Annotated in this window: 190 protein-coding genes and 2 pseudogenes (2 of these 192 only partly in view); 95 read left to right on the plus strand and 97 right to left on the minus strand. The window is 63.5% G+C overall.

Annotated features, from left to right (window positions below):
• The 16 genes from CAG18_RS06300 to CAG18_RS06375 all read left to right on the plus strand — a co-directional run.
• Positions 1-547, plus strand: partial view of a TetR family transcriptional regulator C-terminal domain-containing protein gene (locus tag CAG18_RS06300; RefSeq protein ID WP_015270774.1) — the 3' portion only. 98 nt of this gene lie to the left of the window's left edge; 547 of the gene's 645 nt are visible here — the last part of the coding sequence; its start codon lies beyond the left edge, outside the window; the stop codon is at positions 545-547.
• A gap of 74 nt (positions 548-621) precedes the next feature.
• Entirely contained in the window at positions 622-1338 is a 717-nt protein-coding gene (locus CAG18_RS06305; RefSeq protein ID WP_015270773.1) for a response regulator, read from the plus strand.
• Positions 1335-2111, plus strand: a complete 777-nt coding sequence (locus tag CAG18_RS06310) for an ABC transporter substrate-binding protein (protein ID WP_085720615.1) — start codon at positions 1335-1337, stop codon at positions 2109-2111. Before CAG18_RS06305 ends, CAG18_RS06310 begins: the two co-directional genes overlap by 4 nt.
• The gene (locus tag CAG18_RS06315) at positions 2108-4360 is read left to right on the plus strand and encodes an ATP-binding protein (protein WP_085720616.1); all 2253 of its coding nucleotides are present in this window, start codon (positions 2108-2110) and stop codon (positions 4358-4360) included. Before CAG18_RS06310 ends, CAG18_RS06315 begins: the two co-directional genes overlap by 4 nt.
• Before the next feature lie 217 nt (positions 4361-4577).
• Positions 4578-5984 carry an amino acid permease gene (locus CAG18_RS06320; protein ID WP_013973081.1) on the plus strand — a complete coding sequence of 469 codons (1407 nt, stop codon included), beginning with the start codon at positions 4578-4580 and terminating at the stop codon, positions 5982-5984.
• Between the two features lie 586 nt (positions 5985-6570).
• Positions 6571-7365 (plus strand): enoyl-CoA hydratase/isomerase family protein, encoded by a 795-nt coding sequence (locus CAG18_RS06325; RefSeq protein WP_085720618.1) that lies wholly within the window; start codon positions 6571-6573, stop codon positions 7363-7365.
• Between the two features lie 33 nt (positions 7366-7398).
• The gene (locus CAG18_RS06330) at positions 7399-8559 is read left to right on the plus strand and encodes an acyl-CoA dehydrogenase family protein (RefSeq protein ID WP_015270769.1); all 1161 of its coding nucleotides are present in this window, start codon (positions 7399-7401) and stop codon (positions 8557-8559) included.
• 17 nt (positions 8560-8576) lie between these two features.
• Positions 8577-10694: an acetate--CoA ligase family protein gene (locus tag CAG18_RS06335; protein ID WP_085720619.1), complete on the plus strand. Its 2118-nt coding sequence runs from the start codon at positions 8577-8579 to the stop codon at positions 10692-10694.
• The gene (locus CAG18_RS06340; protein WP_085720620.1) at positions 10687-12294 is read left to right on the plus strand and encodes a 5-guanidino-2-oxopentanoate decarboxylase; all 1608 of its coding nucleotides are present in this window, start codon (positions 10687-10689) and stop codon (positions 12292-12294) included. The genes CAG18_RS06335 and CAG18_RS06340 overlap by 8 nt, the downstream gene beginning before the upstream one ends.
• Positions 12295-12328: 34 nt before the next feature.
• Complete coding sequence (gene alr / locus CAG18_RS06345; RefSeq protein ID WP_085720621.1) at positions 12329-13558, plus strand: alanine racemase; 1230 nt, start codon at positions 12329-12331, stop codon at positions 13556-13558.
• A gap of 23 nt (positions 13559-13581) precedes the next feature.
• Positions 13582-14772, plus strand: coding sequence for a pyridoxal phosphate-dependent aminotransferase (locus CAG18_RS06350; RefSeq protein ID WP_085720622.1), 1191 nt, complete (start codon positions 13582-13584; stop codon positions 14770-14772).
• Positions 14765-16180, plus strand: coding sequence for an aldehyde dehydrogenase family protein (locus CAG18_RS06355; protein WP_085720623.1), 1416 nt, complete (start codon positions 14765-14767; stop codon positions 16178-16180). Before CAG18_RS06350 ends, CAG18_RS06355 begins: the two co-directional genes overlap by 8 nt.
• A 43-nt stretch (positions 16181-16223) precedes the next feature.
• On the plus strand, positions 16224-16925 hold the full coding sequence (locus CAG18_RS06360) for an NAD(P)H-dependent oxidoreductase (protein ID WP_085720691.1): 702 nt from the start codon (positions 16224-16226) through the stop codon (positions 16923-16925).
• Between the two features lie 437 nt (positions 16926-17362).
• Positions 17363-18466, plus strand: a complete 1104-nt coding sequence (locus CAG18_RS06365; RefSeq protein ID WP_015270762.1) for a polyamine ABC transporter substrate-binding protein — start codon at positions 17363-17365, stop codon at positions 18464-18466.
• A 34-nt stretch (positions 18467-18500) separates the two neighbouring features.
• On the plus strand, positions 18501-19913 hold the full coding sequence (locus tag CAG18_RS06370; RefSeq protein ID WP_085720624.1) for an aminotransferase: 1413 nt from the start codon (positions 18501-18503) through the stop codon (positions 19911-19913).
• Positions 19914-19966: 53 nt separating this feature from the next.
• Positions 19967-20800 (plus strand): helix-turn-helix transcriptional regulator, encoded by an 834-nt coding sequence (locus CAG18_RS06375; RefSeq protein WP_256573340.1) that lies wholly within the window; start codon positions 19967-19969, stop codon positions 20798-20800.
• A 161-nt stretch (positions 20801-20961) separates the two neighbouring features.
• Here CAG18_RS06375 and CAG18_RS06385 read toward each other — a convergent pair whose 3' ends face one another.
• Both CAG18_RS06385 and catR read right to left on the minus strand, forming a co-directional pair.
• Positions 20962-22296 (minus strand): D-serine ammonia-lyase, encoded by a 1335-nt coding sequence (locus CAG18_RS06385; protein WP_085720626.1) that lies wholly within the window; start codon positions 22294-22296, stop codon positions 20962-20964.
• Positions 22293-23171 carry an HTH-type transcriptional regulator CatR gene (gene catR, locus CAG18_RS06390; protein ID WP_061303984.1) on the minus strand — a complete coding sequence of 293 codons (879 nt, stop codon included), beginning with the start codon at positions 23169-23171 and terminating at the stop codon, positions 22293-22295. Before catR ends, CAG18_RS06385 begins: the two co-directional genes overlap by 4 nt.
• Positions 23172-23306: 135 nt before the next feature.
• Here catR and CAG18_RS06395 point away from each other — a divergent pair, with 135 nt between their 5' ends.
• The 5 genes from CAG18_RS06395 to CAG18_RS06415 all read left to right on the plus strand — a co-directional run bounded on the left by CAG18_RS06395 (position 23307) and on the right by CAG18_RS06415 (position 28588).
• The gene (locus CAG18_RS06395; protein WP_015270757.1) at positions 23307-24434 is read left to right on the plus strand and encodes a muconate cycloisomerase family protein; all 1128 of its coding nucleotides are present in this window, start codon (positions 23307-23309) and stop codon (positions 24432-24434) included.
• A gap of 48 nt (positions 24435-24482) precedes the next feature.
• On the plus strand, positions 24483-24773 hold the full coding sequence (gene catC / locus CAG18_RS06400; protein ID WP_013973066.1) for a muconolactone Delta-isomerase: 291 nt from the start codon (positions 24483-24485) through the stop codon (positions 24771-24773).
• Positions 24774-24816: 43 nt separating this feature from the next.
• Positions 24817-25752 (plus strand): catechol 1,2-dioxygenase, encoded by a 936-nt coding sequence (catA, locus tag CAG18_RS06405; RefSeq protein ID WP_085720627.1) that lies wholly within the window; start codon positions 24817-24819, stop codon positions 25750-25752.
• A 116-nt stretch (positions 25753-25868) separates the two neighbouring features.
• Positions 25869-26363, plus strand: coding sequence for a GNAT family N-acetyltransferase (locus CAG18_RS06410; protein ID WP_015270756.1), 495 nt, complete (start codon positions 25869-25871; stop codon positions 26361-26363).
• A 128-nt stretch (positions 26364-26491) separates the two neighbouring features.
• Positions 26492-28588, plus strand: a complete 2097-nt coding sequence (locus CAG18_RS06415) for a bifunctional diguanylate cyclase/phosphodiesterase (RefSeq protein ID WP_039613884.1) — start codon at positions 26492-26494, stop codon at positions 28586-28588.
• A 173-nt stretch (positions 28589-28761) separates the two neighbouring features.
• On the opposite strand, the gene CAG18_RS06420 is transcribed toward CAG18_RS06415, so the two are convergent.
• Complete coding sequence (locus tag CAG18_RS06420; protein WP_085720628.1) at positions 28762-29586, minus strand: aldo/keto reductase; 825 nt, start codon at positions 29584-29586, stop codon at positions 28762-28764.
• Positions 29587-29833: 247 nt separating this feature from the next.
• On the opposite strand from CAG18_RS06420, the gene CAG18_RS06425 reads away from it, so the two are divergent.
• Entirely contained in the window at positions 29834-30712 is an 879-nt protein-coding gene (locus tag CAG18_RS06425; protein ID WP_085720629.1) for a DMT family transporter, read from the plus strand.
• Positions 30713-30818: 106 nt separating this feature from the next.
• On the opposite strand, the gene CAG18_RS06435 is transcribed toward CAG18_RS06425, so the two are convergent.
• Positions 30819-31415: a hypothetical protein gene (locus CAG18_RS06435; protein WP_039613882.1), complete on the minus strand. Its 597-nt coding sequence runs from the start codon at positions 31413-31415 to the stop codon at positions 30819-30821.
• A gap of 99 nt (positions 31416-31514) precedes the next feature.
• Positions 31515-32420: a LysR family transcriptional regulator gene (locus CAG18_RS06440; protein WP_013973059.1), complete on the minus strand. Its 906-nt coding sequence runs from the start codon at positions 32418-32420 to the stop codon at positions 31515-31517.
• A gap of 362 nt (positions 32421-32782) precedes the next feature.
• Between CAG18_RS06440 and katG the strand changes: the two genes are divergently transcribed.
• Together katG and pssA are read left to right on the plus strand one after the other, a co-directional pair.
• On the plus strand, positions 32783-35029 hold the full coding sequence (gene katG / locus CAG18_RS06445) for a catalase/peroxidase HPI (RefSeq protein ID WP_085720630.1): 2247 nt from the start codon (positions 32783-32785) through the stop codon (positions 35027-35029).
• Between the two features lie 216 nt (positions 35030-35245).
• Positions 35246-36574: a CDP-diacylglycerol--serine O-phosphatidyltransferase gene (pssA, locus tag CAG18_RS06450; protein ID WP_085720631.1), complete on the plus strand. Its 1329-nt coding sequence runs from the start codon at positions 35246-35248 to the stop codon at positions 36572-36574.
• A gap of 335 nt (positions 36575-36909) precedes the next feature.
• Here the strand turns inward: pssA and CAG18_RS06455 are convergent, their stop codons facing one another.
• Positions 36910-37869: a DMT family transporter gene (locus tag CAG18_RS06455; protein WP_015270749.1), complete on the minus strand. Its 960-nt coding sequence runs from the start codon at positions 37867-37869 to the stop codon at positions 36910-36912.
• 258 nt (positions 37870-38127) lie between these two features.
• Entirely contained in the window at positions 38128-38448 is a 321-nt protein-coding gene (locus CAG18_RS06465; RefSeq protein WP_015270748.1) for a hypothetical protein, read from the minus strand.
• A 335-nt stretch (positions 38449-38783) separates the two neighbouring features.
• Between CAG18_RS06465 and CAG18_RS06475 the strand changes: the two genes are divergently transcribed.
• Entirely contained in the window at positions 38784-39926 is a 1143-nt protein-coding gene (locus tag CAG18_RS06475) for a GGDEF domain-containing protein (protein WP_054572596.1), read from the plus strand.
• Positions 39927-40324: 398 nt separating this feature from the next.
• Here the strand turns inward: CAG18_RS06475 and ppnN are convergent, their stop codons facing one another.
• Both ppnN and CAG18_RS06490 read right to left on the minus strand, forming a co-directional pair.
• Positions 40325-41698, minus strand: coding sequence for a nucleotide 5'-monophosphate nucleosidase PpnN (ppnN, locus tag CAG18_RS06485; RefSeq protein ID WP_015270745.1), 1374 nt, complete (start codon positions 41696-41698; stop codon positions 40325-40327).
• A 212-nt stretch (positions 41699-41910) separates the two neighbouring features.
• Positions 41911-42972, minus strand: a complete 1062-nt coding sequence (locus CAG18_RS06490; protein ID WP_085720632.1) for a YeiH family protein — start codon at positions 42970-42972, stop codon at positions 41911-41913.
• A gap of 111 nt (positions 42973-43083) precedes the next feature.
• Here CAG18_RS06490 and CAG18_RS06495 point away from each other — a divergent pair, with 111 nt between their 5' ends.
• Positions 43084-43971: a LysR family transcriptional regulator gene (locus CAG18_RS06495; RefSeq protein ID WP_015270743.1), complete on the plus strand. Its 888-nt coding sequence runs from the start codon at positions 43084-43086 to the stop codon at positions 43969-43971.
• A gap of 11 nt (positions 43972-43982) precedes the next feature.
• Here the strand turns inward: CAG18_RS06495 and pncB are convergent, their stop codons facing one another.
• Positions 43983-45182 (minus strand): nicotinate phosphoribosyltransferase, encoded by a 1200-nt coding sequence (gene pncB, locus CAG18_RS06500; protein WP_015270742.1) that lies wholly within the window; start codon positions 45180-45182, stop codon positions 43983-43985.
• A complete protein-coding gene (locus CAG18_RS06505; protein ID WP_015270741.1) occupies positions 45179-45829 on the minus strand; it encodes an isochorismatase family protein in 651 nt (216 codons plus the stop codon). The genes pncB and CAG18_RS06505 overlap by 4 nt, the downstream gene beginning before the upstream one ends.
• A gap of 137 nt (positions 45830-45966) precedes the next feature.
• Here CAG18_RS06505 and CAG18_RS06510 point away from each other — a divergent pair, with 137 nt between their 5' ends.
• Entirely contained in the window at positions 45967-46671 is a 705-nt protein-coding gene (locus tag CAG18_RS06510; RefSeq protein ID WP_085720633.1) for an NUDIX domain-containing protein, read from the plus strand.
• A 63-nt stretch (positions 46672-46734) separates the two neighbouring features.
• Here CAG18_RS06510 and CAG18_RS06515 read toward each other — a convergent pair whose 3' ends face one another.
• The gene (locus CAG18_RS06515) at positions 46735-47328 is read right to left on the minus strand and encodes a cupin domain-containing protein (RefSeq protein WP_015270739.1); all 594 of its coding nucleotides are present in this window, start codon (positions 47326-47328) and stop codon (positions 46735-46737) included.
• A gap of 346 nt (positions 47329-47674) precedes the next feature.
• On the opposite strand from CAG18_RS06515, the gene glnT reads away from it, so the two are divergent.
• From glnT to CAG18_RS06540, 5 genes are all read left to right on the plus strand, one after another.
• A complete protein-coding gene (glnT, locus tag CAG18_RS06520; RefSeq protein ID WP_015270738.1) occupies positions 47675-49009 on the plus strand; it encodes a type III glutamate--ammonia ligase in 1335 nt (444 codons plus the stop codon).
• A 65-nt stretch (positions 49010-49074) separates the two neighbouring features.
• Positions 49075-49980: a glutamine amidotransferase family protein gene (locus CAG18_RS06525; RefSeq protein WP_015270737.1), complete on the plus strand. Its 906-nt coding sequence runs from the start codon at positions 49075-49077 to the stop codon at positions 49978-49980.
• Positions 49981-50007: 27 nt separating this feature from the next.
• On the plus strand, positions 50008-50682 hold the full coding sequence (locus CAG18_RS06530; RefSeq protein WP_085720634.1) for a protein glxC: 675 nt from the start codon (positions 50008-50010) through the stop codon (positions 50680-50682).
• A gap of 15 nt (positions 50683-50697) precedes the next feature.
• Complete coding sequence (locus tag CAG18_RS06535) at positions 50698-52023, plus strand: FMN-binding glutamate synthase family protein (protein ID WP_013973039.1); 1326 nt, start codon at positions 50698-50700, stop codon at positions 52021-52023.
• A 156-nt stretch (positions 52024-52179) separates the two neighbouring features.
• Entirely contained in the window at positions 52180-53484 is a 1305-nt protein-coding gene (locus CAG18_RS06540; protein ID WP_085720635.1) for an ammonium transporter, read from the plus strand.
• 127 nt (positions 53485-53611) lie between these two features.
• Here CAG18_RS06540 and CAG18_RS06545 read toward each other — a convergent pair whose 3' ends face one another.
• Positions 53612-55024: a cytosine permease gene (locus tag CAG18_RS06545; RefSeq protein ID WP_085720636.1), complete on the minus strand. Its 1413-nt coding sequence runs from the start codon at positions 55022-55024 to the stop codon at positions 53612-53614.
• Positions 55025-55438: 414 nt separating this feature from the next.
• Complete coding sequence (locus CAG18_RS06550) at positions 55439-55891, minus strand: Lrp/AsnC family transcriptional regulator (protein WP_015270735.1); 453 nt, start codon at positions 55889-55891, stop codon at positions 55439-55441.
• Between the two features lie 111 nt (positions 55892-56002).
• On the opposite strand from CAG18_RS06550, the gene CAG18_RS06555 reads away from it, so the two are divergent.
• Positions 56003-56617 (plus strand): LysE family translocator, encoded by a 615-nt coding sequence (locus CAG18_RS06555; protein ID WP_015270734.1) that lies wholly within the window; start codon positions 56003-56005, stop codon positions 56615-56617.
• Positions 56618-56747: 130 nt separating this feature from the next.
• Positions 56748-57380, plus strand: coding sequence for a LysE family translocator (locus CAG18_RS06560; RefSeq protein WP_023660833.1), 633 nt, complete (start codon positions 56748-56750; stop codon positions 57378-57380).
• Positions 57381-57383: 3 nt separating this feature from the next.
• Here the strand turns inward: CAG18_RS06560 and CAG18_RS06565 are convergent, their stop codons facing one another.
• From CAG18_RS06565 to CAG18_RS06610, 10 genes are all read right to left on the minus strand, one after another.
• Positions 57384-59165 carry an ATP-binding protein gene (locus tag CAG18_RS06565; protein ID WP_085720637.1) on the minus strand — a complete coding sequence of 594 codons (1782 nt, stop codon included), beginning with the start codon at positions 59163-59165 and terminating at the stop codon, positions 57384-57386.
• A gap of 182 nt (positions 59166-59347) precedes the next feature.
• Positions 59348-59911, minus strand: coding sequence for an NUDIX hydrolase (locus CAG18_RS06570; RefSeq protein WP_013973032.1), 564 nt, complete (start codon positions 59909-59911; stop codon positions 59348-59350).
• A gap of 21 nt (positions 59912-59932) precedes the next feature.
• Positions 59933-60679, minus strand: a complete 747-nt coding sequence (locus CAG18_RS06575; protein ID WP_013973031.1) for a GntR family transcriptional regulator — start codon at positions 60677-60679, stop codon at positions 59933-59935.
• Positions 60680-60769: 90 nt separating this feature from the next.
• Positions 60770-61159 (minus strand): carboxymuconolactone decarboxylase family protein, encoded by a 390-nt coding sequence (locus tag CAG18_RS06580; protein ID WP_008100863.1) that lies wholly within the window; start codon positions 61157-61159, stop codon positions 60770-60772.
• Positions 61160-61368: 209 nt separating this feature from the next.
• Positions 61369-61854, minus strand: a complete 486-nt coding sequence (locus CAG18_RS06585) for a flavin reductase family protein (RefSeq protein WP_015270731.1) — start codon at positions 61852-61854, stop codon at positions 61369-61371.
• Positions 61855-61867: 13 nt separating this feature from the next.
• Positions 61868-63349: an aldehyde dehydrogenase gene (locus CAG18_RS06590; protein WP_015270730.1), complete on the minus strand. Its 1482-nt coding sequence runs from the start codon at positions 63347-63349 to the stop codon at positions 61868-61870.
• Positions 63346-64179 carry an alpha/beta fold hydrolase gene (locus tag CAG18_RS06595; RefSeq protein ID WP_085720638.1) on the minus strand — a complete coding sequence of 278 codons (834 nt, stop codon included), beginning with the start codon at positions 64177-64179 and terminating at the stop codon, positions 63346-63348. Before CAG18_RS06595 ends, CAG18_RS06590 begins: the two co-directional genes overlap by 4 nt.
• A 68-nt stretch (positions 64180-64247) precedes the next feature.
• Entirely contained in the window at positions 64248-64844 is a 597-nt protein-coding gene (locus tag CAG18_RS06600; RefSeq protein ID WP_003258678.1) for an amino acid synthesis family protein, read from the minus strand.
• Positions 64845-65117: 273 nt separating this feature from the next.
• The gene (locus CAG18_RS06605) at positions 65118-66158 is read right to left on the minus strand and encodes an LLM class flavin-dependent oxidoreductase (RefSeq protein ID WP_054572566.1); all 1041 of its coding nucleotides are present in this window, start codon (positions 66156-66158) and stop codon (positions 65118-65120) included.
• Between the two features lie 75 nt (positions 66159-66233).
• On the minus strand, positions 66234-66719 hold the full coding sequence (locus tag CAG18_RS06610; RefSeq protein ID WP_003259250.1) for a flavin reductase family protein: 486 nt from the start codon (positions 66717-66719) through the stop codon (positions 66234-66236).
• A 317-nt stretch (positions 66720-67036) separates the two neighbouring features.
• On the opposite strand from CAG18_RS06610, the gene CAG18_RS06615 reads away from it, so the two are divergent.
• Entirely contained in the window at positions 67037-68443 is a 1407-nt protein-coding gene (locus CAG18_RS06615; protein WP_015270727.1) for a cytosine permease, read from the plus strand.
• Positions 68444-68596: 153 nt separating this feature from the next.
• Here the strand turns inward: CAG18_RS06615 and CAG18_RS06620 are convergent, their stop codons facing one another.
• The gene (locus CAG18_RS06620; RefSeq protein ID WP_085720639.1) at positions 68597-69799 is read right to left on the minus strand and encodes an NAD(P)/FAD-dependent oxidoreductase; all 1203 of its coding nucleotides are present in this window, start codon (positions 69797-69799) and stop codon (positions 68597-68599) included.
• Between the two features lie 258 nt (positions 69800-70057).
• Here CAG18_RS06620 and CAG18_RS06625 point away from each other — a divergent pair, with 258 nt between their 5' ends.
• A complete protein-coding gene (locus CAG18_RS06625) occupies positions 70058-70597 on the plus strand; it encodes an Rrf2 family transcriptional regulator (RefSeq protein ID WP_003259245.1) in 540 nt (179 codons plus the stop codon).
• Between the two features lie 118 nt (positions 70598-70715).
• On the opposite strand, the gene CAG18_RS06630 is transcribed toward CAG18_RS06625, so the two are convergent.
• On the minus strand, positions 70716-71627 hold the full coding sequence (locus CAG18_RS06630) for an AraC family transcriptional regulator (protein ID WP_085720640.1): 912 nt from the start codon (positions 71625-71627) through the stop codon (positions 70716-70718).
• A 102-nt stretch (positions 71628-71729) separates the two neighbouring features.
• Here CAG18_RS06630 and CAG18_RS06635 point away from each other — a divergent pair, with 102 nt between their 5' ends.
• The 5 genes from CAG18_RS06635 (at position 71730) to CAG18_RS06655 (ending at position 76219) form a co-directional block, all read left to right on the plus strand.
• Positions 71730-72290 (plus strand): carboxymuconolactone decarboxylase family protein, encoded by a 561-nt coding sequence (locus CAG18_RS06635; protein ID WP_085720641.1) that lies wholly within the window; start codon positions 71730-71732, stop codon positions 72288-72290.
• A gap of 99 nt (positions 72291-72389) precedes the next feature.
• Positions 72390-73454, plus strand: coding sequence for an acyl-CoA dehydrogenase family protein (locus CAG18_RS06640; protein WP_085720642.1), 1065 nt, complete (start codon positions 72390-72392; stop codon positions 73452-73454).
• Positions 73451-74272: an ABC transporter ATP-binding protein gene (locus tag CAG18_RS06645; protein ID WP_085720643.1), complete on the plus strand. Its 822-nt coding sequence runs from the start codon at positions 73451-73453 to the stop codon at positions 74270-74272. Before CAG18_RS06640 ends, CAG18_RS06645 begins: the two co-directional genes overlap by 4 nt.
• Complete coding sequence (locus tag CAG18_RS06650; RefSeq protein WP_015270723.1) at positions 74259-75464, plus strand: ABC transporter substrate-binding protein; 1206 nt, start codon at positions 74259-74261, stop codon at positions 75462-75464. The genes CAG18_RS06645 and CAG18_RS06650 overlap by 14 nt, the downstream gene beginning before the upstream one ends.
• Positions 75464-76219, plus strand: coding sequence for an ABC transporter permease (locus tag CAG18_RS06655; RefSeq protein ID WP_015270722.1), 756 nt, complete (start codon positions 75464-75466; stop codon positions 76217-76219). Before CAG18_RS06650 ends, CAG18_RS06655 begins: the two co-directional genes overlap by 1 nt.
• A 97-nt stretch (positions 76220-76316) precedes the next feature.
• On the opposite strand, the gene CAG18_RS06660 is transcribed toward CAG18_RS06655, so the two are convergent.
• Complete coding sequence (locus CAG18_RS06660) at positions 76317-77003, minus strand: GNAT family N-acetyltransferase (protein WP_013973019.1); 687 nt, start codon at positions 77001-77003, stop codon at positions 76317-76319.
• Positions 77004-77082: 79 nt separating this feature from the next.
• Positions 77083-78024, minus strand: coding sequence for an N-acetyl-gamma-glutamyl-phosphate reductase (argC, locus tag CAG18_RS06665; RefSeq protein WP_013973018.1), 942 nt, complete (start codon positions 78022-78024; stop codon positions 77083-77085).
• A 108-nt stretch (positions 78025-78132) separates the two neighbouring features.
• Between argC and CAG18_RS06670 the strand changes: the two genes are divergently transcribed.
• A complete protein-coding gene (locus tag CAG18_RS06670; RefSeq protein ID WP_015270720.1) occupies positions 78133-79014 on the plus strand; it encodes a LysR family transcriptional regulator in 882 nt (293 codons plus the stop codon).
• 123 nt (positions 79015-79137) lie between these two features.
• Here the strand turns inward: CAG18_RS06670 and CAG18_RS06675 are convergent, their stop codons facing one another.
• Together CAG18_RS06675 and CAG18_RS06680 are read right to left on the minus strand one after the other, a co-directional pair.
• Complete coding sequence (locus CAG18_RS06675; protein WP_061551649.1) at positions 79138-79344, minus strand: 4-oxalocrotonate tautomerase family protein; 207 nt, start codon at positions 79342-79344, stop codon at positions 79138-79140.
• Between the two features lie 16 nt (positions 79345-79360).
• Positions 79361-80095 (minus strand): SDR family NAD(P)-dependent oxidoreductase, encoded by a 735-nt coding sequence (locus CAG18_RS06680; protein ID WP_054572571.1) that lies wholly within the window; start codon positions 80093-80095, stop codon positions 79361-79363.
• Between the two features lie 124 nt (positions 80096-80219).
• Here CAG18_RS06680 and CAG18_RS06685 point away from each other — a divergent pair, with 124 nt between their 5' ends.
• Together CAG18_RS06685 and CAG18_RS06690 are read left to right on the plus strand one after the other, a co-directional pair.
• The gene (locus tag CAG18_RS06685; RefSeq protein ID WP_054572572.1) at positions 80220-81128 is read left to right on the plus strand and encodes a LysR family transcriptional regulator; all 909 of its coding nucleotides are present in this window, start codon (positions 80220-80222) and stop codon (positions 81126-81128) included.
• 106 nt (positions 81129-81234) lie between these two features.
• Positions 81235-81507, plus strand: a complete 273-nt coding sequence (locus CAG18_RS06690; protein WP_013973013.1) for a hypothetical protein — start codon at positions 81235-81237, stop codon at positions 81505-81507.
• Between the two features lie 123 nt (positions 81508-81630).
• Here the strand turns inward: CAG18_RS06690 and CAG18_RS06695 are convergent, their stop codons facing one another.
• The gene (locus tag CAG18_RS06695) at positions 81631-82281 is read right to left on the minus strand and encodes a TIGR04211 family SH3 domain-containing protein (RefSeq protein WP_085720644.1); all 651 of its coding nucleotides are present in this window, start codon (positions 82279-82281) and stop codon (positions 81631-81633) included.
• Between the two features lie 205 nt (positions 82282-82486).
• Between CAG18_RS06695 and CAG18_RS06700 the strand changes: the two genes are divergently transcribed.
• Positions 82487-82966, plus strand: a complete 480-nt coding sequence (locus CAG18_RS06700; RefSeq protein WP_015270715.1) for a VOC family protein — start codon at positions 82487-82489, stop codon at positions 82964-82966.
• Positions 82967-83032: 66 nt separating this feature from the next.
• Here the strand turns inward: CAG18_RS06700 and CAG18_RS06705 are convergent, their stop codons facing one another.
• Positions 83033-84781: a BCCT family transporter gene (locus CAG18_RS06705; protein WP_054572573.1), complete on the minus strand. Its 1749-nt coding sequence runs from the start codon at positions 84779-84781 to the stop codon at positions 83033-83035.
• 316 nt (positions 84782-85097) lie between these two features.
• On the opposite strand from CAG18_RS06705, the gene CAG18_RS06710 reads away from it, so the two are divergent.
• The 4 genes from CAG18_RS06710 to CAG18_RS06725 all read left to right on the plus strand — a co-directional run bounded on the left by CAG18_RS06710 (position 85098) and on the right by CAG18_RS06725 (position 87271).
• Complete coding sequence (locus tag CAG18_RS06710; RefSeq protein WP_085720645.1) at positions 85098-85415, plus strand: hypothetical protein; 318 nt, start codon at positions 85098-85100, stop codon at positions 85413-85415.
• A gap of 8 nt (positions 85416-85423) precedes the next feature.
• Positions 85424-85624: a DUF1289 domain-containing protein gene (locus tag CAG18_RS06715; RefSeq protein ID WP_003259230.1), complete on the plus strand. Its 201-nt coding sequence runs from the start codon at positions 85424-85426 to the stop codon at positions 85622-85624.
• 50 nt (positions 85625-85674) lie between these two features.
• On the plus strand, positions 85675-86316 hold the full coding sequence (locus CAG18_RS06720; protein ID WP_015270713.1) for a LysE family translocator: 642 nt from the start codon (positions 85675-85677) through the stop codon (positions 86314-86316).
• Between the two features lie 166 nt (positions 86317-86482).
• Entirely contained in the window at positions 86483-87271 is a 789-nt protein-coding gene (locus CAG18_RS06725; protein ID WP_015270712.1) for an ABC transporter substrate-binding protein, read from the plus strand.
• Between the two features lie 129 nt (positions 87272-87400).
• Here the strand turns inward: CAG18_RS06725 and CAG18_RS06730 are convergent, their stop codons facing one another.
• The 4 genes from CAG18_RS06730 to CAG18_RS06745 form a co-directional block, all read right to left on the minus strand.
• Positions 87401-88420, minus strand: coding sequence for an XdhC family protein (locus CAG18_RS06730; protein ID WP_015270711.1), 1020 nt, complete (start codon positions 88418-88420; stop codon positions 87401-87403).
• 152 nt (positions 88421-88572) lie between these two features.
• Positions 88573-89916, minus strand: coding sequence for a cytochrome c (locus tag CAG18_RS06735; protein WP_085720646.1), 1344 nt, complete (start codon positions 89914-89916; stop codon positions 88573-88575).
• A 17-nt stretch (positions 89917-89933) separates the two neighbouring features.
• On the minus strand, positions 89934-92183 hold the full coding sequence (locus CAG18_RS06740; RefSeq protein WP_085720647.1) for a molybdopterin cofactor-binding domain-containing protein: 2250 nt from the start codon (positions 92181-92183) through the stop codon (positions 89934-89936).
• The gene (locus CAG18_RS06745; protein ID WP_003259224.1) at positions 92183-92638 is read right to left on the minus strand and encodes a (2Fe-2S)-binding protein; all 456 of its coding nucleotides are present in this window, start codon (positions 92636-92638) and stop codon (positions 92183-92185) included. Before CAG18_RS06745 ends, CAG18_RS06740 begins: the two co-directional genes overlap by 1 nt.
• Before the next feature lie 387 nt (positions 92639-93025).
• On the opposite strand from CAG18_RS06745, the gene CAG18_RS06750 reads away from it, so the two are divergent.
• Both CAG18_RS06750 and CAG18_RS06755 read left to right on the plus strand, forming a co-directional pair.
• A complete protein-coding gene (locus CAG18_RS06750; RefSeq protein ID WP_085720648.1) occupies positions 93026-95212 on the plus strand; it encodes an OsmC domain/YcaO domain-containing protein in 2187 nt (728 codons plus the stop codon).
• A gap of 281 nt (positions 95213-95493) precedes the next feature.
• On the plus strand, positions 95494-96306 hold the full coding sequence (locus tag CAG18_RS06755; RefSeq protein WP_085720649.1) for a class I SAM-dependent methyltransferase: 813 nt from the start codon (positions 95494-95496) through the stop codon (positions 96304-96306).
• A 17-nt stretch (positions 96307-96323) separates the two neighbouring features.
• Here the strand turns inward: CAG18_RS06755 and CAG18_RS06760 are convergent, their stop codons facing one another.
• Positions 96324-96623: a hypothetical protein gene (locus CAG18_RS06760; protein ID WP_003260568.1), complete on the minus strand. Its 300-nt coding sequence runs from the start codon at positions 96621-96623 to the stop codon at positions 96324-96326.
• A gap of 220 nt (positions 96624-96843) precedes the next feature.
• The gene (locus CAG18_RS06765) at positions 96844-98973 is read right to left on the minus strand and encodes a TonB-dependent siderophore receptor (RefSeq protein WP_015270706.1); all 2130 of its coding nucleotides are present in this window, start codon (positions 98971-98973) and stop codon (positions 96844-96846) included.
• 228 nt (positions 98974-99201) lie between these two features.
• On the opposite strand from CAG18_RS06765, the gene CAG18_RS06770 reads away from it, so the two are divergent.
• Both CAG18_RS06770 and CAG18_RS06775 read left to right on the plus strand, forming a co-directional pair.
• Complete coding sequence (locus CAG18_RS06770) at positions 99202-99783, plus strand: hypothetical protein (protein ID WP_013973000.1); 582 nt, start codon at positions 99202-99204, stop codon at positions 99781-99783.
• 493 nt (positions 99784-100276) lie between these two features.
• Positions 100277-100795 (plus strand): DMT family transporter, encoded by a 519-nt coding sequence (locus CAG18_RS06775; protein WP_085720650.1) that lies wholly within the window; start codon positions 100277-100279, stop codon positions 100793-100795.
• Here the strand turns inward: CAG18_RS06775 and CAG18_RS06780 are convergent, their stop codons facing one another.
• The 3 genes and pseudogenes from CAG18_RS06780 to CAG18_RS06790 form a co-directional block, all read right to left on the minus strand.
• Complete coding sequence (locus CAG18_RS06780; protein ID WP_054572581.1) at positions 100796-101704, minus strand: LysR family transcriptional regulator; 909 nt, start codon at positions 101702-101704, stop codon at positions 100796-100798.
• Positions 101705-101965: 261 nt separating this feature from the next.
• Positions 101966-102295, minus strand: a complete 330-nt coding sequence (locus tag CAG18_RS06785) for a hypothetical protein (protein ID WP_023660807.1) — start codon at positions 102293-102295, stop codon at positions 101966-101968.
• 74 nt (positions 102296-102369) lie between these two features.
• Positions 102370-102744: pseudogene (locus CAG18_RS06790) on the minus strand (DUF998 domain-containing protein); the annotation flags it as partial.
• 114 nt (positions 102745-102858) lie between these two features.
• Here CAG18_RS06790 and CAG18_RS06795 point away from each other — a divergent pair.
• Positions 102859-103608 (plus strand): FadR/GntR family transcriptional regulator, encoded by a 750-nt coding sequence (locus CAG18_RS06795; RefSeq protein ID WP_085720651.1) that lies wholly within the window; start codon positions 102859-102861, stop codon positions 103606-103608.
• Positions 103609-103775: 167 nt separating this feature from the next.
• On the opposite strand, the gene CAG18_RS06800 is transcribed toward CAG18_RS06795, so the two are convergent.
• The 11 genes from CAG18_RS06800 to CAG18_RS06850 form a co-directional block, all read right to left on the minus strand.
• On the minus strand, positions 103776-105356 hold the full coding sequence (locus CAG18_RS06800; RefSeq protein WP_085720652.1) for an aldehyde dehydrogenase (NADP(+)): 1581 nt from the start codon (positions 105354-105356) through the stop codon (positions 103776-103778).
• Between the two features lie 186 nt (positions 105357-105542).
• Positions 105543-107096, minus strand: coding sequence for a galactarate dehydratase (gene garD, locus CAG18_RS06805; RefSeq protein WP_085720653.1), 1554 nt, complete (start codon positions 107094-107096; stop codon positions 105543-105545).
• Positions 107097-107172: 76 nt separating this feature from the next.
• Positions 107173-108534 carry an MFS transporter gene (locus CAG18_RS06810; protein WP_023660766.1) on the minus strand — a complete coding sequence of 454 codons (1362 nt, stop codon included), beginning with the start codon at positions 108532-108534 and terminating at the stop codon, positions 107173-107175.
• A 104-nt stretch (positions 108535-108638) separates the two neighbouring features.
• Complete coding sequence (gene kdgD, locus CAG18_RS06815; protein ID WP_025338830.1) at positions 108639-109550, minus strand: 5-dehydro-4-deoxyglucarate dehydratase; 912 nt, start codon at positions 109548-109550, stop codon at positions 108639-108641.
• 429 nt (positions 109551-109979) lie between these two features.
• Entirely contained in the window at positions 109980-110789 is an 810-nt protein-coding gene (locus CAG18_RS06820; protein WP_015270696.1) for a gamma-glutamyl-gamma-aminobutyrate hydrolase family protein, read from the minus strand.
• A gap of 464 nt (positions 110790-111253) precedes the next feature.
• Entirely contained in the window at positions 111254-112036 is a 783-nt protein-coding gene (locus CAG18_RS06825; RefSeq protein ID WP_013972988.1) for an amino acid ABC transporter ATP-binding protein, read from the minus strand.
• A 22-nt stretch (positions 112037-112058) separates the two neighbouring features.
• Positions 112059-113303 carry an FAD-binding oxidoreductase gene (locus tag CAG18_RS06830; protein ID WP_015270695.1) on the minus strand — a complete coding sequence of 415 codons (1245 nt, stop codon included), beginning with the start codon at positions 113301-113303 and terminating at the stop codon, positions 112059-112061.
• Between the two features lie 16 nt (positions 113304-113319).
• Positions 113320-114030 carry an ABC transporter permease gene (locus CAG18_RS06835; protein WP_004376258.1) on the minus strand — a complete coding sequence of 237 codons (711 nt, stop codon included), beginning with the start codon at positions 114028-114030 and terminating at the stop codon, positions 113320-113322.
• The gene (locus CAG18_RS06840) at positions 114027-114746 is read right to left on the minus strand and encodes an ABC transporter permease (protein ID WP_004376260.1); all 720 of its coding nucleotides are present in this window, start codon (positions 114744-114746) and stop codon (positions 114027-114029) included. Before CAG18_RS06840 ends, CAG18_RS06835 begins: the two co-directional genes overlap by 4 nt.
• Positions 114747-114891: 145 nt before the next feature.
• A complete protein-coding gene (locus tag CAG18_RS06845) occupies positions 114892-115644 on the minus strand; it encodes a transporter substrate-binding domain-containing protein (protein ID WP_085720654.1) in 753 nt (250 codons plus the stop codon).
• Positions 115645-115666: 22 nt separating this feature from the next.
• Positions 115667-116539: a MurR/RpiR family transcriptional regulator gene (locus CAG18_RS06850; RefSeq protein ID WP_015270693.1), complete on the minus strand. Its 873-nt coding sequence runs from the start codon at positions 116537-116539 to the stop codon at positions 115667-115669.
• Between the two features lie 143 nt (positions 116540-116682).
• Here CAG18_RS06850 and CAG18_RS06855 point away from each other — a divergent pair, with 143 nt between their 5' ends.
• The 9 genes from CAG18_RS06855 (at position 116683) to CAG18_RS06895 (ending at position 133098) form a co-directional block, all read left to right on the plus strand.
• Entirely contained in the window at positions 116683-117708 is a 1026-nt protein-coding gene (locus tag CAG18_RS06855; RefSeq protein ID WP_054573557.1) for an Ldh family oxidoreductase, read from the plus strand.
• Between the two features lie 234 nt (positions 117709-117942).
• Positions 117943-119139, plus strand: a complete 1197-nt coding sequence (locus CAG18_RS06860; RefSeq protein WP_015270691.1) for an amino acid aminotransferase — start codon at positions 117943-117945, stop codon at positions 119137-119139.
• 295 nt (positions 119140-119434) lie between these two features.
• Complete coding sequence (locus tag CAG18_RS06865; RefSeq protein ID WP_061304985.1) at positions 119435-120715, plus strand: serine/threonine transporter; 1281 nt, start codon at positions 119435-119437, stop codon at positions 120713-120715.
• A gap of 164 nt (positions 120716-120879) precedes the next feature.
• Positions 120880-121380: a thiol peroxidase gene (gene tpx / locus CAG18_RS06870; protein WP_039614183.1), complete on the plus strand. Its 501-nt coding sequence runs from the start codon at positions 120880-120882 to the stop codon at positions 121378-121380.
• Between the two features lie 459 nt (positions 121381-121839).
• Positions 121840-123162 (plus strand): MdtA/MuxA family multidrug efflux RND transporter periplasmic adaptor subunit, encoded by a 1323-nt coding sequence (locus CAG18_RS06875; protein WP_085720655.1) that lies wholly within the window; start codon positions 121840-121842, stop codon positions 123160-123162.
• On the plus strand, positions 123159-126257 hold the full coding sequence (locus CAG18_RS06880; protein ID WP_039614185.1) for an MdtB/MuxB family multidrug efflux RND transporter permease subunit: 3099 nt from the start codon (positions 123159-123161) through the stop codon (positions 126255-126257). The genes CAG18_RS06875 and CAG18_RS06880 overlap by 4 nt, the downstream gene beginning before the upstream one ends.
• A complete protein-coding gene (locus CAG18_RS06885; RefSeq protein ID WP_061551625.1) occupies positions 126254-129361 on the plus strand; it encodes an efflux RND transporter permease subunit in 3108 nt (1035 codons plus the stop codon). Before CAG18_RS06880 ends, CAG18_RS06885 begins: the two co-directional genes overlap by 4 nt.
• Positions 129358-130845 carry an efflux transporter outer membrane subunit gene (locus CAG18_RS06890; protein WP_085720656.1) on the plus strand — a complete coding sequence of 496 codons (1488 nt, stop codon included), beginning with the start codon at positions 129358-129360 and terminating at the stop codon, positions 130843-130845. Before CAG18_RS06885 ends, CAG18_RS06890 begins: the two co-directional genes overlap by 4 nt.
• 162 nt (positions 130846-131007) lie before the next feature.
• Positions 131008-133098 (plus strand): bifunctional diguanylate cyclase/phosphodiesterase, encoded by a 2091-nt coding sequence (locus tag CAG18_RS06895; protein ID WP_039614188.1) that lies wholly within the window; start codon positions 131008-131010, stop codon positions 133096-133098.
• Here CAG18_RS06895 and CAG18_RS06900 read toward each other — a convergent pair.
• Positions 133095-133355 (minus strand): DUF1652 domain-containing protein, encoded by a 261-nt coding sequence (locus CAG18_RS06900; protein WP_013972974.1) that lies wholly within the window; start codon positions 133353-133355, stop codon positions 133095-133097. The two genes, CAG18_RS06895 and CAG18_RS06900, sit on opposite strands and share 4 nt — an antisense overlap.
• A 274-nt stretch (positions 133356-133629) precedes the next feature.
• The gene (locus tag CAG18_RS06905; RefSeq protein WP_015270684.1) at positions 133630-134277 is read right to left on the minus strand and encodes a DUF1345 domain-containing protein; all 648 of its coding nucleotides are present in this window, start codon (positions 134275-134277) and stop codon (positions 133630-133632) included.
• 302 nt (positions 134278-134579) lie between these two features.
• On the opposite strand from CAG18_RS06905, the gene pgm reads away from it, so the two are divergent.
• The 4 genes from pgm to CAG18_RS06925 all read left to right on the plus strand — a co-directional run bounded on the left by pgm (position 134580) and on the right by CAG18_RS06925 (position 140221).
• A complete protein-coding gene (pgm, locus tag CAG18_RS06910; protein WP_015270683.1) occupies positions 134580-136217 on the plus strand; it encodes a phosphoglucomutase (alpha-D-glucose-1,6-bisphosphate-dependent) in 1638 nt (545 codons plus the stop codon).
• A gap of 78 nt (positions 136218-136295) precedes the next feature.
• Positions 136296-136808, plus strand: a complete 513-nt coding sequence (locus CAG18_RS06915; RefSeq protein WP_015270682.1) for a sigma-70 family RNA polymerase sigma factor — start codon at positions 136296-136298, stop codon at positions 136806-136808.
• Positions 136805-137749, plus strand: a complete 945-nt coding sequence (locus CAG18_RS06920; protein WP_085720657.1) for a FecR domain-containing protein — start codon at positions 136805-136807, stop codon at positions 137747-137749. The genes CAG18_RS06915 and CAG18_RS06920 overlap by 4 nt, the downstream gene beginning before the upstream one ends.
• A 66-nt stretch (positions 137750-137815) precedes the next feature.
• Positions 137816-140221 (plus strand): TonB-dependent receptor, encoded by a 2406-nt coding sequence (locus CAG18_RS06925; protein WP_085720658.1) that lies wholly within the window; start codon positions 137816-137818, stop codon positions 140219-140221.
• A gap of 100 nt (positions 140222-140321) precedes the next feature.
• Here CAG18_RS06925 and CAG18_RS06930 read toward each other — a convergent pair whose 3' ends face one another.
• Both CAG18_RS06930 and CAG18_RS06935 read right to left on the minus strand, forming a co-directional pair.
• Entirely contained in the window at positions 140322-140738 is a 417-nt protein-coding gene (locus tag CAG18_RS06930; protein WP_015270679.1) for a RidA family protein, read from the minus strand.
• Positions 140738-142057 (minus strand): NAD(P)/FAD-dependent oxidoreductase, encoded by a 1320-nt coding sequence (locus tag CAG18_RS06935; RefSeq protein WP_015270678.1) that lies wholly within the window; start codon positions 142055-142057, stop codon positions 140738-140740. Before CAG18_RS06935 ends, CAG18_RS06930 begins: the two co-directional genes overlap by 1 nt.
• Before the next feature lie 373 nt (positions 142058-142430).
• Between CAG18_RS06935 and CAG18_RS06940 the strand changes: the two genes are divergently transcribed.
• Positions 142431-143108: a DUF1028 domain-containing protein gene (locus tag CAG18_RS06940; protein WP_085720659.1), complete on the plus strand. Its 678-nt coding sequence runs from the start codon at positions 142431-142433 to the stop codon at positions 143106-143108.
• Positions 143101-144261, plus strand: coding sequence for an acetylornithine deacetylase (argE, locus tag CAG18_RS06945; RefSeq protein ID WP_039614196.1), 1161 nt, complete (start codon positions 143101-143103; stop codon positions 144259-144261). Before CAG18_RS06940 ends, argE begins: the two co-directional genes overlap by 8 nt.
• A gap of 324 nt (positions 144262-144585) precedes the next feature.
• On the opposite strand, the gene CAG18_RS06950 is transcribed toward argE, so the two are convergent.
• From CAG18_RS06950 to CAG18_RS06960, 3 genes are all read right to left on the minus strand, one after another.
• Positions 144586-145854, minus strand: coding sequence for a carbohydrate porin (locus CAG18_RS06950; RefSeq protein ID WP_085720660.1), 1269 nt, complete (start codon positions 145852-145854; stop codon positions 144586-144588).
• Positions 145855-145982: 128 nt separating this feature from the next.
• Entirely contained in the window at positions 145983-148400 is a 2418-nt protein-coding gene (locus CAG18_RS06955) for a glucose/quinate/shikimate family membrane-bound PQQ-dependent dehydrogenase (RefSeq protein WP_085720661.1), read from the minus strand.
• 334 nt (positions 148401-148734) lie between these two features.
• Positions 148735-149085, minus strand: coding sequence for a cupin (locus CAG18_RS06960; protein WP_085720662.1), 351 nt, complete (start codon positions 149083-149085; stop codon positions 148735-148737).
• 117 nt (positions 149086-149202) lie between these two features.
• Between CAG18_RS06960 and CAG18_RS06965 the strand changes: the two genes are divergently transcribed.
• Both CAG18_RS06965 and CAG18_RS06970 read left to right on the plus strand, forming a co-directional pair.
• Positions 149203-150108, plus strand: a complete 906-nt coding sequence (locus tag CAG18_RS06965; protein WP_085720663.1) for a LysR family transcriptional regulator — start codon at positions 149203-149205, stop codon at positions 150106-150108.
• A 105-nt stretch (positions 150109-150213) separates the two neighbouring features.
• A complete protein-coding gene (locus tag CAG18_RS06970; RefSeq protein ID WP_085720664.1) occupies positions 150214-151413 on the plus strand; it encodes an MFS transporter in 1200 nt (399 codons plus the stop codon).
• Positions 151414-151575: 162 nt separating this feature from the next.
• Here CAG18_RS06970 and CAG18_RS06975 read toward each other — a convergent pair whose 3' ends face one another.
• Positions 151576-152187 (minus strand): LysE family translocator, encoded by a 612-nt coding sequence (locus CAG18_RS06975; RefSeq protein WP_004376275.1) that lies wholly within the window; start codon positions 152185-152187, stop codon positions 151576-151578.
• Positions 152188-152293: 106 nt separating this feature from the next.
• Between CAG18_RS06975 and CAG18_RS06980 the strand changes: the two genes are divergently transcribed.
• On the plus strand, positions 152294-153268 hold the full coding sequence (locus CAG18_RS06980; RefSeq protein WP_085720692.1) for a GlxA family transcriptional regulator: 975 nt from the start codon (positions 152294-152296) through the stop codon (positions 153266-153268).
• A gap of 151 nt (positions 153269-153419) precedes the next feature.
• Here CAG18_RS06980 and CAG18_RS06985 read toward each other — a convergent pair whose 3' ends face one another.
• The 8 genes and pseudogenes from CAG18_RS06985 to CAG18_RS27460 all read right to left on the minus strand — a co-directional run.
• Positions 153420-154271: a CAP domain-containing protein gene (locus CAG18_RS06985; protein WP_015270669.1), complete on the minus strand. Its 852-nt coding sequence runs from the start codon at positions 154269-154271 to the stop codon at positions 153420-153422.
• 219 nt (positions 154272-154490) lie between these two features.
• Positions 154491-155102, minus strand: coding sequence for a cell wall hydrolase (locus tag CAG18_RS06990; protein ID WP_085720665.1), 612 nt, complete (start codon positions 155100-155102; stop codon positions 154491-154493).
• Between the two features lie 35 nt (positions 155103-155137).
• Entirely contained in the window at positions 155138-156055 is a 918-nt protein-coding gene (locus CAG18_RS06995) for an AEC family transporter (RefSeq protein ID WP_013972955.1), read from the minus strand.
• A gap of 251 nt (positions 156056-156306) precedes the next feature.
• Entirely contained in the window at positions 156307-157170 is an 864-nt protein-coding gene (locus CAG18_RS07000) for a LysR family transcriptional regulator (RefSeq protein ID WP_015270667.1), read from the minus strand.
• Positions 157171-157278: 108 nt separating this feature from the next.
• Positions 157279-158127 carry a proline/glycine betaine ABC transporter permease gene (locus CAG18_RS07005; protein WP_015270666.1) on the minus strand — a complete coding sequence of 283 codons (849 nt, stop codon included), beginning with the start codon at positions 158125-158127 and terminating at the stop codon, positions 157279-157281.
• Complete coding sequence (locus CAG18_RS07010) at positions 158124-159140, minus strand: ABC transporter substrate-binding protein (protein WP_085720666.1); 1017 nt, start codon at positions 159138-159140, stop codon at positions 158124-158126. The genes CAG18_RS07005 and CAG18_RS07010 overlap by 4 nt, the downstream gene beginning before the upstream one ends.
• A 105-nt stretch (positions 159141-159245) precedes the next feature.
• Positions 159246-160001 carry a methyl-accepting chemotaxis protein gene (locus CAG18_RS27455; protein ID WP_371034575.1) on the minus strand — a complete coding sequence of 252 codons (756 nt, stop codon included), beginning with the start codon at positions 159999-160001 and terminating at the stop codon, positions 159246-159248.
• A 102-nt stretch (positions 160002-160103) separates the two neighbouring features.
• A pseudogene (locus tag CAG18_RS27460) lies at positions 160104-161390 on the minus strand (HAMP domain-containing protein); the annotation flags it as partial.
• A gap of 512 nt (positions 161391-161902) precedes the next feature.
• Here CAG18_RS27460 and CAG18_RS07020 point away from each other — a divergent pair.
• Entirely contained in the window at positions 161903-163222 is a 1320-nt protein-coding gene (locus CAG18_RS07020; protein ID WP_013972950.1) for a Na+/H+ antiporter family protein, read from the plus strand.
• A 13-nt stretch (positions 163223-163235) separates the two neighbouring features.
• Here CAG18_RS07020 and CAG18_RS07025 read toward each other — a convergent pair whose 3' ends face one another.
• From CAG18_RS07025 to CAG18_RS07035, 3 genes are all read right to left on the minus strand, one after another.
• A complete protein-coding gene (locus CAG18_RS07025; RefSeq protein ID WP_085720667.1) occupies positions 163236-164243 on the minus strand; it encodes a FecR family protein in 1008 nt (335 codons plus the stop codon).
• Between the two features lie 277 nt (positions 164244-164520).
• Entirely contained in the window at positions 164521-166290 is a 1770-nt protein-coding gene (locus CAG18_RS07030) for an acyl-CoA dehydrogenase C-terminal domain-containing protein (protein ID WP_085720668.1), read from the minus strand.
• A gap of 164 nt (positions 166291-166454) precedes the next feature.
• A complete protein-coding gene (locus CAG18_RS07035) occupies positions 166455-168077 on the minus strand; it encodes an acyl-CoA synthetase (RefSeq protein ID WP_085720669.1) in 1623 nt (540 codons plus the stop codon).
• Positions 168078-168272: 195 nt separating this feature from the next.
• Here CAG18_RS07035 and CAG18_RS07040 point away from each other — a divergent pair, with 195 nt between their 5' ends.
• The 5 genes from CAG18_RS07040 (at position 168273) to CAG18_RS07060 (ending at position 173794) form a co-directional block, all read left to right on the plus strand.
• On the plus strand, positions 168273-169679 hold the full coding sequence (locus CAG18_RS07040; protein WP_054573538.1) for a sensor histidine kinase: 1407 nt from the start codon (positions 168273-168275) through the stop codon (positions 169677-169679).
• A 6-nt stretch (positions 169680-169685) separates the two neighbouring features.
• The gene (locus CAG18_RS07045) at positions 169686-170321 is read left to right on the plus strand and encodes a response regulator transcription factor (RefSeq protein ID WP_054573537.1); all 636 of its coding nucleotides are present in this window, start codon (positions 169686-169688) and stop codon (positions 170319-170321) included.
• A gap of 243 nt (positions 170322-170564) precedes the next feature.
• Positions 170565-171038 carry a MarR family winged helix-turn-helix transcriptional regulator gene (locus CAG18_RS07050; protein WP_003260288.1) on the plus strand — a complete coding sequence of 158 codons (474 nt, stop codon included), beginning with the start codon at positions 170565-170567 and terminating at the stop codon, positions 171036-171038.
• A gap of 30 nt (positions 171039-171068) precedes the next feature.
• Complete coding sequence (locus CAG18_RS07055; protein ID WP_054573535.1) at positions 171069-172262, plus strand: HlyD family efflux transporter periplasmic adaptor subunit; 1194 nt, start codon at positions 171069-171071, stop codon at positions 172260-172262.
• The gene (locus tag CAG18_RS07060) at positions 172259-173794 is read left to right on the plus strand and encodes a DHA2 family efflux MFS transporter permease subunit (protein WP_013972942.1); all 1536 of its coding nucleotides are present in this window, start codon (positions 172259-172261) and stop codon (positions 173792-173794) included. Before CAG18_RS07055 ends, CAG18_RS07060 begins: the two co-directional genes overlap by 4 nt.
• A 42-nt stretch (positions 173795-173836) precedes the next feature.
• On the opposite strand, the gene CAG18_RS07065 is transcribed toward CAG18_RS07060, so the two are convergent.
• Together CAG18_RS07065 and rsxC are read right to left on the minus strand one after the other, a co-directional pair.
• Positions 173837-174787, minus strand: a complete 951-nt coding sequence (locus CAG18_RS07065) for an RnfABCDGE type electron transport complex subunit D (protein ID WP_015270657.1) — start codon at positions 174785-174787, stop codon at positions 173837-173839.
• Positions 174784-176184 carry an electron transport complex subunit RsxC gene (gene rsxC / locus CAG18_RS07070; protein ID WP_015270656.1) on the minus strand — a complete coding sequence of 467 codons (1401 nt, stop codon included), beginning with the start codon at positions 176182-176184 and terminating at the stop codon, positions 174784-174786. Before rsxC ends, CAG18_RS07065 begins: the two co-directional genes overlap by 4 nt.
• A gap of 250 nt (positions 176185-176434) precedes the next feature.
• On the opposite strand from rsxC, the gene CAG18_RS07075 reads away from it, so the two are divergent.
• Both CAG18_RS07075 and CAG18_RS07080 read left to right on the plus strand, forming a co-directional pair.
• The gene (locus CAG18_RS07075; protein ID WP_043935679.1) at positions 176435-177451 is read left to right on the plus strand and encodes an FAD:protein FMN transferase; all 1017 of its coding nucleotides are present in this window, start codon (positions 176435-176437) and stop codon (positions 177449-177451) included.
• A gap of 76 nt (positions 177452-177527) precedes the next feature.
• Positions 177528-178274, plus strand: coding sequence for an SDR family oxidoreductase (locus CAG18_RS07080; protein ID WP_024087260.1), 747 nt, complete (start codon positions 177528-177530; stop codon positions 178272-178274).
• Between the two features lie 9 nt (positions 178275-178283).
• Here CAG18_RS07080 and CAG18_RS07085 read toward each other — a convergent pair whose 3' ends face one another.
• The 5 genes from CAG18_RS07085 to CAG18_RS07105 form a co-directional block, all read right to left on the minus strand.
• Positions 178284-179978: a response regulator gene (locus tag CAG18_RS07085; RefSeq protein ID WP_085720670.1), complete on the minus strand. Its 1695-nt coding sequence runs from the start codon at positions 179976-179978 to the stop codon at positions 178284-178286.
• Positions 179979-180041: 63 nt separating this feature from the next.
• Positions 180042-181697, minus strand: coding sequence for a PAS domain-containing sensor histidine kinase (locus CAG18_RS07090; RefSeq protein ID WP_031324575.1), 1656 nt, complete (start codon positions 181695-181697; stop codon positions 180042-180044).
• Positions 181698-181754: 57 nt separating this feature from the next.
• Positions 181755-183164 carry a GntR family transcriptional regulator MpaR gene (gene mapR / locus CAG18_RS07095; RefSeq protein WP_013972935.1) on the minus strand — a complete coding sequence of 470 codons (1410 nt, stop codon included), beginning with the start codon at positions 183162-183164 and terminating at the stop codon, positions 181755-181757.
• A gap of 50 nt (positions 183165-183214) precedes the next feature.
• Positions 183215-184618, minus strand: a complete 1404-nt coding sequence (ccoG, locus tag CAG18_RS07100) for a cytochrome c oxidase accessory protein CcoG (protein WP_085720671.1) — start codon at positions 184616-184618, stop codon at positions 183215-183217.
• 121 nt (positions 184619-184739) lie between these two features.
• Positions 184740-184979, minus strand: a complete 240-nt coding sequence (locus CAG18_RS07105) for a DUF3203 family protein (RefSeq protein ID WP_013972933.1) — start codon at positions 184977-184979, stop codon at positions 184740-184742.
• A 236-nt stretch (positions 184980-185215) separates the two neighbouring features.
• On the opposite strand from CAG18_RS07105, the gene CAG18_RS07110 reads away from it, so the two are divergent.
• The gene (locus tag CAG18_RS07110; RefSeq protein WP_015270650.1) at positions 185216-185734 is read left to right on the plus strand and encodes an MgtC/SapB family protein; all 519 of its coding nucleotides are present in this window, start codon (positions 185216-185218) and stop codon (positions 185732-185734) included.
• Between the two features lie 532 nt (positions 185735-186266).
• Here CAG18_RS07110 and CAG18_RS07120 read toward each other — a convergent pair.
• From CAG18_RS07120 to CAG18_RS07130, 3 genes are all read right to left on the minus strand, one after another.
• Positions 186267-187166 (minus strand): hydroxymethylglutaryl-CoA lyase, encoded by a 900-nt coding sequence (locus tag CAG18_RS07120; RefSeq protein WP_085720672.1) that lies wholly within the window; start codon positions 187164-187166, stop codon positions 186267-186269.
• Between the two features lie 19 nt (positions 187167-187185).
• Positions 187186-187584 (minus strand): MerR family DNA-binding transcriptional regulator, encoded by a 399-nt coding sequence (locus CAG18_RS07125; RefSeq protein ID WP_013972930.1) that lies wholly within the window; start codon positions 187582-187584, stop codon positions 187186-187188.
• Between the two features lie 199 nt (positions 187585-187783).
• The gene (locus CAG18_RS07130; protein ID WP_085720673.1) at positions 187784-188662 is read right to left on the minus strand and encodes a helix-turn-helix domain-containing protein; all 879 of its coding nucleotides are present in this window, start codon (positions 188660-188662) and stop codon (positions 187784-187786) included.
• A gap of 172 nt (positions 188663-188834) precedes the next feature.
• Here CAG18_RS07130 and pobA point away from each other — a divergent pair, with 172 nt between their 5' ends.
• Positions 188835-190022 carry a 4-hydroxybenzoate 3-monooxygenase gene (gene pobA / locus CAG18_RS07135; RefSeq protein WP_085720674.1) on the plus strand — a complete coding sequence of 396 codons (1188 nt, stop codon included), beginning with the start codon at positions 188835-188837 and terminating at the stop codon, positions 190020-190022.
• 139 nt (positions 190023-190161) lie between these two features.
• On the opposite strand, the gene CAG18_RS07140 is transcribed toward pobA, so the two are convergent.
• Positions 190162-190812 carry an ankyrin repeat domain-containing protein gene (locus CAG18_RS07140; protein WP_085720675.1) on the minus strand — a complete coding sequence of 217 codons (651 nt, stop codon included), beginning with the start codon at positions 190810-190812 and terminating at the stop codon, positions 190162-190164.
• Between the two features lie 117 nt (positions 190813-190929).
• On the opposite strand from CAG18_RS07140, the gene ggt reads away from it, so the two are divergent.
• Together ggt and CAG18_RS07150 are read left to right on the plus strand one after the other, a co-directional pair.
• Complete coding sequence (gene ggt, locus CAG18_RS07145) at positions 190930-192720, plus strand: gamma-glutamyltransferase (RefSeq protein ID WP_085720676.1); 1791 nt, start codon at positions 190930-190932, stop codon at positions 192718-192720.
• 70 nt (positions 192721-192790) lie between these two features.
• Entirely contained in the window at positions 192791-193672 is an 882-nt protein-coding gene (locus CAG18_RS07150; RefSeq protein WP_015270644.1) for a LysR substrate-binding domain-containing protein, read from the plus strand.
• 134 nt (positions 193673-193806) lie between these two features.
• On the opposite strand, the gene CAG18_RS07155 is transcribed toward CAG18_RS07150, so the two are convergent.
• The 4 genes from CAG18_RS07155 to CAG18_RS07170 form a co-directional block, all read right to left on the minus strand.
• Entirely contained in the window at positions 193807-194406 is a 600-nt protein-coding gene (locus CAG18_RS07155) for an START domain-containing protein (RefSeq protein ID WP_085720677.1), read from the minus strand.
• Between the two features lie 161 nt (positions 194407-194567).
• On the minus strand, positions 194568-195404 hold the full coding sequence (locus CAG18_RS07160) for a bifunctional allantoicase/(S)-ureidoglycine aminohydrolase (protein ID WP_013972924.1): 837 nt from the start codon (positions 195402-195404) through the stop codon (positions 194568-194570).
• 106 nt (positions 195405-195510) lie between these two features.
• The gene (locus CAG18_RS07165) at positions 195511-196902 is read right to left on the minus strand and encodes an LLM class flavin-dependent oxidoreductase (RefSeq protein ID WP_085720678.1); all 1392 of its coding nucleotides are present in this window, start codon (positions 196900-196902) and stop codon (positions 195511-195513) included.
• A 16-nt stretch (positions 196903-196918) separates the two neighbouring features.
• Complete coding sequence (locus CAG18_RS07170; protein ID WP_085720679.1) at positions 196919-197899, minus strand: aliphatic sulfonate ABC transporter substrate-binding protein; 981 nt, start codon at positions 197897-197899, stop codon at positions 196919-196921.
• A gap of 304 nt (positions 197900-198203) precedes the next feature.
• Here CAG18_RS07170 and CAG18_RS07175 point away from each other — a divergent pair, with 304 nt between their 5' ends.
• Positions 198204-198887, plus strand: coding sequence for a TetR/AcrR family transcriptional regulator (locus tag CAG18_RS07175; protein WP_015270640.1), 684 nt, complete (start codon positions 198204-198206; stop codon positions 198885-198887).
• A 99-nt stretch (positions 198888-198986) separates the two neighbouring features.
• Here CAG18_RS07175 and xthA read toward each other — a convergent pair whose 3' ends face one another.
• Positions 198987-199799, minus strand: coding sequence for an exodeoxyribonuclease III (gene xthA / locus CAG18_RS07180; protein ID WP_013972920.1), 813 nt, complete (start codon positions 199797-199799; stop codon positions 198987-198989).
• A gap of 133 nt (positions 199800-199932) precedes the next feature.
• Here xthA and CAG18_RS07185 point away from each other — a divergent pair, with 133 nt between their 5' ends.
• Genes CAG18_RS07185 through CAG18_RS07195 form a run of 3 tightly spaced genes read left to right on the plus strand, consistent with a single transcriptional unit; the run spans position 199933 to position 206049 of the window.
• Complete coding sequence (locus tag CAG18_RS07185; RefSeq protein WP_085720680.1) at positions 199933-200583, plus strand: N-acetyltransferase; 651 nt, start codon at positions 199933-199935, stop codon at positions 200581-200583.
• A 52-nt stretch (positions 200584-200635) separates the two neighbouring features.
• Positions 200636-202378 carry an autotransporter assembly complex family protein gene (locus tag CAG18_RS07190; RefSeq protein ID WP_085720693.1) on the plus strand — a complete coding sequence of 581 codons (1743 nt, stop codon included), beginning with the start codon at positions 200636-200638 and terminating at the stop codon, positions 202376-202378.
• Positions 202375-206049 carry a translocation/assembly module TamB domain-containing protein gene (locus CAG18_RS07195; RefSeq protein WP_085720681.1) on the plus strand — a complete coding sequence of 1225 codons (3675 nt, stop codon included), beginning with the start codon at positions 202375-202377 and terminating at the stop codon, positions 206047-206049. The genes CAG18_RS07190 and CAG18_RS07195 overlap by 4 nt, the downstream gene beginning before the upstream one ends.
• Positions 206050-206067: 18 nt before the next feature.
• Here CAG18_RS07195 and CAG18_RS07200 read toward each other — a convergent pair whose 3' ends face one another.
• From CAG18_RS07200 to CAG18_RS26300, 6 genes are all read right to left on the minus strand, one after another.
• On the minus strand, positions 206068-206622 hold the full coding sequence (locus CAG18_RS07200; protein ID WP_043935675.1) for a DUF2589 domain-containing protein: 555 nt from the start codon (positions 206620-206622) through the stop codon (positions 206068-206070).
• Between the two features lie 75 nt (positions 206623-206697).
• The gene (locus tag CAG18_RS07205) at positions 206698-207357 is read right to left on the minus strand and encodes a DUF2589 domain-containing protein (protein WP_015270636.1); all 660 of its coding nucleotides are present in this window, start codon (positions 207355-207357) and stop codon (positions 206698-206700) included.
• A gap of 263 nt (positions 207358-207620) precedes the next feature.
• Positions 207621-209123 (minus strand): hypothetical protein, encoded by a 1503-nt coding sequence (locus tag CAG18_RS26295; RefSeq protein ID WP_143492635.1) that lies wholly within the window; start codon positions 209121-209123, stop codon positions 207621-207623.
• Positions 209124-209925: 802 nt separating this feature from the next.
• Complete coding sequence (locus tag CAG18_RS07210; protein ID WP_085616644.1) at positions 209926-210885, minus strand: ATP-binding protein; 960 nt, start codon at positions 210883-210885, stop codon at positions 209926-209928.
• Positions 210886-210887: 2 nt separating this feature from the next.
• Positions 210888-212810, minus strand: a complete 1923-nt coding sequence (locus tag CAG18_RS07215) for a DDE-type integrase/transposase/recombinase (RefSeq protein WP_085616642.1) — start codon at positions 212808-212810, stop codon at positions 210888-210890.
• On the minus strand, positions 212794-213462 hold the full coding sequence (locus CAG18_RS26300; RefSeq protein WP_143492636.1) for a hypothetical protein: 669 nt from the start codon (positions 213460-213462) through the stop codon (positions 212794-212796). The genes CAG18_RS07215 and CAG18_RS26300 overlap by 17 nt, the downstream gene beginning before the upstream one ends.
• 314 nt (positions 213463-213776) lie before the next feature.
• On the opposite strand from CAG18_RS26300, the gene CAG18_RS07220 reads away from it, so the two are divergent.
• Complete coding sequence (locus CAG18_RS07220; protein WP_143492637.1) at positions 213777-214706, plus strand: hypothetical protein; 930 nt, start codon at positions 213777-213779, stop codon at positions 214704-214706.
• Between the two features lie 113 nt (positions 214707-214819).
• On the opposite strand, the gene CAG18_RS07225 is transcribed toward CAG18_RS07220, so the two are convergent.
• Complete coding sequence (locus CAG18_RS07225; protein WP_085616638.1) at positions 214820-215782, minus strand: DNA-binding protein; 963 nt, start codon at positions 215780-215782, stop codon at positions 214820-214822.
• 172 nt (positions 215783-215954) lie between these two features.
• Between CAG18_RS07225 and CAG18_RS07230 the strand changes: the two genes are divergently transcribed.
• The gene (locus CAG18_RS07230) at positions 215955-216860 is read left to right on the plus strand and encodes a site-specific integrase (RefSeq protein ID WP_085616636.1); all 906 of its coding nucleotides are present in this window, start codon (positions 215955-215957) and stop codon (positions 216858-216860) included.
• 105 nt (positions 216861-216965) lie between these two features.
• Here CAG18_RS07230 and CAG18_RS27270 read toward each other — a convergent pair whose 3' ends face one another.
• Together CAG18_RS27270 and CAG18_RS07240 are read right to left on the minus strand one after the other, a co-directional pair.
• Positions 216966-217172: a hypothetical protein gene (locus tag CAG18_RS27270; protein ID WP_085616634.1), complete on the minus strand. Its 207-nt coding sequence runs from the start codon at positions 217170-217172 to the stop codon at positions 216966-216968.
• An 11-nt stretch (positions 217173-217183) separates the two neighbouring features.
• Entirely contained in the window at positions 217184-217393 is a 210-nt protein-coding gene (locus CAG18_RS07240; RefSeq protein ID WP_085616632.1) for a hypothetical protein, read from the minus strand.
• Between the two features lie 331 nt (positions 217394-217724).
• On the opposite strand from CAG18_RS07240, the gene CAG18_RS07245 reads away from it, so the two are divergent.
• The 4 genes from CAG18_RS07245 (at position 217725) to CAG18_RS07270 (ending at position 226860) form a co-directional block, all read left to right on the plus strand.
• Positions 217725-218975 carry an AAA family ATPase gene (locus tag CAG18_RS07245; protein WP_085616630.1) on the plus strand — a complete coding sequence of 417 codons (1251 nt, stop codon included), beginning with the start codon at positions 217725-217727 and terminating at the stop codon, positions 218973-218975.
• A 91-nt stretch (positions 218976-219066) separates the two neighbouring features.
• Entirely contained in the window at positions 219067-223650 is a 4584-nt protein-coding gene (locus CAG18_RS07260; RefSeq protein ID WP_143492638.1) for a hypothetical protein, read from the plus strand.
• A gap of 45 nt (positions 223651-223695) precedes the next feature.
• A complete protein-coding gene (locus CAG18_RS07265) occupies positions 223696-224802 on the plus strand; it encodes a hypothetical protein (protein WP_085616622.1) in 1107 nt (368 codons plus the stop codon).
• A 939-nt stretch (positions 224803-225741) separates the two neighbouring features.
• On the plus strand, positions 225742-226860 hold the full coding sequence (locus tag CAG18_RS07270; RefSeq protein ID WP_085616620.1) for an SMEK domain-containing protein: 1119 nt from the start codon (positions 225742-225744) through the stop codon (positions 226858-226860).
• A gap of 753 nt (positions 226861-227613) precedes the next feature.
• Here CAG18_RS07270 and prpR read toward each other — a convergent pair.
• Positions 227614-229566, minus strand: a complete 1953-nt coding sequence (prpR, locus tag CAG18_RS07280) for a propionate catabolism operon regulatory protein PrpR (protein ID WP_085616615.1) — start codon at positions 229564-229566, stop codon at positions 227614-227616.
• A 202-nt stretch (positions 229567-229768) separates the two neighbouring features.
• On the opposite strand from prpR, the gene CAG18_RS07285 reads away from it, so the two are divergent.
• Positions 229769-230686, plus strand: partial view of a phosphotransferase family protein gene (locus CAG18_RS07285; RefSeq protein ID WP_085616613.1) — the 5' portion only. It continues 141 nt past the right edge of the window; the window shows 918 of its 1059 coding nt (coding positions 1-918); the start codon lies at positions 229769-229771; the stop codon falls past the right edge of the window.

The following is a 230686-nucleotide window of genomic DNA, read 5'->3' on the forward strand; positions in this document are numbered from 1 at the left end:
GGGTGCGTCGATCCGCAAGATTTCAGCAGAAGCCGGGGTTTCGGTCGGATTGATCAGCCATCACTATGCCGGCAAGGATGAGCTGGTGGCCGAAGCCTACATGGCAGTCACCGGTCGGGTGATGGGCCTGCTGCGCGAGGCCATGGCCCAGGCCGCGCCCAATGCTCGCGAGCGGCTGTCGGCGTTCTTCCGTGCCTCGTTTTGCGCCGAGCTGCTCGACCCGCAGTTGCTCGACGCCTGGCTGGCGTTCTGGGGCGCGGTGAAGACCGCCGATGCGATCAATCAGGTGCATGACCATTCCTATGGCGAATACCGCAATGAACTGAGCGGGCTGCTGGCCACGCTGGCCGGGGAGGAGGGCTGGCAGGGCTTCGATGCTGACCTGGCGGCCATCAGCCTGAGCGCCTTGCTCGATGGCCTGTGGCTGGAGTCGGGGCTCAACCCCGGTACCTTCACCCCCGAGCAGGGCGTGCTGATCTGCGAGGCCTGGGTCGATGGCCTGCAGGCCGGTGGCCGGCGTCGCTTCAGCCTGCCGGAGGGCTGTTGATCGCCTGTTCAGTAACGAGTAGGCTGCTGTCGCGAGTGTGTAGAACAAACCAAAAATAAAAGAGACGACACGCAATGACGCCTCGGGTATTGATCGTCGATGACGATCCGCTTATTCGTGACTTGCTGCAGGCCTATCTGTCCCAGGAAGGCTATGACGTGCACTGCGCCGACACCGCGGAAAAGGCCGAAGCACTGCTCGGCAGCCAGGATGTCGACCTGGTGCTGCTGGACATCCGCCTGCCCGGCAAGGACGGCCTCACCCTGACCCGTGAGCTGCGGGTACGTTCGGAGGTCGGTATCATCCTCATCACCGGCCGCAACGACGACATCGACCGCATTGTCGGCCTGGAATGCGGCGCCGACGACTACGTGATCAAGCCGCTCAATCCCCGCGAACTGGTGTCCCGCGCCAAGAACCTGATCCGCCGCGTGCGCCATGCCCGCGAGGTGCACCCGACGCCGGCCTGCGCGCAATCGCTTAAGCAGTTCGCCGACTGGGCGCTGGACACCGACCGCCGGCGCCTGATCGACGCCCGTGGCGGGCAAACCCTGCTGACCCATGGCGAGTTCCAGTTGCTCAGCGTGTTCCTGCGCAACAGCGGCCACACCCTCAGCCGCGACCAGTTGATGGACCAGATCCGCAACCGCGAGTGGGTGCCCAACGACCGCTCCATCGACGTGCTGGTCGGCCGCCTGCGGCGCAAGCTGCACGACGACCCGGCCGAGCCCCAACTGATCATCACCATCCACGGCACCGGCTACCTGTTCACCGCCAGCGTGGCGGCATGACCCGCAGCGCCTGGGTGCTGGCCTTGGCATTGTTCGCCGTGCAAGCCAGTGCAAAGCAGCCGGTGCGCTATTGCGATTACCCGGTGTACCCGCCGATTTCCTGGAGTGACGGCCACCAGGTGCGTGGCCTGGCCCCCACCGTGGTGCGAGAGCTGTTTGCGCGCATGGGCTACGAAGTGCAGACCGTGGTGCTGGGCAACTGGAAGCGCTGCCTGATGGACGCCGCCGCCGGGCGGGTGGATGTGGTGCTGGCCTACAACAGCGACCAGCGTGACCAACGCATGCGCTTTTCCACGGTGCCGGTGGTGCGCGAGGAAGTGGCGGTGTTCTACAACCGCCTGCGGCCGGTGCGGTTCCAGCGCCTGGAAGACCTGGCCAGTTACCGCGGCGGCCTGCTGTACGGCGAAAGCTACGGCGCCGACTTCGACCGCTTCGTCGCCCGCCACCAGAACATCGAGCGTGTGTCGTCCAGCCAGCAGAACTTCGGCAAGCTGATCCGTGGGCGCATCGACTACGTGATCCAGGAGCGGCGCACCGGCCAGCTGTTCATCGAACACCTGCCTGGGGCGCAGGACATCCGCGTATTGCCCACGGCCCTGAGCGTGGACTACCTGCGCGTCGCGATATCACGGCAATCGCCCTTGAGCCAGCATATGGACGAAATCGACGCGCAGTTGCTGCGCATGAACCAGGCGGGCGAGATCGAGCGCTGGCTGGAGCAGAGCGAAGTTATCTACCGCGACATGGTCAACCTGCCGGCGGACTCCCGATGATCCGCCTGCGCACCGATGGCTTGCTGCGCCGCCTGCTGCTGTTCATCCTGCTGTTCAGCCTGTGCTTTACCGTGCTGGCCAGCTCGGTGCAGCTGTATTTCGAGTACCGCCGCGAGATGCGCGATATCGAGGCGCGCATGGCGCTGATCCGCGCCGGTTACCTGGCCAGCCTGGAGCGCAGCCTGTGGGACCTGGACGAGGCACAGCTGGATACACAACTGCGCGGCCTGGTGGACTTTTCCGATGTCGCCCGAGTGCGTCTGGTCAGTGACGATTTCCAGATGCTGCGCGGCGTCGCCGAGCCCAAGGGGCCGCTGCGCATCGAACGCTTCGCCCTTGATTACCAGCCGCCCTCGGGGCCGGCCAGGCACCTGGGCGAGCTGGAAGTGAGCATCGACCTGGGCGCGGTGCACCGGCGGCTGTATGCCACGGGCCTTGCCAGCCTGCTGTGGATGGGCGTGTTCCTGTGTGGCCTGGCGGTGGCGTTGTCGGGGCTGTTCTACCGCCTGGTCACCCGCCACCTGCAAGTGATGGCCGAGTTCGCCCGGCGTATTGGCGCCGGCCAGTGGCAGGAACCGTTGCGCCTGGGGCGCCGCCCGTCAACGCGCCCGGACGAGATCGACACCGTCGCCAATGCCCTGGATGACATGCGCCGCGCCATCCTCAGCGACATCGAACGCCGCGAGCGCGACCGCCTGGCGCTGCAGGACAAGCGCGACGAACTGCAGGCCATGGTCGAGCGGCGTACCGCCAGCCTGGCCCGGGCCAAGGACGAGGCCGAAGCCGCCAACCTGGCCAAGTCACGCTTCCTGGCGACCATGAGCCATGAGCTGCGTACACCACTCAACGGCATTCTCGGCATGGCCGAGCTGCTGCGTGGCGGCCGGCTGGAGGCGGCCGACCGCCAGCGCGTCGAGGCCTTGTACAAGGCCGGCGAGGGGTTGCTGGCGATTCTCAACGAAGTGCTGTATTTCGCCCGGCTCGAGGAGGGCGAAAGCCGCGCCGAGCTGGTCGGTTTTTCGCTACGCCAGTTGTGCCAGGAAGTGCTGGCGCTGCTCGAACCCATGGCCCGGGACAATGGCGACGCCCTGCAGCTGGACATCGACGAGCAATTGGCCGAGTACCAGCACGGTGCCGAACAGTACCTGCGCCAGGTGCTCAGCAACCTGCTGGCCAACGCCATCAAGTTCACCGAACACGGGCAGGTGCGGCTTGCGGTGCAGGTACTGGCCAGTGACCAGGGCTCGCAGCGCGTGCGGGTGTCGGTCAGCGACAATGGCATCGGCATCGAGCCGGCTGTGCAGGCCAGGGTCTTCGACCGCTTCGTCCAGGCCAGCGAGGCGGTGGCCCGGCGCTACGGCGGCACCGGCCTGGGCCTGGCGATCTGCAAGCACCTGGTGGAAAAACTGGGGGGCTGCATTGGCCTGGACAGCGTGCAAGGGCAGGGCAGTCGCTTCTGGTTCGAGCTCGACATGGCCCGCGGGCAGCCAGTGCAGACCAACTCACCAGCCCCTTCGCCCCTGGCCAGCCTGGACATCCTGGTAGTTGAGGACGTGGCATTGAACCGCGAGGTGGCCGGTGGGTTGCTGCTGCGCGATGGCCACCGGGTGAGCTTTGCCGAGGACGCCGGGCAAGCCCTGCAGGCCTGCGCACAGCGGCGCTTCGACCTGATCCTGCTCGACGTGCACCTGCCCGGCATGAGCGGGGTGGAGCTGTGCCGGCAACTGCGTGCCACCCCCGGGCCGAACCGCCACAGCCGGGTCCTGGCACTGACGGCTGGCGTGCAACCGGGGCAAGTGCCAGGGTACCTGGATGCCGGCATGCAGGGAGTGCTGGCCAAGCCCCTGCGGCTGGACAACCTGCGCCGGGCGCTGGCCGAAGCGGCGCCCGCTGAAGTGGTGGGCGTCGACGCGACAATGGACTGGTCATTGCTGGACACCCACCGCTCGCTGCTGGGTGAACAGAAGCTGCAAGGCCTGTTGAAGGTACTGCGCCAGTCGCTGGAGCAGCACGCCACGGCGTTGGCCGAGGCGCTGCCGGCCCAGGACTTTACCGAAGTGCTGCACCTGGCCCACCGCCTGGCCGGCAGTTGCGACTCCCTGGGTTTTTCTGGCCTGGCCGCGCTGTTGCGACGCCTTGAGGACGCTGCCCGGCAGCATGACGAACAGGCGTTGAAAGCGCTCGGCGCGCCGCTGGCCACCGAGCTTGCCCAGGCCCGCGCCACCCTGGAACAGCTGATCCAGAGCTGACGTACAAAAAACTTACGACTTTTTACATCTTCGATCCGTTCGTACAACGGCACCTTACATCCGTTTCCAATAATCCATGGCAACCGTGTTGCACGCGGTCCATGAGGCTTATTGGAGACAAGAATAATGACATGCCGTAGCGCTCAGCCCCTCCTTCCTACCACTCCGCGCGGCACCCCCGCGCGGCCTGGCACCAGCCGCAAAGGCGAGGTGCGCCATGACTGACAACCGCGAAAAGATCCAGCTCACCCGCGCGCTGAAAAGCCGGCACATCTTCATGCTGTCGCTGGGCGGGGTGATCGGCACCGGGCTGTTCATGGGCTCGGGCGTAACCATCAACCAGGGTGGCCCGATAGGCGCGATCCTGGCCTACCTGGTCGCGGGTTTGCTGATGTACCTGGTGATGGTCTGCCTGGGCGAGCTGTCGGTGCAGATGCCGGTGTCCGGTTCGTTCCAGGCCCACGCCACCAAGTTCATCGGCCCGGCCACCGGCTTCATGATCGGCTGGGTGTACTGGATGAGCTGGGCCACCACCGTGGGCCTGGAGTTCACCGCCGCCGGCATGCTGATGACCCGCTGGTTCCCGGAGGTGCCGATCTGGTATTGGTCGGCGCTGTTCGTGGTCGTGCTGTTCGGCCTCAACGCCCTGGCCACCCGTGCCTTCGGCGAGGCGGAGTACTGGTTCTCGGGGATCAAGGTGGCGACCATCCTCGGCTTCATCATCATCGGCCTGCTGGTGATCTTCGGCGCCATCCCGCTGAGCAGCGGGGCGCCGGCACCGATGCTGGACAACCTGGTGGGCGAGTCGCTGTTCCCCCATGGCCTGTCGGCGGTGTTCGCGGTGATGATGACCGTGGTCTATGCCTTCCAGGGCTGTGAAATCATGGGGGTGGCAGCCGGCGAGACCGAGCACCCGGAAAAGAGCATCCCGCGGGCCGTGCGCAACGTGGTGTTCCGCGTGCTGATCTTCTACGTGCTGGCGATTGCCGTGCTCTCGGCCATCGTGCCGTTCGAGCAGGCCGGGCTGATGGAAAGCCCGTTCGTGCAGGTGTTCGACATGGTGGGTATTCCCTTTGCCGCCGACCTGATGAACTTCGTCATCCTCACCGCCATCCTCTCGGTGGGCAACTCCGGGCTTTATGCTTCTACGCGCATCCTCTGGGCCATGTCGAAGAGCGGCATGGCGCCGAAAAGCCTGTCGCCGCTGAGCAAGCGTGGCGTGCCGTTGCGGGCGCTGAGCATCACCCTGTGCTTTGCGCTGATCTCGCTGATGACCAGTTTCATTGCCGCCGACACCCTGTTCATGGTGTTGATGGCGGTGAGTGGCATGTCCGGCACCGTGACCTGGATCGTCATCGCCCTGGCGCAATACCGCTTCCGCAAGGCCTACCTGCGAGATGGTGGGCAACTGCAGGACCTGAAGTACAAGGCGCCGCTGTACCCGCTGGTGCCGCTGCTGTGCATCACCCTGTGCAGCTCGCTGTTCGTGTTCCTGGCGCTGGATGAAACCCAGCGGCCGTCGTTGTACTGGGGCTTTGGCTTCATTGCCCTGTGCTACGCGGCGTACTTCTTCGTCAACCGCCGTCGGCAGGGGGCCTTCGAGCCGAGCGTGCCAGGGGTTTGATGCCGTGGGTCGTTGGTTGTAAGTGTTCGTCGAAGCATTTTTATTGCCTGTGAGATCGAGCGCCGCCCGCGCGGCGCTTCGCGGGACAAGCCCGCTCACACATTTGTTGCAACGTGCCGAACCTGACAGGCCATGGTTGTCAGCCTTGTTGCCTTGACGCGGTTTTCCGGCTGGCGCTACCGCCACCTCACCGGCCTCAAACAATACACCAAGGCGGACAACGCCTCTCCCACAGGCATGGCCACGTTGCAACAAATGTGGGAGCGGGCTTGTCCCGCGAAGCGCCGCGCGGGCGGCGCTCGATCTCACAGGCGCAGAAAGTGTCAAGGCGTATACCCGCGAAGCGCCGCGCGGGCGGCGCTCGATCTCACAGGCGCAGAAAGTGTCAAGGCGTATACCCGCGAAGCGCCGCGCGGGCGGCGCTCGATCTCCCAGGCAACGAAAATGCAATGCCAAAAGAAAACCGCGTAACAGCAAAAACCGAGTTGTGCGAAGTTGTAACAGCCCATCCCGCCTTGTTGAACACTCGTTTAGTATCTCCCTCATCAAGCCCTCTCAAACCATCACAACAACACCGAGGCCCCCCATGACCACCCCGTCGTCGTCACTGTTGAGCAAGGTCGAAGCCGGCGTTGCCTGGATCACCCTCAACCGCCCCGAGCAGCGCAACGCGCTGGACATCCCCACCCTCAAGCAACTGCACGCCCTGCTGGAAACCTGCAACAGCGACCCGGCCGTGCGCGTGGTGGTGCTGACCGGCAGCGGCCGCAGCTTCTGCGCCGGTGCCGACCTGGCCGAATGGGCCGCGGCCGAAGCCCAGGGCACCCTGGAAAGCTACGGCTGGACCGAAACCGCCCACGCCCTGATGTTGCGCCTGCACAGCCTCGACAAGCCCACCATCGCTGCCATCAACGGCACCGCCGTGGGCGGTGGCATGGACCTCAGCCTGTGCTGCGACCTGCGCATCGCCGCGGCATCGGCGCGCTTCAAGGCCGGCTACACCAGCATGGGCTACAGCCCCGACGCAGGTGCCAGCTGGCACCTGCCACGGCTGATCGGCAGCGAGCAGGCCAAGCGCCTGTTGTTCCTCGATGAGCTGTGGGGTGCCGAACGTGCCCTGGCGGCCGGGCTGATCAGCGAAGTCTGTGCCGACGAGCAACTGCCCGCTGTGGCCGCCGAGCTGGCCGGGCGCCTGGCCAACGGCCCCACCTTCGCCTACGCGCAGACCAAGCGGCTGATCCGCGATGGCGCCCGGCGCACCCTGGCCGAGCAGCTGGAGGCCGAGCGCCAGGCCGGCCTGCTGTGCGGCCGCAGCCAGGACGGTGCCGAGGCGCTGCAAGCCTCGGTGGAACGCCGCGCCCCCCGTTTCACCGGCCAGTAACCCGATAACCGACCCTCACCAGGACCTTCGCAGATGAATTTCCAACTGACCCAAGAACAAGAAATGTTGGTGGAAGCGGTACGCAGTTTTGTCGCCAAGGAGCTGCTGCCCCATGAGGAGGCAGTGGACCGTGCCGATGCCGTATCGCCCGAGCTGGCTGCGCAGATCCGCGGCAAGGCGATCGCCGCCGGGTTCTATGCCTTCAACATGCCCGAGGAGGTCGGCGGCGGTGGCCTGGACTATCTGTCCCAGGCGCTTATCGAGCGCGAACTGTCCAAGGTGTCCTGGGCCCTGCACGTGTTCGTCGCGCGGCCATCGAAAATCCTCATGGCCTGCAAGGACGAGCAGATCAACGACTACCTGTTGCCCTGCGTGCAGGGCGAGAAGATCGACTGCTTTGCCCTCACCGAGCCGGGCGCCGGCTCCGATGCCAACGCCATCAAGACCCGTGCCGTGCGCCAGGGTGACGACTTCGTCATCAACGGCAGCAAGCACTTCATCAGCCATGCCGGCCACGCCGATTTCGCCATCGTCTTCGCCGTCACCGACACCTACGAGCACAATGGGCGCAAGCGCAACGCGGTAACGGCCTTCCTGGTCGACCGGGGCACGCCGGGCATGACCATCCGCCGTGGCCCCAAGTGCGTGAGCAATCGTGGCTACCACACCTACGAGCTGTTCTTCGACGACTGCCGGGTGCCGGCCAGCAAGGTGCTGGGCGAGGTCGGCAAGGGCTGGGAGGTGGCCAACGCCTGGCTCACCGCCGGCCGGGTGATGGTCGCCGCCAACTGCGTGGGCCAGGCCCAACGAGCCCTCGACCTGTCGCTGCAATGGGCCGCCGACCGCAAGCAGTTCGGCCAGGCCATCGGCAGCTACCAGGGCGTGTCGTTCAAGCTCGCCGACATGGCCACGCAGATTCGCGCTGCGGAAATGCTCACCCTGCACACCGCCTGGAAGATGGACCAGGGCAGCATGACCGACGGCGAGGCCGGCATGGCCAAGCTGTTCGCCAGCGAGGTGCTGGGCAAGGTTGCCGACGAAGCCGTGCAGATCTTCGGTGGCATGGGCCTGATGGATGAAGGGCCGGTCGAGCGCATCTGGCGCAACGCACGCATCGAGCGCATCTGGGAAGGCACCTCGGAAATCCAGCGGCACATCATCGCCCGCGAACTGCTGCGCCCGCTGCTGCGCTGAGCGCGAGGAGAACACCCATGTCGCATTCGATTCGTGACAACCTCAAGCGCCTGCTGGCCCCCCGGCACCTGGCCTTCGTCGGCGGGCGCAGCATGGCGCGGGCGCTCAAGCGCTGCGCCGAAGGTGGCTTTGGCGGCGAGCTGTGGCTGGTCAACCCGCAGCATGACAGCCTCGAAGGTATCCCCTGTGTGGCGCGTGTGGCCGACTTGCCCCATGCCCCGGACGCGGTGTTCATCGCCACCAACCGCGAACTGACCCTGCAGTGCGTTGCCGAGCTGGCCGCACGCGGTGCCGGTGGCGCCATCTGCTATGCCTCGGGCTTTGCCGAAAGCGGCGAAGAGGGCCGCCAGCTGCAGCAGCGCCTGCTCGCCGCCGCCGGCAACATGGCCTTGCTCGGCCCCAACTGCTACGGCCTGCTCGACTACCTGCACGGCGCTGCCCTGTGGCCGGTGGCCCATGGTGGCCAGCAGGTGGAGAAGGGCGTGGCGATCCTCACCCAGAGCGGCAACTTCGCCTACAACCTGTCGATGAGCGACCGCTCGCTGCCGGTGGCCTACATGGCCTCGGTCGGCAACCAGGCGCAACTGGGCGTGGCCGAGCTGATGGACGTGCTGCTCGACGACCCACGGGTAACCGCCATCGGCCTGCACCTGGAAGGCCTGAAGAACGTGCCGGGCTTCGCCCGTGCTGCCTGCAAGGCATTGCAGCAGGGCACGCCGATCATTGCGCTGAAGACCGGCGTGTCGCAGATTGGCGCCGAACTGGCGCTCAGCCACACCAGCTCGCTGTCCGGCTCCGATGCCTTGTACGACAGCCTGTTCCAGCGCCTGGGCGTGATCCGCGTCAGTGGCCCGGTGAGCTTCGTTGAAACCCTCAAGGCCGCCGCCTGTGGGCGCCTGCCGGTGAATGGCGAGCTGATCGCCCTGGCCTGCTCGGGTGGCGATGCCGGCTTGATCGCCGACTATGCCGAGCGCAACCAGCTGGTCCTGCCGAAGCTCGCACAAGGGCAGGTGACGCAGTTGGCCGAGGTGCTGCCGGCCTATGCCAACCTGGTCAACCCGCTGGATTTCACCACTGCCATCTGGGGTGATGCAGCGGCCCTGCAACGCATGCTCGACAGCACCCTGAGCGGCGCAGCCGACGGGGCCATGCTGGTGCTGGACTACCCGGCGGCGTTCACCGGCGAACGCAAGGAATGCGACCTGCTGCTGGCGCTGTACTGCGATGCGCTGGAACGCCACGGCAAGATCGGCTTCGTCACCTCGGCATTCCCGGAGCTGTTGCCCGCCTGCGCGCGCCAGCGCTTGCACGCGCGTGGCATCGCCGCCCTGCAGGGCGTGGAGGATGGCCTGGCAGCCTGGGGGCGCATCGTCGCCTACCAGCGCAACCGCCAGCGGCTGCTGGAACAGGGTGAGACCACGCGGGTACCGCTGTGCCCGCAGGCCATCGCGGGCGAGGGCCAGCTGCTGGACGAATGGCAATCCAAGCAAGCTCTGCGTGCCTTCGGCCTGCCGGTACCGGCAGGGGTGCTGAGCACACCCGAGCGCGCTGTGGCAGATGCCGCCCGCGTCGGCTACCCGCTGGTACTGAAGGCGGTCAGCGCGCAACTGCCGCACAAGACCGAAGCCGGTGCGGTGGCGCTGAACCTGCGCGATGCCGCCGCCCTCGAGGTTGCGCTGGTGCAGATGCGCCAGCGCATCGCCGCCTACGCCCCGCAGGTAGCGTTCGACCAGGTGCTGCTCGAACCGATGGCCGAGCCGCCGCTGGCCGAACTGATCGTCGGCATCAAGCGCGAGCACGACTTCGCCCTGGCCCTGGTGATCGGTGCCGGTGGCGTGCTGGTCGAGCTGCTCAAGGACAGCGTCAGCCTGTTGCTGCCGACCACCGACGATGCCATCCGCAGCGCGCTGCTCGGCCTACGCAGTGCCAGCCTGCTGCAAGGCTTCCGTGGCCGCCCGGCCGCCGACCTCGACGCACTGGTTGCGGCTATCCGCGCGGTGGCCGACTACGCCTGCGAAAACGCCGGGCAACTGCTGGAGCTGGATGTGAACCCATTGATGGTCGGTGCCCACGGCACCACCGCGGTCGACGCGCTGATCCGCCTCGGCCAGGCGCAAGGAGAACGACATGAATAAGCACACCCCGACCGCCGGCCAGGCGTTGGTGCGCCTGCTGGCCAACTACGGCGTGGAGACGGTATTCGGCATCCCCGGCGTGCACACCCTGGAGCTGTACCGCGGCCTGCCGGGTAGCGGCATCCGCCACGTGCTGACCCGCCACGAGCAGGGCGCCGGCTTCATGGCCGACGGCTATGCACGGGTAAGCGGCAAACCGGGGGTGTGCTTCGTCATCACCGGCCCGGGCGTGACCAATGCCGCCACCGCCATCGGCCAGGCCTACGCCGACTCCATCCCGATGCTGGTGATTTCCAGCGTCAACCACACTGCCAGCCTGGGCAAGGGCTGGGGCTGTCTGCACGAAACCCAGGACCAGCGCGCCATGACCGCGCCGATTACCGCGTTCTCTGCCGTGGCCCTGCGCGGCGACGACCTGCCCGAACTGATCGCCCGCGCATGGGCTGTGTTCGACAGCGAACGGCCGCGCCCAGTGCACATCTCGGTGCCGCTGGACGTACTGGCCGCGCCGGTCAGCCGTGACTGGAGCGATGAGGTGGTGCGCCGCCCCGGGCGTGGCCAGCCGTGCCGCGACATCCTCGACCAGGCCGCCGTGAAGCTGGCCGCCGCCAAGCGGCCGATGATCATTGCCGGTGGTGGGGCATTGCACGCGGCCGAGCAGCTGCAGCAGCTGAGCACCCGGCTGGCAGCGCCATTGTTCACCAGCGTGGCCGGCAAGGGCCTGCTGCCTGCGGACGCACCACTGAATGCCGGCGCCAGCCTGTGCGTCGAGCCCGGCTGGCAGCTGATCAGCCAGGCCGACGTGGTGCTGGCAGTGGGTACCGAAATGGCCGACACCGACTTCTGGCGCGAGCGTCTGCCGATCAGCGGCGAGCTGCTGCGCGTGGACATCGACCCGCGCAAGTTCAACGACTTCTACCCCTGTGCCATCGCCCTGCACGGTGATGCCCGGCAAACCCTGGCCGGCCTGCTCGAGCACCTGCCAGCGCTGGACCGTGACCCGGCCCAGGCCAGCGAAGCAGTGGCCAACCTGCGCCAGGTCATTCGCAGCGGGCATGCGCCGCTGCAGGCCGTGCACCAGGCAATCCTCGACCGCATTGCCGCCGTGCTGCCCGACGATGCCTTCATCAGCAGCGACATGACCCAGCTGGCCTATACCGGCAACTACGCCTTCGCCAGCCGGGCGCCGCGCAGCTGGCTGCACCCCACCGGCTACGGCACCCTGGGCTACGGCCTGCCGGCCGGCATCGGCGGCATGTTCGCCAGCGACCACCGCCCCGGCCTGGTGCTGGTGGGCGACGGCGGCTTCCTCTACACCGCCCAGGAACTGGCCACGGCAGTCGAGGAACTGGACCGACCGTTGGTCGTGCTGTTGTGGAACAATGACGCCCTTGGCCAGATCCGTGACGACATGCTCGACCTGGACATCGAGCCGGTCGGCGTACTGCCGCGCAACCCGGACTTCATCGGCCTGGCCCGTGCCTTTGGTTGCACGGTGCGCCAGCCGCGTGATCTGGATGCGCTGCAGGCCGATCTGGCCAGCGGTTTCGCCACCCCCGGCGTCACCTTCATCGAACTCAAACACACCTGCGTCTGCTAAGCGGCAGACACCACGAACAACAAGAGAAATCACCATGCAATTCAGCCGTACCCTCCTGGCTGCATCCCTCGCTCTGCTGATCACTGGCCAGGCCCCGCTGTACGCCGCACCGCCCCTGTCGATGGACAACGGCACCGCCGCCCTGACCGCGCAGAACAGCAACGCCTGGGTCGAAATCAGTGCCGGCGCACTGCAACACAACATCCGTACCTTGCAGGCCGAGCTGGGCGGCAAGTCCAAGCTGTGCGCCGTGCTCAAGGCCGACGCCTATGGCCACGGTATCGGCCTGGTCATGCCGTCGATCATCGCCCAGGGCGTGCCCTGCGTGGCGGTGGCCAGCAACGAGGAGGCACGCGTGGTCCGCGCCAGCGGCTTCACCGGGCAACTGGTGCGGGTACGCCTGGCCAGCCTCGGCGAAGTGGAAGATGCCTTGCAGTACGACATGGAAGAGCTGGTTGGCAGCGCCGAGTTCGCCCGCCAGCTCGATGCCATCGCCGAACGCCACGGCAAGACCCTGCGCATTCACATGGCGCTCAATTCCAGTGGCATGAGCCGCAACGGCGTGGAAATGACCACCTGGTCCGGCCGGGGTGAAGCGCTGCAGATCACTGACCAGAAGCACCTCCAGCTGGTCGCGCTGATGACTCACTTCGCCGTGGAAGACAAGGACGATGTGCGCAAAGGCCTGGCAGCGTTCAACGAACAGACCGACTGGCTGATCAAGCACGCGAAACTTGATCGCAGCAAGCTCACCCTGCATGCCGCCAACTCCTTCGCTACGCTGGAAGTGCCGGAAGCGCACCTGGACATGGTGCGTACCGGTGGCGCGCTGTTCGGCGACACCGTGCCGACGCGCACCGAATACCAACGTGTCATGCAGTTCAAGTCGCACGTGGCGGCGGTGCACAGCTACCCGGCAGGCAACACCGTCGGCTACGACCGCACCTTCACCCTGGCGCGTGATTCGCGCCTGGCCAACATCACCGTGGGTTACTCCGATGGCTACCGCCGGGTGTTCACCAACAAGGGCCATGTGCTGATCAACGGCCACCGAGTGCCAGTGGTGGGCAAGGTGTCGATGAACACCTTGATGGTCGATGTCACCGACTTCCCCGATGTGAAGGGGGGCAACGAAGTGATGTTGTTCGGCAAACAGGCCGGGGGGGAGATCACCCAGGCCGAGATAGAAGAAATCAACGGCGCCTTGCTCGCCGACCTCTACACCGTATGGGGCAGTTCCAACCCGAAGATTCTCGTCGACTGAACTGCCAATGAAGGGAGATTGCCATGCGCTACGCCAAGCTCACTCAACGCATCGCCGGCGACGGGGCTGCGGCCTGGGACATCCACTATCGCGCCCTGGCGCTGCAGGCCGAGGGTAGGGATATCCTGCTGCTTTCGGTGGGTGACCCGGACTTCGACACCCCCGCGCCGATCGTCGAGGCGGCCATCGACAGCCTGCGTTCGGGCCACACCCATTACGCCGATGTGCGCGGCAAGCTGGCGCTGCGCCAGGCCATCGCCAACCGCCACCGCCAGCGCAGCGGCCAGGCCGTCGATGCCGACCAGGTGACGGTACTGGCGGGGGCCCAGTGCGCGTTGTACTGCGTGGCCCAGTGCGTGCTCGACCCGGGTGACGAGGTAATTGTCGCCGAGCCCATGTACGTGACCTACGAGGCGGTGTTCGGGGCTTGTGGCGCCAAGGTGGTGCCGGTGCCGGTCAAGCCGGAGAACGGCTTTCGCGTGTGCCCGCGTGACGTGGCCGCGCGCATCACCCCGCGCACCCGCGCCCTGGCCCTGAACAGCCCGCACAACCCCTCGGGGGCGAGCCTGCCGCGCGCCACCTGGGAGGCGCTGGCCGAGCTGTGCATCGCCCACGATCTGTGGTTGATCTCTGACGAGGTGTATAGCGAGCTATTGTACGACGGCGAGCATGTCAGCCCAGGCAGCCTGCCGGGCATGGCCGAGCGCACCGCCACCCTCAACAGCCTGTCGAAGTCGCATGCCATGACCGGTTGGCGGGTGGGCTGGGTGGTCGGTTCGACCGAGCTTGCCACCCATCTGGAAAACCTCGCCCTGTGCATGCTGTACGGTTCGCCGGACTTCATCCAGGACGCCGCCGTGGTGGCACTGGAGCAGCAGCTGCCGGAACTGGATGTCATGCGCGAAGCCTATCGCCAGCGTCGCGACCTGGTGTGCGAGCAGTTGGCCGACTGCCCGGGCATCAAGGTGCTCAAGCCCGATGGCGGCATGTTCGTGATGGTCGATATACGCGAGACCGGCCTCAGCGCCCAGGCCTTCGCCGATCGCCTGCTCGACAGCCAGGGTGTGTCGGTGCTCGCTGGCGAAGCCTTCGGCCCCAGCGCTGTCGGGCATATCCGCCTGGGCCTGGTATTGGGTGACGAGGCCTTGGCCGACGCTTGCCGGCGCATCGCCCGCTGCGCCGCCGCACTGATGCAGGGGCAGGCCAATGCGTGAATATGCGCGGCTGTACATCGACGGCGCCTGGCAGGTACCGAGCGGGCAGGGCATGGCCGAGGTGATCGACCCGGCCACCGAACAGGCCATCGGCCGGGTGCCGCAGGGCGCCGAGGCCGATGTCGAACGGGCGGTGATGGCTGCGCGGCGGGCCTTCGATGGCTGGTCGCGCACGCCGTCCAGCGTGCGTGCCGGGTTCATAACGGCGCTGGCCGCACAGCTGAAGAGCCGCGCGGCGGAAATGGCCTCGGTCATCACCGACGAGTTGGGCATGCCGGTGCAGTGGTGCCAGGCGGTACAGGTGGAGGGCCCGATTGCCGGGCTGGAGCAGTACGCCGAACTGGCCGGGCTGATGGATGAGGTGCGCGAAGTCGGCAACTCGCTGGTGTACCGCGAAGCCGTTGGCGTGTGCGCGTTCATCAACCCGTGGAACTACCCGCTGCACCAGATGATCGGCAAGCTGGCGCCGGCCCTGGCCGCCGGCTGCACGGTGGTGGTCAAGCCCAGCCAGGAAACACCGCTGCATGCGTTCCTGCTGGCCGAGATGATCGAGGCCATCGGCCTGCCGGCCGGGGTGTTCAACCTGGTCAGCGGGCCGGGGGCCAAGGTTGGCGAGGCCCTGGCCCGGCACCCGCAGGTGGACATGGTGTCGTTCACCGGCTCCACCGGCGCCGGGGTGCGCGTGGCCCAGGCGGCCGCGCCGACGGTGAAGCGGGTGTGCCTGGAGCTGGGTGGCAAGTCGCCGCTGCTGATCACCGCCGACGCCGACCTGCACGCGGCGGTGCGCCATGGCGTGCAGGATGTGATGATCAACTCGGGGCAGACCTGCACGGCCCTGACCCGCATGCTGCTGCCGGCCAGCCGCTACGCCGAGGCGCTGGAGATTGCCGAGGCCGAGACCCGTGCGCTGGTCATGGGCGACCCGCGTGACCCGGCCAGCTTCCTCGGGCCGATGTGTTCGGCAGGCCAGCGGCGCACCGTGCTCGACTACATTCGCCTGGGCCAGGAAGAGGGCGCGCGCCTGCTGTGCGGCGGTGATACGCCAGCCGGCTTCGAGCGCGGGTTCTACGTGGCGCCGACGTTGTTCGCCGATGTCGACAACCGCATGCGCATCGCCCAGGAGGAAATCTTCGGCCCGGTGCTGTGCCTGATCCCCTATGCCGACGAGGCCCAGGCGCTGGCCCTGGCCAACGATTCGCCGTTCGGCCTGTCCAGCGCGGTGTGGGCCGGCAGCCGCGAGCACGGCCTGGCCCTGGCGCGGCAGATACGCGCCGGGCAGTGCTTCATCAACGGTGGCGGGTTCAACTACCAGGCACCGTTCGGTGGCTACAAGCAGTCGGGCAACGGGCGTGAGTGGGGTGAGGAGGGCCTGGCGGAGTTCGTCGAGGTGAAAGCGGTGCAGTGCTGAGCCACAGCTGGAAGACAACCTGTTTTGTGTGAGGAGAATGTTTGTGAATGTACTGATCGTCCACGCTCACCCCGAGCCGCAATCGTTCACCGCTGCCCTGCGTGACCAGGCCGTGGAAACCTTCCGCGCCCAGGGCCACCAGGTGCAGGTCAGCGACCTGTACGCCATGGGCTGGAACCCGGTGGCCAGTGCTGATGATTTCACCCAGCGCGAGAACCCCGAGTACCTGGTGTATGCCCTGGAGCAGCGCCAAGGGGTCAAGCGTGGCGCCATTGCCGCGGATATCCGGCAGGAGCTGGACAAGCTGCTGTGGGCCGACTTGCTGGTGCTGAACTTCCCGATCTTCTGGTTCTCGGCGCCGGCCATGCTCAAGGGCTGGATCGACCGCGTGCTGGTGTCGGGGGTGTGCTATGGCGGCAAGCGCTTCTACGACCAGGGCGGTTTGGCGGGCAAGAAAGCGCTGGTGACCGTGACCCTGGGCGGGCGCGAGCACATGTTTGGCGACGGGGCGATTCATGGGCCGCTGGAGGACATGCTGCGGCCGATCTTGCGCGGCACGCTGGCCTACGTGGGGTTCGAGGTGCTGCCGCCGTTCGTGGCCTGGCATGTGCCGTACATCAGTGACGAGGCGCGGCAGGTGTTCTTGCAGCAGTACCGGCAGCGCCTGGAGCAGCTCCCGGACGACCAGCCACTGGTGTTCCCGCGCCTGGAGCAGTTTGATGAGGCGCTTTACCCGCTGGCGTGATTGACTGTTCTGGCCCAATCGCCGGCAAGCCAGCTCTCATAGAACAACACATGACTCATTGGTTCGGCGAGGTTCTGTAGGAGCAGCCTTGTGCTGCGAAGAGGCCGGGGCTGACAAAGCCTGTCTATTGGCTGTACCGGCCTCTTCGCAGCACAAGGCTGCTCCTACAAAGGACGCGTCAGACGAGCGATATTGGTTCTCTGCGCGAAAGCGCAGCCCAAAGGGCTGGGCAATCTCCCACAGGGAAATCACAGGGCTTCAGGACTGTGGAGGACCTGTGGGAGCTGGCTTGCCGGCGATTGGGCCTGTGGCCTTCATACAAAATTCACCGGCAAAAAAAGCGACCACCCACACATTCGGGGTATGTCCCCCTTCGGCAAATCCCTCGATAGTGCCCCCATCGGCTCGATCCCGAGCACTCACACGATGGAGTTGCCATGCGCAAGGTACTGAAGGTGATTGGCGGTCTGCTGCTGGCGTCTGGCGCCAGCCTGGCCCAGGCGGCAGAGGTGGACAGCGGTAACACGTTGCGGTTGTACAACTGGACCGACTATATCGGCGAAACCACCCTGGCCGACTTCGAGAAGGCCACCGGCATCAAGGTCATCTACGACACCTTCGACGGCTACGAAACGGTGCAGACCAAACTGCTCACCGGCCGCTCCGGCTACGACCTGGTCATGCTCAACGCTTCCCTGGTCCCCCCGCTGATCAGCGCCGGGGTGTTCCAGGCGCTGGACAAGCGGCAACTGCCCAGTTGGCACAACCTCGACCAGCAGGTGGTGAACAACCTGCAAGGCTACGACCCCGGCCTGAAATACTCGGCGCCCTACACTTGGGGCAGCTCGGGGGTGACCTACAACGTCGACAAGATCACCGCGCGCATGCCCGATGCCCCCATCGGCTCGCTGGCCATGCTGTTCGACCCCAGGATCGTCTCGCGCTTCGCCGACTGTGGCGTCACCCTGATGGACGCGCCGACCGAAGTCATCCCGCTGGCCCTGCAGTACCTGGGCAAGGACCCACGCAGCGCATCACCGGCCGACCTCAAGGCGGCCGAACAACTGCTGTTGGGCATTCGCCCCTACATTCGCAAGTTCGATTCGGTCAACTACCTCACCAGCCTGCCCAACGGCGATGTCTGCCTGGCCCTGACCTGGTCCGGCGACTACGCCACCGCCCAGGCCCGCGCGGTGGAAGCGAAGAAGGACATCAAGCTGTCGTTCTTCATCCCCCAGGAAGGCTCGCTGATCTGGTTCGACAATCTGTACATCCCCAAGGATGCGCCGCACGCAGCCAACGCCCACCGCTTCATCGAGTTCCTGCTGCAGCCGCAGACCATGGCCAAGGTCACCGACTACATCCACTACGCCAACAGCAACGCCGCCGCCACGGCGCTGGTGCGCGACGAGATCCGCCAGGACCCGGCCATCTACCCCGACGCGCAAACCCGCGAGCGCCTGTTCGCGCAGAAAACCCAGAGCCCGAAGGACATGCGCGCCATCACCCGGGTCTGGAGCACGGTCAAGACCGGTTTCTGAACACTGCCCAACGATCACTGCCAAGGAGCTGCCCATGGCCACCCCAAGCAAAGCATTCGCCATTGCCCACGACCCGCTGGTGGAAGCCGACAAGGCCCACTACATGCACGGCTACCACGTGTTCGACGAGCACCGCGAGCAAGGCGCGCTGAACATCGTTGCCGGCGAGGGCGCCTACATCCGCGATACCCACGGCAACCGCTTCCTCGATGCCGTCGGCGGCATGTGGTGCACCAACATTGGTCTGGGCCGCGAGGAAATGGCCCTGGCCATCGCCGACCAGGTACGCCAGCTTGCCTATTCCAACCCGTTCTCCGACATGGCCAACGATGTGGCCATCGAGCTGTGCCAGAAGCTTGCGCAGCTGGCGCCGGGTGACCTGAACCATGTGTTCCTCACCACCGGCGGCTCGACCGCGGTCGACACTGCCTACCGGCTGATCCAGTACTACCAGAACTGCCGTGGCAAGCCGCACAAGAAGCACATCATCGCCCGCTACAACGCCTACCACGGCTCCACCACGCTGACCATGTCGATTGGCAACAAGGCCGCTGACCGGGTGCCGGAGTTCGATTATCACCACGACCTGATCCACCACGTGTCCAACCCCAACCCGTATCGCGCCCCGCACGACATGGACGAGGCCGAGTTCCTCGACTTCCTGGTGGCCGAGTTCGAGGACAAGATTCTCTCGCTGGGGGCCGACAACGTGGCGGCGTTCTTCGCCGAGCCGATCATGGGCTCGGGCGGGGTGATCATTCCGCCCAAGGGCTACTTCCAGCGCATGTGGCAGCTGTGCCAGACCTACGACATCCTGTTCGTCGCCGACGAAGTGGTGACTTCGTTCGGGCGCCTGGGCACCTTCTTCGCCAGCGAGGAACTGTTCGGCGTAACCCCCGACCTCATCACTACCGCCAAGGGCCTGACCTCGGCCTACCTGCCGCTGGGGGCGTGCATCTTCTCCGAGCGCATCTGGCAGGTGATCGCCGAGCCGGGCAAGGGCCGCTGCTTCACCCACGGCTTCACCTACAGTGGCCACCCGGTGTGCTGCACCGCGGCGCTGAAGAACATCGAGATCATCGAACGCGAGCATTTGCTGGAGCACGTCAAGGACGTTGGCGGCTACCTGGAACAGCGCCTGCAAAGCCTGCGCGAGCTGCCGCTGGTGGGGGATGTGCGCTGCATGAAGCTGATGGCCTGTGTCGAGTTCGTTGCCGACAAGGCCAGCAAGGCGCTGTTTGCGGACGAGGTGAACATTGGCGAACGCATCCACAGCAAGGCCCAGGCCAAAGGGCTGCTGGTGCGGCCGATCATGCACCTGAACGTGATGTCGCCGCCGTTGATCATTACCCATGCGCAAGTGGACGAGATCGTCGAAACCCTGCGCCAGTGCATCATCGAAACCGCGCGCGAACTCACGGCGCTTGGCCTGTACCAGGGCCGATGAATCTGGCGCAAAGGGCTGTGCGCGGGCGTGCCTGGCAGGCTAGACTGCCGGGCATGACCCAGGCCTCTCCCGACACCCCGCTTACCCTTTCACTGGGCGCGCTGCAGCAATGGCATGCGGCGCTGCAGCGCGCACTGGCCCACAGCGAAACGCCCGAGGCGCTGGCGCATGTGGCAGCCGCCATCGGCCAGCTGGTGCAGGTGGAATCGATGATGATCAGCCTCGAGTGCCAGGGGCGGGCACCGCAACTGTTGTACCAGCAAGGCATCCCCGACCTGCACCGCGCCGCCGTGCTGGAGCGCTACTTCACTGCCGGCTACCTGCTCGACCCGTTCTGCCTGGCCGTGCAGAGCGGCCTGGCCGAGGGCTTCTATCACCTGCAGGAAATCGCCCCGGACAACTTCTTCGACAGCGACTACTACAAGGCCTACTACCTGGGTACCGGTTGCAGTGAAGACAGCTACTACATCGTCGACCTCAGCGCTGGCCGCAAGTTGTCGCTTAGCCTGTTCCAGGGCCGCAGCGGCACACGGCTGAGTACGGGGCAGATCGACCTGCTGCGTGCGCTGGAGCCGATGGTACGCGAGCTGCTGGGGCGCTACGCCCGGCACCATCTGGAGCCCGGCCCCGCTTCGGCGGAGCGTGGCAGCCTGCAGGCGGCGTTCGACAGTTTCGGCTGCCAGGTGCTGACCGACCGTGAGCGGGAGGTGGCGCACATGATCTTGCGTGGGCATTCGGTGAAGTCCACCGCGCTGGAGCTGGGCATCTCGCCGGAAACCGTACGCATGCACCGCAAGAACCTGTACCTGAAGCTGGAGATCAACTCGCAGTCGGAGTTGTTTGCGCGGTTTATCGACTGGCTGCGCGGTGATCGCCTGGCGGTCTAGCAGCAAAGGAGCAACTGCCTTGCTCACTATTTGAAAGCTGGCGCGATCCCTGTGGGAGCGGGTTCACCCGCGAAGCAGACACCGCGGTGGATGGCACGGGCTTCGCCCGTGTTCGCGGGTGAACCCGCTCCCACAGGTATAGCGCTGCCCCCCAATAACTCTCAGCCCCTGCCTTTAGCCAGATAGGCCGCAAACTCCGCGTCCGGCACCATGCTGCCACCGGTCCCCCACACCAGATGCGTAGCCCGGCCCATGCGCCCGGCCGACAGGCCCATGCGCGCCAGGTACTCAGGCGCTTCAAGCACCCTGACCATGCCCGGCATCCCCGCCAGCGCCGAAGGCTCCAGCCGCGCATTCTCCTGGTCATGGGCCAGCACCAACAGCCGGTACAGCGCCTCATCGCTGACCGTGTAATAACCATCGAGCAAACGCTGCATCGCCTTGCCGACAAAGCCGGAAGGGCGGCCCACCGCCAGGCCGTCGGCGGCGGTCAGGTTGTCGATGCCGAAATCCTGCACGCTGGTGGCGTCATGCAAACCGCTGTACACCCCCAGGAACATGCAGGGCGAGTGGGTGGGCTCGGCGAAGATGCAGTGCACATGGTCGCCCCAGATCAGCTTCAGGCCGAACGCCACGCCACCGGGGCCACCGCCGACCCCGCAGGGCAGGTAGACAAACAAGGGGTGCTCGGCATCTGCCTTGATGCCCGCGGCTTCGAACTGGGCGGCCAGCCGCTCGGCCGCCACGGCATAGCCGAGGAACAGGTGTGGCGAGTTCTCGTCGTCGACGAAGTAGCAGCCCGGGTCCGCCGCCGCCTGCTGGCGCCCTTGCTCCACCGCCACACTGTAGTCGCTTTCGTACTCGACCACGTTCACGCCATGGGCGCGCAGCTTGTCCTTCTTCCACTGGCGGGCATCGGCCGACATGTGCACGGTGGCCTGGAAGCCAAGCCTGGCGCTCATGATGCCGATCGACAGGCCGAGGTTGCCGGTCGAGCCGACCGCAACCTTGTACTGGCTGAAGAATTGCCGGGCCTGGTCGCTGGCCAGTTCCCGGTAATCGCTGTCGAGGCTGATCAGGCCGGCTGCCAGGGCAAGGTCTTCGGCATGCTTGAGCACTTCATGAATACCGCCGCGGGCCTTGATCGAGCCAGAGATCGGCAGCTCGCTGTCGGCCTTGAGCCAAAGTGAACCGCTGGCAGGCAGGCCCGCTGCCTGCAGCAAGGTGGCGTGCAGGGTGGGCAGCGGGCGCAGTGGCGACTCGATGATGCCGCCGGTGGCAGCGGTATCCGGGAACACGCTGGCCAGGTAGGGGGCAAAGCGTGCCAGGCGGGCACTGGCAGCACTGACATCGGCGGCGCTCAAACCGACGTCGGCCAGGGCCTGGGCGGCAGGGGCAATGTGCGGGTTGAACCAACGGGTTTCGCGCAGGGCCACCAGGTCGTCGATCAGGGGGTGGGAGCTGCACCATGCTTGCAGTGTTTTGCCGTGAATCATGCTGGTTTTTCCTGTTGTGCAATCAATGTCAGGCAGCGCTGCACGATCGGGCTCACATCGCCCTTGCGTCGGCTGAGGATGATCGGGCTGACGGCGCCGTTGTCGTGCAGGCTTACATATTCGATATCGGTGCGGTGCTGCTGTTGCACCGACGCCGGCACCAGGGTCACGCCTACGCCGACGGCCACCAGACCGATGGCGGTCTGCAGTTCGTTGGCCCATTGGCTGACGCGGATGCTCATGCCGTGGTGGGCGAACAGTGCCAGCACATGGTCGGCATAGCTGGGCCGCGGGTTGGCCGGGTAGAGGATGAACGCCTCGCCAGCCAGCTGGGCAAGTGTAAGCGGGCTGCTCGCCAGCGGGTGACCCTTGGGCAATACCGCCACCAGCGGGTCCTCGCACAGCACTTGCTGGTGAATGGCCGGGTCATCGATACGAATGCGCCCGAAGGCGATGTCGATGCGCCCGCTTTTCAGCGCCTCCACCTGCTGCAGCGTGGTCATCTCGTTGAGGCCCAGTTCCAGCTCGCTGTCCTGGCGCAGCTCGCGGATCAGCTCCGGCAGCACCTTGTACAGGGTCGACGGGGCGAAGCCGATCCCCAGCCACTGGCGCTGGCCCTGGCCGATGCGACGGGTGTTGTCGCTGATGTTCTGCAGCTGCTGCAGCACGGTACAGCTCTGTTCGTAGAAGAAGCGACCCGCCTCCGTCAGCCGCAGCGGGCGCTCGCGCACTACCAGCAAGGTACCGAGCTGGTCCTCGAGTTGGCTGATCTGCCGGCTCAGCGGCGGCTGGGCAATGTGCAGCAGCTCGGCGGCGCGAGTGAAGTTCAGGGTTTCGGCCAGGACCTTGAAGTAACGCAAGTGGCGCAGCTCCATCAGACCTCCAGGGTATGGTGGGAGATTCATTCGATATTGGACGGCTATCAGGGTCTCGCGCAATCCTTGAACAAGCAAGTAAATGCACCACTCGGGCCTGCGGCTGGCAGCCCGAAACAACGGGACCTGGCAACAATGACAAGCGTGCTGATTGAACGTATCGAGGCAATTATCGTCGACCTGCCGACCATTCGCCCGCACAAGCTGGCGATGCACACCATGCAGCAGCAGACCCTTGTGGTATTGCGTGTTCGCTGCAGTGATGGCGTGGAAGGCATCGGCGAGGCCACCACCATCGGCGGCCTGGCCTATGGCTACGAAAGCCCGGAGGGCATCAAGGCCAACATCGATGCGCACCTGGCGCCGGCGCTGGTTGGCTTGCCGGCTGACAACATCAACGCCGCCATGCTCAAGCTGGACAAGCTGGCCAAGGGCAATACCTTCGCCAAGTCGGGTATCGAAAGCGCCTTGCTCGATGCACAGGGCAAACGCCTGGGCCTGCCGGTCAGCGAACTGCTGGGTGGCCGCGTGCGCGACAGCCTGGAAGTGGCCTGGACCTTGGCCAGCGGCGATACCGCCCGCGACATCGCCGAAGCCCAGCACATGCTGGAGATTCGTCGGCATCGGGTGTTCAAGCTGAAGATCGGCGCCAACCCGTTGGCCCAGGACCTCAAGCACGTGGTGGCGATCAAGCGCGAGCTGGGCGACAGCGCCAGCGTGCGGGTCGACGTCAACCAGTACTGGGACGAATCCCAGGCCATCCGTGCCTGCCAGGTGCTTGGCGAAAACGGCATCGACCTGATCGAGCAACCGATTTCGCGTATCAACCGCAGCGGCCAGGTGCGCCTGAACCAGCGCAGCCCGGCACCGATCATGGCCGACGAGTCGATCGAAAGCGTCGAGGACGCCTTCAGCCTGGCTGCCGACGGCGCGGCCAGCATCTTCGCCCTGAAAATAGCCAAGAACGGCGGCCCGCGTGCCGTACTGCGTACCGCGCAAATCGCCGAGGCTGCCGGCATCGCCTTGTATGGCGGGACCATGCTCGAAGGCTCGATCGGCACCCTGGCTTCGGCTCATGCCTTCCTGACCCTGCGCCAGCTCACCTGGGGCACCGAGCTGTTCGGGCCGCTGCTGCTGACCGAAGAAATCGTCAACGAGCCGCCGCAATACCGCGACTTCCAGCTGCACATTCCACGCACCCCAGGCCTGGGCCTGACCCTGGACGAACAGCGCCTGGCGCGTTTCGCCCGTGTTCGCGGGTAAACCCGCTCCCACAGTGTTCGCGCCAAATCAGAGAAAGGAGAAACCAGCATGCTGTTCCACGTGAAGATGACCGTGAAACTGCCGGTCGACATGGACCCGGCCAAGGCCGCCCGGCTCAAGGCCGACGAAAAGGAACTGGCCCAGCGTCTGCAGCGCGAAGGCACCTGGCGCCACCTGTGGCGCATTGCCGGGCACTACGCCAACTACAGCGTGTTCGATGTACCCAGCGTCGAGGCGCTGCACGACACCCTGATGCAGCTGCCGCTGTTCCCGTACATGGACATCGAAGTCGACGGCCTGTGCCGGCACCCCTCGTCGATTCACAGCGACGACCGCTGAGTCGCACCTGTCTACCTGACAAGAACAAGATGAGGCAAGCACGATGACCGTGAAAATTTCCCACACTGCCGATGTTCAGGCGTTCTTCAAGGAAGTGGCCGGCCTGGGCCATGCCGAAGGCAACCCACGCTTCAAGCAGATCATCCTGCGTGTGATGCAGGACACTGCACGCCTGGTCGAAGACCTGGAAATCACCGAAGACGAGTTCTGGCATGCCGTCGACTACCTCAACCGCCTGGGTGGCCGTAACGAAGCCGGCCTGCTGGCGGCGGGCCTGGGCATCGAGCACTTCCTCGACCTGTTGCAGGACGCCAAGGACGCCGAAGCCGGCCTGACTGGCGGCACCCCGCGCACCATCGAAGGCCCGCTGTATGTGGCAGGCGCGCCGCTGGCGCACGGTGAAACGCGCATGGATGACGGCAGCGACCCGGGCGTGGTGATGTTCCTCCAGGGCCAGGTGTTCGATGCCGAAGGCAAGCCGTTGGCCGGCGCCACCGTTGACCTGTGGCACGCCAACACCCAGGGCACCTATTCGTACTTCGACGCCAGCCAGTCCGAGTACAACCTGCGCCGGCGCATCATCACCGATGCCGAAGGGCGCTACCGCGCACGCTCCATCGTGCCGTCGGGGTACGGTTGCGACCCGCAGGGGCCAACCCAGGAATGCCTGGACTTGCTCGGTCGCCACGGCCAGCGCCCGGCGCACGTGCACTTCTTCATCTCTGCGCCCGGGCACCGGCACCTGACCACGCAGATAAACCTGGCCGGGGACAAGTACCTGTGGGATGACTTTGCCTATGCCACCCGTGACGGGCTGGTCGGCGAGCTGCGCTTTGTCGAGGATGCTGCGGCAGCGCGTGCTCGCGGCGTAGAGGGTGAGCGCTTTGCCGAGCTGGCGTTCGACTTCCATCTGCAGGCGGCCAAGGCGCCAGACGCCGAGGCACGCAGCCACCGCCCGCGTGCGTTGCAAAACAGTTGAGCCCTATCAATCGATGACTGGTTTTTGCCTGGGCCTTTCCGTGCGGGGAGGGCCTGGGCTTTTTGCTGCCAGGGGCGGTTGATCTAGAATCCGCCTTTTTACCCGAGCCCCTCACCATGCTGCCCATCGAATTGTTGGCAACCACTGCCGACCAGGCCCCGCTGATTCGCAACCTCTATCAGTTCTACGCCTACGAGTCCTCGGACTGGGAGCAGGAAGACGTCGAAGTGGACGGCCGCTTCTATATCCATGACGAGCACCTGCAACGTTACTGGGGGGCCGATGGCTGGGGCGCGTACCTGGTGCTGGCAGACGGTTTCATCGCCGGTTTCGTGCTGGTCGAACGCAGCGAGCTGCCGGGCATCGACGCGTTCGAACTGGCTGACCTGTTCATCCTGAAAAAGTACCGCCGACAGGGCATCGGCCGGGCGGTGGCATTGCAACTGCTGGGCGGCGAGGGCGACTGGCTGATGCGCTGTTACGCACAGGACATGCCTGCCGTGGCCTTCTGCAATGCCGTGCTGGCCGAGCTGTCGCGCCCGGCGCAGCCCATAGCCCTGGATGACGAACCGGGCTTGCTCAATTTTCTGGTCACGGGCGCCCGCCATTGAGGGGGTCGCCAGCCTTCGTTCGCTAATTGAAGGGATCGTGGCTTTTTGTGAGCTACTTCACAAAGTCGTCGTCGAAGGCATAATGCCACCAATCCTTTTCATGCCTTTCGAAGGCCCAGGTAAAGTTCATGTCGCTAGTCGCAAGCCCCGACATCATGTACCGGCTGTTGATCCAGAGCGTGGTGGACTATGCCTTCTACCTGCTCACCCCCGAAGGTATCGTCGCCAACTGGAACCCCGGCGCCCAGCGCGCCAAGGGCTACCTGGCCGAGGAGATCGTCGGCAAACACTACTCGTTGTTCTACACCGATGCCGAGCGCGCCGCCGGGCTGCCGGCGCTGAACCTTGAGCAGGCCCGCAGCACCGGGCGCTTCGAAGAGATCGGTTCGCGCCTGCGCAAGGACGGCACGGTCTTCCATGCCCATGTGGTGATCGACGCGGTGTACGACGATGCCGGGCAACTGGTGGGTTTTGCCAAGGTAACCCGCGACATTTCCGAGCGTCACCGGCAAGAGCTGGAACTGCTGCAGGCCAAGGAGCTGGCCGAGCAGTACAGCCAGGAAATGGCCAAGCTGTCGCAGTTCCTTGATTCGGTGATTGCCAACATCCCCGCCAGCGTCATTGTCCAGGACCTGGAGAGCCAGCGCATCCTGCTGGCCAACCAGCAGGCCGAACGCCTGTTCGGCGGGCCGCAGCGCAGCATGATCGGGCAGTTGCCCGGCGAGTGCCTGGCACCGGGCGTTGCCGGTTACCTGGAACAGCAACTGGCCCGTGGCGCCCGCAGCACCAAGGGGCATGCTGCCGAAACCCGGGTCGACACGGCCTGTGGCCCGCGCACCCTGCGCAGCCGCACCTTGCTCAGCCAGAACCGTGAAGGCCAGGCCGACTATGTGTTGTTCGTTGCCGAAGATGCCACCGAAGAGCTGGCCGCCCACGCGCAGATCCACCACATGGCGCACCACGATGCGTTGACCGGGCTGCCCAACCGCACCCTTTTCAACGAACGCCTGCGCCAGGCCCTGGTGCGTGACAGCGAGCACGCCAAGCTGACCGCCGCACTGTGCCTGGACCTGGACAACTTCAAGAACATCAACGATTCGCTGGGCCACGCCTTTGGCGACAAGCTGCTGCGCGCGCTGGGCAAGCGTCTGCGCCGCGAGCTGCGCGAGCACGACACCCTGGCCCGCCTGGGCGGCGACGAGTTTGCGGTGGTGCTGACCGGCCTGGAAGGCCGGGAGGCCGCATGCAACACTGCGCAGCGCCTGATCAACGCGATCTGCCCACCGTTCCAGATCGAGGGGCACCAGTTCACGGTGGGGGTGAGCATCGGCATTGCCATTGCGCCGGAAGACAGCGACCAGGCCGAGCAACTGCTGGGCTACGCCGACATGGCGCTGTACGAGGCCAAGCGCAACGGTCGCAACCGCTACGAGTGCTTCAGCGTCGAACTGGACGTCGCCGCCCGCCAGCGCCGCCTGGTGGAAACCGACCTGCGCACTGCGCTGCACCTGGGCCAGTTGCAGCTGCACTACCAGCCGGTGGTCGACCAGCAGACCAGCAGCGTTACCGGCTATGAGGCGTTGCTGCGCTGGGAGCACCCGACCCGTGGCATGGTCATGCCCATGGACTTCATCCCCATCGCCGAGGAAACCGGGCTGATCCACGAACTGGGCACCCGGGCGCTGAACCTGGCCTGCCAGGAGGCGGCCAGCTGGGACAGCGAGCAGACGGTGTCGGTCAACCTGTCGGCGGTGCAGTTCAAGAATGCCAACCTGGTGCACACCGTGGCCCTGGCGCTGGCCGACTCCGGCCTGCCGCCACAGCGGTTGGAGCTGGAGGTCACCGAGTCGGTGCTGCTGGGCAACAGCGAGGAAAACGTGCGTACCCTGCGTGCACTGAAGGACCTGGGCGTGTCCATTTCGCTGGACGATTTCGGCACCGGGTACTCCTCGCTGGGTTACCTGCGTTCGTTCCCGTTCGACCGGATCAAGATCGACAAGTCGTTCGTGCATGACATGTGCGACAGCCGCGAGGCAATGTCGATCATTCGCGCCATTACCGACCTGTCCAACAGCCTGATGATCAAGACCACGGCCGAGGGGGTGGAGTCGGAGGAGCAGATGCGCCGGTTGGTGGCGGAGGGGTGCTCGCACTTCCAGGGCTACCTGTATGGGCGACCGGCACCGGCGAACGAGCGGTTGAAGCAAGTCGTGACGCCGGCATAGTGCCCTTGCGCGGGCCTGCAGAATCACCGCAGCCGATCGGCCCGGCGCAGTACCTGTGGGAGCGGGTTCACCCGCGAAGCAGGCGACACGGTGGCTGGCACCGGCTGCGCCGATGTTCGCGGGTGAACCCGCTCCCACATGGGCCGTGCAAGCTTTCAAGGCTTGATCAAGGCTTAGCTGTTCCAGTCTGGCGCAAACGCCGGGCTCACCACCCGCTGGTCCTTCGGCAACCCGGCGATCGCCGCGCGGTCCTCGTCATCCAGTTGCACGTTCGACGCTGCCAGGTTGGCCAGCTGGTTCTCGCGGCTGCCGGCCTTGGGGATCACCGCCACGCCGTCCTGGTCCAGCAACCACTTCAGCGCCACCTGGCTGGGCAGTACGCCATGCTTGCGGGCGATCGCCTGGATCACCGGCTGCGCCGCCGCCTGCCCACGGGCCAGCGGGGTGTAGGCGGTGAGCAGCAGGTCGTGGCGGCGGGCATAGTCCAGCAGCGGTTGCTGGCCGAGCAGCACGTGGTATTCCACCTGGATTGCCGACAATGGCGCGCCCAGGGTTTCCACCACCTGGCGCAGCAGCCCCAGCGGGAAGTTGGCCACGCCGATGCTGCGCGCCTTGCCCTCGTCACGCAGGGCCACCAGGGTTTCGATGCTGCGGGCCAGGTCCCAGTCCTGGCTGGGCCAGTGGATGTGGAACAGGTCGACCTGCTCGGTACCCAGGGCGCGCAGGCTGTCCTCCAGCGACTGGCGCATGGCCTTGGGCGTCAGGCGATCCCACCATACCTTGGTGGTCAGGTGAATCTGCTCGCGCGGTACATCGCTTTCGCGCAGTGCCTGGCCGACGGCGGCTTCGTTGTCATAGGCAGTGGCAGTGTCTATGTGCCGGTAACCCAATTCAAGCGCCTGGCGCACGGCCTGGGTGCACTCGCTGCCGGTCATTGGCCAGGTGCCCAGGCCGATCGCGGGCAGGGCCAGGCCGTTACGGGTGGTGAGCCTTTGCATGTAAATTCCTTGTAGGGTGTGCAGGGTTCGCATTCGATGGTCGACGATCAGTACGGTACGGGCCATGCGCGTGGGGCGGAAAGTGGTCGATCAGCGAACAGAAATTGCAGTCGGCCTTGGCTGGCGGCGATTGAACTTCCTTATTCTTCGGCATCTCTTCTAAAATCCGAGCTGTTGCATCCGCCAGGCAACGCCTGCGCGGCCTTCACTGGGCGCCGCATCAAGCCGCGCCGTCATCGAGAGTGCCATGAGTTCCAGCACACCGCTGTCCGGAGTCAACCAACCCCTGCGCGGCATCGCCCTGGTGGTGGTGGCGACGTTCCTGTTTGCCAGTCACGATGCCCTGTCCAAGTTCCTGGGCGGTCTGTACCCGATCATCATGGTGGTGTGGGCGCGGTATGTGGTGCACACGCTGCTGATGGCCGGCATCTTCCTGCCCAAGGCCGGCCTCAACGTGCTGCGCACTCGCCGCCCTCTGTTGCAGACGTTACGCGCCCTGAGCCTGCTGAGTACCAGCCTGCTGTTCACCACAGGCCTGCAGTACCTGCCACTGGCCGAGGCCACGGCGGTCAACTTCCTTGCCCCGGTGCTGGTCACTGCGCTGTCGGCGCCACTGCTGAAGGAGCGGGTGACGGTGGGGCAGTGGGTGGCGGTGGTGATGGGCTTCATCGGCGTGCTGGTGGTGGTGCACCCGGGCGGGGCGATGTTCACTCCGGCCATCCTGTATCCGTTTGGTTCGGCGCTGGGCTTCTGCTTCTATCAGTTGCTGACGCGCATCCTGGCCGCGCACGACAGCCCGACCACCAGCAATTTCTATGCGGGGTTGTGCAACACCCTGGCGATGAGTGCATTGGTGCCGTTCTTCTGGGAGATGCCGCGTTGGGACCATGCGCTGCTGATGCTGGCGCTGGGGGGCTTTGGCATGACGGCGCACCTGCTGCTGACCCAGGCCTTCCGCCATGCGGCACCTGCCTTGCTGGCGCCATTCAGCTATTGCCAGATCGTGTTCGCCGGGTTGCTTGGGTTGGTTGTCTACAACCAGGTGCCGGACACCCTGAGCCTGGTGGGCATCTCGGTGATCTGCCTCAGCGGGCTGGGGGCGGCGTGGATGCAGCGGGGTAAGTGACAACCTGTAGTGGCCTCTTCGCGGGTAAACCCGCTCCCACAGGTACAGCGCAGTCCGCGGACAGGGCGCTGTATCTGTGGGAGCGGGTTCACCCGCGAAGGGGCCCTCAAACGCGACCCTTCAACAACGCCTGCAATGAATCGTCAAAGTCGCGCAAGGCATCCGCCTGCACCGCCCGCTCATCCTCGACCACCCGCGCCACATCGCCCAGGCTTTTGCTGGCCCGCCCCTCAGCGCGGCCGATATAGGTCAACTGGTCATCGAAAAAGCGCGCTACCACCCGGCTTTCGATCTCCGCACTGGCCAAACGGCTCTCGGTGTCCAGCAGCACGATCACGTCCGGGTGGTCGCCCAGCAGTGTGTCCAGGTCGTCATAGAAAGTCACTTCGGCAAACTGCTGCGCCAGTGACCGCGCCAGCCAGTCATACGCCTGGCTTTCGCTGCCCAGGGTCGCAACAGGGACACGTTGGCCATGGGCCGGTGCGCCTGCCTGGGTGCGATGGCTGCCGAGGTATTCGAGGGTTGCTTCGGCATCACGCCCCAGCAGTACCGCCACCCGTTGGCCAGGGGCCAGGGCGACACTGGAAATGGCCGTGGCCGAATAGAAGTGCCCGTAAGGCTGCGTGTCGGTAGCTGCCGGGCTGGCACAACCGCCAAGGGCGGCCAGCAAGGCGAGCAGGGCAGCGATCATGCCGGTTTTCATGGGAGGCCTCATCAATCGGTGAATGCCGCCATCTTCCGGCCGGGCTGGCCGCAGCGGAACTTGATGGCATTCATGGTGGCTATCGATGAGGTCGATGCATCACTGTGTGGCCATGAACTGCAGGATGCGCTCGCGCAGCCAGCGCTCGGCCGGGTCATTGTCCTGGGCACCGCTCCAGACCATCGACAGTTCGGCCTCGGTGATGTCGAACGGCGCCGGGTCGGCGCGCAGGCTGCCGTCGTCGGCCAGGGCACAGGCGGCATAGTCCGGCACCGTGGCGATCAGCTCGGTGTTGCGCAGCAGGGCACGCAGGCTGCCGAACTGCGGCACTGCCAGCACCACCTTGCGGCAGCGGCCGATGCGCGCCAGGTCGAGGTCGATATTGCCGCTCATGTCGCCGGAGAACGACACCATCACATGCGGGCGGGCGCAGTATTCGTCGAGGGTCAGCGGGCCCGGGCGGTCATCGGCGCGCAGCACCCGCACGCCGATGTTGCGCAGCTTGCGGCGCTTGGCGGTGGCCGGCAGGTCCGTGGTGTAGCTCACGCCCACCGAAATTTCGCCGCTGGCCAGCAGCCCCGGCATCAGCAGGAAGTTGGCCCGGCGCACCACCACACTGATATTCGGGGCCTCTTCGCGCAGCGCCTGCAGCAGGGCCGGGAACAGGCCGAATTCGGCATCGTCCGACAGGCCCAGGCGGAACACGTTGCAGCTGTTGACCGGGTCGAACTCGCGGGCGCGGCTGATGGCGGCGGAAATCACATCCATGGCCGGCCCCAGCTCGGCGAAGATCTGCATGGCCCGTGGCGTGGGCTCCATGGCCCGGCCGTTGCGGATCAGCAGCGGGTCGTCGAACAGCTCACGCAGGCGGGCGAGGGCGGCGCTGACGGTGGACTGGGTAATGAACAGCTTTTCGCCGACCCGGGTCAGGTTGCGTTCGATCATCAGGGCTTCGAACAGTACCAGCAGGTTCATGTCGACGCGGCGCAGGTCGTTGCGATTCATGAGGGTACGGGTTCCGGGTTGGAAGGGTTGGCGTTGTATTGGAGCATGCGGACAGCTTGGTTGGCTTGTATGGATGTGCCGGCCTGTTCGCGGGCTCGAACCTGACAGAGCCAAGCTATCACCCCTCAATAGGCACTCTATTAGAACTCTGCCCAAGCTCGGCTAGTCTTTCCCCTGGCCCCGCGAATTCTGCCAGCGGGCGGCATGTCAGCACCTGTGTGCAAGACCACGCCAACCCCGTCATGACAGCTTCGCAAGCCCCGTGTAGACCTGATGAGGGGTAGCACGAGCCCACGCGCTCGGCTGAAAGAACACCTGGCATAGACCGGAAATCTGGATAACCGACCCAAAGGTACCCGCAGATGTCGAACGAATCGAAATGCCCGTTCCATCAAACCGCAGGTGGCGGCACCACCAACCGTGACTGGTGGCCTGACCAGCTCAACCTGAGAATTCTTCATCAACATTCCTCCAAATCCGACCCGATGGACCCGGATTTCGATTATGCCAAGGCGTTCAAGAGCCTCGACTTCCAGGCGCTGAAGAAAGACCTGACCGCCTTGATGACCGACTCCCAGGACTGGTGGCCCGCCGACTTCGGCCATTATGGCCCGTTGTTCATCCGCATGGCCTGGCACAGCGCCGGTACCTACCGCATCGGCGATGGCCGGGGTGGTGCGGGCTCTGGCCAGCAGCGCTTCGCCCCGCTCAACAGTTGGCCGGACAACGTCAGCCTGGACAAGGCCCGGCGGCTACTGTGGCCGATCAAGCAGAAGTACGGCAACAAGATCTCCTGGGCCGACCTGATCGTGCTCACCGGCAACGTCGCCCTCGAGTCCATGGGCTTCAAGACCTTCGGCTTCTCTGGCGGTCGTGCCGATGTGTGGGAGCCGGACGAAGATGTGTACTGGGGCTCGGAAAAGGTCTGGCTGGGCGGTGACACCCGCTACGGCAAGGCCCAGCCGCCCGGCAAGGGCGACCTGGTGGCGGAACCGGCCAAGCGCCCCGAGGAGCAGGGACGTACCCTGGAGGGCGAGCGCAACCTGGAAAACCCGCTGGCCGCCGTGCAGATGGGCCTGATCTACGTGAACCCGGAAGGCCCGGAGGGCAACCCCGACCCGGTAGCCTCGGGCAAGGACATCCGTGAAACCTTCGGCCGCATGGCCATGAACGATGAAGAAACCGTTGCGCTGATCGCAGGTGGCCACGCCTTTGGCAAGACCCACGGTGCCGGCCCTGCCGACAACGTCGGCCCCGAGCCGGAAGCAGCAGGCCTGGAGCTGCAGGGGTTGGGCTGGGCCAACAAGTTCGGCAGCGGCAAGGGTGGCGATACCATCACCAGCGGCCTGGAAGTGACCTGGACTTCCACCCCCACCCGATGGAGCAACGAATACCTCAACAACCTGTTCAACTTCGACTGGGAACTGACCAAGAGCCCGGCTGGTGCCCACCAGTGGCGGCCGAAGGAGGGCAAGGGGGCAGGCACCGTGCCGGATGCCCATGACCCAGCCAAGCGCCACGCGCCTTCCATGCTCACCTCCGACCTGGCGCTGCGTTTCGACCCGATCTACGAGCCGATCGCCCGCCGCTTCAAGGATAACCCTGACCAGCTGGCGGACGCCTTCGCCCGCGCCTGGTACAAGCTGATCCACCGCGACATGGGCCCATTGGCGCGCTATCTGGGCCCGGAAATGCCCAACGAAGAGCTGCTGTGGCAAGACCCGCTGCCGAAAGTGGATCACCCGCTGGTAGGCGAGCAGGACATTGCCGCGCTCAAGGCCAAGGTGCTGGCGGCGGGCCTGAGCGTTGGCGAGCTGGTGGCCACTGCCTGGGCAGCGGCGTCGACCTTCCGCGGTTCGGACAAGCGTGGCGGGGCCAATGGTGGCCGCCTGCGCCTGGCGCCGCAGAAGGATTGGGCGGCGAACCAGGGCACAGGCAAGGTGCTGGCGGCGCTGGAGAAAATCCAGGCCGAGTTCAATGCCGGTGGCAAGAAAATTTCCCTGGCCGACCTGATCGTTCTGGCCGGTGGCGCCGCAGTGGAAAAGGCTGCCAAGGACGCCGGGCACAATGTCAGCGTGGCGTTCCGCCCTGGGCGTGTCGATGCCTCCCAGGCGCAGACCGACGTCGAGTCGTTCGCCGTGCTGGAACCGCTGGCTGATGGCTTCCGCAACTTCACCAAGGCCCGCTACAGCGTCAAGGCCGAGAAACTGCTGCTGGACAAGGCCCAATTGCTGAACCTGACCGCGCCGGAACTGACCGTGCTGATCGGCGGCCTGCGTGTGCTCGGCGCCAACCATGGCGGCAGCCAACAGGGCGTGTTCACCGACAAGGTCGGTACCCTGAGCAACGACTTCTTCCGCAACTTGCTGGACATGGGCGTTGAGTGGAAGCCGACCTCGGCGGATAACGAAACCTTCGAAGGGCGTGATCGCAAGACCGGCCAGGTGAAGTGGACCGGTAGCCGGGTTGACCTGGTGTTCGGCTCCCATGCCCAGTTGCGGGCATTGAGCGAGGTGTACGGCAGCAGTGATGGCCGGGACAAGTTCGTGCGGGACTTTGTCGCGGCCTGGGAGAAGGTCATGGAGCTGGATCGTTTTGACCTGAAATAGCTTCGTCAGAAATGGGGGCGCTTTGCGCCCCTATCGCGACACAAGGCCGCTCCCACAGGTTCGGCGCCGCATGTGGATTCGGCGCTGGCTTGTAGGAGCGGCCTTGTGTCGCGACAGGGCTGCAAAGCAGCCCCATGCTATCCGGGGGCTGGACCATTTCAAACTTCCTGTGCAAGCTGATGCACGACAGTGATTGCACACAGAAGGTGATCGTTCTTGAACCCCGAATTCATGCTGGCGGCATTGCCAGGCTACGCCATGTCGGCCGAGTCGATCCAGGTGCTGCCCGATGCCAAGGCCTACCGCGCCTGCCTGCTCGAGCGCATCCGCGCCGCAACCCGGCGTATCGTCATCGTTGCGCTGTACCTGCAGGAAGATGAGGCTGGCCAGGAAGTGCTGGATGCCTTGTACCAGGCCAAGGCCGCGCGGCCCGGGCTGGAAATCACCATCGTGGTCGACTGGTTCCGTGCTCGCCGCGGTCTGTTGGGCGCCGGGCGCCAGCCGGGTAACGCCGCCTGGTACCAGGCCCAGCGCCAGCACCATGGGCTGGATATCGTCATCCATGGCGTACCTGTGCAGACCCGCGAGCTGTTTGGCGTGTTGCACCTGAAGGGCAGCATCATCGACGACTGCGTGATCTACACCGGCGCCAGCCTTAACAACGTGTACCTGCACCGTTTCGACCGTTACCGCCTGGACCGCTACCACCTGTTCCAGTCACCAGAGCTGGCCGACGCCATGGTCGGGTTGGTGCGTCGCCTGCTGCACCACACCGCCACACCGCGCCTCGACCTGCCGGCGCCACCCTCCACCCGCAGCCTGCGCGGCGACATCCGGCGCTTGCGCGCGCGGCTGCGACGCATGGCCTATGAGGCACCGGCCAGCGGGGCGGGGCAGGGCCTGCGGGTTATCCCGCTGTTGGGCGTGGGCCGTGGCAACCCGCTGAACCGTGCAGTGTGCGCCTTGCTGGCGGCGGCACGCACGCAGGTCATCATCAGCACGCCGTATTTCAACCCACCCCGGGTGCTGATGCGCGAACTTGACCATGCCCTGGCGCGTGGCGTGCGGGTGGAACTGATCGTTGGTGATCGCACGGCCAACGACTTCTATATCGCCCCCGGCGAGCCGTTCAGTGCCAGCGGCGCGTTGCCCTACCTGTACGAAGACAACCTGCGTGCCTTCACCCGACGTCGCCACGCTGCGATTGCCAGCGGCCAGCTGCAGGTGCGGATCTGGAACGACCCCGGGCATACCTTTCATGCCAAGGGCGTGTGGGTCGACCAACGCTATTCGTTGCTGACCGGTAACAACCTGAATCCGCGCGGCTTCAATCTGGACCTGGAGAACGGCCTGCTGATCGATGACCCGCAAGGGCAATGGCTGGGGCCACGGGAAGCAGAGCTGGCCGAGCTGCGCCGGCATGCGCCGAAGATCGGCTCGGCAGAGGAGTTGGGCGCCAAGGCCGAGCACCCCAAGGATGTGCGCAGGTTCCTGCGGCGGCTGCGCTATAGCCGACTGGAGCCGCTGATCAAGCGGGTGCTCTGAGGGATTTACGCGTTTTTGTGGGAGTGGCCTTGTGTCGCGAAAGGGCCGCAAAGCGGCCCCAGACGTTGGTGTTGCTACCAAAATTGCCGGGGCTGCTCTGCAGCCCTTTCGCGACGCAAGGCCGCTCTCATAGAACTGCACATAACTCATTGAATTAGCAGGGACCCTGTGGGAGCGGCTTTAGCCGCGAACACCGGCGCAGCCGGTGCCATGCACCGCGTTGGATTCTTCGCGGCTAAAGCCGCTCCCACAGGGTACGAGGATCGCTTGCGAATTCAGTTATCTGTGCGACAGCGCAGCCCAAAGGGCTGGGCAATCTTCCACAGTGACCGCAGTCAGGCTGCTGCACCTTTGGCCTCAGCCACCTTTGTTTCCTGTTTGCCCCGCGGCTTGAGCCGCGACACCGCAAACAGCACCACCGCCAACCCGACGACCTGATACAGCGAAATCTCCTCGCTCAGGATCGCCCACGATGCCAGCACCGTCAGCACCGGCCCCAGGTTGCCCACTGCCGCAGTATGGGTCGGCCCCAGGCGCTGTATCGCCAGCGCCACCCAGTAGATCGGCAGCACCGTGGAAAACATCGCCATCAACCCGGCATTGGCCCACACTGCGCCCGGCAACTGCCACAACTGCCCGACCGGTGCCACCACCAGGTAATGCGCCAGCACCATCAGCGAGGACGCAGTACCGCACAGCCCGGCCAGGCGCATCGAGCCCATGCGCTTGAGCATCATTCCGGTGCCGGAGTAATACAGCGCGTAGGTCACTGCACTGGCGAACACCCACAGCGAGCCCAGCACTACCTGCTGGCCAGCCCCGGCCACACTGACGTCGTGGACAAAGGCAATGCCCAGCCCCAGGTAGCACAGGCCCATGGCCGACAAGGTGCGCAGGCTTGGCCGCTCACGCAGGGCGATGGCCTGGAACACCAGCACCAGGGTCGGGTAGGTGAACAGAATCAGCCGCTCCAGCCCGGCGCTGATGTACTGCAGGCCATAGAAGTCGAACAGGCTGGCCAGGTAGTAGCCCAGCAGCCCGAGCAACGCGACACGCAGCCCATCGCCCAGGTTGAGCGGTGCGCTGCCCTGACCACGGCTGGCCCATACCAGCCAGGCGAACATCGGCAGCGACAGCCCCATGCGCAATGCCAGCAGGCTGATGGCGTCCACCGGCCCTGCGGCATAGGCGAGCTTGACGAAGATGGCCTTGAAGCTGAAACCCAGGGCCGCCAGCACGGCGTAAAGGGCGCCGCTTTGCAGTTGGCGCTGGATCAGGCTGCGTAATGCGTTCATGGGTACCCGCGGCAGAAGAAAGACAGGGTTATTCTGAACTGAAGGCAGCCCCACTAGCAGCGCTTTATCGAGGAATTGGCGATGAACCTGGCAATGCTGCCCGAACAGCCGCCGTGCGCGCCGAGCAGGAGCTGCCGGCGCGTCGGGTGGCCCTGGCGGAAAGCTGGGCCACCCTGGAGCTACGTTTGTGTTTCCGCGACTGGGAGCGCCTGAGCTCACATGGGCGGCAACTGGTGAGCTTTTTGTCCGGGCAACGGCTTACTGCGCCGGGGCCAGGCGAATTCCACTCACCTGCACCTGATCACCGGGCTTGAAGCGGGCATTGGGCGAGCGATAGCGCTGGGTACTGCCGTCGTCATGGCGTACCACGTACGCTGCATCGCTGTGCCCGCTGCCTTGTTGCACGGCGGCGCCGCCAAATGCACCCAGGGCTGCACCGACGATGGCGCCGAACGGGCCACCGAGCGCGGCGCCGACCATCAGGCCGGTGACGCCCCCGGCGCCATAGCCCACCGTGTTGTCGGGGCTTTCCGAGAGCACCTCGTCGGCGCAGGCGGGCAGGGCGATGGACAGGGACATTGCCAGAGGGAGGAGGATATTTCTCATGATGGTTATTTCCGCAAGGCAGGTAGTGGCGAAAGAGAATGGTTCAGCTTTCGTGCCAGCTGGGCAGCCCCTGCAGATGGGCGTGTTGCGCTGGTGCGTTGTCATAACGACAGCGGTTTTTGTGGTGCAAATGACACGCTGATGTCAATATGACATTTCACCCGCATGGGTATTGGCCAGGGCTGGGCTATCATTTGCAGGCTGGTGGTGTAAGGCTCCTCTGAAAAGTCATCACGAGCGCATACAATCGGGCCTTTTCCTCGTTAACCAGATAGGCCAATCCGTTTATGGCGCTTGATCCACCCACGATGCTGACTATCTCGATCGCCCTGGCTGCCGCGGCTGCGTTGTACCTGGCGATCGAGTGGCGCAGCGTTCGCGAGCCGTCGCTGCTGTTCTGGAGCGCAGGCTTTGCCACCATCACGATCGGTTCCACCCTGGCCTTGCTGCGCGGTATCGGTTTGTTGCTGATCGGCATCTGGTTCGCCAACGGCTTGCTGGTGGTGGCGCACTGGTTCTTCCTGATGGGCGTGTTGCGCTTCACCCAGGTGCGGCTGTCGCGTATCTGGTTATCGGTGGTGCTGGTGTGGTTCGCCTTGCTGCTGTTGCCTGTGGGGCCGCAGTGGTCGAAGGTGATGCTGATGGTCAACTCGTTGCTGGTGGCGCTGTTGACGCTCAAGGCCAGTTGGCTTTTGCGGCCGCATGGCAAGTCGCTGAGTGTTGGTGCCGTGCAGTTGCGCTACGTTTTGCTGGTTCATGGGTTGTTCTATGTGGCCAAGGCGATCATTGCGATCACACCGGGTACGCTGATTGACCTGGCCACCTTCGGTGGGTTGATCATTCAGGTTTCGTTGGTCGAAGGTGCGATGGCGATCATGCTGATTGCCTTGTCGATGACCGGCACCGTGCGCTACCGCCGAGAGGAGCGGATTGCCCGTCTGGCGGCCCGGGATCCATTGACGGCGCTGTACAACCGGCGCGCACTGGAGGTGCGGGCGGGGCCTTTCTTCAAGGCAGTGGATTCAACGCAGCCCGGGGCCTTGCTACTGATCGACATCGACAACTTCAAGCTGGTCAACGACCTGCACGGGCATGTTGCAGGGGACCGCTTGCTGATTGCCCTGAGCGAGATGATTCGCACGGTGCTGCCCGAGCGCTCGCTGGCGGCGCGGCTGGGCGGTGATGAGTTCGTCATTCTGCTGTGTGGTACGAGCAGCGAGCGGGTCATGGAGCTGGGTGGACTGCTGCGCGAGCAGTTTCAGCAGTATGCAAGCAAGACGGTGCCTACGCCGCAGCCGGTCACCTTGAGCATCGGCGCCAACCTGTTCGACCAACCGCCGACGAGCCTGGCAGCCTTGATCGAGCAAGGGGATGTCGCCTTGTACCAGTCCAAGCGCGGTGGGCGCGACAGCATCCGCTTCGTCGAACGACCGATGGCCGACCTCAGTTAGTAGCAATTTTGCTTTTGCTTTTGCTTCTAAGCGCGCGATAGTTCAGGCGCCGCCGATTGCGACTTCAGGAGGCCGAGCGAAGGGACTGCGGAGGGAGGTGACGGGCATGGATGCCCGTCAAGCGCTGAGGCCCCATGGATGGGGCCTGCAGCGCGTACTTCCGGGAGCAGGCCCGTAGCGAGGGAACCCCGGAGCGAAGCGTAGGGGCCGGATGATGGGAGCCGACGGTTTTTGGTTCCTTTTTGCCACGACAAAAAGGGACCCGCCGTAAGGGCGGAAAGGTGACTTGGCGCCACCATCGCGAATGAATGTCTACTCGATGCGAATGCCATATCCAAAAAGCCAAAAAGCCAAATAGCTGCAGGCCCCGTCCATGGGGCCTCAGCAAGAATGGCGAATCAGGTCACCACCTGATAGCACGGTACATACGCCGCGCCGCCCGGCAGCTTCATCCGGTGCTGGTCGACGAACGCCTGCAACAGCCGGCCCAGTGGGTCCAGCACGGCGCTGTCGCCACGGATCTGATACGGCCCGTGTTCCTCGATCAGGCGGATGCCCTTGTCCTTCACGTTGCCGGCGACAATTCCGGAAAACGCCCGGCGCAGGTTGGCGGCCAGTTCGTGGGCTGGCAGCTCGCGGCGCAGGTCGAGGTCGGCCATGGCCTGGTGGGTCGGGTCGAACGGGCGCTGGAAGCTCTCCTCGATCTTCAGCAGCCAGTTGAAATGGAAGGCATCGTTGCGCTCGCGGCGGAACTGCTTCACCGCCTTGAGCCCTTCGACCATGTATCGGGCAACTTCCGCCGGGTCATCGATGATGATCTCGTACAAGCGATGCGCCGCCTCACCCAGGGTGGCGCCGACGAATGCGTGCAGCTGTTGCAGGTACGGCTCCGCGCTGCGCGGCCCGGTGAGTACCACCGGGAACGGCAGCTCCTGGTTGTCCGGGTGCATGAGGATGCCCAGCAGGTAGAGGAACTCCTCGGCCGTGCCGGCACCGCCCGGGAAGATGATGATGCCGTGGCCGACACGGACGAAGGCTTCCAGGCGCTTCTCGATGTCCGGCAGGATCACCAGTTCGTTGACGATCGGGTTGGGTGCTTCGGCGGCGATGATGCCGGGCTCGGTCAGGCCCAGGTAGCGGCTGCCGTGCATGCGTTGCTTGGCGTGGGCAATGGTGGCGCCCTTCATCGGGCCCTTCATCACACCCGGGCCGCAGCCAGTGCACACGTCCAGCTTGCGCAGGCCCAGCTCGTGGCCGACCTTCTTGGTGTACTGGTATTCCTCGCTGCTGATCGAATGGCCACCCCAGCACACCACCATCTTCGGCTCCACGCCCGGCCGCAGGGTGCGAGCGTTGCGCAGCAGGTGGAACACGTAATCAGTGATGCCCTGGGAGCTTTCCAGGTCGATGCGCTGGCTGGCCAGCTCGCTTTCGGTGTAGACGATGTCGCGCAGGGCGCTGAACAGCATTTCACGGGTGCTGGCTATCATTTCGCCATCGACGAAAGCGTCTGCCGGGGCATTCAGCAGCTCCAGGCGCACGCCGCGGTCCTGTTGATGAATGCGCACCTCGAAGTCCTGATAGGCCTCGAGGATAGTCTTGGCATTGTCGACATGGGCGCCGGTGTTGAGGATGGCCAGGGCGCACTGGCGGAACAGGGTGTAAAGGCTACCGGTACCGACTTCACTCAGTTGCTGCACTTCACGTTGTGACAGCGTCTCCAGGCTGCCTTTGGGGCTGACGGATGCATTGATGACATGGCGTTGAGGCATCTAAGTCTTTCCTGTGCGGGTAAAACATCCTTCTTTGACAACACCATACCGAGAAATGTGGGCGGCAACGAGGGGGGGCAACAAAAACCTCATCAGACCGAGCTGCCTGCTTCGCGGGTAAACCCGCTCCCACAGGTACGGCGCAGGTTCTGAAAGCAGCGCAATACCTGTGGGAGCGGGTTTACCCGCGAAGCAGGCGACTCGGTCTCAAGTCATCCCAACAGCTTCTGCACACCCAGGGTAATAGCCACTCCACCAAACACCAGCCAGAGGTTGAGAATCGCCCCGGTGGCCAGCGCCCGCGGCCCGGCCTGGCGAATCTGGCTGAGGCGCGTCTCCATCCCCAGCGCGGTCATGGCCATGGTCAGGGCGAAGGTATCCAGGCTGTTGACCGCCTGGGTCACGCTGCCCGGCAACACCTGCAGCGAGTTCACCAGCACCAGCGCGAGGAAGCCGAAGGCGAACCAGGGCATGGCGATGCGCCCGTTGCCCTGTGCCTGGCCCGGCTGGCGCGCGCGGCTGATCCAGAGGCCCACCACCAGCAGCACCGGTACCAGCAGCATCACACGGGTCATCTTGACGATGGTGGCGATATGCGTGGCCTCGGGGCTGACGTTGCTGGCGGCACCGACCACCTGGGCCACCTCGTGAATGGTGCCACCCAGGAACAGCCCGGCGCCCATGGTATCCAGGTGCAGCCAGCCGGCATTGATCGCCAATGGGTAGAGGAACATCGACAGGGTGCCGAACAGCACCACGCTACCAACCGCCATGGCGCTTTTATGCGGTGCGCTGCGCAGGGCCGACTCGAAGGCCAGAACCGCAGCGGCGCCGCAGATGGCGCTGCCTGCGGCGGTCAGCAAGGCGGTATCGCGGTCCAGCTTGAACAGCTTCATGCCACACCACAGGCCAATCAGCAGGGTGCTGGACACCACCAGCAACGACACGATGAGCCCGGACCAGCCGACTTCGGCAATTTCCTGCAGGCTTACCCGCAGGCCGAAGAAGGCCACGGCAATGCGCAGCAGGCCGCGGGCGGAAAAGTTGATACCCGCCGCCCAGCTGGCGGGAACGCCGTCACGCAGTGCATTGCCGTAAAGCGCACCGGCGACGATACCGACGATCAGCGGGCTGATACCCAGGTTGGCGATGACGGGCAGAGCGGCCAACTGGGTGACCGCAAGCGCGAACAGCGCGACGAACAGAATGCCATTGAGCCGCCCTCGGGTAGAGAGGGTAGGTGCAAAGGCGGGGTTGGACGGAGCCGTGGCCATGTGAGTCCTCCGGAAAGGTGTTTCGACATGGCTTACGTTAATCTGGTTATAAGCTTATAAAAAATCGTAATTTGGGATGGCAAATATCCGTTTAGCTGATATTTTTCATTCATGACCCCAGAACAACTGATAACTTTCGCCACCGTCGCCGAGCACGGCAACATCAGCCATGCGGCCCAAGCCCTGCATTTGTCGCAGCCGGCGGTGTCTGGCCAGCTCAAACTGCTGCAGGAGGCATTTGGCGAGCCGCTGTATCAGCGCGCCGGCCGTGGTGTGCGGCTGACAGCAGCCGGCGAGCAATTGCTGGCCCATGCCGAGCGCCTGCGCGAAACCTTCCGTCAGGCCCAGGCACTACGCGAGGCCATGCGCGGGCTGGAGCGCGGTACCTTGCGCATCGGCGCCAGTACCACGCCGGCCAGCTACCTGCTGCCTTACCTGATTGCCGATTTCCATGCCCGCTACCCGGAGGTGTTGGTGAGCACTTCCAATGGCAATACGGCAGAAATCGTCGCTGCGCTGGACAGCGTCGATATCGCCCTGATCGAAGGGCCGCCTGGGCAGGAGCTGCCATTGGGCACGGCGGTGACGGCGTGGCGGGAAGACGAGATCGTGGCCATCGTGCCACGTGGTCATCCGCTGGCCGGCAGTGATCGGCAGACACTGGCGTCGCTGGGGGCTTACCCGTTGGTGCTGCGCGAGAGCGGCTCGGGTGTGCGACAGATCGTCGAGCGGGCATTTGCCCGCAGCGGCGTGGCGATGCGCGTGGCGCTGGAAATTGCTGGCGTGGAAGGGGTGAAGGAGGCAGTGCGAGCCGGGATGGGGATTGGCTTTGTGTCGGCGATGTCGATCCGACATGAGGACGGGGCGTTGCAGCGGTTGCAGGTTGTGCCGCAGGCGTTGGTGCGGCGGTTTTCCATTCTGGTGCCGCATGCAGCCACCCCGTCGCGGGCTGCGGCGCGGTTTCTGGAGTTGTGTGTTGGTCTGCAAGAGGTGGGGTGATTGTGCCGGCCTCAATCCACCCGAAAGACATGCTTCAGATAGGCCACGAAGTTCTCATCCCGGCACTGTGTCTTGCCTGGGCTGTCGGAAATCTTGGCCACTGGTGCCCCATTGCAGGCCGTCATCTTGATCACGATATTCATCGGCTCCACGCCCGGGATATCGCAGGTCAGCCTGGTACCAATGCCAAAGCTCACATTGATCCGCTCATGCAGCGCCCGGTACAACCCCAGCGCCTTGGCAAGGTCCAGCCCGTCGGAAAAGATCAGGGTCTTGCTCTTCGGGTCGATCCCCAGCCGCTCATAGTGGGCAATGGCCTTTTCCGCCCAGGCCAGCGGATCGCCTGAATCGTGCCGCAGGCCATCGAACAGCTTGGCGAAGTACAGGTCGAAGTCGCGCAGGAACGCGTCCATGGTAATGCAGTCGGTCAGGGCGACGCCCAGCAGCCCCCGGTACTCCCGCACCCAGCATTCCAGCGCGGCAGCCTGGCTGTCGACCAGGCGCGGGCCGAGTTGCTGGTGAGCCATGAACCACTCGTGGGCCATGGTGCCGATCGGCTTGAGCTGGTATTCGCGGGCCAGGTGCACGTTGCTGGTACCGACAAAGCGGCCCGGGAAGTCACGCTTCAGAATGTGCACCACCTCTTCTTGCACCCGGTAGGAGAAGCGCCGCCGGGTGCCGAAGTCGGCCAGTTGGAAACCGGCCAGTTCTTCGGCGCTGGCCTCGGCCTTCAGCCAGTCGAGGTTCTGATACAGGCGCTCGCGGACCTGCTCGATCACCACCTCGCGATAACGGTAGCGGTTGCGCACCTCGCTGATGATCGCCAGCAGCGGGATCTCGTAGAGAATCACGTGCAACCACGGCCCGCGCACGCGAATCGCCAGTTGCCCGGCATCATCCAGACCCACCTGCACATAGCGCAGGTTGAAGCGGAACAGGCTGAGAAAACGGATGAAATCCGGTTTGATGAACGGGATCTTCTCCAGGTAGGCGAGCTGGTCATGCGTGACGCTGACATCGGCCAGTTGCTCTACCTGGTAACGGATTTCCGCCAGGTAAGGTGCGAGGTTCTCGCCGTTACGGCAGCGGAATTCCCATTCCACCTCGGCGTTGGGGTAGTTGTGCAGCACCGCCTGCATCATGGTGATCTTGTAGAAGTCGGTGTCCAGCAGGTTCTGGATGATGCGTGGGCCGAAAACGCTGTCGCTCATGGGCGGTCTTCCTTGATCAGAGAGAGCTGGTGGTCGAGCGCGGCTTCGTCGCCGCAGAGGATCACGCCCTCGGCGGCCAAGGCGCCACATGCTTCGATGGCGCCTGCCTGGGTGAGGGCGCGGCAGGCCGGCAGGTACAACAGTACCTGGAAACCGGCCTGGCGCAATTGGCGCGCAGTGGTCCTGACGCAATAGTCCAGGGCCAGGCCACCGACGATCACCGCGCCCACCTGCTGCACCTTGAGGTACTCGATCACCCCGGTGGAGCGGCGTTCGGCCAGGTCGTGGTAGCAGGCGCCGTAGGGGTGCAGGTCGGGCTCGACGCCTTTCCATACGAAATAGTCATAGTCGATGGGGGCCGGCAGGCCGGGCAGCAACTCGAAGCCGGGTGTGCCGGGCACGCAGTGGCTGACCCAGGTCAGGTCGGCGTTGGCCAGCTGCAGGGGCTGCAGCATGTGCGCGGGGTCGGCGACTACCCAGGCGGCGTTGGCCGGGTGGGCGTCCTTGCTGCCCAGGCGCAGGTCGGCGCGCAAGGCCATGGTATTAAGATCTACCGCGATTTCATGGCCTTCGGGAACCGGCAGCTCTTGCGGCACGTTGCTGGTGAAGCCGTTCTGGGCGTCGACATCGAAACTGGCGATCTTCATGGCGGTTCTCCTCGCTGGAATGGATACATAATTCACTTGGTGTATTAAGTGTGTCAAGCAACTTTTGAAACGGGCTTTCTGCTTGCCTTACTTAGATGCTCTGGTGGATTATGGTGAGCTGAACAAGGAGTCGCCCCGTGAGTACAGTCGAAGTCCTGGCCAGCGTCGATATCGTCGCCCTGCGCATGGCCCCCGAAGCTCAGCATCTGCAGGTGCTGTTGCACCGTCGTGAGCGTGAACCGCATGCCGGCCAGTGGGCCTTGCCCGGGGTGATCGTCAATGGCCGCACCCCCGACACCAGCCTGGAAGCTGCTGCCGAGCGTGCACTGCGCGAGAAAACCCAGGTTGTACCGTGCTACATGGAACAGGTAGGTACCGAGGGCAATGCCTTTCGCGACCCGCGTGGATGGTCACTCAGCACCTATTACCTGGCTTTGCTCGAACCCCGGCAGGCCGTCGAGGGCGAGCAACTGGCGTTTTTCGACTTGGACAGCGTATTGGCGCGCAAGGTGCTGTTGCCCTTTGATCACAATCTGTTGGTGGAGCGTGCCCGTGAGCGGCTGGCGGCGAAGACGGTGTACAGCAGCCTGCCGCTGTACCTGCTGGCGGAGAAGTTCACTGTGCTGGATGCGCTAGGCGCGGTGCAGGCGTGCCTGGGACAGGCGGTGAACAACACCTCGCTGCGCAAACGCCTGGAGCGCTTGCGCGAGCTGGGGTGGGTGAGGGACACCGGGGAGAAGAACCAGCCCAGGCTGGGCCGGCCGCAGCAGTTGTATCAGTACACGCCGCAGGGGGAGCGGGCGTTCATGTTCGATCGCAGTCTGCTGCCTGAGGGCGCTTAGTCGCCTGCATCAGTGTGCGCAGCGGTTGGCATCCTGTTCTCCGCGGGTGCCTGGCGCGCCGCGTCACTCGTCGCTGTAGTTCATGATCGACAACAGGCGGATGGGTACTTGCACCAACTGCTCGGGGCCGTGCGGGGTCTCGCCGTCGAAGGTCAGGCTGTCACCGGCCTGCATGTGATAGAGCTGGTTGCCGTGCCGGTACACCAGTTCACCCTCCAGCAAGTGGAGGAACTCGGTGCCGGGGTGGGCGAAGGTCGGGAACTCTTCGCTGGCGTCGTCCATGGTCACCATGTACGCCTCGAAATTCTTCTTCGGCCCCCTGGCGTGATTGAGCAAATGGTAGGTGTGGCCTTTCTCGGTACCGCGGCGCACCACCTCCAGCCCTTCACCGGCTTTCACCAACAAGGCATTGCCGTCGGGCTGGTCATATTGGCTGAACAGCTTGGCCATCGGCATGCCCAGCACGTCGCACAGGCGGCTGAGGGTGTCGAGGCTGGTGGACACCTGGGCGTTCTCGATCTTGCTGAGCATGCCTTGGCTGATGCCGGCGATGCGCGCCACGTCGGCGAGCTTGAGGGACTGGGCCTGGCGCTGGCGCTTGATCTGCAGGCCCAGGTACTGCTCCAGGCGAAGGCGCGGTTCGGTTTCGGTTGGCATCGAATGTCCTGCACGGTTTCAGTTCAAGAATAAAGTTTTCGCACTGGGAAAGTGCGAAATGCAGCTACGGTGGCTGCATCTTTCCTCGGGTGAAAACAAGTTTCCCATAAATGGAGCATGAAAATCTGCTTGGGTTTTGTGCTGCCCGTACCGGCCTCTTCGCGGGCACGCCCGCTCCCACAGGGCTCTGCGGCGAACTCTGTGGGAGCGGGCGTGCCCGCGAAGAGGCCCGAACAGGCAACACAAGGTTGCACTCTGAACAAAGTTGGCAAGCCCATTGCATTCCTGTGAGGAAAGTAAGTTTCTCATGCGGAATCATTGCCCCTTGCCCAGGAGTGTTCAACCCATGTTGCCAGCAGAAACCCAGCGCACCCTCGATCAGCACGGCATCAAGTACGTGCTGGCACAGTTCGTCGATATCCATGGCTCGGCGAAGACCAAATCGGTGCCGGTCTCGGGCCTGAAGATGGTGGCCGAGGAGGGCGCCGGCTTTGCCGGGTTCGCCATCTGCGGTATGGGCATGGAGCCGCACGGCCCCGACTTCATGGCCCGCGGCGACCTTTCTACCTTGATCCCGGTACCGTGGCAGCCCGGCTACGGCCGGGTGGTGTGCGTAGGCCACGTGAACGGTCAACCCTGGCCCTACGACAGCCGCTACGTGTTGCAGCAGCAGGTGCAGCGCCTGGCCGACAAAGGCTGGACCCTGAACACCGGCCTTGAGCCCGAGTTCAGCCTGTTCCGCCGCGACGAGGATGGCAAGCTGCAACTGGTGGACGCCTCCGACAACCTCGACAAGCCGTGCTACGACTACAAGGGCCTGTCGCGTTCGCGGCTGTTCCTCGAGCGCCTGACCGAGGCCTTGCAGCCGGTGGGCTTCGACATCTACCAGATCGACCACGAGGACGCCAACGGCCAGTTCGAGATCAACTACACCTACAGCGACGCCATGGAGTCGGCTGACCGCTTCACCTTCTTCCGCATGGCCGCCGGCGAGATCGCCAACGACCTGGGCATGATCTGCTCGTTCATGCCCAAGCCCGACCCCAAGCGCGCTGGCAATGGCATGCACTTCCACCTGTCGCTGGCCAGCAGTACCAACAAGAACCTGTTCCATGACCCGTCCGACAGCAGCGGCATGGGCCTGTCGAAGCTGGCCTACCACTTTGCTGCAGGCCTGCTGGCCCATGGCCCGGCGCTGTGCGCCTTCGCCGCGCCCACGGTCAACTCGTACAAGCGCCTGGTGGTCGGCCGCTCGCTTTCCGGCGCCACCTGGGCCCCGGCGTTTGTCGCCTACGGCGCCAACAACCGCTCGGCGATGGTGCGCATCCCCTATGGTCGCCTGGAGTTCCGCCTGCCGGACGCTGGCTGCAACCCGTACCTGGTCACCGCCGCGATCATTGCCGCCGGCCTCGATGGCATCGACCGCCAACTGGAGCCGGGCGAGATGTGCAATGAGAACCTCTACAACCTGAGCCTGGAAGAGATTGCCGCACGCGGCATCAAGACCTTGCCGCAGTCGTTGAAGGAAGCCGCCGACGCCCTGGAGGCCGACCCGCTGTTCCGCGAAGTGCTGGGCGCCGAGATCGTCGATGAGTTCATCAAGCTCAAGCGCATGGAGTGGGTGGAGTACTGCCGCCACGTCTCCGACTGGGAAATCCAGCGTTACACCGAATTCTTCTGAGCGCCCCCAATCCCTTGGGCAGCCAGCACGAAGCGGTCGCCCACTGCCTAGTAAGGAGCATCATCATGTGTGGAATCGTAGGTCTGTACCTGAAAAAAACCGAGCTGGAAGCCCAGCTCGGCAAGCTCTTCGAACCCATGCTCGAAGCCATGACCGACCGTGGCCCGGACAGCGCCGGCTTTGCCATCTACGGCGACGAAGTGGCCGATGGCTGGGTCAAGCTGACCCTGCAGGCCACTGACGTCAACTACCCCTGGGCGGCCCTGATGGGCCAGCTGGAAGGGCGCCTGGGCTGCTCGCTGGACTGGTTCCAGAACGCCAGCGCTGCCGTGCTCAAGGTGCACACCCGCGAGGCGTCGGCCCGCCAGGCCCTGAGCGAACTGGCCCCTGACGTGCGCATCATGAGCGCCGGGCAGAGCATCGAGATCCTCAAGGGCATGGGCCTGCCGGCGGAAATCTCCAGCCGCTTCGGCCTGGCCGGCATGAAAGGCAGCCACATCATCGGCCATACCCGCATGGCCACCGAAAGCGCCGTGACCATGGAGGGCAGCCACCCGTTCTCCACCGGCGCCGACCTGTGCCTGGTGCACAACGGCTCGCTGTCCAACCACTTCCGCCTGCGCCAGGAGCTCAAGCGCGAAGGCATCAGCTTCGAGACCGACAACGACACCGAAGTGGCCGCCGGCTACCTGACCTGGCGCCTGCAGCAGGGCGACAGCCTGGCCCAGGCCCTGGATGGCGCGCTGGAAGACCTGGACGGCTTCTTCACCTTTGCCATCGGCACCCGCAATGGCTTTGCCGTGATCCGCGACCCGATCGCCTGCAAGCCCGCCGTGCTGGCCGAGACCGACGACTACGTGGCCATGGCCTCGGAGTACCAGGCACTGGCCAGCCTGCCGGGCATCGAGAACGCCAAGGTCTGGGAACCGGCGCCGGCCACCCTGTACGTCTGGGAACGCGAAAGCGCCTGACCTGCCACCGAACCACTGGAGAACCACATGAATACGATCGACCTTTCCAGCACCTCGGTGCGTGTCCTCAACCAGTCCCTGCACGGTGAGGTGCAGGACCACGAATGGCGGGTGACCCACCCCGACGGCAAGCACAACCTGGCCGTGGGCATCAACGCCGCCGTGGTCGTGGATATCGAAGGCCACGCCGGCTACTACTGCGCCGGCATGAACCAGCAGGCCAGCGTCACCGTGCATGGCAACGTCGGTGTCGGTGTGGCCGAGAACATGATGTCCGGCACGGTGCGGGTCAAGGGCAGCGCCTCCCAGGCCGCCGGCGCCACAGCCCATGGCGGGCTGCTGGTGATCGAGGGTGATGCCGGCGCGCGCTGCGGTATTTCCATGAAGGGCGTGGATATCGTCGTCGGCGGCAGCATCGGCCACATGAGCTGCTTCATGGGCCAGGCCGGGCGTTTGGTGGTGTGTGGCGATGCCGGCGATGCGCTGGGCGATTCGCTGTACGAGGTGCGCATCTACGTAAAGGGTTCGGTGCAGTCACTGGGTTCGGACTGCATCGAGAAAGAGATGCGCGCCGAGCACCTGCAAGAGCTGCAGGAACTGCTGAACAAGGCGGGCCTGGACCACAAGGCTGCCGATTTCAAACGCTACGGCTCGGCTCGCCAGCTGTACAACTTCAAAGTCGACAACGCCAGCGCGTACTGATCCAGGAGCATTCCCATGAGCGAGCAATTCCCCCCGGTACTGCGTGAGTCGGCCACCTTCGACCGCCTGACCATCCAGGAAATCCAGCGTGCCGCCGAAACCGGCATCTACGACATCCGCGGCGGCGGCACCAAGCGCCGCGTGCCGCACTTCGACGACCTGCTGCTGCTCGGTGCCAGCGTGTCGCGCTACCCGCTGGAAGGCTACCGCGAGAAGTGCGGCACCGATGTGCTGCTGGGCACCCGCTTCGCCAAGAAGCCGATCCACCTGAAAATTCCGGTGACCATCGCCGGCATGAGCTTTGGCGCGCTGTCGGCCAACGCCAAAGAGGCCTTGGGCCGTGGTGCGACCATCGCCGGCACCAGCACCACCACTGGCGACGGCGGCATGACCCCGGAGGAACGCGGCCAGTCGCAGCACCTGGTGTACCAGTACCTGCCGTCGCGCTACGGCATGAACCCCGACGACCTGCGCAAGGCCGATGCCATCGAGATCGTCCTCGGCCAGGGTGCCAAGCCGGGCGGTGGCGGCATGCTGCTCGGCATGAAGGTGACCGAGCGGGTGGCGGGCATGCGCACCTTGCCGATCGGCGTCGACCAGCGTAGCGCCTGTCGCCACCCGGACTGGACCGGGCCGGATGACCTGGCGATCAAGATTGCCGAGATCCGCGAGATCACCGACTGGGAAAAACCCATCTACGTGAAGATCGGCGCCAGCCGCCCGTACTACGACGTGAAGCTGGCGGTGAAGGCCGGTGCCGATGTGATCGTGCTCGACGGCATGCAGGGCGGTACCGCCGCGACTCAGGAAGTGTTCATCGAGCACGTCGGCATCCCGATCCTGCCGGCCATCCCCCAGGCAGTGCAGGCGCTGCAGGAAATGGGCATGCACCGCAAGGTGCAGCTGATCGTTTCCGGGGGTATTCGCAATGGCGCCGACGTGGCCAAGGCCATGGCCCTCGGGGCTGATGCGGTGGCCATTGGTACTGCGGCGTTGATCGCGCTGGGTGACAACCACCCGCGGCTGGATGCCGAACTGAAGAAGATCGGTTCTGCGGCCGGTTTCTATGACGACTGGCAGAACGGCCGCGACCCGGCCGGCATTACCACCCAGGACCCGGAGCTGGCCAGGCGCCTGAACCCGGAGGAGGCCGGGCGCCGGCTGGCCAACTACCTGCGGGTGCTTGTGCTGGAGGCGCAGACCATGGCGCGGGCGTGTGGCAAGTCGCACTTGCACAATCTCGACCCGGAGGACCTGGTGGCGTTGACCGTGGAGGCTGCGGCGATGGCACGGGTGCCGTTGGCGGGGACTGCCTGGGTGCCGGGGCAGGCGCAGTACTGAGTTATCGGTAATTGGGGCCGCTTTGCGGCCCATTCGCGGCACAAGGCCGCTCCTACAGGGGACCGCGTCTCTGAGCCTGCGCGGCCCCCTGTAGGAGCGGTCTTGTGTCGCGAATGTGCTGCAAGGCAGCCCCACCATTCACACAGGAGTGACTCCATGAAGCACCTCACCCTCGCTGTAATGTTGTTAGCCCTGACCACCCAGGCCCACGCCGCCGACCCCACCCTGGACACCGGCAACACCGCCTGGATGATCTGCGCCGCGATGTTCGTGCTGATGATGTGCATCCCGGGCCTGGCACTGTTCTACGGTGGCATGGTGCGGGCCAAGAACTTCCTCTCGGTATTCACCCAGCTGTTCGCCGTTGCCGGGGTGATCGGCATTCTCTGGGTGCTGTTCGGCTACAGCCTGGTAGTGGACACCGCCGGCATGGTCGAGGGCCAGCTGACCCTCAACAGCTTCATTGGCGGGCTGGGCAAGGCGCTGATGCTGGACATCGGCCATGACAGCCTGGTCGGCACCATCCCCGAAGGCGTGTTCGCAGTGTTCCAGCTGACCTTCGCCATCATTACCCCGGCGCTGATTGCCGGTGGTTTTGCCGAGCGCATGAAGTTCAGTGCTTCGTTGCTGTTCATGGCCGCCTGGTTCGTGCTGGTGTACGCGCCGATCGCGCATATGGTCTGGGGCGGGCCGGGGGCGTTGATGGTCAACTGGGGTGTGCTGGACTTTGCCGGCGGTACCGCCGTGCATATCAACTCCGGCGTGGCAGCGCTGGCTGCGGCGTTGATGCTGGGCAAGCGCAAGGGCTACCCGCAGGTGGCCATGCCGCCGCACAACCTCGGTTTCACCTTGGTGGGCGCCGGGTTGCTGTGGGTGGGCTGGTTCGGCTTCAACGTCGGCTCGGGGCTCGCTGCCAACCAGGCGGCAGGGGTGGTGATGCTGGCGACCATGGTGGCGGCCTGTGCGGGGATTGTCGGCTGGTTGCTGACCGAGAAGGTGGCGCATGGTCGGCCGACGGCCTTGGGTGCGGCTTCAGGGGCTTTGGCAGGGTTGGTCGGGATTACCCCGGCCTGTGCATTCGTCGGGCCGTTGGGCGCGCTGGTGATCGGGTTGTTGACCGGGGCCATCTGCTTCTTTGCCGTGACCCGGTTGAAACAGGCGCTGGGTTATGACGACAGCCTGGATGTGTTCGGCCTGCATGGCGTGGGCGGAATGGTCGGCGCGATCCTTACCGGGGTCTTTGCCGCGCCTGCGTTGGGCGGCTATGTGGAGGGTGCATCACCAGTCGGGCAGGCATTGGTGCAGTTGAAGGGGGTGGCGTTCACCTTCGTGTATTGCTTTGTTGTGAGTTGGGCGATTCTGGGGGCGATCAAGCTGACCATCGGGCTGCGGGCCAGCCGGGAAGAGGAAGAACAGGGGCTGGACCTGGCGGAGCACAATGAGCGGGCCTACAACCTCTGATTGATGTGTTGCCTGTACCGGCCTATTCGCGGGTAAACCCGCTCCCACCAGGGAAAGCACAGATCCTGAGACATGCGATATCCCTGTAGGAGCGGTTTCACCCGCGAAGAGGCCAGGACAGTTCGAATCAGTGCCCCATGGCCACCTTGGCACTCATCTGCCGGCGACGGTAGGCGCTATCACGGCTGGCCAGCCACCAGTAAAGCGGCGAAGTAACCGCCAGCCCCACCAGCCACGACAGGTCCGCTCCGTTGATATGCTCGGAAATCGGCCCGACATACAGCGGTGTGTTCATGAACGGGATCTGCACCACGATACCCACGGCATAGGCGATCAGCGCCTGCGGGTTGTAGCGCCCGTAGATACCGCCATCGACCTGGAAGATCGACTGGATATCGTAGTCACCCTTGTGGATGGCATAGAAGTCGATCAGGTTGATCGCTGTCCACGGCACCAGCACCACCAGCAGAACCAGCACCATGTCGACGAAGTGGCCGATGAAGTCCGCCGAGGCGAACACCGCCACCACGCAGCAGGCCGTCAGTACTACCAGCGACAGCACGGCGCGGCTCTTGGCGGTGGGGATCCAGCGGTGGGCGAAGGTTTGCACCAGGGTGATGATCGACAGCACTGCGCCATACAGGTTGAGTGCGTTGTGGCTGATCACGCTGAGCAGGAACAGCACCAGCATGATCGGGCCGAGGGTACCGGTGGCCAGCTTGACTGCATCCATGGTGTCCATGCCGACCGGGATCGCCAGCACCGCGACGGCGCCGAAGATGAACGACAGGCTCGAACCCAGGGCCGAGCCCAGGTAGGTAGTCCAGAACGTCGAGCTGACCTTCACGTCCGCCGGCAGGTAGCGCGAGTAGTCCGACACGTAGGGCGCAAAGGCGATCTGCCACAGCGCAGCCAGCGACACGGTGGCCAGCCAGCCGGCCAGGTTGAAGCCGCCGCGGGTGAGGAAGTCGTCGCTCTGCACGTGGCTGAAGATGTAGCCGAAGCCGACCACGATGCCGATACCCAGCACCCAGGTGCCGATGCGGTTGAGCACGTGGATGAAGCGGTAGCCGATGATGCCGATGATGCCCGAGCCCAGCGCACCGATGACGATGCCCACCGGTACCGGCACGGCATCGACCACGCCGTGCAGCGACTTGCCGGCGAGGACAATGTTGGAGGCGAAGAAGCCGATGTACATGACCCCGGCGATCACCACCACCAGCAGCGCGCCGAGCGAGCCGAACTGGGCGCGGCTCTGGATCATCTGCGGGATGCCCATCTGCGGGCCCTGGGCCGAGTGCAGCGCCATCAGTACGCCACCGACCAGGTGGCCGACCAGGATGGCGACGATGCCCCATACCAGGTTCAGGTGGAACAGTTGCACGCCCAGCGCGCCTGTGACGATGGGCAGCGGCGCTATGTTGCCGCCGAACCACAGTGTGAACAGATCCCTTACCTTTCCATGGCGGTCTTGCGGGGGCACGTAGCCGATCGTGTGTTTTTCTATGAGGGGTGCCGAATTGGCTGCACTGGTCATGACTGACTCCAAGGCAAGGTAGGGCATCGGGAGCTGCCCGGGGGCGTGCCGGCGAAGGGCGACGCGTTCTTGTTGGAGCGATGATGCGGGGCGCGGGGATAACGAGAAATTAGTAAATATGTGCCCATAAACCTTAAAAAACCTAAGGCTGACAAAAGGTTAAGCGGGCGACGGTAGCAAGGAGGGTGCCAGGGTGCGGGAGGGCTTGGGCTAGAGGGGTTTGGGCAATATGGAGGTAAGAAGCGGTGTGCTTTTCTGGGGCGCCGTGCGCGTTTGCAGGGCAGATAAAAATGTCGCCTGTGCCGGCCTTTTCGCGGGTAAACCCGCTCCCACCTCGACCGCATTGATTTCAAGTCATGCGCAGTACCTGTGGGAGCGGGTTCACCCGCGAAAGGGCCGGCACAGGCGACAACGCTACATCGGCAACAACCGATCCTGAATCACCTCTTTCATCACCAGCGTCGAACTCAACCGTTTCACATTGGGAATGCTGGTCAGCTGCTCGTCATACAGCTTCTGGAACGCCGGCAAATCCTTGGCCACCACATGCAGCAGGTAATCCGGGTCGCCAAACAGCCGCTGCGCCTCGACGATCTGCGGGATTTCGGCCAGCGCCGCTTCAAAGTCCGCTACCGGCTGGCGAGTGACTTCGCGCAAGGTCACGAATACCAGCGCGGCAAAGTTCAACCCCAGGGCGCTCGGCGCCAAGCGGGCGTGATAGCCAAGAATCGCCCCCGACTCCTCCAGCGCCTTCAAGCGCCGATGACAGGGCGACAGGCTGAGCCCCACACGGTCGGCCAGTTCGGTCACCGATAGCCGACCATCTTTTTGCAGTTCGGCAAGAATTTTTCGATCGGTCCTGTCCATTGAGAAGGATCTTCCAGTAATTGAAGGTTGTGAGGAATATACGAAAGAAAATCCCTCGGCGGAATCCGTAATCTTTCGTCATCCCAAAGCAGTGGAAAAAGGAAGATTCAAGTGGCTCTCAGTGTTCTGACGGCGTTCTGGGCCGTGTCGATGCTGTTCGTGATTACCCCGGGCGCGGACTGGGCCTACGCGATTTCGGCCGGCATGCGGGGGCGCTGGGTTATGCCCGCGGTGGCGGGGATGTTGTCGGGGCATTTCCTTGCGACCCTGGTGGTGGCGGCAGGGGTCGGTAGCCTGCTGGCCGGCCACCCGCTGGCGCTGACCTTGCTGACCCTGGCGGGGTGTAGCTACCTGCTGTGGCTGGGTGGCAACCTGCTGCTGAGCCCGGCCTTGCCGGCGGCCGGGCAGGATGGTGCGGGGGAGTCGGGGTCTCGCTGGGCATTGAAAGGGTTTTGCGTCAGTGGCCTGAACCCGAAAGTGTTTTTGCTGTTCCTGGCGTTGTTGCCGCAGTTCACCGACCCGCAGTCGAGCTGGCCGGTGCCGTTGCAGATCTTGCTGCTGGGCCTGGTGCACCTGTGCAGCTCGTTGGTGATCTACTCGCTGGTCGGTTATGGCGCCAAAGCCGTGTTGAGCACCCGGCCGGGGGCGGCGAAGCTGGTCGGGCGGGTGTCGGGGGTGGCGATGATCACGGTGGCCCTGGGCTTGATAGCCGGCCAGATCAGCTGACTCACTGGCGTGCGTTGGCCGCTCCTACAGGTTGCCGCGTTAACCTGGCAGGCGAGAGCCAAGGGTAAAGACGACATGCATGGCCTCGGATAAACTCGCAGCACTTCAACGCACAACCAGGATGTGCCCCATGCCCGAAACCACGCAACTGCTCACCTTCGCCCTGATCTGCCTCGGCATGGTCCTGACCCCAGGGCCGAACATGATCTACCTGATCTCCCGCTCGATCTGCCAGGGCCGCAAGGCCGGACTGATTTCGTTGGGTGGTGTGGCCCTGGGCTTCGTCATCTACATGTTCTGCGCCGCGCTGGGCATCACCGCCCTGGTGATGGCCGTGCCTTTTGCCTACGACGCGCTGCGCATCGGTGGCGCGCTGTACCTGTTGTACCTGGCCTGGCAGGCGCTGCGCCCTGGTGGCCGGTCGCCGTTCCAGGTTCGCGACCTGCCTGCCGACAGCCCGCGGCGGCTGTTCACCATGGGCTTTGCCACCAGCCTGCTGAACCCCAAGATCGCCGTCATGTACCTGTCGTTGATGCCGCAGTTCATCGAGCCGGGGCATGGCAGCGTGCTGCTGCAGTCGCTGGTGCTGGGGTCGACGCAGATCGCCATCAGCGTTTCGGTCAATGCACTGATCGCGATCATGGCCGGGTCGATCGCCGTATTCCTCGCCGGTCGCCCGCTATGGCAGCAGGTTCAGCGCTGGCTGATGGGTACGGTGCTGGCGGGCCTGGCCGTGCGCATGCTGGCCGAAGGGCGGCGTTGACCGCTAGGCCTCAGGCGGCGGCTCCTGGGGCAGGTACAAGGTAAAGGTGGTGCCCTGGCCCGGCACACTTTTCACCTGCACATCGCCCCCGGACTGCCTGGCAAAACCGAACACCTGCGACAGCCCGAGCCCGGTGCCTTCACCCGGTGCCTTGGTAGTGAAGAACGGGTCGAAGATACGCTCCAGCAGTTCGGTGGCAATGCCGACACCGCTGTCGCTCACCGAAATCGCCGCGAACGGGCCCGGCTGTGGCGCCTGGCCGCGCAGGGCGGGCAGTGACTGGTCAGCCTGCAGGCGCAGCTGCAAGGTGCCTTCGCCGGCCATGGCGTCGCGGCCGTTGAGCATCAGGTTGATTACCGCGGTTTCCAGTTGATTGAGGTCGGCGCGGATATGGCAAGGCGCCTGTGGCAACTGCAGCTCGACCTGGATCCGCGCACCGGTGGCAGTGTCGAGCATGTCGGCCATGGCCTCCAGCCGTGGCCCGGCCTCGAACACTTGCGGGCTCAAGGCCTGGCGGCGGGCGAAGGCCAGTAACTGGCCGGTCAGCCTGGTGCCGCGGTCGACAGTGTCGGACATGGTCTTGAGATAGCGTTCGCGACGCTGTGCATCGAGGTTGGGGCGCTGCAGAAAATGCAGTGACGAGCGAATGATGGTCAGCAGGTTGTTGAAGTCATGAGCCACGCCACCGGTAAGTAGGCCAATGGCTTCGAGCTTTTGGGTCTGGCGCAGCACGGCTTCTGTGTGCAGCAACTGGCTGGTGCGTTCATCCACGCGCTGTTCGAGGGTGGCATTCAGCGCCTCCAGTGCCGTCATGGCTTCGCGGACCTCGGCGTGGGCCTGTACCCGCTGGATATGCGCCCAGCAGCGCTCGGTGACTTCACTGATCAGCGTCTGTTCATAGTGGGTCCACTCCCGTGGCACCTTGTCGTGGATGGCCATCAGCGCGGTCAGTCGGCCGCCTTTGATCAGGGGCATGCAAATGGTCGCGGTAATGCCGATGGCCTGGAAGGTGGCAGCTTCCTCCGGGGACAGCTCGCTCAGGTTGTCCTGGATGACCAACGGCAGGCCATTGCGCAGGCGGCCGAGCGCCAGCTTGCCAAAATCCTGCAATCGATAGCGGCCCAACAGATGCGGCGAGCCGGGCGCCACGGCGTCACCGCAGATGGTGAAACCGTCTTCGTCTGGCTCCATCACCGCGTAGGCACAACTCGACAGTTGCAGGTGCTCGACCAGCATGCGCGTGGTAGTGGCAAGGATCTGGTTCGGGTCGGTAGCGTCGGCCACGGCACGGCCCAGGTCGTCGAGGAACCTCAGGCGCTGGTTGGCGAGCACGCTGGCGGTGGTTTCGGTGACTGTATCCAGCATGCCCAGGACCTTGCCGTCGTGGTCGCGGATGGGGCTGTAGCAGAAGGTGAAATAGGCCCGTTCGGGGCCGCCGTTGCGGTCGATGACGAGCGGGAAGTCTTCGATGTACACCGCCTCGCCGGCCAGGGCGCGGTTGGCCATGTGGCCGATGTCGGCCCAGGCCTCCTGCCACACGGCGCGGAAGGGGATGCCCAATGCCGAGGGCTTCTGCCCGAGAATCTGTGAGAAAGCGTCGTTGTGCAGGGTGAGCAGGTCAGGGCCCCAGAGCACGGCTTGCGGAAAGCGCGAGGCCAGGCACAGCGCCAGGCTGGTTTTCAGCGGGTCGGGCCAGTGCTCCAGCGGGCCCAGCGGGGTGGCGGCCCAATCGTGGTTGCGGATGCGCTCGGCCATCAGACCGCCGCCGTCTAGCCATTTTGCCATGTGCTCTGCTGGTCCTTTTGCGTAAGGCCTGAAGGGTGCATCCAGAATAGACGTTTGGCGAGAATTTTTGGTGGCTGTACCGGCCCTATCGCCGGCAAGCCAGCTCCCACAGGACTGCACATGACTCGAAGTCGATGCGGTCCAGGTGGGAGCTGCCTTGCCGGCGATAGGGCCGGTACAAGCTAGCGAATGAAGTGCACCTTGCCAGTGTCGTCATTGCCCATGTAGATGCCATAAACCCCGGCTTGCCGCTCGAGGATATAGCGCTCGAGAATCTGCCGGATTGCCGGATAGTAGATTTCGTCCCACGGGATCTCGTCGGGCTCGAAGAACCTGTAGGCCAGCGTTTCCGCCCCGTACTGCCCGGTTTCCTCGGTGGCGATGGCGCGGAAGATGATATAGACCTCGCTTATCTTCGGGACGCTGAAGATCGAGTACGGCGAGACGATTTCGGCGCGTACGCCGCTTTCTTCCCAGACCTCGCGCAAGGCCGCCTGCTCGGTGGTTTCGCCGGCCTCCATGAACCCGGCCGGCAAGGTCCAGGTGCCGGGGCGCGGCGGGATGGCGCGCTGGCACAGCAGGTACTTGCCATCACGCTCGATGATGCAGCCGGCGATGATCTTCGGGTTGATGTAGTGGATGTAGCCGCAGCCGGTGCAGTGCAGGCGTTCGTGGGTGTCGCCTGTGGGAACGCCCCGGGCCAGTTCCGTGGTGCAGTGCGGGCAGTAGCGCGGGGCGTTGGGCATGATCGGTGGCCTGTGGGTTGCTTATATGCGGGGATCCTTCAAGGCCAGGGGCTCGACCATCTCGCGCACCTTGACGTTGTCATCCTGCTTCTGGCGCAGGTAGTCCAGGGCCACCTTGGCGGCGGCGCGGACGTGGTCGACCGAGGCCTGGTGGGCAACCAGCGGGTCGCCGCTCTTGATCGCCTCGACGATCTTTTCCATTTCGCGGTTGCTGGCGCCGCGGCGGTTCTCCTGCGACACCGAGGTGGCGCGCAGGTAGCTGATGCGCGCCTGCAACTGGCGCAGCTGCTGGGCGGCCACCTGGTTGCCGGAGCCTTCCAGCAGCACATCGTAGAAACCTTGTACCGAGTCCAGCACCTGTTGCAGTTCGCCTTCCTCGAGGGCTTCGCGGTTGACCTCCAGCGCGCGTTCCAGGGCGCGGATGTCCTTGGCCTTTGCGTTCAGGGTGAACAGCTGCACGATCAGGCCTTCGAGCACGCAGCGCAGCTCGTAGATATCGCGGGCGTCTTCCAGGGTGATGATGGCCACGCGCGGGCCCTTGGCGTCGGCGAACTCCACCAGGCCTTCGGATTCCAGGTGGCGCAGGGCTTCACGCACCGAGGTGCGGCTGACGCCGAGGCGGTCGCAGAGGTCGCGCTCGACCAGGCGATCGCCTGGCAGCAGGTGGAAGTTCATGATCGCGGCGCGCAGCTTGTCGAGCACGATTTCGCGCAGGGTAACGGGGTTGCGATTGACCTTGAAGCTGTCGTCGAGTGGCTGGCGTTTCATCAAGTGCGCTCTTAAAGAGGCTGCCCGGCCGCAACCGCAACAGCACCACGAACCTTGGGTGCTCCTTGCGTGGGTTCGAACAGCCCGGTGTTAACGGGTTGACTCCGCATCGGCTTCAGCGAACGCTTCGCGGGCCAGGCGGAAACTGTCCACCGCCGCGGGCACGCCGCAATAAATGCCGACCTGGAGCAGGATCTCGCGAATCTGTTCACGGCTCAGGCCATTACGCAAGGCGCCGCGAATGTGCAGCTTGAGCTCGTGGGGCCGGTTGAGCGCGGAAATCATGGCCAAGTTTATCATGCTGCGCTCTTTGAGCGACAAGCCTTCGCGGCCCCAGACGTGGCCCCAGCAGTATTCGGTGACCAGCTCCTGCAACGGCTTGGTGAAGTCGTCGGCGTTCTGGATCGAGCGGTTGACGTAGTCCTCGCCCAGTACCTGGGTGCGGATCTGCAGGCCTTTTTCGTACTTTTCATTGCTCATGTGCAGTACTCCAGAATAAAACAGGGGACGCAACCGAGGGTGAGACGATGACGCGGCCCCTGAAAAAGGGTGATACAGGGGCCGCTGTGCGGCCCATCGCCGGCAAGCCAGCTCCCACAGATACAGCGCAGGGCCACAGGCCTGTGGAATCCCTGTGGGAGCTGGCTTGCCGGCGATGGGCTGCACGGCAGCCCCCGGCGATCTCAAGGTCAGCCCAGGGGCGGCAGGGCGCCCAGCTTGCCCTTGTGGTAGACCATCGGGGTCACCGGCTCGGCCGGCAGCACCAGGTTCTTCACCGCGCCGACGATGATCGCGTGGTCACCGCCGTCGTACTCGCGCCACAGCTCGCATTCGATGATCGCCGTGGCCTTGGCCAGCAGCGGGTTGCCCAGCTCGCTCAGGTGCCATTCGATGCCTTTGGCCTTGTCCTTGCCCTTGCCGGCGAAGGCATAGGCCTCGGCGGTCTGGTCGGCGGACAGCAGGTGAATCGCGAACTGCTTGCTGTCACGCAGGATGGGGTAGGTGTCGGAGGCGTAGTTGGGGCAGAACAGCACCAGCGCCGGGTCGATCGACAGCGCGCTGAACGCGCTGGCGGTGATGCCGACGATGCCACCGTCGGCGTCCAGGGTGGTGACCACGGTGACGCCGGACGGGAACGAGCCCATCACGTCTTTGTAGATGCCTGGTTCGATCATCTCGTGCTACCTCTTAGCGCATCACAAACGGGTCGGGCATCGGCGCGGTGGACAGGTTGATCCACACCGTCTTCAGCTCGGTATAGGCCAGCACCGAATCGATGCCGCTCTCACGGCCGTAGCCGCTGTTCTTGAACCCGCCGATCGGCGCCATGGCCGACACGGCACGGTAGGTGTTGACCCAGATGATCCCCGAACGCACGTCGCGGGCCAGGCGGTGGGCACGGCCCAGGTCGCGGGTCCAGATGCCGGCGGCCAGGCCGAACTGCGAGTCGTTGGCGATGGCCAGGGCCTCTTCCTCGGTCTTGAAACGGATTACCGCGGCAACCGGGCCGAACACCTCTTCCTGCATGATGGTCATCGAGTTGCTGTCGCATTCGAACAGGGTTGGCTCGTAGAACCAGCCGTCACCCTCGACTTCGGCGCGCTTGCCGCCCATGTGCAGCTTGGCGCCTTCGGCCTTGGCCGCGGCCACCAGGCCTTCGACCACGGCCAGCTGTTGCGCGGTGGCCATGGGGCCCATTTCGCTGGCGTCGTCCTGCGGGTTGCCGATGCGGATGCGCTTGGCGCGGGCGATCAGGCGTTCGACGAACTCGTCGAAGATCTCGTCCTGCACCAGCAGACGCGAGCCAGCCACGCAGCTTTGCCCGGAGGCGGCATAAATGCCTGCCACGGCGCCGTTGATGGCGCTGTCCAGGTCGGCATCGGCGAAAATGATGTTCGGCGACTTGCCGCCCAGCTCCAGCGACAGCTTGGCGAAGTTCTCGGCGCTGCTGCGCACCACGTGGCGGGCGGTGGCGGCGCCGCCGGTGAAGGCGATCTTGCGCACCAGCGGGTGGCGGGTCAGCGCCGCGCCGGTGCTGGGGCCGTAGCCGGTGACCACGTTGACCACACCAGCCGGGAAGCCGGCCTCGAGGGCCAGGCGGGCCAGCTCGAGGATGGTCGCCGAGGCGTGCTCGGACGGCTTGAGCACGATGGTGTTGCCGGCGGCCAGGGCCGGGGCCAGCTTGATGGCGGTGAGGTACAGCGGGCTGTTCCACGGGATGATCCCGGCCACCACGCCGATCGGCTCGTGCACGGTGTAGGCGAACAGGTCGGGCTTGTCCAGCGGCAGGGTGCCGCCTTCAAGCTTGTCGGCAAGGCCTGCGGTGTAGTGAAAGAACTCTGGCAGGTAGCCGACCTGGCCGCGGGTTTCGCGGATCAGCTTGCCGTTGTCACGGCTTTCCAGCTGGGCCAGGTGTTCCTTGTTTTCGGCAATCAGGTCACCCAGGCGACGCAGCAGCTTGCCGCGCGCGGTGGCGGTGATGCTGCGCCACTCCTTGCTGTCGAAGGCGCGCTGGGCGGCCTGCACGGCCAGCTCGACATCGGCCTCGTCGGCGTCGGGCAATTGCGCCCATGCCTGGGCGGTAGCCGGGTTGAGGCTGTCGAAGGTCTTGCCGCTCTGGGCATCGCGCCATTGGCCGTCGATGCACATCTGGAAACGAACGAGGGTCATGCAACAATCCCCTTGGCGGATTCGGTGAGGGTGCGGGCTTGGGCGAGGAAGTCCAGCAGCATCTTGTTGACTTCACGCGGTACTTCCACCGGCATCATATGCCGTTGCTCGGCGAGGACCACGCTGTGTGCGCCAGGAATGCTGGCAGCAAGCTGGCGGGTCATGGCCGGGGTGGAGCCCGAGTCGAGTTCGCCGGTGGCGATCAGCGTCGGCACCTGGATGCTGGCCAGGTCGGCGGCGCGGTACATGTCCTGGGTGGCGAACAGCGAATAAGTGGTGTGGTAGCCCTGCGGGTCGTTGCTCGCCAGCACCTGGCGAATGGCGGCGACCTGCGCCGGGTTGGCAGCCTTGTATTCACGGCTGAACCAGCGGTCGAGCGCGGCGTCGACGTTGGCGTCGGGGCCAAGCTGCGCAGCCTGGGCGGCGCGGGCGATAACGCCGGCGCTCTGCTCGGGGGTGCGGTTGAACACGCTGTTGAGCACTACCAGTGCAGCCAGGCGCTGTGGGTATTCGAGGGCGAACGCCCGGGCGACCAGGCCGCCCATGGAGAAGCCGATCACGGTGGCTTGTTGAATCTGCAGGTGGTCGAGCAGTTCGGCGAGCTGGTCGGCGTAGCCTTCCAGGCCGATGTCGGCGGCCGGCAGCGCGCTCTGGCCGTGGCCGAGCATGTCGTAGGTGATGACGCGGTAGTCGTTGGCCAGGCCCACGATCTGACCACCCCACATTTCCTTGTTCAGGCCAACGCCGTGAATCAGTACCACGGGTTGGCCCTGGCCGACGGACAGGTAGCTGGTGCCGGCAGGTGTACGTTCAGCGACAGGCTGAATCATGGAGGGCGCTCCTTGAAGGTCGGGCGCGGCGGGTAAGCACGCCACGCCCCGGCCCGTCTTGGTTGTTGTTATTGAGCGTTGGCTTTTTCGGCAGCCAGTTCTTCCAGGTCGATGTAGCGGTTGCCGATGCGCGGGTGCAGGCGGCCGCCGTCGGAGGCGCCCAGGACCACGACGATTTCATCGGCGCGCGGGGCATCTTCGATCTGCATTTCCAGGGTGATGTAGTGCGAGCGCAGGCCTTCGTCGTCCTTCTGCATCATCGGGATCTGGATCGAGGTGCCCGGGCCGCCGCGCTTGTTGGTGAAGCTCAGGTAGCTCTTGGCCTGTACCGCTTCACGGTAGTGGTTGCCGAAGCGCAGGGTATGGATCACCGCCGAGGCGTGTTCGATTTCGCCGTCGGCACCGACGACTGCGGCCTTGCCGTAGGCTTCGATCTTGTCGGCGCCGCCGATGGCGGCAGTCAGGCGCTCGACCATCAGGGCACCCAGGTCCGAGCAGTTGGCACGGATTTCCGGCTTCAGATCTTCAACGAAACCGCGACCGGCCCATGGGTTCTTGATCACGACGGCCAGGCCGACCATGGTCACCGGCTTGTCGGTGGCCTTGCCGCCTTCGATGCGGGTCTCTTCGGAGTAGGTGACGATCTTGCGGATTTCGAAACTCATGGGTGGCTCCTGGTGAGGGTTATCAGCTCTTGTTGTCTGATGGTATACCATAATATTTGTTGTGCAAGAGGTGGCTGGAAATTTCTCTTGCGAGGGGACGAAAGGCGCTGTGTATCGGGGTTTTTGTGGCGTTCTGTACCGGCCTCTTCGCGGGTTTACCCGCGAAGAGGCCGGTACAGGCAACGGATCAATCCCCCAAAAAAAGCCCGCTCACGCGGGCCACAGGGGCCCACGAGAGCGGGCGCGTCCCGCAATGTTTCAGGTAATGGGAAATCAGGCGAACGCCGGCACCACTTCCTTGATGAACAGCTCCAGCGATTTCTTCTTCTCGGCGTGGGGCAGGCTGTTGTCGCACCAGAAGCTGAACTCGTCGACGCCGAGTTCCTGGTAGTACTTGATACGCGCGATGATCTCTTCCGGCGTGCCGATCATGGTGTTCTTGCGGATGTTCTCCAGCTCGAACGCCGGCACTTCTGCGAACTTCGATTCCGGGCTCGGCTCGAGGAAGCCGTTGACCGGGGTGGTCTTGTTGCCGAACCAGGCATCGAAGGTGCGGTAGAAGCGCGAGATGGCCTGGGCGCCAACTTTCCAGCCTTCCGGCTCGGCCGGGCTGTGCACGTGGGTGTGGCGCAGCACCATCAGTTGCGGGCGTGGCACGCCCGGGTTGTTGTCCAGGGCGGCCTGGAACTTGTTCTTCAGGTCCAGCACTTCCTCGTCACCCTTCATCAGTGGGGTGACCATCACGTTGCAGCCATTGGCCACGGCGAAGTTGTGCGAGTCCGGGTCGCGGGCGGCGATCCACATCGGCGGTACGGCGTTGTAGGGCTTCGGCACGCTGGTGGACGTGGGGAACTTGTACACTTCGCCGTCATGGGCGTAGTCGCCTTCCCACAGCTTGCGCACCACCGGCACCATTTCACGCAGAGCCTTGCCGCCGTCGGTGGCCGGCATGCCACCTGCCATGCGGTCGAATTCGAACTGGTAGGCGCCACGGGCCAGGCCCACTTCCATGCGGCCCTTGCTGATCACGTCGAGCAGGGCGCATTCGCCCGCCACGCGGATCGGGTTCCAGAACGGCGCGATGATGGTGCCGGCGCCCAGGCGGATCTTGTCGGTGCGCGCAGCCAGGTAGGCCAGCAGCGGCATCGGGCTTGGCGAAATGGTGTATTCCATGGCGTGGTGTTCGCCGATCCACACGGTGCTGAAACCGCCGTGCTCGGCCATCAGGGTCAGTTCGGTCAGGTCTTCGAACAGCTGGCGGTGGCTGACCTGTTCATCCCAACGTTCCATGTGCACGAACAACGAAAATTTCATGGGGCTTTCCTCAACGCTTGAAAGGGGCTGGCGCCTGGCAGGGTTGACACCAGCGGTCTCGATTCAGAATAGGCTTCAGGCAAAGGCCGGCAGGCTGGCCATCTTGCCGCGGCAGTACACCATCGGCCGTGGCGCCTCTTCAGGGACGATCAGGTTGTGCACCTTGCCGACCATGATGGCGTGGTCGCCACCTTCGTATTCGCGCCACAGTTCGCATTCGATGACTGCGGTGGCACCGGCCAGGATCGGGTTGCCCAGTTCGCTCAGGGACCACTCGATACCGCTGGCCTTGTCCTTGCCCTTCTTGGCGAACGCATAGGCTTCGGCCTGCTGTTCACCGGACAACAGATGAATGGCGAAGCGCTTCTGCCTGATCAGCACGGGGTAGGAGTCGGAGGTGTAGTTGGGGCAGAACAGCACCAGCGGCGGGTCCATCGACAGGGAGGAAAAGGCGCTGGCGGTCAGACCGACGACCGAGCCATCGTCGTCCAGGGTGGTGATGACGGTAACGCCGGACGGGAAGGAGCCCAGGACATGCTTGTAGACGGTTGCGTCGATCATCTGGTGTACCTCTATAGGGCTGCGGTGGTCCGCGGTTTTTATCGTTGATGTGTCTGATGGTATACCGTAATACCTATTTTGCAAGCGGAATTTTCAAGCGAGGGTGTTGCGCGATGAACGGCTCAAGCCCGCGTATACCGTGGGCTTGAGCGGAGAGGCGGTTTGCCGCAGGGGTTGCGCGAGCGGATCAGTGGGCGTTTTTTCCTACGGATCAGTGTTGTCAAAAGTTTGGAATACCATAATATGGTCCGCAGCTGAGAGGCCGCCTAGATGCGGTTTCCTTACAAAGATAAAAACGACCTTTCGAGCTGAATCCTATGTCCCAACCGTCGTCGCAACACCAGTTTGTCGAGAATCACACGGTCGATTACGTTCCACCTGCCGAGCGCCACGGGAAGGCGCGCGACCTGTTCACCCTCTGGTTCAGTACCAATATCGCGCCACTGCCCATCGTCACCGGCGCCATGGTGGTACAGGTATTCCACCTGAACCTGTTATGGGGGCTGGTCGCCATCGTGCTGGGCCATCTGGTCGGGGGCGTGGTCATTGCCCTTGCCTCTGCGCAGGGACCGCAGCTGGGCATTCCGCAGATGGTGCAGAGCCGTGGCCAGTTCGGCCGCTACGGCGCCTTGCTGATCGTGTTCTTCACCGCGCTGATCTATGTCGGCTTCTTCATTTCCAACATCGTCCTGGCGGGCAAGACCATCCACGGCATCACCCCGAGCGTGCCGATGCCCGGCGCGATCGTGATCGGTGCGCTAAGTGCCACTGCCATTGGCGTGATCGGCTACCGTTTCATTCACATCCTCAACCGCATCGGTACCTGGGTGATGGGTTCGGCGCTGCTGGCCGGCTTCATCATGATGTTCGCCCAGGAACTGCCGGCCGACTTCTTCAGCCGTGGCGCGTTCAACCTGTCGGGCTTCATCGCCACCGTGTCGCTGGGCACCATCTGGCAGATCAGCTTCTCGCCGTATACCTCCGACTATTCGCGCTACCTGCCGCGTGAAGTGGGCATTGCCAAGCCGTTCTGGGCCACCTACTTCGGCGCTACCCTGGGCACCATCCTGTGCTTCAGCTTTGGTGCGGTGGCGGTGCTTTGCGTGCCGGAAGGCACCGATGCAATGGATGCGGTCAAGCAGGCCACCGGCTGGCTGGGCCCGATCCTGATGGTGCTGTTCCTGCTCAACATCATCAGCCACAACGCCCTCAACCTGTATGGCGCGGTGCTGTCGATCGTCACCGCGATCCAGACCTTCGTCGCCGAGTGGACGCCGAGCATCAAGGTGCGGGTGGTGCTGGCTTCGGTGATTCTGGTGGGCTGCGGCCTGGTAGCGCTGAATGCCTCGGCGGACTTCATCGGCCAGTTCATCGGCCTGATCCTGGCACTGCTGCTGGTGCTGGTGCCGTGGGCGTCGATCAACCTGATCGACTTCTACCTGATCAAGAAGGGCCAGTACGATATCGCCTCGATCTTCAGTGCTGACGGCGGCATCTATGGCCGCTTCAACCACCACGCGATCATTGCCTATGCCTGCGGCATCCTGGTGCAGTTGCCGTTTGCCAACACGTCGCTGTATGTGGGGCCGTATTCCAATATCGTCGAAGGGGCTGATCTGTCGTGGCTGTTCGGCTTGCTGGTGACGGTGCCGCTGTATTACTGCCTGGCGACCCGGGGCAAGGCTGCCGAGAAGGCGGGGCGGGTTGTGAGTGTGAATGACTGATAGATTGGCGTTGCTGTAACAGGGGCTGCGTTGCAGCCCATTCGCAGCGCAAGGCTGCTCCTACAAAGGAATCGCGTTGCATGTAGGAGCAGCCTTGCGTTGCGAATGGGCCGCAACGCGGCCCCAGCTATTTCAGCTTGCACCTCGCTGCGGTCAGACGATCGCGATCAGCGGGTCGGCAGCGGCCAGTGCCAGGGCGCGATCAGCCGCTGGCGGGTAGATCCACACCGAGTTGATCTGGCGCTTGAGGTCTTTGCCTTCCTGGCCGTGCAGCTTCAGTTCGCGCTCCCAACCCTCGCTGAACGTCGCGCCCCATTCGCCCAGGTCCAGGCAGGTGACGTACTTGGGCTGGCGGTACACCACCGGCTGCAGGCCGAGCAGGTCGGCCGCGGCGTTGTTGCCGGAGTGGCGGCCCATGGGGATGGCGTGCTGGCAGGTCATCAGGGCATGGTTGCCCAGTTCGTCCACAGCGGCCCAGGCGGTGTCGCCCGTGGCGTACACATGGTCCTGGCCGAGCACCTTCAGGTGGCCGTCCACTTTCAGCCGGCCGAAGTGGTCACGCTCGCCGGCAACCTGTGCGGTCAACGGGCTGGCCTTCACGCCAACGGTCCAGATCACGGTGTTGCTGGCGATATGGTCGCCGTTGTCCAGGGTAACGCCACCGGCATCGACAGCCACTACCGAGGCCCCGGCCTTCCACTCGACCCCGGCCTGTTCGCAGGCGGCGATGATCGACGGCGTGATACCGGCGCCCAGCGCCGCACCAACTTGCGGACCGCGGTCGACCACCACCACCCGCACCGCTGCACTGGCACCGAGGATGGCACGCAGGCGGGCAGGCATTTCCGTGGCGGTTTCAATACCCGTGAAGCCACCGCCACAGACCACCACAGTGTTGCGTGCAGGCGAAGCTGGCAGGGTGGCCAGACCGACCAGGTGCTGTTCCAGGCGCATGGCCGATTCCATCTGGTCGACATCGAATGCATGTTCGGCCAGGCCAGGCACTGCCGGGCGTGCGACCTGGCTGCCGGCGGCGAGGATCAGGCGGTCGTAGGCGATCTGTTGCCGGTGCCCGTGGGCGTCGGTGTAGCTGACGCTGCGCCCTTCGGTATCGATGCTGTCGGCGTTGCCCGGGATGAAATGAATGCCCACTGCTTCGAACAGCTCGCCCAGCGGGGCCTTCATGCCGTGCACGTCGGCCTCGTAGAAGCGCGGGCGGATGCGCAGTTCAGGCTGTGGAGCGAGGACGCTGACGTTGATGTCGGCGCGCTGGGCCTGATCGAGCAGGCGCGCAGCGCTCAGGGCGCTCCATACACCGGCAAAGCCGGCACCGATGATGAGGATGTTCGATTTCATGAAGGTGCTCCGCAAGGTTCGAAAGGGGCTTCGAGGGCGGGTTGTGTGCCTCTCGAATAACTACGACTGTATTGATCGTAGTTAGTGCGTGCAAGTCTTTTTTCCCACAGGCCGACACTCCGCATGACCATTTCACGGCTCGAATAGCTGTATTTACTGGGCTTAAGGGATAAACAAGGCCGATAGACGGCAGCTTTGCGCTTTGCGGTGCGGATGCTATAGGCGTATTATTTGCGACAAGATTGGTCGGAGATAGATATGTCGCTCTACAGTGCTGGCGTCGAATACGGTATCCATTGCCTGCTGTTCCTGGTGGACGAGCGGGGCGACTCGCGCGAGTCCAGCGTGCGCGACCTGGCGGAGTTGCAGGGTGTACCTCAGGAGTACCTGGCCAAGGTATTCACCAAGCTGGCCCGTGCCGGTCTGGTGGCCGCCACCGAGGGCGTGCGTGGCGGCTTCCGGCTGGCGCGGCCGTCGGATGAAATCACCGTGCTGGATATCGTCAATGCCATCGACGGGCCGAAGAAGATCTTCGACTGCCGCGAAGTTCGCGAGCGTTGCAGCCTGTTCGAGGGTTCGCCGCCGGGTTGGGCGACCGAGGGCACCTGCGCGATCCACGCGGTGATGCTGGGTGCGCAGAAGCGCATGGAAGAGGCCCTGGCGCAGCAGACCATCCTTGATCTGGCGCGGCGGTTCGGGCGCAAGGCGCCGGCCGAGTTCGGGCAGAAGGTCAATGCCTGGATGGGTGAGCGGCGGGAGGGCAAAGGGGCAGGGGATATTCCGGTCAGTCAGGTCTGAATCTGCTGCCTGTACTGGCCTCTTCGCGGGTAAACCCGCTCCCACAGGTACACCACAAGTTCCAGAGATTGTGACATCCCTGTGGGAGCGGGTTTACCCGCGAAGAGGCCAGTGCAGGCTAACGCCCCTCATGCTGCCGCCGATACGCCCCCGGCTGCACCCCCACCGCCTTGGCAAACGCCCGGGTAAACGCCGCCACTGACTGATACCCCACCTGTGCCCCCACCTGCTCCACGGTATGCCCCGTGCGCAGCAACTGACTGGCAAGGCGCATGCGCAACGCCAGCAGTACCTGCCCCGGCGACTGCCCCGCCAGTTCATTGAAACGCTTGAAAAACGCCGACCGCGACAACCCGGTACAGGCGGCCATGCTTTCCAGCGTCCACGCTTGCCCCGGTTGCTCGATCAACTGCTCCAGCAAACCGGCAAACGCCGGTTGCCGGGCGAGGGCGACCAGCCCGCCCAGCGTCTGCCCGGCATGCACCTGCTGGCGTAGCACATACAGGAACAGCAAGTGCGTCAGCCGCTCCAGCAACGTCTGCGACGGCCCGGCGGCGCGCCGGCACTCCTCCAGGATCAGCTCGAACAACGCCCGCGCCGCATGCCCGGCCGGTTCATCGGCGCGCAGCAATATCCAGTCGGCCAGGCCGTCGACGATCAGCGCCGACAACCCCGGCCTGAAGTGGAAGAAACCACATACCAGGCCCACGCCATCGACCGCATCGGCGTCCATGGGCTGCATGTGCTGGCGTGGCTGGGCGCAGGCACTGGCCGGGTCCTGGTCGCTGGCCAGGCGATAGCCGAGGTCGCGCAGCAGGAACACCGCATCGCCCGCCTCCAGGCGCAGTGCCTCGGGCTGGCCATCGATGTGCAGCCAGCAATGCCCTTGCACCACCAGGTGGAAGCTGGCCCGGCCCATGCCTTCGGTGCTGGCGTGCCAGCCGCCGCAGTAGCGGCCCACATGGAACAGGCTGGCATCGAGCTCCAGGCCCTCTAATAACCAATCGACAAGGTGGCTGGACGAAATCATCTAATGCAAAGACTCAAGAGCAAGGAAAGGCGACTGATGAATATGGAGGGTAGTTCTTATAACCAACAGACTGTAGTGACACTCATCAAAGGAGACCACTCCATGTCCTCGCGCATTACTTTACACACGCTGCAGAGCGCCCCGGAAGCGGCCCGTCCGTTCCTCGAGAACGCCCAGAAGAATTCCGGCTTCATCCCCAACCTGCTGGGCGTACTGGCCAATGCCCCGGCTGCGCTGGAAACCTACGTGACCGTTTCGGCACTCAACGGCAAAGCCGAACTGAGCCTGGCCGAGCGTGAAGTGGTGCAGCTGATTGCCGCCACCCAGCATGGCTGCGACTTCTGCGTGGCCGGCCACACGGCCGTGGCCCTGAACAAGGCCAAGCTGCCGCAGGAAGTGGTCGATGCCCTGCGTGCCCGTGGCGAGCTGCCCGATGACCGGTATGAAACCCTGGCCGCGTTCGCCCGCGAAGTAATCGCCACCCGCGGCAATGTCAGCGAGGCCACTTACCAGGCCTTCCGCGCAGCCGGTTTCAGCGAAGGCAACGCCCTGGAGGTGATTCTGGGCGTGAGCCTCGCAACCCTGTGCAACTTTGCTAATGTGTTCGCCCAGACGCCGCTCAATGACGAGCTCGGCAAGTACCGCTGGCAACCTTCTGCATGATCCGCGCGTGACACCGGTCGTACCGCGATCGTTGTAGGAGCGGCCTTGTGCCGCGAATGGGCCGCCAAGCGGCCCCGGCGTTTTCAAAGGAGCAAGACCATGCAAGATTGTGCATTTCGACACTGGCTGGATGCCAATGCCGAGGCCATTGACCGGGGCCAGTGCGAGCCGCAGCTGGTGCTGGCGCAAATCGCCGAGTCGCAGCTGCTGCGCGTCGGTGTCGACCCCGCCCAGGGCGGCACGGGCGGGCAGGTGACCGACGCGGTCGAGGCCATCGCCGCAATCGCCAGCCGCTCGCTGGCAGCGGCGTTCGTCTGCTGGGGCCAGCGCGCTTTCATCGAATACCTGTTGCACAGCCCCAACCAGCCCCTGCGCGAGCACCTGTTGCCGCGCCTGCTGACTGGCGAACTGGCCGGCGCCACCGGGCTGTCCAACGCCATGAAGTTCCTGTCCGGCATCGAAGCGCTGCAGGTGCGCGGGCGCCCGCAAGCCGATGGCTGGCAGCTGGAAGGGCGCCTGCACTGGGTGACCAACCTGCGCAAGAGTGGCTTCGTGGTGGCTGCGGCTATCGAAGACGAAGCCGGTGGTGCACCGTTCGTGCTGGCCATCCCGTCCGACGCGCAGGGCCTGGAGCGCTCCGACGACCTGCAACTGATGGGCCTGCAGTCGAGCAACACCGCGGCACTGGCCTTCCATCAGGTGCAAATGCAGCGTGGCTGGTTGCTGCACGAAAATGCCCGTGAGTTCCTGCCCCGGGTACGCCCGGCGTTCCTGGCGCTGCAGTGCGGCATGGCCATTGGCCTGGCGCGGCGGGCGCTGGCGGAAGTGCAGGCACACCTGCATGGCCGTGCCTCGTTCCTCGACGAAGCACGTCAGGTGCTCAGCGAACGCCTGGAAAACACCGTGAACGAGCTCAAGCAGGGCCTGCTCGATGGCCGCTTCCAGCAGCAGCCGGCGGCCCTGTTCAAGCTGCGCATCACCCTGGCCGAAAGCGCTGCCGACGCCGTACAGCTGGAGTTGCAGGCCAGTGGTGGCAAGGCCTACCTCAGCGAGTACGGTGAAGGCTTTGCCCGCCGCTGGCGCGAGTCGGCCTTCGTGCCGATCGTCACGCCCAGCCTGGTGCAACTGCGCGCCGAACTGCAACGCCAGGCGGGCGCGGCATGAGCCAAATGTTGCTCGAAGCCCGCGACATCAGCCTGGGCTACCCGCGCGAGGGTGGCTGGCAGGCGGTGCTGGCACAGTTCGACCTGCAGCTGGCACCCGGCGAAGTGGTGACCATCCTCGGCCCCAGCGGGGTCGGCAAGTCCAGCCTGCTGCGTGTGCTGGCCGGCCTGCAGCAGCCCCGCGGTGGCAGCGTGACCCTGCACGGCCAGCCGCTGCAGGGCCCGCACCCACGCCTGGCGATGGCCTTCCAGGACCCGAGCCTGTTGCCCTGGTTGAACCTGGAGAAGAACGTCGCCTTCGGCCTGGACTTCGCCCGCCAGCCGAAACTTGCCGCCGCCGAACGGCGCGCACGCATCGACCATGCGATTGCCGCCGTGGGCCTGGCCCATGCCCGTGGCCAGTACCCGGCGCAGTTGTCCGGCGGCATGGCCCAGCGCACCGCGCTGGCCCGCTGCCTGGCCCGCCAGCCCGAAGTGCTGTTGCTCGACGAGCCGTTCGGCGCGCTGGATGAAGTGACCCGGGCCGACATGCAGCAACTGCTGCTGCAACTGATCGCCACCCACAACACGGCAGCGGTGCTGATCACCCACGATATCGACGAAGCCCTGCTGCTGTCCGACCGGGTCCTGCTACTGGGCAACCACCCAGCGCACACCCTCGGCCAGTGGCACATCGACCTGCCGCAACCACGGACGCAGCGGGTCGAGGAACTGGGCGCCTTGCGCATCGAAATCCTCAAAACCCTTCGGCGGGCAAGCCGCACAGTCGAACCTACCCCAACCCCGTTGCCCTCGGAGGCTGTCCATGTGCATGGATGACTGCTGTTCCTCTTCTTCGCGTCGCGATTTCCTCAAGCTAGGTGCCATGCTCACGGCCGCCGGAGCACTGCCGTTGCTGTCGAGCCTGCAGGCCCGGGCCGCCGCCGAGCCGGACGCGCCGGTGCGTATTGGCTACCTGCCGATCACCGACGCCACGCCACTGCTGGTGGCGCACAACAACGGCCTGTTCGAGGCCGAAGGCATCAAGGCCGAGCGCCCGGTGCTGCTGCGCAGCTGGGCGCAGGTGATCGAAGCGTTCATCTCCGGCCAGGTCAACGTCATCCACCTGCTGTCGCCGATGACCGTGTGGGCCCGCTACGCCAGCAAGGTGCCGGCCAAGGTGGTGGCCTGGAACCACGTGGGCGGTTCGGGGCTGACCGTGGCCCCGGACATCAGCGACATGAAACAGCTGGGCGGCAAGACCGTGGCCATCCCGTTCTGGTACTCGATCCACAACGTCGTGCTGCAACAGATGCTCGACGACAACGGCCTGACCCCGGTGTCGAAGCCGGCCAATGCGCCACTGGCCGGCAACGAAGTCAACCTGCTGGTGCTGCCGCCGTCCGACATGCCGCCTGCACTGGCCAGCAAGCGCATCGCTGGCTATATCGTCGCCGAGCCCTTCAACGCTCTGGCCGAGAACCTCAAGGTTGGCCGCGTGCAGCGCTTTACCGGCGATGTGTGGCGCAACCACGCCTGCTGCGTGGTGTTCATGCACGAGCATGACCTGAACAACCGCCCGGAGTGGTCGCAGAAGGTGGTCAACGCCATCGTCAAGGCCCAGCACTGGACCCGTGACCACCGCGCCGAGGCCGCTGCATTGTTGTCCAAGGCCGGCCCCAACAAGTACACCCCGCATGAACCAGCGGTGCTCGGCAAAGTGCTGGCACCGGCCGCCGAGGACCGGGCCGGTTATATTGCCAGTGGCGCCATTCGCCACCAGCAGTGGGACGAAAAGCGTATCGATTTCCAGCCTTACCCGTTCCCCAGCTACACCGAAGAACTGGTCAAGCGCCTGAAAACCACCCTGATCGAGGGCGACAGCGCGTTCCTGGCCGGCCTGGACCCGGCACAGACCGCCCGCGACCTGGTCGACGACCGCTTCGTGCGCAACGCCATTGCTACCGTTGGCGGGCCGTCGGTGTTCGGCATCGCCGATGACTTCGAGCGTAGCGAGGAGTTCGCGGTCTGATGCGCACGCATGTCGTTCATGCCGGCCTGGGGCTGGCCGGGTTGCTGGGTCTGTTGCTGTTGTGGTGGGCCGGTGTCGCGCTGTTCGGCCAGGCCGATGGCCTGTCGGCGCGCTTTTCGCCGGCAGCGACCCTGGCCAGCCTGGTCGAGTTGCTGGGGCAGGGCGAGGTGTACGGGCATATCTGGGTCAGCCTCAAACGTATCCTGGTCGGGCTGCTGCTGGCGCTGCTGATCGGCGTGCCGCTGGGCTTGCTGGTGGGCAGCTACCGGCACCTGGAGGCGGCGACCACGCCGGCGTTCCAGTTCCTGCGCATGATCTCGCCGCTGTCGTGGATGCCGGTGGTGGTGATGCTGATGGGCGTGGGGGACCAGCCTATCTACTTCCTGCTGGCGTTTGCCGCATTGTGGCCGATCTTGTTGAACACGGCGGCCGGGGTAAGGCAGCTGGACCCACGCTGGTTGCAGTTGAGCCGCAGTTTGAGTGCCACGCGCCGGGAGACCTTGTGCAAGGTGATCGTGCCCGGGGTGATCGGCCATGTGCTGACCGGCGTGCGCCTGGCCATCGGCATCCTGTGGATCGTCCTGGTGCCGTGCGAAATGCTCGGGGTGAGTGCGGGGCTGGGGTACTTCATTCTCGATACCCGCGACCGGCTGGCGTATTCCGAGCTGATGGCGATGGTGCTGCTGATCGGGGTGCTGGGGTTTGTGCTGGATGCCCTGGCGCGTGGGCTGCATCGGCGCTGGGTGCATGGCTGAGGGGCCAGTGCGGCTTCTTCGCGGGCTTGCCCGCTCCCACAGTTTGGCCTTGTGACATCCCTGTGGGAGCGGGCGAGCCCGCGAACAGGCCCTTGGATCAATGCACGGTCTTGCGCTGCCGTACACACTCCTGGGCCTGAGCGGTCAGTTCGTCCAGCCGCTCATCCCGCATCTGTTCCGCTTCGATCATCGCATCCTCACCCTGCTGGTTGAGCAGGTAGGTATGGATCTGCATCACTTCCGCCGTCTGGTAGATCGGCGCAATATCCAGTCGCCCGATCAGCGCGCCGCTAGCCCGCCCGGTACTGCTCATCAGCACCTGCGGCCCATTGGCGGCCACCACTTGCATGCCCATCGCCTCGAACCACGGTACCTGGCTGGCGAAGGCATTCAGCTCGACGCAGGCATGGCGTGCCTGCAGGTCGCCCAGCAGGGCGCGGGCGATGCCCTGGCGACGATGGCTGGCGCGCACGGCCAGGAACGCCAGGGCGCAAGCCTGTTCATCGTCCTCGGCCGGCAGCGACAGGGCAAACCCCAGCAATTGGTCCGGCTCTTCGGCATCCAGCGCCAGGGTCAGCGCCACGGCCAGGCCGCGGGTGCCGTCCAGTGCTTGCAGGTACTGGTGCACTTCCATGCCAACGCCGTACTGGTACAGCGGGTACAGCGGGTTGTCGGCGCTGATGGCGACACTGCTCAGTTCGCCGACGTGGTGGATCACCAGTTCGCGGATCTGGTTCTGGAAAGATTCAGGCGGCACGCTGTCGAGGCGGCTCAGGATGAACATCGGGGGGCGGGCTCCGGCGGGTAGATGGACGGCCCGCGCCATGCGGGCGCGGGCTGTACAGTCTAACCGTTTTTGCCGATCAGCCTTGTACCTGCAATGCACCGAGCATCAGGTCGAGGTTCTGCACCGCCGCACCGGAGGCACCTTTGCCGAGGTTGTCGAACACTGCGGTCAGCAGCACCTGACCATGCTCAGGGTTGGCGTAAAGCGCCAGGCGCAGGTCGTTGCTGTCGTTCAACGCCTCGGGGTCGAGGTTCGGCGCCGCGCCGTGCTGGTGCAGGGGCATCAGCTGGACGTGGCGGGCACCCTGGTAGTGCTGCTGCAGGCAGGCCTGCAGCTGTTCGGCACTGACCTGGCCGGGCAGCAGGCGCAACTGCAGCGGGATGCTCAGCACGATGCCCTGGCGGTAGGCACCGTAACCGGGCATGAACATCGGCCGCGCCGACAGCCCGGCGTGCTGCTGGATTTCCGGCACATGCTTGTGCGCCAGTTCCAGGCCGTACAGTTGCAGGGCCGGGGTTTTGCCGGCGGCGGGCTGTTCATGCCGTTCGACTGCGGCGCGGCCACCACCGGAATAGCCGGAGATGGCGTGGATGTTCAGCGGGTAGTCCGCTGGCAGCAGGCCGGCCTTGACCAGTGGGCGCAACAGGGCGATGGCGCCGGTGGGGTAGCAGCCGGGGTTGCTGACGCGCTTGCTGTGCGCGATGCGCTCGGCTTGCTGCTCGTCGAGCTCCGGCAGGCCATAGACCCAGCCTGGGCTGGTGCGGTGCGCGGAGCTTGCGTCGATCACCCGCACTTGCGGGTTGTGGATCGCCGCCACGGCCTCGCGGGCAGCATCGTCGGGCAGGCACAGCAGGGCGATGTCGGCGCTGTTGATTGCCTCGCGGCGGCGTTGCGGGTCTTTGCGTTCGGCTTCGGGCAGGGTCAGCAGGCGCAGATCGCTGCGGCCTTGCAGCCGGGCATGGATCTGCAGGCCGGTGGTGCCTTGGTCACCGTCGATGAAGACAACAGGTGTGTGCATGGTCAAAGTCCGGTCGGGTAGGGATGGCCTATGCTCGCTTGTGGCTCTGGTAAAGAAAATTTGAATATGATGATCGATATATTCATCTTTTCTGAACGAGATTGGTCCATGCGCGAAATCAGCCTCGATCGCCTCCGCACCTTGGTGGTCATCTCCGACCTGGGCTCGTTTGCCGAAGCCGCCCGCCAGCTCAACCTGGCACCGCCCACCATCAGCCTGCACGTGGCCGAGCTGGAAGCGCGCATTGGCGCACCGTTGCTCACCCGCACCCGCGGCCAGGTGCGGCCCACGGTCATCGGCGAAACCCTGCTGGCCCGTGCCCGACGCCTGCTGGCCGACGCCGACCTGGCGCTGGATGAAGTGCGCCGACAGGTCGAGGGCCTGACCGGCCGGGTGCGCCTGGGCGCCTCCACCGGTGCCATCGCCCACTTGCTGCCGCAGGCGCTGGAGCACCTGCGTACGGTGCACCCAGGGATCGATGTGCAGGTCCAGGTGCTGACCTCCCAGGCCTCGCTGGCGCGCTTGCGCGAGGGCACGCTGGATATCGGCCTGGTGGCCTTGCCACAGGTGTCTGGTAAAGGGCTTGCGGTTACGCCCTGGCGGCGCGACCCGATCCTGGCCTACGTGCCGGCCGACTGGCAGCCACCGGCCAAGGTTACGCCGGCCTGGCTGGCGCAGCGGGCGTTGATCCTCAACGACAGCAGCACCCAGCTTTCGCGGGTGACCGGCGAGTGGTTCGCGGCGGCGGGGTTGTACCCTGAGCCGCGAATCGAGCTGAACTACAACGATGCGATCAAGAGCCTGGTCGGGGCCGGGTATGGGGCGACATTGCTGCCGCAGGAGGGGGAGTCGGCCGAGCTGGACCGGCGCATTGCCCGCCGGCCGCTGCGGCCGGGGTTGTGGCGGCAACTGGGCATTGCCTGCCGGGAAGGGCAGGTGGAGCGGGCCACGGGGTATGTGTTGCAGGCGTTGGAGCGGTTGCGCCAGTAGGGGCTGCTGTGCAGCCCAATCGCCGGCAAGCCAGCTCCCACAGGTACAGCGATAGCCTGAAGGCAGCGCCGTACCTGTGGGAGCTGGCTTGCCGGCGATTGGGCCGCAAGGCGGCCCCTGGGGTCACCCTCGCTCTCGGGCCCGCACCGCAGTCACTGTCTCCCCGCCAACCCCCCAGTTATCGGTCGGCACCTCCTCGATCACCACAAAGGTACTGGCCGGCGGCTTGCCCAGCACCTGCTGCAGCATGCGGGTCGTCTGTTCGATCAACTGGCGCTTGTGCTCAGCACTGACGCCTTCATCGGTCACGCGAATATGGACATAGGGCATGGTTCTCGCTCCTCTGTTAATGCCAGGTGCCAGCGGTGCTACCGCCATCCACCGGCAGGATCACGCCGCTGACGAAGCGTGAGTCGGCCAGGTACAACACTGCATCCACGACATCCTGTGGCGAGCCGGTGCGGCCGCTGGGTGACAGCGCGCCCATGCCTTGCGTATTGCCGCCATGCAGCGGTGTATCGATGATCCCCGGTGCCACCGCATTCACCTGCACGCCGCTGGCTGCCAGTTCAAGTGCCAGGCCTTTCACCGCCTGGTTCAGGCCACCCTTGACCAGTACCGGCAGCAGGGCCGGCACGCGGGTGTCCGGTTGCAAGGCAATGGAGGCGGTGATGGCGATGATCTGCCCATGCCCTTGCCTGGTCATGATCCGCGCCGCTTCCTGGGCCGGGTAGAAGAAGCCCTTGAGGTTGGTGCCGACCAGGGCGTCGACATCCGCTTCGCTGTACTCGGCAAACGGCTTGGCAATGAAGATGCCGGCGTTGTTGATCAGCAGGTCGACCCCGCCAAAGGCTTGCTCGGCGCTGGCGAACAGGCGCTGGGCCGTGCCCTGCTCGGCGATGTCGCCAGCCACGCCGATGAAGCGCGATGGGTTGCCGAGGCGGGCGGCGGCTTGCTCAAGGCGGGCCTGGCTGCGGGCGTTGCCGACCACGTTGTCGCCGCGTTCGAGGAAGGCCTCGGCCAGGGCGAAACCCAGGCCGCTCGAGGCCCCGGTAATGATGACGGTGCGTGGCGTGTTCATGTGCATGATCTCCAGTGAAGTGAGCTATGGGCTCGGTGTGAAGCCACTGTAGGTTGCAATCAGCACTTGAAAAATGAGGCGCTGGGCATTTCAATCGATACATCATGTAATCAATCGAGCCGACATGACCCGCCATTTCGATGACCTGCAACTGGGCAGCCTGGAACTGTTCTGCCTGGCCGCCGACAGCGGCAGCTTCACCGCTGCGGCCACGGAAGCCGGCGTTACCCCGGCGGCGGTCAGCCGCAGCGTGGCGCGCCTGGAAGAGCGCCTGGGTGTGCGCCTGTTCGTCCGCACCACCCGGCAGATGCGCCTGTCCGCAGCCGGCCAGGCCTACTATCAGCAATGCCGGCAGGCACTGGGGCAGTTGGTGGAGGCCGAGCGCCAGGTCACGGGCGGGCAGGTCGAGCCGAGCGGTCTGCTGCGTATCAGTGCACCCACGCCCTATGCTCATCACCGGCTGTTGCCGCTGCTGCCGCGGTTTCGCCAGCGCTACCCCAAGGTGCAGGTGGATGTGCATGTCAGCAACCGCAACGTCGACTTTGCCGAGGAGCCGTTCGACCTGGCCATTCGTGGCCGCGAGCCGGCCGATTCGCGGCTGGTGGCGCGTCGCCTGGAAGATGCCGAACTGGTGGTGGTGGCCACGCCGGGCTACCTGGCCCGTGCCGGCACGCCACGAACACCGCACGACTTGCTGCAACATGAGTGCATCCAGTTCGAACTGCCCAGCAGTGGCCGCCGCCCGCCGTGGAGCTTCCTTCAGGATGGCCAGCAGGTGGAGATCGAAACCCAGGGTGGGTTCACCTGCCTGGGCGACTTCCTCGCCACCGCCACGCTGGTGCGCCACGGCGGCGGGCTGATGCAGGCTTACCGCTTTACCGTGCAGGACGCACTGGCCAGTGGCGAACTGGTGGAAGTACTCGCCGAGTTTGGCGGCACCTCGCGGCCGTTCATGCTGATCTACCCCCAGGCCCGGCACATGCCGTTGCGGGTGCGGGTGTTCATCGATTTCCTGTTTGCCGAGGGGGCATAGCCCCCGGGCTGAGCCGAGGCGCCGGGGCGTATGGCCGACTATGCTGTTTGCTGCGTCGAGCCAGTGTCATCTCGACGACCCCTCAGGTTTTCCAGGAGAACGCTCCATGAAATCCACTAAATGCATACCTTTGCTGGTGATTGCCTCGGTCCTCAGTTTTGCCGCACACGCAGACCCGGCGAGCAACTGTGCGGCCAAGATCAAGGAGCTTGAGGATTTCGAAAAGGCCAGTGGCCAGGCAATGCATGGCGGCATGGCCCATGACTTCAAAGTCCACTTGCAAAATGCCAAGGATGCTCAGAGCAAGGGCGATATGACTCAGTGTCAGGCCTCGGCGGACCAAGCCAAGACTATTTACAACAAGGCACGTAGCAAGTAAGCCCTTGCTGGCCTCTTCGCGGGTAAACCCGCTCCTACAGTATCTCCAACAGGCTCAAGGCCAGCGTGGTTACTGTGGGAGCGGGTTTACCCGCGAAGAGGCCAGCGCAGGCTGGCGCCGTCTTCAGAACCAGCGATCGTTCTTCCTGCGCCCACGGGTCAGCGACGGCAGGATCAGCCCCGCCAGCAAGCCCGCGCCGGCAATGCTGCCGCCATACACCATGTAGCGCATCATCACCTGCTTGTTCTCGTCCCCCAGGCGTGCCTGGGTATCGCGCAGCTGCGACTGGCTCTGGTCGAGCTGTTCATTCAGCGCCTTGTTGCGTGCTTCCAGTTCGTCGATCAGCTTCTTGCGTGAATCGAGGGTTTCCTGCATGCCCTGTACGCGATTCTTCCAGCTGTCGTCGATGTTCTTCAGCTGCCCGGTCAGGTCCGCGACCTGGGCATCGAGCTGCGGCAGGCGCTCGCCCTGGCCTGGCACCGACTGCAGGTCGTTGCTGAGAATCCACACCACATCGCCGTTCTGCCCGCGCACCTGGCTGTAGTTGCCCTGGCTGCCGATCAGGGTCAGCTTCTGCCCGGACTTGAGCGTACCGACAATGCGGTGGCCATCGGTGGGGCCGCTGCGCACGTATGTGCTCAGGCTGTCGCTGACCCAGCGTGCATCGCTGGCAGGCTCTTCGGCGTGCACCGGTGCGGCAAGGGCCACCAGGGTGGCGATCAGGCCGCCGCGCAGGGCAGTGAGGGCGGAAGCAGTTGGGCGGGAATCGGACATGTTGGGTCTTCGCTGAAACAGGACAAAAGTAGGCCCGGTGACTGGGCCGATGAACCGGTCGGTGGGTTGACCGTCAGCGAAAGACCGTTTTTTTGTCAGCAGGTTCACTACCTGATGTCGGAAATGTCTGCAGGATGTTGCAGGACTTCAACCGGCGACTGTGAGACTAGACTCAAAGGCTCACACCCTTTCTTGGAACAAGACCATGACAGCCAAGAACACAATCTGCCTCTGGTACGACAACGACGCCGAGGAGGCCGCGAACTTTTACGCAAGCGTCTTCCCTGACACGACAGTGATAGCGGTGCATCAGGCACCTGCTGACTATCCATCCGGGAAACAGGGTGACGTGATTACCGTTGAGTTCAGCGTCATGGGTATTCCCTGCGTGGGGCTCAACGGAGGCAAGGCCTTCACGCATTGCGAGGCGTTTTCATTCCAGGTCAGCACCGAGGACCAGGCCGAGACCGACCGCTTGTGGGATGCCATTGTCGGCAACGGCGGGGAGGCCAGTGTCTGCGGCTGGTGCAAGGATAAATGGGGGATTTCGTGGCAGATCACCCCGCGCATCCTCATCGAAGCCATCGGCCACCCCGACCGGGCGGCGGCCAAGCGGGCGTTTGATGCCATGATGCAGATGGGCAAGATCGATGTGGCCAGGATAGAGGCGGCGTTGAAGGGCTGATCACGGCAGTGAAGGCATCTTGATCGGGGGCTGCGCAGCAGCCCCCGATTCCACAAACTTGCCAGGTCAGTTGCCGGTCACTTCGGCCTCTGCCGACGCCGGCTTGGTCGAAGTCTTCTTCTCCTGCACCACGATGTAGAACTCTTCGCCATGCTTCACCGCGCCATACAACACGGCCTTCTCGATCAGTTCGTTGCCGCGCAGGTGGCGCAGCATCATCGGGTCCTTGCGCAGGTCGCGGTACAGCGCAAGGCACAGCAGCACCATCACCACCACGAACGGCAGGGCCACGACGATGGTCAGGTTCTGCAGGCCGGTCAGTGCCTCGCCGGGGTCGCGCGGGTCACCGATTGCCAGCATGATCGCCGCCACCGTACCGGTCAGCGCACCCCAGAAGATCACCGTACGTCGCGATGGCGTGGTGGTGCCGTGTTCCGACAGCGTGCCCATCACCAGCGAGGCCGCGTCGGCACCGGAGACGAAGAAGATACCCACCAGAACCATCACCAGCACTGATGTCGCCGAGGCCAGCGGGTAGCTGTCCAGCAACTGGTACAGCGCGTGGTTGCTGTTGACCGCACCATTGGCCAGCTGGAAGGCGCCTTCACGCAGGGCGTCGATACCCGCGCCGCCAAAGATGGTGAACCACACCAGGCTGACCAGGCTCGGTACCAGCAGCACTCCGGTAACGAACTGGCGGATGGTGCGGCCGCGGCTGATGCGGGCGATGAACATGCCCACGAACGGCGTCCAGGAAATCCACCAGGCCCAGTAGAACACGGTCCAGCCGGCCAGCCAGTTGTTCATCTGTTCACCGCCGCTGGCGTTGGTACGGGCCATCATTTCCGGCAGCATCTTGACGTAGATGCCGATCGAGGTTGGCAGCAGGTTGAGCATCAGCAGGGTCGGGCCGACCATGAACACGAACACCGCCAGCACCAGCGCCAGCACCATGTTGGTGTTGGACAGCCACTGGATGCCCTTGCCGATGCCCGACACCGCCGAGGTGACGAAGGCGATGGTCAGCAGGGTGATGATCGAGATGTAGAACAGCTTGCCGGGGCTTTCGATCCAGCCGTTGTACTCCAGGCCACCGGCAATCTGCAGCGCGCCCAGGCCCAGCGAGGCCGCCGAGCCGAACAGCGTGGCGAAGATCGCCATCATGTCGATCAGGCGGCCGAGCGGGCCGTTGGCATGCTTGCCGATCAACGGCCGGAAGGCGGCGGAAATCAGCTGCGAGCGGCCGCGGCGGAAGGTGCCATAGGCAATCACCAGGCCGACGATGGCGTACATGGCCCAGGGGTGCAGGGTCCAGTGGAACAACGTTGTGGCCATGGCCACCTGCATCGCTTCGCTGGACTGCCCGGTGGCCGTCCCTGGTGGTGGCGATACATAGTGCGACAGCGGTTCGGCAACGCCGAAGAACATCAGGCCAATGCCCATGCCGGCGCTGAACATCATTGCCACCCACGACACCGTGCGGAATTCTGGCTGTTCGCCATCACGGCCCAGCGGGACCCGACCGTACCGGCTGGCGGCGAGCCACAGCACGAACACCACGAACAGCGTGGAAGTGAGCACGAAGAACCAGCCGAAGTTGAGAATGACCCAGGATTGCGCGCTGGAGGCGCTGCTGGCGAGGCTTGCCTGGTTGAGGAAGCCCCAGAGGACGAAAGCGATGGCCAGGAGGCTGGTGAAACCAAAGACGATCCAGTCGAGCTTGCCCTCGAAACGCCGGTCCTGGCGTGCTTCCGCGGTTTTCGAGGGATCCGTCACGCCAAGGTCGAGCGTTTCGGTGATGTGTTCCTTTGCCATGAATGATGAGGCCCCTTTCTGGCTTACCGGCTGGTGCAGGCTTGTAGTTTTGTGTGGGCTACCGAGTTCGATGACTGCCTCGGCGGGGAGATTGCTGGCGGGATTATCCTGCGCACTAAACGGCGGCTCCTGTCCCGATAACGCCCCGGGACGTCCATTGCGCGACCTGCCAGATACTTTTAGTTCTGGGGGCGATGGCCCTTTCTGCCTCGGGTTCTGGTACCCTGTGGGCATTACCCAGGCCTGCACATCCGGGCATCGTAGAAGCGCTGCCGCTTGTGGGCCTGGCCGTACCAGGAAACGGAGATTCGTCCAGATGGCCACTGACCGTGTGAGCCTGATTCATTTCGATAAATTGAGCATGAGCCCTGCCGCTGCCGATCGGTTCCAGAAAGCCCTCGACGCGCTGGAAGCGCTCAAGCTGCAGGACCGTTACGTGTATCTCATCGCTCCTTATCTGGGTGATATCGCTGACGCCTCCGACCTCGAGCAACTGGCCACCGCCCTGGAACAGGGCTTGCGCGTGGTCGACGAGCTGCTGGCTGCCAGGTCGGTCACCAAGGTCAAGGCCGAAGAAGTACGCCAGGTGTTCCACGCCGCTGCCGAGCGCGCGCAGGCTGAAATGACCGGCTGAGTGGCGGCATGGCCAAAGACATCGACAACCCCTGCGTCTCGCTGTGCCAGCTCAATAGCGAGCTGTGCGTGAGCTGCGGTCGCAGCCGTGACGAAATTCGCAAATGGCGGGGCATGAAGCGCCCCGAGAAGATGGCCACCGTGCAGCGGGCGGCAACGCGGATGAAGGCTATCGCCAAGAAGGCGGCCAAACGGCAGAATGGCGACTGAGCCTGCGCACCCTGTGCGCAATTTTTCCTGATTGTCTGACGAGCCTGAAAATGGATTCTCACTCGCTGTTTGCCTTTACCCTGGTCGCTGCCATCGCGATCGCCAGCCCCGGCCCTGCCACCCTGATGGCCATCAACAACAGCCTTGCCCATGGCCAGCGCAGCGCGATCTGGTCGTCGCTGGGCAATGGCTCGGGCCTGTTCTGCCTGTCGGCAGCCGCCATGCTGGGGCTGGGCGCGCTGCTGGCCAGTTCCGAAATGCTGTTCAACGCCGTGAAGATCCTGGGGGCGGGCTACCTGTTCTATCTGGGCGCGCGGCAATTGCTGAAAAAGAGCCCGATGCTGGCGCAGGGCGACGCAGAGGGTGTGGCCAAGGTTCGGCCCACGCCGCTGAAGCTATACAAGTCGGCCTTCCTCACGGCAGTGACCAACCCCAAGGCGACCATGTTCTTCACCGCGCTGTTCCCGCAGTTCATCGACCAGGGGGCGGCGCTGTTGCCGCAGTTCCTGATCCTGACCGGGATATTCGTAGCGTTGTCGCTGGTTTCGCTGAGCCTGTATGCCGCACTGGCGGCGCGGGCCAAGGGCGTGCTGACCCGGCCGTCCCTGTCGCGCTGGGTGAGCCGGGTGGTGGGCACCACCTTTATCGGCTTTGGCGCGGCGATCCTGGCGATGCGCCGGCAGGGGGCCTGAAGTACGAGGGGCGCTCCATCTGGCCGATAAAAGGCCAACCTGATGGCCATACATGGTCCAGACTGTCTGCAGCACGCACAGATGGGTGCTGCAGTCGACCACAGGACGTGGCAACCATTGGCCACCGCTCCGGGTCTGCGGATGTCACATGTGCCGAGGGTTGTCGATGATCGAGCGCTGCTTTCGCCACGCCTTGCTGCTGTTGCCGTGCCTGCTGCTGCCGCTGGCGGCGGTAGCGCATGAGGAATGCCGGCGGCTGACTGCCACCGGCAACCCGGAATACCCCCCCTACCTGTGGCGCGACCCGCAAAACCCCCAGCAACTGATCGGTGCCAATGCCGACCTGCTCAAGTACCTGGGCAAGCAACTGGGGCTGGAAATCGAGGTGGTCTACGGCGGGCCGTGGTCGCGCGCCCAGGAAGAAGTGCGCACGGGCCGGATCGACCTGATGGCCGGGTACTTCCTGACCAAGACCCGTCAGCAGCAGATGGACTTCATTACCCCGGCATTCCTGTATACCCCAAGTGTTATCTGGGTGCGCCAGGACAATACCTTTGCCTACCAGCAATGGGCCGACCTGAAGGGCCGCAAAGGCGGCACGCTGGTCAACAACAGCCACGGCCAGCAGTTCGACGACTACGCCAGGACCAACCTCACCCTCGAAGCGGTACCCGGTGCCAGGCAGGCATTCGAGAAGTTGATGCACAAGCGCAGCGATTACGTGGTGTACGAGCAGTATCCCGGCTTGGCGCTGGCACGCACCTTGGGGATTGCCGACAATTTACAGGTGCTGGAGCCACCGGTATCCAGCGAAGGGCTGTACCTGGCGCTTTCGCATGACTCGCCCTGCAATCAGCCGAAGCTGCGTGAGGCACTGACAAGGGAGATGGAAAAGATCGTTGCCGGGGCATTGCCGGAGCAACTGCTGCAGCAAAACCTGGAGCGTTGGCAATAGCAGCTTGGTATGCGGTCCCTTGTAGGAGCGGCCTTGTGTCGCGATGGGGCGCGCAGCGGCCCCTGTTTTCAGCTTCGCCGCAGATATCCCCGGGGCCGCTTCGCGCCCCATCGCGACACAAGGCCGCTCCTACAGAGACCGGGCCAGTTGCTCGGCTTCCTTGGCCCGGGTCACGCTGACTGCGCCGGGCAGGGTGACATCGTTCTTCGCCGCGAGGATCTCGGCCATGACGCTGACGGCAATCTCGGCCGGGGTCTTGCTACCGATATAAATGCCGATAGGACCGTGCAGGCGCCGCAACGACGCTTCGCTTTCGCCAAAGTGTTCGATCAGGCGCTCGCGGCGCAGCTGGCTGTTGCGCCGTGAGCCGATGGCACCGATATAGAACGCCGGGCTGTGCAACGCTTCGAGCAGGGCCAGGTCGTCCAGCTTGGGGTCGTGGCTGACAGCGACGATGGCGCTGCGCAGGTCCGGGGCAAAGGCGCGGACGACGTCGTCCGGCATGCCGGCAAGGTGGTTGACGCCGGCAACGTTCCAGCCTGCCGTGTACTCGGGGCGCGGGTCGCACAGTGAAACGCTGAAGCCATTGAACAGGGCCATGGTCGCCAGGTATTCGGCCAGCGCGCCGGCACCGATCAACAGCAGGCGGTAGCCGGGGCCGAGGGTGCTGAGCATGTGCTGGCCATCGAAGCTGAACAGCTCGGGCGTGGTGGTGGCGCTGAGGCTGGCTTTGCCGCTGCGCAGGTCGAGCCCACGCCGTACCAGGCTGCCGCCGTCGAGGCCGGCGAGCAATTGTTCGAGGTGTGGCAGCGACGGGGCGAATTCCAGCACCAGTTCGAGGGTGCCGCCACAGGGCAGGCCGAAGCGGTGGGCCTCGTCGGCACTGACACCATAGCGCACCACCTGGGGCAGGCCGCTGGGCATGCCGGGGCCGGCGTAGGCACTGGTGTAGCGGTGAATGAGGTCGTCCTCGATGCAGCCGCCAGAGACACTGCCAACCACACGGCCGTCGCTGCGCAGGGCCATCATCGAGCCCACCGGGCGGGGGGAGGAACCCCAGGTGCGGGCGACCGTGGCGAGCAGGGTGCGATGGCCGGCGGCGAGCCAGTCTCGGGTGGTGCGCAGGACCAGCAGGTCGATGCTTTCCATGGGTACTCCGGTAAAGCCTGGGGTTCAAGGGTGGCTGTGCCGGCCTCTTCGCGGGTGAACCCGCTCCCACAGGTACTGCACAGGTCTTAGGAGTGGTGCAAATCCTGTGGGAGCGGGTTTACCCGCGAAGAGGCCGGTACAGCCACCAAGTTTCAGCGCATATGCAAAATGATCGGGCTACTGCTGGCCGGGTCGGTATGCCCACGCAACTTGCCTACCGCCTGCGCATTCACTGGCCCGCCATTGTTCCCCCAGGCACTGCGCACGAAACCCAGCACATCAGCAATTTCCTGGTCACTCAGTTGCTCACGGAAGGCCGGCATGCGATAGGCATCGGGCAACCCGGCCGTCACCACCCGCTGCGAACCATTGAGGGTGATGTTGATCGCCGAGGCGTCTTCCTTGGCCAGTGCCGAAGTAGCGCCGGCCAAAGGCGGCATCCATTCGGCCTGGCCCTTGCCGTCCATGCCGTGGCACGACGCACAGCGGGTTACATAGGTATGCGCCCCAGGGCTGTCGAGCCGCGCCGCCGTCGTTTCGGCCTGGTATTGCCACGGCGCACCGTCGCGTTGCGGGTCGCCGGGCAGCGACTTCAGGTAGCGGGCGATGGCCGCCAGGTCGTCGTCACTCATGAACTGCGTGGAGTTGTTGAATGCCTCGGTCATCGAGCCGAATACCACCGCATGACGGTTGCGCCCGGTCTTGAGGAACTGCGCGATCTCGGCCTCGCTCCAGCGCCCCAGCCCGGTGTTGGGGTCGGCTCGCAGGCTCGGTGCATACCAGCCATCGAGCAGTGCGCCAGCTAGGAAAGGCTTGCCGCTGTCATCCAGGGCCTTTTCGTTGAAGGCCAGGCCGCGCGGCGTATGGCAGCTGCCACAGTGGCCTGGGCCCTGGACGATGTAGGCGCCGCGGTTCCACTGGGCATCCTGCCCGGCCTGGTTGGTGTAGGGCGTGGTGGCGGCGAACAGGCCGTTCCACAAGGCGATGGGCCAACGCAGGTTCAGCGGCCAGGGAATGTCGCTGGCCAGGTTGGCCTGTTGCACCGGCTGCACGCCTTGCATGAAAAAGGCATACAGCGCCTTTACATCGTCATCGCTGAGCTTGGCGTAGGACGGGTAGGGCATGGCCGGGTACAGCCGTCGGCCATCGGGGGCTACGCCGTGACGCACGGCACGGTCGAAGTCGGCCAGGCTGTAGCCACCGATGCCGGTGTCGCGGTCGGGGGTGATGTTGGTGGCGTGGATCGCCCCCAGCGGGGTGGCCATTTCCAGCCCGCCGGCGAACGGTTTGCCGTCCGCCAGGCTGTGGCAGGCCACGCAGTCGCTGAGGCGGGCTACGTACTCGCCACGGCTGACCAGCGCCGGGTCCGCGGTGGTGGCCTGCGCATCGGCAAATGGCGAGGCAGGCTCGCGGGTGACGTACCAGGCCAGCAGGCCTGCCGCGACCAGGCACGGCAGCGCCAGCCAGCCAGCGGTTCTTGCGAAACGATGGGTCATGGGGCGTCCTTGTGTGCTCAGCTGAAGGTATGGCGGCTCAATGGCAGGCTGCGCACGCGCTGGCCGGTCAGCTGCGCGACTGCGTTGGCTACCGCCGGTGCCACCGCGGGCAACGGTGGCTCGCCGATGCCGCCCATCTTCGCCCCGCTTTCGACAATGCGCACATGCACCCTGGCCATGCGCGATGGCGGCAAAATCGGGTACAGGTCGTAGTTGCGCGCGCGCGGCTTGCCATCCACGTACACCGCTTCTTCCAGCAGTGTCTGCGACAGGCCCAGGGCGACGGCGCCGTTGACCTGATGCTCGATGATCGCCGGGTTGACGATGCTGCCCGGGTCGATGGCCTGCCAGATGTCGTGCACCTTGACCTGGCCGTTCTCGATCGACACCTCGGCAATGACCGCTGCCTCCGAGCCGAACGGCGAGGCCATGGCCACGCCACGCGCCCGCTTGCTGCCGTCCTCGGCGGTGAACGGCCCGCGCTTCCAGCCGCCGGAAAGCTCGGCGACGGCCTGCAGCAGGTTGGTCAGGCGCGGGTTGTCGCGCAGCAGGTGCAGGCGCAGTTCGAACGGGTCCTTGCCGCCTTTGTCGGCCAGTTCGTCGAGGAACGACTCATAGAAGAAGTCGTTCAGCGAGTTGCCCACCGAGCGCCAGTAGCCGAGCATGGCCGGACCTTTCACGTAGATCTGCGCGATACGCTTGTTGGCGATGGCGTAGGACTTGCCCGACAGGCCTTCGAGCGCGGTCGGGTCGAGCTTTTCGCCTTGCTTGCCTGCGAGGGCCTCGGTCGGGCCTTCGGTGGCGCTCACGGCTTCGAGGGCCACCGGCAGGCCGTCGGCATCCAGCCCGGCACGGAATTTCACCACGGCGACCGGGCGCAGCACATCGCGGAGGAATTCTTCCTCGCGGCTCCAGATGAGTTTCACCGGCCGGCCGACCGCCTTGGCCAAGGCAATGGCCTGTGGGTAGGGGTTGGCCGAGTCGTACAGGAAGTGGCGGCCAAAGAAACCGCCCAGCAACGGCGAATGCAAGGTGATCTGTGCCGGGGCCAGGCCGGTGCGCTTGGCAATGTCGTCACGGAACATGTCCGGCGCCTGGTTGGGCAGCCACACCTCCAGGGTGCCGTCCGGGTTGAAGCGCGCCAGTGCCGACGGCGGCTCCAACTGGGCGTGGTTGAGGTACTGGTTATGGTAGGTTGCCTCGACCCGGGTCTTGGCATTGGCCAGCATGCCGGCCACATCGCCCTGGTTTTCGTCGTCGCGCGCCGGGCCCGTGACCGTGGCCAGGTGCTCACGCCAGCCATCGCTGGAGAAGTCGGCCGGCATAGGCCGTACCGGGCTGTCGGCCGCAGGCTCCTTCCAGTCAACCTGGATGGCCTCGACCGCGCGCTTGGCATGCCACCAGCGTTCGGCTACCACGGCCACGGCGCCCGGCAGCTGATGCACCGAATGCACGCCCTTCATGGCCTTGACCTGGTCTTCGTTGCGCAGGCTGCCGACGGTCATGCCCAGGCGTGGCGCGTGCTGCACGGCAGCGTGGAGCATGCCGTCGACCTTGATGTCGATGCTGTACACCGCCTTGCCGGTGGACTTGTCGTAGGCATCCAGGCGACGTACCGGCTTGCCGATCCAGCGAAACTGGCTGGGGTCGCGCAGCTTGACGCTGGCCGGGTCCGGCACCGGCAGGTCCATGGCCCGCCCGGCCAGTTCTCCGTAGGGGATGGAGCGGCCAGTCGTGGTATGTACCACGCGACCCGGCGTGGTGGAGAGTTCTTCGACCGGCACGCCCAGCTGCTCGGCACCCGCCTGCAGCAGCATGGCCCGGGCGAGGGCGCCCAGGCGGCGCATGGTCGGGTAGCTCATGCGCACCGACATGCTGCCGCCGGTGATGCGCATACCGTTTTCCATCACTACATAGACTTCGCCGGGCGGCGCGCTGTCGACCACGAAATTGGCCGGGTCGACGTCCAGCTCTTCACCAACGATCTGCGCCATGGCGGTGAAGGGGCCTTGGCCACCTTCCATGAACGGGCTGAGCAGGCGTACTTTGCCGTCCGGGCGGATCTCCAGAAACGCCGGCACCTGGGTGCCGCGCTCCGGGGTCGCTGCGGCGGCTGCCTGCACGCGGGCCGAGCCCATGGGCAGGCCGAAACCCAGCACCAGGGCACCGACAGCCGTGCCGGCAAGAAAGCGCCGACGCGACAGGTTGACGGTTTCGCCCAGTTGCAGCTTGAGCAGTTCGGCGGGGGTATCGACTGGTGTGTTCATCAGGCCTTCTCCCCTTGGGCCAGCTCATGCACGGCAGCATGGATGGCGTTGTAGGTGCCGCAGCGGCACAGGTTGACCATGGCTGCCTCGATCTGTGCGTCACTGGGCTTGGGCGTGTGCTTGAGCAGCGCCGTTGCCGCCATTACCTGGCCGGACTGGCAGTAGCCGCACTGGGCCACCTGGTGCTCGACCCAGGCCGCGACCACCCGTTTGCCGACGGCATCGGCCTCGATCGCCTCGATGGTGGTCACCTCGCGCCCGACCACGCCGGCCACCGGGGTGACGCAGGCGCGCACCACGTTGCCGTCCACCAGCACCGAACAGGCGCCGCACTGGGCCAGGCCGCAGCCATACTTGGTGCCGGTCAGCCCCAGGTCGTCGCGGATCACCCACAGCAGGGGCGTGTCGGCGTCTGCCTCGACCTGGTAGGTCTTCTGGTTGATGCGTAGTTCCATGGTTCACCTGCCCGTCAACGGTTGCTGTCGCTTGGTTTCTTGTGATCGGGGAATACGGTGCTCCCCAGTGCAGAAACGCTAGCACAGCGGGGTGACCGCCGGTCTGCTGACGGGGGCAGGTTCAGAGGATCAGGCAAGCAATTCGGTGAAATGCGCAAGCGGCGATGTGCGCTATCGCCTGTAGGAGCGGCCTTGTGTCGCGATGGGGCGCGCAGCGGCCCCGGGGTCTTGGCAGCATGCAGTATTGTAAGGGGCCGCTTTGCGGCCGCGCGACACAAGGCCGCTCCTACAAGAAAGCGCATTTGGAGGTGAGGAGGACTTCCGCAACGAAAACCCGGATAATGCCGGCCAATTTCGTTTTGCACGTTTAAATCACGGTAATCCCGCATGGAAATCAAGGTCAATTTTCTCGACAATCTCCGTCTCGAAGCCAAGTTCGACGACTTCACGGTGATCGCCGACCAACCGATCCGCTACAAGGGGGATGGCTCGGCCCCAGGGCCGTTCGACTATTTCCTGGCGTCTTCGGCCTTGTGCGCGGCTTACTTCGTCAAGCTGTACTGCCAGACCCGCGACATTCCCACCGAAAACATTCGCCTGTCGCAGAACAACATCGTCGACCCGGAAAACCGCTACAACCAGGTCTTCAAGATTCAGGTCGAGCTGCCCGAGGACATTTCCGAGAAGGACCGCCAGGGCATCCTGCGCTCCATCGACCGCTGCACCGTGAAGAAGGTGGTGCAGACCGGCCCCGAGTTCGTGATCGAAGTGGTCGACAACCTCGATGCCGATGCCCAGGGCCTGCTGATGCCGGTGGCGGACACCAGCACCTACATCCCCGGCAAGGACCTGCCGCTGGAACAGACCATCGCCAACATGTCGGGCATCCTCGCCGGGCTGGGGATGAAGATCGAGATCGCCTCGTGGCGCAACATCGTGCCTAACGTGTGGTCGCTGCATGTGCGCGACGCCCAGTCGCCGATGTGCTTCACCAATGGCAAGGGCGCGACCAAGGAGGCTGCGCTGGCCTCGGCGCTGGGCGAGTTCATCGAGCGGCTGAACTGCAACTTCTTCTATAACGACCAGTTCTGGGGCGAGGACCTGGCCAACGCGCCGTTCGTGCACTACCCGAACGAGCAGTGGTTCAAACCCGGCCCGCGCGATGAGCTGCCGGCCGAGATCCTCGACGAGCACTGCCTGGCAATCTACAACCCGGACGGCGAGCTGCGTGGCTCGCACCTGTACGACACCAACTCGGGCAACACCGCGCGCGGCATCTGCTCGTTGCCGTTCGTGCGCCAGTCCGACCAGCAGGTGGTGTACTTCCCGTCCAACCTGATCGAGAACCTGTTCCTCAGCAACGGCATGAGCGCCGGCAACACCCTGGCCGAGGCGCAGGTGCAGTGCCTGTCGGAAATCTTCGAGCGCGCCGTGAAGCGCGAAATCCTCGAAGGCGAGCTGTGCCTGCCGGATGTGCCGCAGGAGGTACTGGCCAAGTACCCGGCCATCGTCGCCGGCATCCAGGGCCTGGAAGAGCAGGGCTTCCCGGTGCTGGTCAAGGATGCGTCGCTGGGCGGCGAGTTCCCGGTGATGTGCGTGACCTTGATGAACCCGCGCACCGGCGGCGTATTCGCTTCGTTCGGCGCCCACCCGAGCCTGGAAGTGGCGCTGGAGCGCAGCCTCACCGAACTGCTGCAGGGCCGCAGCTTCGAAGGTTTGAACGACCTGCCGCAACCGACCTTCGAAAGCCATGCGCTGACCGAGCCGAACAACTTCGTCGAGCACTTCATCGACTCCAGTGGCGTGGTGTCGTGGCGCTTCTTCAGTGCCAAGGCCGACTTCGAGTTCGTCGAGTGGGACTTCTCCGGCCACGGCGAGGATTCCAACGTGCAGGAGGCCGCGACCTTGTTCGGCATCCTCGAGGACCTGGGCAAGGAAGTGTACATGGCGGTGTACGACAACTTTGGCGCCACCGCCTGCCGCATCCTGGTGCCGGGTTATTCGGAGATCTACCCGGTCGAGGACCTGATCTGGGACAACACCAACCGCGCCTTGTCGTTCCGCGCCGACATCCTCAACCTGCACAGCCTGGACAACCGTTCCCTCAAGCTGCTGCTCAAGCGCCTGGACAACTGCGATGTGGATGACTACACCACCATCACCACGCTGATCGGCGTGGAGTTCGACGAGAACACGGTGTGGGGCCAGTTGACCATTCTCGAGCTGAAGCTGCTGATCTGCCTGGCTGTGCAGCGCTTCGAGGATGCCAAGGAACTGGTCGAGGCGTTCCTGCAGTTCAACGACAACACCGTCGAGCGCGGCCTGTTCTATCAGGCGCTGAACGTGGTGCTGGAAGTGCTGCTGGACGACGAACTTGAAATGGACGACTACGAAGCCAACTTCCGCCGCATGTTCGGTAACCCGCGCATGGACGCGGTGCTGGGTTCGGTGGACGGCAGCGTGCGCTTCCATGGCCTGACCCCGACCAGCATGAAGCTCGAAGGCCTCGATCGCCACCTGCGCCTGATCGAAAGCTACAAGAAGCTGCACGCGGCCCGGGCCAAGTTCGCCTGACTCCTGTAGGAGCGGCCTTGTGTCGCGATGGGCCGCAAAGCGGCCCCGGCAATATCAGCTTCAATGCCAAAACGGGGGCCGCTTTGCGGCCCATCGCGACACAAGGCCGCTCCTACAGCGACGTCGATCGCCTTCATATATCGGTTTCAAATAACCGCTATCCCCAATCTGTCTTGCCGCTTCGCCTGCCAGGCGCGTAGCGTTTTGCTCCCATCCCCTCGATCCATGGCGCGTTGACCGCCAGAAGGACCTCGGCCGCGCACAACAAGAAGGCGCAGACCATGAGCACCCCTTTGGATACCAATGCCCTCAAAGCCCGCCAGCAAGCCGCGTGGGCCAGTGGCGACTACGCGGTAATCGGCACCACCCTGCAACTGGTTGGCGAACGCCTGGCCGAAGCCTGTGACCTGCGCTGGGACGAGCAGGTGCTGGATGTCGCCGCCGGCAACGGCAATGCCACCCTGGCTGCTGCCCGGCGCGGCTGCCGTGTCACCTCCACCGACTATGTGCCCGAGCTGCTCAAGCGCGGTGAAGAACGCGCGCGGGCCGAGCACCTCAATGTGGTGTTCCAGGTCGCCGATGCCGAAGCGCTGCCGTTTGCCGATGGCACCTTCGATGCCGTGCTGTCCACTTTCGGCGTGATGTTCGCGCCCGACCAGGCCCAGGCCGCGCGTGAATTGGGCCGGGTGTGCCGGCCCGGTGGCCGGATCGGCCTGGCCAACTGGACCCCGCAAGGGTTCGTCGGGCAGATGTTCAAGACCCTCGGGCGGCATGTACCGCCACCAGCCGGGGCTCTGCCGCCTTCACGCTGGGGTGATGAAGAACAGTTGCGCGTGATGTTCGAGGGGGCGCTGGGCGAATTAAAGGTCAGCCGCCAGCACTTCAACTTCCGCTATCGCTCGGCGGCGCATTTCATCGAGGTGTTCCGCACCTGGTACGGGCCGGTGCACAAAGCGTTTGCCTCGCTGGAGCCGGAAGCGGCCGGGGCGCTGGAGCGGGATCTGACCCAGTTGCTGAACGAAAGCAATGTGGGCGGCTCGTCGTCGTTGGTGGTGCCGAGTGAGTACCTTGAAGTGGTGATCATTCGAGGTTGAGCCCAGGGGCCAAGCGCTCAGTTCTTGCACTTGGCCATCACCACCTGGCAAGTCTTCGGTGTGCCTCCTGACCGGCTTGCATAACGCACGCAGTTGTTCAGCGATTTCTGCCGGGCAATGCTCAGCGTATTGCCCCACGCGAGGCCGCCTTCGCCGGTGGTGGGGACGGCCTTGGCGAAGCAGTTGGAGCCCGTTGCCGGCGTCGCGTACCTGGCCTTGCTGGCTTTGCTGGAGCAGCCGGCGGTGAGTGCCAGGCTGAAGGCGAGCAGGGTGGTCAGCGCCCAGGACGTGGAGGGGCGAATCGGTTTACTGCTCATATGCTCTCCTTACCGAGGCGCAGGACTCTGCGATCGCAAGCAAGGTGCTGCCCCTGTGGGAGTGGGTTTACCGAGGCGTCGAACCGCCGCGAACACTGGCAAGGCCGGTGCCATCCTCTGCACAGGATATTGCATTCAAGCGAAGCGGTGAACGCTTGCGCTGCATCAGATGCAGCGCAAGGCCTTGCACCATGGCAAGGCCTTGCGCCTGGGGCAGCGATCAGAACCGGTAGTTGAAGCTGGCTTCCAGCGTGCGCGGTGCACCTGGGGTAATCAGGTCAACCGAACCGTGCGCGGAGGCATAGTAGTCGCGGTCGAACACGTTCTTGAGGCGCAGCGCGGCATCCCACTGCGGCACGCTGTACAGCAGCGCGGCGTCGAAGGTGGTGTAGCCCGGCATCACCACCACGTTGTCGAGTGCGGTGTAGCGCTCGTCGACGTAGTTGGCGCCGGCGGCCACGCGCCATTCCGGGGTCAGCGTGCGCACCAGCCAGACGTTGGCGCTGTTACGCGGCGTCAGGGTAGGAGTCTGGCCTTCGTTGGCCACGCCATTGGTCTTGTTGTTGGACTTGGTGATCTCGGCATCCAGGTAGGCGTAGCCGGCGTAGATCTGCCACTTGTCCGTGAGCTGCCCGCTGACGGTGGCTTCGAAACCGTCGGTGCGCTGTTCCCCGGCCAGCACAGTCAGGTTGGGGTTGGCAGGGTCGGCGGTCTTCATGTTGGTGCGCTCGAGGCGGAATACCGCTGCGGTCACCGACAGGCGGCTGTCGAGCAGGTCCCACTTGGCGCCGATTTCGTAGTTTGTGGTTTCTTCCGGCTCCAGATGCTGGTTGGTCGGGCTGACCGCGAACACTTCGCCCGAAGGCTGGTAACTGCGGCTGACCGACACATAGTAGGACTGGATGTTATCCGGCTGGTACACCAGGCCGGCACGTGGGCTCCAGGTCTTGTCGGTACGGTCGAGGTCGACGTTCTGCGCGCGGTCGTCGTCGTACTCCTGGCCGAAGATGTCATAACGCACACCGACCAGAGCCTTCCAGTGCTCGTTCAGCTCGATCATGTCCTGCACATACAGGCCGGCGGTCTGCTGGAAGTTGGTGCCCTTGGACGACAGGTTGGCGGCGTGCTCCGGCACCGGCACCAGGGCGTCGCGGTACACCGGCACCTGGGCCACGTTGTTCTGGCTCAGCACCCGCTGGTGCTTGTCCTGGAAGCCCACTTCAACGCCATACAGCAGGTTGTGCTGCATGCCGGCAAGCTGCGCCTGTTGCTTGAGTTCGGTCTGGTTGAACATGCCGTACTCGTCGCGGGCGACGTTGCCACGGTTGAGCTTGACCAGCAGTTCGCCGTCAGGCGCGGTGACGAAGCGCGTCGGGCTGCTGTCGGCCAAGGTGTTGTTGCGGTCCAGGTCGTAGCGGTAGTACCGGCTGGTGTTGGTCAGGGTGAAGTCGTCGTTGATGCGGTAGTCCAGGCTGGCAGTCAGCGAGAACACTTCGCTGCGGGCGTAGTCCTGGTCGGCATCGCCGGAGCCGAAGCGCTTGTCGCGGTCCACATCTACCGGGCGGTTGCCCAGCGCCGGGATGCCGAAGTCGATCAGGCGCTTGTCGTACAGGTAGGTGGCGCCCAGGTTCAGTTCCAGGTCGTCGGAGAGGCGGAAGTAGGCCGATGGCGCGATGGCCTTGCGGTCGATGTAGCCATCGTCGCGGAAGGTGTCGCTGTCTTCGAAGGCGCCGGTCACGCGGTAGGCCTGGTTGCTTTGCGGGTCGGCCCAGCCGGTGTCGAACTGGGTGCGGCGCTTGCCTTCGCTGTCGAAGCTCATGCCGACTTCGCGCTTGGGCGTGAAGCTCGGCTTCTTGCTGATGCTGTTGATCAGGCCGCCCGAAGAGCCACGGCCATACAGCACGGCGGCAGGGCCCTTGATCACCTCGACCCGCTCGATGTTGGACAGGTCACGGAAGTACAGGGCGTCGTCGCGCACGCCGTCGATGTACATGTCGCCAATGGCGCTGAAGCCGCGAATGGTCACCTGGTCACGCTGGCCGTCGCCGTTGGACAGGCCGACGCCGGGCACGTTCTTCAGCACGTCTTCCATGGACTGTGCACCCTGGTCCTTGATCACGCTTTCGGGCACGACGTTGACGGTTTGCGGGATGTCGCGCAGCGGGGCGTCGATCTTCATGGCGCTGCGGCTTTCGCTGGCCTTGTAGCTTTGCTGCTCGTAGGCGCTGGTGACCGCAGTGGCGGGCAAGGCGAGGGAACCCAGCGATTCAGATTGGACCGCGTGAACGGCAGGTACAACCAGAATGCCCAGCACGGAAATGGATGCTGGGACAACAGACTTTTTTGCCATTACAGGTGACTCTTTGTTGTATTTGAAGGTCACGAATAGTAATGATTTGCAAATGTAAAGCAAGTGTAAAGAGTTCGTATTTGCTATTGCAAGAATGCAGCTGGCAGAAAAAGCGACAAAACGCGTCGTGAGGGGGAAGGGCCGGCAATGTGTCAGGCAAGGGCTATGCTTGTTGGCGCGTGATCATTTCACGTCCCTACCCGGTCTCGATTACATGGAAGCAGGCCTATGAATCCAATTCGCTCTCTCGCTCGTGCCATTGCCGTTGCCACCCTGGCGTCTGCCTTCAGCTTCACGGTGCAGGCTGCCGGTATTCCCATTGGTAGCGAGGCGCTGGAAAGCCACGTCACCACGCAGGTCACGGCCATCGACCTGGCTAACCGACAGGTCACGGTGAAAGGCCCTGACGCCAAGAAGGATGTGACCTTCCAGCTCACTGAAAAGGCCAAGGCGCTGCCCAACCTCAAGGTGGGTGACCAAGTCGACATCTACGTGACCCGTGCGGTGGCCTATGTGCTCAACCCGGAGGTGGGCGGTGCACCGAAGGCGACTGAAGAGTCCGGTACCATTCGCGCCACGGCAGACAACCCCAACCCGGGCGGCGAGGCGTTCCGCCAGGTCAGGGTGACCTCGCAGATAAAGAAGATCGACCTCAAGACGCATGAAGTGAGCCTGTTGCCGCCGGAGGGCAAGCTGCAGGTGGTCAAGGTCGAGAACCCTGACCTGCAGGCACGCATGAAGAACCTCAAGGTCGGCCAGACGGTCGACGCGATCTACACCGAAGTGCTGCGCGTCGAGACCTCGCGCTGACCATTCATTGGGGCAGGCTTTGGGTTGCCCGCCTATGGGATCGCCTTGCATTGATGCCCTTTCAGCTAATCGATTGGGGCCGCTGTGCGGCCCATCGCCGGCAAGCCAGGGACTTTGTGGGAGCGGCTTTAGCCGCGAACACCGGCGCAGCCGGTGCCATGCACCGCGGTGGATTCTTCGCGGCTAAAGCCGCTCCCACAGGGTACGCGTACCGCTTGCGAATTCAGTTCTTTACGCGTCAGCGCAGCCCAAAGGACTGGGCGATCTCCCACAGAGATCGCGCCAACTTTTAGAATTTGAGCAAGACAGTTGCTCTCATAGGTACGGCTCAGGCTTCAGGACTGCGCGGTACCTTTGGGCGCTGGCTTGCCGGTAATGGGCTGCGTGATCGTGTATCCATGTGGTGAATAAAGTACGTGCACACTTTCGATTTCCATGGATGAAGGGAATTTTCCGATCATCGCCTGAACATCTGTCACGAATGAGGACTGCCATGTTCAGCAAGACCTTGTGCCTTCTGGTACTTCCCTTTGCCCTGGCGTTGCTTGCCGGTGCCGTGCTGCCGTTCCAGGCTGCGGGTAATGCCGCCGTCGGCCGGGCTCTGGGGCATTGGTTATGGGGCGCGTTCACGTCATTGACGGTAAGTTCGCTGGTAGTGATTTTCGCGCTGCTGATCCTCAGGGTGCCGGCGCCGGACATGGGCAAGGCCTTGCAGGGGCCCTGGTGGCTGTGGGTTGGTGGTGTGCTGGGGGCGCTGTACGTGGCCGGTGCTGCTGCGCTCACCCCCCGGCTTGGGGCAGCGGGGTTCCTGGTGCTGGTGGTGGCGGGGCAGATCATCACGGCGGTGGTCGCAGACCACTTTGGGGTGATGGGGTTGGGAGGCAAGCCGCTCAGTCTGGCCAGGTTGGCGGGTGTGGTGCTGATCCTCTGCGGCGTTCTGCTGGTGCAGGGCACCTGGGCAGCAGGCTCGCCGGCCAATGCCCCTGCCGTGGAGAAACAGTCGGAAGGCTGATCAGCGCCCCGGCTGGCTGCACGCCCACACGGTTTCTCGCAGCCAGCGATGCCCCGGGTCGTCCTCTTTGCGGCTGTGCCAGGCCTGCTGGTAATCGAACGAAGCAATCGCCAGTGGCGGCTCGAACTGGCGCAATGTCTTGTGCTGGTGCAGCGAGCCCACCGCGCGGCTGGCCACGGTCAGGATCAGGTCGGTGCCGGCCAGCACCTCGACCGCCGCACTCCAATGCGGCAAGGCCAGGGCAATCCGCCGACGCAGGCCTTTCGCGGCGAGAGCGCGTTCGATTTCATCGAAGGCATCCGGGTGCATGGCCATCAGCACATGCGGACGGGCCAGCCAGTCGTCCAGGGCCAGGCCGCCGCTGGCCGGCAGCACCTGGCGGTCGGCAACGCTGATGAAGCTGTCGGTGAACAGCGGCTGCGCAGTGATGGCCTGGGGCAAGTCCGGGAAGATGCCCAGGGCCAGGTCCAGTTCACCATCGAGCAACTGGGCCAGCATGGTCTCGCGGCTGGCCTGGCTGATGGCCAGGTCTACCCCGGGCGCGACCTGGCGCAGGTGGCGCAGCAGGGGCGGCAGGATGATCCGCGAGGAATAGTCGGACAGCGAGAGCCTGAAGCGACGCTGGGCCTTGGCCGGTTCGAACTGTGGGGCGGCCAGCAGGCCGTTGAGGTTGCCCAGGGCGTCGTGCAGCGGTTTGGCCAGCGATTGGGCGCGGGCGGTCAAGGCCATGCGGCCGTTCTGGCGCACCAGCAAGGGGTCGTCGAAGTGCTTGCGCAACTGCGCCAGGGCGTGGCTTACCGCCGGTTGGCTGCGGTGCAGGCGCAAGGCGGCGCGGGTGACGTGCTTTTCGCTCAGCAGGGCGTGCAGGGCGAGCAGCAGGTTGAGGTCGATCTTGCGTAGTTCATCCATGTTGCGAATGGTCTTGGTTGCGTCCGACAGTTTTCATCAGTTTAACAAATGCCCAAGGCCGCTCTCATAGAACAACACATGCCTCATTGGTTTAGTGAAGTTCTGTAGGAGCAGCCTTGTGCTGCGAGGAGGCCGTTACTGACAAAGCTTGTCTATTGCTTGTACCGGCCTCTTCGCAGCACAAGGCTGCTCCTGCAGAGGACGCTTCAAACGAGCGATATTTGTTTTCTGCGCGACAGCGCAGCCCAAAGAGCCAGAGCTTTATCGCCTTGCTACCGCATGTTGCACGCACTGCTCGTAATAGGTCTGCTTGATCGCTGCAGGCTTTAGCCGCGAGCGGCTGTTGTAGGTCTGTTCGGTAATGCCGAAGGCGGTCATGCGCATCCACGGTTTGGGGAATTTGCGCGCCTGCAACTTCTTGCGCGTGGCATACAGGGTTACCCCGGAAAGCTTGGCCTGCTGCGCTTCGGCGGCTATCTGTGCGCCCCAGCCGCAAGTGTGGCGATCGTTCTGGCTCAGCGCCCGTGCCTGGGCGCCGAAAGCGAGCGTGGCTAGCAGGCAGCCGGCCATCGTTGCTAGAAGTACTCGCATGTTGCTGTCCTAAGCATCTGAAGGAAAACGAAGTTTGCCTTCACAAGCAGCTACCGGGGGCCAGCAAATTGCCGTCAGGTTGTTGCCATCCGCAACGGGCTGGCGCGGTGGGTGCGAAGGCTGGTCCAGGCCAGGCTGGCGACCCAGATCACCGATACGCCGTAGTTCAGGCGCTGGTACAGGCCGAACCATTGGCCGCTTTGCGCTGCCTTGCCCATGAGTACGACGGTCACGATCGCCAGCACCACGCAGGCCAGGGAAAACAGCCCCAGTGCCCTGGAGCCGGCAATGCGATTGCCCAACCAGGCCCACAGTGCGCTTGCAAGGGTCAGCGAAAGGAACATCAGCAAGCCGGACAGGTTGTGTAGCTGCTGTAAAGGGGAAGGCTGCGCCGGAGCGCAACCTTGGTCGCAGGGAAACCAGCCGGTACCCAGGCTGCCCAGACCATTTGTTCAGGGCTGCGTGTCGCCTACGGATGCCGGGAAATACCGCACTGCGTGTATGTGATCGTACAACTGCTTGCGCTATGATGAGCGCTGTCTTTCAAGGTGAAATACAGGGCAATGACAGAGCAGCAGGTACAGGCAAAGACCCGGCGCAAGCCGCGCAGTCTGGCTCAGGAACTGGTCACGGTGCTGACCGAGCGCATTCGCAGCGGCCAGCTCAAGCGCGGCGACAAGCTGCCGACCGAATCGCAGATCATGGCCGAAGAGGGTGTCAGCCGCACGGTGGTGCGTGAAGCGATCTCGCGGCTGCAGGCTGCCGGGCAGGTCGAGACCCGCCACGGCATCGGTACCTTCGTGCTGGACGCGCCAGCAACGGGTGGTTTCCGTATCGACCCGGCGACCGTGGTCACCCTTCGCGAAGTGTTGGCGGTGCTGGAATTGCGCATTGCCCTGGAGATCGAATCGGCGGGCCTGGCGGCGCAGCGGCGCAGCGACGAAGAGCTGGCCGGCATGCGTGCGGCGCTGGACGAACTCAACGAAGGGGCTGCCCACGCCACGGATGCGGTGTCGGCGGATTTCCAGTTCCACCTGCGCATTGCCCAGGCCAGCGGCAACCACTACTTCGCCGACATCATCAACCACCTGGGCACCAGCATCATCCCGCGTACCCGGTTGAATTCGGCGCGGTTGGCCCATGATGACCAGGCGCACTACATGAGCCGGCTTATGCATGAGCACGAGGCGATCTACGAAGCCATCGCCCGGCGTGATAGCGAAGGGGCGAAGATGGCCATGCGCATGCACCTGAGCAACAGCCGCGAGCGCTTGCGCCAGGCGCATGAAGAGGCCGAGGCGCAGGGGGGCTGAGGCTTCTCTGTTGCCTGACCTGGCCTCATCGCGGGTAAACCCACAAGGTTATCCATTACCTGTAAGTACGGCGCGGTCCCTGTAGGAGCGGGTTTACCCGCGAAGAGGTCGGTACAGCCAAAAGAAAAGCCCCGCCATGCGCGGGGCTTTCTGGTTTCAAGGGGCGATCAGATCGCGCCCTCACTCCACTGGCCATTCACCAGCCGGCGCAGCCCCAGCGGGTTGCCGTCGCGCAGTGCCTCAGGCAACAGTGCCTGCGGGTAGTTCTGGTAGCACACCGGGCGCAGGAAGCGGTCGATGGCCAGGGTGCCGACCGACGTGCCGCGCGCATCCGACGTGGCCGGGTAAGGCCCGCCGTGCACCATCGCATCACACACCTCGACACCGGTCGGGTAGCCGTTGACCAGGATCCGCCCGACCTTCTCTTCCAGCACGGGTACCAGCCAGGCGAAGGCCTGCAGGTCTTCCGGCTCGCCAATCAGGGTCGCGGTCAGCTGGCCGCGCAGGCCGAGCAGGGCGGCGCGCAACTGGTCGTTGTCCTGCACTTCCACGGCAACAGTGGTCGGGCCGAACACTTCTTCCTGCAACAGCGGGTCAGACTCCACCAGCAGGCGGGCATCGGCCTTGAACAGCTGGGCGCGCGCCTGGCTGCCTGCCTGCGCCTGGCCGGCCAGGTGCTCGATACCGGCATGGGCGTGTAGGTGCTCCAGGCCACCGACGTAGCTGCGCAGGCCACCTGCGTTGAGCATGGTCTGGCCGGCCTGCTGGCTCAGGTGCAGGCCAAGCTCTGCCAGCAGTTGGCTGTACTGCGGCGACTGCAGGCCGATCACCAGGCCCGGGTTGGTGCAGAACTGGCCTGCGCCCAGGCACACCGAACCGGCCAGTTCTCGGGCGATGGCTTCGCCACGCTTGGCCAGGGCGCCCGGCAGGATGATGACCGGGTTGATACTGGACATCTCGGCGAACACCGGGATCGGCTGCGGGCGCTCGGCGGCCATGCGGCACAGGGCGTCACCGCCTTTCAGCGAGCCGGTGAAGCCGACGGCCTGGATGGCCGGGTGTTTGACCAGCCACTCACCGACGCCGCCACCGAACACCATGTTGAACACGCCCTTGGGCATGCCGGTGCGCTCGGCGGCGCGCTGGATGGCACAGCCGACCAGGTCGGCGGTGGCCATGTGGCCGCTGTGGGCCTTGAACACCACCGGGCAACCGGTGGCCAGGGCCGCAGCGGTATCGCCACCGGCGGTGGAGAAGGCCAACGGGAAGTTGCTGGCGCCGAACACGGCGACCGGGCCGACGCCGATGCGCATCTGGCGCAGGTCCACGCGTGGCAGGGGCTGACGCTCGGGCAGGGCCAGGTCGATGCGTGCACCGAGGAAGTCACCACGGCGCAGCACCTGGGCGAACAGGCGCATCTGGCCGCTGGTGCGGCCGCGCTCGCCCTGGATACGGGCGGGGGGCAGGGCGGTTTCACGGCAGACGATGGCGACGAAGGCGTCGTCCAGTTCGTCCAGCTCGGCGGCGATGGCGTCAAGGAATTCGGCGCGCCGCGCCGGGGCCAGCTGGCGGAATTCGGCGAAAGCGGCGGCCGCGGCCTTGGCGGCCTGGTCCACTTCGCTTTCGGTGGCCTGGGCGAAGCTGTAGGGCAGAGCCTCGCCGGTGCTGGCGTCCAGGCTCTGCAGGCGCTGCGGGCCAGCGGCGCTGCGCTGGCCGGCGATGAAGTTGTGGCCGAGGATTTCAGGCATGGGGTGCTCCTGTAGAGAGTAGTGAAGGAAGAGAACGTGCTTGAGGCGTTTGCTCGGACCCTGTGGGAGCGGGTTCACCCGCGAAGCAGGCAACTCGGTGTATGGCACCGGCTTTGCCGGTGTTCGCGGGTGAACCCGCTCCCACAGGGACCGCGTTGTAATGTTGAATTGGGCAAGCCCTTGGCATCAGGTAATCGGTGCCGGGTTGAACACGGTGATGTCGTTGTGCAGGCGATGCTGTTCGGCCCAGGTCTGCTTGCGGCCGCTGGCCACGTCCAGGTAGTAGTGGAACAGCTCCCAGCCCAGCTCCTCGATGGTCGAGCGGCCGCTGGCGATGCGCCCGGCGTCGATGTCGATCAGGTCGGGCCAGCGCTGGGCCAGCTCGCTGCGGGTGCATACCTTGACCACTGGCGCCATGGCCAGACCGTATGGCGTGCCGCGGCCGGTGGTGAACACATGCAGGTTCATGCCGGCAGCCAGTTGCAGGGTGCCGCACACAAAGTCGCTGGCCGGGGTGGCGCAGAAGATCAGGCCTTTGCGGTTGACCCGCTCGCCCGGGCCGAGCACGCCCTGGATGGCGCCGCTACCGGACTTGACGATCGACCCCAGGGACTTCTCGACGATATTCGACAGGCCGCCTTTCTTGTTGCCCGGCGTGGTGTTGGCGCTGCGGTCGGCGGCGCCTTGCTGCAGGTAGCGGTCGTACCAGTCCATTTCGCGCACCAGGGCTTCTGCGACCTCCTGGTTTTCCGCCCGCGAGGTGAGCATGTAGATGGCGTCGCGCACTTCGGTCACCTCCGAGAACAGCACGGTGGCGCCGGCGCGTACCAGCAGGTCGGCGGCGTAGCCCAGCGCCGGGTTGGCGGTGATGCCCGAGAAGGCATCGCTGCCCCCGCACTGCATACCCAGGATCAGTTCGCTGGCCGGCACGCTTACGCGGCGGCGCTGGTCGAGTTTCTTCAGGCGTGTCTCGGCCAGTTGCATGATCTGCTCGATCATTTCCACAAAGCCCAGGCTGGCGTCCTGCAGGCGGTACAGCCACGGGTCGCTGAGGTCCACCGACGGGTCATTGTCGTGCATCACCTGGCCGGCCTGCAGCTTTTCGCAGCCCAGGCTGATGACCAGGGCCTCGCCGCCCAGGTTGGGGTTGCGCGCCAGGTTGCGCACCGTGCGGATTGGGATGTAGGCATCGCGCGCGTTGATCGCCACCCCGCAGCCGTAGCTGTGGGTGATCGCCACCACGTCATCGACATTGGGGTACTTGGGCAGCAACTCGCTGCGAATGCGCTTTACCGCATGCTCCAGCACGCCGGCCACGCACTGCACGGTGGTGGTGATGCCGAGGATGTTGCGGGTGCCGACGGTGCCGTCGGCGTTGCGGTAGCCTTCGAAGGTGAAGCCTTCGAGCGGCGGCAGCGGCTGCGGGACGGCGTCGCAGCGTGGCAGGCTGTCCAGCTCCGGCGCGGCCGGCATGGCCAGCTGGCTCTCCTGCACCCAGCTGCCCTGGCGCAGGTCTTCCAGCGCGTAGCCGATGATCTGCCCGTAGCGGCGCACCGGTTCGCCCTTGGCGATGGCTACGGTGGCCACCTTGTGGCTCTGTGGCACGCCTTCGACCAGGGTCAGGCCGTCGGCGAAGCGGGCGCCTTCGCCCAGGCCGCCATCATTGACCACCACCACGACATTGTCGTCGTCGTGCAGGCGGACGTAGCGGGGCGAGTCGGAATGTTCGATCAACTGCATGTTCGGGCCCTACTTGTCAGGTTCTCAGGCTTTTGTACATCCGCCCGCGGCGGGTGGCCGCCGCGGGCGTGTTCACTCAGTGGCGCGAGCCGGCCAGTTCGCTGCCGGCCACTGGCTCGGCGTCAGGCTTTGGGCTTTCACGCAGCTCGATGCGCTTGATCGGGCCGACGATCACCAGGTAGCTGAACACCGCCACCAGGGCGTTGGCGCCGACGTACACCAGGGCCCACTTGAACGAGCCCGTGGCGCTGATGATGTAGCCGATCACGATTGGCGTGGTGATCGAGGCGATGTTGCCGAAGGTGTTGAACAGCCCTCCCGACAGCCCGGCGATCTGTTTCGGCGAGGTGTCGGCGACCACCGCCCAGCCCAGCGCGCCGATGCCTTTGCCGAAGAACGCCAGGGTCATGAAGCCGACCACCATCCACTCGGCGTCGACGTAGTTGCAGAACACCATGGTGGTCGACAGCAGCAGGCCGCAGACGATCGGCAGCTTGCGCGAGAAGGTCAGCGAGTTGCCGCGGCGCAGCAGCCAGTCGGAGATCACCCCGCCCAGCACACCACCGATGAAGCCGCAGACCGCCGGCAGCGAGGCGATGAAGCCGGCCTTGAGGATGGTCATGCCGCGCTCCTGCACCAGGTACACCGGGAACCAGGTGAGGAAGAAGTAGGTGATGGCGTTGATGCAGTACTGACCCAGGTACACGCCCAGCAGCATGCGGCTGGTCAGCAGTTGCTTGATGTAGCCCCATTTCGGGCCGTCGTTGCCGCGCTTCTGGTCCATGTCCACCAGCCCGCCATTCTGCTCGATGTGTTCGAGTTCACCTGGGCTGATACGTGGGTGTTGGCGCGGGTTGTAGATGGTCTTCAGCCACACCATGGAGAACACGATGCCCAGTGCGCCCATGACCACGAACACGTGCTCCCAGCCGAAGCTGAACACGATCCAGCCCATGATCGGTGCGAACAGTGCGGTGGCGAAGTACTGCGCCGAGTTGAAGATGGCCGAGGCGGTGCCGCGTTCCTGGGTCGGGAACCAGGCCGCGACGATGCGCGCATTGCCGGGGAACGACGGGGCTTCTGCAAAACCGACCAAAAAGCGCAGGGTGAACAAAGTCACCACCGCCCAGGCTACCGGCAGGCCACCGACAAAGCCCTGCAGCAGGGTGAACAGCGACCAGGTGAAGATGCTGAAGGCGTAGACGTTCTTGGAACCGAAGCGGTCGAGCAGCCAGCCACCAGGAATCTGGCCAGCCACGTATGCCCATCCGAAGGCGGAGAAGATGTAGCCGAGGGTCACGGCATCGATGCCGAGGTCTTTCTGCAGGCTGGAACCCGCGATGGCAATGGTGGCGCGGTCAGCGTAGTTGATCGTGGTCACCAGGAACAGCATGAACAGGATCAGGTAGCGCACATGCGTCTTCTTCGTCGCTTGCATGCTGGTAGTACTCCCACTAGTTATTTTTGTGCGGGCTCACGAATTGTAACCGGAGCGGGGCTGGCCCACTCCGGGCGCGGCATCTGGCAGGCCGCGGGCGGCGCTTACTGCGGGCCCATCTTGTCCATCAGCGCGGCGAGTTTTTCGTACTCGTCGGCGGTGAGGTCGGTAAGCGGAGTACGCACCGGGCCGGCGTCATAACCGGCGATCCTGGCGCCGGCCTTGACGATGCTCACGGCATAGCCGGCCTTGCGGTTGCGGATGTCCAGGTACGGCAGGAAGAAGTCGTCGATCAGCTTGGCCACGGTGGCGTGGTCGTCACGGGCGATGGCGTTGTAGAAGTCCATGGCGGTCTTCGGCACGAAGTTGAACACGGCGGAGGAGTACACCGGCACGCCCAGGGCCTTGTAGGCAGCAGCATACACCTCGGCGGTCGGCAGGCCGCCCAGGTAGCTGAAGCGGTCGCCCAGGCGGCGACGGATCGACACCATCAGCTCGATGTCACCCAGGCCGTCTTTGTAGCCGATCAGGTTCGGGCAGCGCTCGGCGAGTTTTTCCAGCAGGTCGGCGTTCAGGCGGCAGACGTTGCGGTTGTAGACGACTACGCCGATGTTTACCGATTTGCATACGGCTTCGACGTGGGCGGCGACGCCTTCCTGGCTGGCTTCGGTCAGGTAGTGGGGCAGCAGCAGCAGGCCCTTGGCACCCAGGCGCTCGGCTTCTTGCGCGTATTCGATGGCCTGGCGGGTGGAGCCACCGACGCCGGCGAGGATGGGGACCGACTTGGCGCAGGTGTCGACGGCGGTCTTGATCACCTGGCTGTATTCGCTGGCAGCCAGGGAGAAGAACTCACCGGTGCCACCGGCGGCGAACAGGGCGCTGGCGCCGTACGGGGCCAGCCATTCCAGGCGCTTGACGTAGCCAGCCGGGTTGAAGTCGCCCTGGGCGTTGAAGTCGGTGACCGGGAAAGACAGCAGGCCGTGGGAGAGGATGGATTTGAGTTCTTGTGGAGTCATTGTTGTTGGCATCCTGTGGCGCTTGGGTGAAGGGTGATGTTTTGCGTTGGAGGTAAGTTATCGTACAACTTGTACGATGACTAGTCCCTTGGGGAGATTTTTTTGTGGAGGGGCGGAAGGCGTGTTATTGCCTGTGCCGGCCTCTTCGCGGGTAAACCCGCTCCTACAGGGACCGCGTCGCGCTTGTAGGAGCGGGTTTACCCGCGAAGAGGCCAGAACAGGCGACAACAAGAGATGCATGAGACACAGATGGCAGACTCACTGCGATCGGTCATCGTATCTCTTGGCGGGGTGGGAAAAAAGATCGCGGAGACAGGCACAAGCCCGCCGCCCGTTTCCACGGGAAGTGTTCTGGGACCAGCAGAGGGTGACCGGGGAACACGGGGGCGGCCTTGCGCCGCCCCGCGATCAAAGCAGAGGAAACTGGGGTCAGGCAGCGTGCTGGCGCTTGATCTGCGCCTTGCGTACCTGGGCCCGGCAAGCGTCGCCGAAAGCCTGGAAAATCTTGATCGAATCCGGGTTCTTCGCCGCTTGCCATTCCGGGTGCCACTGCACGGCGAACAGGAATGGCGAGATGCTCGGGGCATGGATCGCCTCGACCAAGCCGTCTTCGGCGTGGGCGATGGCCTCGATGCCGGCACCGAGCTTGTGCAGGCCTTGGCCATGCAGCGAGTTGACGCGAATCTCGTCGGTACCCAGGGTGTCACGCAGCCAGCTGTCCGGCTTGATCTTCACGCCGTGCACCTGGGCGTATTGCACCTCGACCGGGTCTTCCGGGTTTTCCCGGTGGTCGTTGAAGCCAGGCTCGGCGTACACCTTCTGGTAGATGTCGCCACCCAGGGCCACGTTGATTTCCTGCATGCCGCGGCAGATGCCGAAGATCGGCAGGCCACGCTTGATCGCGGCCTTGACCAGCGGGATGTCGAACAGGTCGCGGTTCTGGTCCTGGCCTTTGCCGGGGGTCTCGTTTTCCTGGCCGTACAGGGCCGGGTCGATGTTGCTGCCGGCGCCGGTCAGGTACACGCCGTCGGCCATGTCCAGATAGGTCTCGAGGTCTTCGATGCCGCAGCAGGTGGGCACCAGCACCGGGACGCAATCGGAAAACTCGACCAGCGGGGTGATGTATTTGTGGGTCATGACCTGATAGTCATGGCCTTTGCGCTCTTGGCTGCCCATGGTCATCAGGACGACGGGTTTGCGCAGGGAGGGTTGCTTGTTGCCAATGTTGCTGTTGGACATATGTCACCTTGGGACAGGTTCGGCCTGTCGTTGTTGTGCAGGTGCACGGCGCGGGGCCATGGGTGCAACCTGTAGCCCCGAGCACTGCCGGCTCGTCGGAGGCGACGATTCCGGTCGGGGCTTGTAGATAGCTTGCCAGAGCCGTTCGATATGTCAAACGACGGAGCAGGGCTTGATGGCAGGGAATGCGCCGGATTCTGGGGTCTTAAACCGATGCGGGCCTGTAGTGGCGTGGGTTTGGCGGGGGTTAAGGTCAATAATATTTAACGATGCAGTTGGGTCTTTGCAGCGGTGCAATAAATGATTAGCTCCAAGCCAACACGGTCTTTGTGGGAGCGGCCTTGTGTCGCGAAAGGGCTGCGGAGCAGCCCCAGGATCTATGCCGCAGCAGGGATCGCCGGGGGCCGCTTTGCGGCCCTATCGCGACACAAGGCCGCTCCCACATGAATAGCGACAGGTCTCAATCAGTGCAGTATCTGCGCCAGGAACCCCTTGGCCCGCTCGGTACGCGGCTGGTTGAAGAACACCTGCGGCGGGCTGTCTTCGATGATCTGCCCGCCCTCGAGGAACAGCACCCGCTCGGCTACCTGGCGGGCAAAGCCCATTTCGTGGGTGACGCAGAGCATGGTCATACCGGTGCCGGCCAGTTGCACCAGCACATCCAGCACCTCGGCGACCATCTCCGGGTCAAGCGCCGAGGTGGGCTCGTCGAACAGCATGATCCGCGGCTTCATGCACAGCGCCCGGGCAATCGCCACGCGCTGCTGCTGGCCGCCGGACAGCTGGCTGGGGTACTTGTGCGCCTGGCTTTCGATGCCGACCTTGCTCAGGTACATGCGCGCCCGCTCCTCGGCGTCCTTGCGCGACAGGCCGCGCACGCTGGTGGGGGCCAGCAGGCAGTTGTCGAGCACGCTCATGTGCGGGAACAGGTTGAAGTGCTGGAACACCATGCCGATGTCGCTGCGCACCTGCGCCGCTTCGCGGGTGGTGGCCGCCAGGTCGATGCCATCCACCTTGATGCTGCCCTGCTGGGCCACTTCCAGGCGGTTGATGCAGCGGATCAGGGTCGACTTGCCCGAGCCGGACGGCCCACACAGCACGATGCGTTCGCCTTCGCGCACCTGCAGGTCGATGTCGCGCAGCACGTGGAACGCGCCGTAGTGCTTGTTCAGGCCTTCGATGCGGATCAGCACCGGGCGCGGGTCGGGTTCGGGGGCAAGGGTGGCAAGGCTCAGTGGTGCGGTCATCTTGTTGTTCTCCCGCAGGGGTTCAGTCGAAACGGGTCGCGCTGTAGGGCGCGGGGTCGGTGAAGGGGCGTTCGCCGGTGACCAGTTCGGCCACCAGCCGGCCGCTGACCGGGCCCAGGGTGAGGCCGTGGTGGGCGTGGCCGAAGTTGAACCACAGCCCTGGGTGGCGCGGCGCCGGGCCGATCACCGGGCGCATGTCGGGCAGGCACGGGCGGCGGCCCAGCCACGGGGTGTCGTCCAGGCGCTCACCCAGGGCCGGAAACAGCTTGCGCGCCAGGGCTTCGCAACGGCCCAGCTGGATCTGGTTGCCCGGCGCGCTGCTGGCGTCGAACTCGATGCCGGTGGTCAGGCGCACGCCGCGGGCCATTGGCGCCAGCACGTAGCCGCCCTGGGTGTCGCAGATGGAATGCTCCAGTTGCGCGCCGTCACGGGTGCTGTAGTGCATGTGGTAGCCACGCTTGATCGCCAGCGGGATCTGGTAGCCAAGGCCGCTGAACAGGTCGGCTGACTGCGGGCCGAGGCAGGCCACTACCTCGTTGGCGGTGATCGGGCCGCGGCGGCTGTCTACCTGCCATTGGCCGTCGACCTGGCGCAGGCTGCGCGCATCGCCATGCAGGAACTGCCCGCCGCGCTGCGTGAACAGGGTGGCGTAGCCGCGGGTGAGGGCGCCGGGGTTGTTCACGGTCTTGGGGTCGAGCCAGTGGATGCCGCCGACCACGCTGGCATCCAGCTGGTGCTCGCGGGCCTGCAACTGCCCGCATTCGAGGATTTCGAACTGCAGGCCATATCGGCTCAGGCCCTTGGCGTCGGCCTTGGCCTGCTCGAACAGCGCCGGGTCACGGAACACTTCGATCCAGCCTTTGGCCTGCACCAGCCCTTCCAGGCCGGCGGCAGCAATGAATACGTCGTGCTCCTCTACGCAGCGCTGCACCAGCGGCAGCATGTCGGCGGCGGCCCCGGCCAGGCGCCCGGGGGCAGACTGGCGCCAGTAGCGCCACAGCCAGGGTGCGGCCTTGGGCAGGTGCAGAAGGCTGTAGCGCACGTCGGGCTGGCGGTTCAGGCCATAGCGCAGCAGTGCGCCCAGTTGCCGCGGGAAGGCATAGGGGATGACGCTGGAGCGCTCGATCAGCCCGGCGTTGCCGTGGCTGGTGCCGCAGCCCGGTTCGTCGCGGTCGATCAGGATCACCTGGCGCCCGCGGGCCTGCAGGTGCAGCGCGGTGCTGACGCCGACGATGCCGGCGCCGAGGACAAGGGTCTGGCAATGCATGGAACGTATCCTTCGGTCAGTTCAGGTGGCGGCCCAGACGGGCTTCCAGATGTTTCAGCAGGCGTCGCACCAGTTCGACGATCAGCAGGTAGAGCACGGCGGCCCACAGGTAGATCTGGAAGTCGAAACTGCGCGAGAAGGCCAGTTTGGTCACGCCCATGAGGTCGTAGATGGTCACCAGCGAGGCGATCGCGCTGGCCTTGATCATCAGGATCAGTTCGTTGCCCAGCGGGCCGATGGCCACCAGCAGCGACTGCGGCAGGATTACCTTGAAAAAGGTGGTCGAGCGCTTCAGGTTCAGCGCCCGAGCCGCCTCATGCTGGCCGGGGGCGACGGCCATCAGGCTGCCGCGGAAGATCTCGGCCTGGTAGGCGGCGGTGTTCAGGGTGAACGCCAGCAGGGTGCAGAACCACGCCTCGCGGAAGAACCACCACAGGCCGACGTCCTGCCAGAAGCCTTTGAGCGAACCCAGGCCGTAATACAGAAGGAACAGCTGGGCCAGCAGCGGCGAGCCGCGGAAGAAGTACACATAGCCGGCGGCCATGCGCTGCAGCAGCAGGCTGCGCGACATACGCGCCAGGGCCAGCAACAGGCCGAGCACGGCACCCAGGCTGAAGGAAATCGCCACCAGCTTGGCCGTTACCAGCAGGCCATCGAGGAAGCGTGGGCCGTAGCGTTCCAGCAGGTCGGGGTCGAGTACCAGCGCCAGCAGTTGTTCGAAGCTCATGCGCGTGCTCCTTGCAGGTGGCGGTTGCTGCGCCGTTCGATGAAGGCGAACACGCGCCCGGAAATGGCGGCGAACAACAGGTAGCCCAGGCAAGCGACGCCATAGAAGAACATCGGCTCCTTGGTCACGCTGACGGCCAGGTTGGTCTGGCGCATCAGGTCGACCAGCGAGATGGTGGAGACCAGCGAGGTGTCCTTGAGCAGCGACAGCCAGTTGTTGGACAGGCCGGGCAGGGCGATGCGGGTCAATTGCGGCAGCAGCACCTTGAAGAAGCCGGTGCGCTTGCTCAGGCCCAACGCCGAGCAGGCTTCCAGCTGGCCCTTGGGCAGGGTCTTGAAGGCTGCCAGCCAGATCTCGCTGGAGAACGCGGCGAACACCAGGCTGAAGGCGATCATCGCGGCGAGGAAGGTATTGATCAGGAACTCACCCTGGTAGCCCATGGCTGCGAGAATCTTCTGTGCGGCGATCTGGCAGCCGTAATAGATGATCAGCAGCGTCAGCAGTTCGGGCAGGCCACGGAACACGGTGGAGAAGGTGGTGGCCCAGGCACGCGGCAAGCGCTTGCGCGAGCGTGCTGCAAGGGCGACCACCAGGCCCAGCGGCAGGCCGATGGGCAGGCAGGCCAGGGCCAGGGAAACGGTGACCAGGGCGCCGGCCAGCAACGCCTGGCCCCAGCCTCCACTGGCGAAGGACAGCAAGGATAATTGATCGAGCATGACGAACACCTTGTGTTGACCTCACCGGCCTCATCGCCGGCAAGCCAGCTCCCACAGGTACACCGCTGTTCTTCAGGTCAGTGAGCAACCTGTGGGAGCTGGCTTGCCGGCGATAGGGCCCGGTCAGGCAATGAGGGCTTGAAGATCAGTTGTAGATATCGAAAGCGAAGTACTTGCTGGCGATCTTCTGGTAGGTGCCGTTGGCCACGATCTGTTGCAGCGCGGTGTTCAGGCGCTGGCGCAGGGCTTCGTCGTCCTTGCGCACGGCAATGGCGGCATCGGCCTTGGTGTCGGCCACGTCACCGAGGATCTTGCAGCAGTCCCCGCCGTTCTTGGTCATCCACTCATGCAGCGGGAATTTGTCGGCAATCACCCCGTCCAGGCGGCCCGCGGCCAGGTCGGCGTTGGCTTCGTCCATGGTCGGGTACAGTTTCACGTCGGCACCGGCCTTGGCGTAGACGTCTTCGGCGTAGATGGCCTGGGTGGAGGACGACTGGGCGCCAACGGTGTAGCCGTCGAAGTTGGTCTGGGCGTCGGTGATCTTGCTGTCCTTGGCCACGGCGACAGTCAGCGGGGTGCGGTAGTAGTGGTCGGTGAAGGCGATTTTCTTGCGCCGTTCTTCGGTGTTGATCATCGACGCGACCACTGCATCGTACTTGCGTGCCATCAGCGCCGGGATGATGCCTTCCCAGTCCTGGGCCACCAGCGTGCACTCGACTTTCATCTGCTCGCACAGGGCATGGGTGATGTCGATGTCGAAGCCGTGCAACTGGTTATTGGCGTCGACATAGTTGAAGGGCGGGTAGGCGCCCTCGGTGGCGAAGCGCAGGGTTTCGGCACTGGCGGCACCCGACAGCAGCAGGGCACACGCACCCACCAAGGCCATGGTCTTTTTCATCTCGCACCTCATTGCACTCTTGCTATTGTTGTTTTCCCGTCGACCACGAGGTGTAGCCGACGAATTCGTTATGTAGAGCGGCAGTTGCTTCCAAGCGCTTTTCAACATCCGGTCCGAGTTTCTTGCAGACCTCGTTGACCATCAGGTGCACCCACGACAGCATGGTCGAGGTGGACTCCCAGAACAGGTTGAACTCGGTGGGGATGCGGAACACCTCGTCGGCGTTGGCATCGGCCCAGTCACAGAAGGTGTCGGTCACCAGGGTGACCGCTATGCCAGCCTCGCGCGCCTTCTGGCACAACAGCAGGGCATGGCGGGAATAACGGCGGGCTTCGAACACCACCAGGGCGCTGTCTTCGGCGCGGCCCAGCAATACTTCGCCAAAGTGCCCGGCACTCATATCCACCAGCTGCACGCCATCGCGCAGGTACTGCAGCAGGTGGCTCATGCACATGGCGATGCCACGCTCGGTCTGGAAGCCGGCGATGAACACCCGCTGCCTGCTTGCCAGGCGCTGCGCGACGCTGTGCCAGGCGCTGCTCTGGCGATACTCGTGCACGCGCACCAGGGCGGCGATTTCCAACTCCAGGCTGCCGGCGTTGTCGCTGGCGTCCTGGTTCTGGCGGTAATCTTGCAGGCGGTCGCCCACCAGCCACGGGCCATCGCCCAGGTCGTTTTGCAGGTCTTGCTTCAACGCCTTGAGATGGGCATAACCCAATGAGCGGCAGAAACGGCCGACGCTGGATTCGCTGACGCCCAGCTTGGCGGCAATGCTGGCCGAGGTCTGGAACGGCAGTTCCTGCAGATTGGCGAGCATGTAGGTGGCGATCTTGCGGCCCGAAGCAGCGGCCCCTTCGAGGCTGTTTTCCAGGCGTTGCTTGATCGGTTGGCTCATGCTGCGGCTCCAGGGGTAAGGCTTGCGAAAGAAAATGGCTGTTTTCTGTCATCAAGTCAACATTTGACAGATAGCTGTCACATGCAGGAAAGTTTTTGTCGTTGCAACGCTGTAGCCATTCCAATTCCAACAAGGAGCTTCAGATGTCCGCACCTTCCACCAGCACCGTCGTGCGTGTGCCTTTTACCGAGCTGCAGGGCCTGTTGCAGAGCATTTTCCAGCGCCATGGCTGCAGCGAAAGCGTGGCCCGGGTGCTGGCCCACAACTGCGCCAGCGCCCAGCGCGATGGTGCCCATAGCCATGGGGTGTTCCGCATGCCCGGCTATGTATCGACATTGGCCAGCGGCTGGGTCGATGGCCAGGCCACGCCGAAGGTCAGCGACGTGGCGCCCGGTTATGTTCGCGTCGATGCCGCAGGCGGCTTCGCCCAGCCGGCGCTGGCGGCGGCCCGTGAACTTCTGGTGGCGAAGGCGCGCAACGCTGGCATCGCCGTGCTGGCGATCCACAACTCGCACCACTTCGCCGCGCTGTGGCCGGATGTGGAGCCTTTCGCCGACGAAGGCCTGGTAGCCCTGAGCGTGGTCAACAGCATGACCTGCGTGGTGCCGCACGGCGCCCGCAAGCCGCTGTTCGGCACCAACCCCATCGCCTTTGCCGCACCTTGCGCCGAACATGACCCGATCGTCTTCGACATGGCCACCAGCGCCATGGCCCATGGCGACGTGCAGATTGCCGCGCGTGCTGGCCAGCAATTGCCGCAGGGCATGGGTGTGGATGCCAATGGCGAGCCGACCACCGACCCCAAGGCGATTCTGGAAGGCGGCGCGTTGCTGCCATTTGGCGGGCACAAGGGCTCGGCCTTGTCGATGATGGTCGAGTTGCTGGCGGCGGCGCTGACCGGCGGGAATTTTTCCTGGGAGTTCGACTGGTCGGGGCACCCGGGGGCGAAGACGCCGTGGACCGGGCAGTTGATCATCGTCATCGACCCGAACAAGGCCGAGGGCGAGCGGTTTGCCCAGCGCAGCCGCGAACTGGTCGAGCAGATGCAGGCGGTAGGGCTGACGCGCATGCCGGGCGAGCGGCGTTACCGCGAGCGCGAGGTGGCCGAGGAGGAGGGGGTGGCGGTGACCGAGCAGGAATTGCAAGGCCTGAACGAGCTGCTTGGCTGACCCGGCCCTATCGCCGGCAAGCCAGCTCCCACAGGTACACCACAAACCTTAAGGCCTGTGGTGTACCTGTGGGAGCTGGCTTGCCGGCGATGAGGCCCTCACTGCCTGCGCCAATCCTCAGCCATGCAATGTTGCATAGACAACCTTGCACAATAGTTGATGTTCCTGAGCCCGCACTCCGGGTATGCTCAGGGCTGCCTTTTCGAACTGTCCTGATCCAAGGAGCTGCACGCTGTGTTCAAACATGTCGATGCCTATGCCGGCGACCCGATCCTCTCGTTGATGGAAACCTTCAAGGCCGACCCGCGCGCCGACAAGGTCAACCTGAGTATCGGCCTGTACTACGATGAGGCCGGCGTGGTGCCGCAGCTGGCGGCTGTGGATGCGGTGGAGAAACGCATCGCCGGCCAGGACCACGAAGCCTCTCTGTACCTGCCGATGGAAGGCCTGGCCAGCTACCGCCAGGCGATCCAGGCGCTGCTGTTCGGTGCCGATCACCCGGCTGTTACCGGCGGGCGTGTGGCCACCGTGCAGACCGTAGGCGGTTCCGGCGCCCTCAAAGTCGGCGCCGACTTCCTCAAGCGCTACTTCCCGCAGTCCGAAGTCTGGGTCAGCAACCCGACCTGGGACAACCACCGCGCCATCTTCGAAGGCGCCGGCTTCAAGGTCCACACCTACCCGTACTTCGACCAGGCCACCCGTGGCGTGGACTTCGACGGCATGCTGGCCACCCTGCAGACCCTGCCGGCCAACAGCGTGGTGCTGCTGCACCCGTGCTGCCACAACCCCACCGGCGCCGACCTGGAACAGCACCAGTGGCAACAGGTGGTTGAAGTGGTCAAGGCACGCCAACTGATCCCGTTCCTCGACATCGCCTACCAGGGCTTCGCCGAAGGCCTGGTGGAAGACGCCTACGCCATCCGCGAAATGGCCCGCGCCGGCGTGCCGTGCCTGGTCAGCAACTCGTTCTCGAAGATCTTCTCGCTTTACGGCGAGCGTGTCGGCGGCCTGTCGGTGGTCTGCGACGATGAAGCCACTGCCCAGAGCGTGCTCGGCCAGCTCAAGGCTACCGTGCGCCGCAACTACTCCAGCCCGCCCAACTTCGGCGCCCAGCTGGTTGCTGGCGTGCTCGGCGATGCGGCCCTCAATGCCCAGTGGGCCGAGGAAGTCGAAGTGATGCGCAAACGTATCCTCGACATGCGCCAGGCGCTGGTCGATGCCCTGGCCGTGCTGCTGCCAGGCCAGGACTTCCAGTTCTTCCTGCGCCAGCGCGGCATGTTCAGCTACACCGGCTTCAGCGTCGAGCAGGTGCGCCGCCTGCGTGACGAGTTCGGCGTGTACCTGATCGACAGCGGCCGCGTATGCATGTCCGGCCTGCGCCCGGCCAACCTGCAACGGGTTGCCGAAGCCTTCGCCGCCGTCCAGAAGTAACACCGCACGGGGCCGCTTTGCGGCCCTTTCGCCGGCAAGCCGGCTCCCACAGAGATAGCGCGATGCTCAAGCACTGCGCGGTCGGTGTGGGAGCCGGCTTGCCGGCGATCAGGCTGCATGCAGCCTCTGGTTGCAATCCGCTTGTAAAGACAAGTGCAACCGCTCCTCGGAAAAGGGCTTCGCAAGTGCAACCTTTCCGTGCACAATCGCGCTCCCTTTTTCGGTTGAGTTGGGCGAAACGTCTATTTCGCCATTCTCAGCCTGTTGCAGTCTTGCGAGTGGAGCTTCACCCGGAATGAATGAGCAGGCCCCAAGCGTTGAACAACGCTTTGCAGAATCGACCCCCGCCACCCTCGGCAGCTGGTCGCGTCACGACACCACCTGGATGCTGGGCCTGTTCGGCACAGCGATCGGCGCCGGAACCCTGTTCCTGCCGATCAACGCCGGCCTTGGCGGCTTCTGGCCGTTGCTGATCCTGGCCATGCTGGCCTTCCCGATGACCTATTTCGCTCACCGCGGGCTGACCCGTTTCGTCCTTTCCGGGCGCAATGACGGCGATATCACCGAAGTGGTCAAGGAGCACTTCGGCATTACCGCCGGCGCCTCTATCACCGTGCTGTACTTCTTCGCGATCTTCCCGATCCTGCTTATCTATAGCGTGGCGCTGACCAATACCGTGTCCAGCTTCATGGAGCACCAGCTACACATGCAGCCGCCGCCACGGGCCATCCTGTCGTTCGTGCTGATTCTCGGCCTGCTGGCCATCGTGCGCTGCGGGGAGCAGGCCACGGTCAAGGTCATGAGCCTGCTGGTCTACCCGTTCATCGTCGCCCTGGCATTGCTGGGCCTGTACCTGGTGCCGCACTGGACCGGTGGCATTCTCGACAGCGCCACCCAGGTACCACCAGCTTCGGCCTTCCTGCACACCCTGTGGCTGGCGATTCCGGTGATGGTGTTCTCGTTCAACCACTCGCCGATCATCTCCGCCTTTGCCGTCGACCAGAAGCGCCGCTACGGCGAGCATGCCGATGAGCGTAGCGGCCAGATCCTGCGCCGTGCCCACCTGCTGATGGTGGTGATGGTGCTGTTCTTCGTGTTCAGCTGCGTGCTCACCCTGAGCAGCGCCCAGCTGGCCGAGGCCAAGGCGCAGAACCTGTCGATCCTGTCGTACCTGGCCAACCATTTCAGCAACCCGACCATCGCGTTCGCTGCACCGCTGATCGCCTTCGTGGCCATTGCCAAGTCGTTCCTCGGCCACTACATCGGCGCCAGCGAAGGCCTGAAGGGCATCATCACCAAGGCTGGTGCACGCCCGGCGGGCAAGACCCTGGACCGGGTGGTTGCCGCGCTGATGCTGGTGGTGTGCTGGATTGTCGCCACCCTCAACCCGAGCATCCTCGGCATGATCGAGTCGCTCGGTGGCCCGATCCTCGCGGTGTTGCTGTTCCTGATGCCGATGTACGCCATTCGCCGCGTGCCATCCATGCGCAAGTACAGCGGTGCTGCCTCCAACGTGTTCGTGGTAGTCGTCGGCCTGGTTGCGCTGACCTCGGTGGTATACGGCCTGCTGGGCTGATACGCCATCCGCAAAAGTTATGCCCGGGGCGCTTGTAGCCACCCGGGCATTTTTTTGTCCACAAGAATTGTCCGGTAATAGAACAATTTCACTGCCCCCATAGGCACCCGGCCGCCTTCATGCTTAACTCAGTGTCCTTTTCAAACCCGCATAAGGATTTCGTCATGGCTCAAGTGACTCTCAAAGGCAACCCGGTTCAGGTCAACGGCGAGCTGCCGAAAGCCGGCGCCCAGGCTCCGGCTTTCTCCCTGGTAGGTGAAGGCCTGGCTGACAAGTCGCTGACTGACTACGCCGGCAAGCGCAAGGTGCTGAACATCTTCCCGAGCGTCGACACCCCGACCTGCGCTACCTCTGTGCGCAAGTTCAACGCCCAGGCCAACGATGTGGCCAACACCGTGGTGCTGTGCATCTCCGCCGACCTGCCGTTCGCCCAGGCACGCTTCTGCGGCGCCGAAGGCCTGGACAACGTGAAGAACCTGTCGACCCTGCGTGGCCGCGAGTTCCTCGAAAACTACGGCGTGGCCATCGCCGATGGCCCGCTGGCCGGCCTGGCTGCCCGTGCCGTGGTGGTGCTGGACGAAAACGACAAGGTGCTGCACAGCGAGCTGGTTGGCGAAATCGCTGATGAGCCGAACTACGATGCAGCGCTGGCTGTGCTGAAGTAAGAGTTGTGTGGGGCAGGGCGGGCGTCGATCGCCTGTACCGGCCTCTTCGCGGGTAAACCCGCTCCCACCGGTACTGCACAATGCTTCAGGACTGCGCGGTACCTATGTAGGAGCAGCCTTGTGCTGCGAAGAGGCCATTACTGCCACAGAGTCTCTTTTGCCGTGCCGGCCCCTTCGCAGCACAAGGCTGCTCCTACAGGTAGTGCACTGCACCTGTGGGAGCGGGTTTACCCGCGAAGGGGCCGGCACAGGCAACCGAAACCTTTCAGCCCGCCACCGCTCCAGGCAACACCCTGTAAACGGCCCGGAACGCTTTCCGGGCCGTTTTCATTTAAAGTTCAACCCCTTGGCAACGTCAGGCAAAGGTAAACCTCTGGTAAAGGCGCTTTGCTAAAACGATGCCAGTGCTTATCGTTCATTCTCCCCAAGCCGTCATTCCGAACAAGGTTCGTTCAACCCATGCAAGTGTCCAATTCCCGCTCCCCTCGTCGCTGGCTCGTCGGCCTGCTGATCCTGCTGCTGGTGGCTGCACTGGCCTGGTGGCTGTGGCCCGCAGCGACGCCTGCGCATAAAGAAGCCGGTGGCGGGCGCGGCGGCAAGGGCATGGGCATGATGGGCGGTCGCCCGGGCTTCGGCGGCTCCAGCGACCCGGTGCCGGTGCGCGTCGAGCCGGTGCGGGTGGGCGACTTCCCGCTGTACTACAAGGCCCTGGGCACAGTCACCGCCACCAACACCGTCAACGTGCGCAGCCGCGTGGCTGGCGAGCTGGTCAAGATCCACTTCAAGGAAGGCCAGCAGGTCAAGGCCGGCGACCTGCTCGCCGAAATCGACCCGCGCCCGTACCGCATTGCCCTGCAGCAGGCCGAGGGCACCCTGGCGCAGAACCAGGCGCAACTGAAGAACGCCCAGGTCGACCTGGCCCGCTATAAAGGCCTGTACGCCGAAGACAGCATCGCCAAGCAAACCCTCGACACCGCCGAAGCGCAGGTGGCACAGTTCCAGGGGCTGGTGAAGACCAACCAGGCGCAGGTCAATGACGCCCGCCTGAACCTGGACTTCACCCAGATCCGCGCGCCGATCAACGGCCGCGTAGGCCTGCGCCAGCTCGACCTGGGCAACCTGGTGGCGGCCAACGACACCACCGCGCTGGTGGTGATCACGCAGACCGAGCCGATCAGCGTTGCCTTCACCCTGCCGGAAACCGAGTTGAGCACCGTGCTGGAACGCTACCGCAGCGGCGCCAGTCTGCCGGTCGAGGCCTGGGACCGCAGTGACAGCAAGCTGCAGTCCACCGGCGTGCTGGGCAGCATCGACAACCAGATCGACACCACCACCGGCACCCTCAAGTTCAAGGGCCGCTTCGAGAACAAGGACCTGGCCCTGTTCCCCAACCAGTTCGTCAACGTGCGCCTGCTGGCCGACACCCTCAAGCAGGTGACCATGGCCCCGGCGGCGGCCATCCAGTTCGGCAATGACGGCTCCTTCGCCTATGTGGTCAATGACCAGAACACGGTCAACATCCGCAAGCTCAAGGTCGGCGCCAGCGACGGCGAGAACAGCGTCATTCTCGAGGGCCTCAAGGCCGGCGACCGCCTGGTGCTGGAAGGCACCGACCGCCTGCGCGAAGGCACCAAGGTGGAAGTTGTCGAAGACAGCTCGCAGGTGCCGACCACCCCGGGCCAGCACCTGCAAGGCCAGGAAGGCAAGGGTTCGGCAAGCACTGGCGATTTGCAGCCCGGTGAAGCACAGCCTGGTAGCGCAGCAGGCAAGGCGGGCGCATGAACCTCTCGCGTCTGTTCATCCTGCGGCCGGTTGCCACCACGCTGAGCATGCTGGCCATCGTCCTGGCCGGCCTGATCGCCTACAAGCTGCTGCCGGTTTCCGCGTTGCCGCAGGTGGATTACCCGACCATCCGGGTCATGACCCTGTACCCAGGCGCCAGCCCGCAGGTCATGACCAGCGCGGTTACCGCGCCGCTCGAACGTCAGTTCGGCCAGATGCCAGGCCTGGAGCAGATGGCCTCGACCAGCTCCGGCGGCGCCTCGGTGCTGACCTTGCGCTTCAACCTCGACATGAACATGGACGTTGCAGAGCAACAGGTGCAGGCCGCGATCAACGCCGCCAGCAACCTGCTGCCCAGCGACCTTCCGGCGCCGCCGGTGTACAACAAGGTCAACCCGGCCGACACCCCGGTGCTGACCCTGGCCATCTCCAGCAAGACCATGCCGCTGCCCAAGCTCAACGACCTGGTCGATACCCGTGTGGCACAGAAGCTCGCACAGATCAGCGGTGTGGGCATGGTCAGCATCGCCGGTGGCCAGCGCCAGGCGGTGCGGATCAAAGTCAACGTCGATGCCCTGGCCGCCAACGGCCTGAACCTGGAGGACGTACGCACCCTGATCGGCGCTTCCAACGTCAATCAGCCCAAGGGCAACTTCGACGGCCCGACCCGGGTGTCGATGCTCGACGCCAACGACCAGCTGCGTTCCCCTGAGGAATACGCCAACCTGATCCTGGCCTACAACAATGGCGCGCCTCTGCGTCTGAAGGATGTTGCAGAAATCGTCGACGGCGCCGAAAACGAGCGCCTGGCTGCCTGGGCCAACGAAAACCACGCCGTGCTGTTGAACATCCAGCGCCAGCCGGGCGCCAACGTCATCGAAGTGGTCGACCGCATCAAGGCCCTGCTGCCGTCGATCACCGACAACCTGCCGGCCGGCCTCGATGTGTCGGTGCTCACCGACCGCACCCAGACCATCCGCGCCGCGGTCAAGGACGTGCAGCACGAACTGCTGATCGCCATCGCCCTGGTGGTAATGGTCACGTTCGTCTTCCTGCGCCGTTTCAGCGCCACGCTCATCCCGTCGATCGCCGTACCGTTGTCGCTGATCGGCACCTTCGGCGTGATGTACCTGGCCGGTTTCTCGGTCAACAACCTGACCCTGATGGCCCTGACCATCGCCACCGGTTTCGTGGTCGACGACGCCATCGTCATGCTGGAGAACATCTCCCGGCACATCGAGGAGGGCGAGACGCCCATGCAGGCGGCGCTCAAGGGCGCCCGGCAAATCGGCTTCACCCTGATCTCGCTGACCTTCTCGCTGATTGCGGTACTGATCCCGCTGCTGTTCATGGCCGATGTGGTCGGCCGCCTGTTCCGCGAGTTCGCCATCACCCTGGCGGTGGCCATCCTGATTTCCCTGGTGGTATCGCTGACCCTCACGCCGATGATGTGCGCGCGCCTGCTCAAGCGCGAGCCCAAGGAAGAGGAACAGGGCCGTTTCTACCGCGCCAGTGGCGCCTGGATCGACTGGCTGATCAGGCACTATGGCAGCGCCCTGCAGTGGGTGCTCAAGCGCCAGCCGTTGACGCTGCTGGTGGCCGTGGCCAGCCTGGCGCTCACCGTATTCCTGTACATGGTGGTGCCCAAGGGCTTCTTCCCGGTGCAGGACACCGGGGTGATCCAGGGCATTTCCGAAGCGCCGCAGTCCACCTCGTTCGCCGCCATGAGCGAACGCCAGCAGGCGCTGAGCAAGGTGATCCTGCAGGACCCGGCGGTGCAGAGCCTGTCGTCCTACATTGGTGTCGATGGCGACAACGCCACGCTCAACAGCGGCCGCCTGCTGATCAACCTCAAACCCCATGGCGAGCGTGATGTCACTGCCAGCGAGGTGATCAACCGCCTGCAGCCGCAAGTCGATCGGCTGGTGGGCATCCGCCTGTTCATGCAGCCGGTGCAGGACCTGAGCATCGAGGACCGGGTCAGCCGGACCCAGTACCAGTTCAGCCTCTCGTCGCCCGACGCCGACCTGCTGGCGCAGTGGAGCGGCAAGCTGGTGCAGGCGCTGCAGCAGCGCCCCGAACTGGCCGACGTGGCCAGCGACCTGCAGGACAAGGGCCTGCAGGTGTACCTGGTGATCGACCGCGACATGGCCGGCCGCCTGGGCATCAGCGTGTCGCAAATCACCAACGCCCTGTATGACGCCTTCGGCCAGCGTCAGATCTCGACCATCTACACCCAGGCCAGCCAGTACCGCGTGGTGCTGCAGTCGCAGGATGCGGCGGTGATCGGCCCGCAGGCGCTGGAGTCGATCCACGTCAAGGCCACCGATGGCGGCCAGGTGCGCCTGTCGGCGCTGGCGCGCATCGAGCAGCGCCAGGCCCAGCTGGCCATTTCCCACATTGGCCAGTTCCCGGCAGTGACCTTGTCGTTCAACCTGGCCCACGGCGCTTCGCTGGGCAAGGCGGTGCAGGTGATCGAGCAGGTGCAGAAGGACATCGGCATGCCGCTGGGCGTGCAGACCCGCTTCCAGGGCGCGGCGGAGGCCTTCCAGGCATCGCTGTCGAGCACCTTGCTGTTGATCCTGGCGGCGGTGGTGACCATGTACATCGTGCTGGGCGTGCTGTACGAGAGCTACATCCACCCGGTGACCATTCTTTCGACACTGCCGTCGGCAGCGGTCGGCGCCTTGCTGGCCTTGCTCATCAGCGGCAACGACCTGGGCATGATCGCCATCATCGGCATCATCCTGCTGATCGGCATCGTCAAGAAGAACGCGATCATGATGATCGACTTCGCCCTCGAGGCCGAGCGCCAGCAGGGAATGAGCCCGCGCGATGCCATCTACCAGGCGGCGCTGCTGCGCTTCCGGCCGATCCTGATGACTACCCTGGCCGCGCTGTTCGGCGCCGTGCCGCTGATGCTCGCCACCGGTTCGGGTGCCGAGCTGCGCCAGCCGCTGGGCCTGGTGATGGTCGGCGGGTTGCTGGTCAGCCAGGTGCTGACGCTGTTCACCACCCCGGTCATCTACCTGTACTTCGACCGCCTGGCCCGCCGCTGGCGCCCGGCCACTGACGTGAAGCAGGCCGAGGCATGAACCTGTCCGGTCCTTTCATCCGTCGCCCGGTTGCGACGATGCTGTTGAGCCTGGCGATCATGCTGCTGGGCGGGGTCAGCTTCGGCCTGCTGCCGGTGGCACCGCTGCCACAGATGGACTTCCCGGTAATCGTGGTGTCGGCCAACCTGTCCGGCGCCAGCCCGGAAGTCATGGCGTCCACCGTGGCCACACCGCTGGAGCGCAAGCTGGGCAGCATTGCCGGCGTGACCACCCTGACCAGCAGCTCCAACCAGGGCTCCACACGGGTGATCATCGGCTTCGAGATGGGCCGCGACATCGACGGTGCGGCGCGCGAGGTGCAGGCGGCGATCAACGCCACCCGCAACCTGCTGCCCAGCGGTATGCGCAGCATGCCCACCTACAAGAAGATCAACCCGTCGCAGGCACCGATCATGGTGCTGTCGCTGACTTCGGACGTGCTGCAGAAGGGCCAGCTGTACGACCTGGCCGACACCATCCTGTCGCAGAGCCTGGCCCAGGTGCCCGGGGTAGGGGAAGTGCAGATCGGCGGCAGTTCGCTGCCGGCGGTGCGCATTGCCGTCGAGCCGCAATTGCTCAACCAGTACGGCCTGTCGCTGGATGAAGTACGTACTGCCGTGTCCAACGCCAACCAGCGCCGGCCGATGGGCTTTGTCGAGGACGCCGAGCGCAACTGGCAGGTGCGCGCCAATGACCAGCTGGAAAGCGCCAAGGACTACGAGCCGCTGGTGATCCGCCAGCAGAACGGCACCATCCTGCGCCTTTCCGACGTGGCGACCATCACCGACGGCGTCGAGAACCGCTACAACAGCGGCTTCTTCAATGACCAGAGCGCGGTGCTGCTGGTGGTCAACCGCCAGACAGGCGCCAACATCATTGAAACGGTCGACCAGATCAAGGCGCAGTTGCCGGCCCTGCAGTCGCTGCTGCCGGCCAGCGTGCAACTGAACGTGGCCATGGACCGTTCGCCAGTGATCAAGGCAACCCTCAAGGAAGCCGAGCACACCCTGCTGATCGCCGTGGTGCTGGTGATCCTGGTGGTCTACCTGTTCCTCGGCAGCCTGCGGGCGTCGCTGATCCCCAGCCTGGCGGTGCCGGTGTCACTGGTGGGCACTTTCGCGGTCATGTACCTGTGCGGGTTCTCGCTCAACAACCTGTCGCTGATGGCGCTGATCCTCGCCACCGGCCTGGTGGTGGACGATGCCATCGTGGTGCTGGAGAACATATCCCGGCACATCGAGGACGGCCAACCACCTATGAAAGCGGCCTTCCTGGGCGCCAAGGAAGTGGGTTTCACCTTGCTGTCGATGAACGTGTCGCTGGTGGCGGTATTCGTCTCCATCCTGTTCATGGGTGGCATCGTGCGCAACCTGTTCCAGGAGTTCTCCATCACCCTGGCGGCGGCGATCATCGTGTCGCTGGCGGTGTCGCTGACCCTCACGCCGATGCTGTGCGCCCGCTGGCTCAAACCGCACCAGGCCGAGCCGACACGTCTGCAGCGCTGGAGCGAACAGTTGCACCAGCGCATGGTCGATGCCTATGACCGCAGCCTGGGCTGGGCCTTGCGCCACAAACGCCTGACGCTGATCAGCCTGCTGGCCACCATCGGCATCAACATCGCCCTGTACGTGGTGGTGCCGAAAACGCTGATGCCGCAGCAGGATACCGGCCAGCTGATAGGCTTCATCCGTGGCGACGATGGCCTGTCGTTCAGCGTCATGCAACCGAAAATGGAAATCTACCGCCGCGCCTTGCTGGCCGACCCGGCAGTGCAGAGCGTTGCCGGCTTCATCGGTGGCAACAGCGGGACCAACAATGCCTTTGTGCTGGTGCGCCTGAAGCCGATCAGCGAGCGCAAGCTCGACGCCCAGAAGGTGATCGAACGCCTGCGCAAGGAAATGCCCAAGGTACCCGGCGGACGCCTGTTCCTGATGGCCGACCAGGACCTGCAACTGGGCGGTGGTGGCCGTGACCAGACCTCTTCGCAGTACCTGTACTCCCTGCAGAGCGGAGACCTGGCGGCCCTGCGCGAATGGTTCCCGAAAGTGGTGGCGGCGCTGCGTGCACTGCCGCAACTGACTGCCATCGACGCCCGCGACGGTGCCGGCACCCAGCAGGTGACCCTGGTGGTCGACCGTGACCAGGCCAAGCGCCTGGGCATCGACATGGACATGGTCACCTCGGTGCTGAACAACGCCTATAGCCAGCGGCAGATATCCACCATCTACGACAGCCTCAACCAGTACCAGGTAGTGCTCGAGATCAACCCGAAGTACGCCTGGGACCCAAGCACCCTCGAGCAGGTGCAGGTGATTACCGCCGACGGTGCCCGGGTACCGCTGTCGACCATCGCCCACTACGAGAACAGCCTGGCCAACGACCGGGTCAGCCACGAAGGCCAGTTCGCCGCCGAAAGCATCGCCTTCGACGTCGCCGAAGGCTACAGCCCCGACCAGGCCATGGCGGCGCTGGAGCGTGCGGTGGCCAAGCTGGGCTTGCCCGAGGAAGTGATCGCCAAGCTCGGCGGTACCGCCGATGCCTTTGCCAAGACCCAGGAAGGCCAGCCGCTGATGATCCTTGGCGCGCTGGTGCTGGTCTACCTGGTGCTGGGCATTCTCTACGAAAGCTACATTCACCCGCTGACCATCCTCTCGACACTGCCCTCGGCCGGCGTCGGTGCCCTGCTGGCGCTGTACGTCACCGGCGGCGAGTTCAGCCTGATCTCGCTGCTGGGGCTGTTCCTGCTGATCGGCGTGGTGAAGAAGAACGCCATCCTGATGATCGACCTGGCCTTGCAGCTGGAGCGCCACCAGGGCCTTACACCGGAAGAGTCGATCCGCCGGGCCTGCCTGCTGCGCCTGCGGCCGATCCTGATGACGACCCTGGCGGCCATCCTCGGTGCCTTGCCGCTGCTGCTGAGCCGCGCCGAAGGCGCGGAAATGCGCCAGCCACTGGGCCTGACCATCATTGGCGGCCTGGTGTTCAGCCAGGTCCTCACTCTTTACACGACACCGGTGGTCTACCTGTACCTGGACCGCCTGCGTCACCGTTTCAACCGTTGGCGTGGCGTGCGCACCGACGCCGCCCTGGAAACCCCGCTATGACTTTTGCCCAGACCCCACTTCACCGTGCCCTGCAGACGTTGACCCGTGGGCGTGGCTCGCGCCTACTCGGCGCCGGGTTGTGCGTCGCCTTGCTCAGCGCCTGCACCCTGAGCCCGGACTACCACCGCCCGGAACTGAGCAGCACGGCGCAGTTCAAGCACGCCGAAGGCTGGACCCAGGCCACGCCGTCCGATGCCATCGCCCGCGGCGCCTGGTGGGAAATCTACGGCGATGCCGGGCTCAATGCACTGGTCGAAGAGCTCAACCGCAGCAACCAGACCGTGGCCCAATCGGAGGCCCAGTATCGCCAGGCCCAGGCGCTGGTGCGCAGCAGCCGGGCGGCGCTGTTCCCCAGCCTGGACCTGAGCGTCGGCAAGACCCGCTCGGCCCAGGGTACCGGCAGCTCCAGCTCGAGCCTGTCCAACAACAGCAGTGGCATTCGCAACACCTACAATGCCCAGCTCGGCGTCAGCTGGGAAATCGACCTGTGGGGCAAGCTGCGCGAGACCCTGAACGCCAACGAAGCCAGTGCCGAAGCCAGCCTGGCCGACTTGGCCTCGATCCGCCTCAGCCAGCAGTCTGAACTGGTTCAGAACTACCTGCAGTTGCGGGTGATCGACGAGCAGAAACGCCTGTTGGAAGCCACCGTGGCAGCGTATGAACGTTCCTTGCGAATGAACGAAAACCAGTATCGCGCTGGCGTCGCCGGCCCGGATGCAGTGGCCCAGGCGCGTACCCAGCTCAAGAGCACCCAGGCCGACCTGATCGACCTGGTCTGGCAGCGCGCGCAGTTCGAGAACGCCATTGCCGTGTTGCTGGGCAAGGCCCCGGCGGACTTCGCCCTGGCCGACAGCAAATCCATTCCGGCGCTGCCGCAAATTCCGGTGGCCTTGCCTTCGCAGTTACTGGAGCGACGCCCGGACATCGCTGCGGCCGAGCGCAACGTGATGGCTGCCAACGCCAACATCGGCGTGTCGCGGGCGGCGTATTTCCCGGACCTGAGCCTGAGCATGAGTGGCGGTTACTCCAGCAGCAGCTTCAGCAACTGGATCGAACTGCCCAACCGCTACTGGTCGGTGGGCCCGCAGCTGGCGCTGACCTTGTTCGACGCCGGCAAGCGCAGTGCCGAGGTGGACCGCACGGTGGCGGTGTATGACCAGACCGTGGCGCAGTACCGCCAGACCGTGCTCGACGGCTTCAAGGAAGTGGAAAACCTGCTGGTGCAGTTGAAGGTGTATGGCGATGAGGCGGTGGTGCGCCAGGAGGCACTGGATGCCGCTCGCGAGTCGCTGCGCCTGACCGAGAACCAGTACCGCGCCGGGCTGATCGGCTACCTGGATGTGGTCAACGTGCAGACCACGGCGCTGAGCAACGAGCGCAGTGTGTTGAACCTGCTGCAAGGGCGCCTGGTGGCCAGCGTGCAGCTGGTTGCTGCCCTGGGTGGTGGTTGGCAGGCTGAACAGGCGTTTGCCGAGCAGGATTGATTGGGCCTCGAGTACAGCGAATTGCTGTACCGGCGATGGGCTGCGCAGCAGCCCCATGCGGGCTTTGGATCCATTCCCATTCGCAAAAACCCCGTGCGTTTCGCCTGACCTTGAGTACAATCGTCAGCTTTTTCCGGGCCTCCCGCCCCGCTGGAACTCTCGATGCTGACCGGTAGCTACTCCTCTTCGCTGGTGTTGATTTCGCTGTGCGTGGCGATTCTGGCGTCCTATACCGCCCTTGACCTGACCGGCCGCATCGCCACGGCCAAAGGCCGGGCTGCCTGCCTGTGGATGGGGGGTGGCGCGTTGGCCATGGGCATCGGCGTGTGGTCGATGCACTTCATCGGCATGCTCGCCTTCAGCCTGCCCATCGACCTGGGCTACGACCTTGCCCTGACCGCGTTCTCGCTGCTGATTGCCGTGTTGTCCTCGGGCTTTGCCTTGTGGCTGGTCAGCCAGCCGAGCCTGCCGTGGCAGCAATTGGCATTTGGCGCACTGATCATGGGCACCGGCATTGCCTGCATGCACTACACCGGTATGGCCGCGCTGCGCATGCTGCCGGGCATCGACTATGACCCGACGCTGTTCGGGGCCTCGCTGCTGATTGCCGTGGCCGCCTCGGCAGCGGCGTTGTGGATCGCCTTCCGTCTGCGCGCGCATACTCCTTATGTGAGGCAGATTCGCGGCCTGGCGGCGGTGGTGATGGGCTTTGCCATCGTTGGCATGCACTACACCGGCATGGCCGCGGCGAATTTCCCCGAAGGCAGCTTCTGCGGTGCGCTGGCAGCGGGAGGCCTGCAAGGCGACGGCCTGGTCTACCTGGTACTGATCACCACGCTGGCGGTACTGGCGGTGGCCTTGCTCACCTCGGTACTGGATGCCCGCCTGGAAGCGCGCACCGCCGAGCTGGCCCGCTCGCTGACGCTGGCAAATCAGGAACTGACCCAGCTGGCCCTGCACGACACGCTCACCGACCTGCCCAACCGTACGTTGCTGGCCGACCGCATCGAGCAGGCCATTGCCAAGGTAGCGGAGCAGGGCGGCTGCTTTGCCCTGATGTTCATCGACCTGGACGGCTTCAAGCCCGTCAACGATGCCTTCGGCCACCACATCGGCGACTTGCTGCTCAAGGCTGTGGCGGCGCGCCTGCGCGGGCACCTGCACAGCCAGGACACGCTGGCGCGCATCGGCGGCGACGAATTCGTGCTGCTGGTGGAGCTGCGCGAGCCGAACGATGCCATGGATGTGGCGGTCAAGCAGGTTAACCTGGTGTCACGGCCATTCCGCGTGGCCGAGCATGACCTGCAGCTGACAGCGAGCCTGGGCATCGTCCTGTACCCGGGCAATGGCCTGGACCAGCATGAGCTGCTGCGCAATGCCGACGCTGCCATGTATCACGCCAAGAGCGCCGGCAAGAATGGCTACAGCTTCTTCGACGCGTCGATGAACAGCAACGCCCGCCAGCAACTGCAGCTACTGCAGGACCTGCGCCAGGCCCTGGAGCAGCGCCAGTTCCGCCTGCACTACCAGCCCAAGTTCGACGCCCAGAATTGCCAGCCGATCGGTGCCGAGGCCTTGCTGCGCTGGGAGCACCCTCAGCAGGGCCTGTTGCTGCCCGACCGTTTCATCGGCCTGGCGGAAAAGACCGGTCTGATCATCCCCATTGGCGAATGGGTGCTCATCGAGGCCTGCCGCCAGATGCGCCAGTGGCTGGACCAGGGGCACCACGGCTGGCGCATGGCGGTGAACCTGTCGGCCATCCAGTTCTGCCATGCCGGGCTGGTCGAGAGCGTGGCCCGGGCCCTGCAGCAGAACAGCCTGCCGGCCAACTGCCTGACCCTGGAAATTACCGAAACCACCGCCATGCACGACGCCGATGCCAGCCTGACGGTGCTGCAACGGTTGTCCGACATGGGCGTGGACCTGTCCATCGATGACTTTGGCACCGGTTATTCCAGCCTGATGTACCTCAAGCGCCTGCCGGCCAACGAGCTGAAGATCGACCGCGGTTTCGTGCGCGACCTGGAGCAGGACAGCGACGATGCGGCGATCGTTTCGGCTATCGTGGCGCTGGGCCAGGCGCTGGGCCTGCGCATCGTTGCTGAAGGGGTGGAGACTGACAGGCAGCAGGACTTCCTGACCCGCCTGGGCTGCGATTCGCTGCAAGGCTACCTGCTGGGCCAGCCGGTGCCGGCCGAGCAGTTCATGGGCAAATTGCAGGCCATGCGCCAGGAAAGCACCGCAGCGGGCTAGACCGCGTCGCGCAAAGTGAAGGCGGGCATGAAGGTATCCATCTCCGCCTCGACGGCCTCGATGATGCGCTCTACGTCGGCGGCGGCCATGATTGCCGAGCAGGGAATGCCTGCGATCGCCAGCAGGGTTTCGCCGGTGGCGCGGTCGAACAGCCGCGCGACCATGCTGCGCGGCGCATCCATGCTGGCTTCGAAGCCCAGCGGGTGGAAATGCCAGCGCATCACCTGGCAGGCGTTGGGGAACGTCATCTTGTTCATGCCAGCCTCCTTGTCCGTACCTGGACGTGGTGAGCGGGTGGCCACATCGATGCGGCCGCCGGGAAGGTAACCATAGCACCTGTCACGCACTATTCTCGGCGGCCAATAAGACAAATTCACTGATGCATGACAGACGTCACAGCTTTGTCTTGGACGGCATTTTGCGCAGGCCCGCAAGGCAAACGTTTTCCTGGCATGTTGACGGCAGATAACCCGCCAGGTGCTGCCAATTTGATCGAATTTGCCGCGCGATGTTTTCGGACGAGCGGTGTGATCAGCCGAGCAACCCGGCAGCGATGTTGATGGTGAATCCCAGGATCGCCGTGTTGAATACGAACCCCACTAGTGAGTGTGCCAGCACTACCCGCCGCAACTCCCGCCCGGCGATGCCCACGTCGGAGGTTTGTACCGCCACGCTGATGGTGAACGAGAAGTAGTGGAAGTCCCAGTAATCGGGGTTGCGTTCGCCATCGGCGAAGCGCAGCGGCGGTTCGTGGTTTTGTCCGGTATAGAACAGCCGCGCATAGTGCAGGCTGAAAATGCAGCCGATCAACAGCCAGGAGCCGGCCACGGTCAGGCCGGTGTAGAGGTAGTGCACGACCAGCGCCGTGCCTTGCAGGCCACGGCTGGACACCAGTTGCAGGGTGACGGCGGCGAGGCTGGCGATGGCGGCGATGCACACGGTGAGCAGGACCAGGCCGGCGTTTTCGTCTTCGACGCGGGCGACCTTGCGTACCTTTTCCGCATTGGCGCTCAAGGTCAGGTAGAGCACCAGCAGCAGGTACAACCATACGCCAAGGTTCCAACCGGCGAGGATGTGCTGCACGCTGTCGCTGGCGGGGATCAGCCAGGCGCCGAGCAGGCCGACCAAAGTGGCGATGCTAAGGCGCGGGTGGGTGTGGGTCAGGCGGTGGAAAGCCATGGGGTCTCTTTTGCAGGGTGCATGGCTTTTACTCTAGACCGTCATGAGGCAGATGAGCGGCATGCGCGGTCCATGTAGGAGCGGCCTTGTGCCGCGAAAGGGCCGCAAAGCGGCCCCGACAATTCCTGGAGGTGCGAAGATCCTGGGGGCGCTTCGCACCCCTATCGCGACACAAGGCCGCTCCTACAAAAAAGCGGGCTGCGTGGCCTGATGTTTCTTTGCTGCCGCCCATCGCACGGCATTGCAACTCTCAGTACACTGCACGCTCCAACACCAACATCCGTTGAACTCGAGGTTTCTGCATGACGCTCAGTCCTTTGGCAGGCAAGCCGGCTCCGGCCAGCGTGCTGGTCGATATTCCCCGACTGCTCACCGCCTACTACACCGGCCGCCCCGACGCTGCCGTGGCGGCCCAGCGGGTGGCCTTCGGCACCTCTGGGCACCGGGGCACTTCGCTTGAATTGAGTTTCAACGAGTACCACGTCCTGGCCATTACCCAGGCCATCTGCCTGTATCGCCAGGAGAAGGGCATCGATGGCCCGCTGTTCATCGGCGCCGACACCCACGCACTGTCGGCACCGGCTACCGCCAGCGCCCTGGAAGTGCTGGCTGCCAATGGCGTGCAGGTAATGCTGTCCAAGGACGACGAATACACGCCAACACCAGCGGTTTCCCATGCCATCCTCTGCCATAACCGTGGCCGCGAGCAGGGCCTGGCCGACGGCATCGTCATCACCCCGTCGCACAACCCGCCGCAAAGCGGTGGCTTCAAGTACAACCCGCCCAATGGCGGCCCGGCCGACAGCGACGTGACCAAGTGGATCGAGGCCAAGGCCAACGAACTGCTGGCTGCTGACCTGGCGGGCGTCAAGCGCATGGACCATGCCCAGGCGCTGCAGGCATCCACCACCCAGCGTCACGACTACGTGAGCAACTACGTGGCCGACCTGGAAAACGTCATCGACTTCGACGTCATCCGCGCTGCCAAGCTGCGCCTGGGCGTCGACCCGCTGGGCGGCGCAGGGGTGCGCTACTGGTCGGCGATCGCCAAGCATTACCAGCTCGACCTGGAAGTAGTGAACACCGAGGTCGACCCGACCTTCCGCTTCATGACTGTCGACTGGGACGGCCAGATCCGCATGGACCCGTCCTCGCCCTATGCCATGCAGGGCCTGATCGGCCTGCGCGAACGCTTCGACGTGGCCTTCGCCTGCGACCCGGACCACGATCGCCATGGCATCGTCACCCCCGATGGCCTGCTGCAGCCGAACAACTACCTGGCCGTGGCCATCGACTACCTGTACCGCCACCGCCCGCAATGGCGCAGCGATGCCGCCGTCGGCAAGACCGTGGTGTCCAGTGGCCTGATCGATCGCGTCACCCAGCGCCTGGGCCGTGAACTGTACGAAGTGCCGGTGGGCTTCAAGTTCTTCGCCCAGGGCCTGTTCGACGGCACGCTGGGCTTTGGTGGCGAGGAAAGTGCGGGGGCTTCGTTCCTGCGCCGCGATGGCTCGGTCTGGGCCACCGACAAGGACGGGCTGATCCCGGCCTTGCTGGCTGCCGAGATGACCGCCCGCACCGGGCGCAACCCGAGCCAGGCCTACGCCGACCTGACCGAGGCGCTGGGCAAGCCGTTCGCCACCCGTGTCGAAGCCAAGGCCGATGCCCGGCAGAAGGCTTTGCTGAGCAAGCTGGCGCCGGAGCAGGTGAAGTCGACCGAGCTGGCGGGTGAGCCGATCGTGCAGATCCTCAGCCATGCACCGGGCAACGGCCAGGCGATCGGTGGGCTGAAGGTGATGACCGCCAATGGCTGGTTCGCCGCACGCCCGTCGGGCACCGAGGATATCTACAAGATCTACGCCGAAAGCTTCATCGACGAGGCGCACCTGCAGCGCCTGGTGCAGGAAGCGCAAGTGCTGGTGGATGCGGCGATTGCCTGACTGGTAACAAACCGCTTGGTTCTGTGGCGTGCTGTAAATTAGAATTAATCTTATTTACGCCGCCGCAGGGCCTTCCCCATGATCGACGCCGCGCCGCCACCGGAGCATAGCCTGCCTGCCCTGTACCGGGAACACCGCGGCTGGCTGGAAACCTGGCTGCGGCGGCGCATGGGCAATGCCTGGGATGCCGCCGACCTCAGCCAGGATACCTTCCTGCGTATCCTGGCCAGCGCCCAGCCGCTGGCAGACATTCGCGAACCGCGTGCCTACCTGCTGACCGTGGGCAAGCGCCTGCTGAGCAACTTCCACCAGCGGCGTAGCCTGGAACAAGCCTACCTCGATGCACTGGCGCAGTTGCCCGAGCAGCATGTGCCCTCGCCAGAGCAGCGTTGGGTACTGCTGGAAACCCTGCAAGCCCTCGACGAGTTGCTCGACGGCCTCAAGGTGCCGGTACGCAAGGCCTTTCTCTGGAGCCAGCTGGAGGGCCTGGGCTATGCCGAGATCGGCAAGCGCCTGGGCGTTTGCGAGCGCTCGGTCAAACGCTACATGGCGCAGGCCTACGAGCATTGCCTGCTGGCCGAACTGCAATGACCAGCCATTCCCCCGAAACCCGCGAGGCACTGCAGGCCGCCGCGCGCTGGCTGGCACTGGTGGACTCTGGCGCTGCCAGCGAGGGTGACCTGCAGCGCCTGGAACAGTGGCGCACCAGCAGCACCTTGCACGAACACGCCTGGCAAAAGGCACTGCTGTTGCGCCAGCGCTTTTCCGCGCTACCCGGCGCATTGGCCATGGCCACCCTGGACCGCCCGGATAGCGGCCGCCGGGCGCTGCTCAAGCAGGCCCTGGGCGTGGCTGCATTGTTGCCGGCGGCCTGGCTGGCAAGCCGCGAACTGCCGCTGGAGGCCTGGGCCGCCGACATGCGCACCGCGGTCGGGGAGCGCCGGCAGGTGCTGCTGAGCGATGGCACATTCGTGCAGTTGAACACCGACAGTGCGGTGGATATCGACCTGGGCGCGCGTCGCCTGACATTGCTGCGTGGCGAAGTGGCAGTCAGGTTGCCCGGCAACCTGAGCCTGACGTTGCAGGTGCCCTATGGCCAGGTCGCGCTGGATGCTGGCGAGGTGTGCTTGCGCCTGGTCGATCAGGCTTGCCGGGTATCGGTGCTCAAGGGCACGGCCAACCTGCAGCCGCGGCAAGGCCCGGCACTGTTGCTGCAGGCCGGGCAGCAGGCCAGCCTGCAAGTGGCCGGGGCTGGCCCTGTCACCGGCCTGGACGCATGGCTGCTGGGCTGGCGCGAAGGGGTACTGCGGCTGGAGGATCGCCCCTTGGGCGAGCTGCTGCACGAGCTGCGCAGGTACCGCCCCGGCGTGCTGCGCTGGGCGCCCGAACTGGAGGCCCTGCGCGTGACCGGTACGTTCCGCCTCGACGACACCGACCGGGTGCTGGCCTTGCTCGCCGCCAGCCTGCCGTTGCAGGTGCACACGCGCACGCGTTACTGGGTGAGCCTGGCCGCGCGGGAAAATCGCGCATGAGGCTGTCCCCTTTTTTTCGCTCACCGGTCATTACCGGTAGGAGCAAATAAAGGGGAGCCTTGTTCAATGCCTGTTGTCATGTCCAGCCGCCTGCGTCCACTGGCGCGTGCGGCACATCCGTTGTTCGCCATGAGCCTGTTGTTGTGTACACCGGCCTGGGCCGATGAACCTGCCCGGCGCAGCTATCAGGTGCCAGCCGCCAGCCTGGGTGCGGCACTTACCCAGTTTGCCGACCAGGCCGGGGTCAGCCTGTCGCTGGACCCGGCGCTGGTCAACGGCCGGCAGAGCAATGGCCTGTCCGGCAGCTACAGCGTCGACGAAGGCTTCACCCAGCTGCTGCGCGGCAGCGGCCTGCAGTTGCTGCCGGTGGGCGAGGGCGCTTTCACATTGATGCCGGCACCCCAGGCGGGTGGTGCGCTTGAAATCGCCCCGACCAGCATCGTCGGTGGCCTGGCCGCAGGCAACGAAACGCAACCCTATGCCGGTGGCCAGGTGGCCCGTCAGGGTTCACAGGGCCTGCTCGGCACGCGCGACTTCATGGAAACCCCGTTCAGCATCACCAGCTACACCAGCGAACTGGTGAAGAACCAGCAGGCGCGAACCTTGGGCGAGCTGATCGCCAGCGACCCATCGGTACGCGCCACCAACCCGGCGGGTGGGCGCTTCGAGCAGTTCACCATTCGCGGCTTCAGCCTGTTCAACAGTGATGTGGCCTACAACGGCCTGTACGGCATCCTGCCGACCTACTCGATCGACATGGAAATGGCTGACCGGGTCGACATCATCAAAGGCCCTAGCCAGCTGATCAACGGCATTTCGCCGCGAGGCAGTGTCGGCGGCGGCATCAATGTGCAGCCCAAGCGGGCCGGCGACCAGCCGCTCACCGAGTTTACCGGCAGCTATGCCTCGGCCGGCCAGGCAGGCGGTGCCGTGGACGTTGGTCGGCGCTTTGGCGAAGGCCAGCAGTTCGGCGTGCGCTTCAATGGCGTGAAACAGGCGGGCGATACCGAATGGGACCACCAGCGAGTCGAACGTGAAATGGCGGTGTTGGGCCTGGACTTTCGTGGCGAGCGCCTGCGGCTTTCGGCGGACCTTGGCCATACCGAGCGCGATACCGATGCACCGCAGGAGCGGGTGCTGGTCGGTGCCAACGCCAAGGTGCCGGATGCCAACGACGTACGCCACAATTACGCCCAGGCCTGGAGCAAGGCGCGCACCAACGACACCTTCGGTGCGCTGCATGCCGAGTACGATATCAGCGAGTCGCTGCTGGCCTATGGCGCGGTCGGCGCGCGCAAGAGCAACCATGACTTCCTGCGCCACAACGTGTCGATCAGCAACGATGCCGGCGACTTCACCGTGCAGCCGCGCGACTTCACCCGGGATGAAAGTGTGCGTACCGCCATGGCCGGCCTGCGCAACTGGTTCCATACCGGGCCGGTCAGCCACGAGCTGAACCTGGCCGCCACCTACTTCTACATGGACTTCACCAACGGCGGCGCCCGCTATGCCTCGGCGCCCAGCAACCTCTACCACCCGGTGGCCACGCCGACACCGGGCACGCCAACCCGCATCGATCCTGAGGTGTACACGGAAAACCGCTTTTCCGGCGTGGCCCTGGCCGACACCCTGGGCTTCTTCGACGACCGCCTGCTGCTGACCCTTGGGGCGCGCTGGCAGCGGGTGCAGGTGGATGACTGGAGCGACGGCATCAAGGGGGATACCGCCTACGATGAAGAGAAGGTGTCGCCCTCGGGCGGCGTGCTGCTCAAGGTTACCGACCAGCTGTCGTTGTATGCCAACTACATGGAGGGCCTGAGCCAGGGCAAGATTGCGCCGTCGACATCGGTCAACGAAGACCAGATCTTCCCGCCGTTCACCAGCCGCCAGGTCGAGGTGGGGGCCAAGTACGACCTGGGCCAGGTCGCCTTTACCGCCAGTGCCTTCCGCATCCGCCAGCCCGCCTATGAAACCAACCCCACATCGCGGGTGTTCGGCCCCAATGGCAAGCGCGACAACCGCGGTATCGAACTGAGCGTGTTCGGCGAGCCCGTGCAAGGCGTGCGTGTGCTGGGCGGGGTGATGTATATCGACAGCGAACTGACCGACACCATCGGTGGCGCCTACGATGGCAACCGCGCGCCGGCCACGCCCGAGTACAACGTCAACCTCGGCGCAGAATGGGATGTGCCTGGGGTGAACGGCCTGACCCTGACGGCGCGGGGCATCCACTCGAGCTCGCAGTACCTGGACCAGAACAACAGCAAGCAGATCGACGGCTGGGAGCGTTATGACGTGGGCGCGCGTTATGCGTTCAAGGTGAATTCCGCCCAGGTTACATTGCGTGCCAGTGTCGAGAACGTGCTGGACGACCGCTACTGGAGTTCGGCCGGGGCCTCGGATGACAGCGAGCCGGGGCTGACGCTGTCTACGCCGCGTACCTACCTGCTGTCGGCGACAGTGGGTTTCTAGCCCATTTTAAAAGTGGGTGCGTTCCGTTGCGCATCAATCCTGGGGCCGCGTTGCGGCCCTTTCGCGGCACAAGGCCGCTCCTACAGGTTGAACCGATCGGTCAGACCGAATCAGGCACCACGGCGATCACATCGATCTCCATCAGCCACTCGGCCTGGGCCAACCCGGCCACCACCAGCCCGGTGGAAATCGGGAACACGCCCTTGAGCCACTTGCCTACCTCCTTGTACACCGGCTCGCGGAAGCGCGGGTCGGTGATGTAGGTGGTGGTCTTGACGATGTGCGACAGGTCCGAGCCGGCTTCTTCGAGCAGTTGCTTGACGTTCTTCATTGCCTGCTCGGCCTGCGCCCGTGGGTCACCCAGGCCCACCAGGTTGCCTTCGAAGTCGGTGCCGACCTGGCCGCGCACGTAGATGGTGTTGCCGGCGCGCACCGCCTGGCACAGGTCGTTGTCCAGGGTCTGGTTGGGGTAGGTGGCCTTGGTGTTGAACATGCGGATGCGGGTATGAGTAGGCATCAGTGGGCTCCGAGGGTGCTGACGTTGCTGATCTTGGGTTGCTGCTGCTCATCCGCTGCGCGTTGTTCGCGGTCGCGGTAGGCGGCATAGGTGCGTTGCGTGGCGATGTGGCCGGCGACGTGCTTGGCGTCGTGCCACACGCCCCAGATGAACGACGAGCCACGACGCGACAGCCACGGCAGGCCAAGGAAGTACACACCCGGCTCGCGGGCCACGCCGCGTTGGTGCTGGGGCTTGCCGTTGGCGTCGAAGGTGTCTACCTGCAGCCAGCTGAAGTCGACACCGTAACCGGTGGCCCAGATGATGCTGGTGACGCCGGCCTTGGCCAGGTCCAGTTGCTGCAGCGGGTTGCGCATGCACTCCGGGTCGGCCAGGCGTTTGCGGGCTTCGGGCTCTTCCGGCAGGTCCAGGCCGTTGCGTTCGATGTAGGCATCGGCGGCATCCAGCAGGGCCAGGTAGTTTTCGTCGCCGCGGTTGATGTTCTCGACCAGGTTGTCCTGGAAGCGCGCCACGCCGTTCTCGAACGACTGGGTCAGGCCGACCAGGGTCATGCCCTGGTGGGCGAGGGCGCGGAAGTCCACGGTGTGGCCGCCACGGGCGCCACTGACGGCAATGGTCACGTGCTCGCGGCCAGGCTTGGCGATTTCCGCATCCCACTCACCCAGCACGCCCAGCCACCAGCAGAAGTCGCGGTTGCGGTAAGCGCGTGGCGGGCGATCGTGGGCGCCGACCGAGAGGTACACTTGGCGCCCGGCACGCATCAGTTCTTCGGCGATCTGTACGCCGGAGGAGCCGGCGCCGACCACCAGGACAGCGCCTTCTGGCAACTGCTCGGGGTTGTAATAGGCAGCGGAGTGGATCTGGTGCAGGTTGCTGTCTTTCGGCGCGATGGCCGGGATTACCGGTTTCTGGAACGGGCCGGTGGCGGCGACCACGCGGTTGGCGCGAATCACGCCTTCATTGGTTTCGATGGTAAAACCGGGGCGGTCGCTGTTGCGCAGCACTTTCTTCACTTCGATGCCGGTGCGTACGGGCAGGTTGTACTTGCGTACGTACTGCTCGAAGTAGTCGGCCACCTGGTCCTTGCCGGCGAAGGCGTCGGCGTCGAGGTTGAATTCCAGCCCCGGGAAGCGGTCGTGCCAGACCGGGCCGTTGGCCACCAGCGAGTCCCAGCGACCGGTGCGCCAGGCCTCGGCGATACGCTTGCGCTCCAGCACCAGGTGCGGCACGCCAAGCTTGCTCAGGTGTTCGCTCATGGCCACGCCGGCCTGGCCGGCGCCGACGACGAGGGTGTCGATTTCGAGGTTGTTCAGTGTCATGTCCGAGCCCTTGTTCAGGCGGTTTTTGTCAGGTCGGTTTGGAGGACCGCCGTTGCCTGGGGCCAGACTAGGGATGCCGTGGAAATGGCGAAAATAGTATTTAGCTGGGGCTTGCCGATAAAACGGCGAAGGCCCTGGATTCTGTGGCTTGCGAGTTGGACGCCAAGGGACCGCGCGCGCTGTGCCGACAGGAATAATTGGCCCGAAACAGATGTAGGAGCAGCCTTGTGCTGCGAAGCGCCGCGCGGGCGGCGCTCGATCTCAGCCAGAGCAAAGTTTTTTCCTGCCTAACCCCTCGGAAAAAGGTCGTTTCGCCGGCCGAAAGGTTCAACCCAGAATGCCGTGTATCGCACAGCACAACAGGAACCATGACATGACTTTTTCCATCATCGGTCGTTGCCAGGAAACCGGCCAGGTCGGTATCGCCATCAGCTCTTCGAGCATCGCCGTGGGCGCCCGCTGCCCGTGGGTGCGTGCCGGTGTGGGCGCGGTCGCCACCCAGAACATCACCTTGCCAGCGCTGGGCCCGCAGATTCTCGATGCCCTGGAACAGGGCCAGTTGCCGCCTGCCGCTGCGCTGGACCGGGTGCTGAGCGCCAACGGCTGGAGCGAGTACCGCCAGGTCACCGTAATCGACAGCCATGGCCAGGTGGCGCTGTTCACCGGCAAGGAAGCCCTTGGCACCCACCACGCCGTAGCCGGTGAGCAATGTGCGGCGGCAGGCAACCTGTTGGCCTCGACCCAGGTGATCGAGGCGATGGTGCAGGCCTTTGAACAAGCCGGCGGGCATCTGGCCGACCGCCTGCTGGCGGCCATGCACGCGGCGATGGCCGCAGGTGGCGAGGCGGGGCCTGTGCACTCGGCGGCGTTGAAGATTGCCGGCGAACTGACCTGGCCACTGGTGGACCTGCGTGTGGACTGGGCCGAAGCAGACCCGATTGGTGTGCTCGATGGCCTGTGGCAGGCGTATCGGCCGCAGATGCAGGACTACGTCACCCGCGCCCTCAACCCGACTGCCGCGCCAAGCTACGGGGTGCCGGGCGATGAGTGAATTTGCCAGTCGCGCGCTGCTGGCCAGGCTGATCGGCTTTGCCACGGTCAGCCGGGATTCCAACCTCGAACTGATCAGCTTCATCCGCGACTACCTGGCCGAGCTGGGGGTGGAAAGCGAACTGTTCCATAACCCCGAAGGCACCAAGGCCAACCTGTTCGCCACCATCGGCCCCCGGGACGTTGGCGGCGTGGTGTTGTCCGGGCATACCGATGTGGTGCCGGTGGACGGCCAGGCCTGGACAGTCGAGCCGTTTGCCCTGAGTGAGCGCGACGGGCGTCTGTATGGCCGTGGTACGGCCGACATGAAAGGCTTCATCGCTTCGGTACTGGCGGCTGTACCGGCGTTTCTCGCCCAGCCGTTGCGCATGCCGGTGCACCTGGCGTTCTCCTACGACGAGGAAGTCGGCTGCCTGGGGGTGCGCTCGATGCTGGCCGCGCTGGAGCAGCGCCCGCACAAGCCACGGTTGTGCCTGATTGGCGAGCCCACCGAACTCAAGCCGGTGCTGGGGCACAAGGGCAAGCTGGCGATGCGTTGTCAGGTGCATGGCGCGGCCTGCCACTCGGCGTACGCGCCGTACGGGGTAAATGCCATCGAGTATGCGGCGAAGCTGATCGGCAAGCTGGGTGATATCGGTGATGCCCTGGCGTTGCCGGAGCATCACGACGAGCGCTTCGACCCACCGTTCTCCACTGTGCAGACCGGTGTGATCAAAGGGGGCAGGGCGCTGAACATCGTGCCGGCGGAATGCGAATTCGATTTCGAAGTGCGGGCCTTGCCTGGGTTCGAGGCGCAGGCAGTGGCCGACCAGTTGCAAACCTATGCCGAGGCCGAATTGCTGCCGCGCATGCGCAAGGTCAATGCCGCCAGCGCCATTCGCCTGCAGCCGTTGAGTGCATATCCGGGGCTGGCCACGCCAGCGGATAGCGAGGCGGCTGGCCTGGTGGCGTTGCTCAGTGGCTCGGATGAGTTCGGTACGGTGGCGTTTGGTACCGAAGGTGGGCTGTTCGACCAGGCGGGCATCCCGACTGTGGTGTGTGGGCCTGGGAGCATGGACCAGGGGCACAAGCCGGATGAGTTCGTCAGTGTCGAGCAGTTGCGGGGGTGTGATGCCATGTTGCTGAGGTTGGTGGATTACCTCAGGCAGGGTTGATTGCGCTGGCCTCTTCGCGGGCACGCCCGCTCCCACAGGTACAGCACCGCCAGGCCAGCCGGCGATATACCTGTGGGAGATTGCCCAGCCGTTTGGGGTGCGCTGTCGCGCAGAGAACCAATATCGCTCGTCTGACGCGTCCTTTGTAGGAGCAGCCTTGTGCTGCGAAGAGGCCGGTACAGCCAATAGACAGGCTTTGTCAGCCCCGGCCTCTTCGCAGCACAAGGCTGCTCCTACAGAGCCTCGCCGAACCAATGAGTCATGTGTTGTTCTATGAGCGCGGGCGTGCCCGCGAAGGGCTGCAAAGCAGCCCCAGTCAAGGTTTCAGAAGGTAGCCTTGACCTGCAGGCCAACCACCAGCGCGTTGTCGATGTCCTTCCCGGAGAACGCGCCCGGCTCGATGATGTACTGCACATCCGGGCGCAGGTTCAGCCACGGCGTGGCCTGGTAGCCATAGCTCAGCTCGACCAGCTGCTCGGCGCTGTCGATATCGGGGAACTGCTGCCCGGCATCGAACGCGGCATCTTCCAGCACGTCGCGGCTACGCGGGTTGGGTACGGCACGGCCATAGCCCAGGGCCACAGTATCCTTCGGGCGGCCAGCGAACGGCTTGTACAGCACCACGCCGGCGCCATACCACTTGGTGAATGGCGATGCGGCCTTGCTCGACGCCGAGTACTGGCCGAAGGCATGCAGGCTGCGGCCCGGCAAGCCCTGGTCGTTCCACACCGCCTGGTCGGCCAGCAGGTAGTGGCCGCCACGGCCGGACACTTCCTCGTCGCTGCCGATGCGCTTCACGTCGGAGCTGTCGTAGTAGTAGCCCAGTTTGTACTCGCCAGGCAGCTCGCCCTGCAGCTTGTAGACCAGCTCTACCGGTACCACGGTGCCGGTGGTGTGCTTGGGGCCCAGGTGCCAGGCGCGGCTGGAGTTGCCGTTGCTTTCCGGGTCGACGTTGAACGCCGCCACACGCAGTTGCCAGGATGGCGACAGGTCGTACTTCACCCGTACGCCCAGGTGGGCATTGGGGTAATTGGTCCAGCCACTGCCGCCAGACATGTTCAGCGGGTGGCCGCAGAAGCCGGCGTTCATGAAGTTGCACAGGATGCCACTGTCCAGGCCGCCGAGGTCGTTGCCCATGGCCATGTAGCCGAGCTTGACGTTGAGCGCCGGGGTGAACAGGGTACGCTCGTAGCTCAGCTCGGTCAGGCGGGTGTACAGGCCACCGAAGTTTTCCTGGATCGGCAGGCGGTTGCCCACCAGGTCTTCCGAGGCGCTGTTGCCGCGGCGGTCGTTGATGGTCAGCTGGACCTTGCCGCCGTTGTCCAGGCCATACAGTTTGGACAGGTCGAACTGGACGCCCAGTTTCAGGTTTTGCGAGTAGCGCGCCGAGCGGTGCAGGCCACCGTGGGCGTTGTAGGCGGTTTCGCCGCTGTAGTCGCCGGTGAACCTGACGCCGTCTTCTTCCAGTTGGTGACGCAGGCCGCCCCAGTCACCGGTCAGGGTGCTGCGGGTCATCAGGTCGCCGTCGGCCAGGGCGGTACTGCTGGCGAGGGCCAGCAGCAGGGTGGGGGTGATGCGAATTGCGGATGGCATTGCTGAATCTCGTATTCTTTTCTGGGGCCTGTTCGCGGGCAAGCCCGCTCCCACAGGATGATCACTGCCCAAGCGGACGGTGCAGTCCCTGTGGGAGCGGGCGTGCCCGCGAAGAAGGCGACGCGGTCTTACGGCAGAGCGTAAGAAATCACGTAGTCGCCACGGTCAGTCGACTGGCGCGCGCCGCCAGCCGTGACCACCACGTACTGCTTGCCGGTTTTCGGCGAAACGTAGGTCATCGGGCCGCCCTGGCTGCCCACTGGCAGGCGAGCCTTCCAGATTTCGTTGCCGTTGCTGCTGTCGTAGGCGCGCAGGTAGAAGTCCTGGGTGCCGGCGATGAACACCAGGCCGCCCTGGGTGGACAGGGTGCCGCCGAGGGTCGGCAGGCCGATCTTGATCGGCAAGTGCATGCGGATGCCGAGCGGGCCGGTGTCCTCGACGGTACCCACAGGTACCTGCCACGCCACCTGGCGGGTCTTCATGTCGATGGCGGTCAGGGTGCCGAATGGCGGCGCCTGGCACGGAATGCCGGCCACCGACAGGAAGCGGTTCTTGTTCACTGCATACGGGGTGCCCTTGAGCGGTACTGCACCCATGCCGGTGTTCAGCGCTTCGCCACCGGAAGCGGCACCGCCCTTGTTCTGCGACGGGATCATCTGGATCCACAGGCCCAGGCGCATGTCGTTGACGAAGATGAAACCATGTACCGGGTCGGTGGAAATGCTGCCCCAGTTCATGCCGCCCAGCGAACCCGGGAAGCTCAGCGACAGGTCGGTGCCCGGCGCGGTGTACAGGCCGTCGTAGCGCATTTTCTTGAAGTCGATGCGGCACAGCAGCTGGTCGTACGGGGTTGCGCCCCACATGTCCGATTCGGTCAGGGTCTGCGCGCCGATCTGCGGCATGCCCACCGACTTCGGCTGGGTTGGCGAGTACGGCTCGTTGGGGATGTTGCTTGGCTTGACCGGTACTTCGTCGACCTGGGTCAGCGGCTTGCCGGTGGCGCGGTCGAGCACGTAGATCTGCCCGGCCTTGGTGCCGATTACCACTGCAGGTACCGACTGGCCGTCGTCCTTGGTGAAATCGATCAGGCTAGGCTGCATCGGCAGGTCGAAGTCCCACAGGTCGTTGTGCACGGTCTGGAACACCCACTTCTGGTTGCCGGTGGTGGCGTCCAGCGCCAGTACCGAAGCGCCATAGGTGTGGTCCAGCTTGCTGCGTTCGACACCGTAGATGTCGGTGGACGACGAGCCCATCGGCAGGAACACGGTATTCATCGCCGGGTCGTAGGACATCGGGGCCCAGCTGTTGGGGGTGCTGCGCACATAGGTGCTGTCGCCCTGCGGCGCCTGGCGATCTTCCGGGTTGCCGGGGTCGAAGGCCCAGCGCATTTCACCCGTGATCACGTCGAAACCACGGATCACGCCGCCTGGCATGTCGGTCTGGACGTTGTCGGCGACGCGGCCGCCGACTACCACGGTGGTGCCGGCCATCAGTGGGGCCGAGGACAGCTGGTAGTAGGAGTCCGGCACATCGCCCAGGCCGGCCTTGAGGTCGACCTGGCCGTTGTTGCCGAAGCCCTGGCAGAACTCGCCGGTGTCGGCGTCGACGGCAATCAGGCGGCCATCGATGGTGTTGGTCAGCAGGCGACGCTGGCAGTTGGCACCGGCCGGTACGCTGGCCGCGGTGATTGGCGAGCTGTTCGGCTGGGTCGGCTGGGCGATGGCGGCAGTGGCGTCGAAGTAGGCCATGCCACGGCAACGCTGCCAGACCTTGGACTGGGCGTTGATCGCGTTCTTCCACAGCTCTTTGCCGGTGTCGGCATCAAGGGCGATCAGGTTGTTGTGCGGGGTGCAGATGAACACCTTGTTGCCGACCTGCAGCGGGGTCAGCTGGTCTTCGGCGCCGTTGCCGTCGCTGAGCGCCACGTCACCGGTGCGGTAGGTCCAGGCCACTTTCAGCTTGTTGACGTTGTCGCGGTTGATCTGGTCCAGCGCGGCGAAGCGGCTGCCACCTTCGGTGTTGCCGTAGTGGGCCCAGTCCTTCTGCGCCTTGCCGGCCTCGACCGGGGTCATGCCCGGGCCTTTGCCGGTGGGGGCGACGCTTGGGTGGGCGACGAACATGTTGCCGGCGGCGATCACCAGCAGCACGGCCAACACCCCGGCAACGCCATAGGCACCGCGGCCGGCGCTGGTGCCATTGGCACGGGCCAGCAGCGGGTAGACCAGTGCCACCACCATGCCGATTGCGCCGAACATGAACAGGCGCGAGAACAGCGGCCAGAACACCAGACCTGCGTCGATCAGCGCCCAGATGGCAGTGCCGACCAGGAACGCCGCGTACAGCCAGGCACCAGCCGGCTTGCGGCGAGCGATGAGAACGCCGGCGATGGCCATGGCCAGGCCGCCGATCAGGAAGTACCAGGAACCGCCCAGGCCGGCCAGCTTGACGCCGCCCGCAGCCAGGAGGAGGCCGAGCAGGGCGATGATCACGCCCAGGCCGACCAGGATGATGTTTGTGGCGCCAGAGGCGCGCGGTGTTTCTTTCATGCCAGGGATCTCAGCAGGTGGAATGCGCGCAGTGTAATCTCTTAGCTTGCTAATTAACAAGTTGGTACATAATTTTGTGGGGCGGATTGTCGCAGGGCTGAACTCTGCAAGGTGTGGCTAAAAGTCTAGATCATGCGATTAAAATTGCATTCTAAGAGGTGTTCGTGCTGATTCATGTAGCGGGCACTCAGGCTTTGCTTGAGTGTGAAGGTCGGCGGTGTGCTCTGTGTAGGAGCAGCCTTGTGCTGCGAAGAGGCCGCTACGAGTGCAGCGGGTGTGTCGGCAGGACTGGCCCCTTCGCAGCACAAGGCTGCTCCTACAGACGGCCACCGTTTCATGTCGGCCACGGAGTGCCGCTGCTGTAGAACACCGCGAGCCAGATGGTGGAGGTGCCGGGGGCGGTCCATTCCACGCGGTGGCGGTAATGCGGCGGGATGTCCAGGCAATCGCCCGGCGCCAGCAGGCGGGTATGGCTCTCATGCTCGAAGCGCAGGCCGGCGGCGCCACTGAGCAGCACGATCCATTCGCCCTCGGGCTGGTCGTACCAGAAACCGGGCGGGCTGGCCTGGCCGCTGGAAACGATACGCTCAACACGCACACCCGGGCGGCTGAGCAGTTGGTCGACCCGTTCGGAGCTGGTTGGGTCGCAAGGGGGCAGGGCAGTCAGCAGGTTGGTCGGGATCATGGAAAACCTCGCTTGGAAGGGGGTAGTTCCACTATGGACGCAATTGCCGCGCGCCGCGCTTCTTGACCGGCCCCGCTGTTTGTAAGAACTTTCCGGGATTTGGAAGACGGGCAACAAATGGACAAACTCCTGGCGATGAAAATGTTCGTGGCCACCGTCGATGCCCAAGGCTTTTCTGCCGCCGCACGCCAGCTTGGGCTGGCGACATCGTCGGTGACGCGCCTGGTCGATGCCCTGGAAGCGGCGTTGGGCGCCACCTTGCTCAACCGCTCCACGCGCCAGGTCAGCCTGACCGAGGCCGGCGCCCGTTATTACGAGCGCGCGCGGGGTATTTTCGAGGCCCTGGACGAGGCCGATGCCAGTGTCGCCGACCGGGGCGAGGAGCCTGTCGGTGTGCTGCGCCTGTGCTTGCCGGTGGAGTTCGGCAGGCGGGTCATCGCCCCGCACCTGGGGCCGTTCCTGGCGCAACATCCGGCTCTGGAGCTGGACATCGACCTCAGCGACCGCCTGGATGACCTGCTTGACGGGCGCTATGACCTGTCGATCCGCCTGGGCGACCCCTCGCCCAATGACGAGCTGGTATGCCGCCAGCTGGGTCGCTTCCAGCGTTGGCTGGTGGCCAGCCCGGGCTACCTGGCCGGGCGCGACGCGCTGGAGCATCCGCGGCAGCTGCTCGAGCACGCCTGCCTGCGCTTTCGCTACGGGCAGAAAGGCCGCCCCTGGCGCCTGGCCCGTGGGCAGGACAGTCTGGAACTGGACGTGAGCGGGCCGTTGCGCAGTGCCAATGCCGACATGTTGCGCGAAACCGCACTGGCGGGCAGCGGTATCGCGCTGTTGGCCGACTGGCTGGTGCAAGAGGATGTGGCGGCTGGGCGCCTGCAGCGGCTGTTCCCCGATTGGCAGGCCAGCCCTGGCGCGGCCAATGACAGCATCAACGCCCTGTACCTGCCCAACCATCGTGGTTCGCGGCGGGTGAACGCCTTTATCGACTTTTGCGAAAATTTGCTGCAGCGCAGCACCTAGTGTTGCGCAGTGCGCAAAGCCCTGTTGCGCCAGCGCTGGATTCTCGCCAGGAGTGCGTCTGGGTAAGGTGGCCGGCATATTCCAGCCATCGCCGAGGACACTCGCATGAATCCCTCCCTTGCCGCCGCGCAGCCTGCCGCCACCGGCCTCAGCCGGGCCCTGGTCGCCCTGCTGGCGTTCTGCTGCGGCGCGATCGTCGCCAATATCTACTACGCCCAGCCCATCGTCGGCCTGATCGCCCCGGACCTGGGGCTGTCCACCGAGCATGCCAGCCTCATCGTTTCGCTCACGCAGCTTGGCTATGCCTTGGGCCTGCTGTTGCTGGTACCGCTGGCCGACCTGTTGGAAAACCGCCGCTTGATGGTGGCTACCGCCGTGCTGGCCTGCGTCAGCCTGCTGCTGGCGGGCACCAGCAGCAGCGGCCAGGGCCAGCTGTTCCTCGGCTATGCACTGCTGATCGGATTCAGTTCCGTGGCGGTGCAGATGCTCATTCCGCTGGCGGCGCACCTGGCGCCGGAGCAGCAGCGTGGGCGGGTGGTCGGCAACATCATGGGCGGCCTGCTGCTGGGTATCCTGCTGGCGCGGCCGTTGTCCAGCCTGGTGGCCGACTACTTCGGCTGGCGGGCGGTGTTCATTGGCGCTGCCGGGGTGATGCTGGCGATCATCCTGCTGCTGGCCCTGACCTTGCCGCGGCGGGTGCCCGAGCACAAGGCCAGCTATGCCGGGCTGATGCTGTCGCTGCTCACGCTGCTGCGCCGTTATCCCTTGCTGCGCCAGCGCTCGCTGTACCAGGCGTTGATGTTCGCGGCGTTCAGCCTGTACTGGACGGCGGTGCCGATGGCCCTGGCAACCGAGCATGGCCTGTCGCAGAGCCAGATCGCGGTATTCGCCCTGGTGGGCGCGGTAGGCGCCGTCGCCGCACCCATGGCCGGCCGCCTGGCCGATGCCGGGCATGCCCGGGCCGGTTCGCTGTTGGCGTTGTTACTGGCACCGGCGGCACTGTTGCTGGGGCTGACCGTGCCGGGCTACAGCGTGATCGGCCTGGGGCTGACTGGCGTGCTGCTGGATTTTGCGGTGCAGATGAACATGGTCATAGGCCAGCGTGAAGTGTACGCGCTGGACCCGGCCAGCCGCGGGCGGTTGAACGCGGTGTACATGACCAGCATCTTCCTGGGTGGGGCGCTGGGTTCGGCGGTGGCCAGTGCGGTGTTCAGCCAGTTCGGCTGGCAGGGTGTGGCGCTGGTGGGGGCGGGGTTGCCGGGCGTGGCCTTGATCATCTTCCTGGCCAAAGCGCGCCGGGGTTGAATGCTAGCGCGGTCACCTGTGGGAGCGGCCTTGTGTCGCGAAAGGGCCGCAAAGCGGCCCCGGCAATTCTGAAGTGATGCGTAGATCGTGGGGGCGCTTCGCACCCCTTTCGCGACGCAAGGCCGCTCCCACAAAAAGACCTGCACACGCCTATATCAGACGTTACCGCCCAAGCGGCAACGCCACACCAATCAAGGCAAACAGGCTGCCGCAGCAGCGGTTGAAGCCCTTGCCGCCCTTGGCCAGCCATGGCCGGATGCGAAACGCCAGGCGTGCCAACAGGTATTCGACCAGGAACTCGACACTGGCAAAGGTCGCCGCCATCACCACGAACTGCAGCAGCAACCCACGCTGCGGGTCGATGAACTGCGGCAGGAAAGCGCCGTAGAACAGCAGCACCTTGGGGTTGGCCATGGCCGACAGCAGGCCCTGGCGGAACAGGCCGGCATTGCCCAGCCGCGCACTTTGCGCGGTCAGTTCCAGGTGCAGGCCCGGGCTGCGCCACAGCTGGATACCCAGCCAGACCAGATAGGCGCCACCGACCCACTTGAGCACGCTCAGCACCGAGGCCGAGGCCTGCAGCAATGCGCTGAGGCCGAACATGGCCAAGGCAATCAGGGCGCTGAAGCCAAACACCCCGCCGATGATGGTGAACAACGTCCGGCGTGCGCCATACAGGGCACCGTGGGTCAGGGCCAGCAGGCTGTTGGGGCCTGGGGTCAGCGACAGGCCGATGCTCGCCAGCAGGTAGATGAGCCAGGTGTCGAGTGCCATGGTGGGGAATGCCTTGTTGATGGAGAGGGCGCCAGTCTATGGCGCCGACCTTGGCCGGCAAGGGTATGATCCGGACATTGAATGGTCGTTTCTGGACGCGATGCCAATGCTGCCCGACATCCGCTTGCTGATCTTGCCGTTACCGGATTTTGCCCTGCTGCCGTTCGGCGCCTTTCTCGACAAGTTGCGTTTCAGCGCCGACGACGAGGACTACAGCCAGCAGCGCTACTGCAGCTGGACCGTTGCAGGGCTGACCCTCGACCCGGTGCCTTCGAGCAGTGGCGCGGTGGTGCAGGTCGAGGCCGTCGCTGGCCAGCTTGAGCTGGCCAGTTTCGACTACCTGGTGGTGTTCGGCGGGCGCAACGCGATGGCCACTGCCGCGCTGGCGCCTCGCTACCGGGCGTTGCTGAGGCAGGCTGGCAAGGCTGGCGTCAAGCTGGTGGCGGTCGACAACGGTGCTTTCCTGTTGGCCGCCTGCGGGTTGCTGCAGGGGCACAAGGTGGTGGTGCACTGGCGACACGAAGCCGAATTCCGTGCGGCCTTCCCGCATTTGCAGCTGCTGAGTGAGCAGCTGTATTGCATCGACGGTAGCCGCATCACCTGCGCCGGCGGCACCGCGGCCATCGACCTGGCCGTCGCGCTGTTGTCACGCGCCTGCGGGAGGGCCAGGGCGCTGAAGGGCCTGGCCGACATGCTGGTGGATGAAACCCGCGATAGCCGCCATGCCTTGCGCTCGTTGGAGCTGGGGGCCGGGCAGGGGCGGCAGGTGCAGCGTGCGCAGGCGTTGATGCGTCATCACCTGGGTACGCCGTTGACCGCGGAGCAGTTGGCGGCTGAGCTGGGCATCAGCCGGCGCCAGCTGGACCGGCAGTTTCACGCCAGCCATGGCATGAGCGCCAAGGCCTGGTGGCTGGAGATGCGCCTGCAACAGGCGCGCTGGCGTTTGCTCAATTCCAGCCACAGCCTGGCGCAGATTGCCGATGAAGTGGGCCTGGGCGATGCCAGTTACCTGGGCAAGTGCGTGCGGCGACGGTTTGGTTGCACGGCCCAAGCGTTGCGTGACCGCAATATCTCGCCCTGAAGCCCGGCGCGCACTCTGTAGGAGCGGCCTTGTGTCGCGAAAGGGCCGCAAAGCGGCCCCGGCAATTTTGTGGCGATGCCGATATCCTGGGGGCGCTTCGCACCCCTTTCGCGACACAAGGCCGCTCCTACATAAAGCGCGTCAGCCGGGCTTACTGCGGCGTCCCGAACAACCCTGTCCAGTAAATCCCCGCATCACTCTTCGGGTCCACTGCATACGCAGCGCCCAGCTCGCGGAAGTCCGGGTTCATCAGCGTCGCGCAATGCCCCGGGCTATCCAGCCAGCCATCGACCACCTTGCGCGCGGTGTCACGCCCGGCGGCGATGTTTTCGCCGATCTGCTGGTACAGGTAACCGGCCAACTCTGCCCGGTCCCCGGGGGTGCGGCCATCCTTGTCGATGTGGTCGAAGAAATTCTGGTTGGCCATGGCCCGGGTGTGGTTGGCGGCAACCCCGGCCAGCACCGTGCTCCAGCTCAACGCAGGGGCGGCGGCGAAGGGCTGGCCACCGCATTGGCGCGGTACCTTGCGCGCGGCATTGATCTCCTGCAGCACCTTCTGTCCCTCGGCCTGCCAGTCGCCCAGGCGGCCACTGAGCAGCGGCCGGGCCAGCACGATGCGCCAGTCGCGGCCTTCCTGGCTGACGCCGATATCGACGAACTGCGGGTCGAGCACCACCTGGCAGAAGCTCTCTTCGATGGCATGCATGGCAGCGCGCGCATCACGTGGCCCCGACAGGCTGATGGCCTGCACGTTGACCATCGGGTAGGCGGCGCGGGTCATGGCTTGCTGCAGGTCGCGGGTGCCCTCTGGCGACAGTGCCAGGCGGGTATCGCTGTTGAGCGGCGGCAGTTCCAACGACGCTTCGCCACCGCAGGGCTGGGCCTTGCTGCGGTAGGCATTGATCGAATCGATCAGTTGCGCTTCTTCGCCGGTGGCAGCCATGGCCCCGGCCGAGACGACCAGGCCCAGCGACAAGGCGGCAACGGATGACAGGACGCGCATGTGGATCTCCCTATGACTGGCAGCGTCGTGGTTCGCGCTGCTCATCCTACACAAGCCCGGGGCTTTTGGCCCGGGCTCGTGCGAAGCAATGAAAACGCCAACATTCTTTGCTGGCGGCAAAAGAGGGAGTAGACCACTGTTCATCTGAAAAGTGCGAATAGTTGGTAATCATTCCTATCGAACCACGCTGTCTGCCGGTTTGCTGGCGCCCGGCGGCTATCAGCGCGCCACCGCCTGGTTCGGTTTGTAGAACAGAAAATGCCTGGTCTGCGCCGTCCGACGGTAGGCTTTGGCCCAGTCCGGGCGCACGTTGCGGTCATGGAAGTACAAGGCACCCCCGGTGCGGTCTCTCAATTGCTGGTTGAGCGCCTTGCGCGCGATTTCCTTGGCAATGTCGTAGCGTTGCGCTTCTTCGACCTGGTCCGGGCGCCCGTCGCACCACCAGGAGAACTGGCAGGCCTTGCTTTCTACCCCCTGCTTGACCACGCCGCAGATGGTATCCGGGAAGCCATCGTGGCCCAGGCGGTTGAGCACGACGTTGGCCACGGCGGCCATGTCTTCGGCGTCGGCACCCTTGGCTTCCCAGTAGATGGTGCGGGCCAGGCAGGTGATGCTGTCATCCAGCGGCGCCTGGCCGGCCGGGTCCACTGCTTGCGCTTCGCCGGGTGTGAGGGTCTCGGCCTTTTTCGGGGGTGGTGTGTCATTCACCACTTTTTCCTCGAGTACCTCGGCCTTGTCCTCGGCGACGGCAGCCTTGACCGGGTCGGCCGCGTGCAAGGGGCCTGCGAGCAGGGCCGAAACCAGGCCGATCACCATCCACGAAAGGCGCATGATGCAAGCTCCCGAACTGTGGGCTGGTTCACAGTCTAGCCAAGCGCAAGCATCAGCACCAAAGGCAGGGTGGCGGCAGCCAACACGGTCTGCAGGGCGATGATGGTGGCCATCAGCGGTGCGTTACCGCCCATTTGCCGGGCCATCACATAGGAAGATGACGCGGTCGGCAGTGCCTGGAACAGCACCGCCACCACCGCTGCCTGGCCACCCAGGCCAAGCAGGCGGCACAAGCCCCAGGTGGTCAACGGCATGACCAGGAACTTGAATGCCGACGCCGCCATCAGCGGGCGCACCTGCTGGCCCAGGCGGGCGCCACCCAGGGCTGCGCCGACGCACAGCAGGCCCAGCGGCAGGGCGGCCTGGCCCAGGGCCTTGACCGTGGGTTCGATACCCGCTGGCAAGCCCAGCCCACTGGCGCGCAGCAGCAACCCGCCGGCGCAACCGACGATCAAGGGGTTGGCGAAGATGGCCCGTAGCACCGTGGCCGGTGAGCTATGGCGGGCGCTGAAGCGGGCGAAAACCAGCACACAAAGCAGGTTGACCAGTGGCACGATGGCGGCGTTGGCCACCGCTGCCAGGGCAATGCCGGCGCTGCCGTAGATACCCGCTGCAAGGGTGGCGCCGATGTAGTTGTTGAAGCGGATGCCGCCCTGGAACACCGAGGTGAAGTCGGCACCGTCGTGGTTCATGGCGCCCTGGTACAGCACCAGCAGCACGGCCCCGGCCAGGGTCGAGAGCATCAGCACGCCAACCATGCCCAGCACCGGCACGCCATCGAGGTTGGCGGTGGCCAGGCCATGGAGAAACAGCGACGGCAGCAGTACGTAATAGCTCAGGCGCTCGGCGCCCGGCCAGAAGTTATCGGCGAGGAAGCCGCGCAGGCGCAGGAAAGTGCCCAGGGCAATCAGCAGGATGATCGGCAGCAGGGTAGTCAGCAGCAGGTGGAGCATGATCGACGTTCCGTGGTCGGGTACGGAGCACAGACTATGGGTGCGGATCGATCTGTAAAAACGTTGTTTTCTGCACTGACCATTGAGGAAAAATGCATGGTTGAAGTCGACACTGGCTCTTGTAGGAGCGGCCTTGTGTCGCGAAAGGGGAGCGAAGCGCCCCCAGGATATCGGCATCGCTACAAAATTGCCGGGGCCGCTTTGCGGCCCTTTCGCGACACAAGGCCGCTCCTACAAGGCCCTGCGAACCTTCACGCCTCCAGCGCAGTCTTCAGCACCGCGCTCAAATGCCGCCGCTGGCTCTTCTCATGCTCCAGCAACACCACCCGTCGGGTCAGCTGCGGTTCGCCAAATGGCAGGCAGGTTGCCGGTGGCAAGCGTTGCAGGTCGTCATCGGCCATGGGGATGATTGCCACGCCCAGGCCCATCACCGCCATGCGCGCCAGCGCTTCCTGGCTGTCCAGCTCCATCTGCTCGCTCACCTGCAGATGCTGGCGGCGCAGCTCCTGCTCGATCTGCCGCCCGGCCCAGGCACGCTTGTCGAAGCGCAGGAACGGCTGGCTGGCCAGCAATTGCGGCACGCTTAGCCCGGCCAGGTCGGGGCTGGCGATCGCCCAGAAGCGGTCTTCGAACAACGGCGTGAAGTCCAGGCTTTGCGGGTAGGGGCTGACCGGCTCGGTGGTGATCGCCGCATCGAGCTCGCCGTCTTCCACCCGTCGCGCCAGTTCCGCCGACATGCCGGAGGCCACGCTGACATGCAGCTGCGGATGGTGCGCCTTGATCCACACCAGCGCTTTGGGCAGGCGCCGCGCCAGTACCGTGTGGATCGCCCCCAGGCGCAGGCGGCCGCGCAGGCTCGGGCCGCTGGCCAGGGCGTCGGCCAGTTCGTCATAGCTAGCCAGGATGGTCTCGGCGCGGGCCACCGCCAACTGGCCGGCTTCGGTCAGCGAGACCTGCCTGCGGCTGCGGTCGAACAAGCTCACCTGCAGTTCGTCTTCGAGGGTCTTGATGTGCAGGCTCACCGCCGAAGGGGTAAGGCTGAGCAGGTCGGCGGCACGGGCGAAGGTGCCGTGGCGGGCGATGGTCACCAGAGTGCGCAGGGCTTTGAGGGACATGCGGGTGTGGTCCGGTTTCAAGCTGACAGAGCTGCATTGTCAGGCCCGGCCCTTTCGCAGCACAAGGCTGCTCCTACAGCGAGTCGAGGCTGGTAGAGGCAATATTTCTCAGCGCACACCACGCCCATAGGCCTGGCTGATCCGATCGATCACCATGGCCAAGGCGACGATCGCCAGCCCGGCCTCGACGCCTTGGCCGACATTCAGCGTCTGGATCCCCGACAGCACGTCCTCGCCCAGCCCGCGGGCGCCAATCATCGAAGCCACCACCACCATCGACAGGGCCATCATCACCGACTGGTTGAGCCCGGCCATGATGCTCGGCAGCGCCAGTGGCAGGGCGATGCGCCGCAACCGCTGCCAGCGGCTGGCGCCAAGACCATGGGCGGCTTGCAGCAGCGAAGGGTCGATCTGGCTCAGGCCCAGTTCGGTCAGCCGCACCAGCGGTGGCAGGGCATAGATCAGTGTGGCGAACACGGCGGGCACCTTGCCCAGGCCGAACAGCATCAGCACCGGGATCAGGTAAACGAAGGCCGGCAATGTCTGCATCACATCCAGTACCGGCAACAGCAAGCGCTTCGCCAGCGGCCGGGCAGCCAGCAGGATGCCCAGCGGCACGCCCACCAGCACGCAGAGGCCGGTACTGACCAGCACCAACGCCATGGTCTGCAGCAGTTTGTCCCACAACCCGAGCATGCCGATCAGGGCCAGCAGCGCCACCAGTACCGCGCTGCGCAGCACGCTGCGGCTGGCATGCCAGGCAAGCAGGCCGATCAGCAACAGCAGCAGCCACCACGGCAGCAGGCGCAGCAGGGTTTCCAGGCCGACCAGCAGTTGCAGCAACTGGTCCGAGACGCTGCGCAGGTGATCGCCGTAATGCAGTACCAGCCAATCGACCAGGCGGTTGACGCTGTCGGCAAAGGAGAATTGCAGGGCCTCGGGGAAGCCGCCGCTCACAGGCTGGCCTCGACCTTGGTGGCAATGTCCGCAGGCAACCAGGCTTTCCACACCTCGCGGTTATCGCGCAGGAAGGTGAGGGCAGCGTCGCGGGGCGGCGTTCGCTTTTCGCTCATGTCGGCCAGTGCCTTGTTCAGTCGGTCGATGGGCAGATCGACCCGCTCGAACATGCTCACCAGCTCCGGGTAGCCCTCGCGAAAGGCCTTGGATACGCCAATCGACAACTTGGCCGGCAGCGAGCTGCTGCCCTTGGGCTCGGGGTTGCCGGCATCGGTGAGGGTGGCCCAGGCCTGGGCATCGAACGGCGGCTCTTGCAGGCGTATGAGCTTGTAACGCCCCATCAAAGGGGTCGGGTTCCAGTAGTAGAACAGCACCGGCTGGCCACGGCGGATGGCCGAGCCGATTTCGGCATCCATTGCAGCCCCGGAGCCACTGCGGAAGTTGGTATAGAGATCATTCAGCCCGTAGGCCTTGAGTTTCTGGCTGTTGACGGTTTCGGATGTCCACCCGCTGGGGCTATTCAGAAAGCGCCCTTTACCGGGGGACTCGGGGTCGCGGAACACCTGCGGGTAACGTTTCAGGTCCTCGACGCTGCGCAATTCCGGCGCCACGGCTTTCAGCTTGCGCGCGTCATCGCCCTCGATCACGTAGGCCGGTACCCACCAGCCTTCTTCGGCGTTCTTGACCGTGTCGCCCAAGGCGAACACCTGGCCGGCCTGTTCTGCCTTGACCCAGGCAGGGCTGCGCCCGGCCCATTCCTCGGCGATTACTTGCAGGTCGTTGCGTGCGAGCGCCACTTCCATGCTGACCGTACTGCCGGGCAGGGTGTCGGTGGGGTAGCCATACCCGCGCTCGACGATCAGGCGCAGGATCTCGGTGGTGAGTGCGCCGCTTTCCCAGCCGATGGCACCAAAGCGGATGGGCGTGGTGCGTTCTGCGGAGGCGGCGCTGTCGGTGCTGGCCAGGCCGACGGCGAGCAGCAGGCCGGCCAGCAGCGTCGGAATCTTTTTCATGGGGCCTCTTGGAGTGACGCTACTGAGTTGCCGCAAGTGTAGACGACCGGCTCCAGGCCCGGCAGGAAGGCCGCTGCACGCGATTGGCAGCGGCCTGCAAGTGACTCAGACGCGGAACTGGTCCATCAGCGCCTGTTGCTGGTTGGCCAGGCTGTTCAGTGACTGGCTCACGCGAGCCGACTCGTTGGCCTGCCCCGACAGCGATTCGGTGACATCACGGATGGTTGCCACGTTGCTGTTGATTTCCTCGGCCACTGCGCTTTGCTCCTCGGCGGCCGAGGCGATCTGCAGGTTCATGTCGGTGATCACCGTCACTGCCTGGCCGATGCGCTGCAGCGCGGTGACTGCCTGGCCAACCTGCTGCACGCCGCTCTGGGCCTGGCGGTGGCTGTTGTCCATGGCCCCGACCACCTCGCGAGTGCCGTTCTGCAAGGCCTCGATCACCTGGCGGGTTTCTTCCACCGATTCCTGGGTACGCTGGGCCAGGTTGCGTACCTCGTCCGCGACCACGGCAAAGCCACGGCCGGCTTCACCGGCGCGGGCCGCCTCGATGGCGGCGTTGAGCGCCAGCAAGTTGGTCTGTTCGGCGATCGAGCGGATCACCTCCAGCACCGAACCGATCTTCTCGCTGTTCTGCGCCAGGCCCTCCACTTCGCTCATGGCGTTGCTCATGTCGGCGGCCAGGGCATCGATGCTGTGGGTGGTGCGGTCGATCACCGCCAGGCCTTCGCGGGTGGCCTGGTCGGCATCGCGGGCGGCCTGCGCGGCCTGGGCGGCGCTGCGGGCGACGTCCTGGGCGGTGGCACTCATCTCGTGCGAGGCAGTGGCCACCTGGTCGACCTGGCGGTACTGCTGCTCCATGCCGGCGCTGGTCTGGGTGGCAATTGCCGAAGACTGGTCGGCGGTGCCACGGGCGGCCTGCACCGAGCGTTTGACCTCGGCGATGGTCGGCTGCAGCTTGTCGAGGAAGCGGTTGAACCAGCCGGCCAGTTCGCCCAGTTCGTCCTGCTTCTGGTAGGTCAGGCGGCGGGTCAGGTCACCTTCGCCGCTGGCAATGTCCTTGAGCATGCTTGCCACGCCGAGGATCGGCCGGGTAACGCCGCGGGCCATCAGCCACACCATCAGCAGGCCGGCGATCGCCGCCGCCAGGCCCAGGCCAAGTTCCAGCAGGGTGCCGCTGGTGTTCAGCGCGTCCAGTTCCTGTTTCAGCGCTTCGGCCGGCCCGGTCAAAGCGTTTTCCGGCACATCCAGCAGCACGCCCCAGGGCTGGGCATCCGGAATCGGCTGGAAGGCGGCCAGCACCTTCAGGCGCTGCTGGTCGTGCACGATGGTCATCTTGCCGTCGGCCAGCTTGCGCACCAGTTCGGCACCCTTGGCGGTGTCGACCTGGTCGAAGCGCTGGGCCAGCTTGCTGGCATCGGCGCTGTAGCCGGCCAGCAGGCCGACCGGGCTGAGGATGCCGACCGTGGTGCGGCCTTCGTACAGGCTGCGGCTGGCTTCCTGGCTCAGGGCCTGCAGGCTGTTGAGGTTGATGTCGATGGACAGGGTGGCGATCACCTTGCCGTCGACTGCCAGCGGGAAGACGATGCTGGTCATCAGCACTTGCTGGCCATCGATGTCGTAGAAGTAGGGCTCCACCACGCACACCTTGCCGGATGTGCGCGGGCACACCCACCAGGTATTGGCTGGCTGGCCGCTGGGGCCGATCTCGGTGTTGGCCATGTCATGTTCGGGCAGGGCCATGGCCGTCAGCTGGCCGACACGCGGCTGCGACCAGTACAGGGCGAAGCGCCCGGTTTCGTTGCTGCCCAGTTCTGCCTTGCCGGCGAACAGGCTGTCCTTGTTGTCCAGGGCGTTGGGCTCGAATACCAGCGACAGGCCGAGCAGCTCAGGGTTGGCCTGCAGGGCGGCGCGCACCTGGCGGGTCATGTCCTCGCGCAGGTCGAAGGCATCGAGAAAGCGCTTTTCCGCCTGCTCGCGCAGGAACAGCACCTGGCGGGCGAAACCGGCGCCGTACTGGTAGGCGTCCATGAACTGGCGGCGGATGTTCAGCGCCTGCACCTCGCCCTGCGACTCGATGCGCGACTGGGCCGATTCGGTCAGCATCTGCATGCTGCTGGCCTTGACCAGGTCCGAGCTGTGGTCCATGCGATACAGCGACAGGCCGACGAGCAGGGTGACGATGCCGGCCAGGCAGAGACCGGCGAGCAGGGTGATCTTCCACTGGATGGAAAGTTGTCGCAAAGGCATGGGGCGTATCCCTTTTTTTGGACAGTAAGGGTTATGGCTTTGGGGCTGGGCGGGGTTGAGAGGTGCCTGGCTGGAGATGTGTGTCGTCTGTGAGATCGAGCGCCGCCCGCGCGGCACTTCGCAGCACAAGGCTGCTCCTACATCTGTTTCGGGCCAGTAACGCCTGCGCCAGCGCGTGCGACCACCTTGTTTGTCCGACACGATATCGAGATGGACGCCAAGGGGCCGCGCGCCTCCACCTCAGGAATAACTGGCCCGAAACAGATGTAGGAGCAGCCTTGTGCTGCGAAGCGCCGCGCGGGCGGCGCTCGATCTCACAGGCGACAGAAATCTCCAGCCAGGCATCTCCCAGCCTTCCCACCATATCGGCCCATCCCATTTTTTCTTTATTCAAACATTCAATTTAAATTTCAGCCCTCCGTGTAATCCGCCGCAACATGGCGCTTTTGACATCTGTTGCCCACTGCTTCACAGTGCGCGCTTTTTTTCTGTCGCAATGAGGTAAGCCAACCATGAATGCAGTGATCGCCGCGGTCGGCATCATGCTGATACTCAGCCTGTCCCGCGTGCACGTGGTCATCGCCCTGATCGTCGGGGCCCTGGCCGGTGGGCTGGTGGGGGGGCTGGGCATCGAAGGTACGCTCAAAGCCTTCAACGGCGGCCTCGGCGGCGGGGCCACGGTAGCCCTGTCCTATGCACTGCTGGGCGCCTTTGCCGTGGCCATCGCCAAGTCCGGCCTGGCCCATGCCCTGGCCGACCGCGCCCTGGCCATGATCGACCGCCAGGGCCATGCCAGTGGCGGCAAGGTCAAATGGTTGCTGGTGGGCCTGATGCTGGTGGTGGCAGTGTCGTCGCAGAACATCCTGCCTATCCACATCGCCTTCATCCCCTTGCTGGTGCCACCGCTGCTGTACGTGCTGACCCGCCTGCGCATCGACCGCCGGCTGATCGCCTGCGTGATCACCTTTGGCCTGATAACCCCGTACATGTTCCTGCCGGTGGGCTTTGGCAACATCTTCCTCAATGAAATCCTGCTGGCCAACGTCGCCCGCGCGGGTGTCGACGTGAGTGGCGTGAATGTCACCCACGCCATGGCCATCCCGGCCGCTGGCATGCTGGCTGGCCTGTTGCTGGCGGTATTCGTCAGCTACCGCAAGAAGCGTGACTACGACCTGGCGCGCATCGAGCAGGTGGAGCAGGTGAGCGTGCAGTACAACCCGCTGACCCTGCTGGTGGCCGGGCTGGCGATTGCCTCGGCGTTCATCGTCCAGTTGTGGCTGGACTCGATGATCATCGGCGCCATGGTCGGCTTCCTGATTTTCTCGCTGTCGGGCATCGTGCGCTGGAAGGACACTGACGACCTGTTCACCGAAGGCATGAAGATGATGGCCATGATCGGCTTCATCATGATTGCCGCCTCAGGCTTTGCCGACGTGATGAAGGCCACCGGTGAGGTGAACAGCCTGGTGGAAACCTCGGCGCAGTGGATCGACCACAGCAAGGGCGTCGGTGCCTTGCTGATGCTGCTGGTGGGCCTGCTGGTGACCATGGGCATCGGCTCGTCGTTCTCCACCGTGCCGATCCTGGCCGCGATCTTCGTGCCGCTGTGCGTGCAGCTGGGCTTCGACCCGCTGGCCACCGTTTGCATCGTGGGTACCGCCGGTGCCCTGGGCGACGCGGGCTCGCCTGCCTCGGACTCGACCCTGGGCCCGACCTCGGGGTTGAACGTGGATGGCCAGCACCACCATATCTGGGACACCGTGGTGCCTACCTTCATCCACTACAACCTGCCATTGCTGGCGTTCGGCTGGTTGGCGGCGATGACGCTGTAAGACGGGGAGGGCGTCAGCCCTTGTCGGGCGGCGGCGAGATGCGGTTGAGCACGGTGCTGCCGTCCTTGCTGCGGGTCAGGTAGACCGGCAGCACCTTGGGCAGGTTGTTGACCAGGCGCCCCACCTCACGGGTGTTGTAGATACCGCTGATGCGGATGCGGCCAGTGCTGGCGTCGGCCAGCAGCAGCGGTGCGTCGAGGTAGCGGTTGATTATCGGCAGGGCCTGTTCCAGGCTCAGGTTGTCGAGCACCAGCTTGCCGTCGCGCCAGGCCAGGCTGTTGCCGTAGTCCTCGCTTTGCTCCAGTTGCGGCTCGAAGTCGCCCTTGTGATAGCTGGCCTGCATACCAGGGCCCAGGCGGTAGCCACCGGTGCTGCCGTCGCTGGATACCAGTACCGAACCTTCCACCAGGGTGACCTTGACCTGGTCCTGGTACTTCCACACGTTGAACTGGGTGCCGGTGACGCGGGTCTGGCCACGACCGGCATGCACGATGAACGGGTGGCTGCTGTCGTGCTGCACCTTGAAGAACGCCTCGCCACGCTTGAGCGTGACCTGGCGCTGGTCCTTGTAGTTGAGGTAGGTGAGCTCGGTGTTGAGGTTGAGCTGCACCGTGCTGCCGTCGCTCAGCTGCACGGTCTGCATGTGCGCGCCAGCTTCGAAGTGCTGGTAGCGATTGGGCAGCCAGCCTTGTTCCCAGCCCACCCAGCCGGCCAGCGGCAGCACTGCCAGGGCGATCGCGGCGGCGGATGCCAGCGGCCGCCAGTTGCGCTGGCGTGCGGCCTTTTGCAGCGGCGGGTTGAAGTCGATGACGGTGGCATTGCGCGGCAGCAGGTCTGCGGTTTGCCAGATTTCCAGCATCGCCTGGTATTCCTCGGCATGCCGCGGGTCGGCCGCCAGCCAGCGGGCGAACGCCTCGCGCTCGGCCACCGAGCAATCTTCGGCGTGCAGGCGCATGCACCAGTGCGCGGCGGCGTCGGTGATGGCATCGTCTGGGCTGGGATTGAGGCGGTCGTGGTTCATTGCGGCTCCGGGTTTTGCGCATTCTACCCTTGCTGGAGGGCTCCCGAGAACCGAGGTAATGGCGAATGACTATCAGTTGTGCCGGTTTTCGTCGGATTGGTGATGGTTTTTCAGCGTTTGAGAACCCTTCGCGCACAAGTACAGGGGCAGAAATACTGGGGCTGCTCTGCAGCCCATCGCCGGCAAGCCAGGCTCCCACAGGGATCGCACAGGCCCAAGACCTTGTGCAGCCCCTGTGGGAGCCTGGCTTGCCGGCGATGAGGCCGGAGCAGGAAGATCAGAATTGTTCGGCTGTCATCCCATAAAGGCTGCCACTACCCGCCCGGATACTGGCCTCCAGCCCCAACCCGCGCGGCAAGACCCGCTGGAAGAAGAACTCCGCACACGCAAGCTTGGCCCCATGAAACGCGGCATCCTCGTCACGCCTGGCCAACGCCACCGCCGCCATCCGCGCCCACATGTAGGCGTACGCAGTCAGCCCGAACAGCTGCAGGTATTCCACCGCCACCGCGCTGACCAGGTTGGCATCCTCGCCGGCACGCGCCCGCAGCCAGGCGCTGGTCGCCTCCAGCCGCGCCAGGCTCGCTTGCAGGGCTTCACGGTGCAGTGGCGCATCCACGCTGAAGGCCCGCACCTCGGCGGCAAAGCCGGCCAGCGCCTGGCCACCGTCGGCCAGCACCTTGCGCCCGAGCAGGTCGAGGGCCTGTATGCCGTTGGTGCCTTCATAGATCTGCGCGATGCGCACATCGCGCACCCGCTGCTCCTGGCCCCATTCGCGAATGTAGCCATGGCCGCCATACACCTGCTGGCCGAGCACACAGCTTTCCAGGCCGTTGTCGGTGAAGAACGCCTTGGCCACTGGCGTCAGCAGCGCCACCAGGCGCTGCGCATGTTCGCGCTCGCCGGCGTCTTCGGCGTAGCGCGCCAGGTCCAGCTGCTGGCCGACGTAGGCGGCAAACGCCCGGCCACCTTCGGTGAGGGTGCGCATGGTCAGCAACATGCGCCGCACATCGCCATGGTGGATGATCGGGTCGGCAACCTTGTCCTGTGCCTGCGGGCCGCTGGCGGCGCGGCTTTGCAGGCGCTCGTTGGCGTAGCGGGCGGCGCTCTGGTAGGACGCCTCGGCACAGCCGATGCCCTGGATGCCGATGGACAGGCGCTCGTAGTTCATCATGGTGAACATCGCCGCCAGGCCCTTGTTCGGCTCGCCGACCAGGTAGCCGACGGCACCATCGAAGTTCATCACACAGGTGGCCGAGGCCTTGATGCCCATCTTGTGTTCGATCGAGCCGCAATGGGCGGCGTTGCGCGCCCCCAGGCGGCCATCGGCCTCGACCAGGTACTTGGGCACCAGGAACAGCGAGATGCCCTTGGCGCCGGTGGGCGCATCCGGCAGTTTGGCCAGCACCAGGTGGACGATGTTCTCGGTCAGGTCCTGTTCGCCGCCGGTGATGAAGATCTTGCTGCCGCTGATGCGATAGCTGCCGTCGGCCTGGGGCTCGGCGCGGCTGCGGATCAGCCCAAGGTCGGTGCCGGCATGGGGTTCGGTGAGGCACATGGTGCCAGCCCAGCGGCCTTCGTACAGGGGCGGCAGGTAGGTGGCCTTGAGTGTTTCGCTGGCGTGGGCATCGATCGCCAGGCAGCTGCCGGCGCTCAATGCCGAATACAGGCTGAAGCTGCAGTCGGCGGCGTAGAGCATTTCTTCGAACAGCACACCGAGCATTTTCGGCATGCCCATGCCGCCATGTTCAGGATTGCCGCCCAGGCCGACCCAACCGCCTTCACGGTAGGTGTGCCAGGCCTCGCGGAAGCCGTCGGGTGTAGTGACTTCACCAGCGGTGAAGCGCACGCCTTGCTCGTCACCGTTGCGGCTGAGCGGGGCAATCAGCTGGCCGGTGACTTTGGCTGCTTCCTCGAGGATGGCATCGGCGGTATCGGCGTCGATGCGCTCGGCCAGGGCGGGCAGGCGGGCCCACAGGGCCGGGGCGTTGAACACGTCATGCAGGACGAAGCGCATGTCGCGCAGGGGGGCGGAGTAGGTGGTCATCTGGGCTCTCGGAATGTCAATGATATCTTCGAAGCATGCGCTGTACCTGTAGGAGCAGCCTTGTGCTGCGAAAGGGCCGGTGTGTCTGAAGAAGACTCATGGCAGTACCGGCCTCTTCGCAGCACAAGGCTGCTCCTACACAGCGGAGCGAGGCCGCTACGGGTTCAGAGGGCTTTGGCCCGGTCGCGCAGCACGTACTTCTGGATCTTGCCGGTGGAGGTCTTGGGCAGTTCGCCGAACACCACGGTCTTCGGCACCTTGAACCCGGCCAGGTGCTCGCGGCACCAGCTGGTGATGTCGGCTTCGCGGGTGTCTTCGCGGCCCGGCTTGAGGGCAATGAATGCGCACGGGGTTTCCCCCCATTTTTCATCCGGGCGCGCTACCACCGCGGCTTCCAGCACCGCCGGGTGCTTGTACAGGGCGTCCTCGACCTCGATGGTGGAGATGTTCTCGCCACCGGAAATGATGATGTCCTTGAGCCGGTCCTTGATCTCGACATAGCCGTCGGCGTGCCACACGGCCAGGTCACCGGTGTGGAACCAGCCGCCACGGAAGGCTTCGACGGTGGCCTCGGGGTTCTTCAGGTAGCCCTTCATCACCGTGTTGCCACGCATGAAGATCTCGCCCAGGGTGTTGCCGTCGCGCGGCACCGGCTCGAGGGTTTGCGGGTCGGCGACCATCAGGCCGTCGAGGGTCGGGTAGCGCACGCCCTGGCGGGACTTGATCCGTGCGCGCTCTTCCAGCGACAGCTCATCCCATTCGTCATGCCAGGCACACACGGTCACCGGGCCGTAGACTTCGGTCAGGCCGTAGGTGTGGGTGACCTGGATGCCCATCTCTTCCACGGCGCCGATGACCTTGGCGGGTGGCGCGGCGCCGGCGACCATGGCCTGCACCGGGTGCTCGATGGCCGCCTTGGCCGCCTCGGGCATGTTGACCAAGGCGTTGAGCACGATCGGCGCGCCGCACAGGTGGCTGACCCGGTGCTCGCGGATCAGGGTCAGGATCTTCTGCGGGTCGACCCGGCGCAGGAACACATGGGTGCCGGCCAGCGCGGTGATGGTCCACGGGTAGCACCAGCCGTTGCAGTGGAACATCGGCAGTGTCCACAGGTACACCGGGCGATGGCCCATGCCCCAGACCATCTGGTTGCCCAGGGCGTTCAGGTAAGCGCCACGGTGGTGGTAGACCACGCCCTTGGGGTTGCCGGTGGTGCCGGAGGTGTAGTTGAGCGAGATCGCCTGCCACTCGTCATCGGGCCATTCCCAGGCAAAGTCCGGGTCGCCTTCGGCGAGGAACGCCTCATAATCCAGTTCGCTGACCGCACGGCCTTCGCCGTACTCCGGGTCATCCACATCCACCACCAATGGCGGGTGCTCGAGCAAGGCCAGGGCCGCCTCGATGACGCTGTGGAACTCGCGGTCGGTGATCAGCACCTTGGCCTCGCCATGCTGCAGCATGAAGGCGATGGCCTCGGCGTCCAGGCGTACGTTCAGGGTATTGAGCACGGCGCCGGTCATGGGCACGCCAAAATGGGCTTCGAGCATGGCCGGAATGTTGGGCAACATCACCGCCACGGTGTCGCCACGGCCGATACCCCGGCCCACCAGGGCGCTGGCCAGGCGTCGGCAGCGTTGGTAGGTCTGCTGCCAGTTGCGGCGGATGGCACCGTGGACCACCGCCGGGTAGTTGCCGTATACGGCAGCGGTGCGTTCGATGAAACTCAGCGGGGTGAGGGCGACATGGTTGACGGCAGCGGGCATCAGGCCCTGGGCATAGATCGACATGCGGTAATCCTGTAGGGGAGGCAGGCACAACCTGTGCGCTTGACCCCCGGTGGCTGATTGTTAGCTCTGTTCAGGGTGCAGGGAGGCAGACGGTGGGCCGCTCCCCCTTGTCGCAGTTTTACGCGAGTAGCTATGGTATTAGGAATATCGACTATAGCAATATAGTAAAACTACTATAACAACGAGCCGCCTACCGTGGACAACACTGCCTATCCCTTGCTCGCCAAGGACCCGCAACCCAGCCTGATGCTGGCCGGCGACGCCAGGCCGCTGGCACTCAACCCGGCGCTGCAGGCCTGGGTCGATGAAGGCCCGGCACTGGCCAGCTGGCTGCCGGGCAACTGCGCCGCCCTGGTGCGCGCCTGCCTGCGCCAGCGCCGGGCGATCGCCGATGTCGAGGTGCAGGTCGGTGAACGCATCGTGCTGTGGAGCTTCATCCCTGACGACCAGGGCCAGCAGGTGCTGGCGCGTGGCCGCGACGCCAGCGACGAGCGTCATGGCGCACGCGAGGCCAGCCGCGCCCGGCGCCTGTACCGGCTGATCATCGAGAACACCACCGACCTGATCTCCCGGCATAGCCCCGATGGCCGTTTTCTCGATGCTTCGCCGGCAGCATTCCGCCTGCTTGGCCTGTGGCCCGAGCAACTGCGCGGCATGGCCGTACATACCCTGCTGCACCCGCGCGAGCGCCGCCAGGTGCTGCGCCAGGCCGCCGCCGCCCTGGACCAGGACGGCTACCACACCATGACCTGTCGAGTGCGCCAGGCCGCAGGCGGCTACCGCTGGTTCGAGATCGCCAGCCGGGCCATCCGCGAAACCTACACCGGCGCGGTGGTGGAGGTGGTCAGCGTGTCTCGCGACATCACCCTGCGCATCGAGGCCCAGGAAAGCCTGGCGCACAGTGCCCGGCTGGCCACCTTGGGCGAGCTGGCTTCGGGCATTGCCCACGAGATCAACCAGCCGTTGGCCGCGGTGGTCAACTATGCCAACGCCAGCCAGCGTTACCTGCTGGGCCTGGAGCGCGACCCGCAGGCCCGAGAGCGGGTAGGGCAGGGCCTGCAGCGCATCAGCGAACAGGCCACCCATGCCGCCGAAGTGATCCGCCGCCTGCGCGCCTTCCTGCGCAAGGGGCCGCGCCGCCTGCAGGCTCTGGACGTGGCCGAGGTGGCCGGCGAAGCCATGCGCCTGTGCGCCTGGGAAGCCGCGCGTGACCAGGTGGTGGTCGAGTTGCGCATGAGCGCGCAGCTGCCCTTGGTGTATGCCGACCGGGTACTGCTGGAGCAGGTGCTGTTGAACCTGTTGCGCAACGCCATCGATGCCAACCGCGAGCAGCATGGCGAGCGGCCGTCACGTATCCTGCTGGGCGCTGCGCGCGATGGTGATGGCGTGCTGGTCGAGGTGGCGGACCAGGGCCCGGGCGTGGCGCCCGAGCGCCTGGATGAAATCTTCACGCCGTTCACCACCAGCAAGGCCGACGGCCTGGGCCTGGGCTTGAGCATGAGCCGTAGCCTGATCGAAGGTTTTGGCGGCAGCCTGTGGGCGCGAGCCGGTGACAATGGCGGACTGGTACTGTGCTGCCGCCTGGCGGTCAGCAGGGGGTAAGGGGAGATGGCGGTGCAAGCGAAGGTGTATGTGGTCGATGACGACCAGGGTATGCGGGACTCGACGGTGTGGTTGTTGCAGTCGGTGGGTTTGCAGGCCTTGCCGTTCGCCGGCGGGCAGGCGTTTCTCGACGCCTGCGTCGACGATGGGCCGGCCTGTGTGCTGCTGGATGTGCGCATGCCGGGGCTGGGCGGGTTGGCGGTGCAGCAGGCGATGCGCGAGCGTGGCCTGGGTTTGCCGGTGATATTCGTCAGCGGGCATGCCGATGTGCCGATCGTGGTGCGGGCATTCAAGGCCGGCGCCTGCGACTTCATCGAGAAACCCTACAACGACCAGTTGCTGCTCGACAGCGTGCAGGCCGCGTTGGAAAGCGCCGGGCGGGCACGCCAGGACGACCAGGCGCTGGCCCGGGTGCAGGCGCGCATCGATGGCCTGACCCCGCGCGAGCGCGACGTGTTCGTGCCGTTGGCCCAAGGGTTGAACAACCGCGAGATTGCCGAACGGCTGGGCGTCAGCGTGAAGACGGTGGACCTGTACCGGGGGCGGGTGATGAAGCGGTTGCAGGCCGATAGCCTGGCGGAGTTGGTGGGCATGGCCATTGCCTGCGGGGCGGTGGAGGCACTGGGCCTGCGAACACCGTAGCAGGCCTTGACGCATGGCCCTGTAGGAGCGGCCTTGTGTCGCGATGGGGCGCGAAGCGGCCCCAGGTTTTGTGCCCCAGCAGAAATTGCGGGGCCGCTTCGCGCCCCATCGCGACACAAGGCCGCTCCTACAGGGGGGCGCAAGGGGCAGAAATCATGAAATTTTTCATAGCAACCTAATCAAAGCTTTGACATTCACTGCCTAGGCAGTAATATTTCCACACAATTACCCGAGCAGTCTCCGATGGCCCATTTCTCTCCCGAAAACTTCCAGACCTGCGCCATCGGCATGCTGCTTGGCCGGGCGGCGATCCTGAAGGACCGCATTCTCGACTGGCACCTCGAATCCGAAGGCGTCACCGCCGCGCAGTTCAAGGTGCTGATCATCGTCACCCAGTACCAGGTGGACACCCCGGCCGAGCTGTGCCGGTACCTGGGCCTGGACAGCGGATCGATGACCCGCATGCTCGACCGCCTTGAGCAGAAGGAACTGATCGTGCGCAACCGTTGCGCCGACGACCGTCGCCAGGTGCGCCTGGCGCTTACCGCCGATGGCCAGCGCCTGGCTGACCGCCTGCCGGAAATCGGCGCGGCGGCCATGAACGAGCTGTGCGGCGCGCTGGCACCCGAAGAGCTCGCGACCCTGGAAGGCCTGCTGGCCAAGGTCCTGCTCGCTGCCGGCGACCCGTTGACGATCCGCCGCTTCGGCGATCGTTGATCCCTGTCACGAATTATCCAAGGTATTGCCATGGCCACTCCCGCAGACACCCCGACTCCCTCCGCCGCGCCCGAACCGTCGCGCAAGCGCAAGGCCTGGCTGCTTGGCCTGGTGTTGCTGCTGATTCTTGCCGGCGTCGGAGCCTGGGCCTGGTACAGCCTGGTCGGGCGCTGGCACGAAAGCACCGACGATGCCTACGTCAACGGCAACGTGGTAGAGATCACCCCGCTGGTCACCGGCACTGTCACCAGCATCGGTGCCGATGACGGCGACCTGGTCCACGCCGGCCAGGTATTGCTGCAATTCGACCCGGCCGACAGCCAGGTGGCCTTGCAGGCCGCCGAAGCCAGGCTGGCGCGCAGCGTGCGCCAGGTGCGCGGGTTGTACAGCAACGTCGACGCGCTCAAGGCCCAGCTGGAAACCCGCCAGGCCGAGCTGCGCAAGGCCCGCCAGGACTTCAACCGGCGCAAGGTACTGGCCGACAGCGGCGCGATAGCTGCGGAAGAATTGTCCCATGCCCGCGACGACCTGAGCGTGGCCGAGGCCGCCGTCAACAGTGCACGCCAGCAGCTCAGCACCAGCAGCGCACTGGTCGACGACACCGTGGTGTCCTCGCACCCCGAGGTGATGGCCGCCGCCGCCGACCTGCGCCAGGCCTACCTCGACCATGCCCGCACCACCCTGGTGGCACCGGTAACCGGCTACGTTGCCAAGCGTACCGTGCAGCTGGGCCAGCGCCTGCAACCGGGTACCGCGACCATGGCGGTGATCCCGCTGGACCAGGTGTGGATCGATGCCAACTTCAAGGAAACCCAGCTGCGCGACATGCGTATCGGCCAACCGGTGCAGATCAGCGCCGACCTGTACGGCAGCGAGGTCAAGTACAGCGGCACGGTCGACAGCCTTGGCGCTGGTACCGGCAGCGCCTTCGCCCTGTTGCCGGCGCAGAATGCCACCGGTAACTGGATCAAGATCGTCCAGCGCGTGCCGGTACGCATCCACCTCAGCCCCGACCAGCTCAAGGACCACCCGCTGCGTATCGGGCTGTCCACCGTGGTCGAGGTCGACCTGCACGACCAGAGCGGCCCGACCTTGGCCCTGCAGCCACCGCAGCAGGCCAGCTATACCACCCAGGTGTATGACCGCCAGCTGGTCGAAGCCGACAACCTGATCGCCCGGCTGATCCACGAAAACAGCGCAACCGGCAAGACGGCCCAGCGATGAGCAACAACGCTGCTGCCCAGTTCACGCCGCCGAGCCTGCTGCTGACCACCATCGGCCTGTCGCTGGCGACGTTCATGCAGGTGCTCGACACCACCATCGCCAACGTGGCCTTGCCGACCATTTCCGGCAACCTGGGGGTGAGCTACGAGCAGGGCACCTGGGTCATCACCTCGTTCGCGGTGAGCAACGCCATTGCCTTGCCGCTCACCGGCTGGCTCAGCCGACGGTTTGGCGAGGTGAAGCTGTTCATCTGGGCCACGCTGCTGTTCGTGCTGGCCTCGTTCCTGTGCGGTATTGCCCAGTCGATGCCGGAGCTGGTCGGTTTTCGCGTGTTGCAGGGTGTGGTGGCCGGGCCGTTGTACCCGATGACCCAGACTTTGCTGATCGCCGTCTATCCCCCGGCCAAGCGCGGCATGGCCCTGGCGCTGCTGGCGATGGTCACGGTGGTGGCGCCGATTGCCGGACCGATTCTCGGCGGCTGGATAACCGACAGCTACAGCTGGCCGTGGATCTTCTTCATCAACGTGCCCATCGGCCTGTTCGCCGCCGCCGTGGTCCGCCAGCAGATGCGCACCCGGCCGGTGGTCACCAGTCGCCAGCCGATGGACTACATCGGCCTGCTGACGCTGATCATCGGCGTTGGCGCCTTGCAGGTGGTGCTGGACAAAGGCAACGATCTGGACTGGTTCGAATCGTCGTTCATCATTGCCGGAAGCCTGGTCTCGCTGGTGTTCCTGGCGGTGTTCGTGATCTGGGAACTGACCGACCGTCACCCGGTGGTCAACCTGCGCCTGTTCGCGCACCGCAACTTCCGCGTGGGCACCATCGTGCTGGTAGGGGGCTATGCCGGGTTCTTCGGCATCAACCTGATCCTGCCGCAGTGGCTACAGACGCAGATGGGCTATACCGCTACCTGGGCCGGCCTGGCGGTGGCGCCGATCGGCCTGTTGCCGGTGCTGATGTCGCCGTTCGTGGGCAAGTACGCGCACCGCTTCGACCTGCGTGTGCTGGCCGGGCTGGCGTTCCTGGCGATCGGCAGCAGCTGCTACATGCGTGCCGGGTTCACCAGCGAGGTGGACTTCCAGCATGTGGCGCTGGTGCAGTTGTTCATGGGTATTGGCGTTGCGCTGTTCTTCATGCCGACCTTGAGCATCCTGCTGTCCGACCTGCCACCGCAGCAGATCGCCGATGGCTCGGGCCTGGCGACCTTCCTGCGTACCTTGGGCGGCAGTTTCGCGGCGTCGCTGACCACCTGGATCTGGATTCGCCGGGCGGACCAGCACCATGCCTACCTGAGCGAGCACATCAGCCAGTTCGACCCGGCCACGCGGCATACCCTGGAGCAGCTGGGCGGGGCCAGCCCGCAGAGCTATGCGCAGCTGGAGCAGATACTCAACGGGCAGGCGTACATGATGTCGACGGTGGACTACTTCACCCTGATGACCTGGGTGTTTGCCGGGTTGATCCTGCTGGTGTGGTTCGCCAAACCGCCCTTTACCGCCAAGGCGGGGCCGGCGTCGGCAGGGCACTGAGCCGGGCCAGAACAAGGCCCAGGCTCTTTGCCAAATGCCATGTCAGGCACTCGCTGCTGCGTACCAGGGCCGCTGCATGCGCAGCACCAACCGGTCGATTTGCGGCACCAGCAGGTTGCCGGCCAGCACGGCGAAGCAGAGGCCATCGGCGTAAAGCCCGAACTCGCGAATCAGCTCGGTCAGCGTGCCGACGGTCACGCCGAAGAGGATGCGACCGGCGCGGGTATCGGGGCTGGTGACCGGATCGGTGGCGATGAAGAAGGCGGTGAAGAGATAGCCGCCGAGGCTGAGGTTGTAAACGGCTTCCTGCAGGCTGTGGCCGGCAGCCATGCACAGCAATACTGTGCTCGCGATCATCGCCAGCGGAATCTCGATACGGATCACCCGCAGCGAAGCCAGCAGCAAACCGCCGGCAATGTAGCCGAACCCCGAAAGATTGTGGGTGATATGGGTGAACTCGTTCTGCGCCAGTTGAGTGGCGCCGGCGAACGCATCGAGCTCCAGGCGTGGCACCAACTGTAGCTGTTGCAGCAGAACCGCCTTGGCGTCCAGGGTTGCGGTCCAGGGGGCATGGTTCGATGGCGCGGGGTACAACTGCTGATAGAAGCAGATGGCAACCACCCCCAGGCCAACCATGGCAGGGTTGAGACGGTTGCGACCAAGGCCTCCACTGGCGTGCTTGCACAGTGCCAGAGCAGCAAAACTGGCCAGGGCGATCATCCACAACGGCACCATCAGCGGCAATGCCCGAGCCAGTATCAGGCCCAGCACCAGCCAGCTGAGGTCGCTCAAACCCTTGCGTACGTCATGCCCGCGCAGGCGCAGCAGGGCGGCTTCGAAGCCCAGGGCGAACAGCACGCACCAGAACACCTGCAACCAGACCACGACGCCGAATTGCCAGGCATACAGGGCGGTGCCCGGCAGCAGGCACAGGACGACCAGCAGCATCACCGTGCGCAGCCGTTGCGGGATGGGGTGGCGTATCAGGCTCATGCGCGGACCTCCGTCTTGCTTTGGCGGAAGCGTTCGCGCAGCGGGATATTGCTTGGGCAGATGCTGCTGCAGCTGCCGCATTCGATGCAGGCGTCCAGGCGCAGTTCCTGCAGGCTGGCCTTGTCCAGGCGCTCGGCGGCAGCGTAGAGGTCCAGCGGCCGCAGCGACATCGGGCAGACATCCACACAGCGCGTGCAGCGAATGCAACTGCTGGCGGGGCGAGCAGCCGGCAGGTAGCGCTCGGCGCCGAAAATCAGGCAACTGCTGGTCTTGCTGACGAAGGCGTTGGCGTCCGGTAGCGGCTGCCCCATCATCGGGCCACCGACCTGGGTCAACTGCCCTGTGGGGGACGCGCCAGCAATCGCGCGCAGTTCGCTGACCGGGTAACCCACCGGCACCCGCACATTGCCGGGGCGCTCGCAGTCACCGGTCAGTGTCAGCACGCGGCTGGTCAGTGGTTCGTCCTGGAAGACGGCCCGGCCCAGCGCGTAGAGCGTTGCGACATTCAGGGCGAGGACGCCGATATCGGCGGGGCGGCTCCCCGGGGCCAGGTTGCGGCCACTGAGGCTCTTGATCATCAACGGCTGCCCACCTGCTGGGTAACGCTCCGGAAGTGGACAAATCTCGACCCGGGTGCGCGCCTGGCGTGCGGCGGCACGTAACGTGGCCATCGCCTCCGGTTTGTTGGTTTCGATGCCGAAACGGGTTGCCGTTATTCCCAGCAGCGCGGCGACATAGTCGGCGGCCTCGATCAACGCTTCGGCATTTTCACGCATGAGGCGGTCATCGCAGGTAAGGAAGGGCTCGCATTCGGCACCGTTGATCAGCAGCAGGTCGGGCTGCTGTGCGCCGGCCAGCTTGAGGGCCGTGGGGAAACCCGCACCACCAAGGCCGACTATGCCCATCTGCAATGCGTGCTCGACCAGCGCCTCTGGCGTTTGCGGCAGGCCCGGTGCCGGGCGTTCGAGCCACTCGTCCAGGCCATCTGCGTTCAGGATGACGGCCATGACTGGTTCGGCCGAGTCGGCCGCGAAGACGTGATCGATCCGGTCCACGATGCCGGAGGTACTGGCATGCACCCAAGCGGTGGTGTTGTCGCCAATACCGATCACTTCGCCCTTGCGCACATGCTGCCCCGGCTGCACGCAAGGCTGGACAAACCGCCGACCCCGCCCGAGCGGAATCGCCAGCTGGATTTTACCGACCACGACCGGGGCAACCGTCGTGGCGTTGGATAGTTCCTTGTATCCCCTGAGCTCGATCCCTCCGTGCCAACTACGCTGAGAGGATGAGGCGATGGCCAGCAGACGGCGCCAGAAAGGTTTCTGTTGCGGCTGACGCTGGGCGCGGATGCGGCTCTGCAGGCGTTCGACGCTCTGCAACGAATGGCTAGACATGTAATGTCCTCCAATTTTTGGGCAAAGAACGCCCCTGTGCGCTTATGCACATGGTTGTTTTATTGCTTCCGGGACGTTAAGCGGAAAGGGAGGGGGATGAATGATCACCCGCGCAGATCAGAGTGTTCGAAGAGGAGTTTGTTCGGTTTTTGACCAGGTTTGCTGATGAACGGTAGGCCAATTGCCATCTCGCAACTCTGGTGAAATAGCCTGCGCCGCGAACGGGCGGCCAGAGTCTGCGAGGTGTCCAATGATGCGCGCAAGCCTGCTGGTGATGCTGGTGACGTTGCTGTATGGCTGCGGCGACAGGATTGAACGCTTTGGCGGGCCGACCATGGGGAGTACGTATTCGATCCAGTACGTACCCACTGCACAGACGCCCGATTCGCGGCAGGTAAAGGCCGAAGTCGAGCTTGTTCTCCAGGCCCTCGACAAGCAGTTCTCCAACTGGCGCGGCGATTCCGTGGTTTCCCGCTTCAACAACCTGCCGGCCGGCGCCTGTCAGGCAGTGCCGCAAGAGATGCAGCAATTGCTGGCGTACGGTGTTTCTCTGTTCCGCCAGAGTGGCGGGGCTTTCGACCTGACGGTTTTGCCCTTGATGAACCTCTGGGGCTTCGGCCCACAGTCACGCGGCAGACAGGTGCCGGATGCCAGCACGCTGGCGCGGGAGCAGGCACGGGTAGGCCTGCAGCACTTGCACCTGGATGGAGAAAAGCTGTGCAAGGATGTGGCGGCGCAGCTGGATTTCGACAGCATGCTCGCCGGTTATGCAGTGGATCGGGTGGGTGACAGGCTTGCGGCCCTGGGTATCCAGGCCTATCTGGTCGAGATCACCGGCGAACTGAAGGGGGTTGGCCGCAAACCGGATGGCTCGCCCTGGCGCATCGCCCTCGAGGTACCGAGTGGTGGGGGCGAACAGCAAGTGGAGCGCGCCATCGCCCTGGATGGCTACGGCGTTGCCACCGCCGGCGATTACCGCAACTATTTCGAGGAAGGTGGCCAGCGTTATTCGCACACCTTCGATCCCCGTGTCGGCAGGCCGGTCAAGCACGCGCTGGCGGCAGTGTCGGTGGTCGACCCTTCGGTGTTGCGTGCCGATGCCCTGGACACACTGTTGATGGTGCTGGGCCCGGAGGAAGGCTATGCCTTCGCCGAGCGGAATGAAATCGCTGCCTACTTCATCATGCACCAGGGGCTGGGTTTCGTTGCGCGGGCGACGCCGCGGTTCGAGACGTTGTTTCCCGGGCAAGGCAAACCCACGCAGTAGCAGAAGGAAAGGTCATTCCCACGCGCTGCCTTTTCCCCTATTGTCGATGCTCCCTTTCCAAACGATTGGCAGACCCATGGAGCAAGTCATAGTCATCACCGGTGCCAGCCGCGGCATCGGCGCCGCCACGGCGCTGCTGGCCGCCCGTCAGGGCTACCGCATCTGCATCAACTACCACGCCGACGACCAGGCCGCCGAGGACATCCTCGGCCAGGTCCGAGCCCTGGGCGCCAAGGCCATCACCGTGCGCGCCGACGCCAGTGTCGAGGATGAGGTCATCCAGCTGTTCCAGCGCGTTGACGAAGAACTCGGCCCGGTCACCGCGCTGGTCAACAACGCAGGCACCATTGGCCAGCAAAGCCGGGTCGAGGACATGTCCGAGTTCCGCCTGCTCAAGGTCATGAAGACCAACGTCGTCGGCCCCATGCTCTGCGCCAAGCACGCACTGAAGCGCATGGCACGCCGGCACGGCGGGCCGGGCGGGGCCATCGTCAACGTGTCGTCGGTGGCCGCCCGCCTGGGCTCGCCCAACGAATACGTGGACTATGCCGCTTCCAAGGGCGCCCTCGACACCTTCACCATTGGCCTGGCAAAGGAAGTGGCAGGCGAGGGCGTGCGGGTAAATGGTGTGCGGCCAGGCTACATCCATACCGGGTTCCACGCGCTGTCGGGCGACCCCGACCGGGTCAGCAAGCTCGAGCCCGGCTTGCCCATGGGCCGCGGCGGGCGCCCGGAGGAAGTGGCCGAGGCCATCCTCTGGCTGCTCTCGGACAAAGCCTCGTACTCCACCGGCAGCTTCATCGACCTGGGCGGCGGGCGCTGAACGCGCCGGTCAATCCTCCAACAGCGTGCGTACCCGTTCGGCCAGCACTGCCAGCTCGAACGGCTTGGTCAGCACCTCAGTGCCTTGCAACAACTGGCCGTCACTGAGCGCCGCGCTTTCGTCGTAGCCGGTGATGAACAGTACCTTGAGGTCGGGGTGGCGCTCGCGGCAACGTTCAGCCAACTGGCGGCCATTCAGGCCGCCGGGCAGGCCGATATCGCTCAACAGCAGGTCTGGCCGCTCGCCAGCTTGCAGGTGGGCGAGGGCGGCTGGGCCGTTCTCGAATGCATCGACCCGATAACCCAGTTCTTCCAGCACCTCGCAGACGACCACGCGCAAGGCGGCCTGGTCTTCAACCAGCAGGATACGCTGCGTGGCGCTGCTGCTTTTTTCCAGCAGTGTGCGCGGTGGCCTGGGTGCCGGGGCTTCGGGGTGCTGGTGGTGGCGGGGAAGCAGCAGCTCGATGCGGGTGCCTTCGCCCAGTGTCGACAACACCCGTAGCTGCCCGCCCGACTGGCGCACGAAACCATAGGTCATCGACAAGCCCAGCCCAGTGCCCTGGCCCATGGGCTTGGTGGTGAAGAACGGGTCGACGGCGCGCTCGGCCACCTCCGCCGACATGCCCTTGCCGTTGTCGCTGATGCTCAGCCGTACGTATTCGCCAGCTGGCAGTTCCAGTGCACGGGCTTGCTGGTCGTCGAGCAGGAGGTTGTCACCGAGGATATCGATCACGCCGCCGGCAGGCATGGCATCGCGGGCATTGATGCACACGTTGAGCAGGGCGCTTTCCAGTTGCGGCGGGTCGATGAAGGTCGGCCACAGCTGGCAGGGGAATTGGCTGGTCAGGGTGATGGAGGGGCCGATGGTGCGGCGCAGCAGCTCTTCCATGCCGCCCACCAGCGTGGCTACCTGCGTGGAGCAGGGCTGCAGGGTCTGCTGACGGGAAAATGCCAGCAGCCGGTGTACCAGCGAAGAGGCCCGCTGCGCCGAGCCGTTGGACAGCTTCAGCAATGGCTCCAGGGCGTCGAAACGGGATTGCTCCAGGCGCTGGCGCATCAGCTCCTGGGCACTGAGGATGCCGCCCAGCAGGTTGTTGAAGTCGTGGGCGATGCCGCCACTGAGCTGGCCGACCGCTTCCATCTTCTGTGCCTGGCGCAGGGCTTCCTCGGCCTTGGCCTGTTCTGCCAGTGCCGCATTCACCCGTTGTTCCAGTTCCTCGTTCAGGCGCTGCAGGGCCTGCTCTGCCCGTCGGCGTGCAGTGACGTCCTTGAACAGTACCGCCACCTGGCGCTTTTCGGCAGGCTCTACGCGGAAGGTGGTCACCGACAACACATGGCCGGTGGCGACCAGTTCCTGCTCGAAATGCAGCGGCTCGCCCGTGCGCAGCACCGCGCCATAACGGGCGACCCAATCGTCGGCCTCATCGGGCACCATCTCGCGCAGTTTCTGCCCGACCACGTTGGGGATGCCGGCATGCTTGGCATAGGCCGCATTGGCCAGCACATGCACATAGTCGCTCAGTGGGCCGTGCGGGCCGTCGAAGAACTCGATGATGCAGAAGCCTTCGTCCATGGTGTCGAAGAGCGAGCGGTAGAAGTCCTGATCGTGTTGCTGATGGCTTGCCAGGCGGGCTTCCAGCAGCGCGTTCTGTTGCTGCAGGGCTTCGACTTGTTGGCGCAGTGAAAGCAGGTCGCGGGAGGGCATGCCGACGTCCGACAGTGGATGAAGCCCAGACTTTAGCGTGTTCGGCAACAGGCGAATAGCCAGTCAACGCGGGTGTGACGCAATGCCCAACAGGCGCTCGATCCGTTCGCCGAGGGTGTTCAGGTCGAGGGGTTTGTGCAGCAGTTCGGTGCGCCTGCCGGGCCGGGCACAGTGCACCGTTTCGGCAGTTTCGTAGCCGGTAATCAGCAATACCGGGGCATCCGCCACAAGGTCCTGGCAGGCCTCTGCAAGCTGGTAACCGTCGAGTCGCCCAGGCAGGCCGACATCGGTGATCAGCAGGTCCGGTGGCGGCCCTTTCTGCAACGATTCCAGAGCCCGGTGGCCACTCTCGAAAGCCTGCACCTGATAGCCCAGTTCCGTCAGCACTTCGACCAGTACCAGGCGCAGGGCCGGTTGGTCCGCCACCAGCATGATCCGGTGCATCCGCGGCTGCAACGTCGCGGTGGCGGATGTGGCTGGCTCGCCGTGGCCGGTTGCGCAAGCGCTCTGGTCACGGGGCAGGTACAGGTGAACGCAAGTGCCTTGCCCGGTGACGCTGTCGATCAGCAACTGCCCCCCGGACTGGCGAACAAAACCATAGGCCATGGACAATCCCAAGCCAGTGCCCTGGCCCAGCGGCTTGGTGGTGAAGAAGGGCTCGAAAGCGTGTTGCAGCACCTCACTGGGCATGCCCACGCCGGTGTCCTCGACACGAATGTGCAGATAGTGCCCCGTCGGCAGGTCCAGGCGCTTGGCCTCGGCCGCTGCGAGATCGGCGTTTTCACAACCGATGCGCAAGGTGCCGCCCAGCGGCATGGCGTCACGGGCATTGATGCACAGGTTGAGCAGAGCGTTCTCCAGCTGCTGCGGATCGATGCGGATCGACCATTGCGCGGCCAGCGTGCGGTCCTGGAAGTCAATGTGCGGGCCGGTCGAGCTGCGGATCAGGTCATGCATGTCGGCGACCAGGCGGTGCACATCCACCGCTTGTGGCATCAGCGTCTGTTGGCGCGAAAAGGCCAGCAACCGCTGCACCAGGGCTGCGGCGCGCATTGCGTTGCTGCGGCCGAGCCCGAGCATGCGGGCGGTGTCGGCAAGGCGTTGCTCGCCCAGGCGCTGCTCTGCAAGCTCCAGCGCGCCAAGCAGGCTACCCAGCAAGTTGTTGAAGTCGTGGGCGATGCCGCCGGTCAACTGGCCGACCGCCTCCATTTTCTGCGACTGGCGCAGGGCCTCTTCGGCCTGGCGCAGGCGTTCCTGCTCGGCCATGCGCTCGGTGATGTCATAGGCGAACAGGTACCCGCCCTGGACTTGCTGTTGTGCATCGAGCAATGGGTGATAGCGGATTTCGTAATGGCGGGGGGCATCGGAGGGGCCGAGTGAGATAGTGTCGATGAAGGCTTCGCCGGCCAGCACGCGTGGCCACACCGGTGCCAGGCGGCCCATGATGTCAGGGTGGTTGAGCAGAATTTGTGGCACGTAATCGCCGATCTGCGGCACGAAGCCCCGGTAATGCTCGAAGGTTTCCCGGGCCGTGCGGTTGATCGCGACCAGGCGCATCTCGCTGTCGGCGGCAAACACGTTGGCCCGGCTGTTGTCGAGCAGTTCGCCCAGTAGCTGGATGTGGGCCTGTGCAGTGTCGTCGCGCTCTGCCAGGCGAGCTTCCAGTTCTGCGACACGCGCTTGCAGTTGTGCCAATGACGGGAGCGAGTCTGCTTGCATGGCGAGGGACCGGTGAGCGGATCAAGCAACTATAGCCGCCTGCCGGGGCGCCAGTCATCAGAACGAGCGGATGATCCGCCCCAGGGTTTCCATGGCCCGTTCGGCATCCTCATGCCAGGGGCTGCCGTAGTTCAGGCGGATGCAGTTGCCGAAGCGCCGGGTGGGCGAGAAGATCGGGCCGGGGGCGATGCTGATGCCTTGGGCCAAGGCCATGTGGAACAGCTTGAGGGCGTCCATCTGTTCGGGCAGCTCCAGCCACAGGAAGTAGCCGCCGGACGGTTGGCTGACCCGCGTCTGCGCCGGAAAGTGCCGGGCGATGGCCGCCAGCATGTTGGCCTGCTGGCCTTCCAGGGCATAGCGCAGCTTGCGCAGGTGGCGGTCGTAGCCGCCGTGCTGCAGGTAGTCGGCGATGGCCGCCTGGGCCGGCATCGAGGCGCACAGCGAGGTCATCAGCTTGAGCCGCTCGATCTTCTGTGCAAAGCGCCCGGCTGCCACCCAGCCGATGCGGTAGCCAGGCGCCAGGCTCTTGGCGAACGAGCCGCAGTGCATCACCAGCCCCTGGGTGTCGAACGCCTTGGCCGGTTTGGGTGCCTGTTGCGCGTAGTACAGTTCGGCGTACACGTCGTCTTCGATCAATGGCACCTGATGACGCGCCAGCAGCTCCACCAGTGCCTGCTTTTTCGCCTCCGGCATGCTGGCGCCCACCGGGTTCTGGAAGTTGGTCATGCACCACACGGCCTTGACCGGGTGTTTCTCCAGCGTTTGCGCCAGCACGCCCAGGTCCATGCCTTCGCGCGGGTGCACAGGAATTTCCACGGCCTTTAGCTTGAGACGCTCCAGTACCTGCAGGCAGGCATAGAACGCGGGGGCTTCGATGGCCACCAGGTCACCGGGCTGGGTGACGGCCTGCAGGCACAGGTTCAGGGCTTCCAGCGCGCCGTTGGTGATCAGCAGCTCCTCCATCGGCAGCATCAGCCCGCCAACCATGTAGCGCAGGGCAATCTGCCGGCGCAGCTGCGGGTTGCCGGGTGACAGGTCGGTCACCACCATGCGCGGGTCCATGCTGCGGCTGGCGCTGGCCAGCGAGCGCGACAGGCGTTGCAGCGGAAACAGCTCGGGGCTGGGGAAGGCCGAGCCGAACGGCACGGTGTTGGGGTCCTTGATCGAGTCTAGGATCGAGAACACCAGCGCGCTGACGTCTACGTCGGTGGATTCGCTGACCGGCTGCAATGCCTGCGGCTCGCTGAACTGGCGCGGGGCGTGGGCATTGACGAAATAGCCCGAGCGCGGCCGGGCGCGGATCAGCCCGCGCCGCTCCAGCAGGTAGTAGGCCTGGAACACGGTGGACGGGCTGACCCCGTGGGTCTGGCTGGCATAGCGCACCGAGGGCACGCGCTGGCCGGGGCCCAGCACCCCGGAGCGGATCAGTTCGGCGATGTCGTCGGCAAAGCGTTCGTAGCGTTTCATTCTGGCCTTCTGTCGAAGCCTGGCAGGCAAGGTGGAATCAGTGTAAGGGATCAACGGTTCATCGGCGCGACGAAGCGGCTGTGGGCCACGCTGCGGATGGCGGGGTCGTCGCGCTCGCTGATTTCGAAGCTCAGCGTCTGCGAGCTGCTGGCCGGGCGCTCGGCGAGCATCGCCACCGACACCGGCAGTTCACTCATCTCACCGGCCGGGATCACGAAGGAGGTCTTGCCCTGCAGGCTGAAGCCGTCGGCGTCCAGCAGGCGCAGCTCATAGTGCCGGGTGCTTTCGGTCTTGTTGATGACCTTGAGCAGGTAGATGTTCTCGATCTGGCCCTGGGCATTCTCGCGGAACAGGCCGCGGTCCTTGATCACGTCCAGCGACACCATCGGGCGCAGCTGCAAGGCCACCACCAGTGCCGCGATCATCACCCCAAGCGCGGCGGCGTAGCCCAGCAGGCGCGGTCGCAGCCAATGGGTGGTGCCACCTTGCAGGCTGCGTTCGGACTTGTAGCCGATCAGGCCACGGGCGTAGCCCATCTTGTCCATTACCCCGTCACAGGCATCGATGCACGCCGCACAACCGATGCACGCCATTTGCAGGCCGTCGCGGATATCGATGCCGGTGGGGCACACCTGCACGCACAAGGTGCAGTCGATGCAGTCGCCCAGGCCCTGGGCGCGGAGGTCACTGCCTTTCTTGCGCGGGCCACGGGCTTCGCCGCGACGCGGGTCATAGGCGACCGCCAGGGTGTCCTTGTCGAACATCACGCTCTGGAAGCGTGCATAGGGGCACATGTGCAGGCACACCGCTTCGCGCAGCAGGCCGGCATTGATGTAGGTGGCGGCGGTAAAGAACAGCACCCAGAACAGCGCCACGCCGCCCAGTTGCAAGGTGAACAGTTCCGCGGCCAGTGGGCGGATCGGGGTGAAGTAGCCGACGAAGGTCAGCCCGGTGAGCACGCCAATGGCCAGCCACAGGCTGTGCTTCAGCGTTCGACGGGCCAGTTTGTTCAGGCTCCAGGGCGCGGAAGCCAGCTTGATGCGCTGGTTGCGGTCGCCCTCGGTGACCTTTTCGCACCACATGAACAACCAGGTCCAGGTGCTTTGCGGGCAGCTGTAGCCGCACCACACGCGGCCGGCATACACAGTGATGGCGAACAGGCCGAACGCGCAGATGATCAGCAGCGCCGACAGCAGGATGAAGTCCTGCGGCCAGAAGGTGGCGCCGAAGATATGGAATTTGCTGTTGCCCAGGTCCCACAGCACGGCCTGGCGGCCGTTCCAGTTCAGCCAGGCGGTGCCGAAGAACAGCACGAACAGGGCGCCGGCGAAGCCGATGCGCAGGTTGCGGTACAGCCCGGTGAAGCTGCGGGTATGGATGCCATTGTCGGCGCGGCGTGGCTGGGGGCTGGCTGGGGCGGTGGCGATCTCTGTGAAAGGAATTCTATAGTTCATGGCTCGGTGCTCATCAGGCCTCGATCAGGCATGAGCACTATGGCCCTGAGACTGTTATCAGCACAGGCTCAGATTTTGCGATAAAAACCGTATCAGATTTCCCGGCAGGCCCCGCCAGGCCTCAGATTACCGAGCCTGGCGTGCTGGCCTTCAGATGCCTGCGGCTATCCACCGCACCCGCCACGGTCAGTGCATCGGCCTCGGCTTCGGTGATGGGCACACGCTGGCCGGCGAGCAGGGCCACGGACATGCGCAGCTGTTCGTCGGTGACGATTTCGATGGACGGGCCATCACCCTCGATGCGCAGGTCTTCGGCGATCAGGGTGCAGCGGCGGGTGGTTTCGTCGATTTCAATGGGCATGGAGTGGTCCTCCTGGGGGTGGTTACAGGGTGGACCGTGCTGAGGGGAAGGTTGCTGCATCAGCAGGCTGAACGGCACTTTGTCATTTGTTCGGGGGTCAACCCTTGCAGATGGCAGGCCTGGCCTCTTCGCGGGCACGCCCGCTCCCACAGGTGTTTCTCAGATCCCTGTGGGAGCGGGCGTGCCCGCGAACGGGCCGGGCCTGACAACACAATGCTCCACATGGGAAGAAAGCAATGGACCTCATCTGGCAAGCAATCCAGGCCGAATTCGCCGATATCACCGACGAGCGCGAGGTCACGCAAATCCTCGTACGCCTGCTGATGGCAGCCCTGCTTGGCGCTGTGCTGGGCTTCGAGCGCGAGCACAAGGGCAAGGCCGCCGGGGTGCGTACGCATATGCTGGTTTCGCTGGGCGCCGCGCTGTTCGTGCTGACACCGAGCATGGCCGGGGCCGACGAGCAAGCGCTGAGCCGGGTGATCCAGGGCATTGTCGCCGGTATCGGTTTTCTGGGGGCGGGCACCATTCTCAAGGGCAACGGCCAGGACGCCAGCCATGTGAAGGGCCTGACCACTGCTGCCGGGTTGTGGATGACCGCCGCCATCGGTACGGCAGCCGGCATGGGCCGCGAAGCCACGGCGTTGATCAGCACGATACTGGCCCTGCTGGTGCTGGGCACGATGCCGTTGCTGGTGGACAAGCTCGAAGGGCAGGATGAGGGAAAGCAGGAGGAGGAAGAGGGCAGGAAGCACTGAGGGGAGCCGAAGCTCCCCTCAAAGCGTTGTTGCCTGCTCTTTTTTTATTATTGGGACCGGCCTGTTGTTGTTTTTGTCAGCCTGTCCTGGTGTTGCGGGCGACCCCCATGCGGGGTCAAGAGCAAACGTATTTTTTTGAGCGCTGACCTGCTTTCATCATTGCTGATCCGAACCTGGCTGCCGCTACCTGGAGGTAGTTTTATTGTTCTGTGCCAGACCGCGGGGCGTACCCCTGAAAAGCGTGTCGACTCCAAAAAAATCTGCTTGCTACGCCTCTGCCGTGTTGTTCTTGTTATGTCAGAGCCGTTACCTGTTGTTTTTATTGGGTGTCACATTTTTTTTGTTGTTGTACCAGAGATATAGCAGGGTGCGTGCCAACTTTGGCAAACCCTTTAAAATCAAGCACTTGGCGATTTCAGTCGAAATCGACCGGCCTGAAATTCTGCCGATTTGTTTCCCTGTTACCCGATTTTTTGCTGCAAAACGTGGGGGCGGTAACACTCCACCCACACCAATGTGACACCTGTATGACCTATTGCGCGCTGCGCGCCCGCGCTACCCGCGACCCGTTGTCGCGGCCCAGCACGCTGCTGATGCGGCGGCCGGCGGCGATCAGTCGGTCCAGGTCGATGCCGGTTTCAATGCCCAGCCCTTGCAGCAGGTACACCACGTCTTCACTGGCGATATTGCCGGTAGCGCCTTTGGCATAGGGGCAGCCGCCCAGCCCGGCCACCGAGCTGTCGAACACGCTGATGCCTTCGAGCAGGCTGGCATACACGTTGGCCAGGGCCTGGCCATAGGTATCGTGGAAGTGCCCGGCCAGTTGCTCGCGCGGTACCTGTGCCGCGACCACCTCGAACAGGCGCCGGGTCTCGCCGGCGGTACCGGTGCCGATGGTGTCACCCAGCGATACCTCGTAGCAGCCCATTTCGTGCAGGGCACGGGCCACCGGGGCGACCTGCTCGGCGCTGACCTTGCCTTCATAGGGGCAGCCGAGCACGCACGACACATAGCCGCGCACGCGCACACCGTGGTTGCGCGCGGCTTCCATGATCGGCTCGAAGCGCTTGAGGCTGTCGCTGATCGAGCAATTGATGTTGCGTTGCGAGAAGGCTTCGGAGGCGGCGGCGAACACCGCCACTTCCTTCACGCCGGCGGCCAGGGCGTCCTCGAAACCGCGCAGGTTGGGGGCAAGCGCCGCATAGGTGACGCCCGGGCGCTGGTGGATGCCGGCGAACACTTCAGCGGAGCCGGCCATTTGCGGCACCCACTTGGGCGAGACGAAACTGCCCACTTCGATATAGGCCAGGCCCGCTTCGGTGAGGTCGTCCACCAGGCGCACCTTGTCGGCGATGCTGATGGGCTGGGCTTCGTTCTGCAGGCCGTCGCGGGGGCCTACTTCGACCAGGCGGACGTGTTTGGGCAAGGACATGGCGGGTTTCCTGTGGCGTTCAGCGGTTGTCTTTGTTGTTCAGGGTGGCGGCCAGGGCTTGTTCGCAGCGCTCCTGGGCGGTGTCCAGCTCCAGCTGCATCTGGTGGATGTCGAGCATCTGCTGTTCCAGCTGGGCGCGGCGCTCGGCGATTTTCGCCAGCATGCTGTTGAGCTGCTTGAGGTTGCCGCTGGAGGGGTCGTACAGCTCGATCAGCTCGCGGCATTCGGCCAGCGAAAAGCCGATGCGCTTGCCGCGCAGAATGAGTTTCAAACTGACTTTGTCACGCGCCGAATAGATACGCTCCAGGCCACGGCGCTCGGGGCTCAGCAGGCCCTGTTCCTCATAGAAGCGGATGGCGCGGGTGGTGATGTCCAGTTCGCGGGACAGGTCGGAAATGCTGTAGGTCTGGGTGCTCATGCTGGGGCTCGGCGTGGGGTATGCGGGTATCCTGAGGGCAGGTTGACGTATACGTCAAGCAGGGGCGCGGAATGTGTGTTGCCTGTACCGGCCTCTTCGCGGGCTTGCCCGCTCCCACAGGGACAGCGGTGCCCTCTAGGTCAATGCAATACCTGTGGGAGCGGGCAAGCCCGCGAAGAGGCCAGCACAGGCGAAAAAATTACTCAGACAACCCCGACCTGCGATACCCATTCGGTGTCTGCCCACTCAACCGCTTGAACCACCGGGCAAAATAGGTGGGGTCGGTAAACCCCAGGCTATCCGACAACTGCCCGATGCTCATCCGCGTATAGATCAGGTTGCGCCGAGCCTCCAGCAGCAACCGCTGGTGCACCACCTGCAGCGCGGTCTGCCCACTCAGTGCCCGGCACAGCTGGTTCAACTGCAAACTCGGAATTTTCAACCGCGCGGCAAAATCCTCCACCGACAGGTGCTCACGGTAATGCGCCTCGACCAGGCGCAGGTACTGCCCCAGCAAGTGGCGGTCACGTTCATCGCGGTTGCGCGGTGCCTGCACCAGCTGCTGGCGGCGGCTGATCCACACCATCAGCGCTGTCACCAGTGCTTCGAGCAAGGCCGCCCGCGCCGGGGCGTTGCCCTGGTACTCCTGCTGCAGGGTGTCGATCAGGCTGCGCAGATGTACCCGGTCCCGGCCCAGCGGGTAACACGCCGCCTTCGCCAGTACCGCCAGCGGCGCGCCCAGGCGCTGCTCCAGGTTGGCCACCAGTGCCGTGCCAAAGGTCAGCACATGCCCCTGGATATCGGCGCTGAAGCGAAACCCGTGCACGGTCATCGGCGGTACCACCTGGATTGCCGCTTCGCTGATGGCGCTGCGCACCCCCTCGATTTCCACTTCGGCCCGGCCGCGTTGCACATACAGCAACTGGAACAGCTCGGCGTGCTGGTGCGGTTTGATTTCCCAGTGATGCAAACGGCTACGCGCCGGGATCGACTCGCAATGCAGCAGGTCGGTGCCGGGCCAGGCCTGGTTTTCGCCATACAGCTTGAACAAGGGGACGCCGGGGAGGGTGGATTTCATGCGTGCAGGCCTGTCCGTTAATCGAACGTTTTTTGTAAAAGTGCAGGTTATGCATGGGATAGCACACTTCAATGGCTGTTTTTGCCAGTAAAAATGCAAGGGCAAACCCTAACAGCAGATGCCGCCCCACTGCCAGTCCAGGGCCGGCATCGTCCGCACAGAGACAACAACAATGAAAACTCAGGTCGCAATTATTGGTGCAGGTCCGTCTGGCCTGCTGCTGGGCCAACTGCTGCACAAGGCCGGTATCGATACCGTCATCGTCGAACGCCAGACGCCCGAATACGTGCTTGGCCGCATCCGTGCAGGGGTGCTGGAGCAAGGCACGGTCGACCTGCTGCGTGAAGCCGGTGTGGCCGAGCGCATGGACCGTGAAGGCCTGGTACACGAGGGTGTCGAACTGCTGGTCGGCGAGCGCCGCCAACGCCTGGACCTCAAGGCCCTGACCGGTGGCAAGACGGTGATGGTATACGGCCAGACCGAAGTCACCCGTGACCTGATGCAGGCACGTGAAGTCAGCGGTGCGCCGATCATCTATTCGGCAGGCAATGTCCAGCCGCACGAACTCAAGGGCGAACGGCCCTACCTGACCTACGAAAAAGACGGCCAGGTGCACCGCGTGGACTGCGACTACATTGCCGGTTGTGACGGCTTCCACGGTGTCTCGCGGCAAAGCATCCCCGAGGGCATCCTCAAGCAGTACGAGCGGGTCTACCCGTTTGGCTGGCTGGGCATGCTGTCAGATACGCCACCGGTCAACCACGAGCTGATCTACGCCCACCACGAACGCGGTTTCGTGCTGTGCAGCCAGCGTTCGCACACCCGTAGCCGCTACTACCTGCAGGTGCCGCTGGACGAGCAGGTGGAGGCGTGGCCCGACGAGCGCTTCTGGGCGGAGCTGAAGGCACGCTTGCCCGAAGATGTGGCTGCGCGCCTGGTCACCGGCCCGGCCCTGGAGAAGAGCATCGCGCCGCTACGCAGCCTGGTGGTCGAGCCGATGCAGTATGGCCACCTGTTCCTGGTCGGGGATGCTGCGCATATCGTCCCGCCGACCGGCGCCAAGGGCCTGAACCTGGCGGCATCGGATGTCAACTACCTGTACCGGATCCTGGTCAAGGTGTACCGCGAAGGGCGCACCGACCTGCTGCAGCAGTATTCGCCGCTGGCCCTGCGCCGGGTGTGGAAAGGCGAGCGCTTCAGCTGGTTCATGACCCAGCTCCTGCATGACTTCGGCAGCCACAAGGACGCCTGGGACCAGAAGATGCAGGAAGCCGACCGCGAGTACTTCCTGACCTCGCCGGCGGGGCTGGTGAACATTGCCGAGAACTATGTAGGGCTGCCGTTCGAAGAAGTAGCCTGAGGTCCTGTGCTGCTTGTCCTGGCCTCATCGCCGGCAAGCCAGCTCCCACCTCGACCGCATCGGCCTCGAGCCAGGCGCTATCCCTGTGGGAGCTGGCTTGCCGGCAATCACGGGCGAAGCCCGTGCCATGCAACCTTGCCTAGCGGGCCAGTAACGCCTCCATCTCCCGATACCCCCGCTGCCGCGCGTGCTCCAGCGCGGTCACCCCATCTTTGTCGGCAATCTGCTGATCCGCCCCGGCCGCCAGTAGCCGGCGCACGATCTCCACATGCCGCGGCCCGCCGTCACCGAGGATCACCGCCTCCAGCAGCGCAGTCCAGTGCAGGCGGTTGAGATGGTTCACGTCCACCCCGGCATCGATAAGCAACTGCACGGTCTCGACATGCCCGCGTTCGGCGGCGGGTATCAGCGCAGTGCCTCCATACCGGTTGGTGCTCTTGAGGTCGGCACCGTGGCTCAAGGTCAGCCTCAGGATGTCGTTCAGGCCACGAGCCCCGGCATACAGGTACGGGCTGTCGTCGATGTTGTCCTTGGCATTCACATTGGCACCGGCCTCGATCAGCGCTTTCGCGGCCGTAATGTGGTTGCCGTGGGTGGCCACCAGCAGGGCAGTGCGCCCTTGCTCGTCACGGCTCTCCAGCTGCGCACCTTGTGCCAGCAGTTGGTGCAGGGTGCGCACATCATCGTGACGGGCAGCGTTGTGCAGGCGGTTGTCCATGGCAGTGCTCTCGGCGTGGGCGGCAAGGCTGGTGCACAGGGCGAACAGCATCGCAGCAAGTAGTGAACGCATGGGGCAGGCTCCTCGATGACCTGCCCGCATCCTAGAAAAAACACGCCAGGGCTTGAAGTTAAGTTTGCGCATGACAGACAGTGCCGTGCTGAATAGGTAATGGCAGGAAGCACAACGATGACATTCTCCACCCCCCTGATGGGCGCCTTGTGCCTGGTAGTTGCCAGTGGCTGGGCCTGTGCCGACCAGGTGCTGCCCGCGCCACCGGAACTGGCCTCCGGCTACCGCACTGGCCTGCAGCCGGTGCATGCCAGCCGGCACATGGCCGCAGCTGCCAACCCGCTGGCCAGCGAAGCGGGGCGGGCGATGCTGCGTGCCGGTGGCAGCGCCATCGACGCGGCCATCGCCATGCAGATGGTGCTGACCCTGGTCGAACCGCAATCCAGCGGCATTGGCGGCGGGGCGTTCATCCTCTACTGGGACGGCCAGCGCGTGCAGGCCTTCGATGGCCGCGAGGCAGCCCCGGCGACGGTAACGGAAAACCTGTTCCTGCAAGCCGATGGTTCACCGATGCCATTCAGGGCAGCGCAGATAGGCGGGCGTTCGGTGGGCGTACCAGGGGTTCTGCGTGCCCTGAAGCTGGCCCATGAGCAGCACGGCAAGCTGCCCTGGCGCGACCTGTTTGCCCCTGCCATCGCGCTGGCACGCAACGGTTTCGCGGTTTCCGAACGCCTTCACACCCTGGTGGCGGGCGACCCGTTCATTGCCCGTTCACCCGCCATGGCCCGCTACTTCCTGGATGAACAGGGCAAGCCACTGGCGGTGGGGACTACCTTGCGCAACCCCGAGCTTGCGCAAACCTTCGAGCAGATTGCCGAGCAGGGCCCCGAGGTGTTCTACAGCGGCGAGATCGCCGAAGCCATCGTCGCCAAGGTGCGCAGCCATGCCAATGCCGGCTACCTGTCGATGCAGGATATGCAGCAGTACCGAGCCAAAGTGCGCGAGCCGCTGTGTGGCCCTTACAAGGCCTGGCGCATCTGTGGCATGCCGCCGCCATCGTCGGGCGGGGTGACGGTGCTGCAGACCCTGGGCATCTTGGAGGCACTGCAACGGGCTTCGCCACAGCGCGACCTTGCCGCCATGCGGCCGCTGCGCACTTCGTCGGTTGCCGGGCTGGAAGCCCCGCCGCTGGCCGTGCACCTGGTTGCCGAGGCAGAGCGCCTGGCCTATGCCGACCGCGCCCAGTACCTGGCCGACAGCGATTACGTGCCGGTGCCGCTCAAGGCCCTGACCGACTCCACATACCTGGCCAGCCGCGCCGCGCAGGTCGGCGAGTACAGCATGAAACGCGCCCGCCCGGGCCAGCCGCAGGGGGCCGACCTGGCCCTGGCGCCTGACCGTTCGCCGCTGCGCATTTCCACCTCGCACCTCAGCGCGGTGGATGACCGCGGCCAGGCCCTGGCCATGACCACTTCGGTGGAAGCAGCGTTCGGCTCGCACCTGATGGTCAAGGGCTTCTTGCTCAACAACCACCTGACCGACTTCTCGTTCATCCCCCGGGAACAAGGCAAGCCCGTGGCCAACCGGGTGCAACCGGGCAAGCGGCCGCTGTCGGCCATGGCGCCGACCCTGGTGTTCTCGCAAGCTTCCGGCGAGCTGGTGGCCAGCCTGGGCTCGCCCGGCGGCTCGCAGATCATCGGCTACGTGAACAAGGCGCTGATCGGCCTGCTGGATTGGCAGCTCGACCCGCAGCAGGCCGCCGGCCTGCCCAACTTCGGCAGCCGCAATGCCGGCACCGAAGTAGAGGCGAGTTTGGCCAGCCCGGCGCTGATCCGGCAGTTGGCAGCCTGGGGGCATGAGGTGACGCCGATGATCATGACCAGTGGCATGCAGATCATCCAGCGCAGTGGCGAGGGTTGGTCGGGTGGTGCCGACCCTCGGCGCGAAGGCGTGGCAGTCGGCGACTAGCAGTGTGCGTTGCGGTGCAGCAGGTGGCGTGATAGAAGCTAGTCTTGCCATTCAAAAGTTGAATACCAAGATGTCCATCAGCGTGAAATCGAATAGGGCCCTGTTCGACCTCGACCTGTTGCGTGCCATTGTCGTGGTGGCCGATTGCGGTAGCTTCACCACGGCTGCTGCGCGCCTGCACTCCACCCAATCGACCATCAGCCAGAAGGTGCGCCGCCTGGAGGATATGGTTGGCCACCGTCTGCTGGTGCGTGGCAATCGCGACGTGCTGCCGACCGACGCCGGGCAGACCCTGCTCGGCTATGCCCGGCACATGCTGGCCCTCAACGACCAGATGCTCGAAGCCTTGGCCGGGGCGATGGTTGGCATGACCGTGCGCCTTGGCGTGCCCGAGGACTTCGTGGGCGGGCGTACCACCAATGCGCTGTCGGCGTTCAGCCGGCTGCACCCGCAGGTGAAGCTGGAAGTGACCAGCGGCCTGTGCCGCGACCTCAGCCAGGCCTACGACAACGGTGAGCTCGACCTGGTGTTGCTCAAGCAGCGGCGCAACAGCCGCGAAGGCGTGGCCTGCTGGCCCGAGCGCCTGCAGTGGATCGACAGCGCGCGCACGCCCGCCTTCGAACTGGACCCGATCCCGCTGGTGACCTTCCCGCCCCGCGGCCTGTACCGCGACGACATGATTACCGCCATCGAAGGCATGGGCCGGCGTTGGCGCATCAGCTTCACCAGCTCCAGCCTCAGCGGCATCCAGGCAGCGGTCGCCGATGGCATGGGTATCAGCCTGCTGCCGCCACGGGCGGCGACCGGCGAGCATCGGGTGCTCGGTGCGGAGCAGGGGCTACCTGAGGTCGACAGCTATGAAATCGTCATCGTCCACCGGCCGACGGCGGATGTGATGGTCAAGGCGCTGGCCGAGGTGATGACGCAATTGCTTGCGGGTGGCGGGATCTGACAGGGTTGGGGCCGCTTTGCGGCCCATCGCCGGCAAGCCAGCTCCCACAGGGTTTGCGTATGGCTTGAGGCCAATGCGGTCGAGGTGGGAGCTGGCTTGCCGGCGATGAGGCCGGTGCAGGTTTTCAATACCCTCTAGGGCTGGCGCTCGGCCACCGCTCGCAGGGTCCGCAACGTCACCACTGGCGCATCCACCACAAACCGGTTGGCCAGCCACCCCGGCACATCCCCGGCGGGGTCGGCCTGCAGCTGGTAAGTCACCTCGGTCTTGCGCTCACCCAGCGGTTTCATCCGCCACTCGCCGTTGAGCTGCTGCACACGGATCAGCCCATCTACCTTGGGGATCCTGTCTGGCTCGGCGCTCAGGTGGCGCAGCAGCGTGCCGTCGTCCAGGCGTTCGGTGGTGACCTTCAGCACGATGTCCCGCGGCATCGTCGGCCACGGCAGGTTGGTGGTCAGGTACACCCAGGTGTTTTCGCCTTGCACATCCAGCAAGCGCATCTCGGCGCAGGCGTACAGCCACTTGCAGGCCACCCGCAAGTTCTCCTGCAGGTCGGTAAGCGTGCGAACGCTGGCTTTCATGGTGCTGACACCACGGAATTGCTGGTAGGGCGAGTCGGGGGCGGCGTTCAGGTAAACGCGGATGCCTTCGCGGTCGTAGGCCAGGTTCCAGTCGTCGGCGGCTGGGGCGGGGGGGCAGAACAGCAGGGCGGTGAGCAGCAGGCAGCGGTTCATGGCTGGTACCGCGCGGGGGGCAGGATTTTCAGTATGCGGCTACTGGGGCTGCCTTGCAGCCCTTTCGCGACACAAGGCCGCTCCCACAGGGTTCGGGGTACACCGTACTTTTGTGGGAGCGGCCTTGTGTCGCGAAAGGGGCGCAGAGCGCCCCCAATGCATCAACGCTTAGGGTTGAGCGTCAGGTGCACGTGACGGTTCACGTCCTTGTACAGCAGGTAGCTGAACTTGCCTGGGCCACCGGCGTAGCAGGCTTGCGGGCAGAAGGCGCGCAGCCACATGAAGTCGCCGGCTTCCACTTCGACCCAGTCCTGGTTCAGGCGGTACACCGCCTTGCCTTCCAGCACGTACAGGCCGTGTTCCATTACGTGGGTCTCGGCGAACGGGATCACGCCGCCCGGCTGGAAGGTGACGATGTTCACGTGCATGTCGTGGCGCATGTCGGCCATGTCGACGAAGCGGGTGGTGACCCAGCGGCCTTCGGTGCCCGGCATCTCGATGACGGTGGCGTTGTCACGGTGGGTGACGAACGACTCGGGAACGTCCAGGCCTTCGACCTTCTGGTAGTGCTTGCGCAGCCAGTGGAAGGTCACGTTGGACTTGCTGTTGTTGCGCAGGCTCCACTCGGCGCCCGGGGCCAGGAAGGCGTAGCCGCCCGGTACCAGGGTGTGGTGCTTGCCTTCGACGGTGATGTCCAGTTCGCCTTCGACGATGAACACCACGGCTTCGGCGTTCGGGTCCAGCTCAGGGCGTTCGCTGCCGCCTTCCGGGGCCACTTCGACGATGTACTGGGAGAAGGTTTCGGCAAAACCGGTCAGCGGGCGGGCGATGACCCACATGCGCATCTTGTCCCAGAACGGCAGGTGGCTGGTGACGATGTCACGCATCACGCCCTTGGGGATGACGGCATAGGCTTCGGTGAACATGGCACGGTCAGTCAGCAGCTCGGTCTGAGCCGGGTGCCCACCGTGGGGGGCGAAGTACGAATGGTTCGACATGGACGATCTCGACTTGTTGTTCTCTCCCCATGCCGTGAACCGCACCGGCCGGTGCGGCGCAGGGGATGTGGCGACAGAATAGGGTCGAGTGCGTGCCATCCACAAATTAAATGTTGGAATACCCGGTATTTGCCGGCTGAATGCGAACCTGCCGGCCAGCGTGCCCTTCCGGCAAGCGGTCGCCCTGGCCGAACAGCTTGTGGCGCAAGGTGCCTTCGGCATAACTCAGCGGGTAGCGGCCACGGCGTTGCAACTCCGGCACCAGCAGCTCGACCACATTTGCCAGGTCGTCCGGTTGCACTGCGTAGGTCAGGTTGAAGCCATCGATGCCGGTCTGGTCCAGCCAGCTTTCCAGCTGGTCGGCCACCTCGCTGGCAGCCCCCACCAGCACCGGGCCACGGCCGCCCAGGCCGACGAACTCGGCAGCCTCGCGCACGGTCCAGCGGCGGTTCGGGTCGGCGGCGGTGAAGGCGGCCAGGGCTGCGCGGCCGGCATCGTTCTCGACGTATTCGATGGGCGCATTGGGGTCGAGGCCGGCAAAGTCGATGCCGGTCCAGCCCGACAGCAGTGCCAGGGCGGCGTCCAGGTCGACATAACGGCGGTATTCGGCGAAGCGCGCTTCGGCCTCCTCCCGCGTGGGGGCGACGATCAACAGCGCCTGGGCGTAGATCAGTACCTCGTCCCGGCCACGCCCGGCCACCTCGCTGGCCTGGCGGATGCCGTCGGCGTAGCGGCGCAGTACCGTGGGCGTCGGCCCGCTGATGAACACGCATTCGGCGTGCCGCGCCGCGAAATGCTGGCCGCGTGCCGAAGCACCGGCCTGGAACAGCACCGGCGTGCGTTGCGGCGACGGTTGGCACAGGTGCATGCCCGGCACCTGGAAGTGCTCGCCCACATGGTTGATGGGGTGCACCCGGGCGGGTTCGATATAGCGCCCGCTGTCACGCTCCAGCAGCACCGCATCGTCGTCCCAGCTTTTCTCCCATAGCTTGTACAGCACCTGCAGGTATTCCTCGGCCAGGTCATAGCGCTGGTCATGGCCCAACTGGCGCGCCAGCCCCAGGTTACGCGCGGCGCTGTCGAGGTAGCCGGTGACGATGTTCCAGCCGACCCGGCCATTGCTCAGGTGGTCGAGCGTCGACATGCGCCGGGCGAAAGGGTAGGGGTGTTCGTAGGTGAGCGAGAAGGTGACGCCGAAGCCCAGGTGCTCGGTAACCCCGGCCATGGCCGGCACCAGCAGCAGCGGGTCGTTGACCGGCACCTGCACGCCACCGCGCAGGGCGGCTTCGGGGCCGCCCTGGTAGACGTCGTAGATGCCCAGCACATCGGCGATGAACAGGGCATCGAACAAGCCGCGTTCGAGCAGGCGGGCCAGGTCGGTCCAGTAGCCCAGGCGGTTGAAGGCCAGGCTGGTGTTGCGCGGGTGGCGCCACAGGCCGGGGGACTGGTGGCTGGCGGCATTCATGCTGAAGGCGTTGAAGCGAATCGGGCGGGGCATGGTGGGCGCGCTCCGCTCAAGGCAATACGGAAGCTGGGTAGACCGCGTCGGCCACCTGCAGCTTGCGTGGAATCAGGCCCAGGCCCTGGAATGTGTCGGCCAGCTTTTGTTGCTCGGCAACGATCTCTGGGGTGATGGCCACGGCATTGTAGTTGCGCCGCTCGCTGGCCGCTTGCAGCACGTTGGCGTTGATCCCGAGTTGCGGGGCCAGCAGTGCGGCGACTTCCGCAGGCTTGGCGTTGGCCCATTGGCTGACCTTGGCCAGCTCGGCGAAGAAGGTCTTCAGCAAGGCGCGATGCTGGTCGGCGAAGCTGGCGGTGGACAGGTAGAAGGTGCGGTTGTTGGACAGGCCGCTGCCGTCGCGCAGGTTCTTCAGGCCCGGCTGGCTTTCTGCCGCGGCGAGGAACGGGTCCCACAGGGTCACGGCCTGGACACTGCCCGATTGCAGGGCAGCCACGGCATCGGCGGCGTTGTTGACGTAGGCCGGGGTGATGTCCTGGTAGCTGAGGCCGGCCTGTTCCAGGGCAACGGCCAGCAGGTACTGGGCGTTCCAGCCGCGGCCGGTGGCTACCCGCTTGCCCTTGAGGTCTTGCACGCTGGCCAGGTGGTCCTGCTCACGTACCACCAGGCCGATGCCACGTGGGTAGGGCTGCTCGGCGGCCAGGTACACCACCGGCTTGCCTGCGGCCTGGGCGAACACCGAGGGGGCGTCGGCGGCATGGCCGAGGTCGATGGCGCCGGTGCTCAAGGCTTCGAGCAACTGCGGGCCGGCGGCGAACTCGTGCCAGCTGACTTTCACGCCTTGCGGCGCCAGGGCCTTCTCCAGGGCACCGCTGCCCTTGAGGATGTTGATGCTGTTGAACTTCTGGTAACCGATGCGCAGGGTCCTGGCCTCGTCGGCAAGGGCTGGGGACCAGGGCAACAGGGTACTGGCGACACTGGCCAGCAAGCCGCCGATCAACAGGCGGCGCAGGGGGGAAAAGGCACGGGCGGGCATGGGCATTGCTCCTTGAACGGGGAGGGAAGCGATGCGCCCAGACTAGGGAGGTGGCGTTTGGCATTCAATTTTTATATCTCTTTTTGTTAGATTGTTTTGTTATTTTTATATCCTTTTGTTTTGTGACGTCTGCGCACTCCGAGGTGCCTGTTCTGCGACCAGCGTGGCCCTTGGCCAGTGCAGGCAGCGTTTGCGGGTAGGCAGCAGCCGTGGGGTGGTGGCTACCCGACCAACAGCGCGCTTCCCTGCATGGCCGCGCTCGCGGATAATCCCCCTCATTCCAATAAACAGCCTGTGAGTGGGTATGAGTGATTCCGTAGTCAGCCTCGGCCAGCCTGAAACCGAAGGGGGGCGCAAGACGCGCAAGAACAACCCCGAGAAAACGCGCGAGGACATCCTCCAGGCCGCCATCAACGAGTTCGTCCAGCAAGGGCTGGCTGGTGCCCGCGTCGACGCCATCGCCGAGCGCACCGCCACCTCCAAGCGCATGATCTACTACTACTTCGGCAGCAAGGAGCAGCTGTACTGCGAGTGCCTGATCAAGCTGTACGGCGACATCCGCAAGACCGAACAAAGCCTGGACCTGGAGTCGCTGCCGGCCGAGCAGGCGATCCGCCGGCTGGTGGAGTTCACCTTCGATCACCACGACCGCAACGTCGATTTCGTGCGGATCATCTGCACCGAAAACATCCACTATGGCGAGTACGTCAAGCAGTCGCCGGCGATTCGCGAAATGAGCAGCCTGGTGCTCGAAGCTCTGGGCAATACCTTGCGCCGTGGGGTGCAGGAAGGTGTGTTCCGCACCGGCATCGAGGTCATCGACCTGCACATGCTGATGAGCTCGTTCTGCTTCTACCGGGTTTCGAACCGCCACACCTTTGGCGAGATCTTCCAGATCGACCTGTCCGATGAGCAGGTCAAGCTGCGTCACAAGGCCATGATCTGTGATGCTGTGTTGCGGTATATCCAGACCGAGCACCGCCCCTGAAAATTCTCCAGTGGCTGGGCCGGCTCCTATGCCGGCAAGCCAGCCCACGGGTGCAAGAACTGGCTTGCCGGCGATGGACCGCGTAGCAGCCCCCGGCGATCAGCTCAATTCCAGCCAGATCGGCGCATGGTCCGACGGCTTTTCCATCCCGCGCAGTTCGTAGTCCACACCTGCATCCTTGATCCGCGGCACCAGGTGCTGGGAGGCCATGATCAGGTCGATGCGCAGGCCGCGCTTGGGCTCGTCCTCGAAACCGCGGCTGCGGTAGTCGAACCAGCTGAAGCGGTCGGCCACTTCCGGGTAAAGGTGGCGGAAACTGTCCACCAGGCCCCAGCCCTTCAAGCGTTCCATCCACTCGCGCTCTTCCGGCAGGAAACTGCACTTGCCAGTCTTGAGCCAGCGCTTGGCATTGTCCGGGCCGATGCCGATGTCGCAGTCCTGCGGCGAGATATTCATGTCGCCCATCACCAGCAGTGGCTGGTCGTTGCGGAACTGGCCCTCCAGCAGCGCCTGCAGGTCGCTGTAGAAGCGCTGCTTGGCCGGGAACTTGGTGGGGTGGTCGCGGCTTTCACCCTGAGGGAAATAGCCGTTCATGATGGTGATCGGGTTGCCATCGGCATCGGCGAAGGTGCCCCAGATGAAGCGGCGCTGAGCGTCTTCCTCATCGCTGGCAAAACCCTTGTGCAGGCTCAGCGGTGCCTGGCGGGACAGCAGGGCCACGCCATAGTGGCCTTTCTGGCCGTGGTAATGCACGTGGTAGCCCAGCGCCTGCACGTCGGCCAGCGGGAACTGATCGTCGCTGACCTTGGTTTCCTGCAGGCCGATCACGTCCGGCTGGTGCTTTTCGATCAGCGCCGCCAGCTGGTGCGGGCGGGCCCGCAGGCCGTTGATGTTGAAACAGACGATCTTCATGGAAACATGATCCCGGTAAAAGGCGCGATGCTAGCCGACATCGCTTGCCATCACCAGCATGGCGGCTTCGGCAGCCTGCTGCTAACGTCCTTTCCAAGGCACCCATGAGCCCATTCCAGGAGGACTGCCCGCAATGCCCGAAACCACTACCGCTCCGGCCCGTGTCTGCCTGCTCGATGACGGCTACAGCCGTGAGGCGCGTTCGCTTCTGTACAACGCCTACCGTCACGAACCTACCTTCGCCTATATCTTCGAGGCCCAGCGCCCAGGCTACGAGCGGCGTCTGCGGGTGATGGTGCGCGAGTGGGTACGCCAGCACTTCTACCTGCAACTGCCCGCCATCGGCCTGCTGGTGGAAGACCGCCTGATCGCCATGGCCCTGATCGTGCCGCCGATGCGCCGGCTGGGCGTGGCCGACAGCTGGGCCTGGCGCCTGCGCATGATAATGGGCACCGGCCTGCGCTGTACGCGCCGCTACATGGACTACCAGGCCGCCCTGGCCACCTGCCTGCCCACCGACGAGGTGCATGTGCTGCCGCTGCTGGGCGTGCACCCGCAGTTCCAGGGCAAGCACTACGGCGAGCAATTGTTACAAGCTGTGCATGACTGGTGTGCAGACGACCCTGGTACGCAGGGAGTGGTGCTGGACACCGGCAACGAGCACTACCTGGCCTTTTACCAGCGCCAGGGCTATGAGGAAATTGGCGAGGTGGCTGTAGGACCAATCCGTGAGAGGGTGTTCTTCCATCCCAACCCGGTCTCTTCCAATTCTGCTTTTGCCTGAGCGAACCGCGCGACGGCTCCCTTGAGCGCCCGGCTCTGGTAGCATGCGCCGCATGACGTATTCAGGAAGATTGACCTGGGGCCTGGTTATCTGGGTCGCCAGTTTCGCAGCATGGGGCCAGAGTGAGTTGCTGGTGAAGGTCAAACCGGCCAACAAGGCGCTCAAGGCCAATGTCGAAGGCTATATCGGTAACCTTGGCGACCGCGATGAAGAAGCGCTACTGCGCTTCAGTCGCGGCGCCCAGGAGCAGGCGCGCAAAGCCGCGCAGGCACTTGGCTACTACCAGGCGCAGATCGACACAGAGGTCAAGTCCGCCAGCGAGGCTGACCGTTCCCCGCAACTGATCATCACCATCGACCCTGGCGAGCCGATTCGCCTGCGCAACGTGACCATACGCATCGAAGGCCCCGCCAGTGAGATGAAGGCTTTCCGCGTACCCGACAGCAAGGCCCTGCGCGCGGGTGAACAACTCAACCACGGCCATTACGAAGATGCCAAGCGGCTGATCCAGAACCAGGCGTCGCGCTACGGCTTCTTCAGTGGGCGCTTCAGCCGCCAGCGCCTGGCGGTAGACCCCCAGGCCGGTGTGGCCGATATCGAACTGGTCTACCAGAGCGGCCCGCGCTATCACCTGGGCGCGGTCACCTTCGGTGGCGACACACCGCTGGACGACGATCTGCTGCAGCGTATGGTCTCGTTCAAGCCGGGTACACCTTACGACTCGGAACTGATCGCCGAGCTGAACAATGACCTGCAATCGAGCGGCTACTTCGAAGGCGTGCGCGTGGATGCGGCGCCCACCGCCGCCGTGGGCGAAGAAATTCCCGTGGATGTCCGCCTGCAAACCCGCAAACCGCGCACCATGGGCCTGGGCCTGGGCTTCTCGACCGACGTCGGGCCCCGCGGCAAGGCCAACTGGACCCGCCACTGGGTCAACCCGCAAGGCCATAGCTACGGCTGGGAAACCGAACTGTCGGCACCCCGGCAGAACGTCGGCCTTTGGTACGACATCCCCCTCGACCCGCCGCTGACCGACAAGTTGCGCTTTGCCGGCGGCTACCAGAACGAAGAAATTGCCGGCACCGACACCCTCAGCAAACTGCTGACGGTGGGCCCCGAGTGGCACAGCAAGCTGCCAAGCGGCTGGCAGCGGGTGATTTCCCTCAAGTACCAGCGCGAGGAGTACCGTCTGGGTGATGACTCCGGGCTGAGCAACCTGTTGATGCCGGGGGTGAGTTACTCCTTCCTGCGCAGTGACAACCGCATCGACCCGCATAACGGCTACCGCCTGCAGTTCGATGTACAGGTAGCCAAGGAAGGGCTGGTCTCGGACACCAACCTGCTGCATGGCAACGTGCTGCTCAAGGGCCTGACCACGCTTGGCCATGATCATCGCTTGCTCGGCCGGGTGCAGTTCGGTGGCAGCGCGACCAATGGCTTCAAGAACAACATCCCGCCGTCGCTGCGCTTCTTCGCCGGTGGCGACCAGAGCGTGCGTGGCTATGACTATCAGACCTTGTCGCCGAAGAACAGCGACGGCGACCGCATTGGTGGGCGTTACCTGGTCGCCGGCAGCGTCGAGTACCAGTATTCACTGACCGAGAAGTGGCGGCTGGCAACCTTCGTCGACCAGGGCAACTCGTTCAACGACCTGGAACTGCCAAGCCTCAAGACCGGTGTCGGTTTTGGCGTGCGCTGGGTGTCGCCGGTCGGGCCGCTGCGCCTGGACCTGGCCAAGGCGCTGGATGATGAAGGTGGAATTCGCCTGCACTTTTCCATGGGGCCTGAGCTGTGAAACGCGTGATCAAGTACATTCTGGCGGGCCTGCTGGGGGTAACCGCAAGCCTGGGCCTGGTACTCGGCCTGTTGCTGGGGACCGAAGCCGGCAGCCGCTGGGTGCTGGGCAAGGTGCCCGGGCTTGAGGTGGCTGATTTCCAGGGCCGCCTGGCCGGTAGCTGGCAAGCCAGCCGGCTTATCTGGGCCGATGCCGGCAGCACGGTAGATTTGCAGGCACCGCTGCTGGCCTGGTCGCCGGCATGCCTGCTGCGCTCTACCTTGTGCATTGACCAGTTGCAGGCGCAACGTATCGACATGGCCTTTGCGCCCAGCGCCGAATCGGCCGACAGTGGCCCGCTGCAGTTGCCGGCCCTGCGCTTGCCGCTGGCCATCGAACTGGGTGAGGTCAAGGTTGGCCAGTTGCGGCTGGATGGCAATGACCTGCTTGGCGACTTGCAACTGGCGGCGCATTGGACCAATGCCGAACTGCGCGTCGACAGCCTGCAGCTGAAGCGTGACGACCTGCAATTGAACCTGCAAGGCAATCTGCAGCCCGAAGCTGACTGGCCGGTACAACTCCAGGCGCAGCTGCAACTGCCAACGGTAGACGGCAAACCCTGGCAGTTGGCGCTGACTGCCACCGGCGAGTTGCAGAAAACCCTGAAACTCGCCGGCACCAGCAGCGGTTACCTCGACGCCACGCTGAGCGGGCAATTGCAGGCGTTGGCCGAGCACCTGCCGGCGACTTTGCAGATCCGCTCCGAGGCATTCAAGCCGGCCGCCTCGTTGCCCGACACCGTGCAGTTCAACCAGCTCAAGCTCGACGCCCGGGGCGACCTGCTCAAGGGCTATCAACTGTCGGGGTCGGCCAGCCTGCCGGCCGAGCAGTCGCCGATTGCCTTGCTGTTGTCCGGGCTGGTCGACAGCAAAGGCGCCAGGCTTGATGCCCTGGACCTGAGCGCCAGCGATACCCAGCGGGTCAAGATGCAAGCCACGGCTGACTGGCAGCAAGGCCTGGTCGCCGACGCCCAGTTGGACTGGCAGGACTTTCCGTGGCTGCGCCTGTATCCGCTGGAGACGCCCCCTGAGGTCACCCTCAAGCGGCTCATGGCCCAGGTGCATTATCGCGATGGCAACTACCAGGGCACCTTCAATGGCGACCTGGATGGCCCGGCTGGCGCGTTTAGCCTGGCCAGCCCCTTCGAAGGTGACCTGAGCCAGGTGAAGCTGCCGCAGTTGGCGCTGACCGCCGGGCAAGGCAAGGCTGCCGGCAGTGTCGCCGTGCGCTTTGCCGACACCTTGGCATGGGATGTCGACCTGCAGTTGTCGGCGCTCGACCCGGCCTATTGGCTGGCCGAGCTGCCGGGTACCCTGGCGGGGCCGCTGCGCAGCAAAGGCGAGATGAAAGGCGACGCCCTGAGCCTCGATGCCCAGCTAGACCTGAAAGGCCGCCTGCGCGGCCAGCCGGCAATGCTCAAGGTCGAGGCCCAGGGGGCAGGGCAGAGCTGGACCTTGGGTACCCTGGCAGTCCAGCTGGGGGATAACCGCATCAATGGCAGTGGCAGCCTGCAGCAACGCCTGGCCGGGCGGCTCGACCTCGACCTGCCGCGCCTGGGCCAGTTGTGGCCAAGGTTGCAGGGCCAGGTCAAGGGCCGGCTTGACGTCGCCGGCACCTTGCAGGCCCCGCAAGGTACGCTGGCCCTGCAGGGCCAGCGGCTGGCCCAGGCGGAAAACCGCGTGCAGCAGCTGGACCTGGACGCCCGCCTGGACAACGCCCAGCGTGGCGTGATCGAACTGAAGGCCAGCGGCATTCACCTGGGTGACACGGCATTGGGCACCTTGCAGGCCAACGGCAAAGGCGACATTCGCCAGCAAGCCTTGACCCTGGCGCTGGACGGCCCGCAGCTCAAACTCGACCTCGGCCTGGATGGCCAGTTGAACAAGGGTGACTGGCGCGGGCGCCTGGCCAGTGGGCGGATCCAGGCCGGTGGCCAGGACTGGCGGCTGCAGGCACCGGCGCGCCTGCAGCGGCTGGCCAGCGGCCAGCTGGACTTTGCTGCGCACTGCTGGCGCTCCGGCCAGGCCAGCTTGTGCGGCGACGACCAGCGTCTGGCCCCCGAGCCACGCTTGCGCTACCACCTCAAGCAGTTCCCGCTGGACAGCCTGGCCCAGTGGCTGCCGAAGGACTTCGCCTGGCAGGGCCTGCTCAATGCCGACATCAATCTGGACATGCCGGCCAGCGGCCCCAAGGGCAACATCGTCGTCGACGCCAGTGGCGGTACCCTGCGCGTGCGCGACAAGGACCGCTGGGTCGACTTCCCGTACCAGGCCCTGCGCCTGGACAGCACGCTGGCGCCAAGGCGCATCGATACCCGCCTGGCGTTCCGCGGCGAGCGCCTGGGCGAGCTGAACGTCAACACCCGCCTGGATCCACTGAGCAACAACAAACCGCTGTCGGGTGATTTCCAGCTGGCAGGCCTCGACCTTTCGGTGGCACGCCCGTTCGTGCCGATGGTCGAGCGTCTGGCCGGGCAGCTCAATGGCAGTGGCAGGTTGTCGGGCACCTTGCTGGCGCCGCAGGTCAACGGCAACCTGATGCTCAGTGGCGGCGAAGTCAGTGGTGCCGAGCTGCCGGTCAGTCTCGAGGACCTGTCATTGCAGGCGTTGATTGCCGGCGAGCAGGTACAGCTCAACGGCGGCTGGCGCAGTGGCGAGGCGGGGCGTGGCCAGCTCAATGGCAACCTGACCTGGGGCCAGGCACTGGGCATGGACCTGCGTCTGCAGGGCCAGCAACTGCCCGTCACGGTCGAGCCCTATGCGACGCTGGAGGTTGCCCCGGACCTGACCTTGCGCCTGATCGACGACAAGCTGGCGGTGACCGGCAAGGTACAGGTGCCCAAGGGTGCGATCACTGTGCGCGAGCTGCCACCGTCCACCGTCAAGGTCTCGGATGACACGGTGATCGTCGGCCACCAGACCGAAGAGGGCAAACCGCCCATGGCGATGGCCATGGACATCGATGTCGAAGTGGGCCGCGACAAGCTTTCGTTCAGCGGCTTTGGTCTCACGGCCAACCTGCTCGGCCATGTGCACATCGGCGACAACCTCGACACCCGTGGCGAGCTGAACCTGGCCGATGGCCGCTACCGCGCCTACGGCCAGCGCCTGACCATCCGCCGTGCGCGGTTGTTGTTCGCAGGCCCGATCGACCAGCCATACCTGGACATTGAAGCGATCCGCAAGGTCGACGATGTGATTGCCGGTATCCGCCTGAGCGGCAGTGCCGAGCAGCCCACAAGCAAGGTGTTCTCGGAACCGGCCATGAGCCAGGAGCAGGCGCTGTCGTACCTGGTACTGGGGCGGCCGCTGGGCACGTCCGGTGAAGACAACAACATGCTCGCCGAGGCGGCCTTGGGCCTGGGCCTGGCGGGTAGCGCCGGCATCACCGGCAGCCTGGCCTCGAGCCTGGGCATCGACGACTTCCAGCTGGATACCGAAGGTTCGGGTAATACCACCAGCGTGGTCGCCAGCGGCAACCTCACCGAGAAACTGAGCCTGCGCTACGGGGTGGGGGTGTTCGAGCCCGCCAACACCATTGCATTGCGCTACAAGCTGAGCAAGAAGGTGTACCTCGAAGCTGCCAGCGGGCTGGCCAGTTCACTGGACATCTTCTACAAGCGCGACTTCTGAGCTGGCGCAGGGCGGCCGTCAACGGACAGTGGCCGCTTCGATGAACTCATTGGTATCGGGCGATGGCGGCGGGATGGGGGCGCGTACCGGGATGATCAGGCTGGTGTATTCCTCGATCAACCGGTTGAGGGCTTCCGGCGGTTCGCTGGCCTGGAACTGCATGCGGATCTGCACTTCATCGGGGTCACGGCTGTCGCCCTGACGGCTTTGGCCGCCGATGGTGACCTTGAAGCTGGCCGCCTTGTTTTCGCCTGCAGTCAGCAGTGCCTGCTGTGCTTCGGTGCCTTTGACCCTTACCGAAAGGTCGACCTGCATGCGCTCGAGGGCCAGGCCTTTTGGCGACACCAGCGCGAACAGCGGTACGCGCATGATGTGCTGGCCGTCCATGGCCACTTCGACCATTTTGGCTTTCATGGGCGCGCCCAACGCTTCGGTGTCGCATTCGAAGAACTGGTCGAACAGGTTGATGTACTGCTGCGCGATCAGGCTGTTGGTAGCACTGGCGGCTTCCTGCAGGCCACGGGTGATTTCGCGCAGGTCGATGGAAGTCATGGGGGCGGGGGATTTATCCAATGCTTCGACTCCTCAGGCCAGGTGGTGCCCCCCTGTTGCTGGTCAGGGGGGCTGTTCGGGGCAGGGAGGTGCGTCTCAAGAGGTGGCGGCGGCGAGCGCCGAAGCGCCGTCGGCGGCAGGGTTCTTCAAGGTATCGGCCTGGGAAATCAAGTCCTGGCTTTCCAGTGTGGCGGTTTTGACCACGGTCGGCTTTGTCGCGGCGTCGGTCAGGAAGTCGATCACCCGCATCATCGCTTCAGGCGGGTCCTGGCGCTTCAAGGTCGTGTTGAAGGCGTAGCGGGCGCGGGTGTCAGTCTTGCGGGTTTGCGTGGACTTGTGGCTGACGCTGCCTTTCACGTTGAGCCTGAACGGCCCCCAACCCAGCGAACCGCTTGCCTCGGCGCTCATGTCCTTGCTGGAAACGTCTTCCGACATCTGGTTGATGACCAGCTCGAACTCGACATTACCTTCTTCGATGGAAATGTTCGGGTGGGTGATGGCTGCCACCAGCGGCACTTTCATGGTCTTGCTGACCACGCCCTTGTACTCGCCTTGTTCGTCGACGATGGTTTCGTCGTAGTCGAACTGGATGGCCACGGCCTTGCCGTCCTGGACGCACACCTGCATCAGGAAGTCGGCGTAGGATTTGCTGGCGGTGACCTGGGCCTGGACCATGGCCTGCAGGGGGCCTGCGATCATGCGGTCCATCGGCAAGGCATTGATTACGGAACCGATGAGGCTGTTATCTATCGACATTGCTGGGTTCTCTTCTGGTTGGGTTCAAAACGTGGCCGTCAATGGTGGTGACGATGCCGGGGCTTCAGCGCGCGCAAGGTTCTTGCCGTTGATCTTCAAACGTCATTGAAAACGGCCTCTTCTGGTAGGGCATTGCCAGAAGCGTTGGATCAGTGCTAGGTTAATTTTTTTTCAAGTTTTTTGAAATAATAAGGTTTTTTGCCAGGTGAGTTTGGTTTTGTTTATCGGAGGGAAAAGACACTGAATGGAGGGGTAGGTTTGTCTTAAGTCGGCTTAACTGGGCCCGAGAAGTTTTCGGGAAGATTGCGAGCAAGTTTAAATGCAAAATCAAAGTGTCCAGCACTCAGGCACTTAAATGATGGCGTACTCTTTAGATACGGGTTAGGGTCAGGGTGTTGGGACAATATTTTTAAAAGGTACGGTGGCGAAATATTAATACTGCTCGCGGCTGCGTTTATAGATATGTAGTTAGTATAATAAAAAAATATGTCCGCTGCGAAGCTTTTTCTTAAGTTGGCAATTTTATTTAGGTGGAGTATCTCTTTGTTTCGAATGATTTTGAATTGTGAAAGTATTTGAGATTTTGGTATTCCGCATTCTTTGATTATTGCGTCAAGTGGGACTGATTCCAAAAATGTTTTTTTTATTTCTTCAAATTCTCCGAAAGAAAAACCTCTTCTGTAGTAAGTGCTTTGGTAGACGATAGGGCGTCTGTAAATAATGTCTCTTGCGAGCTTAGAAAACTCATGTCTCCCTATGCCTAGCTCTTTTTGGGCTTTATTAAATGTGATGGATTTGCCGTTTTTTCTGTAGGTTGTAAGCGTGGATGCATATTCGTATGGAATTTGAAAGTTGGTTTTCTTGATATCACTCTTTTTGACGATAGTGGTCGAAAAATCCCCGGCTCTGAAAGTGGCTGAAAGGATGCCCATTTCACTGAGTACTTCTATAATTTGATTGCCATGAATTCCGGTGGCTTTTTTTAAACTGCTTAGTGTTATGAATTTTCGTTTGAATGAAGATATATCTGCTGATTTCAGCAAGCGTAAATTTCTGCGCCCGTATGTTGTGAAAACCCCGCTATTGGCAAGTAGGTGCATGTCTACTTTTCGGCAGCCTAGGCGCTTGCAAGCTTGCTTGAATGTGATGAGTTGTGTCTTCTGATTTGTATCTATGGTTGAGATTCTTAAGTTATCATCAAGTCTCAAGCTGCTTGGTTCAGGGTGGAGTTTTACTTGAGTTAAGTGTTCTCGCAATATAGGAAGCGAGTTTCTCTCGATGAGGTACGGTGTGTGTTCCCCAGGGTGAGCGAGATATGACGCCCCACTTTCAATGACTGCCTTTTGGATTGACGCGATTCTGAGTTGTAGTAATTTGCTAATTGCCCAAATGGAAATGTATTTGTCATGGATGATTTTAAGAGAGTCTTGTGAAATTCTGGTTGGTATAAGTGACTGGCTTTGTAGTTTTCTTAGGTGGCCAAGTCGGTAGAGTTTGATGACTAGGTTTTTCGGAATGTCTAGCGTTTGTTTGGCTTGTATAACGCTCACCGAAGCAGCCAATTCTTCCATATAATCATGGATGAAGGTCTGATATAGCTTGTGGATTTTAATGATTTCATCTGTACTATACCGGCCCTGAGTGGATTTCCTGAATAGCTCAAAAGCCTTTGTACGCCAATGGAAGTATGGAATATCTAGCATCGTGAGAAGCTCCACTTTGGCGAAACTGATGCCGAGTATTTGTCCATGGTTGACCTGGCTCACAAAATCTAAGCTGGCAAGGGTAGTGGAGGGAATAGACTTGTATGATGCGTACGTTAGTTGGGCTATGATAGCTCTGTGGTTCAGTGGGTTTGGGTAGTGAAAGTTTGTATTGAGTCTGTTGTACGCATTAGTAATGTGGCCGAAAGCTATGTCCATCGCGCACAATGCCAAAATGCGACTAGTTTGACTCGTATAAGTTTTGCTGCGGTACTTTAATTTTGTAAGCGCAAAAAAAAATTGTCCAAAACTAATTGGTCTTTGTTTTTTAATATTGACATTAAAGTCAATTCAAGTTTAGCTGTGTCAGCTGTGACCGATTCACATACGAGGCTTGCTCCGCAAGCGCAGGATTCGCTCAACTGGGTAAACGGTGTGAATTTAATATGACAGTGTGGGCAGGAAAACAGATATCGACGCATATGGATTGGGCAGTATTCTACGCATCTTAGATCTTTAACCTTAGGTTCCCATCCCACTTTTAGGCATTCGGTGCAAATGCCTGATGCAAGGCAGTTCAATTGTACGGCGGGAACTTCGCATCCACCTATATCTATCGGGTGACCAGGCTTGAATGGTAGCTTTTTGTAAAAAGCAGGTAGGTACTCAATTTCCGGATATTCTCTCTGAAGAAGTGAGTGGAAATCACCTTGCTGCAATAGGAGTTCTACGCCTATTGTTAAATTGGTTCTTTTGCAAAAACGGTTCACGCTACTGAATCCATTGTTTAGCGCCACCCGTCGCAAGAGGCTTGAAGGGCTTTCTTCAGTGTATGGCGCGGGAATGTAATGAAATATTTTCATGATTAGTTCACCTGCCTGGAACACTCGGATTGGGACATGCTGAAGGGATTTTGCCGATCGGGAAGATTGTTTATAAGCTTAACCAGTGCATAAGATCTTGCTAGTAAGTCTACTGAAAGGACCTTAGGGTTTTGGCTGAGGCATAGCTGTAGGGCGTTGAAAGTGAGAAGTTTAATAATTTCAAGGTTTCCCAACGAAGCGAGGTAGATACGCTCCCTTATCCCCGGATCCGTGAGGTGCGTGCCAGGCCCAAGTTCGCCTATAGCGTACATCTGTGCATCCAGTTCTGTGAGTACAGTCTGGTATTCGCTATTCTGCAAATCACTGTAAGCAAGCAGATCAAGTTTTGCGTGAAAAGGAAATCTGCGGGCTAAGTCCGCGCGTCTGTAAATCAGGTTTTCACAACTGCGGTAATATAAAGATTCGGTGTCCTCTTCGTCACGCCCAACAAGAATGAAGGGGGTCGCTGTCTCGTCAAGCAGCCTTACGAGCCAGCTAATCACCGTTTCTTGCGTTTTAAAGGCGTCTTTCTTAATAAGAAATTGAAATTCATCAATCAGTACTGCCTGGACTTGGCAGGTGCGAAGCAGTGTTTTAAGTCTATGGGTCAAGTCGACCGTGTCGCCCTGAAGTTCGTCGCAGTCCAGGCTTATCAAAATTGTTTTCACTAAAGATTTGGGCGTGGTAGCAGGTGGGAGAGTGCATTTGACTACTGGGATGATTAATTGCTTATCATGCTTAAGGTGAACGTAGTGTTTTGAGGGGTAGGCTGCTTGAGTGAAGCTAAGTAGGGTGGATTTACCGGTGCCTGAAGGTCCAGTAATTAGAGCGCAATTAGGAGATCCGCGCAGTTGAGTGGTTTCAATAGCTTTCAAAATCAGCGCATAGCTGCTCCGATAGTTCTTGAAAAAAACCACTTGTTGGCTATATCGTTCTAGTCGATCTTTAATTTCGGCATCCATTGTTATTGCTCTTCAGGATTGAATTTAGTGGGGGCTGGGCACGCTGCTATTACATCAGGGAGATCTTCAGCACGTACCCAATGGGTCGGCTCAAAAAGCCCGTCTTGTTTGGAGTTTACATCGTTGTTTTTTGGCGGTAACCTTTGACATGAAGGGGGCTTGCCAGTTCGTGCCTTGTTCTTGTTTTTCTTGACAATGCTTTGATTAATTCGTACTCGATGCTTCAATGCAATAGAGTGATTGAATGTACGTTTCTCCTCTTTTATTTTTTCAAGAATCTGAAGGTGCGTGCTGAACAATAACCCTTCTTGGTATTCTGGATTTACAGCGTGCACGGTGTGTAACTCGTCAGGATTGTCTGGATGGCAGACGAATGCTTTCCCGAGGTCACTTACGTCATAATAAATCGTTAATTTTTTGCGTTGACCTCTCCACAGGTTGAGAAAAGGAACGCTGGGGCAGGTCCATTGTAGCTTTTTGAATCCGACACGACCGTTAACCGCAAATGCACTTTCTTTACATAGGAACATCTGCTTAAGAGTTAAGTCAGAAAATTGGCGAGGAGGAAATAGGTTGTTTATATGGTTGTCCCAATAGAGATCGGGCGAAGTTCCAATTTCACGATGGTAGCATTGGTGGTATACATTTTCGAGCCAATCCTGAAACGCGTGTTCGAGTTGATCCAGTGTGTAACAAGCTTCTGCTTCTGAGTTGTAGTCGCCCTTTTCTTTTGGATTGGAAAACGTCGTGCCTCTCATGTAGTGAATGAGTTGAACTTCAAGCGTTCTAAAAAAACGCTCAATATGCGGCTTTTGATTTGGCTCTTCAGGTTCACAAAAAATGGGTGTGCTGCCCATGCTGGCAAGTATAATTTTGAGCATTTCCTTGACGAACTCAGCACCGTTATCAATTACATAAGTTCTACACAGGCCAGTGCGTGAACTGTTAGAAGATAAGGAATTTCTCAGTGCGCTAAGTGTTGAATCAAGGGTCGGATTGTTCGTGGAAATTTTCCACCCTAGCACTCGTCGCGAGGCAACATTCATCAGGCAGGTAAGCCATGGCCTGCCACACCTGCCCCCATTTACATCTATTAATTGGATATCTAATTGATGCGAGTCGCATTCTGCGCAGTCTAACATTTCTACATGGGGTTGATTTTTTATCCCCCAATAATGTCGCTTCCTTGCCTCTTTGCTGCCGCGTTGCTTCTGGGTTAGCTCATAATTGTCATATTCATTTAGGATTCTTCGGAGCGTGCTTGCCGAGGGAGTTAGTAATAAATCATTGACAGGGCGTCTAGAATTGGTCTCTGCGACAGCTGCCTGGATCTGCTCAATTATATCTGTCCCAGAAAATGGGGTTTTAATTAAATAATATTCATTGATGTGATGTTGAATAATCTCTTGAATAGCAAAAGGTTGGCGCAATAACCGCGGTGTCTTACGCCTGATGGAGCGGGTAACCAGTGAGATGGGATTTTGGTTTGAGCGAAAGTATGCCTTGATCCAGTTGTGTACGGTATTGTAGCAGGGGGGAGTCGGATCATTGATTGTGCTGGCGGTACTCGCAATGATGGTTTTTACCTCGCGTATAGGGAGCGGGCCATTTAATTGCGCCAATACTTGGTCTACATAACTTTTGCGTCGCGAAAATGCATTGAGTTCAACCTGGGTCAGGCCTGCTAGGATCTTGTTGGGTTCGCCATTGAGGGGGGCTACTTGTGTTCGTATAAAACGTCCTTTTTGCCAGGCTTTTTGTAGCCGATGGTAGCGGTGATAAGTGATGGTCCCGCTACGCTCTAAGCTTCTCAACTGGTAGCGGTCGGCCACTATTTCCATCACCTCAAAAGCATGCCCGTAATAGTTGTAGTGCTCGCCAATAATTGGAGAAAACTCATCGTGGTCACTAGTCAAGGTGATCATCAGTAGTCTCCACTTTAACGACTGAGTTGATGGTCAATGGATGATTGAGGTCCGCATGCAAGACTTGATAGAACAAACCATAAGCAATAAGTCTTGGCTCGAAGCCGCTGGATAAAAGTGAGGTAATGGAAGCGACCTGCTGTCTACACTTTTTTAAATTGAGCTTGAAGCTCTCTACTTCACTATCGGTCACGGTAAAGGAGTGATGATAGAGCATCCTAAGGTTTCTTGTTCTGTGTATATGTCGGATGTCTGAGTCGAGCGCGAACTCTAAAGAGTAGCCGCACTCTCTTAAAATGGAAGAGAATAATTCAAGCTTTTCAACGCTTCGGCCATATTTGAAGCGGTTTTCGCTCTTGACTTCGTATAATATAGTTTGGTTGTTATGAAGTAATACTTCAAAGTCCGGTGTATAACTGGCACGACTCTTATTTTCTGTAAGTTTGAAAGGCTGTGAGATGTACTGTTTTACTGCTTTTCGCCGCTCTAACTCAAGGCAGAAATCGCTTTCAAGCAAGGAGTCACACATGACACCCATGTGGTTTTTACGGGAGGGAAAGCATGATACGCGTCGGCCATGGCGTCCATGAGCGATTCGCTTCACCGTCGATAGCGTAAATTCTTTCATCAACGCTTCAGGAATAACGATCATGGCTGCCTCCATAGTTCAGGAATATGTGAGATCCGACGATATAGATCCAAATAACAATTAGAATCATCTGCAATTATGAAGCCTGACAGTTTAATGTCATCCTTTCCTGATGGGCCCTTCGACGCCAGCCCGCCGTTATGGCTGGCGTTGTTTCGGTGTTAACAGATTGCGCGTATTCTCACTGTTTTCCAAACCCGTAAAACAATACATCGATTTTTTGGATTAAGGCTCTAACACAAGGGTCTCAGCAGGTACAGAAAGTTCCACCCCGGTTTTCACTGGGAACGTCTGCCAGCAAATTAGGTTGGTGATTGATGACTGATATCTGTGGGTACAACAGGCTGGTACGGCACTGCCGGGCCAAGCATTTCATTTTTACACTGGCGGCAAAAATCCACGTTGCGCCAAACGGGCCAGCGTTAGCACGTTGGTGGGAAGCAACCCACGGACCAACGGAAGACACGCAGCTCAATCGAAAATGGGATGCCTATTTTCAGGGCGCTTTGCCTAGCTCCGATTTGTTGAAGCTGTTGTTGAACGAGCTGCCAGAAATGTTGAACGGTCTCACCAGTCCGATTTGGTACGCCTTGTCCGATATCCAGACGAACCAAAGCAAAGCTTTTTGGAACTCCTGCGCCAACGCGGTGAGGATCCAGAACGCGCCGATTGGGTATTATTCGCAACGCCATATGCGTGAGGTGCGTGCATATCCCAACTTGGATAGCTTGGGTGTTTTCGTGTTGTTGTTGAGAGGGGACGCTCCTCAGTATCGTTATCATCGATTGGGGATTGCTAAATTTTTCACGCGTTACCTGTGCATAGCGCTCGTGGATTCTGTTTTAAAAAATATTGCCCGCGATATCTATCAGTTGACTGATATGTTGATCAGAACAGGCCAATTTGGCGACATCGCTCTTCAATGCTGGCCTGAAAATGCAGATGCATTTAACCAGCTAGTCGAGCGTTACGCCCAACTGGGTCGACGGCTCAGCGCCATTATTGGCATAGAAAGACCACAGTCAGACTTACTGCTGCTGCTGTGGCTAGTAACGGATGACTGGCAGTTGCTCTCACAATTTCGTGAGCGACAGGGCGCGGCCTCAATTCCAGATTCCTTTCGTCGAAAGTGGGCTCGACAGTGCCAGCGCTTTGCTTGCCCTTCAACGCAGCTGCTAACTGCTGAGTGTGAGACCAGAGTATTAGCACCACCTGAACAACGGGTGTGGAACAGGCTGCTCTTGTGAGTTAAGTGCGGCAACACCAGCAAATCGATAGCCGTTTCCGGTAGACGTGGCGGTGCGGGCTGTTGGCACGGGGCAGTGGGTATTGCGATTCACCACGACACCCGTATAGCCAATCAAACTGTCGTCAGCCGGGCGAGGAGCTCATGTAGTTGCGCGAGTTGCAGCGTCATTCGCCGCAGTGCCTGCTTGTCTCCACGTCGTTCAAGCAGTGTGCGGTGCGCTCGCGCGCGCAAAGCCTGGATCTCATCCTGCAGAATCTGTCGCCCTGCTTCAGCGGTTTGTAGTGCGTTCATCAAGCGTGCATTGTCTATGAGTGCCTGCTGCAATTCGTGCTCCTGGCGGCGCAAGTCCTGCACGCGCATCTGTTGCTCGGCGTTGATGCGCTCAAGTTCAAGGTAGATCTGAGCCACTTCTTCCTGCTTGCGCATGAGAAGTTCGCGGGAGTGGCGTGCCTCCTGGTGCAAGAGCTGGGTCTGCCGCTCATGGCGCTGCAGCTCCTGTTCACGTTGTAGGAGGTGTTGCTGTCGATAGTGGCTCAGCGCTTCGTGCGCTTGCTTATGCTTTTCTTCTAAGGAACGGATCTGCTGAGTGCGTTCTTCCAAGAGTTGCTGGGCATGCTGTGCGCCCGCCTTTAAGCGCGCACATTCACCGTCGACGGTTTGCAAGCGTTCGTTGAGTTCCTGCTCACGTCGCTGAGCGGCCTGACGTTCGACTCCCAACTCCTGATGGACTGTCTGCAATTGTTCCATCCGGGCTTGATCAATCGCGCGTTGTTGCTCGTAGGCCGCTTGCTGTCGCTGTAGCCGAGCACGGTCCTCGGCGACGGCCGCCTGGGCATCGGCAGCGAGGCGCTGGGCTAGACTGCCGATAAAGGTCTGCAGCTCGTCATCAAGGCGAATGCTCGGTGGGTGCGGTTCGGATGCCTGCAGCTCCTGCAGGTAGCGCAGGATGGTGCTTTTAGATCCCGTATTGCCGAGTTCTACCCGCACCGCCTCAATGCTTGGGTGTTCGCCACGGGCGAGTAAGGTATCGCGTGCCCGTTGCACCAGAGCCTTGTTAATGCCTGCGCGTGCCATGAGCAGAGTCCGACAATTTCGTACCGTACAAGCAGTATGCGCGTACAGGTACGATTGGCATATGGACTGGGAGTTTCGGACCGACGAGCTGACGTTCGAGAATGCAGATTTCTTGAACCTGACAGGCGTTTTAGCGGGATTCGGCGCGTAAGCGCGGTACACGGGAGGTCAGGTGAGCGACGCGGAGCGGTATCAGCAGGCGGCACGCCGGGCCAGCACCGCGCGCCGCTACGCTCAGGCCATCGAGCACTTCGAAGGGGAGTGGGGCGGGCTGCTGCCGGCGTCGAGCGTCAGCGTGGTGCGCTACCTGGCGGCCTTCGGGGCACGGCTGTCCGCCAGTACGTTGCGCACGCACCTGGCGGCACTCGCCCAGTGGCACCAGCAGCGCGGTTTTGTCGACCCGACCAAGGCGGCCCAAGTGCGCGACACCTTGCGCGGCATCCAGGCGCTGCACCCGCAGCCGGTGAAACAGGCGCCGGCGTTGCAGCTCAAGGTGCTGGAAGCCAGCATTGAGGGCTTGAGCGCCGACATGCACAGTGCACTACCCGCACTTCGACTGCGTGCCGCCCGCGACCAGGCGCTGATCCTGCTCGGTTTCTGGCGCGCCTTTCGTGGCGACGAGCTGTGCCGACTGCAGGCCGAGCACGTGCGGATCGAGACGGAAGTAGGCATGCACGTGTTCCTGGCAAGCAGCAAGACCGACCGGGACAACCGCGGGCGCAATCTGACCATGCCGGCGCTGAAACGCCTATGCCCGGTACAAGCCGTCGAACAGTGGCTAACGCTCAGCGGTATTGAGAAAGGCCCACTGTTTCGTGGCATTGATCGCTGGGGGCATCTCAGCAAGCAGCCACTTAATGCCAACAGTGTGTCGCGTCTGTTGCGCCGGGCTCTATTGCGTAGCGGGATCGAGGCCGAGGGCTATTCGGCGCATTCGCTACGTCGTGGCTTCGCTACCTGGGCCAGCCGCAATCAGTGGAGCACCGAGGCATTGATGGCCTATGTCGGTTGGCGTGATGTGCAATCTGCCGCCCGCTACATCGAGTCCTACGCACCGTTCGGCGAGTGGGCGCGTTGAATTTCTTTCAGGAACTTGATCGTGGGTTGTCTTCTGCATAAGGGTCCTGCGGATACCTCATGCTCAGGCATATGGGTCAATAGGGCCTACAGCCAGATGTCATCATCAATGAGGCTGTCGAGCGCCGCATCGTAGGGCTTTAAGTTGGTAGTCGTTTACTGCCTGAAACTGCGCTTCGGCGATTTTTCGCAACCGCTCGACTTGCTCGGCAGGACTGCCGGAGGCTTGGGCTTCGTGGTATCGCCTCATCGCGTCCACGGCGTCTGTATACATTCGATGGTCAGGGTAAACTACCGATGGTTTGTGCGTCATTCGCCTGCGCCTCAATGGATGGTCGATGGGGAATGCCCGGCGTTAACCAGCTGAAAATCAATGACCGCTTGGTAGAGTGAGTCAGCCAGTAGCCGAAGACGCGCCACTTCAGGCTCGGAAACACCCGCATCCTCGGCTTCATGCAACTGGCGCAGTGCCTCAAGTGCTTGTCGCAACAGCGGCTCTCCAGCCTCTGCCATCCCAATCAGGGTGCGTTTCACGGCAGCTTCCTCGACGACGTTACTCACGAACTATACGCCCTGAGGCCAATGCTTAGCTAGGTCGGCACGAGCGAGGCACAGTTATTAGAGCCTATCTATCATTGTCCGTGGCAGCATGAGCTCCTGCATTAGCGGTGACCATCGAGAACGTTAATTGGCACTTGGAGCAGGGATGTCGAGACTTCGATACTCGATGGTGCTCATCAAAGTGTGACGCCGGCTTGTGGCTACCAAGTTTGGCTATCCATCTTCTGCAGTTGCTTCCCTATGGTCACGAACTACAAAAAACGAGTAGCATTGCGGTGCCATCACACCACAGCGCAGGAGTAGCATGAGCAGGAAAGCGATAAGCGAGGTGTTCACCCCTCGCAGCAGGGAACTGAATCCAGCCATGTACGTGCACCGCCCGCGACTGGAGAAAGACCTCGCCAGAGCGTTCGCCCGGCACAGTCACACTCTCCTGTTCGGAGAAAGTGGGAATGGAAAGACTTGGCTTTTCAAGAAATCGCTAGCTGCGAATAAACTGCCGTACATCGCCGTTAACTGCGCCAACGCATCGCGAGCAAACTCCCTTACGCAGGAAATTTGCCGCTGCATCATCGAGCCCGGCACTGCTGTCAAGATGGGTTACAACGAAGAAAAGGCCGCTGAGGTAAGCGCATACTTCGCAAAGGGTGGATTGAAGCATACAGGCATGTACAACATCGCCCAAGAGGAACCATTGCTGAGAGCGTTCAAGCTCTTAGCAAGCAGCGGTCCGGGCGGGGTCGATCAAAAAAAGATTATTGTCCTAGATAACCTTGAATCTATTTTTGACACGCCGGCGTTGATGTCAGAGCTTGCAGACTTAGTAATTCTTTTGGATGATACTCGATACGCCGACTGCAACATAAACTTCCTGATCGTTGGCGTTCCGAACGGTGTCCTCCAATATTTTCGTGAAACTAAGAACTCTGAATCTGTTTCCAATCGAATAACAGAGATACGAAAAGTAGGAAGCCTGGATTCTGGACAGGTTCAGGAAATCGTTCGAAAAGGCTTCGAACAGCTTGAGATCAAGATGGAAGCTGTCGAGTACATAGAGGTTTCCGATCATATCTGGTCGATCACCTTAGGCATAGCACAACGCGTACATGAATACTGCGAAGCGTTAGCCGAGGAGATTGAGGAAAACGACTGGATCTACGATTCGGACCTACTTGATCTCGCAGATGAAGCTTGGATGTTAAGCGGTCTGCGGCAGTGCTATACCGTAATCGAAGGGCACCTAAACAGTCGCGATACCACCGTAGCCCGAAGAAACCAGGCAATTTACTGCATCGCTCAACTCAGCGGGCATCAATTTGATGCGAACGACGTTGACAAAGTCATACGAAGTGAGTTTCCGAAAACTGCCGTAAAAAATATGGGTATAGGCAATATCCTTGCCGATCTAGCATCGGGCAGTACGCCACTGCTGTCGAGGAATGACCGTTCGGGCTCGTACACCATCCGAGACCCCAAATACCTCATGTGCATAAAGGTCATGCTGCGTAAGGATCGAGCCGGCTCAAAGGTAGTTAAGAAGAATTTCACTCGGTGAAAAATCAAGCCCCTCCTAGGAGGGGCTTTTCGACGTCAGAACGTGGTGGTTTGGCTATTGAGCGCATAAGCGTGCGGTACACGGGGTTGATATGTCAGCAGATCAGACACACGCGAAAGCTCTTAAGACCGCTTTACTTGCACTTGACCCTTCCGGGCCACAGGGCTTCGAGGGGCTTTTGGGTATCGTTCTGGGGGAGCTTACAGGGCAATCGTTCCGCCTTGCGAAATCAGGTACGCAACGAGGCCGAGATGGTGATTCCGCGTTTGACGGAGGTGCCACTTATTTTGAAGGTAAACGTTATAAGGAAGGCCTTCAGAAGAACGATGTCTCGGCAAAGCTTTTTGACGTTGCCAACGATGATACCGGCCAGGTGGATCTCTGGATTCTAGGCGCTACTTGCGAGGTCGCTTCGCAAACAGTGGAGGATGCTCGCACATTCGCAGCCAATTACGGTTTCGGAATTGCGGTATTGGACTGGTTGAATAACGATCTGGGATCTCTGCTTATCGCAGTAGTAGCGGCTGCCTCCAAGTCCAAAGAGTTGATTGCCCAAGCCCTGAAGGGCAAGCCTGAAGCAGTGCTTGTTGTACCCGCTGTGGATGCGATCGACTACTTCGGACGTCATGTGGATTTTGCTAGCAGATTGGGTGTGCTGAGAAAAGCGCTCGCCGATGATGTCGGGCTGGGACATGCCAAGACTCTGAGCGAAGCGTGGCTTAATCGCATCTTCTCAAGCAAGGCCCGAGCGCGTGCAGAGTTTGGTCAACCACTTTGCCCGCTTGATCCTACTGGGTTTAGGGTGCTTGACCGGCCGGAGCGTGCAGTTCTAACAGAAGCATTCTCAGGTGCACCTCAAAACCGAATTTACGCAATTGTAGGTGAAGAGGGTGTTGGAAAAAGCTGGCTCGCAATCCAAGGGTGGAGTCGATCCCTCACGAAATCGCTTTTTGTCCTATGTCCCGCAGAGGATTTGACGGATGATGAATCCGATGACTTCGACAGCTTCCTAATCCGTAGATTGATCCGCCAGACAAGCGGCAGTGACACACCGCAGGCAATAAAGCGATGGAGGCGACGCTTTCATGGATGGCGCGCAAACCTGCCAGCGAGATCTGTCCGTTTGACGTTGGTTGTCGATGGCCTCAATCAAACCTTAAAATCAAACTGGGGGCGATGGATCGGTCGAGCTGCGCTGCATCTCCATGACTTGGGTGGTTGTCTTGTGCTAACTACCCGCACTCAGCACTGGGCACATCTCAAAAACACGTTGCCATGCGACACAAAGACAGTCTCGCTGGCTGAGTGGTCCATCCAGGATGTTAAAGAGATACTGCTAAGCCGTGATATTGATTTTGCTAACGTCAGGCCGGAAGTGCTCGAATCTGTGCGAAATCCGCGGCTGCTAGGAATCGCAATCGAGTTAATTCAGGCGAAAGCGATTGAGCTGTTGGATGAACTTAGTGTCGGGCGGCTCCTGTTCGAACATATGCGCAGGATGCAGCAACTCGGTGCAGCACCGCTTCCTGCCCAGGAATTTGCCGATCTTCTAAAAGATCTTGCTGCGACAATATTGAGCCGAGCAAAAGCCTTTGAGACTGACGACCTTCGGTTGTTCAATGCCGTCCAAGAGCCTCAACTACAGGCGGTGGCGTCGTGTCAGTTCTTCTCCTCAGTCAAGGGAACCAGTTCTCGCTACGAGATCAAGCCAAATGGCCTGAATCTCGCGCTCGCGCTTCACCTGGTCGGTCAACTTGAGCGCGAGGTGCGTAATGGGCGTGACCCGCGGGACAAACTAGCCACAATTTTGGAACCGATAAGCGCGCTTGATGAGACGGGTAGGGTGGTTTTGCTCGCCACGCAAATTGCTTGCTTAGATGAGGAGACGAGCATTCAGATACCGCCGGCGCTTATCGAGAATTTAGTCACATTACAGAATCTACCTAACAGCCAAGTTGAAGCATTCGCGGTACTTGCCAAATCGGCTCCGGTCGCTTTCATGAAAGCTGCTGAAAACCTGCATTTATCGCATGAGCATAATGGTGTCAACGACTGGCTCCTTCATGCACTGTTGAGTCGGCGCGAGCAGCCGACTGTTTGGCAAGAGATCTTGACATCGACGAAGCGATGGCTTTCCTACTATTCGCTCGAACCCACTCGTCGGATGCGGATGTCAATCCGTTCGGACAACGCCACGCGGGTTGATGAAGAGCGCTCTCAAATTGAAACTGAAATTCAGGCGCGACTGGCTGCTATCACAGAAGCCGAGCGATCGTTCATGATGGCAAACCTCATTATCGCTCCTCATCCCAACTTTGATAGTCTAAGCCATTTTGCTTTGTATCTTCTGTCTGGTATGCCTCTGGTCGAAATTGCCCCCTATTTTCTACGTTGGCGATTTTCTTACGCGCTCCATTACTCACTATCAGCACCCTACGAAGAATTCGAGCATGTGCTGCGCTTCAATCGTGTAGATTGGCATGAAACCAGGGCTGCTCTTCTACAGGAACTGGAATCACTACCGGAGCAGGGCTGTTCGGATGTGGGTAGATGGACTCGTGTAGGCATTCTGCACGGCACCGGAGACATCGGTGATGCTATCGAAAGTGAAAGAATTTTCGATGAGATTAAGCCCGGCCAGAAGCTCCATGAAGGTTGGTCTCTGATTGAGGACCATTGCGCAGTAGACCCATGCAATCCAAATTCCACCATGCCCGACAACGTTACGACGACTGCCAAACGGTACCGTGAGCTTGATGTCGGTAAGGTCGCAACCGGCCGTGCACTATCTGAGCAGGGTCACTTTTTCCGTAGCGCTCGCTCTGGAATCGCGCGTTTCCTATCGGATGACGCGATTTACTCACTCCGCGCGCTCGCGAATGACGTCTTGGACCGTACAGGATTTGAGCGTCGCCAAGGTGTTTTGGAGCTCATGCGACACAGCGCCGGGCTTACCAAACAGCAAGCCTCAAGGTTCCTGGCCGCCGGAGTATCTTGCCCAGCGTCTCATAAAGATACTGATGACGGTAAGGATGAATTCCTAACCGCTCAGTTTTCTACGCTTATCGCCTTACCTCATCTCAGCGCGAACGAGCAGCTAGATGCAATCGCTAATATGCAGGGTGATACGATACTGCTGGAATTGTTGGACTGTGTTCATCGGGCCACCGAAGAAAAAGTGGAACATGTCTTGGAGCGCGTGCTTAACGACGGCAACACACATTCCCAGACGGCGGTTCTTGCCGCAATACATTACTCACAGTCGCCCTTGACTCCGCGGGCGGTCATGATTGTCAAAGGGTTTATCCGGACACCACTTAAGGGACTTCGCCACGAAGCGCTCGCCGTCGCGGCATCTAGCGATAACGACTCTCTATGGCAGGAAGTGATCGATAGCGGCTGGTGCGCTGCGAAGCCTCGTGGCCGTGATAGCAGCTTCGAGGACTGGCACGGATCTATGGTGTTGGTGAAAGCGTTACGTGCCGGGCTGATTGAGGTGGGCCCTGCGCTAGATCGCATGAGCCTTTCCCATTACGGTTTTGCCGCAGAAACGCTGCCTGTCGAGAGCGTCAGAAACATTGCTGACCGTGTCGAGATCGCAATTGCCAAAGCCTTAGAGTATGGAAGCGATGTGGAGTTGCCCGATATTGAGACTGAGGTGCCAAATTCATCCAACTCGACACCACCACTCATCTCGCTAACGGAGCGGGTTACAACTGAGAGCGATTTCGCCTCCAAGATGAGTCGGCTTGCGGAATCGGATGAGCAGTTTAACGAACGCCGCCGTCGTATGGGAGATAGCTATGCGCGCTTTGCTTCAGAACTCACGGCCGCAGATGCAGATTTAATACTATCTGACCTAACATTCGAAGGTATCCAAGCCATCATCGGACAGGATGTGGATCGTGCTCAGCGCTGGATAAAAATTTTTCTGGCTACCTCAGATCGGGCACTGCGCAACCTTTATCATGTCGCGCTTCAAGTTGCGATTATGTTCGGTGACAGGTTAGCACTGAGACTCCTTGAACGTGTCCTGGCTTTAGTCCCAATTATACGTCGTGTCACTGGTATCGCAAAAATCCCAATGGAGGCGATTGCTCTCTGGCGCCGGTCAGAAACTCCTGAGATCCGGGATGTATGTATAAAGCGGCTTCAATCATCTCGTAACGATAGCGAGATCGCACAAGAAGTCATTGCTGCTCATTTATCAGGGAATGTATTAATTCTGCAGACGTATATCGATGAACTGCTTGCCTCAGAACGCCCCTGCGACACTATGCTTGCGCTTATGATTGCGGGATTTTGTGATGAGAGCGTGCATGCTGACGGGGTGCTGTCCCGCTTCGCCGGAGCCAAAGGTTTTGTGGGCTCTGCTCATGCAGCTGCGTCAGAGTGGTATGCAAAAAATATTTGGGCGAAGACCTGGTATGGAGCAATGCTGAGTGCTCAGCAACCGAAGGACTTCTGGAGAGCATCAGTCCTTTTTATGAAGATCGTCGATGGCCGCTTTGACCTTTGGTCTGAAACGTCGAGCGAACCTTTGATAGTGTTCAAGGCTTTCATGCCGACGATCGTTCGTGAGGTTGGCACTCGCGTGGCAAAGGCTCAGAAAAAACGTGAGGCGAAGCTATTTGGTGAAAAAGCTCCTTCTTCGATAATGCTGAAGACGAAGTAGTCCGTGCTGCTGACCAGTTCTCTCTGATTTCAATGGATGCCAAATATGGACCCCCGCACCTATTTGCAAGCACTCAATACCCAGTTGACGTATCTGTACGCTTACGCGTTGAAGATCAATGAGATCGATACTGCAGCTGCTATGTTTGGCGAGTTTCGTGGCGTGCAAGATGCTGGTTGGAGTACTGTTGCTACGGCCCAGGAGGTCTTTCAGGAGCTGAAAGCACTGGGGTCTAAAGGTACGCCGCTCACGCGCTCAGAGCTTCGACAGCTGCTCTGCCTTTATGCTCATCTTGCAGAAGCTGGGGGTGTATATGAGGGATTGCTGAACACCCTAAGGGTCGCGCAATTAAAGGCTTACAACCTTTGGCCATTTCAAGGCCTAGTGCGCGTCCGCAAGGAGCCTCGGGCCGTCATCGGACCCAATGCTAACGCGATGTTTCGACACTTGGCACAGGTTGCAACAGCCATCGGAATGACAGGCTTAGCAGGGTTGTTGGAAATCGCTTTCCGGGATGACATACGAAATGGCATAGCTCACGCTGACTACATACTGGTCCCGGAAGGTTTACGGTTACGACGAAGAAACGGTGGTTTCCCAGTCCTTGTCCCTAACGATGAGCTGGTGGGCGCTATACAAATAGGTTTGTTTTTCTTTGAAATCCTCCAGTGCTTTCAGCAGCAGACAGTGATGTCATTCCGTCCTGCACGTACTGTTGTTGGCCGATTCAGCGAAAATCCACCCATGGCGTGGAAAATTGAATTAACCGACGACGGGAAGTTTTCGATCTCCACGAATGCGCCTGGGCCACAGTTTGATCGGGGGCACGAGCGGCAAAAGCGAATTAACGATCACTTGGGAGGGCGCATGGTGACCGCGTATGCCGGTCCTGATATCGATGTTCCTCCCGCTCTAATCGCAGCTATTTCAGTGGCTGGCTTCGAGGTTTCAATCATCGGGTTTGAAAGCTCTGAGCAGTTTGATGATCTAATTGCTGAGGTTGAGAAACATAGTCTTTGGGATGAGACACATTCTAACCAGGAAGCCGTTGGCGCCACTTTGATGGCCACGCCGTTAGGCTTTAGGAGAATCTCTAGCGGGGAAGAGTTTCAAGCTTGGCTTCCAGTGGTCGATGAAGTCCTCATCGATTAGATCTGAAGGCTCGATGCTGAGCTGATCCATCTACTGGATTTCAACACCCAGTCTCATGTGAAGCAGACCGGTTTCCTACAGGAACAGGACATGCGGCAGGAGGTTTGCCAAGTGATGGAGGTAGGCTCGGAGGCTTTTGAGCGCCGCTACCAGCGCTTGGGAGGTGAAGTCTGGGTTGCTCGATAAGCCACCACGACCTAAACAGATAGGCCTACCCTCGGCCGGCCTGTCTGTAATGAACATCCCACCACTCGTAGCTTGCTTCGCAAGCTACGCCACATCATGAAATCAAGGCTTGCTAAGGCATGCGTGTAAACCTATTTTTTTACGTGTAAACCACCTAGGTTTACACGTAAAAAAATAGGTTTACACGTCTGAAACTGGGAGCGTCTGAAACATCAGTGAATCCTGGATTTGAGGGTCGTAGCGAATGGCCGCAACTAGCCTGTTTCTGCCGATTAGCTGGATGTCCATGGGGCGGCCTTGAGTGGATCCGTCGCAGGGGCGCGTAATCATGGTCGTTTTCTAACCAACCGGATCGCGTCGAACGTTTTCACACAGCCTGGCTCGAAAGCGGACGCTATCGACTCCCATTCAAAGCACAGAGAAGGTCTGTTGTCGAATTTGATCTATGCACCTTAAGCTCCGCGTGAACCTCCGTATAGCGCTCCTGCTCAGGTAAGCAACGCTGACAATCCCCCATCCTCAAACCTTGAACAATCTGGACGACATCAGAGCGCATCATCGCGTGCTTCCATCATGCGTCCGTGATATCCGGGTGGGTTGTTCCCAAAGCGACTACCCAAAATATTGAGTGGACATCCATCATAACTAAATGTAGCTTTTGGCCATCACTGGCCACCGGCTTGCGAATTTTTGGTAGTGTCACGACTGCTGCTTTCTCATAGCCACTTATGAATTTTCGGAGCACTCAAAGAAATGAATCGGCTTAACTATCACAGAGAAATAATAGCAGCGCTCGCTTGGTTAAAAGCCCAGGTCGAGATTCATAACGGCATGGCGCTAACGGATATAAATCATGGCGCAGAAGATTTTTATTGCGGTCTTCTGAATTTAATTTATGGTCTCAAGCTTAAAAATATTAATATCATTAACAATAACACTGCTGCGATAGATTTAGGTGACGGCCAAAGTCGAGTTGCTTTTCAGGTGACGTCCACGTCAGCCCTAGCCAAAACGAAACACACCGTCGACAAGTTTATAGAAAAGGGCCTCTATAAAAGTTATGATCGGTTGATAATTTTAAATATTGTGAGCAAGTCTAACCATCGGATTGCCAAAATAGGCACTGCTGAATACGAATTAGATACCAAAAGCGACATGCTTGATGTGGCCGACCTAGTCAAGGAAATAGTTAATAGCTCTGATCTTCCCAAGCTAAAAACAATTGTAGATTTCTTAGACTCTGAATTGCTCTATGCCCGAAACACAAGCAATCGAGACCTGTCGACATCGCGAATCTATCGATTTTGGTGCGACAAGATAGATCCGAGCAATCTTATTTATTACTGCTGTTTTCTGCCGTTTTTTTATTGTGATGTTCGGATTTCAGAGCAGTTCCTGCTTCGAATTCAATCCTACTTATCTCAGGTTGAGTGGATAATAGAGGATCACAAGAATGATATAAATTCCACAGTGCTTATAAATGCCATTCGCAACTTCAATTGTGTATGTCGCGATCTTGTAGCCATTTGTTGCCTGCATGAAAACAAATATATTGAAGGGGATGAATATGCTTACTGGGTAAGCTGCCTGCACCTTGATTACTACCAGCGAGAAAAATACATCTCATATCGAAAAGGTGTACTCCAAAGCTTATTTTACCAATTAATCAAGGCCGCCAACCATATTATATCATTAAACAACAGGGAGCTGAATGGCTCGCCTCAAATGTACATTCAGTTTAAGCAGGATGGGGGTGGGGTTGAGTATTTTCCGGGTTATGACGAGCGTGACTTCTCTTGCGGTAAACTATATCCTGGCTACTGCGAGGTTGATTACGCGATACGACGCCAAATTTATGGTGACGGTGTTTAAGCTATAAATCAACATTGGTTGTCGCCGAGCGCGACTCTAACGGCTAGACGAATTTTCCACATAAATGACTATACTATTTGGCCAGGCGCTGTATGAGTTCACACAGCAGCCTGGTGATCATAAGGCAGATGCGCTGGCCCTTTCACTACTGGAAAATGGCCTTCATGAGCTGACCGCTTATGTGACTCTCGAACTTGGACACCTTCATGTGTGCTGGCCTTGGTGAACTCGGGAACTATGCTAGTATATGTTGCGATGCATAATCGCGATCCACGAAACGCTCTAGCAGGTATTGAAAAACTGCTCCAGGCGGGATCAAGCTGACGGGTGGTCTGTTAGGAGATAAGGCTCGATGCGACCTGCAACACCACATCTTGGAGAGCTCTTGAATGTCTGCAATGGGTCGAAAGCGGTCAGTTGCGTCCAGACCGGCTGAACATGCACATCGCGAAAACGCACCTCCGGGCGCCATATTGTCCTGCTCCGACTGCATCAGCATGGTCGTCAGGCGACTGAGCAAGAATGCCGGACGATACAGTACATCGCGCATAGTCGCCGGATCTGATAGAGGGCAATCGCTCGCAGAATAAGTATCTCCAGGTAACTAAACAGGTTGAGCGCCCTCCACAACAAAATCGCTAGCAACCCGGCGATGTACGTCGAGCCAGTCAGTTCGCGGATGATTAGACGGTATCGGGCCTTGAGACTGTCCAACCAGACGTCATGGATTGAACATGGGACTGGGGCTTTCATTCAATTGGCAGATCGCAAGCGCCGCCACAAGGTTGTGCGGCTGATGCCGAGACGGCGGGCGGCTTCGTCGAGGTTGCCGTGGCAGCTTTCCAACGTTTCCCTTACATGGCGCAGTTGCGCGACCTTGCCGATGGTGTGCAGGTCCGTTTCGTCTGACGACTTTTTCCGGGCGGGTGAAGGGGGAGAGCTTTCGCACAGTTCAGGTAGCACGCGTGCCAGGTACTGCTCGTTCACGCGGTGGTCCTCAAGCAGTTCGCGTGCCGAGAGCATCGCGCGCTCGATCACATTCTCCAGTTCCCGGACATTGCCCGGCCAGGCATAGCGTTCAAGGTACGGCAGCAGCGCGGCGGGGATGTCTGCAGCTCCCGGTGGTTGCCCCTGAACGAGCAGGCGCTGGCTGATGCCCCGGCAGATCAGGGCAATGTCCTCAGGGCGTTCGCGCAGCGGGGTGGTCTGCAGACGCAGGATGTTGAGCCGGAAATACAGGTCGGTACGGAAATCGCCATCGTCTATGGCGCTGCGCAGGTCCTGGTGGGTGGCGGCAATGATGCGCACGTCGATGGCAATCGGTTCGGTGCTGCCCAGGCGCAGGACTTCACGCTCTTGCAGCACGCGCAGCAGGCGTGTTTGCAGCGACACCGGCATGTCGCCGATCTCGTCGAGGAACAGCGTGCCGCGGTGTGCCGCTTCGAACAGGCCTGGCTTGCCACCTTTGCGCGAGCCGCTGAAGGCGCCTTCCTCGTAGCCGAACAATTCACTTTCCAGCAAAGACTCGGGAAACGCCGCGCAGTTGATGGCGACGAAGGGGCCTTGCCGGCGCGGGCTTTCGTTGTGGATGCCTTGGGCCAGCAGCTCCTTGCCGGTGCCGCTTTCGCCGGTGATCAAGATGGTCGAATGGCTGGCGGCGAAGCGCTTGGCCAGTTGCAGCATGTCGCGGTTGGCCTTGCTGTTGCCGTCGAGCTGTTCGAGCCGGTAGCGCGCGTTGAAGGCGCCGGGGCGGCGGGTGGAGCGGATGCGTTGGTCTGCGCGCTGCACGGCGGTGATGTCTTGGCAGGTGAGCACCAGGCCGGTGCGCTCGCCGTTCTCCAGGATGGGCAACAGGTTGCTGACCACGGCGTGCGAACCCAGCCGGATCACTCGGTTTTCCTCGCCGACGCCTTCCTGCAGCGCTTGCTGCAGGTCCAGTTCCGGGCACAGCTGTTGCAACGGCCGGCCCAGTGCGGCGCTGGCCGGCAACTCCAGCAGTTTGGCAAGGGCCGGGTTGAGCGATTGCACGACGCCCTGGTTGTCGACCGCCGCCACGCCGGCGGGGATATGTTGCAACACGGCATTGAGATGCCGCCGCTTGGCGATCTCGACGCGCTGGCTGTCGAGAATGCCCAGGGCTTCCTCCAGCGCCTTGCGCGCGGTGTCCTCGCTCAGCGACAGGACGCCATGCAGCCCCGCCTGTTCTGCCAGCTCCACCACCGTCGACGAGCCGATGATGCTGCGACAGCCCAGCCGGGCCGCCTGGTCGACGGCCTGGCGAGCCTCCTCCAGGGAGGTGTAGGCGGCCTGGTGGACCTGGACGGTGAATAGCGCGGCCATGGCTTGCAAGTCGTGGTTGATGTGGTTGTAGCTGAGCACGGCCACCTGGGAAGAGCGCTCGCTGGCCTGCCCCAGTGCCCGCAGCAGGTCGCCGCTGCCAACGCGCATCGCCAGCACCGGGCGCGTCAGGTGTCTGCGCAGGTAGGCTGCGGTGGCACCGGCGCAGACGAACACATCCACGTTGCCTGACTGTACTAGTTCGCGGGCGGTCTGCAGTGCCTCGGCCACCGAGGTGTCGAGGACTTCGATATGGGTATCGGGGTAGTCCGCCGTGAGCCCGCTTACCACGTGGGCGAGCCGGCTGCGTTGCTGAGGGCGCTGCAAGTGGCTGATCAGCACGATGACCTGGGAGGCGAGAGCGTCCATGGCGAGACCTGTTCATGATTGAAATGTTTCGATACTGAATGAACAGGTTGCAAATGTGCAACGGATTGTATGCCCTTTACTCATCGAGAAGTTGCCCAAAGCCAGGCTGCATGCGGCCTGCCGATGTTTCCTGAAGAGTTGGCCCACGCCTTGCTCCTGGGGTTGTGCCAACCCGGAAACCAAAGACAGGGCCTACAGACGCATGAACAATCCACCAACGATTTCCCAGGCCGGCGATACGTTCGCGGCCATGACTGACGATCACTGCCTGGCCGAGTTCATCCGTGAGCAGGCCTTGGCAACGCGGGTGGTCATCCAGGCGCGCAAGCGCCTGAGCGGCGGCGCCATCCAGGAAAACTGGCTGCTGGACCTGCTGATCGAAGGCGGCCCGTGGGCTGGCGACCGGCGTTGGGTGCTGCGCAGCGATGCGCTTTCCGCGCTACCCGCCAGCCTCGACCGCGCGCAGGAGTTCGCCGTGTTGCAGGTGGCGCATCAGGCAGGCGTGAAAGTGCCGCGGCCGCTTTGGCTATGTCGCGATACGCAGGTCAACGGGCGGGTGTTCTTCCTGATGGAGTATGTGCCAGGTGTTGCTGCCGGTCGGCGGCTCAGTTCAGCGGCGGGAGCCTTGGGCCAGGCCCGGCTCGCGGAGCAGCTCGGCGCCAACCTGGCGCGCCTGCATCAGATCCGTCCGCCGAGCGCGGCGCTGGCCTTCCTGCCCCTGCCCAAACGCTCGCCGGCCCTGGTTTGCGTCGATGCCTACCGTCGCTACCTCGACACCCTGGACGATGCCTATCCGGTATTGGAGTGGGGCCTGCGTTGGTGCGAGCTGCATGCACCACGCGACAGCCGTCTGTGCCTGCTGCATCGCGACTACCGTACGGGCAACTACCTGGCCAGCGAGCAGGGACTGGAGGCGGTGCTGGACTGGGAGTTCACTGGCTGGGGCGACCCGTGCGAGGACCTGGGCTGGTTCACCGCCCGCTGCTGGCGTTTCACGCGCCCTGACCTGGAGGCCGGCGGCATCGGCCTGCTGGGGGACTTCCTGCGTGGCTACCACAAGGTATCGCCACTGTGGATCGAGCCCCAACAACTGCACTACTGGCAGGTCATGGCGACGCTG

This window comes from Pseudomonas sp. B22(2017) (assembly GCF_002113105.1).
GTDB lineage: Bacteria > Pseudomonadota > Gammaproteobacteria > Pseudomonadales > Pseudomonadaceae > Aquipseudomonas > Aquipseudomonas asiatica.

Excerpts from the sequence above, each read along its gene's own strand:
- CAG18_RS06410 (WP_015270756.1), top strand. The coding sequence starts at position 25,869 with ATGCTGCCCATCGAATTGTTGGCAACCACTGCCGACCAGGCCCCGCTG.
- CAG18_RS06625 (WP_003259245.1), top strand. The coding sequence starts at position 70,058 with ATGTCGCTCTACAGTGCTGGCGTCGAATACGGTATCCATTGCCTGCTG.
- CAG18_RS07245 (WP_085616630.1), top strand. The coding sequence starts at position 217,725 with ATGAGCAGGAAAGCGATAAGCGAGGTGTTCACCCCTCGCAGCAGGGAA.
- CAG18_RS06620 (WP_085720639.1), bottom strand. The coding sequence starts at position 69,799 with ATGAAATCGAACATCCTCATCATCGGTGCCGGCTTTGCCGGTGTATGG.
- CAG18_RS06825 (WP_013972988.1), bottom strand. The coding sequence starts at position 112,036 with ATGACCGCACCACTGAGCCTTGCCACCCTTGCCCCCGAACCCGACCCG.
- argC (WP_013973018.1), bottom strand. The coding sequence starts at position 78,024 with ATGCACACACCTGTTGTCTTCATCGACGGTGACCAAGGCACCACCGGC.
- CAG18_RS06545 (WP_085720636.1), bottom strand. The coding sequence starts at position 55,024 with ATGACCAGTGCAGCCAATTCGGCACCCCTCATAGAAAAACACACGATC.
- CAG18_RS06305 (WP_015270773.1), top strand. The coding sequence starts at position 622 with ATGACGCCTCGGGTATTGATCGTCGATGACGATCCGCTTATTCGTGAC.
- CAG18_RS06730 (WP_015270711.1), bottom strand. The coding sequence starts at position 88,420 with ATGGAAAGCATCGACCTGCTGGTCCTGCGCACCACCCGAGACTGGCTC.
- CAG18_RS06940 (WP_085720659.1), top strand. The coding sequence starts at position 142,431 with ATGACTTTTTCCATCATCGGTCGTTGCCAGGAAACCGGCCAGGTCGGT.
- CAG18_RS07190 (WP_085720693.1), top strand. The coding sequence starts at position 200,636 with ATGACGTATTCAGGAAGATTGACCTGGGGCCTGGTTATCTGGGTCGCC.
- CAG18_RS06705 (WP_054572573.1), bottom strand. The coding sequence starts at position 84,781 with ATGGCAAAGGAACACATCACCGAAACGCTCGACCTTGGCGTGACGGAT.
- CAG18_RS06590 (WP_015270730.1), bottom strand. The coding sequence starts at position 63,349 with ATGACCCTCGTTCGTTTCCAGATGTGCATCGACGGCCAATGGCGCGAT.
- CAG18_RS07025 (WP_085720667.1), bottom strand. The coding sequence starts at position 164,243 with ATGAACCACGACCGCCTCAATCCCAGCCCAGACGATGCCATCACCGAC.
- CAG18_RS06700 (WP_015270715.1), top strand. The coding sequence starts at position 82,487 with ATGACAGCCAAGAACACAATCTGCCTCTGGTACGACAACGACGCCGAG.
- CAG18_RS06725 (WP_015270712.1), top strand. The coding sequence starts at position 86,483 with ATGATCGAGCGCTGCTTTCGCCACGCCTTGCTGCTGTTGCCGTGCCTG.
- CAG18_RS06650 (WP_015270723.1), top strand. The coding sequence starts at position 74,259 with ATGTGCATGGATGACTGCTGTTCCTCTTCTTCGCGTCGCGATTTCCTC.
- prpR (WP_085616615.1), bottom strand. The coding sequence starts at position 229,566 with ATGGACGCTCTCGCCTCCCAGGTCATCGTGCTGATCAGCCACTTGCAG.
- CAG18_RS07085 (WP_085720670.1), bottom strand. The coding sequence starts at position 179,978 with ATGCCCTCCCGCGACCTGCTTTCACTGCGCCAACAAGTCGAAGCCCTG.
- CAG18_RS06750 (WP_085720648.1), top strand. The coding sequence starts at position 93,026 with ATGGAAATCAAGGTCAATTTTCTCGACAATCTCCGTCTCGAAGCCAAG.
- ggt (WP_085720676.1), top strand. The coding sequence starts at position 190,930 with ATGACATTCTCCACCCCCCTGATGGGCGCCTTGTGCCTGGTAGTTGCC.
- CAG18_RS06615 (WP_015270727.1), top strand. The coding sequence starts at position 67,037 with ATGTCCCAACCGTCGTCGCAACACCAGTTTGTCGAGAATCACACGGTC.
- argE (WP_039614196.1), top strand. The coding sequence starts at position 143,101 with ATGAGTGAATTTGCCAGTCGCGCGCTGCTGGCCAGGCTGATCGGCTTT.
- CAG18_RS06900 (WP_013972974.1), bottom strand. The coding sequence starts at position 133,355 with ATGAACAAGATGACGTTCCCCAACGCCTGCCAGGTGATGCGCTGGCAT.
- CAG18_RS06680 (WP_054572571.1), bottom strand. The coding sequence starts at position 80,095 with ATGAACACGCCACGCACCGTCATCATTACCGGGGCCTCGAGCGGCCTG.
- CAG18_RS06970 (WP_085720664.1), top strand. The coding sequence starts at position 150,214 with ATGAATCCCTCCCTTGCCGCCGCGCAGCCTGCCGCCACCGGCCTCAGC.
- CAG18_RS06350 (WP_085720622.1), top strand. The coding sequence starts at position 13,582 with ATGCGCTACGCCAAGCTCACTCAACGCATCGCCGGCGACGGGGCTGCG.
- pncB (WP_015270742.1), bottom strand. The coding sequence starts at position 45,182 with ATGAGCGACAGCGTTTTCGGCCCACGCATCATCCAGAACCTGCTGGAC.
- tpx (WP_039614183.1), top strand. The coding sequence starts at position 120,880 with ATGGCTCAAGTGACTCTCAAAGGCAACCCGGTTCAGGTCAACGGCGAG.
- CAG18_RS06600 (WP_003258678.1), bottom strand. The coding sequence starts at position 64,844 with ATGAGTTTCGAAATCCGCAAGATCGTCACCTACTCCGAAGAGACCCGC.
- CAG18_RS06880 (WP_039614185.1), top strand. The coding sequence starts at position 123,159 with ATGAACCTCTCGCGTCTGTTCATCCTGCGGCCGGTTGCCACCACGCTG.
- CAG18_RS07155 (WP_085720677.1), bottom strand. The coding sequence starts at position 194,406 with ATGAACCGCTGCCTGCTGCTCACCGCCCTGCTGTTCTGCCCCCCCGCC.
- CAG18_RS07210 (WP_085616644.1), bottom strand. The coding sequence starts at position 210,885 with ATGGATGCCGAAATTAAAGATCGACTAGAACGATATAGCCAACAAGTG.
- CAG18_RS06890 (WP_085720656.1), top strand. The coding sequence starts at position 129,358 with ATGACTTTTGCCCAGACCCCACTTCACCGTGCCCTGCAGACGTTGACC.
- CAG18_RS06495 (WP_015270743.1), top strand. The coding sequence starts at position 43,084 with ATGACCCCAGAACAACTGATAACTTTCGCCACCGTCGCCGAGCACGGC.
- CAG18_RS06475 (WP_054572596.1), top strand. The coding sequence starts at position 38,784 with ATGCTGACTATCTCGATCGCCCTGGCTGCCGCGGCTGCGTTGTACCTG.
- CAG18_RS06905 (WP_015270684.1), bottom strand. The coding sequence starts at position 134,277 with ATGGCTTTCCACCGCCTGACCCACACCCACCCGCGCCTTAGCATCGCC.
- CAG18_RS06875 (WP_085720655.1), top strand. The coding sequence starts at position 121,840 with ATGCAAGTGTCCAATTCCCGCTCCCCTCGTCGCTGGCTCGTCGGCCTG.
- CAG18_RS06785 (WP_023660807.1), bottom strand. The coding sequence starts at position 102,295 with ATGCGAGTACTTCTAGCAACGATGGCCGGCTGCCTGCTAGCCACGCTC.
- CAG18_RS06420 (WP_085720628.1), bottom strand. The coding sequence starts at position 29,586 with ATGCAAAGGCTCACCACCCGTAACGGCCTGGCCCTGCCCGCGATCGGC.
- CAG18_RS06655 (WP_015270722.1), top strand. The coding sequence starts at position 75,464 with ATGCGCACGCATGTCGTTCATGCCGGCCTGGGGCTGGCCGGGTTGCTG.
- CAG18_RS06465 (WP_015270748.1), bottom strand. The coding sequence starts at position 38,448 with ATGTCCCTGTCCATCGCCCTGCCCGCCTGCGCCGACGAGGTGCTCTCG.
- catA (WP_085720627.1), top strand. The coding sequence starts at position 24,817 with ATGACCGTGAAAATTTCCCACACTGCCGATGTTCAGGCGTTCTTCAAG.
- CAG18_RS06795 (WP_085720651.1), top strand. The coding sequence starts at position 102,859 with ATGACAGAGCAGCAGGTACAGGCAAAGACCCGGCGCAAGCCGCGCAGT.
- CAG18_RS06960 (WP_085720662.1), bottom strand. The coding sequence starts at position 149,085 with ATGATCCCGACCAACCTGCTGACTGCCCTGCCCCCTTGCGACCCAACC.
- CAG18_RS07120 (WP_085720672.1), bottom strand. The coding sequence starts at position 187,166 with ATGTCCTTGCCCAAACACGTCCGCCTGGTCGAAGTAGGCCCCCGCGAC.
- CAG18_RS07170 (WP_085720679.1), bottom strand. The coding sequence starts at position 197,899 with ATGCCCGCCCGTGCCTTTTCCCCCCTGCGCCGCCTGTTGATCGGCGGC.
- CAG18_RS06685 (WP_054572572.1), top strand. The coding sequence starts at position 80,220 with ATGACCCGCCATTTCGATGACCTGCAACTGGGCAGCCTGGAACTGTTC.
- CAG18_RS06980 (WP_085720692.1), top strand. The coding sequence starts at position 152,294 with ATGCTGCCCGACATCCGCTTGCTGATCTTGCCGTTACCGGATTTTGCC.
- CAG18_RS06770 (WP_013973000.1), top strand. The coding sequence starts at position 99,202 with ATGAATCCAATTCGCTCTCTCGCTCGTGCCATTGCCGTTGCCACCCTG.
- CAG18_RS06605 (WP_054572566.1), bottom strand. The coding sequence starts at position 66,158 with ATGAAATTTTCGTTGTTCGTGCACATGGAACGTTGGGATGAACAGGTC.
- rsxC (WP_015270656.1), bottom strand. The coding sequence starts at position 176,184 with ATGTCTAGCCATTCGTTGCAGAGCGTCGAACGCCTGCAGAGCCGCATC.
- mapR (WP_013972935.1), bottom strand. The coding sequence starts at position 183,164 with ATGAAACGCTACGAACGCTTTGCCGACGACATCGCCGAACTGATCCGC.
- garD (WP_085720653.1), bottom strand. The coding sequence starts at position 107,096 with ATGCAGTTGATCGAACATTCCGACTCGCCCCGCTACGTCCGCCTGCAC.
- CAG18_RS07045 (WP_054573537.1), top strand. The coding sequence starts at position 169,686 with ATGGCGGTGCAAGCGAAGGTGTATGTGGTCGATGACGACCAGGGTATG.
- CAG18_RS06330 (WP_015270769.1), top strand. The coding sequence starts at position 7,399 with ATGAATTTCCAACTGACCCAAGAACAAGAAATGTTGGTGGAAGCGGTA.
- CAG18_RS06835 (WP_004376258.1), bottom strand. The coding sequence starts at position 114,030 with ATGAGCTTCGAACAACTGCTGGCGCTGGTACTCGACCCCGACCTGCTG.
- CAG18_RS06570 (WP_013973032.1), bottom strand. The coding sequence starts at position 59,911 with ATGCCCAACGCCCCGCGCTACTGCCCGCACTGCACCACGGAACTGGCC.
- CAG18_RS06695 (WP_085720644.1), bottom strand. The coding sequence starts at position 82,281 with ATGTCCGATTCCCGCCCAACTGCTTCCGCCCTCACTGCCCTGCGCGGC.
- CAG18_RS07080 (WP_024087260.1), top strand. The coding sequence starts at position 177,528 with ATGGAGCAAGTCATAGTCATCACCGGTGCCAGCCGCGGCATCGGCGCC.
- CAG18_RS06575 (WP_013973031.1), bottom strand. The coding sequence starts at position 60,679 with ATGAAACGCCAGCCACTCGACGACAGCTTCAAGGTCAATCGCAACCCC.
- CAG18_RS06955 (WP_085720661.1), bottom strand. The coding sequence starts at position 148,400 with ATGAAAGAAACACCGCGCGCCTCTGGCGCCACAAACATCATCCTGGTC.
- catC (WP_013973066.1), top strand. The coding sequence starts at position 24,483 with ATGCTGTTCCACGTGAAGATGACCGTGAAACTGCCGGTCGACATGGAC.
- CAG18_RS06915 (WP_015270682.1), top strand. The coding sequence starts at position 136,296 with ATGATCGACGCCGCGCCGCCACCGGAGCATAGCCTGCCTGCCCTGTAC.
- CAG18_RS06990 (WP_085720665.1), bottom strand. The coding sequence starts at position 155,102 with ATGCGCCTTTCGTGGATGGTGATCGGCCTGGTTTCGGCCCTGCTCGCA.
- CAG18_RS06975 (WP_004376275.1), bottom strand. The coding sequence starts at position 152,187 with ATGGCACTCGACACCTGGCTCATCTACCTGCTGGCGAGCATCGGCCTG.
- katG (WP_085720630.1), top strand. The coding sequence starts at position 32,783 with ATGTCGAACGAATCGAAATGCCCGTTCCATCAAACCGCAGGTGGCGGC.
- CAG18_RS06565 (WP_085720637.1), bottom strand. The coding sequence starts at position 59,165 with ATGGCAAAATGGCTAGACGGCGGCGGTCTGATGGCCGAGCGCATCCGC.
- CAG18_RS07110 (WP_015270650.1), top strand. The coding sequence starts at position 185,216 with ATGGACCTCATCTGGCAAGCAATCCAGGCCGAATTCGCCGATATCACC.
- CAG18_RS06595 (WP_085720638.1), bottom strand. The coding sequence starts at position 64,179 with ATGATTCAGCCTGTCGCTGAACGTACACCTGCCGGCACCAGCTACCTG.
- CAG18_RS07150 (WP_015270644.1), top strand. The coding sequence starts at position 192,791 with ATGTCCATCAGCGTGAAATCGAATAGGGCCCTGTTCGACCTCGACCTG.
- CAG18_RS07030 (WP_085720668.1), bottom strand. The coding sequence starts at position 166,290 with ATGACCACCTACTCCGCCCCCCTGCGCGACATGCGCTTCGTCCTGCAT.
- CAG18_RS07160 (WP_013972924.1), bottom strand. The coding sequence starts at position 195,404 with ATGTCGAACCATTCGTACTTCGCCCCCCACGGTGGGCACCCGGCTCAG.
- CAG18_RS07060 (WP_013972942.1), top strand. The coding sequence starts at position 172,259 with ATGAGCAACAACGCTGCTGCCCAGTTCACGCCGCCGAGCCTGCTGCTG.
- CAG18_RS06325 (WP_085720618.1), top strand. The coding sequence starts at position 6,571 with ATGACCACCCCGTCGTCGTCACTGTTGAGCAAGGTCGAAGCCGGCGTT.
- CAG18_RS07000 (WP_015270667.1), bottom strand. The coding sequence starts at position 157,170 with ATGTCCCTCAAAGCCCTGCGCACTCTGGTGACCATCGCCCGCCACGGC.
- CAG18_RS06355 (WP_085720623.1), top strand. The coding sequence starts at position 14,765 with ATGCGTGAATATGCGCGGCTGTACATCGACGGCGCCTGGCAGGTACCG.
- CAG18_RS07165 (WP_085720678.1), bottom strand. The coding sequence starts at position 196,902 with ATGCCCCGCCCGATTCGCTTCAACGCCTTCAGCATGAATGCCGCCAGC.
- CAG18_RS06765 (WP_015270706.1), bottom strand. The coding sequence starts at position 98,973 with ATGGCAAAAAAGTCTGTTGTCCCAGCATCCATTTCCGTGCTGGGCATT.
- CAG18_RS06840 (WP_004376260.1), bottom strand. The coding sequence starts at position 114,746 with ATGCTCGATCAATTATCCTTGCTGTCCTTCGCCAGTGGAGGCTGGGGC.
- CAG18_RS07140 (WP_085720675.1), bottom strand. The coding sequence starts at position 190,812 with ATGCGTTCACTACTTGCTGCGATGCTGTTCGCCCTGTGCACCAGCCTT.
- CAG18_RS06985 (WP_015270669.1), bottom strand. The coding sequence starts at position 154,271 with ATGCGCGTCCTGTCATCCGTTGCCGCCTTGTCGCTGGGCCTGGTCGTC.
- CAG18_RS06845 (WP_085720654.1), bottom strand. The coding sequence starts at position 115,644 with ATGAAAAAGACCATGGCCTTGGTGGGTGCGTGTGCCCTGCTGCTGTCG.
- CAG18_RS06995 (WP_013972955.1), bottom strand. The coding sequence starts at position 156,055 with ATGCTCCACCTGCTGCTGACTACCCTGCTGCCGATCATCCTGCTGATT.
- CAG18_RS06775 (WP_085720650.1), top strand. The coding sequence starts at position 100,277 with ATGTTCAGCAAGACCTTGTGCCTTCTGGTACTTCCCTTTGCCCTGGCG.
- CAG18_RS06645 (WP_085720643.1), top strand. The coding sequence starts at position 73,451 with ATGAGCCAAATGTTGCTCGAAGCCCGCGACATCAGCCTGGGCTACCCG.
- CAG18_RS06675 (WP_061551649.1), bottom strand. The coding sequence starts at position 79,344 with ATGCCCTATGTCCATATTCGCGTGACCGATGAAGGCGTCAGTGCTGAG.
- CAG18_RS06735 (WP_085720646.1), bottom strand. The coding sequence starts at position 89,916 with ATGACCCATCGTTTCGCAAGAACCGCTGGCTGGCTGGCGCTGCCGTGC.
- CAG18_RS06740 (WP_085720647.1), bottom strand. The coding sequence starts at position 92,183 with ATGAACACACCAGTCGATACCCCCGCCGAACTGCTCAAGCTGCAACTG.
- pgm (WP_015270683.1), top strand. The coding sequence starts at position 134,580 with ATGACGCTCAGTCCTTTGGCAGGCAAGCCGGCTCCGGCCAGCGTGCTG.
- CAG18_RS06630 (WP_085720640.1), bottom strand. The coding sequence starts at position 71,627 with ATGATTTCGTCCAGCCACCTTGTCGATTGGTTATTAGAGGGCCTGGAG.
- CAG18_RS06715 (WP_003259230.1), top strand. The coding sequence starts at position 85,424 with ATGGCCAAAGACATCGACAACCCCTGCGTCTCGCTGTGCCAGCTCAAT.
- CAG18_RS06710 (WP_085720645.1), top strand. The coding sequence starts at position 85,098 with ATGGCCACTGACCGTGTGAGCCTGATTCATTTCGATAAATTGAGCATG.
- catR (WP_061303984.1), bottom strand. The coding sequence starts at position 23,171 with ATGGAGCTGCGCCACTTGCGTTACTTCAAGGTCCTGGCCGAAACCCTG.
- CAG18_RS06440 (WP_013973059.1), bottom strand. The coding sequence starts at position 32,420 with ATGAATCGCAACGACCTGCGCCGCGTCGACATGAACCTGCTGGTACTG.
- CAG18_RS06385 (WP_085720626.1), bottom strand. The coding sequence starts at position 22,296 with ATGATTCACGGCAAAACACTGCAAGCATGGTGCAGCTCCCACCCCCTG.
- CAG18_RS07020 (WP_013972950.1), top strand. The coding sequence starts at position 161,903 with ATGAATGCAGTGATCGCCGCGGTCGGCATCATGCTGATACTCAGCCTG.
- CAG18_RS06530 (WP_085720634.1), top strand. The coding sequence starts at position 50,008 with ATGAATACGATCGACCTTTCCAGCACCTCGGTGCGTGTCCTCAACCAG.
- CAG18_RS06800 (WP_085720652.1), bottom strand. The coding sequence starts at position 105,356 with ATGCCTGAAATCCTCGGCCACAACTTCATCGCCGGCCAGCGCAGCGCC.
- CAG18_RS06660 (WP_013973019.1), bottom strand. The coding sequence starts at position 77,003 with ATGTTCATCCTGAGCCGCCTCGACAGCGTGCCGCCTGAATCTTTCCAG.
- CAG18_RS06810 (WP_023660766.1), bottom strand. The coding sequence starts at position 108,534 with ATGCAAGCGACGAAGAAGACGCATGTGCGCTACCTGATCCTGTTCATG.
- CAG18_RS07225 (WP_085616638.1), bottom strand. The coding sequence starts at position 215,782 with ATGGCACGCGCAGGCATTAACAAGGCTCTGGTGCAACGGGCACGCGAT.
- CAG18_RS06515 (WP_015270739.1), bottom strand. The coding sequence starts at position 47,328 with ATGCCAACCGAAACCGAACCGCGCCTTCGCCTGGAGCAGTACCTGGGC.
- CAG18_RS06535 (WP_013973039.1), top strand. The coding sequence starts at position 50,698 with ATGAGCGAGCAATTCCCCCCGGTACTGCGTGAGTCGGCCACCTTCGAC.
- CAG18_RS06935 (WP_015270678.1), bottom strand. The coding sequence starts at position 142,057 with ATGACACTGAACAACCTCGAAATCGACACCCTCGTCGTCGGCGCCGGC.
- xthA (WP_013972920.1), bottom strand. The coding sequence starts at position 199,799 with ATGAAGATCGTCTGTTTCAACATCAACGGCCTGCGGGCCCGCCCGCAC.
- CAG18_RS07220 (WP_143492637.1), top strand. The coding sequence starts at position 213,777 with ATGACTGATATCTGTGGGTACAACAGGCTGGTACGGCACTGCCGGGCC.
- CAG18_RS06310 (WP_085720615.1), top strand. The coding sequence starts at position 1,335 with ATGACCCGCAGCGCCTGGGTGCTGGCCTTGGCATTGTTCGCCGTGCAA.
- CAG18_RS06885 (WP_061551625.1), top strand. The coding sequence starts at position 126,254 with ATGAACCTGTCCGGTCCTTTCATCCGTCGCCCGGTTGCGACGATGCTG.
- CAG18_RS26300 (WP_143492636.1), bottom strand. The coding sequence starts at position 213,462 with ATGATCGTTATTCCTGAAGCGTTGATGAAAGAATTTACGCTATCGACG.
- CAG18_RS06375 (WP_256573340.1), top strand. The coding sequence starts at position 19,967 with ATGACCCAGGCCTCTCCCGACACCCCGCTTACCCTTTCACTGGGCGCG.
- CAG18_RS06925 (WP_085720658.1), top strand. The coding sequence starts at position 137,816 with ATGCCTGTTGTCATGTCCAGCCGCCTGCGTCCACTGGCGCGTGCGGCA.
- CAG18_RS06610 (WP_003259250.1), bottom strand. The coding sequence starts at position 66,719 with ATGATCGACGCAACCGTCTACAAGCATGTCCTGGGCTCCTTCCCGTCC.
- CAG18_RS07185 (WP_085720680.1), top strand. The coding sequence starts at position 199,933 with ATGCCCGAAACCACTACCGCTCCGGCCCGTGTCTGCCTGCTCGATGAC.
- CAG18_RS06865 (WP_061304985.1), top strand. The coding sequence starts at position 119,435 with ATGAATGAGCAGGCCCCAAGCGTTGAACAACGCTTTGCAGAATCGACC.
- CAG18_RS07215 (WP_085616642.1), bottom strand. The coding sequence starts at position 212,810 with ATGATCACCTTGACTAGTGACCACGATGAGTTTTCTCCAATTATTGGC.
- CAG18_RS06395 (WP_015270757.1), top strand. The coding sequence starts at position 23,307 with ATGACAAGCGTGCTGATTGAACGTATCGAGGCAATTATCGTCGACCTG.
- pobA (WP_085720674.1), top strand. The coding sequence starts at position 188,835 with ATGAAAACTCAGGTCGCAATTATTGGTGCAGGTCCGTCTGGCCTGCTG.
- CAG18_RS06930 (WP_015270679.1), bottom strand. The coding sequence starts at position 140,738 with ATGCCTACTCATACCCGCATCCGCATGTTCAACACCAAGGCCACCTAC.
- CAG18_RS06490 (WP_085720632.1), bottom strand. The coding sequence starts at position 42,972 with ATGGCCACGGCTCCGTCCAACCCCGCCTTTGCACCTACCCTCTCTACC.
- CAG18_RS06335 (WP_085720619.1), top strand. The coding sequence starts at position 8,577 with ATGTCGCATTCGATTCGTGACAACCTCAAGCGCCTGCTGGCCCCCCGG.
- CAG18_RS06755 (WP_085720649.1), top strand. The coding sequence starts at position 95,494 with ATGAGCACCCCTTTGGATACCAATGCCCTCAAAGCCCGCCAGCAAGCC.
- CAG18_RS06635 (WP_085720641.1), top strand. The coding sequence starts at position 71,730 with ATGTCCTCGCGCATTACTTTACACACGCTGCAGAGCGCCCCGGAAGCG.
- CAG18_RS06585 (WP_015270731.1), bottom strand. The coding sequence starts at position 61,854 with ATGATCGAACCAGGCATCTACAAAGACGTGATGGGCTCGTTCCCGTCC.
- CAG18_RS06855 (WP_054573557.1), top strand. The coding sequence starts at position 116,683 with ATGTCCGCACCTTCCACCAGCACCGTCGTGCGTGTGCCTTTTACCGAG.
- CAG18_RS06640 (WP_085720642.1), top strand. The coding sequence starts at position 72,390 with ATGCAAGATTGTGCATTTCGACACTGGCTGGATGCCAATGCCGAGGCC.
- CAG18_RS07175 (WP_015270640.1), top strand. The coding sequence starts at position 198,204 with ATGAGTGATTCCGTAGTCAGCCTCGGCCAGCCTGAAACCGAAGGGGGG.
- glnT (WP_015270738.1), top strand. The coding sequence starts at position 47,675 with ATGTTGCCAGCAGAAACCCAGCGCACCCTCGATCAGCACGGCATCAAG.
- CAG18_RS06965 (WP_085720663.1), top strand. The coding sequence starts at position 149,203 with ATGGACAAACTCCTGGCGATGAAAATGTTCGTGGCCACCGTCGATGCC.
- CAG18_RS07010 (WP_085720666.1), bottom strand. The coding sequence starts at position 159,140 with ATGAAAAAGATTCCGACGCTGCTGGCCGGCCTGCTGCTCGCCGTCGGC.
- CAG18_RS06540 (WP_085720635.1), top strand. The coding sequence starts at position 52,180 with ATGAAGCACCTCACCCTCGCTGTAATGTTGTTAGCCCTGACCACCCAG.
- CAG18_RS06820 (WP_015270696.1), bottom strand. The coding sequence starts at position 110,789 with ATGTCCAACAGCAACATTGGCAACAAGCAACCCTCCCTGCGCAAACCC.
- CAG18_RS06780 (WP_054572581.1), bottom strand. The coding sequence starts at position 101,704 with ATGGATGAACTACGCAAGATCGACCTCAACCTGCTGCTCGCCCTGCAC.
- CAG18_RS07125 (WP_013972930.1), bottom strand. The coding sequence starts at position 187,584 with ATGAGCACCCAGACCTACAGCATTTCCGACCTGTCCCGCGAACTGGAC.
- CAG18_RS07130 (WP_085720673.1), bottom strand. The coding sequence starts at position 188,662 with ATGAAATCCACCCTCCCCGGCGTCCCCTTGTTCAAGCTGTATGGCGAA.
- CAG18_RS06690 (WP_013973013.1), top strand. The coding sequence starts at position 81,235 with ATGAAATCCACTAAATGCATACCTTTGCTGGTGATTGCCTCGGTCCTC.
- kdgD (WP_025338830.1), bottom strand. The coding sequence starts at position 109,550 with ATGACTCCACAAGAACTCAAATCCATCCTCTCCCACGGCCTGCTGTCT.
- CAG18_RS06525 (WP_015270737.1), top strand. The coding sequence starts at position 49,075 with ATGTGTGGAATCGTAGGTCTGTACCTGAAAAAAACCGAGCTGGAAGCC.
- CAG18_RS07050 (WP_003260288.1), top strand. The coding sequence starts at position 170,565 with ATGGCCCATTTCTCTCCCGAAAACTTCCAGACCTGCGCCATCGGCATG.
- CAG18_RS06505 (WP_015270741.1), bottom strand. The coding sequence starts at position 45,829 with ATGAAGATCGCCAGTTTCGATGTCGACGCCCAGAACGGCTTCACCAGC.
- CAG18_RS06720 (WP_015270713.1), top strand. The coding sequence starts at position 85,675 with ATGGATTCTCACTCGCTGTTTGCCTTTACCCTGGTCGCTGCCATCGCG.
- CAG18_RS07065 (WP_015270657.1), bottom strand. The coding sequence starts at position 174,787 with ATGAGCCTGATACGCCACCCCATCCCGCAACGGCTGCGCACGGTGATG.
- CAG18_RS06370 (WP_085720624.1), top strand. The coding sequence starts at position 18,501 with ATGGCCACCCCAAGCAAAGCATTCGCCATTGCCCACGACCCGCTGGTG.
- CAG18_RS06850 (WP_015270693.1), bottom strand. The coding sequence starts at position 116,539 with ATGAGCCAACCGATCAAGCAACGCCTGGAAAACAGCCTCGAAGGGGCC.
- CAG18_RS06670 (WP_015270720.1), top strand. The coding sequence starts at position 78,133 with ATGCGCGAAATCAGCCTCGATCGCCTCCGCACCTTGGTGGTCATCTCC.
- CAG18_RS06455 (WP_015270749.1), bottom strand. The coding sequence starts at position 37,869 with ATGAACGCATTACGCAGCCTGATCCAGCGCCAACTGCAAAGCGGCGCC.
- CAG18_RS06830 (WP_015270695.1), bottom strand. The coding sequence starts at position 113,303 with ATGCATTGCCAGACCCTTGTCCTCGGCGCCGGCATCGTCGGCGTCAGC.
- CAG18_RS06580 (WP_008100863.1), bottom strand. The coding sequence starts at position 61,159 with ATGAGCAATGAAAAGTACGAAAAAGGCCTGCAGATCCGCACCCAGGTA.
- CAG18_RS07105 (WP_013972933.1), bottom strand. The coding sequence starts at position 184,979 with ATGCCCATTGAAATCGACGAAACCACCCGCCGCTGCACCCTGATCGCC.
- CAG18_RS06895 (WP_039614188.1), top strand. The coding sequence starts at position 131,008 with ATGCTGACCGGTAGCTACTCCTCTTCGCTGGTGTTGATTTCGCTGTGC.
- CAG18_RS06745 (WP_003259224.1), bottom strand. The coding sequence starts at position 92,638 with ATGGAACTACGCATCAACCAGAAGACCTACCAGGTCGAGGCAGACGCC.
- CAG18_RS06950 (WP_085720660.1), bottom strand. The coding sequence starts at position 145,854 with ATGCCATCCGCAATTCGCATCACCCCCACCCTGCTGCTGGCCCTCGCC.
- CAG18_RS06920 (WP_085720657.1), top strand. The coding sequence starts at position 136,805 with ATGACCAGCCATTCCCCCGAAACCCGCGAGGCACTGCAGGCCGCCGCG.
- CAG18_RS06435 (WP_039613882.1), bottom strand. The coding sequence starts at position 31,415 with ATGAAAACCGGCATGATCGCTGCCCTGCTCGCCTTGCTGGCCGCCCTT.
- CAG18_RS06425 (WP_085720629.1), top strand. The coding sequence starts at position 29,834 with ATGAGTTCCAGCACACCGCTGTCCGGAGTCAACCAACCCCTGCGCGGC.
- CAG18_RS06760 (WP_003260568.1), bottom strand. The coding sequence starts at position 96,623 with ATGAGCAGTAAACCGATTCGCCCCTCCACGTCCTGGGCGCTGACCACC.
- CAG18_RS06315 (WP_085720616.1), top strand. The coding sequence starts at position 2,108 with ATGATCCGCCTGCGCACCGATGGCTTGCTGCGCCGCCTGCTGCTGTTC.
- CAG18_RS07265 (WP_085616622.1), top strand. The coding sequence starts at position 223,696 with ATGGACCCCCGCACCTATTTGCAAGCACTCAATACCCAGTTGACGTAT.
- alr (WP_085720621.1), top strand. The coding sequence starts at position 12,329 with ATGCAATTCAGCCGTACCCTCCTGGCTGCATCCCTCGCTCTGCTGATC.
- CAG18_RS07055 (WP_054573535.1), top strand. The coding sequence starts at position 171,069 with ATGGCCACTCCCGCAGACACCCCGACTCCCTCCGCCGCGCCCGAACCG.
- ppnN (WP_015270745.1), bottom strand. The coding sequence starts at position 41,698 with ATGCCTCAACGCCATGTCATCAATGCATCCGTCAGCCCCAAAGGCAGC.
- CAG18_RS27270 (WP_085616634.1), bottom strand. The coding sequence starts at position 217,172 with ATGACGCACAAACCATCGGTAGTTTACCCTGACCATCGAATGTATACA.
- CAG18_RS07205 (WP_015270636.1), bottom strand. The coding sequence starts at position 207,357 with ATGTCGATAGATAACAGCCTCATCGGTTCCGTAATCAATGCCTTGCCG.
- CAG18_RS06340 (WP_085720620.1), top strand. The coding sequence starts at position 10,687 with ATGAATAAGCACACCCCGACCGCCGGCCAGGCGTTGGTGCGCCTGCTG.
- CAG18_RS06550 (WP_015270735.1), bottom strand. The coding sequence starts at position 55,891 with ATGGACAGGACCGATCGAAAAATTCTTGCCGAACTGCAAAAAGATGGT.
- CAG18_RS27455 (WP_371034575.1), bottom strand. The coding sequence starts at position 160,001 with ATGGAGCAGCAGTACCGCCAGGTCGACCAGGTGGCCACTGCCTCGCAC.
- CAG18_RS06415 (WP_039613884.1), top strand. The coding sequence starts at position 26,492 with ATGTCGCTAGTCGCAAGCCCCGACATCATGTACCGGCTGTTGATCCAG.
- CAG18_RS06365 (WP_015270762.1), top strand. The coding sequence starts at position 17,363 with ATGCGCAAGGTACTGAAGGTGATTGGCGGTCTGCTGCTGGCGTCTGGC.
- CAG18_RS07090 (WP_031324575.1), bottom strand. The coding sequence starts at position 181,697 with ATGCAAGCAGACTCGCTCCCGTCATTGGCACAACTGCAAGCGCGTGTC.
- CAG18_RS06320 (WP_013973081.1), top strand. The coding sequence starts at position 4,578 with ATGACTGACAACCGCGAAAAGATCCAGCTCACCCGCGCGCTGAAAAGC.
- CAG18_RS07035 (WP_085720669.1), bottom strand. The coding sequence starts at position 168,077 with ATGTCGATCTATGCCCAGGGCCTGATGCCCGCTGCCGTCAACCATGTC.
- ccoG (WP_085720671.1), bottom strand. The coding sequence starts at position 184,618 with ATGAACTATAGAATTCCTTTCACAGAGATCGCCACCGCCCCAGCCAGC.
- CAG18_RS06560 (WP_023660833.1), top strand. The coding sequence starts at position 56,748 with ATGCCCGAAACCACGCAACTGCTCACCTTCGCCCTGATCTGCCTCGGC.
- CAG18_RS07075 (WP_043935679.1), top strand. The coding sequence starts at position 176,435 with ATGATGCGCGCAAGCCTGCTGGTGATGCTGGTGACGTTGCTGTATGGC.
- CAG18_RS07260 (WP_143492638.1), top strand. The coding sequence starts at position 219,067 with ATGTCAGCAGATCAGACACACGCGAAAGCTCTTAAGACCGCTTTACTT.
- CAG18_RS07270 (WP_085616620.1), top strand. The coding sequence starts at position 225,742 with ATGAATCGGCTTAACTATCACAGAGAAATAATAGCAGCGCTCGCTTGG.